The organism is Rhizobium sp. RHZ01, assembly GCF_014851595.1.
GTDB lineage: Bacteria > Pseudomonadota > Alphaproteobacteria > Rhizobiales > Rhizobiaceae > Rhizobium > Rhizobium altiplani.
The window spans coordinates 1-220,028 of the sequence record NZ_JACUZZ010000005.1 but is presented as its reverse complement, the minus strand read 5'-3'; the positions used below and the strand labels follow the sequence as shown (position 1 = coordinate 220,028).

At 61.2% G+C, this 220,028-nt stretch carries 208 protein-coding genes, 3 tRNA genes and 1 other RNA gene; 110 read left to right on the top strand and 102 right to left on the bottom strand.

Annotation, left to right across the window (positions count from 1 at the left end; all coding sequences use genetic code 11):
- Positions 1 to 291 precede the first annotated feature (291 nt).
- Positions 292 to 1,329 (bottom strand): Ldh family oxidoreductase, encoded by a 1,038-nt coding sequence (locus IB248_RS08590; protein ID WP_018859733.1) that lies wholly within the window; start codon positions 1,327 to 1,329, stop codon positions 292 to 294.
- Positions 1,330 to 1,479: 150 nt separating this feature from the next.
- On the opposite strand from IB248_RS08590, the gene IB248_RS08585 reads away from it, so the two are divergent.
- From IB248_RS08585 to IB248_RS08545, 9 genes are all read left to right on the top strand, one after another.
- The gene (locus IB248_RS08585; protein ID WP_018859734.1) at positions 1,480 to 2,997 is read left to right on the top strand and encodes an aldehyde dehydrogenase (NADP(+)); all 1,518 of its coding nucleotides are present in this window, start codon (positions 1,480 to 1,482) and stop codon (positions 2,995 to 2,997) included.
- Between the two features lie 184 nt (positions 2,998 to 3,181).
- A complete protein-coding gene (locus IB248_RS08580; protein WP_018859735.1) occupies positions 3,182 to 3,991 on the top strand; it encodes a transporter substrate-binding domain-containing protein in 810 nt (269 codons plus the stop codon).
- Between the two features lie 69 nt (positions 3,992 to 4,060).
- On the top strand, positions 4,061 to 4,726 hold the full coding sequence (locus IB248_RS08575; RefSeq protein WP_192240709.1) for an amino acid ABC transporter permease: 666 nt from the start codon (positions 4,061 to 4,063) through the stop codon (positions 4,724 to 4,726).
- Between the two features lie 12 nt (positions 4,727 to 4,738).
- Positions 4,739 to 5,392: an amino acid ABC transporter permease gene (locus IB248_RS08570; RefSeq protein ID WP_018859737.1), complete on the top strand. Its 654-nt coding sequence runs from the start codon at positions 4,739 to 4,741 to the stop codon at positions 5,390 to 5,392.
- A complete protein-coding gene (locus IB248_RS08565; RefSeq protein ID WP_018859738.1) occupies positions 5,385 to 6,107 on the top strand; it encodes an amino acid ABC transporter ATP-binding protein in 723 nt (240 codons plus the stop codon). Before IB248_RS08570 ends, IB248_RS08565 begins: the two co-directional genes overlap by 8 nt.
- A gap of 7 nt (positions 6,108 to 6,114) precedes the next feature.
- Positions 6,115 to 7,365, top strand: a complete 1,251-nt coding sequence (locus IB248_RS08560; protein WP_192240708.1) for an FAD-binding oxidoreductase — start codon at positions 6,115 to 6,117, stop codon at positions 7,363 to 7,365.
- A gap of 83 nt (positions 7,366 to 7,448) precedes the next feature.
- Entirely contained in the window at positions 7,449 to 9,140 is a 1,692-nt protein-coding gene (locus IB248_RS08555; RefSeq protein WP_192240707.1) for an aconitase X, read from the top strand.
- Positions 9,141 to 9,149: 9 nt separating this feature from the next.
- A complete protein-coding gene (locus IB248_RS08550) occupies positions 9,150 to 10,178 on the top strand; it encodes a proline racemase family protein (protein ID WP_112668097.1) in 1,029 nt (342 codons plus the stop codon).
- A 108-nt stretch (positions 10,179 to 10,286) separates the two neighbouring features.
- On the top strand, positions 10,287 to 11,744 hold the full coding sequence (locus IB248_RS08545) for a lytic transglycosylase F (RefSeq protein WP_192240706.1): 1,458 nt from the start codon (positions 10,287 to 10,289) through the stop codon (positions 11,742 to 11,744).
- An 80-nt stretch (positions 11,745 to 11,824) separates the two neighbouring features.
- Here the strand turns inward: IB248_RS08545 and IB248_RS08540 are convergent, their stop codons facing one another.
- Genes IB248_RS08540 through IB248_RS08520 form a run of 5 tightly spaced genes read right to left on the bottom strand, consistent with a single transcriptional unit; the run spans position 11,825 to position 17,276 of the window.
- Positions 11,825 to 12,808 (bottom strand): oligopeptide/dipeptide ABC transporter ATP-binding protein, encoded by a 984-nt coding sequence (locus IB248_RS08540; RefSeq protein WP_018859743.1) that lies wholly within the window; start codon positions 12,806 to 12,808, stop codon positions 11,825 to 11,827.
- On the bottom strand, positions 12,801 to 13,808 hold the full coding sequence (locus IB248_RS08535; protein WP_192240705.1) for an ABC transporter ATP-binding protein: 1,008 nt from the start codon (positions 13,806 to 13,808) through the stop codon (positions 12,801 to 12,803). The genes IB248_RS08540 and IB248_RS08535 overlap by 8 nt, the downstream gene beginning before the upstream one ends.
- Position 13,809: 1 nt before the next feature.
- The gene (locus tag IB248_RS08530; protein ID WP_062375524.1) at positions 13,810 to 14,727 is read right to left on the bottom strand and encodes an ABC transporter permease subunit; all 918 of its coding nucleotides are present in this window, start codon (positions 14,725 to 14,727) and stop codon (positions 13,810 to 13,812) included.
- Complete coding sequence (locus tag IB248_RS08525; RefSeq protein WP_018859746.1) at positions 14,724 to 15,647, bottom strand: ABC transporter permease subunit; 924 nt, start codon at positions 15,645 to 15,647, stop codon at positions 14,724 to 14,726. The genes IB248_RS08530 and IB248_RS08525 overlap by 4 nt, the downstream gene beginning before the upstream one ends.
- Positions 15,648 to 15,695: 48 nt before the next feature.
- The gene (locus tag IB248_RS08520; protein WP_018859747.1) at positions 15,696 to 17,276 is read right to left on the bottom strand and encodes a peptide ABC transporter substrate-binding protein; all 1,581 of its coding nucleotides are present in this window, start codon (positions 17,274 to 17,276) and stop codon (positions 15,696 to 15,698) included.
- Between the two features lie 665 nt (positions 17,277 to 17,941).
- Between IB248_RS08520 and IB248_RS08515 the strand changes: the two genes are divergently transcribed.
- A complete protein-coding gene (locus IB248_RS08515) occupies positions 17,942 to 18,397 on the top strand; it encodes a GFA family protein (RefSeq protein WP_018859749.1) in 456 nt (151 codons plus the stop codon).
- A gap of 63 nt (positions 18,398 to 18,460) precedes the next feature.
- On the opposite strand, the gene lepA is transcribed toward IB248_RS08515, so the two are convergent.
- Positions 18,461 to 20,293: a translation elongation factor 4 gene (gene lepA, locus IB248_RS08510; RefSeq protein ID WP_018859750.1), complete on the bottom strand. Its 1,833-nt coding sequence runs from the start codon at positions 20,291 to 20,293 to the stop codon at positions 18,461 to 18,463.
- A gap of 140 nt (positions 20,294 to 20,433) precedes the next feature.
- Between lepA and IB248_RS08505 the strand changes: the two genes are divergently transcribed.
- Both IB248_RS08505 and IB248_RS08500 read left to right on the top strand, forming a co-directional pair.
- Positions 20,434 to 21,000, top strand: coding sequence for an XRE family transcriptional regulator (locus IB248_RS08505; protein ID WP_169679558.1), 567 nt, complete (start codon positions 20,434 to 20,436; stop codon positions 20,998 to 21,000).
- 21 nt (positions 21,001 to 21,021) lie between these two features.
- Positions 21,022 to 21,543 (top strand): GNAT family N-acetyltransferase, encoded by a 522-nt coding sequence (locus IB248_RS08500; protein WP_018859752.1) that lies wholly within the window; start codon positions 21,022 to 21,024, stop codon positions 21,541 to 21,543.
- 8 nt (positions 21,544 to 21,551) lie between these two features.
- On the opposite strand, the gene IB248_RS08495 is transcribed toward IB248_RS08500, so the two are convergent.
- From IB248_RS08495 to IB248_RS08485, 3 genes are all read right to left on the bottom strand, one after another.
- Entirely contained in the window at positions 21,552 to 22,019 is a 468-nt protein-coding gene (locus tag IB248_RS08495; RefSeq protein ID WP_026372130.1) for a truncated hemoglobin, read from the bottom strand.
- Between the two features lie 94 nt (positions 22,020 to 22,113).
- The gene (locus IB248_RS08490) at positions 22,114 to 22,950 is read right to left on the bottom strand and encodes a carbon-nitrogen hydrolase family protein (protein WP_192240704.1); all 837 of its coding nucleotides are present in this window, start codon (positions 22,948 to 22,950) and stop codon (positions 22,114 to 22,116) included.
- Between the two features lie 97 nt (positions 22,951 to 23,047).
- Entirely contained in the window at positions 23,048 to 23,761 is a 714-nt protein-coding gene (locus IB248_RS08485; protein ID WP_192240703.1) for an LssY C-terminal domain-containing protein, read from the bottom strand.
- 159 nt (positions 23,762 to 23,920) lie between these two features.
- On the opposite strand from IB248_RS08485, the gene recF reads away from it, so the two are divergent.
- The 3 genes from recF to IB248_RS08470 are packed head-to-tail and all read left to right on the top strand — an operon-like array spanning position 23,921 to position 26,336.
- Positions 23,921 to 25,045 carry a DNA replication/repair protein RecF gene (recF, locus tag IB248_RS08480; RefSeq protein WP_192240702.1) on the top strand — a complete coding sequence of 375 codons (1,125 nt, stop codon included), beginning with the start codon at positions 23,921 to 23,923 and terminating at the stop codon, positions 25,043 to 25,045.
- The gene (locus tag IB248_RS08475; protein WP_192240701.1) at positions 25,042 to 25,866 is read left to right on the top strand and encodes a molybdopterin-synthase adenylyltransferase MoeB; all 825 of its coding nucleotides are present in this window, start codon (positions 25,042 to 25,044) and stop codon (positions 25,864 to 25,866) included. The genes recF and IB248_RS08475 overlap by 4 nt, the downstream gene beginning before the upstream one ends.
- On the top strand, positions 25,863 to 26,336 hold the full coding sequence (locus IB248_RS08470; protein ID WP_025659715.1) for a GNAT family N-acetyltransferase: 474 nt from the start codon (positions 25,863 to 25,865) through the stop codon (positions 26,334 to 26,336). Before IB248_RS08475 ends, IB248_RS08470 begins: the two co-directional genes overlap by 4 nt.
- Here the strand turns inward: IB248_RS08470 and IB248_RS08465 are convergent.
- Complete coding sequence (locus IB248_RS08465) at positions 26,333 to 27,334, bottom strand: D-glycerate dehydrogenase (protein WP_018859759.1); 1,002 nt, start codon at positions 27,332 to 27,334, stop codon at positions 26,333 to 26,335. The two genes, IB248_RS08470 and IB248_RS08465, sit on opposite strands and share 4 nt — an antisense overlap.
- A 181-nt stretch (positions 27,335 to 27,515) precedes the next feature.
- Here IB248_RS08465 and IB248_RS08460 point away from each other — a divergent pair, with 181 nt between their 5' ends.
- Entirely contained in the window at positions 27,516 to 28,055 is a 540-nt protein-coding gene (locus tag IB248_RS08460; protein ID WP_018859760.1) for an SH3 domain-containing protein, read from the top strand.
- Here the strand turns inward: IB248_RS08460 and IB248_RS08455 are convergent.
- From IB248_RS08455 to IB248_RS08440, 4 genes are all read right to left on the bottom strand, one after another.
- Positions 28,048 to 29,040 (bottom strand): adenosine kinase, encoded by a 993-nt coding sequence (locus tag IB248_RS08455; RefSeq protein WP_018859761.1) that lies wholly within the window; start codon positions 29,038 to 29,040, stop codon positions 28,048 to 28,050. The genes IB248_RS08460 and IB248_RS08455 overlap by 8 nt on opposite strands.
- Positions 29,041 to 29,210: 170 nt before the next feature.
- Entirely contained in the window at positions 29,211 to 29,450 is a 240-nt protein-coding gene (locus tag IB248_RS08450; RefSeq protein WP_083929923.1) for a hypothetical protein, read from the bottom strand.
- A 352-nt stretch (positions 29,451 to 29,802) separates the two neighbouring features.
- Positions 29,803 to 30,342 carry a hypothetical protein gene (locus tag IB248_RS08445; protein WP_018859763.1) on the bottom strand — a complete coding sequence of 180 codons (540 nt, stop codon included), beginning with the start codon at positions 30,340 to 30,342 and terminating at the stop codon, positions 29,803 to 29,805.
- Between the two features lie 52 nt (positions 30,343 to 30,394).
- Positions 30,395 to 30,604: a cold-shock protein gene (locus IB248_RS08440; protein WP_018859764.1), complete on the bottom strand. Its 210-nt coding sequence runs from the start codon at positions 30,602 to 30,604 to the stop codon at positions 30,395 to 30,397.
- 298 nt (positions 30,605 to 30,902) lie between these two features.
- Between IB248_RS08440 and IB248_RS08435 the strand changes: the two genes are divergently transcribed.
- Positions 30,903 to 31,139 (top strand): hypothetical protein, encoded by a 237-nt coding sequence (locus IB248_RS08435; protein ID WP_156828811.1) that lies wholly within the window; start codon positions 30,903 to 30,905, stop codon positions 31,137 to 31,139.
- Complete coding sequence (locus tag IB248_RS08430; protein WP_113471376.1) at positions 31,097 to 32,044, top strand: AEC family transporter; 948 nt, start codon at positions 31,097 to 31,099, stop codon at positions 32,042 to 32,044. Before IB248_RS08435 ends, IB248_RS08430 begins: the two co-directional genes overlap by 43 nt.
- 59 nt (positions 32,045 to 32,103) lie before the next feature.
- On the opposite strand, the gene IB248_RS08425 is transcribed toward IB248_RS08430, so the two are convergent.
- The gene (locus IB248_RS08425) at positions 32,104 to 32,679 is read right to left on the bottom strand and encodes a cytochrome c family protein (protein ID WP_018859766.1); all 576 of its coding nucleotides are present in this window, start codon (positions 32,677 to 32,679) and stop codon (positions 32,104 to 32,106) included.
- 154 nt (positions 32,680 to 32,833) lie between these two features.
- On the opposite strand from IB248_RS08425, the gene IB248_RS08420 reads away from it, so the two are divergent.
- Together IB248_RS08420 and IB248_RS08415 are read left to right on the top strand one after the other, a co-directional pair.
- Positions 32,834 to 33,589 (top strand): 3-deoxy-manno-octulosonate cytidylyltransferase, encoded by a 756-nt coding sequence (locus IB248_RS08420; protein WP_018859767.1) that lies wholly within the window; start codon positions 32,834 to 32,836, stop codon positions 33,587 to 33,589.
- Between the two features lie 10 nt (positions 33,590 to 33,599).
- Positions 33,600 to 34,460: a prephenate dehydratase gene (locus tag IB248_RS08415; protein WP_018859768.1), complete on the top strand. Its 861-nt coding sequence runs from the start codon at positions 33,600 to 33,602 to the stop codon at positions 34,458 to 34,460.
- A gap of 35 nt (positions 34,461 to 34,495) precedes the next feature.
- On the opposite strand, the gene IB248_RS08410 is transcribed toward IB248_RS08415, so the two are convergent.
- From IB248_RS08410 to IB248_RS08390, 5 genes are all read right to left on the bottom strand, one after another.
- Positions 34,496 to 34,864, bottom strand: a complete 369-nt coding sequence (locus IB248_RS08410) for a VOC family protein (RefSeq protein ID WP_018855404.1) — start codon at positions 34,862 to 34,864, stop codon at positions 34,496 to 34,498.
- Between the two features lie 103 nt (positions 34,865 to 34,967).
- Positions 34,968 to 35,195, bottom strand: a complete 228-nt coding sequence (locus IB248_RS08405; protein WP_169679552.1) for a hypothetical protein — start codon at positions 35,193 to 35,195, stop codon at positions 34,968 to 34,970.
- A 69-nt stretch (positions 35,196 to 35,264) separates the two neighbouring features.
- Positions 35,265 to 35,948, bottom strand: coding sequence for a YafY family protein (locus tag IB248_RS08400; protein WP_192240700.1), 684 nt, complete (start codon positions 35,946 to 35,948; stop codon positions 35,265 to 35,267).
- 18 nt (positions 35,949 to 35,966) lie between these two features.
- Complete coding sequence (gene nudC, locus IB248_RS08395; protein WP_018855401.1) at positions 35,967 to 36,935, bottom strand: NAD(+) diphosphatase; 969 nt, start codon at positions 36,933 to 36,935, stop codon at positions 35,967 to 35,969.
- Positions 36,932 to 37,342 carry an HIT family protein gene (locus IB248_RS08390; RefSeq protein WP_026371535.1) on the bottom strand — a complete coding sequence of 137 codons (411 nt, stop codon included), beginning with the start codon at positions 37,340 to 37,342 and terminating at the stop codon, positions 36,932 to 36,934. Before IB248_RS08390 ends, nudC begins: the two co-directional genes overlap by 4 nt.
- Positions 37,343 to 37,430: 88 nt before the next feature.
- Between IB248_RS08390 and ffs the strand changes: the two genes are divergently transcribed.
- From ffs to IB248_RS08370, 4 genes are all read left to right on the top strand, one after another.
- Positions 37,431 to 37,527, top strand: an RNA gene (ffs, locus tag IB248_RS08385) — signal recognition particle sRNA small type.
- A 46-nt stretch (positions 37,528 to 37,573) separates the two neighbouring features.
- Complete coding sequence (locus tag IB248_RS08380) at positions 37,574 to 39,439, top strand: DNA polymerase III subunit gamma/tau (protein ID WP_192240699.1); 1,866 nt, start codon at positions 37,574 to 37,576, stop codon at positions 39,437 to 39,439.
- A 22-nt stretch (positions 39,440 to 39,461) separates the two neighbouring features.
- Positions 39,462 to 39,785: a YbaB/EbfC family nucleoid-associated protein gene (locus tag IB248_RS08375; RefSeq protein ID WP_018855398.1), complete on the top strand. Its 324-nt coding sequence runs from the start codon at positions 39,462 to 39,464 to the stop codon at positions 39,783 to 39,785.
- 72 nt (positions 39,786 to 39,857) lie between these two features.
- Positions 39,858 to 40,469: a LysE family translocator gene (locus IB248_RS08370; RefSeq protein WP_018855397.1), complete on the top strand. Its 612-nt coding sequence runs from the start codon at positions 39,858 to 39,860 to the stop codon at positions 40,467 to 40,469.
- A 1-nt stretch (position 40,470) separates the two neighbouring features.
- Here the strand turns inward: IB248_RS08370 and IB248_RS08365 are convergent, their stop codons facing one another.
- Positions 40,471 to 40,998 carry a DUF992 domain-containing protein gene (locus IB248_RS08365; protein WP_018855396.1) on the bottom strand — a complete coding sequence of 176 codons (528 nt, stop codon included), beginning with the start codon at positions 40,996 to 40,998 and terminating at the stop codon, positions 40,471 to 40,473.
- A gap of 83 nt (positions 40,999 to 41,081) precedes the next feature.
- Positions 41,082 to 41,564 (bottom strand): Lrp/AsnC family transcriptional regulator, encoded by a 483-nt coding sequence (locus tag IB248_RS08360; RefSeq protein ID WP_113471380.1) that lies wholly within the window; start codon positions 41,562 to 41,564, stop codon positions 41,082 to 41,084.
- A gap of 109 nt (positions 41,565 to 41,673) precedes the next feature.
- Between IB248_RS08360 and IB248_RS08355 the strand changes: the two genes are divergently transcribed.
- A complete protein-coding gene (locus IB248_RS08355; RefSeq protein ID WP_192240698.1) occupies positions 41,674 to 42,210 on the top strand; it encodes an alpha/beta hydrolase in 537 nt (178 codons plus the stop codon).
- Here the strand turns inward: IB248_RS08355 and IB248_RS08350 are convergent.
- On the bottom strand, positions 42,207 to 42,830 hold the full coding sequence (locus tag IB248_RS08350) for an MOSC domain-containing protein (protein ID WP_192240697.1): 624 nt from the start codon (positions 42,828 to 42,830) through the stop codon (positions 42,207 to 42,209). The two genes, IB248_RS08355 and IB248_RS08350, sit on opposite strands and share 4 nt — an antisense overlap.
- A 56-nt stretch (positions 42,831 to 42,886) precedes the next feature.
- Between IB248_RS08350 and recR the strand changes: the two genes are divergently transcribed.
- Together recR and IB248_RS08340 are read left to right on the top strand one after the other, a co-directional pair.
- Positions 42,887 to 43,492 (top strand): recombination mediator RecR, encoded by a 606-nt coding sequence (recR, locus tag IB248_RS08345; protein ID WP_018855392.1) that lies wholly within the window; start codon positions 42,887 to 42,889, stop codon positions 43,490 to 43,492.
- An 8-nt stretch (positions 43,493 to 43,500) separates the two neighbouring features.
- The gene (locus IB248_RS08340) at positions 43,501 to 44,754 is read left to right on the top strand and encodes a lytic murein transglycosylase (protein WP_192240696.1); all 1,254 of its coding nucleotides are present in this window, start codon (positions 43,501 to 43,503) and stop codon (positions 44,752 to 44,754) included.
- A 7-nt stretch (positions 44,755 to 44,761) separates the two neighbouring features.
- Here the strand turns inward: IB248_RS08340 and IB248_RS08335 are convergent, their stop codons facing one another.
- Together IB248_RS08335 and IB248_RS08330 are read right to left on the bottom strand one after the other, a co-directional pair.
- Entirely contained in the window at positions 44,762 to 45,217 is a 456-nt protein-coding gene (locus IB248_RS08335) for a GNAT family N-acetyltransferase (protein ID WP_192240695.1), read from the bottom strand.
- Between the two features lie 8 nt (positions 45,218 to 45,225).
- The gene (locus IB248_RS08330; protein WP_018855389.1) at positions 45,226 to 46,857 is read right to left on the bottom strand and encodes an MFS transporter; all 1,632 of its coding nucleotides are present in this window, start codon (positions 46,855 to 46,857) and stop codon (positions 45,226 to 45,228) included.
- A 228-nt stretch (positions 46,858 to 47,085) separates the two neighbouring features.
- Between IB248_RS08330 and rimP the strand changes: the two genes are divergently transcribed.
- The 11 genes from rimP (at position 47,086) to IB248_RS08275 (ending at position 59,705) form a co-directional block, all read left to right on the top strand.
- A complete protein-coding gene (gene rimP / locus IB248_RS08325) occupies positions 47,086 to 47,691 on the top strand; it encodes a ribosome maturation factor RimP (RefSeq protein ID WP_018855388.1) in 606 nt (201 codons plus the stop codon).
- Positions 47,692 to 47,751: 60 nt separating this feature from the next.
- The gene (gene nusA / locus IB248_RS08320) at positions 47,752 to 49,356 is read left to right on the top strand and encodes a transcription termination factor NusA (RefSeq protein ID WP_007798988.1); all 1,605 of its coding nucleotides are present in this window, start codon (positions 47,752 to 47,754) and stop codon (positions 49,354 to 49,356) included.
- On the top strand, positions 49,356 to 50,045 hold the full coding sequence (locus IB248_RS08315; RefSeq protein WP_018855387.1) for an RNA-binding protein: 690 nt from the start codon (positions 49,356 to 49,358) through the stop codon (positions 50,043 to 50,045). The genes nusA and IB248_RS08315 overlap by 1 nt, the downstream gene beginning before the upstream one ends.
- A gap of 101 nt (positions 50,046 to 50,146) precedes the next feature.
- Positions 50,147 to 52,870 (top strand): translation initiation factor IF-2, encoded by a 2,724-nt coding sequence (infB, locus tag IB248_RS08310; RefSeq protein ID WP_169679537.1) that lies wholly within the window; start codon positions 50,147 to 50,149, stop codon positions 52,868 to 52,870.
- A gap of 75 nt (positions 52,871 to 52,945) precedes the next feature.
- Positions 52,946 to 53,356: a 30S ribosome-binding factor RbfA gene (gene rbfA / locus IB248_RS08305; RefSeq protein ID WP_169679535.1), complete on the top strand. Its 411-nt coding sequence runs from the start codon at positions 52,946 to 52,948 to the stop codon at positions 53,354 to 53,356.
- Positions 53,357 to 53,368: 12 nt separating this feature from the next.
- Positions 53,369 to 54,301 carry a tRNA pseudouridine(55) synthase TruB gene (gene truB, locus IB248_RS08300; protein ID WP_018855384.1) on the top strand — a complete coding sequence of 311 codons (933 nt, stop codon included), beginning with the start codon at positions 53,369 to 53,371 and terminating at the stop codon, positions 54,299 to 54,301.
- A gap of 124 nt (positions 54,302 to 54,425) precedes the next feature.
- The gene (locus IB248_RS08295; protein ID WP_169679533.1) at positions 54,426 to 55,277 is read left to right on the top strand and encodes an alpha/beta hydrolase; all 852 of its coding nucleotides are present in this window, start codon (positions 54,426 to 54,428) and stop codon (positions 55,275 to 55,277) included.
- A 157-nt stretch (positions 55,278 to 55,434) separates the two neighbouring features.
- A complete protein-coding gene (gene rpsO / locus IB248_RS08290; RefSeq protein WP_025659731.1) occupies positions 55,435 to 55,704 on the top strand; it encodes a 30S ribosomal protein S15 in 270 nt (89 codons plus the stop codon).
- A 319-nt stretch (positions 55,705 to 56,023) separates the two neighbouring features.
- Positions 56,024 to 58,174 carry a polyribonucleotide nucleotidyltransferase gene (pnp, locus tag IB248_RS08285; RefSeq protein ID WP_018855381.1) on the top strand — a complete coding sequence of 717 codons (2,151 nt, stop codon included), beginning with the start codon at positions 56,024 to 56,026 and terminating at the stop codon, positions 58,172 to 58,174.
- Positions 58,175 to 58,249: 75 nt separating this feature from the next.
- Positions 58,250 to 59,266, top strand: a complete 1,017-nt coding sequence (locus tag IB248_RS08280; protein WP_112666343.1) for a class I SAM-dependent methyltransferase — start codon at positions 58,250 to 58,252, stop codon at positions 59,264 to 59,266.
- Between the two features lie 31 nt (positions 59,267 to 59,297).
- The gene (locus tag IB248_RS08275) at positions 59,298 to 59,705 is read left to right on the top strand and encodes a nuclear transport factor 2 family protein (protein WP_192240694.1); all 408 of its coding nucleotides are present in this window, start codon (positions 59,298 to 59,300) and stop codon (positions 59,703 to 59,705) included.
- A gap of 50 nt (positions 59,706 to 59,755) precedes the next feature.
- Here the strand turns inward: IB248_RS08275 and fabI are convergent, their stop codons facing one another.
- The 3 genes from fabI to fabA are packed head-to-tail and all read right to left on the bottom strand — an operon-like array spanning position 59,756 to position 62,364.
- Positions 59,756 to 60,562, bottom strand: a complete 807-nt coding sequence (gene fabI / locus IB248_RS08270) for an enoyl-ACP reductase FabI (RefSeq protein ID WP_025659735.1) — start codon at positions 60,560 to 60,562, stop codon at positions 59,756 to 59,758.
- 4 nt (positions 60,563 to 60,566) lie between these two features.
- Positions 60,567 to 61,790: a beta-ketoacyl-ACP synthase I gene (gene fabB / locus IB248_RS08265; RefSeq protein WP_018855377.1), complete on the bottom strand. Its 1,224-nt coding sequence runs from the start codon at positions 61,788 to 61,790 to the stop codon at positions 60,567 to 60,569.
- Between the two features lie 58 nt (positions 61,791 to 61,848).
- Positions 61,849 to 62,364 (bottom strand): 3-hydroxyacyl-[acyl-carrier-protein] dehydratase FabA, encoded by a 516-nt coding sequence (gene fabA / locus IB248_RS08260; protein WP_016552232.1) that lies wholly within the window; start codon positions 62,362 to 62,364, stop codon positions 61,849 to 61,851.
- A 305-nt stretch (positions 62,365 to 62,669) separates the two neighbouring features.
- On the opposite strand from fabA, the gene irrA reads away from it, so the two are divergent.
- Complete coding sequence (irrA, locus tag IB248_RS08255) at positions 62,670 to 63,089, top strand: iron response transcriptional regulator IrrA (RefSeq protein ID WP_018855376.1); 420 nt, start codon at positions 62,670 to 62,672, stop codon at positions 63,087 to 63,089.
- A 2-nt stretch (positions 63,090 to 63,091) separates the two neighbouring features.
- Here the strand turns inward: irrA and IB248_RS08250 are convergent, their stop codons facing one another.
- Positions 63,092 to 63,727 (bottom strand): trimeric intracellular cation channel family protein, encoded by a 636-nt coding sequence (locus IB248_RS08250; RefSeq protein ID WP_025659736.1) that lies wholly within the window; start codon positions 63,725 to 63,727, stop codon positions 63,092 to 63,094.
- 123 nt (positions 63,728 to 63,850) lie between these two features.
- Between IB248_RS08250 and IB248_RS08245 the strand changes: the two genes are divergently transcribed.
- Positions 63,851 to 64,333, top strand: a complete 483-nt coding sequence (locus IB248_RS08245; protein ID WP_018855374.1) for a hypothetical protein — start codon at positions 63,851 to 63,853, stop codon at positions 64,331 to 64,333.
- 5 nt (positions 64,334 to 64,338) lie between these two features.
- On the opposite strand, the gene IB248_RS08240 is transcribed toward IB248_RS08245, so the two are convergent.
- From IB248_RS08240 to IB248_RS08225, 4 genes are all read right to left on the bottom strand, one after another.
- Positions 64,339 to 65,124: a YdcF family protein gene (locus IB248_RS08240; RefSeq protein WP_192240693.1), complete on the bottom strand. Its 786-nt coding sequence runs from the start codon at positions 65,122 to 65,124 to the stop codon at positions 64,339 to 64,341.
- Between the two features lie 64 nt (positions 65,125 to 65,188).
- Positions 65,189 to 65,899, bottom strand: coding sequence for a YoaK family protein (locus tag IB248_RS08235; RefSeq protein ID WP_192240692.1), 711 nt, complete (start codon positions 65,897 to 65,899; stop codon positions 65,189 to 65,191).
- Positions 65,900 to 66,087: 188 nt separating this feature from the next.
- Positions 66,088 to 66,163 (bottom strand) — tRNA-Ala (locus tag IB248_RS08230).
- Positions 66,164 to 66,313: 150 nt separating this feature from the next.
- The gene (locus tag IB248_RS08225; RefSeq protein ID WP_169679525.1) at positions 66,314 to 66,700 is read right to left on the bottom strand and encodes a TIGR02300 family protein; all 387 of its coding nucleotides are present in this window, start codon (positions 66,698 to 66,700) and stop codon (positions 66,314 to 66,316) included.
- A gap of 238 nt (positions 66,701 to 66,938) precedes the next feature.
- On the opposite strand from IB248_RS08225, the gene IB248_RS08220 reads away from it, so the two are divergent.
- The 3 genes from IB248_RS08220 to rpsA all read left to right on the top strand — a co-directional run bounded on the left by IB248_RS08220 (position 66,939) and on the right by rpsA (position 70,106).
- On the top strand, positions 66,939 to 67,580 hold the full coding sequence (locus IB248_RS08220) for an FMN-binding negative transcriptional regulator (protein ID WP_113162079.1): 642 nt from the start codon (positions 66,939 to 66,941) through the stop codon (positions 67,578 to 67,580).
- A gap of 8 nt (positions 67,581 to 67,588) precedes the next feature.
- Positions 67,589 to 68,236 (top strand): (d)CMP kinase, encoded by a 648-nt coding sequence (gene cmk / locus IB248_RS08215; protein ID WP_169679523.1) that lies wholly within the window; start codon positions 67,589 to 67,591, stop codon positions 68,234 to 68,236.
- A 166-nt stretch (positions 68,237 to 68,402) separates the two neighbouring features.
- The gene (gene rpsA, locus IB248_RS08210; protein ID WP_018855368.1) at positions 68,403 to 70,106 is read left to right on the top strand and encodes a 30S ribosomal protein S1; all 1,704 of its coding nucleotides are present in this window, start codon (positions 68,403 to 68,405) and stop codon (positions 70,104 to 70,106) included.
- Positions 70,107 to 70,190: 84 nt separating this feature from the next.
- On the opposite strand, the gene IB248_RS08205 is transcribed toward rpsA, so the two are convergent.
- From IB248_RS08205 to IB248_RS08195, 3 genes are all read right to left on the bottom strand, one after another.
- Positions 70,191 to 71,735 carry a hypothetical protein gene (locus tag IB248_RS08205; protein WP_192240691.1) on the bottom strand — a complete coding sequence of 515 codons (1,545 nt, stop codon included), beginning with the start codon at positions 71,733 to 71,735 and terminating at the stop codon, positions 70,191 to 70,193.
- A gap of 229 nt (positions 71,736 to 71,964) precedes the next feature.
- Positions 71,965 to 72,588: a ribonuclease D gene (locus IB248_RS08200; RefSeq protein WP_025659742.1), complete on the bottom strand. Its 624-nt coding sequence runs from the start codon at positions 72,586 to 72,588 to the stop codon at positions 71,965 to 71,967.
- A gap of 73 nt (positions 72,589 to 72,661) precedes the next feature.
- Positions 72,662 to 73,468 (bottom strand): MerR family transcriptional regulator, encoded by an 807-nt coding sequence (locus IB248_RS08195; RefSeq protein WP_192240690.1) that lies wholly within the window; start codon positions 73,466 to 73,468, stop codon positions 72,662 to 72,664.
- 200 nt (positions 73,469 to 73,668) lie between these two features.
- Between IB248_RS08195 and IB248_RS08190 the strand changes: the two genes are divergently transcribed.
- Positions 73,669 to 74,946 (top strand): 4-aminobutyrate--2-oxoglutarate transaminase, encoded by a 1,278-nt coding sequence (locus tag IB248_RS08190; protein ID WP_062375558.1) that lies wholly within the window; start codon positions 73,669 to 73,671, stop codon positions 74,944 to 74,946.
- A gap of 32 nt (positions 74,947 to 74,978) precedes the next feature.
- Positions 74,979 to 76,460 carry an NAD-dependent succinate-semialdehyde dehydrogenase gene (locus tag IB248_RS08185; protein ID WP_192240689.1) on the top strand — a complete coding sequence of 494 codons (1,482 nt, stop codon included), beginning with the start codon at positions 74,979 to 74,981 and terminating at the stop codon, positions 76,458 to 76,460.
- A 72-nt stretch (positions 76,461 to 76,532) separates the two neighbouring features.
- On the opposite strand, the gene IB248_RS08180 is transcribed toward IB248_RS08185, so the two are convergent.
- Together IB248_RS08180 and IB248_RS08175 are read right to left on the bottom strand one after the other, a co-directional pair.
- Positions 76,533 to 76,976, bottom strand: a complete 444-nt coding sequence (locus IB248_RS08180; RefSeq protein WP_169679517.1) for a PACE efflux transporter — start codon at positions 76,974 to 76,976, stop codon at positions 76,533 to 76,535.
- Between the two features lie 118 nt (positions 76,977 to 77,094).
- On the bottom strand, positions 77,095 to 77,304 hold the full coding sequence (locus tag IB248_RS08175; protein WP_112658148.1) for a SlyX family protein: 210 nt from the start codon (positions 77,302 to 77,304) through the stop codon (positions 77,095 to 77,097).
- Positions 77,305 to 77,485: 181 nt separating this feature from the next.
- Here IB248_RS08175 and uxaC point away from each other — a divergent pair, with 181 nt between their 5' ends.
- Together uxaC and IB248_RS08165 are read left to right on the top strand one after the other, a co-directional pair.
- The gene (uxaC, locus tag IB248_RS08170; protein ID WP_169679515.1) at positions 77,486 to 78,901 is read left to right on the top strand and encodes a glucuronate isomerase; all 1,416 of its coding nucleotides are present in this window, start codon (positions 77,486 to 77,488) and stop codon (positions 78,899 to 78,901) included.
- Positions 78,898 to 80,352, top strand: a complete 1,455-nt coding sequence (locus IB248_RS08165; RefSeq protein WP_192240688.1) for a mannitol dehydrogenase family protein — start codon at positions 78,898 to 78,900, stop codon at positions 80,350 to 80,352. Before uxaC ends, IB248_RS08165 begins: the two co-directional genes overlap by 4 nt.
- A gap of 245 nt (positions 80,353 to 80,597) precedes the next feature.
- Here the strand turns inward: IB248_RS08165 and IB248_RS08160 are convergent, their stop codons facing one another.
- From IB248_RS08160 to IB248_RS08130, 7 genes are all read right to left on the bottom strand, one after another.
- Entirely contained in the window at positions 80,598 to 83,048 is a 2,451-nt protein-coding gene (locus IB248_RS08160) for an FAD-dependent oxidoreductase (RefSeq protein ID WP_192240687.1), read from the bottom strand.
- A 1-nt stretch (position 83,049) separates the two neighbouring features.
- Positions 83,050 to 83,925: a phosphotransferase gene (locus IB248_RS08155; protein WP_192240686.1), complete on the bottom strand. Its 876-nt coding sequence runs from the start codon at positions 83,923 to 83,925 to the stop codon at positions 83,050 to 83,052.
- A gap of 66 nt (positions 83,926 to 83,991) precedes the next feature.
- On the bottom strand, positions 83,992 to 85,071 hold the full coding sequence (ugpC, locus tag IB248_RS08150; RefSeq protein ID WP_025659752.1) for a sn-glycerol-3-phosphate ABC transporter ATP-binding protein UgpC: 1,080 nt from the start codon (positions 85,069 to 85,071) through the stop codon (positions 83,992 to 83,994).
- A 24-nt stretch (positions 85,072 to 85,095) separates the two neighbouring features.
- The gene (locus tag IB248_RS08145; RefSeq protein WP_018855355.1) at positions 85,096 to 86,169 is read right to left on the bottom strand and encodes a Gfo/Idh/MocA family oxidoreductase; all 1,074 of its coding nucleotides are present in this window, start codon (positions 86,167 to 86,169) and stop codon (positions 85,096 to 85,098) included.
- A 21-nt stretch (positions 86,170 to 86,190) separates the two neighbouring features.
- Positions 86,191 to 87,075: a carbohydrate ABC transporter permease gene (locus IB248_RS08140; protein WP_018855354.1), complete on the bottom strand. Its 885-nt coding sequence runs from the start codon at positions 87,073 to 87,075 to the stop codon at positions 86,191 to 86,193.
- Positions 87,068 to 88,024, bottom strand: coding sequence for a sugar ABC transporter permease (locus IB248_RS08135; RefSeq protein WP_192240685.1), 957 nt, complete (start codon positions 88,022 to 88,024; stop codon positions 87,068 to 87,070). Before IB248_RS08135 ends, IB248_RS08140 begins: the two co-directional genes overlap by 8 nt.
- Positions 88,025 to 88,029: 5 nt before the next feature.
- Positions 88,030 to 89,316 carry an ABC transporter substrate-binding protein gene (locus IB248_RS08130; protein WP_025659755.1) on the bottom strand — a complete coding sequence of 429 codons (1,287 nt, stop codon included), beginning with the start codon at positions 89,314 to 89,316 and terminating at the stop codon, positions 88,030 to 88,032.
- 200 nt (positions 89,317 to 89,516) lie between these two features.
- On the opposite strand from IB248_RS08130, the gene IB248_RS08125 reads away from it, so the two are divergent.
- Together IB248_RS08125 and IB248_RS08120 are read left to right on the top strand one after the other, a co-directional pair.
- Entirely contained in the window at positions 89,517 to 90,194 is a 678-nt protein-coding gene (locus tag IB248_RS08125; RefSeq protein ID WP_192240684.1) for a TetR/AcrR family transcriptional regulator, read from the top strand.
- Between the two features lie 158 nt (positions 90,195 to 90,352).
- A complete protein-coding gene (locus IB248_RS08120; RefSeq protein WP_018855350.1) occupies positions 90,353 to 91,627 on the top strand; it encodes a Gfo/Idh/MocA family oxidoreductase in 1,275 nt (424 codons plus the stop codon).
- Here IB248_RS08120 and IB248_RS08115 read toward each other — a convergent pair.
- From IB248_RS08115 to IB248_RS08105, 3 genes are read right to left on the bottom strand one after another with little or no spacing between them, the layout of a single operon-like run.
- Positions 91,624 to 92,634 (bottom strand): hydroxyacid dehydrogenase, encoded by a 1,011-nt coding sequence (locus IB248_RS08115; RefSeq protein WP_192240683.1) that lies wholly within the window; start codon positions 92,632 to 92,634, stop codon positions 91,624 to 91,626. The two genes, IB248_RS08120 and IB248_RS08115, sit on opposite strands and share 4 nt — an antisense overlap.
- Positions 92,631 to 94,487 carry a DUF2264 domain-containing protein gene (locus tag IB248_RS08110; protein WP_192240682.1) on the bottom strand — a complete coding sequence of 619 codons (1,857 nt, stop codon included), beginning with the start codon at positions 94,485 to 94,487 and terminating at the stop codon, positions 92,631 to 92,633. Before IB248_RS08110 ends, IB248_RS08115 begins: the two co-directional genes overlap by 4 nt.
- Positions 94,488 to 94,501: 14 nt before the next feature.
- Positions 94,502 to 95,521 (bottom strand): LacI family DNA-binding transcriptional regulator, encoded by a 1,020-nt coding sequence (locus IB248_RS08105; protein ID WP_112824830.1) that lies wholly within the window; start codon positions 95,519 to 95,521, stop codon positions 94,502 to 94,504.
- 140 nt (positions 95,522 to 95,661) lie between these two features.
- Between IB248_RS08105 and IB248_RS08100 the strand changes: the two genes are divergently transcribed.
- From IB248_RS08100 to IB248_RS08075, 6 genes are all read left to right on the top strand, one after another.
- Positions 95,662 to 96,951, top strand: a complete 1,290-nt coding sequence (locus IB248_RS08100) for an ABC transporter substrate-binding protein (protein ID WP_192240681.1) — start codon at positions 95,662 to 95,664, stop codon at positions 96,949 to 96,951.
- Positions 96,952 to 97,132: 181 nt separating this feature from the next.
- On the top strand, positions 97,133 to 98,155 hold the full coding sequence (locus IB248_RS08095) for a LacI family DNA-binding transcriptional regulator (protein WP_169679499.1): 1,023 nt from the start codon (positions 97,133 to 97,135) through the stop codon (positions 98,153 to 98,155).
- A 41-nt stretch (positions 98,156 to 98,196) separates the two neighbouring features.
- Entirely contained in the window at positions 98,197 to 99,435 is a 1,239-nt protein-coding gene (locus tag IB248_RS08090) for a sugar ABC transporter substrate-binding protein (protein WP_192240680.1), read from the top strand.
- A gap of 73 nt (positions 99,436 to 99,508) precedes the next feature.
- Positions 99,509 to 100,423 (top strand): sugar ABC transporter permease, encoded by a 915-nt coding sequence (locus IB248_RS08085; RefSeq protein WP_018855343.1) that lies wholly within the window; start codon positions 99,509 to 99,511, stop codon positions 100,421 to 100,423.
- Entirely contained in the window at positions 100,423 to 101,286 is an 864-nt protein-coding gene (locus tag IB248_RS08080) for a carbohydrate ABC transporter permease (RefSeq protein ID WP_192240679.1), read from the top strand. Before IB248_RS08085 ends, IB248_RS08080 begins: the two co-directional genes overlap by 1 nt.
- 25 nt (positions 101,287 to 101,311) lie before the next feature.
- The gene (locus IB248_RS08075) at positions 101,312 to 103,225 is read left to right on the top strand and encodes a beta-L-arabinofuranosidase domain-containing protein (RefSeq protein WP_192240678.1); all 1,914 of its coding nucleotides are present in this window, start codon (positions 101,312 to 101,314) and stop codon (positions 103,223 to 103,225) included.
- A gap of 27 nt (positions 103,226 to 103,252) precedes the next feature.
- On the opposite strand, the gene IB248_RS08070 is transcribed toward IB248_RS08075, so the two are convergent.
- On the bottom strand, positions 103,253 to 103,990 hold the full coding sequence (locus IB248_RS08070; RefSeq protein ID WP_192240677.1) for a type 1 glutamine amidotransferase: 738 nt from the start codon (positions 103,988 to 103,990) through the stop codon (positions 103,253 to 103,255).
- 119 nt (positions 103,991 to 104,109) lie between these two features.
- Here IB248_RS08070 and IB248_RS08065 point away from each other — a divergent pair, with 119 nt between their 5' ends.
- Complete coding sequence (locus IB248_RS08065; RefSeq protein WP_018855339.1) at positions 104,110 to 104,406, top strand: SelT/SelW/SelH family protein; 297 nt, start codon at positions 104,110 to 104,112, stop codon at positions 104,404 to 104,406.
- Positions 104,407 to 104,408: 2 nt separating this feature from the next.
- Here the strand turns inward: IB248_RS08065 and IB248_RS08060 are convergent, their stop codons facing one another.
- A complete protein-coding gene (locus IB248_RS08060; RefSeq protein WP_082728676.1) occupies positions 104,409 to 104,771 on the bottom strand; it encodes a BA14K family protein in 363 nt (120 codons plus the stop codon).
- Positions 104,772 to 105,014: 243 nt separating this feature from the next.
- Between IB248_RS08060 and IB248_RS08055 the strand changes: the two genes are divergently transcribed.
- Positions 105,015 to 105,099 (top strand) — tRNA-Leu (locus IB248_RS08055).
- 240 nt (positions 105,100 to 105,339) lie between these two features.
- Here IB248_RS08055 and IB248_RS08050 read toward each other — a convergent pair.
- Positions 105,340 to 105,675 carry a hypothetical protein gene (locus IB248_RS08050; RefSeq protein WP_026371533.1) on the bottom strand — a complete coding sequence of 112 codons (336 nt, stop codon included), beginning with the start codon at positions 105,673 to 105,675 and terminating at the stop codon, positions 105,340 to 105,342.
- Between the two features lie 348 nt (positions 105,676 to 106,023).
- On the opposite strand from IB248_RS08050, the gene purU reads away from it, so the two are divergent.
- The 8 genes from purU (at position 106,024) to IB248_RS08010 (ending at position 116,741) form a co-directional block, all read left to right on the top strand.
- Complete coding sequence (purU, locus tag IB248_RS08045) at positions 106,024 to 106,908, top strand: formyltetrahydrofolate deformylase (protein ID WP_018855336.1); 885 nt, start codon at positions 106,024 to 106,026, stop codon at positions 106,906 to 106,908.
- A 109-nt stretch (positions 106,909 to 107,017) separates the two neighbouring features.
- The gene (locus tag IB248_RS08040; RefSeq protein WP_018855335.1) at positions 107,018 to 109,945 is read left to right on the top strand and encodes an aminotransferase; all 2,928 of its coding nucleotides are present in this window, start codon (positions 107,018 to 107,020) and stop codon (positions 109,943 to 109,945) included.
- Positions 109,946 to 110,466: 521 nt separating this feature from the next.
- Positions 110,467 to 110,661, top strand: a complete 195-nt coding sequence (locus IB248_RS08035; protein WP_007529092.1) for a hypothetical protein — start codon at positions 110,467 to 110,469, stop codon at positions 110,659 to 110,661.
- Positions 110,662 to 110,778: 117 nt separating this feature from the next.
- The gene (locus IB248_RS08030; protein WP_192240676.1) at positions 110,779 to 111,804 is read left to right on the top strand and encodes a P1 family peptidase; all 1,026 of its coding nucleotides are present in this window, start codon (positions 110,779 to 110,781) and stop codon (positions 111,802 to 111,804) included.
- Between the two features lie 121 nt (positions 111,805 to 111,925).
- Positions 111,926 to 113,455, top strand: coding sequence for an ABC transporter substrate-binding protein (locus IB248_RS08025; protein ID WP_192240675.1), 1,530 nt, complete (start codon positions 111,926 to 111,928; stop codon positions 113,453 to 113,455).
- A gap of 47 nt (positions 113,456 to 113,502) precedes the next feature.
- Positions 113,503 to 114,450: an ABC transporter permease gene (locus IB248_RS08020; RefSeq protein WP_018855332.1), complete on the top strand. Its 948-nt coding sequence runs from the start codon at positions 113,503 to 113,505 to the stop codon at positions 114,448 to 114,450.
- A gap of 1 nt (position 114,451) precedes the next feature.
- Positions 114,452 to 115,342, top strand: coding sequence for an ABC transporter permease (locus IB248_RS08015; RefSeq protein ID WP_192240674.1), 891 nt, complete (start codon positions 114,452 to 114,454; stop codon positions 115,340 to 115,342).
- 7 nt (positions 115,343 to 115,349) lie between these two features.
- On the top strand, positions 115,350 to 116,741 hold the full coding sequence (locus IB248_RS08010) for an amidase (RefSeq protein ID WP_192240673.1): 1,392 nt from the start codon (positions 115,350 to 115,352) through the stop codon (positions 116,739 to 116,741).
- On the opposite strand, the gene IB248_RS08005 is transcribed toward IB248_RS08010, so the two are convergent.
- The 3 genes from IB248_RS08005 to IB248_RS07995 all read right to left on the bottom strand — a co-directional run bounded on the left by IB248_RS08005 (position 116,734) and on the right by IB248_RS07995 (position 119,456).
- Complete coding sequence (locus IB248_RS08005; protein ID WP_192240672.1) at positions 116,734 to 117,591, bottom strand: NlpC/P60 family protein; 858 nt, start codon at positions 117,589 to 117,591, stop codon at positions 116,734 to 116,736. The genes IB248_RS08010 and IB248_RS08005 overlap by 8 nt on opposite strands.
- Positions 117,592 to 117,601: 10 nt before the next feature.
- Complete coding sequence (locus IB248_RS08000; protein ID WP_018855328.1) at positions 117,602 to 117,952, bottom strand: MarR family winged helix-turn-helix transcriptional regulator; 351 nt, start codon at positions 117,950 to 117,952, stop codon at positions 117,602 to 117,604.
- Between the two features lie 115 nt (positions 117,953 to 118,067).
- Positions 118,068 to 119,456, bottom strand: coding sequence for a M17 family metallopeptidase (locus tag IB248_RS07995; protein WP_192240671.1), 1,389 nt, complete (start codon positions 119,454 to 119,456; stop codon positions 118,068 to 118,070).
- 143 nt (positions 119,457 to 119,599) lie between these two features.
- Here IB248_RS07995 and IB248_RS07990 point away from each other — a divergent pair, with 143 nt between their 5' ends.
- Positions 119,600 to 120,427 (top strand): tetratricopeptide repeat protein, encoded by an 828-nt coding sequence (locus IB248_RS07990; protein ID WP_192240712.1) that lies wholly within the window; start codon positions 119,600 to 119,602, stop codon positions 120,425 to 120,427.
- Between the two features lie 2 nt (positions 120,428 to 120,429).
- On the opposite strand, the gene IB248_RS07985 is transcribed toward IB248_RS07990, so the two are convergent.
- The 10 genes from IB248_RS07985 to IB248_RS07940 form a co-directional block, all read right to left on the bottom strand.
- Complete coding sequence (locus IB248_RS07985) at positions 120,430 to 121,062, bottom strand: LysE family translocator (protein ID WP_192240670.1); 633 nt, start codon at positions 121,060 to 121,062, stop codon at positions 120,430 to 120,432.
- Positions 121,063 to 121,136: 74 nt separating this feature from the next.
- Positions 121,137 to 122,120 carry a type II secretion system F family protein gene (locus tag IB248_RS07980; RefSeq protein ID WP_018855324.1) on the bottom strand — a complete coding sequence of 328 codons (984 nt, stop codon included), beginning with the start codon at positions 122,118 to 122,120 and terminating at the stop codon, positions 121,137 to 121,139.
- Positions 122,121 to 122,132: 12 nt separating this feature from the next.
- Positions 122,133 to 123,140, bottom strand: coding sequence for a type II secretion system F family protein (locus IB248_RS07975; RefSeq protein WP_018855323.1), 1,008 nt, complete (start codon positions 123,138 to 123,140; stop codon positions 122,133 to 122,135).
- 4 nt (positions 123,141 to 123,144) lie between these two features.
- Positions 123,145 to 124,614: a CpaF family protein gene (locus IB248_RS07970; protein ID WP_025659782.1), complete on the bottom strand. Its 1,470-nt coding sequence runs from the start codon at positions 124,612 to 124,614 to the stop codon at positions 123,145 to 123,147.
- A gap of 29 nt (positions 124,615 to 124,643) precedes the next feature.
- The gene (locus IB248_RS07965; RefSeq protein ID WP_025659783.1) at positions 124,644 to 125,921 is read right to left on the bottom strand and encodes a CpaE family protein; all 1,278 of its coding nucleotides are present in this window, start codon (positions 125,919 to 125,921) and stop codon (positions 124,644 to 124,646) included.
- A gap of 18 nt (positions 125,922 to 125,939) precedes the next feature.
- Positions 125,940 to 126,692, bottom strand: coding sequence for a CpaD family pilus assembly lipoprotein (locus IB248_RS07960; protein WP_192240669.1), 753 nt, complete (start codon positions 126,690 to 126,692; stop codon positions 125,940 to 125,942).
- Entirely contained in the window at positions 126,689 to 128,194 is a 1,506-nt protein-coding gene (locus IB248_RS07955; protein ID WP_025659785.1) for a type II and III secretion system protein family protein, read from the bottom strand. The genes IB248_RS07960 and IB248_RS07955 overlap by 4 nt, the downstream gene beginning before the upstream one ends.
- An 11-nt stretch (positions 128,195 to 128,205) precedes the next feature.
- Positions 128,206 to 129,021, bottom strand: coding sequence for a Flp pilus assembly protein CpaB (gene cpaB, locus IB248_RS07950; RefSeq protein ID WP_025659786.1), 816 nt, complete (start codon positions 129,019 to 129,021; stop codon positions 128,206 to 128,208).
- A gap of 106 nt (positions 129,022 to 129,127) precedes the next feature.
- Positions 129,128 to 129,640 carry a prepilin peptidase gene (locus tag IB248_RS07945; RefSeq protein ID WP_192240668.1) on the bottom strand — a complete coding sequence of 171 codons (513 nt, stop codon included), beginning with the start codon at positions 129,638 to 129,640 and terminating at the stop codon, positions 129,128 to 129,130.
- Between the two features lie 87 nt (positions 129,641 to 129,727).
- Positions 129,728 to 129,925: a Flp family type IVb pilin gene (locus IB248_RS07940; protein ID WP_025659788.1), complete on the bottom strand. Its 198-nt coding sequence runs from the start codon at positions 129,923 to 129,925 to the stop codon at positions 129,728 to 129,730.
- A gap of 399 nt (positions 129,926 to 130,324) precedes the next feature.
- Between IB248_RS07940 and IB248_RS07935 the strand changes: the two genes are divergently transcribed.
- The 5 genes from IB248_RS07935 to IB248_RS07915 all read left to right on the top strand — a co-directional run bounded on the left by IB248_RS07935 (position 130,325) and on the right by IB248_RS07915 (position 134,586).
- On the top strand, positions 130,325 to 130,738 hold the full coding sequence (locus IB248_RS07935) for a pilus assembly protein N-terminal domain-containing protein (protein ID WP_025659789.1): 414 nt from the start codon (positions 130,325 to 130,327) through the stop codon (positions 130,736 to 130,738).
- Between the two features lie 244 nt (positions 130,739 to 130,982).
- Entirely contained in the window at positions 130,983 to 132,203 is a 1,221-nt protein-coding gene (locus IB248_RS07930) for a phosphopentomutase (protein ID WP_018855314.1), read from the top strand.
- A complete protein-coding gene (locus IB248_RS07925; RefSeq protein ID WP_192240667.1) occupies positions 132,200 to 133,168 on the top strand; it encodes an adenosine deaminase in 969 nt (322 codons plus the stop codon). Before IB248_RS07930 ends, IB248_RS07925 begins: the two co-directional genes overlap by 4 nt.
- A gap of 109 nt (positions 133,169 to 133,277) precedes the next feature.
- On the top strand, positions 133,278 to 133,907 hold the full coding sequence (gene upp, locus IB248_RS07920; protein WP_018855312.1) for a uracil phosphoribosyltransferase: 630 nt from the start codon (positions 133,278 to 133,280) through the stop codon (positions 133,905 to 133,907).
- Positions 133,908 to 134,067: 160 nt separating this feature from the next.
- Positions 134,068 to 134,586, top strand: a complete 519-nt coding sequence (locus tag IB248_RS07915) for a TIGR02281 family clan AA aspartic protease (RefSeq protein ID WP_018855311.1) — start codon at positions 134,068 to 134,070, stop codon at positions 134,584 to 134,586.
- 3 nt (positions 134,587 to 134,589) lie between these two features.
- On the opposite strand, the gene IB248_RS07910 is transcribed toward IB248_RS07915, so the two are convergent.
- The 12 genes from IB248_RS07910 to IB248_RS07855 form a co-directional block, all read right to left on the bottom strand.
- A complete protein-coding gene (locus IB248_RS07910; protein ID WP_112666311.1) occupies positions 134,590 to 135,384 on the bottom strand; it encodes an ATP-binding cassette domain-containing protein in 795 nt (264 codons plus the stop codon).
- A complete protein-coding gene (locus tag IB248_RS07905; RefSeq protein ID WP_192240666.1) occupies positions 135,377 to 137,629 on the bottom strand; it encodes an ABC transporter permease in 2,253 nt (750 codons plus the stop codon). Before IB248_RS07905 ends, IB248_RS07910 begins: the two co-directional genes overlap by 8 nt.
- A 77-nt stretch (positions 137,630 to 137,706) precedes the next feature.
- The gene (locus IB248_RS07900) at positions 137,707 to 138,789 is read right to left on the bottom strand and encodes a substrate-binding domain-containing protein (protein WP_018855308.1); all 1,083 of its coding nucleotides are present in this window, start codon (positions 138,787 to 138,789) and stop codon (positions 137,707 to 137,709) included.
- 267 nt (positions 138,790 to 139,056) lie between these two features.
- On the bottom strand, positions 139,057 to 140,382 hold the full coding sequence (deoA, locus tag IB248_RS07895; protein WP_192240665.1) for a thymidine phosphorylase: 1,326 nt from the start codon (positions 140,380 to 140,382) through the stop codon (positions 139,057 to 139,059).
- Position 140,383: 1 nt separating this feature from the next.
- Positions 140,384 to 141,160, bottom strand: a complete 777-nt coding sequence (gene deoC / locus IB248_RS07890; RefSeq protein WP_112666307.1) for a deoxyribose-phosphate aldolase — start codon at positions 141,158 to 141,160, stop codon at positions 140,384 to 140,386.
- Complete coding sequence (locus tag IB248_RS07885; protein WP_192240664.1) at positions 141,160 to 141,960, bottom strand: purine-nucleoside phosphorylase; 801 nt, start codon at positions 141,958 to 141,960, stop codon at positions 141,160 to 141,162. Before IB248_RS07885 ends, deoC begins: the two co-directional genes overlap by 1 nt.
- Positions 141,957 to 142,346 carry a cytidine deaminase gene (locus tag IB248_RS07880; RefSeq protein ID WP_062375681.1) on the bottom strand — a complete coding sequence of 130 codons (390 nt, stop codon included), beginning with the start codon at positions 142,344 to 142,346 and terminating at the stop codon, positions 141,957 to 141,959. Before IB248_RS07880 ends, IB248_RS07885 begins: the two co-directional genes overlap by 4 nt.
- A 4-nt stretch (positions 142,347 to 142,350) precedes the next feature.
- Positions 142,351 to 143,322 carry an ABC transporter permease gene (locus IB248_RS07875; RefSeq protein ID WP_025659797.1) on the bottom strand — a complete coding sequence of 324 codons (972 nt, stop codon included), beginning with the start codon at positions 143,320 to 143,322 and terminating at the stop codon, positions 142,351 to 142,353.
- 12 nt (positions 143,323 to 143,334) lie between these two features.
- Positions 143,335 to 144,438 carry an ABC transporter permease gene (locus tag IB248_RS07870; protein WP_192240663.1) on the bottom strand — a complete coding sequence of 368 codons (1,104 nt, stop codon included), beginning with the start codon at positions 144,436 to 144,438 and terminating at the stop codon, positions 143,335 to 143,337.
- A gap of 7 nt (positions 144,439 to 144,445) precedes the next feature.
- On the bottom strand, positions 144,446 to 145,957 hold the full coding sequence (locus IB248_RS07865; protein ID WP_025659799.1) for an ABC transporter ATP-binding protein: 1,512 nt from the start codon (positions 145,955 to 145,957) through the stop codon (positions 144,446 to 144,448).
- 68 nt (positions 145,958 to 146,025) lie between these two features.
- Entirely contained in the window at positions 146,026 to 147,018 is a 993-nt protein-coding gene (locus tag IB248_RS07860; RefSeq protein WP_018855300.1) for a BMP family ABC transporter substrate-binding protein, read from the bottom strand.
- A gap of 262 nt (positions 147,019 to 147,280) precedes the next feature.
- The gene (locus IB248_RS07855) at positions 147,281 to 147,598 is read right to left on the bottom strand and encodes a hypothetical protein (RefSeq protein WP_018855299.1); all 318 of its coding nucleotides are present in this window, start codon (positions 147,596 to 147,598) and stop codon (positions 147,281 to 147,283) included.
- Positions 147,599 to 147,827: 229 nt separating this feature from the next.
- Between IB248_RS07855 and IB248_RS07850 the strand changes: the two genes are divergently transcribed.
- Positions 147,828 to 147,917 (top strand) — tRNA-Ser (locus tag IB248_RS07850).
- A 222-nt stretch (positions 147,918 to 148,139) separates the two neighbouring features.
- Here the strand turns inward: IB248_RS07850 and IB248_RS07845 are convergent.
- Positions 148,140 to 151,340, bottom strand: coding sequence for a multidrug efflux RND transporter permease subunit (locus IB248_RS07845; RefSeq protein WP_192240662.1), 3,201 nt, complete (start codon positions 151,338 to 151,340; stop codon positions 148,140 to 148,142).
- Positions 151,337 to 152,575 carry an efflux RND transporter periplasmic adaptor subunit gene (locus IB248_RS07840; RefSeq protein ID WP_051085557.1) on the bottom strand — a complete coding sequence of 413 codons (1,239 nt, stop codon included), beginning with the start codon at positions 152,573 to 152,575 and terminating at the stop codon, positions 151,337 to 151,339. Before IB248_RS07840 ends, IB248_RS07845 begins: the two co-directional genes overlap by 4 nt.
- Before the next feature lie 546 nt (positions 152,576 to 153,121).
- On the opposite strand from IB248_RS07840, the gene IB248_RS07835 reads away from it, so the two are divergent.
- The 3 genes from IB248_RS07835 to IB248_RS07825 all read left to right on the top strand — a co-directional run bounded on the left by IB248_RS07835 (position 153,122) and on the right by IB248_RS07825 (position 157,626).
- Positions 153,122 to 154,063, top strand: a complete 942-nt coding sequence (locus IB248_RS07835; protein ID WP_192240661.1) for a helix-turn-helix domain-containing protein — start codon at positions 153,122 to 153,124, stop codon at positions 154,061 to 154,063.
- Between the two features lie 112 nt (positions 154,064 to 154,175).
- The gene (locus IB248_RS07830; RefSeq protein WP_018855295.1) at positions 154,176 to 155,585 is read left to right on the top strand and encodes an aldehyde dehydrogenase family protein; all 1,410 of its coding nucleotides are present in this window, start codon (positions 154,176 to 154,178) and stop codon (positions 155,583 to 155,585) included.
- A gap of 40 nt (positions 155,586 to 155,625) precedes the next feature.
- Positions 155,626 to 157,626, top strand: coding sequence for a tyramine oxidase (locus IB248_RS07825; protein WP_192240660.1), 2,001 nt, complete (start codon positions 155,626 to 155,628; stop codon positions 157,624 to 157,626).
- Between the two features lie 148 nt (positions 157,627 to 157,774).
- Here the strand turns inward: IB248_RS07825 and IB248_RS07820 are convergent, their stop codons facing one another.
- Together IB248_RS07820 and IB248_RS07815 are read right to left on the bottom strand one after the other, a co-directional pair.
- Positions 157,775 to 159,361 (bottom strand): DHA2 family efflux MFS transporter permease subunit, encoded by a 1,587-nt coding sequence (locus IB248_RS07820; RefSeq protein ID WP_192240659.1) that lies wholly within the window; start codon positions 159,359 to 159,361, stop codon positions 157,775 to 157,777.
- On the bottom strand, positions 159,358 to 160,473 hold the full coding sequence (locus tag IB248_RS07815; protein WP_169679452.1) for an HlyD family secretion protein: 1,116 nt from the start codon (positions 160,471 to 160,473) through the stop codon (positions 159,358 to 159,360). Before IB248_RS07815 ends, IB248_RS07820 begins: the two co-directional genes overlap by 4 nt.
- Before the next feature lie 131 nt (positions 160,474 to 160,604).
- Here IB248_RS07815 and IB248_RS07810 point away from each other — a divergent pair, with 131 nt between their 5' ends.
- On the top strand, positions 160,605 to 161,294 hold the full coding sequence (locus IB248_RS07810; RefSeq protein ID WP_113470499.1) for a CerR family C-terminal domain-containing protein: 690 nt from the start codon (positions 160,605 to 160,607) through the stop codon (positions 161,292 to 161,294).
- Between the two features lie 121 nt (positions 161,295 to 161,415).
- On the opposite strand, the gene IB248_RS31625 is transcribed toward IB248_RS07810, so the two are convergent.
- The 13 genes from IB248_RS31625 to IB248_RS07740 all read right to left on the bottom strand — a co-directional run bounded on the left by IB248_RS31625 (position 161,416) and on the right by IB248_RS07740 (position 175,631).
- Positions 161,416 to 162,201 (bottom strand): hypothetical protein, encoded by a 786-nt coding sequence (locus IB248_RS31625; RefSeq protein ID WP_246733556.1) that lies wholly within the window; start codon positions 162,199 to 162,201, stop codon positions 161,416 to 161,418.
- A 487-nt stretch (positions 162,202 to 162,688) separates the two neighbouring features.
- A complete protein-coding gene (locus IB248_RS07795) occupies positions 162,689 to 163,390 on the bottom strand; it encodes a gamma-glutamyl-gamma-aminobutyrate hydrolase family protein (RefSeq protein WP_246733555.1) in 702 nt (233 codons plus the stop codon).
- Positions 163,391 to 163,613: 223 nt separating this feature from the next.
- Complete coding sequence (locus IB248_RS07790; protein ID WP_192240658.1) at positions 163,614 to 164,756, bottom strand: Xaa-Pro peptidase family protein; 1,143 nt, start codon at positions 164,754 to 164,756, stop codon at positions 163,614 to 163,616.
- A 275-nt stretch (positions 164,757 to 165,031) separates the two neighbouring features.
- A complete protein-coding gene (gene msrA, locus IB248_RS07785; protein WP_018855284.1) occupies positions 165,032 to 165,553 on the bottom strand; it encodes a peptide-methionine (S)-S-oxide reductase MsrA in 522 nt (173 codons plus the stop codon).
- Positions 165,554 to 165,687: 134 nt separating this feature from the next.
- Entirely contained in the window at positions 165,688 to 166,080 is a 393-nt protein-coding gene (locus IB248_RS07780) for a hypothetical protein (protein ID WP_018116705.1), read from the bottom strand.
- A 107-nt stretch (positions 166,081 to 166,187) separates the two neighbouring features.
- Positions 166,188 to 167,492 carry a nicotinate phosphoribosyltransferase gene (gene pncB / locus IB248_RS07775; RefSeq protein WP_062375730.1) on the bottom strand — a complete coding sequence of 435 codons (1,305 nt, stop codon included), beginning with the start codon at positions 167,490 to 167,492 and terminating at the stop codon, positions 166,188 to 166,190.
- 171 nt (positions 167,493 to 167,663) lie between these two features.
- Positions 167,664 to 167,969 carry a hypothetical protein gene (locus IB248_RS07770; RefSeq protein WP_192240657.1) on the bottom strand — a complete coding sequence of 102 codons (306 nt, stop codon included), beginning with the start codon at positions 167,967 to 167,969 and terminating at the stop codon, positions 167,664 to 167,666.
- Between the two features lie 90 nt (positions 167,970 to 168,059).
- Positions 168,060 to 169,019, bottom strand: a complete 960-nt coding sequence (locus IB248_RS07765; RefSeq protein WP_192240656.1) for a glyoxylate/hydroxypyruvate reductase A — start codon at positions 169,017 to 169,019, stop codon at positions 168,060 to 168,062.
- Positions 169,020 to 169,027: 8 nt separating this feature from the next.
- Entirely contained in the window at positions 169,028 to 170,665 is a 1,638-nt protein-coding gene (locus IB248_RS07760; protein WP_192240655.1) for an ABC transporter ATP-binding protein, read from the bottom strand.
- Positions 170,662 to 171,810, bottom strand: coding sequence for an ABC transporter permease (locus tag IB248_RS07755; RefSeq protein WP_192240654.1), 1,149 nt, complete (start codon positions 171,808 to 171,810; stop codon positions 170,662 to 170,664). Before IB248_RS07755 ends, IB248_RS07760 begins: the two co-directional genes overlap by 4 nt.
- Positions 171,810 to 172,904, bottom strand: a complete 1,095-nt coding sequence (locus IB248_RS07750; protein WP_018116711.1) for a microcin C ABC transporter permease YejB — start codon at positions 172,902 to 172,904, stop codon at positions 171,810 to 171,812. The genes IB248_RS07755 and IB248_RS07750 overlap by 1 nt, the downstream gene beginning before the upstream one ends.
- A gap of 157 nt (positions 172,905 to 173,061) precedes the next feature.
- The gene (locus IB248_RS07745) at positions 173,062 to 174,900 is read right to left on the bottom strand and encodes an extracellular solute-binding protein (protein ID WP_192240653.1); all 1,839 of its coding nucleotides are present in this window, start codon (positions 174,898 to 174,900) and stop codon (positions 173,062 to 173,064) included.
- A gap of 116 nt (positions 174,901 to 175,016) precedes the next feature.
- Complete coding sequence (locus tag IB248_RS07740) at positions 175,017 to 175,631, bottom strand: TetR/AcrR family transcriptional regulator (RefSeq protein WP_018116713.1); 615 nt, start codon at positions 175,629 to 175,631, stop codon at positions 175,017 to 175,019.
- 51 nt (positions 175,632 to 175,682) lie between these two features.
- On the opposite strand from IB248_RS07740, the gene IB248_RS07735 reads away from it, so the two are divergent.
- The 7 genes from IB248_RS07735 to IB248_RS07705 all read left to right on the top strand — a co-directional run bounded on the left by IB248_RS07735 (position 175,683) and on the right by IB248_RS07705 (position 182,354).
- Positions 175,683 to 176,255, top strand: coding sequence for a hydrolase (locus IB248_RS07735; RefSeq protein WP_192240652.1), 573 nt, complete (start codon positions 175,683 to 175,685; stop codon positions 176,253 to 176,255).
- Between the two features lie 118 nt (positions 176,256 to 176,373).
- Positions 176,374 to 177,438: a penicillin-insensitive murein endopeptidase gene (mepA, locus tag IB248_RS07730; protein ID WP_192240651.1), complete on the top strand. Its 1,065-nt coding sequence runs from the start codon at positions 176,374 to 176,376 to the stop codon at positions 177,436 to 177,438.
- A gap of 91 nt (positions 177,439 to 177,529) precedes the next feature.
- A complete protein-coding gene (locus tag IB248_RS07725) occupies positions 177,530 to 177,910 on the top strand; it encodes a methylglyoxal synthase (protein ID WP_192240650.1) in 381 nt (126 codons plus the stop codon).
- A gap of 36 nt (positions 177,911 to 177,946) precedes the next feature.
- Positions 177,947 to 178,972 (top strand): glucokinase, encoded by a 1,026-nt coding sequence (locus tag IB248_RS07720; RefSeq protein ID WP_192240649.1) that lies wholly within the window; start codon positions 177,947 to 177,949, stop codon positions 178,970 to 178,972.
- 95 nt (positions 178,973 to 179,067) lie between these two features.
- Entirely contained in the window at positions 179,068 to 180,855 is a 1,788-nt protein-coding gene (locus IB248_RS07715) for an ABC transporter ATP-binding protein (protein ID WP_018855275.1), read from the top strand.
- Between the two features lie 17 nt (positions 180,856 to 180,872).
- A complete protein-coding gene (dapB, locus tag IB248_RS07710; RefSeq protein ID WP_018855274.1) occupies positions 180,873 to 181,697 on the top strand; it encodes a 4-hydroxy-tetrahydrodipicolinate reductase in 825 nt (274 codons plus the stop codon).
- Between the two features lie 21 nt (positions 181,698 to 181,718).
- Positions 181,719 to 182,354: a 2,3-bisphosphoglycerate-dependent phosphoglycerate mutase gene (locus tag IB248_RS07705; RefSeq protein WP_018116720.1), complete on the top strand. Its 636-nt coding sequence runs from the start codon at positions 181,719 to 181,721 to the stop codon at positions 182,352 to 182,354.
- Positions 182,355 to 182,418: 64 nt separating this feature from the next.
- Here the strand turns inward: IB248_RS07705 and IB248_RS07700 are convergent, their stop codons facing one another.
- On the bottom strand, positions 182,419 to 182,832 hold the full coding sequence (locus tag IB248_RS07700; protein WP_192240711.1) for a helix-turn-helix domain-containing protein: 414 nt from the start codon (positions 182,830 to 182,832) through the stop codon (positions 182,419 to 182,421).
- An 86-nt stretch (positions 182,833 to 182,918) separates the two neighbouring features.
- Here IB248_RS07700 and IB248_RS07695 point away from each other — a divergent pair, with 86 nt between their 5' ends.
- Positions 182,919 to 183,785: an oxidoreductase gene (locus IB248_RS07695; protein ID WP_192240648.1), complete on the top strand. Its 867-nt coding sequence runs from the start codon at positions 182,919 to 182,921 to the stop codon at positions 183,783 to 183,785.
- 59 nt (positions 183,786 to 183,844) lie between these two features.
- Here IB248_RS07695 and phnF read toward each other — a convergent pair whose 3' ends face one another.
- Entirely contained in the window at positions 183,845 to 184,576 is a 732-nt protein-coding gene (gene phnF, locus IB248_RS07690; RefSeq protein WP_192240647.1) for a phosphonate metabolism transcriptional regulator PhnF, read from the bottom strand.
- Positions 184,577 to 184,674: 98 nt separating this feature from the next.
- Between phnF and phnG the strand changes: the two genes are divergently transcribed.
- The 9 genes from phnG to IB248_RS07645 all read left to right on the top strand — a co-directional run bounded on the left by phnG (position 184,675) and on the right by IB248_RS07645 (position 191,284).
- Positions 184,675 to 185,142: a phosphonate C-P lyase system protein PhnG gene (gene phnG, locus IB248_RS07685; protein WP_025658588.1), complete on the top strand. Its 468-nt coding sequence runs from the start codon at positions 184,675 to 184,677 to the stop codon at positions 185,140 to 185,142.
- Positions 185,142 to 185,765 carry a phosphonate C-P lyase system protein PhnH gene (phnH, locus tag IB248_RS07680; RefSeq protein WP_192240646.1) on the top strand — a complete coding sequence of 208 codons (624 nt, stop codon included), beginning with the start codon at positions 185,142 to 185,144 and terminating at the stop codon, positions 185,763 to 185,765. Before phnG ends, phnH begins: the two co-directional genes overlap by 1 nt.
- A gap of 3 nt (positions 185,766 to 185,768) precedes the next feature.
- Positions 185,769 to 186,878, top strand: a complete 1,110-nt coding sequence (locus IB248_RS07675) for a carbon-phosphorus lyase complex subunit PhnI (protein ID WP_018855267.1) — start codon at positions 185,769 to 185,771, stop codon at positions 186,876 to 186,878.
- A complete protein-coding gene (locus IB248_RS07670) occupies positions 186,875 to 187,756 on the top strand; it encodes an alpha-D-ribose 1-methylphosphonate 5-phosphate C-P-lyase PhnJ (RefSeq protein WP_192240645.1) in 882 nt (293 codons plus the stop codon). The genes IB248_RS07675 and IB248_RS07670 overlap by 4 nt, the downstream gene beginning before the upstream one ends.
- Positions 187,753 to 188,529 (top strand): phosphonate C-P lyase system protein PhnK, encoded by a 777-nt coding sequence (gene phnK, locus IB248_RS07665; protein ID WP_192240644.1) that lies wholly within the window; start codon positions 187,753 to 187,755, stop codon positions 188,527 to 188,529. Before IB248_RS07670 ends, phnK begins: the two co-directional genes overlap by 4 nt.
- Positions 188,530 to 188,593: 64 nt before the next feature.
- Positions 188,594 to 189,304: a phosphonate C-P lyase system protein PhnL gene (gene phnL / locus IB248_RS07660; protein WP_018855264.1), complete on the top strand. Its 711-nt coding sequence runs from the start codon at positions 188,594 to 188,596 to the stop codon at positions 189,302 to 189,304.
- Positions 189,301 to 189,918, top strand: coding sequence for an acetyltransferase (locus IB248_RS07655; protein WP_192240643.1), 618 nt, complete (start codon positions 189,301 to 189,303; stop codon positions 189,916 to 189,918). Before phnL ends, IB248_RS07655 begins: the two co-directional genes overlap by 4 nt.
- A 355-nt stretch (positions 189,919 to 190,273) precedes the next feature.
- Positions 190,274 to 190,675: a hypothetical protein gene (locus tag IB248_RS07650; protein WP_018116731.1), complete on the top strand. Its 402-nt coding sequence runs from the start codon at positions 190,274 to 190,276 to the stop codon at positions 190,673 to 190,675.
- Between the two features lie 78 nt (positions 190,676 to 190,753).
- A complete protein-coding gene (locus IB248_RS07645; RefSeq protein ID WP_113488949.1) occupies positions 190,754 to 191,284 on the top strand; it encodes a ribonuclease H in 531 nt (176 codons plus the stop codon).
- 153 nt (positions 191,285 to 191,437) lie between these two features.
- Here the strand turns inward: IB248_RS07645 and IB248_RS07640 are convergent, their stop codons facing one another.
- Positions 191,438 to 191,650, bottom strand: coding sequence for a hypothetical protein (locus IB248_RS07640; protein WP_016552344.1), 213 nt, complete (start codon positions 191,648 to 191,650; stop codon positions 191,438 to 191,440).
- Positions 191,651 to 191,912: 262 nt separating this feature from the next.
- On the opposite strand from IB248_RS07640, the gene phnC reads away from it, so the two are divergent.
- The 8 genes from phnC (at position 191,913) to IB248_RS07600 (ending at position 199,243) form a co-directional block, all read left to right on the top strand.
- Complete coding sequence (gene phnC, locus IB248_RS07635; RefSeq protein ID WP_192240710.1) at positions 191,913 to 192,758, top strand: phosphonate ABC transporter ATP-binding protein; 846 nt, start codon at positions 191,913 to 191,915, stop codon at positions 192,756 to 192,758.
- Between the two features lie 88 nt (positions 192,759 to 192,846).
- Entirely contained in the window at positions 192,847 to 193,752 is a 906-nt protein-coding gene (gene phnD / locus IB248_RS07630; RefSeq protein WP_018855261.1) for a phosphonate ABC transporter substrate-binding protein, read from the top strand.
- Positions 193,753 to 193,822: 70 nt separating this feature from the next.
- Positions 193,823 to 194,794 (top strand): phosphonate ABC transporter, permease protein PhnE, encoded by a 972-nt coding sequence (gene phnE / locus IB248_RS07625; RefSeq protein ID WP_192240642.1) that lies wholly within the window; start codon positions 193,823 to 193,825, stop codon positions 194,792 to 194,794.
- An 8-nt stretch (positions 194,795 to 194,802) separates the two neighbouring features.
- The gene (gene phnE / locus IB248_RS07620; protein ID WP_192240641.1) at positions 194,803 to 196,143 is read left to right on the top strand and encodes a phosphonate ABC transporter, permease protein PhnE; all 1,341 of its coding nucleotides are present in this window, start codon (positions 194,803 to 194,805) and stop codon (positions 196,141 to 196,143) included.
- A 131-nt stretch (positions 196,144 to 196,274) separates the two neighbouring features.
- Complete coding sequence (locus IB248_RS07615) at positions 196,275 to 196,970, top strand: DUF1045 domain-containing protein (protein WP_192240640.1); 696 nt, start codon at positions 196,275 to 196,277, stop codon at positions 196,968 to 196,970.
- 13 nt (positions 196,971 to 196,983) lie between these two features.
- Positions 196,984 to 198,123: an alpha-D-ribose 1-methylphosphonate 5-triphosphate diphosphatase gene (locus tag IB248_RS07610; protein WP_192240639.1), complete on the top strand. Its 1,140-nt coding sequence runs from the start codon at positions 196,984 to 196,986 to the stop codon at positions 198,121 to 198,123.
- Positions 198,120 to 198,719 carry a phosphonate metabolism protein/1,5-bisphosphokinase (PRPP-forming) PhnN gene (gene phnN / locus IB248_RS07605; RefSeq protein WP_192240638.1) on the top strand — a complete coding sequence of 200 codons (600 nt, stop codon included), beginning with the start codon at positions 198,120 to 198,122 and terminating at the stop codon, positions 198,717 to 198,719. Before IB248_RS07610 ends, phnN begins: the two co-directional genes overlap by 4 nt.
- A gap of 14 nt (positions 198,720 to 198,733) precedes the next feature.
- Positions 198,734 to 199,243 carry a GrpB family protein gene (locus IB248_RS07600; protein ID WP_018855255.1) on the top strand — a complete coding sequence of 170 codons (510 nt, stop codon included), beginning with the start codon at positions 198,734 to 198,736 and terminating at the stop codon, positions 199,241 to 199,243.
- A gap of 434 nt (positions 199,244 to 199,677) precedes the next feature.
- Here the strand turns inward: IB248_RS07600 and IB248_RS07595 are convergent, their stop codons facing one another.
- Complete coding sequence (locus tag IB248_RS07595) at positions 199,678 to 202,026, bottom strand: DNA translocase FtsK (protein ID WP_192240637.1); 2,349 nt, start codon at positions 202,024 to 202,026, stop codon at positions 199,678 to 199,680.
- A gap of 172 nt (positions 202,027 to 202,198) precedes the next feature.
- Positions 202,199 to 205,198, bottom strand: coding sequence for a DNA polymerase I (gene polA, locus IB248_RS07590; RefSeq protein WP_192240636.1), 3,000 nt, complete (start codon positions 205,196 to 205,198; stop codon positions 202,199 to 202,201).
- A 422-nt stretch (positions 205,199 to 205,620) separates the two neighbouring features.
- Here polA and IB248_RS07585 point away from each other — a divergent pair, with 422 nt between their 5' ends.
- The 3 genes from IB248_RS07585 (at position 205,621) to IB248_RS07575 (ending at position 208,834) form a co-directional block, all read left to right on the top strand.
- Positions 205,621 to 206,037 (top strand): MarR family transcriptional regulator, encoded by a 417-nt coding sequence (locus tag IB248_RS07585; RefSeq protein WP_016552356.1) that lies wholly within the window; start codon positions 205,621 to 205,623, stop codon positions 206,035 to 206,037.
- Positions 206,038 to 206,241: 204 nt separating this feature from the next.
- The gene (locus tag IB248_RS07580; protein WP_192240635.1) at positions 206,242 to 207,630 is read left to right on the top strand and encodes a M20/M25/M40 family metallo-hydrolase; all 1,389 of its coding nucleotides are present in this window, start codon (positions 206,242 to 206,244) and stop codon (positions 207,628 to 207,630) included.
- Between the two features lie 487 nt (positions 207,631 to 208,117).
- On the top strand, positions 208,118 to 208,834 hold the full coding sequence (locus IB248_RS07575) for an SH3 domain-containing protein (RefSeq protein ID WP_156828716.1): 717 nt from the start codon (positions 208,118 to 208,120) through the stop codon (positions 208,832 to 208,834).
- A 183-nt stretch (positions 208,835 to 209,017) separates the two neighbouring features.
- Here the strand turns inward: IB248_RS07575 and IB248_RS07570 are convergent, their stop codons facing one another.
- Positions 209,018 to 209,200: a hypothetical protein gene (locus IB248_RS07570; protein ID WP_018855247.1), complete on the bottom strand. Its 183-nt coding sequence runs from the start codon at positions 209,198 to 209,200 to the stop codon at positions 209,018 to 209,020.
- Between the two features lie 167 nt (positions 209,201 to 209,367).
- The gene (locus tag IB248_RS07565; RefSeq protein WP_025658605.1) at positions 209,368 to 209,688 is read right to left on the bottom strand and encodes a hypothetical protein; all 321 of its coding nucleotides are present in this window, start codon (positions 209,686 to 209,688) and stop codon (positions 209,368 to 209,370) included.
- Positions 209,689 to 209,921: 233 nt separating this feature from the next.
- On the opposite strand from IB248_RS07565, the gene IB248_RS07560 reads away from it, so the two are divergent.
- From IB248_RS07560 to IB248_RS07540, 5 genes are all read left to right on the top strand, one after another.
- On the top strand, positions 209,922 to 212,261 hold the full coding sequence (locus IB248_RS07560; protein ID WP_192240634.1) for a transglycosylase domain-containing protein: 2,340 nt from the start codon (positions 209,922 to 209,924) through the stop codon (positions 212,259 to 212,261).
- A 236-nt stretch (positions 212,262 to 212,497) separates the two neighbouring features.
- Positions 212,498 to 214,417, top strand: coding sequence for a molecular chaperone DnaK (gene dnaK, locus IB248_RS07555; protein ID WP_192240633.1), 1,920 nt, complete (start codon positions 212,498 to 212,500; stop codon positions 214,415 to 214,417).
- A gap of 85 nt (positions 214,418 to 214,502) precedes the next feature.
- A complete protein-coding gene (gene dnaJ, locus IB248_RS07550; RefSeq protein WP_018855243.1) occupies positions 214,503 to 215,636 on the top strand; it encodes a molecular chaperone DnaJ in 1,134 nt (377 codons plus the stop codon).
- A 209-nt stretch (positions 215,637 to 215,845) separates the two neighbouring features.
- A complete protein-coding gene (locus IB248_RS07545; protein WP_192240632.1) occupies positions 215,846 to 217,738 on the top strand; it encodes a tetratricopeptide repeat protein in 1,893 nt (630 codons plus the stop codon).
- A 147-nt stretch (positions 217,739 to 217,885) separates the two neighbouring features.
- Positions 217,886 to 218,095, top strand: coding sequence for a hypothetical protein (locus IB248_RS07540; RefSeq protein WP_192240631.1), 210 nt, complete (start codon positions 217,886 to 217,888; stop codon positions 218,093 to 218,095).
- 10 nt (positions 218,096 to 218,105) lie between these two features.
- On the opposite strand, the gene IB248_RS07535 is transcribed toward IB248_RS07540, so the two are convergent.
- Positions 218,106 to 218,474: a helix-turn-helix transcriptional regulator gene (locus tag IB248_RS07535; RefSeq protein WP_192240630.1), complete on the bottom strand. Its 369-nt coding sequence runs from the start codon at positions 218,472 to 218,474 to the stop codon at positions 218,106 to 218,108.
- A 318-nt stretch (positions 218,475 to 218,792) separates the two neighbouring features.
- Between IB248_RS07535 and mbfA the strand changes: the two genes are divergently transcribed.
- Positions 218,793 to 219,776 carry an iron exporter MbfA gene (gene mbfA, locus IB248_RS07530; protein WP_018855239.1) on the top strand — a complete coding sequence of 328 codons (984 nt, stop codon included), beginning with the start codon at positions 218,793 to 218,795 and terminating at the stop codon, positions 219,774 to 219,776.
- The last annotated feature ends 252 nt before the right edge of the window (positions 219,777 to 220,028 follow it).

The window sequence follows — 220,028 nt, the reverse complement described above, 5'->3', positions numbered from 1 at the left end:
TTCACGGGCATCGCTATGCCCGCTTTCGAAGTCTCACCCGCGTCGCATGCCAGTGCCTGCTGGCTGCAGCCGCCCAAAACATCAAGAAGATCGCCATGGCGCTCACCAAGCCACCCAGACCAGCCATCGCATGAGGGCCAGAGGCCGCCAACTTCGCCCCGCCTCAGAACCCAACTAAAACAACCAACGTCCAAAAAACAAACCCGCCGAAAATATCGGCGGGTTTGTCAGCAGTCTGAGGCCCTCCGATTGGAGGGCCTTTTTGTATTGGCGGCGATTTCTGCCGGTGGCTCAAGCCACCGCCTCCAGGCCGAGCGCGAACAAACGCTCGAGCTGCTTGATTTCGGCGTCGGTCAGCGCGATGCCGTCGGCCTCCGATTTTGCGCGCGCCGCATACCGGCGCTGCGAGGGAAGGCGGGCGCCCTGGCCGACGATGGCCTCGAACAGGGTCTCTGCCCGCGCAAACGGATTGCCTGGCCGGCCGGCGGCGAAGGCTTCCGGCGAGAAGGCGATGATCAATTCGCCGTGGAAAGGGGCCAGCGTCGTCGTGCCGAGATAGTCCAGAACCTCGGGGCTTGTCAGGTCGCCGATCATGATTCCGGCCAGCAGCTCGATCATCGTCCCGATGGCCGAGCCCTTATGCCCGCCGAACGGCAGCATGGCGCCGGCAAGCGCAGCCTCCGGATCGGTCGTCGGATTGCCGTCGGCATCGATCGCCCAGCCCTCGGGCAGCGACTTTCCAGCCCGCCGGTGCAGTTCGATTTCCCCGCGCGCGGCAACCGACGTGGCAAAATCGAAGACGTAGGGCGGCTGGCCGACGCGCGGCCAGGCAAAGGCGAAGGGGTTGGTGCCGAGCAGCGGTTTGTTGCCGCCGGTTGGCGCAACGGTTGCATAGCTCGGGCACATGACCAGGCCGGCGAGGCCCTGTTCGGTCAGGGCTTCCGCTTCCGACCAGAGCGCGGAGAAATGCGTGCAGTCGTTGATGACGAGGGCTGCAAGCCCGCAGGATCGGGTGCGCTCCACGAGAGCCCGCAAGCCGAGTTCGAAGGCCGGATTGGCAAAGCCACCCTTGGCGTTGACCTTCACGATCGCGGAGCCCTCCTGCAGCATGAGTTCCGGCACCGCGTCCGGATTCACTTTGCCCGCTTTGACGGTCCGCAGCGCACCCTCGATCCTGTAGATGCCATGCGATTTGCAGGCATCCCGCTCTCCGGAGACGATTACGCGCGCGAGTGCGCCGGCCTGGATCTCGTTGAGGCCAGCCTTGCGGAAAATCGCATCGACCCGCTCCTGCAGGGCCGATACGGTCAGGGTGGTGTTGTCGCTCATCTCGTGTCTCTCGTGAATGGCCCGGCCGCCGACGGCGATCGAGTGTTGATGTTATAAATACATAGAGTATACAAAGATCCGACATGCGCAATTCGCCTTTGGATGGATTTTCGCGTAAAGCACCACGGGCTCTCAAGAAAGGAATCGCAGATGGTCTTCACTCCCAATGGAAAACACCTCGTCGCGGGCGAATGGCTCGACGGAGCGGGTACTTTTGCATCCGCGCCGGCGCACGGTCTAGTCCATCAGTTTGCAGTCGGTACGGTAGATCTTGTCAATCGCGCCTGCGAGGCCGCCGAAGATGCGTTCTGGAGCTATGGCTACTCCACGCGGGCAGAACGCGCGGCGTTCTTGCGCGCCATCGCCGACGAGATCGAAGCTCGCGCCGAGGCGATCACCGCGATCGGTAGCCAGGAAACGGGCCTGCCGGAAGCTCGCCTGCAGGGCGAACGCGGCCGCACGACCGGTCAGCTACGTCTCTTCGCGGACCATATCGAAAAGGGCGAATATCTCGACCGCCGTCGTGATGCGGCACTGCCCGACCGCCAGCCCGCGGCACGGCCGGAAATCCGGCTTATCCAGCGCCCGGTCGGCCCGGTCGCCGTCTTCGGCGCCTCGAACTTCCCGCTGGCCTTCTCCACGGCCGGCGGTGATACCGCAGCCGCTCTGGCGGCAGGTTGCCCTGTTGTCGTCAAGGGTCACTCGGCGCATCCGGGAACCGGCGAAATCGTCGCGCAGGCGATCGAGGCCGCTATTCGCAAGACGGGTGTTCATCCCGGCGTCTTCTCGTTGATCCAGGGTGGGAACCGTGATGTCGGTCATGCACTCGTGCAGCATCCGCGGATCAAAGCTGTTGGCTTCACCGGTTCGCTCGCCGGCGGCCGCGCACTCTTCAATCTTTGCGCCGCGCGGCCGGAGCCGATCCCGTTCTTCGGTGAACTCGGTTCGGTCAATCCGATGTTCCTGCTGCCCGAGGCGCTGAAGGCACGCGCTGAAGCGCTCGGCCAGGGCTGGGCCGGGTCGCTGACGATGGGCGCCGGCCAGTTTTGCACCAACCCCGGCATTGCAGTTGTGACCGAAGGCGCCGAAGCCGATCGCTTCGTAGCCGCAACGGTCGAAGCGCTCGGCAAGGTCGCGCCGCAGACGATGCTGACGGATGGCATTGCGAAGGCCTACCAGGATGGGCAGTCACGCTTTGCAACTCGCAATACGGTCAAATCGCTGTTCGCCAGCGAGTCCTCTGGCCGCTCAGCCGCTCCGAACCTGTTTGAGACAACCGGCGCACAGTTCCTCGCCGATCACGCCCTGGGCGAAGAGGTCTTTGGACCGCTCGGCCTTGTCGTGCGTGTCCAGACGATCGATGAGATGGAGAAGCTCGCTCGTGGCTTCGAAGGTCAGTTGACGGCGACGATCCATATGGATGCAGGTGACATTGCCGACGCCCGTCGTCTGCGCCCCGTGCTGGAACGCAAGGCAGGACGTGTCCTGGTCAATGGATTCCCGACCGGTGTCGAGGTGGTCGATTCGATGGTGCATGGCGGACCCTATCCGGCTTCGACCAACTTCGGCGCAACCAGCGTCGGCACAATGTCGATCCGGCGCTTCCTCCGCCCGGTTTCGTACCAGAACATGCCGGAAGATCTGCTGCCGGAAGATTTTCTCGGCTGATTCCTATCAAGGGTAGAAAAGCAAAGGGCGGCCACGACTTGGCCGCCCTTTTTTGTCGACGTAGTCGCTATTCAACTTATACTTTGTGCATACTTCATGTATTTTAGCATTGATTTGCGCGCGCCGAAGGGGAATAGTGCGCCTCGCTGTCAATCGACAATCCAACTCTGGGAGAGAGAATAGAATGAAACCTTCGGTCCTCGCCTTCGGCCTTCTGGCTGCCGCAACCGTTCTGACCAGCCCGGCGAAGGCCGACAAGTTGGACGACATCATCGGCTCGGGCACGCTGCGCTGCGCGGTCGTACTGGACTTCCCACCGATGGGTTCGCGCGACGAGAATAACAACCCGATCGGCTTCGACGTGGACTATTGCAACGATCTGGCTAAGGCGCTGGGTGTAACCGCCGAAATCGTTGAGACCCCGTTCCCTGAGCGTATTCCGGCGCTGATGTCGGGTCGCGTTGATGTCGGCGTGGCCTCCACCTCTGACACGCTCGAGCGTGCCAAGACTGTCGGCATGACGGTTCCCTACTTCGCCTTCGAGATGGCGGTTACGGCCAACGAGAAGTCGGGCGTGAAGTCCTTCGAAGACATGAAGGGCAAGGTTGTCGGCGCAACCGCTGGCACTTACGAAGCGATCGCACTCGAACAGCAGGTCAAGGCCTGGGGCGTCGGTGAGTTCCGTCCTTACCAGACACAAGCCGACGTATTCCTGGCGTTGAGCCAGGGCCAAATCGATGCCACCGTTTCGACCTCGACCGTTGCCCAGGCTAACGTCAAGACCGGCAAGTTCGCCGGCATCGCTGTGGTCGGCAAGGCACCGTTCGACATCGACTACGTCTCGCTCTTCACCAACCGTGAGGAATACGGCCTGATCAACTACCTGAACCTGTTCATTAACCAGCAGGTTCGCACCGGCCGCTACGCCGAGCTCTACAAGAAGTGGGTTGGTGGCGACCTGCCGTCGCTCGCGGTCAATGGCGTTTACCGCTAACCCGCACCGTTTCTCCCGCGGCGCGAGGCATGACCTCGCGCCGCAGCTTTATGACAAGGTGAGACGGTAATGTTCAACTACACCTTCCACTGGAACCAGGCACTCAAGGCATTGCCGCAGATGCTCGACGGTGCGCTGGTCACGATGCAGATTGCGCTCCTGTCCATGGTCATCGGACTGGCTTGTGCGATCGCGCTGACCTTGTTCCGGCTATCCGGCAACCGCATCCTTGGTGGCTTCGCCACGGCTTGGGTCGAGATCGCCCGAAATACGCCGGCGCTGTTCCAGATCTACATGGCTCATTTCGGACTCGGCAACTTTGGCATTCACCTCACGCCGTTTACCGCGCTCCTGGCTGGCATTGCCTTCAACAACGCTGGCTACCTGGCAGAAAATTTCCGCGGCGCGCTGAAGGCGATCCCGGACACGCAGACGCGCGCCGGACGCTCGCTCGGCATGACCTCGATGCAGGCCTTTCGCCTGATCGTCCTGCCGCAGATGCTGCGCGTGGCGTTTCTGCCGGCGACCAACCAGATGGTCTGGGCGGTCCTGATGACGTCGCTCGGCGTAACCGTCGGTATGAACACTGACCTTACCGGCGTGACGCAGGAACTGAATGCGCGCTCCTTCCGCACCTTTGAATTCTTCGCCTTGGCTGCCGTGATCTACTACGTCATCGCCAAGGTTCTGACCCTTGCCGCCCGGGCACTCGCCTGGCGCATGTTCCGTTATTGAGAGAGGTGAGAGATGTTTAGTACTGCCCTCACCTGGAGTGATCTGGCCTTTCTGGCGCAAGGCGCGGGAATGACGCTCGCGGTCACGGCCGTCTCGGTCGCTGCCGGAACCGTTCTCGGCATCTTCTTCGGGATGATCCGCGTCGAACTCGGACCTTACTGGTCCGCACCGCTGACCTTCGCGCTCGACGTCTTCCGCTCCGTGCCTTTGTTGATCCAGCTTGTGCTCGGAAATGCGCTGCAGTCGATCATGCGGCTTGGCTGGCCCCCATTCACGACCTCCTGCGTGGTGCTGTCGCTCTATACGGCTGCCTATTGCACGGAGATCGTCCGCGGTGGCATTTCCGCGGTGCCGCCGACCACGCGCCGTGCGGCTCGCTCGCTCGGCATGACCTGGTGGCAGGACATGCGCTATATTGTGGCCCCGCTCGCAACGCGCGTTTCGCTGCCGTCTTGGATCGGACTGACGCTCGGCGTCATGAAGGATTCCGCGCTGGTGCTCTGGCTCGGCCTGATCGAGTTGCTGCGCGCCTCGCAGATTCTCGTGACCCGGCTGCAGGAGCCGCTGTTCATCCTGATGATCTGCGGCACCGTCTACTTCATTATCAGCTTCCCCATCGCCCGGATTGGCGGGTATCTCGAAAAACGGTGGTCCCCCAATGATTGAGATTGAAAACGTCCGCAAATCCTTCGGCCCGTTGGAGGTTCTGAAGGGCATCAACCTCACTGTTCCGAAGGGCGAGGTGCTGACCATAATCGGTGGTTCCGGCTCGGGGAAGTCGACGCTGCTCACCTGCATCAATGGCCTTGAGGCCATCGACAGTGGCCGTATCGTTGTCGACGGCACGGATGTGCATGCCAAGGCGACCGACCTCAACAAGCTTCGCCGCAAGCTTGGCATCGTCTTCCAGCAGTGGAACGCTTTTCCGCATCTGACGGTGCTGGAAAACGTCATGCTTGCGCCGCGAAAAGTGCTCGGCCTTTCCAAGGCGGAAGCCGAGGCGATCGCGGTAAGGCAGCTCACCCACGTCGGCCTCGGGGAGAAGCTCAAGGTCTATCCTAACCGCATGTCGGGCGGCCAGCAGCAGCGCATGGCGATTGCGCGTGCGCTTGCCATGTCGCCAGAATACATGCTGTTCGACGAGGTCACCTCGGCGCTCGACCCACAGCTGGTTGGCGAAGTGCTCGACACACTGCGCATGCTGGCCTCCGAAGGCATGACGATGATCTGCGTCACGCACGAAATGAAGTTTGCGCGTGAGGTTTCAGACCGCGTCGCCTTCTTCCACAAGGGCGTGATGGCCGAGATCGCTCCCCCGGAAGAGCTGTTCGGTGCGCCGAAGGATCCGGAGTTGCAGGCTTTCCTCGCTGCCACCCATTGAGGCGATGATGAACGATCAAATTCAGACGGATGTCATCGTAATCGGCGCGGGGGTCGTTGGGCTATCCGCTGCAATCGCGGCACAGGCAAGGGGGCTTTCGGTGGTCGTACTCGACCGGGAGGGTCCCGCTGCCGGCGCCTCGGCTGGCAATGCCGGCGCCTTCGCCTTTACCGACATCCTGCCGCTTGCTTCGCCGGGCATCCTCAAGAAAGCACCTAAGTGGCTGCTCGATCCGCTCGGCCCGCTTTCGGTGCCGCCAGCCTATGCCTTGCAGATCGCGCCATGGATGTTCCGCTTCTGGCGCGCCTGCGCGCCGTGCCGTGTCGCCCATTCGACTGCGGCGCAAACCGCGCTGATGGACCTTTCGAAGGCGGAGCTTGAGCCGTTCCTGCAGCAGAGCGGCACCGTGGGCATGCTGCGCAAGGATGGCAATCTGCAGGTCTATGAGGGCGAAGCGGAACTGAAGGCTTCGCTTCCCGGCTGGAAAGCGCGGGAGGAGCATGGAATCGAGTTCCATCACCTCGATGCGGCCGGCATCAATGAGATCCAGCCTGGTATCGCGCCTCGCTTCACCCATGGCACCTTCACGCCTGGCTGGTACTCCATCGCCGATCCCAAGCTCTATACCCTTGCCCTGGCAGACCACTTCCGCGCCATCGGCGGCTCCATCGAGCGTGCGGAGGTCATCGCACTGCGTCCTGTTGATGGCGGCGTAGATGTCGTCAGTTCCGGCGGCGCTTCGCGACGGGCAGCACAGGTGGTCCTATCGGCGGGTGCATTTTCACATCAGGTGGCCCGTACGATCGGGGAGAATATCCCGCTCGAAACGGAAAGGGGCTACAATACCACGCTCCCTCCCGAGGCTTTCGATCTGCGCACGCAGATTACCTTCGGCGGGCACGGATTTGTCGTTACCCGGCTGTCGACAGGCATCCGCGTGGGCGGCGCCGTCGAGCTTGGGGGCTTGAAGCTTCCGCCGAACTTCCGTCGATCGGAGGCGATGCTGAAGAAGGCACAGAGCTTCCTGCCCGGCCTGAAGCCTCAGGGCGGCGTCCAGTGGATGGGGTTCCGCCCATCCTTGCCGGACAGCCTGCCCGCCGTCGGTCACGCCCGCGCCACGCAGCGCGTTGTCTATGCCTTCGGTCACGGCCATCTTGGCCTGACTCAGTCGGCTGGCACCGCGCGCATCGTCGCGGATTTGCTCACGGGCAAGAAGCCGGCGATCGACATTGCATCCTTCTCACCCCAAAGATTCTGATGGAGGCGGGAGCGCGCTCATGACAGTTGGCCGCATCAGCCCCATTGGTGAATGACTCCCTCCGCTCAAGGCTTCGTGGTGAAATGAAAACCCTCGCACTCGATCGCAGCATTCTCGGCGGTACCGCGAATGGCCCCGTCATTGTCGCAAAGGAGGCATTGAGCTTCTGGGGCGGGGTCGATCCCGCTACTGGCTTGGTGATCGACGTCCACCACCCGCTTCACGGAAGCCGCCTCACCGGTTGCATTCTGATGATGCCCTCGAGCCGCGGATCCTGCACGGGTTCCGGCGTACTCCTCGACCTCGTCCTGACGGGTCGCGCACCGGCCGCCCTGGTTTTTTCCGAAGCCGAGGATGTGTTGACGCTCGGCGCGCTGATCGCGTCCGAAATGTTCGGCAAGCCTCTGCCCGTCGTACGGCTTGGGCCGGAGGCCTTTGCGGCGCTCTCCCGCGCGAAGACCGCCGAGATCAGCGATACGGCGGTTGTCGCAGACGAGGTGGAGATTCCGATCGCTCCTCCGGCAACCGCTGCGCTCGACCTCAACGATGTAGATCGCGCCATGCTTGACGGGCAGCAGGGCATCGCCGTGCAGCAGGCCATGCGCATCATCTGCGCCATGGCGGCGCAGCAGGGCGCGCGCGGCCTCGTGGATGTCACGCAGGGCCATATCGACGGCTGCATCTATGCGAGCCCCGCCAATCTCACCTTTGCGGAAAAGATGGCTGATATGGGCGCGCAGGTCCGCGTGCCGACGACCATGAACGCCATTTCCGTCGACCGCGCCAATTGGCAAGCGCAAGGCGTTCCGGAAAGCTTCGGCGACCCGGCTGCACGGCTTGCCGATGCCTATGTGCGCATGGGCTGTCGCCCGACCTTCACCTGCTCTCCCTATCTGCTGGATAGCGCACCGCAGGCGGGCGAATCGATTGCATGGGCAGAGTCCAACGCAGTGATCTTCGCCAATACCGTGCTCGGCGCGCGGACGGCAAAACACCCCGATTTCCTCGATCTCTGCATCGCGCTAACGGGACGTGCGCCGCTGTCCGGCGTTTATCTCGACGAGCATCGCAAGGCACGACGGATCATTGATGTCGAATTGCCCGAGCGCGTCGATGACGCTTTCTGGCCGCTCATCGGTTATCTCGCAGGTCGCGCGGCGCCGGATCGCATCCCGCTTTTGCGCGGCCTAAGCTCCGCGCGGCCTTCGCAGGACGACCTGAAGGCGCTGTGCGCCGCTTTTGGCACCACGTCAGCAGCACCCATGCTGCATGTGGAGGGCGTTACGCCCGAAGCTGCCGGCTCGGCCCGCGACGATGCCGATCGGGTTGTCATCTCGCGCGCCGACATGGCTGCGGCCTGGACGGTTCTAAACGAGGGGCCGGAAGAGGTGGAACTCGTTGCCATTGGCAGCCCGCATGCCTCCCTGACCGAATGTCGAGCCTTGGAAGAAGCGCTTGCCGGCCGCAGCCGGCACGCGGATGTCACGGTAATCGTGACCGCCGGTCGCCAGGTCATCAGCGAAGCGCGCAACGAAGGCCTGTTGAAGAGATTGGAGGATGCAGGCGTGCAGGTCCTGCCCGATCTCTGCTGGTGTTCGATTTCCGAGCCCGTGTTCCCGACGCGAACCCGCTCCCTGATGACGAACTCGGGCAAATATGCCCACTATGGCCCCGGCCTTTCCGGTCGTGCCGTTCGCTTCGGCAGCCTTGCCGATTGCGTCACCGCCGCTCTGACTGGGCGCGTTCCGCCCCAGTTGCCCGATTGGCTTTCCTGAGGAGGTATCATGCACAGCACCAAGACCATCCATGTCGTTTCCGCCCATGCCGAGGGCGAAGTGGGCGATGTCATCGTCGGCGGTGTGACGCCGCCGCCCGGCGAAACGATCTGGGAGCAAAGCCGCTGGATTGCGCAAGACGGGACGTTGCGCAATTTCGTGCTGAACGAACCGCGCGGCGGCGTTTTCCGGCACGTCAATTTGCTGGTGCCACCGAAGCATCCCGACGCCGATGCCGCATTCATCATCATGGAGCCGGAAGATACGCCACCCATGTCGGGATCGAATTCGATCTGCGTATCCACGGTGCTGCTGGACAGCGGCATCCTGCCGATGCAGGAGCCGATCACCGAGATCACCCTCGAAGCGCCCGGCGGGCTCGTCCGTGTGCGCGCCGAGTGCCGCAACGGCAAGGCCGAGCGCATCTTCGTGCAGAACCTACCAAGCTTCGCGGAACGACTGGATGCGAAGCTGGAAGTCGAGGGCGTGGGTACGCTGACCGTCGATACCGCCTATGGCGGTGACAGCTTTGTCATCGTCGATGCGGCGGCGATGGGCTTCAGCCTGTCGCCCGACGAGGCCCATGACATTGCGAAGCTCGGCGTGCGCATTACCAATGCCGCCAACGCCGCGCTCGGATTTCATCACCCGGAAAATCCGGACTGGAATCATTTCTCCTTCTGCCTCTTTGCAGGGCCGGTGGAGCGTACCGCCGAAGGTCTACGTGCGGGTGCAGCCGTCGCGATCCAGCCCGGCAAGGTCGATCGCTCGCCCACGGGAACGGCGCTGTCGGCCCGCATGGCCGTATTGCACGCGCGTGGACAAATGACGCTCGAAGATCGTCTAACTGCGGTGTCGTTGATCGGCTCCACGTTCTCTGGCCGCATTCTAGGCACGACCGATGTTGGCGGTCGCCCGGCCATCCTGCCTGAGATCTCCGGCCGCGCCTGGATTACCGGTACCCATCAGCACATGCTCGATCCGTCCGACCCCTGGCCGGAAGGCTATCGGTTGACCGATACCTGGGGTGCCCGCTGATTGCCTGACCAGCCTTGAGCGGTACGGATAATCTCCGCTCAAGGCGCCTGCACACCTTTGATTGTGCAACAGACGTGGTACGCTCGCAGCATCAGCTGGGGGCAAGTCATGCGACGTCTTCTTTTCAGCATAGTGCTTGCAATCATCACCATTCTGTTCGGTCAGGTTGCTGCGTTCGCCCAAACGAATGTCGAGGTCGGCGGGATCATGCCGAAGCCGAATACGGGCGATCTCGATGCTATGACCAAGATCCGCCTCGTTCGAATCCTGGTGCCATACAGCAAGACCATCTATTTCATCGACAAGGGACGCCAGTTCGGAACCGCGGTGGAGTTTGGGACGGCCCTGGAGGCCGAGCTCAACAAGGGCAGGAAAAAAGCGATCGAACACATCCGCGTCGCCTTCATTCCGACCGGGCGAGATCGATTGATTCCAGCCCTCAAGGAAGGGCTCGGCGACATCATCATGGCCAACTTGACGGTCACCCCTGCGCGGCTTCAGGACGTCGATTTCAGCGCGCCGATCTACAGCGACGCGAGCGAGGTGCTGGTATCAGGGCCATCCGCGGAGGCGGTTACCAACATCGCCCATCTGGCAGGCAAGGAAATCCGCGTCCGTCAGACGAGCAGCTACTACGAGCATCTTCTGTCGCTCAACGAGCAATTGAAGAAGGACGGAAAGCCGGAGATCCAAGTCAAGCCGATCGACGAGAACCTTGAGGACGAGGATCTCATGGAGATGGTGAATGCCGGCCTCCTGCCCTGGACGGTGGTCGATGGATACAAGGCCGACATATGGGCGAAGGTGTTCACGGAATTGAAGGTCCATCCTGATGTCGCCGTGGCCACTCACGGGCAGATCGCCTGGGCGATCCGCAAGAATAGTCCGCAGTTGAAAGCCGTCCTCGACAAGTTCGCCGAGCAGCACAAGGTTGGCACGACCTTCGGCAATCTGCTGCGCAACCGCTATTTCAAGAGCGATACGATTCTGCGGCGTGCCTATTCGCCTGCCGATGTCGATCGCTTCAAGGAACTGGTCGAAATCTTCCGCAAGCATGCGGGCACGTACTCGTTCGACTATCTGATGCTGATGGCGCAGGGCTATCAGGAATCCCAGCTTGACCAGTCGCGGCGTAGTCCGAGGGGCGCCGTCGGCGTGATGCAACTGCTTCCTGCCACGGCGGCGGGCAAGGAGATCGGCATAACCGGCATCGCCAAGAGCGAGAATCTCAATGTCGAGGCCGGCGCGAAATACTTACGCTATCTGGTTGAAGTCTCCATCAAGGGGGAGGGTGTTTCGCCGCGCGACCAGCAGCTGATGGCGTTTGCCGCCTACAATGCGGGTCCGGGAAATCTCCGGAAGTTTCGCGCCAAGGCAAAGAATATGGGGCTCGATCCCAATGTCTGGTTCGGAAACGTCGAGAATGCCGCAGCTGCCATCGTCGGCCGGGAAACGGTCCAATATGTCAGCAACATCTTCAAATACTACATCGCCTACAGCCTGCTGATGGAGCGGGTCGAAGCACAGCGCGCCTCGATGAGCACGACCACACCTGCCAAGAACTAGCGACTATGCCTTCGGTGTCGAATAGGTCAAACGGCCGGCTGGAAAACGGGCGGGCCGTTTGCAGTTCTGTCGATGCCGGCTTACCGGTCCATGTGATAGCAGGCGGCGGTTTGCTCGGGCCTGACCTGCTCCGTTGGCGGCATCTCCGTGCGGCAGATGTCCGTGGCCTTCCAGCAACGCGGAGAGAAGACACAGCCGGGCGGCGGATTGAGCGGCGAGGGCGGGTCGCCCTGAAGCCGGATACGCTGCCGGTTGCGTGCAAGCTTCGGATCGGGCACTGGCGCGGCCGAGAAGAGCGCCTGCGTGTAGGGATGCGCCGGGCTGTCGAACACGGTGGCGCAATCGCCAGCCTCGACCACCTTGCCGAGATAGAGCACCAGCACATCGTCTGAGATCAGACGTACGACCGAAAGGTCGTGGCTGATGAAGATCAGCGTCAGCCCGAACTCCTTGCGAAGCTTGCGCAAGAGCGTGATGACCTGCCCCTGGATCGACACGTCGAGCGCCGAAACCGGCTCGTCGCAGATGATCAGCTTCGGCCGTGTTACGACTGCGCGGGCAATGCCGATGCGCTGTGCCTGGCCGCCCGAGAACTCGTGCGGATAGCGGTTGATCATTTCAGGCACGAGGCCGACGGCACCCATGATCTCCTGTACGCGCGCCACGCGTTCCGCTTTTGTAAGCTTCGGCTCGAAGACGGTGAGCGGTTCGGCGATAATGTCGCCGACCGTCATGCGCGGATCGAGGGAGGCAATCGGATCCTGGAAGATGATCTGCATGTCGCGGCGAGCCGCGCGCATTTCCTCATCCGACAGGTCGAGCAGATTGCGCCCCTGCCAGAGAATGCGGCCTTTCTGCGATTTCAACAGACGCAGGATCGAGCGGCCAAGTGTGGACTTGCCGCAACCGGACTCTCCGACGATCCCCAGCGTCCGGCCTTCTCTGAGGTCGAAGCTGACATTGTTCACCGCAGTCAGCGTCATCGGCGGTTTGAAGAAGCTCTTCGACGGAATTTCGAACTGGGTGGTGAGGTTCTCGACCCTTAGGAGTGATCGTTCAGCCATGGTTCAAAACCTCCTCGCGGCGGGGGAAGGGATGGAAGCAGGCCGCGGAATGGCCTTTCGCCAACATCTCAAGTTTCGGCGACGCGTCGATACAATCGTTCTGGACCATTGGACAGCGCGGCGAGAAGCTGCAGCCTTTCGGCAGGTGCTGCAGATTGGGCGGCCGGCCGGGAATGACGGCGAGCTGATCGACGTCCTGGTCCGGCCGCGGGATCGAAGCGTGCAGCGCAGCGGTATAGGGATGCGCCGGTACATCGAAGAGCTCGTCGACTGGCGCTTCCTCGACGATCCGCCCGGCATACATGACGGCCACGCGATCCGCGAGGCCCGCGACGACGCCCAGATCATGCGTGATCATGACGAGCGCCGTGTTCATTTCCGCCGTCAGGTCGTTGAAGAGATCGAGGATCTGCGCTTGGATCGTCACGTCAAGCGCCGTCGTCGGCTCGTCGGCAATGAGCAGCTTCGGTTTCGTCAACAGCGCCATGGCAATGACGATGCGCTGGCGCATGCCGCCCGACAGCTCGTGCGGGTAGAGGCTGAAGCGCCGCGTCGGGTCGGGGATACCGACGCGCTTCAGCATATCGAGCGCCTCGTTGGAGGCAGCCCGCGCGGTGAAGCCGCGGTGAACCTCAAGCTGCTCCGTCAATTGCCGGGAAATCCGCAGAGACGGATTGAGCGCGGTCATCGGGTCCTGGAACACCATGGCCATGTCCTTGCCGCGGACATGGTCGAGCTCGCGCGGCCTTAGCGCCAGCACATCCTTGCCCTCGAGTAGTGCTTGGCCGCTGGTGCGGCCGTTCTTGGCAAGCAGACCCATGACGCCGAGGAAGGTCTGGCTCTTGCCCGAGCCGGACTCGCCGACGATCGCCACGCGCTCGCCGCGCCGGATCGACAGGTTCATGTTCGAGACGGCCTTCACCTCGCCATCCGGCGTCGCAAAGGTGATCGAATAGTCCTTCAGTTCGAGAAGCGTATCGTTTTTGGTTTCGTGTTGCATTCTATCGATCCTTCGGGTCGAACGCATCGCGCAGGCCGTCGCCGATGAAAAGCAGGCTCATCAGCAGGGCGACGAGGAAGCAGGCCGGGAAGGCCAAGAGCCACGGCATGCTTTCCATGGCGTCGGTGCCCTCGGCGATCAGCGTCCCGAGTGATGTCAGCGGTTCCTGAACACCGAAGCCGAGGTAGGACAGGAAGCTTTCGGTCGCGATGATTTCAGGAACGGTCAACGCGGCGAAAATCACCACTGGGCCGACCAGGTTCGGAATGATGTGCTTGAGGATGATCTTGAACGGTTTCTGGCCGGATGCACGTGCCGCCTCGATGAACTCGCGCTGCTTTATCGAGAGTGTTTGCCCGCGCACGATGCGAGCCATGGTCAGCCACTCCAGCGCGCCGATTGCCGCAAAAAGCAGGTAGACGTTTCGGCCGAACACCACCATCAGCAGGATGACGAAGAGGATGTAAGGCAGCGCATACATGATATCGACGAAGCGCATCATGAGCGCGTCGAGTCTGCCGCCGATGTATCCGGAGATCGCTCCATAGAGCACCCCGATGACCACCGAAACGATCGTGGCAGTTGCCGCAACCGCAAGCGAGACGCGGGTGCCGTAGAGCACGCGCGCAAGCAGGTCGCGGCCATTTGGATCTGTTCCGAAATAATGGCCGCTTTCCATATCCGGCGGCATGCGAAACGCCGCCCAATCCGGTTCCTCGTAGTCGAACGGGATCAGGTACGGGCCGATGAATGCGACCAGTATCAGGAGCAGCAACACGATGATGGCGACGACTGCTGCCTTGTTGCGGGAGAGACGACGCAGCGCATCGCTGGTCAGCGAGCGGCTCTTGTGCGAAAGCCCTTCGGCCTCGAGAAGCTCGGCCGCGAGCAGCTCTCTCTTTGCTGGATTGAGGATCATCGGTTTCTCACTTTCGGATCGAGCCATGCATAGGCAATGTCGACGAGAAGGTTCAGAAAGACGATCAGCACCATGTAGAAGATGACCGTGCCGAGAACCATGCCGTAGTCGCGGTTCAGCGCTGCGTTGACGAAGTAGCGGCCGATGCCCGGCAGTCCGAAGATGCTCTCGACAACCAGCGAGCCGGTGAGAAGGTAACTTGCCGCCGGACCGAGATAGGAAACGACAGGCATCATGGCGGGCTTTAGCGCGTGACGAATAACGGTTAGCCGTGGGCCGATGCCCTTGGCCTTGGCGGTCCGGATGTAGTTCTGGTTCATCACCTCGATCATCGAGCCGCGGGTCATGCGCGAGATGCGGCCCGCATGTGGCAAAGCCAGCACAACGATCGGAATGACGAGATAGCGGAACGAGCCGTCACCCCATCCGCCGACAGGCAGCCAGCCGAGATGGATACCGAAGACCAGCTGCAGGATAGGCGCAATCAGAAAGTTCGGAAGAACGAGGCCAACGAGAACGAGCAGCCCGAGGAGGTAGTCAGGCGCTTTATTCTGATAAAGTGCCCCAAGACAGCCGACTGTCACGCCGATAAGGATGGCAAAAATGAAGGCGAGGCCCCCGATCGTGAACGTGTAAGGCACGCCGATCATGATTTGCTGGGCAACGCTGAAATCTTCGTTGGCGAACGACGGGCCTAGATCACCCTTCAACACGTCGAAGACGTAGATCAGGTATTGTTCGATCAGCGGCTTGTCGAGATTGTAGTGAGCCGCGAGGTTCTTCAGGATCACCGGCGGCAATGGCCTCTCGCCATCGAACGGGCCGCCGGGAGCAAGGCGCAAGACAAAAAAGCTGAGTGTCACGGCGATCCACATCACGGGGATCGTCGACAGCAGGCGACGGAGTGCATATTTGATCATGGTCGTGGATCGGCCCTTCCCACATTCAGCGGGAAGGGCCGGTGTTCCTTATTCTTTGACCGACAGCCAGCGCGTGCGATGGATGTCCTGAATATTGTCGACGAAGCCCTGGACCTTCGGCGAGACCACGTTCTTCGAGACATAGTAATAAAGCGGAATGGCGGCGCTGTCGTCGAGCGCAAGCTGTTCGGCCTGCTTGAAGATTTCGGCGCGCTTCTTCAGGTCGGTTTGAGCGTTCGCTTCCTTGACGAGCTTGTCGAAGTCGGCATTGCTCCAGCGGCCATAGTTCATCGAAACGCCGGAAACGAGTAGACCCAGGAAGTTATCAGGATCGTTGTAGTCCGCGATCCAGCCTGCGCGGCCGATTTCGACCTGACCGTGCTGCATCTCGTCATAGTGGACCTTGGTTTCGGTGTTGTAGAGCTCGATCTGTACGCCGAGCGGCTTCCACATCGAGGCGATCGCCACAGCTACGCGCTTGTGGTTGTCATTGGTGTTGTAGCGGAGCTGTGCCTTCAGCGGGTGGTCAGGTCCGAAGCCTGCTTCCTTGAGCAGTTTTTTCGCCTCTTCCACCTTTTCCTTGTAGGGCATGTCCTTCCAGCTCACATAGGCCGGCTCACCATAATTCGCGGTGCCCGGCGGTACCCAGGAATAGGCCGGCAGTTCGCCGGTGCCGAGGATCTTCGGGCCGATGACTTCACGGTTGACGGCCATCGAGAGGGCCTGACGAACGCGCTTGTCGTCGAACGGCGGCTTCGTGGCGTTGAGGACGTAGTAGTAGCTGGCGAGGAACGGCGTGACATGGGCCTGGCCCGGCAGGTTCTTCTTCATCCATTCATACTGATCCGTCGGGAAGTCGGTCATGATGTCGAATTCGCCGGCGCGAAAGCGCTTCAGAGCCGCTTCCTGATCCTCGAGCGTGAAGAACTTCACGCCATCGATCTTCAGGTCCTTCTCGCCGTAGTACTGGTCGTTCTTGACTGTCGTGACGGACGCGCCCGGAATCCACTCGGTCGGCTTGTACGGGCCGTTGGTGACGATGTTGCCGATCTTCACCCAGTCATTGCCCTTGGCTTCAACCACATGCTTCGGCAGCGGATAGGCGGTGTAGTGCATCAGCGAATTGATGAAATAGGGGGTCGGGTTCTCAAGCGTGATCTCGAGCGTCTTGTCGTCGATCGCCTTGACGCCGAGCTGGCTGAAATCGGTGATTTCGCCCTTGTTGATCTTTTCCGCGTTCTTGATGGTGAATTGCAGATAGGCGTATTCCGCGGCGTTCTTCGGATCGACAAGGCGCTGGAAGGCGAAGACGAAGTCGCCGGCCGTCACCGGCTGCCCATCCGACCACTTGATGCCGTCGCGAAGCTTGAAGGTATAAACCTTGCCGTCCTGCGAGACGGTCCAGCTTTCAGCCTGTCCCGGGATCGGATCGTCCTTCGGGTCTTCGGTGACGAGGCCCTCGAAGATGTCGCCAGCAATGCGGTTCTCATAGTCGCTCGACAGCTTCTGCGGGTCGAGGGACTGCGGGTCGCCGCCATTGTGGATGTTGAGTGTCGCGGCGTGCGCGGTCACGGCCAGCAGTGAGCCAAGCACGGCTGAAGCCAGGAATTTTTTCGTGAGAAAGTTCATATGGGGGCCACCTTTCTAGGCTTTTCGCCTTTATTAGTCGTTTGTTCCCATGACCAGTTACGTTCAGGTCAGCGCACAACCTATCGTAAAGGCCTGCCGTTGCAAGTCCCCAAATGAAGCAGCGAGCGACACTCCTTGCCGCCGCGAAAATTTCTAGTCTGTAGCCGCCCGGCCTGCCGCAGAAGGAGGGATTTCGCCCGTGCTGTGCCGTTTCGTACGATGGGCAAGCTTCAATGCATTCAATCAATGATTGCAGATACCGAGGGTAGCCGGCTCATCTTTTGATGCCTTTGCGGCGAATTACGTTGACTATTCAATGACGGATAGGCTCGTTTGCGACATCTTGCCGCCGTCTGTTTTTGAAATGCTGCGTTGTCCCGCGATTTCGGGGAACGACTGGATTAGGTGGCACCGGTCTTCGCCCGTGGCTTGCAGACGCTGACGGAAAACGGTGCGTTGATTCTGGTCGACAAGCGGGCCGGTGCGGAGGTGGGCCAGTGTGCACTCGATCCAAAGGTCGCTATCGCTTGGTCGCTGCCAGTGGCGCGAATATCCGCGCGATCATGGCTTTCCGATTCCTAGGAGGCGATGCCGGTTTGCCTGCAGCCGACAGTTTGACGCCGCGCCGCCTGCCGCTAGATTGAGCATGACGAAGGGAGGTCGCGATGACCGAAGTAAATCTACCTTGGACCGGTGGCTGCCGATGCGGCCGCGTGCGATTGAAGATCCGCGCCAAGCCGCTTTTGACCATGGCGTGCCATTGCACAGGGTGCCAGAAGATGTCGTCGAGCGCCTTTTCGCTGAGTGCCGCGATCCCGGCGGAGGCCTTCGAAATCACCGAAGGAGAGCCCGTCATCGGTGGGCTGCACGGCGTCGAGGCGCACCACTATTTCTGCGGCCACTGCATGACCTGGATGTTCACGCGATCGGACGGGATGGATTGGTTCGTCAACCTGCGTCCGACGATGCTGGACGATCCGCGCTGGTTCCGGCCGTTCATCGAGACCTGGACCCGCGAAAAACTGCCCTTCGCCGAAACCGGCGCGGTCCGCAGCTACGAGGCGCTGCCGTCGATGGACGCCTATCAAGGGCTGGTGAAGGAATACATGGCCTGCAGTTGAGGCAGCGCAGGATCAAAAAGCCCGGCCATGCGTCGTGCGCCGGCCGGGCTGAAAATGATGCTTTTATTCGTCGCCCATCTTGAGCGCGGCGATGAAGGCTTCCTGTGGAATCTCCACCTTTCCGAACTGGCGCATGCGCTTCTTGCCTTCCTTCTGCTTGTCCAGAAGTTTGCGCTTTCGGGTGGCGTCGCCGCCGTAGCACTTGGCCGTCACGTCCTTGCGCAGCGCCGAGATGGTCTCGCGGGCAATCACGTTGCCGCCGATCGCTGCCTGGATTGGGATCTTGAACATGTGCTTCGGGATCAGTTCCTTCAGCCGCTCGCACATGTCGCGGCCACGCTTCTCGGCAGACGCGCGGTGGACGAGCATGGAGAGCGCATCGACAGGCTCTCCATTGACGAGGATCGACAGCTTGACGAGGTTACCTTCGCGGTAGCCTTCGAGGTGATAGTCGAAGGAGGCGTAGCCCTTCGAAATCGACTTCAGCCGGTCGTAGAAGTCGAAGACAACTTCATTGAGCGGCAACTCGTAGGTCACCATTGCGCGGGTGCCGACATAGGTGAGTTCCGTCTGGATGCCGCGACGATCCTGGCAGAGCTTGAGAATGCCGCCGAGGTAATCATCAGGCGTCATGATCGTCGCCTTGATCCAGGGCTCGCGGATCTCGTCGATCTTGACGACATCGGGCATGTCAGCCGGATTGTGCAGTTCGCGCTCGCTGCCGTCGGTCATCGTCAGCTGGTAGACGACCGAAGGCGCAGTGGCGATCAGGTCGAGGTCGAATTCGCGCTCAAGGCGTTCCTGGATGATCTCAAGGTGCAGCAGGCCAAGGAAGCCGCAACGGAAGCCGAAGCCGAGTGCGGCCGATGATTCCATTTCGAAGGAGAAGGAGGCATCATTCAGGCGAAGCTTGCCCATCGCCGCGCGCAGATCCTCGAAATCCGCGGCATCGACGGGGAAGAGACCGCAGAACACGACCGGTTGTGCCGGCTTGAAGCCCGGCAAGGCCTGCGTCGTTGGGCGCTTGTCCTCGGTGATGGTATCGCCGACGCGCGTATCGGCCACTTCCTTGATGGAGGCGGTGATGAAGCCGATTTCGCCAGGCCCGAGACTGTCGACATTGACCATCTTTGGCGTCAGCACGCCGACGCGTTCCACCTGGTACTTGGCGTCCGTGCCCATCATGCGGATCGTCTGGCCCTTGGTCAGCACGCCGTCGATGACGCGGACGAGGACCATGACGCCGAGATAGGTGTCGTACCAGCTGTCAACGAGCAGCGCCTTCAGAGGTGCCTTTTCACCGCCGGGGCTCTTCGGCGCCGGCAACTTCTGAACGATTGCCTCGAGGACATCGGGGATGCCGAGGCCGGTCTTTGCCGAAATCAACACGGCTTCCGAGGCATCGATACCGATCACTTCCTCGATCTGTTCCTTGATGCGATCAGGTTCGGCGGCTGGCAGGTCGATCTTGTTGAGGACGGTGACAAGCTCGTGGTTGTTGTCGATCGCCTGGTAGACGTTGGCGAGCGTCTGGGCTTCCACGCCTTGGCTGGCGTCAACGACGAGCAGCGAACCTTCGCAGGCCGAGAGCGAGCGCGAGACCTCATAGGCGAAGTCGACGTGTCCGGGCGTGTCGATCAAATTCAGGATATAGGTCTCGCCATCCTTGGCCTTGTAGTGCAGACGCACCGTCTGGGCCTTGATGGTGATGCCGCGCTCGCGCTCGATATCCATGTTGTCAAGCACCTGCTCGGACATCTCGCGCTCTGCCAGGCCGCCGGTCGATTGGATCAGGCGGTCGGCAAGCGTCGATTTGCCGTGGTCGATGTGGGCCACGATCGAGAAATTGCGGATATGGGAAAGCGGAGTCGTCGAATTGGTGCTCATGCGCGCCATATAGCAGCGCCGACCCTTGCCGCAAAGCGGAAAAGCAGGGGTTCGTTTACGATAAGTCGCCGTTTCGCGGACCGAAACATGATACTTGATTCTATTATCAGATCGTGAAAGTCTATTATAATAGAAAATCGGATCCAATGATGGAACAAGAACTCGAAACGGCGATCGGCCTTCGCATCCGCAGACTGCGGATCGAGCGGAATTTGACGCTGGAAGACCTGGCCAACGCCTCCGGCGTCAGCCGGGCGATGATCTCCCGCATCGAGCGCGGCGAAGCGAGCCCGACGGCCCCGCTCCTCGCCAGGATTTGCGCAGCGCTCGGCCTGTCGCTGTCGGCCTTCTTTGCCGAGGACGGCGAGGTCTCGCCGCTGTCGCGCCGTCAGGACCAGCAGGTCTGGCGGGATCCGGAGACCGGTTACGTCAGGCGCTCCGTCTCCCCGCCGGGAGCCGCTTCGTCTGTCGATATCGTCGATGTCGAATTCCCGCCAGGCGGTCGCGTTAGTTTCCCGCCGCACGCAGCCAGCAACGGCATGACACAGCATGTCTGGCTGTTCGATGGCGAAATGGAAATGACGACGGGCGACACCGTCTACCGACTGCTGCCTGGCGACTGCCTGTTCTTGCCGGTCGGCGAAGGCCATGTTTTTCATAACCCCGGCAACATTCCCGCCCGCTATTGCGTCGTACTCGATCGGCGCGGGCGCTAATTCATTTCAGGAGAAAAAGTGATGACAGCTACGATCCGCCTTCTTGATGCGGCAGAAGCCCGTGCGGCGATCCCCGACCTCTGCGACGTGCTGACCGATTGCGTCAACGGCGGCGCCTCGGTCGGCTTCATGCAGCCTTATGGGAACGCGGATGCCGAGCCTTACTGGCAGGGCGTCGCCGATGCCGTCGCGTCCGGTGCAACGCTGCTCCTCGTGGCGGAGATCGACGGCAGAGCCGTTGGCACGGTGCAGGTCGGTGCCGCACAGATGCCGAATCAGCCGCATCGCGGCGATCTGAAGAAGCTATTGGTGCATCGCTCGGCCCGGGGCAAGGGCCTTGCACGTCTGCTGATGGATGCTGCGGAACGAGAAGCCGCCGTCCGCGGCAAGACGCTCCTCGTGCTTGACACGGCAACCGGCAGCGATGCCGAGGCGATCTACCCCAGGCTGGGCTGGGAGCCGGTCGGTGTCATCCCGGATTATGCGCTGTGGCCGGAGGGCGGCCTCTGCGCCACCACATTTTTCTACAAGCGTGTCGCCTGAAGTGGCGCTCAGGCGGGTTTGGCCTGGGGCGCGTCGAGTGCTGGATTGTAGAACAGCGATAGCGTCAGGCTCTTGGCGATGCGTTCAGCGGTCGTCATGAACCAGGCCTTGGCCTCAGGGTTCGGCGCGATATCGCTGAGCGTCGCGGAAAACAGTGCCAGCCATTGCGGGAAGAGATCGGGCGTCAGGTTCGCGACGCCCGTGTGCGCCTGCACCGGCTTGCCGCCATAAGCGCCGTTGCGAAAGGCAATTGATGACCAGAAGCTCTTCATCTTCTGCATATGGTCGGACCAGCGGCCGGAAAGCCGGGCATCAAACACGGGTCCAAGCGTCGCATGCTGCAGCACACGGGCGTAGAACGTCTCGACCAACCGATCGATGAACGCCTCGTCGACGCCCATCGCCTTCATCTCGGCTTCGGCACGCTCGCGTATGGCGGCGACATGTGCCGCGCGGCCCTGAATTTCTGTATCCATCGTCAACTCCGGCGCGTCGCAATCCGCGACAGCGCTCATATAGGCCATCTGCGTCTCGAGATGAAGGGACCGCGACGCAAGGCAGCATTGCGCGTCAGTAGCCGCTTCTGTCTTCGCTTCGGGGATCGTCCGCCATCCTCTCGCGATAGATATCACCCTGTCGCGCCTTGAGGCGCCACGGTCGGGCCTTCTGCAGCGGAATGTCGTATGCCGGGTCGTCTCGGTTCAACACCGCGGTTGCCAGGCCTGGTTCGGGAGTGGCAGCACACTGCGCCACCCATTTTCCATCCGGGCCGATGATGCTGGCCGGCCCCTTGGCGGCCTTCTGCACCGGCGTTGCAGCGCCGATCCAGATGCAGTTCAGCCCCGCATGCGCGCGCAGCGCAACCTGGAAATATTCGGGAATGCCATAGGAGGAGAAGAGCACGGCATCGACGCCGAGATTGGCATACTCCTGGAATACCTCCGGAAAGGTAGCTTCGATGCAGATCGCGCAACCGAATCGGTAGCCGTTGATATCGAAAGTGATCGGCGCGGTGCCGGGAGAGTACCAGCCGCCAAGTTCGCTGTTCGACAGAAACCTCTTGTCATAGCGGGTAAGCAGCGCTCCGGTTTCGGAAAAGACATACAGGCTGTTGTGCGGGGGGTAGCCCTCCGCCAGCCGATGTGCTCCGCCGACAACCGCAAAGATGCGAAGATCACCACAGAGATCGGCGATTGCCCGAAGCTCGGCCTCCTGCTGCCGCCAATCGAAGCTGGCCCAGTCCTCGGGATGCAGGATCTGCGATTTCGAATATCCCGAAAGTGCGCCTTCGCAGAAATTGATGACCCGCGCGCCATCAGCAGCGGTGGCCGCAATCATGCTCCGGATTGTTCGGCCATTCGCGGTAATGTCAGGCGAAACGATGGTCTGTGCTGCGGCTATCTTCAACGGCGCACCTCTCGCGATTCGGCCCGCATTTTTCAACTATTCGACGCTATTTGGAACCGCAAATTGGCGACGATGAAGGTGCGCGAGGCGAAGCGCGTTAAGGGGCGCCGACAGCGCGCAGCACGCCGATCAGCGCCTTTCCATCGGTGAAATAGGGATCGCCGCCACCGTTGCGGCCGGTCCTCGTGGCGCCGATGCCCGCGATCTCGTAAGTCGACGACAATTGCCCGGCTGCCTGAAGATCGCCGATAACAAGATCTCGCTCAGCGTCGACATCAGGCGCGATGTGATGGGTGATCTGGCCGGTATCGTGGCTGAAGCCTACCCCGCGATCAAAACTCGCCGATCCAAGCCACAGCGGTTGCCCATCTGCACCGCTGCTCTTGGTTTGCCAGAAACGGACGTGGTGGCGCTCGTCGGCGCTCTTGCCCACGGCCTTTTCAAATGCCAGATCCTGCTGGCGGCCCTCGAACAGCAATGGGCTCACGGGAGCGTCGAGGTCGGGCCGATCGAGCACGACGCTCAAGCCGATTTCGGCTGATGTCCACAGCGTGATCTTGTCGGCCGGGTCCCACCCAGCCGATGCAAATGCCCGAAGCACGTTCTCCTTCGAACCGACGAGCCCAACATTGATGGGGTCGCCGGGAATATCCTGCTTGGTGGTCGTCACCATTGGACCGAATTCCGCAATACGGCTGGCGTCGCGATGGATCCATATTTCGGGAATGAGGAAATAAGTGACAAGCAGATAGGCGACCAACAAGACCGCCACACCGCCGATTGCCATCCGTGTTTTCGTCAAACGTCTCATCGAAGTCCCCCCAACCTCGACGTCATCATACGATTCTCCGGTCATGTGGCCAATATCCAGGTGCGCACCCATGCATCATCGGCATCCCGACTACACCCGCACCCTTGCCATCCGGCCCCGTTGCGCTTAGCTCTCGGGCACCACGAATCCGGATATCGAATGCCGCACAAGGTCTCCCTGTCCCGTCTCAAGCTGACCGACTTTCGCAACTATGCGTCTGTCTCGCTGTCGCTCGACGGTCGGCATGTGGTGCTGACGGGGGACAATGGCGCCGGCAAGACCAATCTGATGGAGGCCGTATCCTTCCTGTCGCCGGGCCGCGGCCTGCGTCGTGCCACCTATGGCGATGTCACCCGTGTCGGTGCGACGGCCGGATTTTCGATCTTCGCGGAGCTCGATGGCATAGAAGGCGAGGTGGAAATCGGCACGGGTGTCGATACCACCGACGACAGCATTTCCCGCCGCCTGCGGATCAACGGCACGCCTGCAAAGTCGGCCGATGAACTGACCGACCATCTCCGTCTCCTGTGGCTGACGCCCTCGATGGATGGCCTCTTCACCGGTGGTTCGTCCGAGCGCCGCCGTTTCCTTGATCGGCTCGTGCTGTCGCTCGATCCGGCCCATGGCCGCCGTGCCAGCGATTTCGAGCGCGCCATGCGCAGCCGCAACAAGCTGCTCGACGAGCGTCGCTTCGATCCCGCCTGGCTCTCCGGCCTCGAACAGCAGATGGCAAGCCTCGGCATTGCCATGGCGATGGCACGCCAGGAGATGCTCGGTCTTCTTGCCCGCCTCATCGACGAGACGCGCGAAACCTCGCCCTTTCCCGCCGCTGCGCTGGAGCTTGCGGGCTTTATGGATGGTCAGGTCTCGCGCCCCGCCGTTGATCTTGAGGATGACTATGCGGCTATGCTTGCCGAGAGCCGCTACCGCGATGCCGCGGCCGGCCGCACGCTCGACGGCCCCCATCGCGCAGATCTGCTTGTCTGCCACCGGCAAAAGCAGATGGAAGCATCGCGCTGTTCCACCGGCGAGCAGAAGGCGCTGCTGGTCGGACTGATTCTTGCCCATGCCCGTCTGGTGGCTAATCTCACGGGCCATGCGCCGATTCTCTTGCTTGATGAGATTGCCGCGCATCTCGACGAAGGCAGGCGTGCTGCGCTTTTCGACCTCATTGACGCGCTCGGCGGCCAGGCCTTCATGACAGGCACGGACTGCGCCATGTTTTCCGCTCTCGGCGAGCGCGCGCAATTCTTCACCGTCGCCGATGGAAAGGTTTTCGAATGACCGATGCCGCTTCCTCCTCAACCAAAGGCCATGCTAGCATCGCGCCCATGGAACCGCTCAGCCCGGAAGAAATCGCGCGGTATCAGCGCCATATCCTGCTTCCCGAGATCGGTGGCGCAGGCCAGCAGAAACTGAAATCCGCCCGCGTGCTTGTCATCGGTGCCGGTGGGCTGGGAGCGCCGGTCCTGCAATATCTCGCAGCCGCCGGCGTCGGCACGCTCGGTATCGCCGATGACGACCGCGTTTCGCTTTCCAACCTGCAGCGGCAGGTGATCCACGATTCCGGCACGATCGGCGAACTGAAGACGCAGAGCGCCGCCTTAGCGATTGCAAGGTTGAACCCGCACGTCAACGTGATCCGCTTCGAAGAGCGCTTCTCGCCTGACACGGCGCGCCGCCATCTCTCAGGCTTCGATCTGCTGATCGACGGCTCCGACAATTTTGATACGCGCTATACGGCGGCCGACGCTGCCGAGACTGCGCAAATCCCCTTGGTGACAGGCGCGGTTGGTCGCTTCGATGGCTCCATCACAGTGCTCAAGCCCTACGAAACGGTGGAGGATGGCACACCGAACCCAACCTATCGCGATCTCTTCCCCGAGAAGCCGCCGGCGGGTCTGATCCCGGCCTGTGCGGAGACCGGCATCATCGGTGCGCTGACCGGCGTGATCGGCACGCTGATGGCAATGGAAGCGATCAAGCTCGTCACCGGCACGGGCGAACCGCTGATTGGACGGCTGCTGCTCTATGATGCGCTTGCCGCCCGCTTCGACACGATCCGCTACAAGAGGCGTCGCCAGAAACAGAGCCCGGCGTCATGAACATCATTCGGATCGATGAAGACTTTCAACGCTGGGAGGAGTTGCTGGCGCTAGTCCTGTCGTCGTTCGCCTATATGAACGACCGGATCGATCCGCCATCCTCCGCCTTGAAGCTCACGCCGACGACGCTTGCCGATAAGGCGCGTTCTGAAATCGCCTATGCGGCAATGGAAGGCGATGCTTTATGTGGCTGCGTCTTTCTGCGACCAGAAGAAGCCTGCCTCTATGTCGGCAAGCTGGCGATCGCGCCCGACGCGCAGGGCCGGGGTATCGGCCGTCGGCTGCTGGCGGTCTCGGAAGAGGTGGCGCGGTCCCACTCCCTGCCATCACTGAGGCTCGAAACGCGCATCGAGCTTGTCGAAAACCACGATGTCTTTATCCGCTGGGGATTTGAGAAGACTGCTGAAAATGCCCATCCCGGATTCACCAGGACGACATCGATCGAGATGCGCAAGCCTGTTCCGGCCTAGCGGCCCGGCAGCACGCGGTTCGGCGGGCGATGGCCATCGATAAAGGTGCGGATGTTGATGATCACCTTGTCGCCCATGTCGATGCGGCCTTCGATCGTCGCCGAGCTCATGTGCGGCAAAAGTACGACCTTGCCTTCATTTGCGAGCTTGACGAGCTTCGGATTGACCGCCGGTTCATTCTCGAAGACGTCGAGACCGGCGCCCGCCAGCTTTCCCTCCCGCAGACTCTTGATCAGTGCCGCTTCGTCGATCACGTCGCCGCGGGCGGTGTTGACGAGGTAGGCCGTCGGCTGCAGCAGCGCCAGACGGCGGGCCGACAACAGATGGAACGTTGCCGGTGTCGAGGGGCAATTGACAGAAACGATGTCGACGCGGGCGAGCATCTGGTCGAGGCTCTCCCAGTAGGTCGCCTCCAGCTCATCTTCGGTCGCCGGGTTGACGCGCTTGCGGTTGTGATAGTGGATCGAGAGGCCGAAAGCCTTGGCGCGGCGCGCAACGGCGGTCCCGATCCGCCCCATGCCGACGATGCCGATGCGCTTGCCGTGGATCCGTCGCCCGAGCATCCAGGTCGGCGACCAGCCGGGCCACTCGCCGGGATGGTCGGTCAGCACCCGCGCGCCTTCACCCAAGCGGCGTGGAACGGCGAGGATCAGCGCCATGGTCATGTCGGCGGTGTCTTCGGTCAGCACGTTCGGCGTATTGGTGACGGTGATGCCTTTGCGAGCCGCCGCCTCGACGTCGATGTGATCGGTGCCGTTCGAGAAGCTGGCGATCAATTTCAGCTGCGGCCCGGCCTCCTCGATCACCGTGGCATCGATCCGGTCGGTGACGGTCGGAACGAGCACGTCGGCGCTTTTGACGGCGGCGATCAGCTCGGCTTTGGAGCGCGGTGCATCGTCGATATTGAGTTCCGCGTCGAAGAGTTCGCGCATGCGCGTCTCGACCGCATCGGGCAGCTTCCGCGTGATGTAGACCTTCGGTTTTTTCTTCGTCGTCATGTGCGCCGGCGCTAACTTGTTCAGAGGTCCTTAACCAAGACGCGGGATAATTTTCCCGTTCCGGGGAATTTCTACCAGACCCGCGCGCGAAGACAAACAAAACTCGCTCAGCGTGCGCAGGAATGTCGAATTCCCGGAATCAGGCAGCAGTCCTGCCCTCCTCTGAGCAAACGGAAGTCCCATGCATAGCAAAGTCCTGAAATCTTGCCTCGCCCTTGCGATCGGTTTCGTGCTTTCTGCGGGAACGGCTGAAATGGCCTCCGCACAGGCTGCAAAGGGACCGAGTGGCCTGCCGCTGCCGCGCTTCGTCACGCTCAAGTCCAAGCGCGTCAACCTGCGCATCGGCCCTGGCACCGACTATGCGGCCTCATGGATGTATCTGAAGGCCGGCCTGCCGGTCGAAATCATTCAGGAATACGACAACTGGCGCCAGATCCGCGATGCCGACGGCACCGAGGGTTGGGTCAACCAATCGCTGCTGTCGGGCTCGCGTGCGGCAATCGCCGCCCCGTGGATGAAGGGCAAGGGTAAGTCTGTCTACGTCAACATGCGCCGCGATGCCCAGCCGTCGGCAAGCGTCGTCGCCAAGCTCGAGCCCGGCGTCATGATGAACATCGGCGAGTGCAATGGCGACTGGTGCTTTGCCAAGATAGACGGCGCCGAAGGATGGGTGGCGCAGTCGGAAATCTGGGGCGCTTATCCAGGCGAAGCCTTTAAATAAGGTTCGCCTGCTTGCCGGCCTCGGCCAGCGACTTCATCGGCCGCGGGCCGATCTGCTGGATCACGATGCCAGCCGCGAGGCAGCCGAGCTTGCCGCAGTCTTCCAGCGTCCGACCCTGTGTGTAGCCATAGAGGAAGCCGGCGGCAAAGAGATCGCCCGCGCCTGTGGTGTCGACCAGTTCCCTGATCTTGATAGCATCCACGTAGAAGCGCTCGCTGCCCTTGAGAATCACGGCGCCGTTCTCGCTCATCGTTACGGCCGCGATCTTGCAGTCCTTGGCGATAAGGATCAGCGCTTCTTCGAAGTCGTCGGTTTCATAGAGCGCCAGCGCTTCCTGACGATTGGCGAAGACGATGTCGACGGTGCCGGAGCGCATCAGGTCGAGGAATTCGCCGCGATAGCGGTTGACGCAGAAGCTGTCGGAAAGCGTCATCGACATCTCACGGCCGTTCTCGTGGGCGATACGGGCGCATTCGCGGATCGCTTCCTTGGCGCGCGGCGGATCCCAGAGGTAGCCTTCGAAATAGGTGACCTTGGACTGGGCGACGACATCGGCCTCGACGTCTTCGGGCCCGAGCTCGACGCAGGCGCCGAGGTAGGTATTCATCGAGCGTTCGCCGTCTTCGGTGACGAAGATCATCGAGCGCGCGGTCGGCGGGAATGTCCCCTTCGGCTGTGTCTGATAGTGAACACCCTGCGCATGGATATCGTGCGCGAAGATTTCGCCGAGCTGGTCTTCCGCGACCTTGCCGAAATAGGCGGCCTTGCCGCCGAAGCTCGCCACACCCGCGGCCGTGTTGCCGGCGCTGCCGCCGGAGGCCTCCACCGCCGGTCCCATGCGCGCATAGAGAAGTTCTGCGCGCTCGGCATCGATGAGGTTCATCGCGGCCTTGGTGATCTCATTGTCAATGAGGAACTGGTCGTCGCAACGCGCGATGATATCGACGATCGCGTTGCCGACAGTCAGAACATCGAATTTGGTCATGAAAGGGAAGGTCCCGGGTTAGGTGATAGCCGGTGACCGGTCTTAGCGAATTTTCGCCGCATGGGAAGCGGAAATGCCGCTGGGCCGTCTATCTCATCGCAAAAATGCACTGTGACGGGTCAAATGTCGCCGGCCGCCCCCCCGTGACCGCGGCGTTCAAAAGGCGCGTCTCAAGCAGCGGCAGCATAGATCAGGTCGGGCTTTACGAGCCACTCGTTCTTGCGCAAGGCAGTGACATCGAGCCTGCCACGTCGATCACGACGGGCAATTCCAACAAAACGATAGCGGCTGCCCCTGGTGTCGACTACGCGAGCGGGGATCGGTGTGCCGTCGATATGGCCGATAACCGGTCCGTCGGAAAGTGCGCCGTTGAGGAAGAAATACTCATGGGGGAGGTTCCTGCTTACCATCCTAATTTACTATCTTTCGTCGTTTGGTCGTGTGCCCTGCGCAGCCTCGCGGGCGCGCTTTTCGTCGTCGGGGCTGGCTTTCTCCAAATGAAAGTCGCTTTTTGATGGCGACCCTGGAAAAAGACGACGTGTTTTCTTGATCTCCACGACAAATGGCTTCCTTTGGGGATGCATGTACGTTTCCTGCTGGTTGGCAAACAGGGCACGTGAATATGCCCTCGACGGGCGGCCGGGGTTCGTGACCTGTCGTCACAGGATGCGGACAAAGCCATAGCCGTTCCATTCGGACGACGGGCCTCCGACATTAAAATCTCATATCATCTGATAAGGGCGCATGGCCGACGGCGGCGAGCTAGTGTTCGATCTGCTGCTCTGCCACGGTGCTGGCGATGATCTGATCGGAACCCTTTGCATAGAGCGGGAGCGTCAAGGTGATCGCCTCGCTGCGCCCGTTGATGGTGGCGGTATATCGCTTGTAAACGCGATCCTGCCCTTGCTCTTCACCCGCCGAGACAGCGTTCACCTTCTCGACCAGCGCTTTCTCGAAAACATCCGCGTCGACGTCCCCCAGTGCCACCGTGCAGCCTTCGACGGTTTTGCCGCCGACATCCGCCCGCGAGACCACCAGCGCTTGAAAGCTCTCAGCTTCGCCGCCGCTGACGATCCATCCTTCCAGCGCTTCCGGATTCTCCATCGGGGTGAAGGTCAGCGCCATATCCTCTGCCATCGAAGGCCATTCGTCGGCTTTCGCACGCTCAGCCGTGCGCTCGAAGTCCGGGCCAGAGGAAACGCAGCTGTCGTAAAAAAATGAAAGTTTGGAACTCGCGTCATCGGCAAATGATGGCCCGGCGGCAAAGAGAATGACGAGGCAGGCAGCCAAAGTACGCTTCATGTCGTCTCCGAGCGGCGGAGTCAGTGCGGCCCTTCGGCCGCACTGACCGTTTTCAAACTTGCCGGACATTGTCGGCAGACGTTCTGCCGGTTCGACGGTCCTGCGCGACTTCGAACGCTATGCCCATTCCTTCTTTCACGGTGTCGATCCCGCCTCGTTGAGCGGCCGTGATGTGAAGAAAGACGTCGGTTCCGCCGTCATCCGGAGTGATGAATCCGAAGCCCTTGTCCTGGTTGAACCACTTGACTTTACCTGTTGGCAAAATTTACCCCCATGTTGGTCTCCCCAGCCGGCATCGGACATCGCACGATTTTGCCCGTGGGCACAAGAGCATTTGAAAATACAGCGGGACACCGCGTTGCTCTGGTGGCCGTGGCCGACTTCTGAGCTTGCGCATGCCAAGACGACACGGTTGCGTCCCACCTATAAGCGTGCGGCTGGTGGTCCCTCGCATTTCATATAGCGGGAATCCGTCATCCGCATGTCATTTCCCCGTCCTATAAGCATCCTCAATGACATTGGCATGAGCGGCTTCCGAGCGGCAGCCAATGAAGAAGGGAATGACGCCCTTCGACGATACCGGAGTAACGCTGACCACGGATGAACTGGCAGCATTGCAGACCGGCTATCCGGCAGGACCGGATGCGGAAAAGCGGGCAGAGCCCGCTTTTTTTGCTTTTATGTTTTGGCGGTTTGTCATCACGGCCGTTTTGCTGCTAGGCATGCTTATTCCCTCGCAAGGCAGCCGCATTGAATGTCAGCCATCATCTTCGACGTCCTTCCCATCTTTATCATGATCCTTATCGGCTGGCTGACCGTGAAAATACGGCTGATGAAGGCGGAGATCGGCGATGCGCTGAGCGAGTTCGTCTTCAAGATCGCCGTGCCGCTGTTGTTGTTCCGCACGATCGCCAACGCCGATTTTCACGGTGCCTCGCCCTTCCGTCTCTGGATCGCCTATTTTTCGGGCGTCGGAGTGACTTGGGTCGCGGCCCATATCGCCGCGACGCGCTTTTTCGGGCGCGATGACCGCATTGGCGTGCTTGCCGGTGTATCGTCAGCCTTCGCCAACACCATCTTCATCGGACTGCCGCTCGTTCAGCGCACGGTCGGTGACAAGGGGCTCGTGCCGCTCTCGATTCTGATCGCGGTCCATCTGCCTGTGATGATGATTATCGGAACCATCCTGATGGAGCGCGCCGAGCACAAGATCGCCGGCAAGAAGGAGCGCAGCATCGCCAAAGTGGTGCGCCAGATCGCCCACAATCTCGTCAAAAACCCGCTGGTGATCGGCTTGGCCGGCGGTGCTGCCATGCACCTGTTAGGGCTCACCATGCCGGGACCGGTAGGCGCCATAATCGATCAGATCGCCGGTGTCGCCGGGCCGGTCGCGCTGATTTCGCTCGGCATGGCGCTTGAGAAATACGGCATTTCAGGCAACGCCGGCATCGCCAGCGTCACCTCCGCCTTCAAGTTGTTGCTGTTGCCGGCCTGCGTCTGGGCGGCGAGCCATCTGGTCGGGCTTGCCAGTGACTGGACGGCGGCCCTGGTGCTGATTTCGTCGGTTCCAACGGGCGTCAACGCCTGGCTGATCGCCAACCGTTTCGGTGTCGGCCACAGCCTGGCAGCTTCGACGATCACGCTAACGACGGCGCTTGGCGCCATCTCCGTTTCGTTCTGGGCCTTTTTGCTCGGCGGCTAGGCAAAGAAAAAGCCCGGCGTCAGCCGGGCTTCGATTTTCGTCTGGAACCGAGCAGCGACTTACTGCGTCGCGCTATCCGGTGCGTTCGGATCCGGAAGCGGAACCGGCGAATCGGCCAGCGTGTGAAGGTAAAGGATGACGTTGGCGCGATCCGTGTCCTTCGGAAGACCGGCAAAGCCCATTGCCGTGCCGGCAACGTACTTCTTCGGTGCTGCCAGGAAGTGGTTCAGATGATCGAAGGTCCACTTCTCGCTGCCGCCCTTGGAGAAGTCCTTCATGCCCGACGAGTAGGCAAAGCCTTCATGCGTGGCGATCGGACGATCGACGAGACCGAAGAGGTTCGGACCAACCTTGTTCGGTCCCCCCTTGGTCGCGTCATGACAGGCCTGACACTTCTTGAAAACAGCCTCGCCAGCCTTGGCGTCCGCCTTTGCAAGTAGCTGTGCGATCGGAACGGCTGCAGCCGGTGCGGCCTCGCCGCCACCAGCGGCAGCGGCCTCTTCGGCGACGATCGCGAAACCTTCCTTCTCCGGGCTCTCCGAATGAAAAATTCCCTCCGACGCGATGGAGACGGTCATCAGAACGAAAACCGTTCCGAGCAGTGCCCCCACAGCCATATTCACGTATGAATTCATCTGCAATGCTCCCCTTGCAGCCGGCAGACATAAAACCGGACCATCTTGAAATCGCGCGGAACCTATGTCTTTTGGCTATTCGTTGCAACAGTCTAAATGGCCTGTTGCGTGAGACTTTTTGACACCTTTCCGCCCGGTTTAGAAGGCCCGAACAATGACCAGTCCAAATTTAGATGACGTGCTCGTGCTGATCCCGGCCCGCATGGCATCGACCCGTCTTCCAGGCAAGCCGCTCGCCGATATTTGCGGGCTGCCGATGATCGTGCAGGTGGCGCTGCGGGCGAAGGAAGCCGAAATTGGCCGCGTCGTTGTCGCGGTTGATGACCAACAGGTCCATGATGTCGTGGCCGCGGCAGGCTTTGAAGTCATCATGACCAGCAAGGATCATCAGTCCGGTTCGGATCGCATTTACGAGGCGCTCATGAAGGTGGATCCGGAGGGGAAAGCCAAGTTCGTCGTCAACGTGCAGGGCGATCTGCCGACGATCGAGCCGGAAACCGTTCGCGCCGCGCTGCGCCCGCTGGAGGATCCGAGCGTCGACATCGCAACACTGACGATCGAGATCGAGGACGAGGCCGACAAGACGGCACCGCATATCGTCAAGGTCGTCGGCTCGCCGATCTCGGAAAGCCGCCTGAAGGCGCTCTACTTCACCCGCACGACGGCACCCTACGGTGATGGACCGCTTTATCACCATATCGGCCTCTATGCTTACCGCCGCTCGGCCTTGGAGCGTTTCGTTACGCTCGGACCATCGGTCTTGGAAAAGCGCGAGTCGCTGGAGCAGCTGCGCGCGCTGGAAGCCGGCATGCGCATCGATGTCGAGATCGTTGACACGGTTCCGCTCGGTGTCGATACTCCCGCCGACCTTGAAAAGGCGCGGCGCATTCTCTCCGCAAGAACGAAGTGACGGATTTTCCATGAACATCACCACCAACAGGATCGCCTTCCAGGGTGAGTTCGGCGCGAACTCCGACATGGCGTGCCGTGACATGTTTCCGACCATGGAGCCGCTGCCGTGCCAGACGTTCGAGGATGCCTTCGTGGCGGTCGAGAATGGCGATGCCGATATCGGAATGATCCCGATCGAGAACACGATCGCTGGCCGCGTCGCCGACATTCATCACTTGCTGCCGGAGTCGCGCCTGCACATCATCGGCGAGTATTTCATGCCGATCCGCTTCCAGTTGATGGTGCTCCCGGGCGTCACCAAGGATGAGATCCGCACGGTTCACAGCCACATCCACGCCCTTGGGCAGTGCCGCAAGATCGTGCGTTCGCACGGCTGGAAGCCGGTGATCGCTGGCGACACGGCAGGTGCTGCAAAGCTCGTCAAGGAAACCGGGGACCGCTCGATGGCGGCGCTGGCGCCGCGCCTTGCCGCCGATCTCTACGGTCTCGACATCGTTGCCGAGAATGTCGAGGACACGGAAAACAATGTCACCCGCTTCGTCATCCTTTCACGCGACGAGGAATGGGCGCATCGCGGCTCGGCCGAGGAGAAGCTCGTCACGACGTTTGTCTTCAACGTCCGAAACATCCCGGCCGCACTCTACAAGGCGCTTGGCGGCTTTGCGACCAACACCATCAACATGACCAAGCTGGAGAGCTATCAGCTCGGCGGCAAGTTCGTCGCAACGCAGTTCTATGCTGACATTGAGGGTCACCCGAACGATCCGAATGTCCGGCGTGCATTGGAGGAGCTGCGCTTCTTTTCCGAGAAGGTGCGCATCCTCGGCGTCTACAAGGGCCACCCAATGCGGGGCCAACTGCAGAAATGAAAAAGGGCGCCTGCGGGCGCCCTTTTCTTTGTGATTTACTTGTCCGGCTCACACACCCGCAGGCGATGGCCGTCCGGGTCGAGCACGACGAAGGTCGGGCCGAAATCCATGTCCGTAAGGTCCTGCGCGATCGGCAACTGGCGCTTGCGCCAATCCTCGTAAAGCGTCGACACGCCGTTCTCGCCGGGAACCATGAAGGCGATCTCGGCGCGGCTGCCCGTAGCGGACGGCTGCGGGGTAACCTTGCTCAGCCGCCAGAGGCCGAGCGTGAAGCCGCCATCAAGCGCGAAGGCGACAAAGTTCGGGGCTTCGGCGACAGGCTCTCGGCCGAGCAAGGACCGGTAGAAACCGGCACTTGTGGCCGGGTCCTTGACGTAGAGAATGATGAGGTTCGGGCTGTTCATCGGGTCGTCCTCGTTGTGACAGGGTGGCAGGCGAAGAAACGCCGCTGCCTCGTTGGCAGCGGCGGCGGTCGGTCATGCGTCTTGGGAGTTGTGTCGTGTGCGGCTAGCCTTCGTGGCAGGGGCTGCCCCAATCGACGAAGCCGAGATCGCGTTTCTTCCACTCCGGCATGGTGTCTGGATCGAGGCGCGAACACCTGCGATGCGCCATCTGGCGCGACGCGTTCAGCATCATGCGCAGCAGCGTGGATTGCGGATATCCTGCATCGGAAGAGGTCTCGTCGACAGCATGGTTGCCGCACGTAGATCGGCTCAGGTTCAGGCTCATCATCATCGGTCCTCCTATTGGATTGGTACCGATAATAGCGCTGACCACTGTCAGTTTATGGCAGTAGTGTCGCGGTCAGGATGCAATATCTTGCTGGTCTCGCCATTCCTTGAGCAGGACCGCGCGCCGGCGCGGATAACGGCCGTCCTGAGGGATCATTTCGACGATCCGGTCGGTGCGGAAGTGGCGGTAATCCTGACGCAATTCACACCAGGCAACGACAACCCGCACCTGCTCGAAATAGCTCAGCGCGAAAGGCCAGATATTGCGGACGGAGACGGTTCCGCCCTCATCCGAGTAGGTCAACTTGAGGATTCGTTCGGCGCGAATCGCCTTGCGAATGGCACTGAGATCAGCCTTGTCGGCAACGGGCGGTCGGAGATGGACGAGCAGCGTCGAGGTCTCGATCTCGTCTCGCATCTCATGCGGCAGCACGTCGGCGATCTTGGCGAGGGCATCGGCGCCGGCGGCGGCAAGGCGTGGATCGGCGGCACGCGCAACCCATCGCGAACCGAGGACGAGCGCCTCGATCTCGTCCTGCGAAAACATCATCGGTGGCAGCATGAAACCCGGCTTCAACACGTAGCCGAGACCTGGCTCTCCTTCGATCAAGGCGCCCTGTGCCTGCAGGCTCGAAATATCGCGATAAAGCGTGCGGATGCTGACGCCAGTTTCGGTGGCAAGCACAGCGCCGCTGACCGGCCGGCGATAGCGCCGCAGGGTTTGCAGCAACGTCAGAAGGCGTTCGGAGCGTGCCATGTCAGGGGCCTCGTTCTGTCAGGCCTTATTGCTTTTCCACTCTATCCAATCGCGCATCAGCCGATGGGCGATCGCCCCCTTGGGCGGTGGTGCCTTGCCGGTCACGCCGGGGCGTTCAAGCATCTCAAGCGTTTCTTCACGCGTGAACCAGCGGCAGTCCTCCAGCTCCTGGGTATCGTACTTGACGTCCTTGGACTTGGCTTCGGCGAAGCAGCCAAGCATCAGCGTATGGGGCATCGGCCAGGGTTGCGAAGCGTGATAGCGGATCCGTCCGGTATGAATTCCGGATTCTTCCAGCGTCTCACGGCGCACAGCGTTCTCGATCGTCTCACCCGGTTCTACGAAACCGGCAAGACAGGAATACATGCCCGGAGCGAAATGCGGGCTGCGGCCAAGAAGGCAGAGATCGCGCTCCTCGTCGATCGTGAGCATGATGACGACGGGGTCGGTGCGCGGGAAGATTTCATGTCCGCAGGCTGTGCAGACGCGCTTGTAGCCGCCGATATGGATCTCCATGGTCGAGCCGCAGCGGCCGCAGAACTTGTTGTCGCGGTTCCAGCGGATGAGGCTCGCTCCCTGCGCAAACTCCCCGAGTAGAACCTCGTCGATCAGCATCTCGCGAAATAGCGAACGGCCATCCGAAGGCTTGTAATGGCTGGCCAACTCTTCTTCCGGAACACCCACCGGCACGGCAAGGCGCGGCTCCCCGGTTTTTCGATAGCCGAGCAGGACGGTCTCATCCCAGTTGGGCCGCAGGTCCTTCAGCTCGTAGCGTGCAAACAGCGGATCAAGCACCTGCCCGTCATGCTTCAAGACCAGCTTGTCGCCGGCAAAGGCGAAGATATGCGTTCCTTCCTTGGCAAGCGCCTTGTCGACGGATGTCTCGTCGCGATGTTCGGAATCACGGATCAGGTCATTGGCTGCGAAGGCAGTCAGGCTACTGGGTTCCGGATGCGGAACATCCGAATCGAAAAGCGAACGGCTCATGATGAAAGGGCTTCCCGCAACTTCTCTATAAGGTCATCTCTCTTATCCGCCGCGTAAGGTTCAGCCTTGCCAAAACCCCAGACGGGATTTGGCCAATTGGCATCGCCTTCGAAGCGGGCAATGACATGAACATGAAGCTGACGGACGATGTTGCCAAGGGCCCCAATATTGATTTTTGTGGCGCCGGTGATCTTCTTCAGGGCGGAGGCGACCATCTCCGTCTCGAATGTCAGCAACACCTGATCGAGGGGCGTCAGTTCGAAGACTTCGCTGATATCCGTTCTGCGTGGCACGAGAATCAGCCACGGCCAGCGGGCGTCCTTCGACAGCCTGAGATCGCAGAGCCCGGTCTGAATAACTCGGTCGCTATCGCTCTCCAGCCGACGGTCGAGTTTGAATTCGTCCAACAGGCATTCCTCCATGTTTTCCTGAGGCTAGCAGTTTTTTTTGAGCTTGGCTTGCTTTTGATGGCGATATTGCCGATATGTGCATCCGGGAGGTTGGTGGTGGACGAGCCACTCGCCAACCGGGTCAGGTCCGGAAGGAAGCAGCCCTAACGAGCCCGGCACGGGTCATCGTGCCAGCCTCCCACCTTTCTCTCCATTCTTGCTCGGGCAGTCCGGGTGATAAGCAGGGCGATGAGCGACACCGAGCGACAGTCACAAGATGCCGCCTCGACGGGCACCGGATACCGGGTGCTGGCACGCAAATACCGCCCCAAGGATTTCACGGATCTGATGGTCGGCCAGGAGCCGATGGTTCAGACCCTGACCAACGCCTTCGAGACCGGCCGTATTGCCCAAGCCTACATGCTGACCGGCGTGCGCGGGGTCGGCAAGACGACGACCGCCCGCATCCTCGCTCGCGCGCTGAATTACAAGACCGCTGACATCGACAAGCCGACGATCGATCTGCGGATCCCGGGTGAGCATTGCCAGGCAATCATGGAAGGCCGGCATGTCGACGTCATCGAGATGGACGCTGCATCCCACACGGGTATCGACGATATCCGCGAGATCATCGAGCAGGTGCGCTATCGCCCGGTTTCGGCGCGCTACAAGGTCTACATCATCGACGAAGTGCACATGCTCTCGACACAGGCCTTCAACGGCCTGCTGAAGACGCTCGAAGAGCCGCCGGAGCATGTGAAGTTCATCTTCGCTACCACCGAAATCCGCAAGGTCCCGATCACCGTCCTGTCGCGCTGCCAGCGTTTCGACTTGCGCCGCATCAGTGCCTCCGATCTCGTTGGGCTCTTTACCACGATCGCATCGAAGGAAGGCATCGAGGCGGAGCCGGATGCGCTGGCGATGATTGCCCGTGCCGCCGAAGGTTCGGCGCGCGACGGTCTCTCGCTGCTCGACCAGGCGATCGCCCATGGCGGCGGCGCGGTGCTGGCGGAAACGGTGCGCGGGATGCTCGGCCTTGCCGACCGCGCCCGCATCGTCGATCTCTTTCATCATATCGTAAAAGGCGATGTCGCAGCAGCGCTCGGCGAATTCGAAAGCCAGTATGAAGCCGGTGCCAATCCCGTTGCCGTGCTGACCGATCTCGCTGATTTCACGCATCTGGTCACGCGGTTGAAATACGTGCCGGATGCCGCTAACGATCCTTCGCTCAGCGAAATCGAACGTACCAAGGCCGCCGAATTCGCGCAGAGCGTGGCGGTAACGACGCTGTCGCGCATCTGGCAGATGTTACTAAAGGGCATTCCGGAAGCCGAAGGCTCCTCGCGCCCGGCCGGCGCCGCTGAGATGGTGCTGATCCGACTGACACATGCCGCCCATCTGCCGGCGCCGGAAGACGCCGCCCGTCGCCTCGCGGAGTTTTCCGAGACGAACGGTGGCGGCCGTCCATCCGTCCCATCGGGCAACAGCGGTGGCGGCGCAACGGTGAACTATCAAGGCAATCTGGCGGCATCGACCGAGTCGATCCCGCGCCCGCAGCCCGCCGGCCCGACCGCGATGCTGCGCGCCGTCCCTAATCCCGACCCGCAGAACGTGCCGGTCGGCCGCGTCGAGACGAAGCCGGCCGAGGCGCCGAAACCACTGGTTTCGGTAAACTCGATCACCGATATCGCCAATCTGGCCGGTGAAAAGCGCGATGTGAAGGTCAAGGCGCTGGTGCGCAACTTCGTACGCCCGGTGCGCATCGAGCCCGGCCGCCTCGACGTCAATCTGACCGAAGGCGCCCCCGGTACGCTGCTGAACGAACTGGCTGTCAAGCTCAAGGACTGGACAGGCATCCATTGGATCGTCAGCCTCAGCCGCGAGGAAGCTCAGCCGACGATCGTCGAGGCCGAAGCCAACGCCAAGGCGCAGCAGGTCAGCGACGCGCGCCAAGATCCGGATGTGGCGGCGATCCTCGCCCAGTTTCCGGGCGCCAAGATCATCGACGTCCGCGTAAGGGCGCCCGAGCCGGAAGAGGAAGAGGAAGTCAAGGCGCCTGCCGCTGCCGAATCCGAAGAGGGCGACATCCTGCCCGGCGACGACATAATTTTCTAGAGTATCGAGAAGGAGCGAGACGATGCGCGACATCATGGGCATGATGGGCAAAGTCAAGGAAATGCAGGCCAAGATGGAGAAGATGCAGGCGGAGATCGCCGAACTCCAGGCGGAAGGCAAGTCGGGTGGCGGTCTCGTCACCGTGATCCTCAATGGCAAGGGCGAGATGCAGAGCCTGAAGATCGACCCGTCCCTCTTCAAGGAAGACGATGTCGAAATCCTCGAAGACCTGATCGTTGCCGCGCATAAGGATGCCAAGGACAAGGCGGAAGCCGCCGCTGCCGAAAAGACCAAGGCGCTGACCGCCGGCCTGCCGATTCCTCCTGGCTTCAAGATGCCGTTCTGACCAGCCGGTAGACCAAGAGAGCGGTGTCAGCTGCGCTGGCATCGCTTCCGTCACGCAACAGGAGGATTGCCGATGACGTTGACCAGTCTGTTTGTCTTTGCCTGCGCATTGTTCGTGGCCGCCGGCTCTCCTGGTCCGAGCGTTGCCGCACTCGTCGCCCGGGTGATTTCCAAGGGCGCCCGTGACGTTCTGCCTTTCCTGTCAGCTATGTGGCTCGGCGAAGCAATTTGGCTGACCTGCGCCGTCGCCGGCTTGGCGGCGATCGCCGAAACCTTCCACTATGCCTTCGTTGCCATCAAGTGGCTCGGCGTCTGCTACCTGCTCTATCTTGCCTGGAAAATGTGGTTCGCGTCGCCCGATAGTGATGGCGAAGCGTTGCCCGAGGCGCAATCACCCACAAGGCTTTTCCTCGCCGGCATGACGGTGACGCTCGGCAACCCGAAGATCATGATGTTCTACATGGCGCTGCTGCCCTCGATCATCGACGTTCGCGGGGTAACGATCGTCGGTTGGGCAGAACTCGTGGCCACCATGCTCTTCGTGCTGATCTTCATCGACTTCAGTTGGACGCTGCTTGCTGCCAAAGCCCGGCGCTTCCTGAGGAGCCGTCGTGCTATTCGCGCGGCCAACCGCGCCAGCGCCGGAACGATGGCCGGCGCCGCTTTGGCGATCGCGATGCGCTAGGCTATCGCTGTGACACATGCCGCCTGGGAGCTGGTGGCGGTGGTGCCGGCGGCACCCAGGTCAGGATCATATTGGCAACGCCTGCCGCGATGTTGAGACCGGACGTGCCCTCAGCCGAGACAGGTTGCAGAGCAATCGAGCCCTCGAAACCGCCGATCAGGACATTCGCCCCGACGCCGAGGCCGACCGTCGCATTGGCTGCGACGCCGGAGTAGCTGCCCTGCAGGGCGCCGTCGAGCCGGTTTGTCGGCGCGTAGACGAGCCAGATCAATCCGCCGCCAGCGAGAGCGCCGATATCGACACCAAACTTGGTGATCGTGCCGGTGTAGCGTTCGCTTGGTCGATCGGGCGAGGACGGCGTGAATATGCAGTTTAGCGTCCGTTTCGAGCCGATGATGACGCCGAATCCGGGAGAAATATCACAGCCCAACGAGCCGACCTTGACGCGGGCTGCAGCCGGCGTTGCTGATAGGAAGGTAGTGGCCGTTGCGGCGATGACTGCCGCCGCGATAAGTCTTGCGATGGACATGCGAGCCTCCTTCGATTTGCACCCCGTGGATGAAAAACTAGGAGGCTCCTTCTCGTCAGCAAGTGGCAGCCGTTGAAATCACCTCAGACGTGGTTTCGCGCCAATTTCATCAGTTCGCGACCGACGGGTTTGGTCGGCTCCCCACGCAAGACGAGCGAGGTGGTGACCGCACCATAGCGCGCGATGCTATCGACGATGACTTCAAGCTCGGAGGGCGAGGGGACGAGGACTTTCAAGACGAAGCAATCCTCTCCTGTCAGCCTGAGAACTTCGATGATCTGCGGCATGTCGGCAAATTGCTTGAGGCAGGTGCGGATATGTTCGTGGGTCGTGCGTAGCCGGATCACGGCCATCATGCCCAGCCCGAGCGCCGCGGTATTGATACGGGCGCCGTAGCCTTTGATGATCCCCCGTTCCTCCAGGCGTTTCAGCCGCTCGGAGGCTGCCGGCTGCGACAGGCCGACCTTGCGCCCCAGCTCGGAAACGGAAATGCGCCCATCAGCCTGCATGATCTCGATAATCATCATGTCAGTTGGGTCGAGTTGTCGGCTCATGAAATCGGCCATGAATGTCCGCCTTTAATCTATCGGCTGAGCGATGACTTTGCCGATGATTTCTTATGTCATTTGCGCACCCTCTCGCGCAACTTGTCCGTCGAGCAACAGGAAGGAAGCGATGAGAGAAATCATCACGGTGCCCGGCATTGGCGGGTCTGGCGAAACCCACTGGCAGTCCCGATGGGAGACGGCCGACCGTCGCATTCGGCGCTTTTCACCCTCGAGTTGGGATCAGCCGGACATTGAGGACTGGATTGAGGCGCTGGACAGGGCAGTCGGGCAGGCGGAGGCCGAACCGCTTCTCGTTGCCCATAGTCTCTCCTGCCTGCTGGTGGCGCATTGGGCACGGCGGGCCAGGCATCGCGCCAGCGGCGCCTTGCTCGTCGCGCCGCCGGACCCGCGCGCCGCAGCCTACCCGCCGGAAGCAGCCGGCTTTGCCGAAACACCTCTCGGGGCGCTTCCGTTCCCCTCGCTTGTCGTAGCAAGCAGCGACGACCCGTACGGTTCGCTCGACTACGCACGTGCCAGGGCTGATGAGTGGGGTAGCCAATTCACAAATATTGGTGCCCGCGGTCACATCAACGGAGCCAGTGGGCTTGGCGATTGGCCGGAGGGACGGGCGGCTTTGGCGGCCCTTGAGGTGCGCTTGCGCTAGGCGCCGGCCTGCACTTCCAGAATATTCCGAAGTTTGTAGTGGATCGGAGCCGCCAGATAGCGGTTGCGATCTTGGGCGGCGAGGGTCTTGCCAAAGGTGGCGATCATCTCCGGCATCGTAACCTTTTCGCCGTCATAAGGCTGATAGTCGACCGTTGATCTGGCGGTGATTGCTCCACCGTGAAGCACCCGGCAATAGATGCCCGGCCGGGCAGCTCGCGCGTAGCGCTTGGCGAACCGCGGGTCACCCATCCGGGCGGCAAAGGTAGCACAGGGAATGCGCGCACTGGTAACCTCCAGAACAAGATCGCCGGCTATGAATCGATCGCCGACCGAAACGGTGCGGTTGTCGAGACCGTCGATCACCAGGTTTTCTCCGAATGTGCCTGGCACGGTCGGCCGCACAAGCTCTTTCGACCACCAGTCGAGCGTCAGCGACCCCTCGAGATAGACGGCCTGGTCGACGCCGCCATGATGCTTCCGGTTGCAGATCGCATCACCGACCACGCCCTCCGCATCGACGAGCACGCTGCCGGTGATGGGATGCTTGTAGATGCCCGTCTTGTAGCTCTTGCCGGGCAGCCGCTCGGCACTGCCGATGCAGACGGCGAGGATTTTCATCAAGCGGCGCTCCCAACATGTTTCCGTTTTTGCAGCATATGGGCTAATAACCGCTCATGGCAAAGCGAGTCACCGGCCCCGAAATCGAAAAACTGATCCAGCTTCTGGCAAAGGTCCCCGGCCTCGGTCCGCGGTCCGCGCGCCGCGCTGCCTTGCATCTCATCAAGAAGAAAGACCAACTGCTCGGCCCGCTGTCGAACGCGATGGGCGAGGCCTACGACAAGGTCAAGATCTGCTCTCTCTGCGGCAATGTCGATACGGTAGATCCCTGCACGGTCTGCACGGACGACCGGCGCGACCAGTCCGTCATCATCGTCGTCGAAGATGTCTCCGACCTATGGGCGTTGGAGCGCGCCGGCGCGCTGAACGCCGCCTATCATGTCCTCGGTGGCACCTTGTCTCCCTTGGATGGCGTCGGCCCGGATGATCTCAACATTCGCGGCCTGATCGAGCGCGTCACGGCCGGCGGCATCCGCGAACTGATCATCGCGGTCAACGCCACCGTCGAGGGGCAGACAACAGCACACTATATAACCGACCAGCTGACCGGACTGAACGTCAAGATCACGCGCCTTGCCCATGGCGTCCCGGTCGGTGGCGAACTCGACTATCTCGATGAAGGAACGCTGCAGGCGGCGCTCAGAGCCCGCACGGCAATCTAGGGGGAAGCATGAGCAAGCGCATTTTCGGGCGCCTCTTGATCGCGACGGCGGCGCTGCTGGCACTGTCAGGCCCGCCAGCTTTTTCCGCTTCCAAGGCCGATGTTGAAGCGCAGTTCGAAAAGTGGGTCAGGGCCGATCTCTGGCCGGAGGCGCAGCGCAATGGCATTTCCGAGAAGGCGTTTCAAGCAGCCTTTGCGGGCGTCGAGCTGAACTGGACCTTGACCGATCTCGCCCCTCCCGGCTTCCCACCTGCCAAGGAGCAGAAGCAGACGCAGGCCGAATTCTCCTCGCCCGCGCCGTACTTCAACGAGGATCGGCTGAAGCGGCTGGAGAGCACCGGCCGCGGCTTTGCCGCGCAATATGCCTCGACGCTGAAGAAGATTGAAAAAGCCTACGGGGTTCCCGGCTCGATCGTCCTTGCCGTCTGGGGGCGCGAAACCGGCTTCGGGGCTGCCAAGATCCCGAATTCCGCCATCGAGGTGCTGGCGACCAAGGCCTTTATGTCGACGCGCAAGGACATGTTCCGCACCGAATTGCTCGCCGCTCTGCATATCATCGATCGCGGTGACGCGACGCCGGCCGAATTCAAGGGGTCATCTGCCGGCGCGCTCGGCCAGCCGCAGTTCATGCCGACCAGCTATCTGAAATATGCGGTCGATTTCGATGGCGACGGCCACCCCAACATCTGGACATCGGTTCCCGATACGCTTGCCTCTATTGCGAACTTCCTTGCCCAGAAGAGCTGGCAGCGCGGTCGTGGCTGGGGATACGAAGTGAGCATCCCCGATGGTGTATCCTGCGCGCAAGAGGGGCCGGACCTCGCCAAGCCCGTGTCGCACTGGGTCTCACTCGGTATCACGCGCATATCAGGCAAGGCTTTCCCTTCCGGCGAGGGCAAGGCGTCCGGCATGATGCTCGTCCCTGCTGGGCGCGACGGTCCGGAGTTTGTCGTCACGCCGAACTTCTACGTGCTGAAGGAATACAACAACTCCGACCTCTATGCGCTTTTTATCGGCAACCTGGCCGATCGCATCGCCTATGGGTCCGGGGCTTTCCAGGGGCCTTGGGGCGATGTCGGCAAAATGCTGCGCTCCGACGTCGCGACGATGCAGAAGGCGCTGGAGAAAAAGGGATACGACGTCGGCGGCTCCGATGGTCTCCCCGGTTACAAGACCCGCCGTTCCATCGGCCAGTGGCAGGAGAAAAACGGCTTGACGCCGACCTGCTATCCCGAGGCATCGATGATCGGAAGGTTGAAGTAGCTAGAGCCTAGAGGTTGCGCTTCAGCCCCTCGTGGCTCGCGACAAATCCCAGTTTCTCGTAGAAACGGATGGCGTCGCGCCGTGATTTGTCCGAGGTCAGCTGTACCAAACCGCAACCGCGCTCGGCGCAGCGTGCAACAGCCCATTCAATGAAATCGGAGCCTAGGCCCGTGCCACGCGCGCTCTTGGCGACGCGCACGCTTTCGATCTGCCCACGCCAAACACCTGTTCGGGACAGGCCGGGAATGAAAGTCAGCTGCAAGCAGCCGAGGACGCGATCGCGCCCATCCACCGCGACCGCCAGCAGCTGATTGGCGTCGGCTTCGATGGCATCGAACGCAGCGACATATCTTGCATCCGGCGGATCCGAAACGATTTCGCGCGCGCTGCCGAGGTCGTCCTCGGCGAGCAAGCCAATGATATCAGCCAGATCCGAACGGCGCGCGGGGCGGAAGGAATGCATGTCTTGCCTCAATGATGCAGGTCGATCGGTGCCTTGTAGAAGACGTCATCGCTGGGCGGAATGGCCTGGCGCTCGATCAGTCGATGCACCTGCGGCAGTTCTTCGCCTCGGTGGAGCGCCCGCAACTGTTCGATATTTTCCGCATCGGCCTGCGTGCGGCGCTGATTGTGCCTGATGTATTCGACCCAGGTCGGCGCGTGGTAGGTCTCCGTCCACCGGCCCGGTTTTTCGAGATCGCGCATCAGCGCCCAATTGCGCGCGCCGTCGCGAATGCGGATGCGTCGCCGCTCGCCCATCAGGGCCAGAAAGTCGGCAATGTCCGCGTCTGCGATTTCGTAATCGATCTGGACGACGATTGGACCGCTGCGCGGCGTGATATCGAGGCCGAGCGCCGGTTCGATGAAGCGGTTCAGCGGGTCCAGGTTGAGCGAGGCAAAGGCCGGCATGGCAAAGCGCAGGCCGATGACGATGCCGAAGAGCATGACGAAGGCCGAGATGAGCAGGGCATTGGCAACGCCATAGCGGTCGGCTGCCGCGCCCCAGAGCCAGCTGCCGCCGGCAATGCCGCCGAAGGTCACCGTCTGATAGAGCGACAGGGCGCGGCCGACGACCCAACGCGGCGTCGACAGCTGCACGATCGTATTGAACAGCGAGAGCGCCAGCACCCAACATGCGCCTGCGATCACCAGCCCGGCACAGGTCAGCGCGGCAATCGGACTGGAAGCGGCGATCACTGCGCTCAGCGCAAAGCCGGTAAAGGAAATCCGCACGATCGCCTCGCTCGAAAAGCGTTCGCGCAGCCGGTCGTTCAGGATAGCCCCGCCGATGGCGCCGATGCCGAAAGAGCCGAGCATGAGGCCGTAGGTCAGCGGACCGCCGACAACAAGGTTGATCGCCACGATCGGCAGCAGTGCAAGGATCGAGCTGGCGCTGATCCCGAAGACGAGCCCGCGCAGCAGCACCTTTTGCAGGTTGGGCGACATCGACACGTAACGAAGGCCGGCAAAGACGGCGCTGCCGAGCGTCTCCCTCGGGAGGGTCGAGGCCGGCGGGGTCGGCTTCCAGCGCCGCAGCGCATAGATCAGCGCGAAGTAGCTCACTGTATTGACGGCAAAGGCTGCAGCCGCGCCGGCAGCGGCGACGATGGCGCCGCCGATCGCGGGTCCGACACTGCGGGTGATATTGAAGCCGACGCTGTTCAAGGTCACCGCACCCGGCAGATCCACGCGCGGCACCATGTCGCCGACCGAGGCTTGCCAGGACGGGTTGTTCAACGCCGTGCCGCAGCCGATGAGGAAGGTGAAAAAGAGGAGCAGCCAGGGCGAAAGCCAGCCGAAGTAGGCGGAGATGCTGAGCACGGCCGAAACCGCAAACATGAAATATTGCGCAATCAGCATCACCCGGCGGCGATCAAAGCTGTCTGCAAGGGCGCCCGATGCAAGCGAAAAGAGCATGATTGGCAGTGCCGTCGATGTCTGCACGAGCGCAACCATATTGTCCGATGCCGTGATGGTCGTCATCATCCAGGCGGCGCCGACCGCCTGGATCAGTCCCCCGAAGTTCGAAGCGAGGCTTGCAAACCAGATCCTCCGGTAGGTTTCGTGCCGTAGCGGCGCCAGTGTCGACGAAGTGTAAGGCACGATCCCTCCCGATGACGGTCCTCGGAGCCAATATATGCTGAATGACGCCGCTGGCTACCTCGGGCGCCCATTGGGCCGAAGGTTGGCGACGGACCTTGCAATTTTTTGAAAACGGGCCTATATGGCTCTCAAATCTTGATCGTTTTGATGAAGAGTGGGCCGCAAGGACCCGCTCTTTTTTATTACCGCGATCATCCAAAAAGCATGAAATTGCGAGGAGCGTATCGCTTGTCGGATCCGACGAAAGCAGACAATGAACTTGAGCCGCGGCTGATCACCGAGACCGGTCTCGACCAGCGCCTTGCCGACATCGTCGAGCCTGTGCTCATCGACCTGGGTTATCGCCTGGTCCGTGTACGCATGCTCAACCAGAACGGCGCCACCATGCAGATCATGGCCGAACGCAATGATGGAACGATGGATGTCGAAGGCTGCGAAGAGGTCTCGATGGCCGTTTCTCCGGTTCTCGATGTGGAAGATCCGATCGATAGAGAGTATCATCTCGAAGTGTCTTCGCCGGGTATCGACCGCCCGATGGTGCGGAAATCCGATTTCGTGCGCTGGCAGGGACACCTTCTGAAGTGCGAAACGTCGATCATGGTCGGCAACCGCAAGCGCTTCCGTGGCAAGATCGTTGCGACCGACGCAGACGGTTTCACGCTCGAGCGTGACCAGGTTTCCGAGGGTGAAGAGCAGAATATCGTTATTCCGTTCACGGCTCTCGCCGATGCAAAGCTCATTCTGACCGACGATCTGATCCGTGATGCCCTGCGCGCCGACAAGCTGGCGAAGGCAGAGGCCGCGAACCAGAACGAAGCGGAAGACGAAGAATAACCGATCAACTTGTGGCTCGAGGGACGGGAACCCGGGACGCCAAGACGGAGAGATAAGACAATGGCAGTCAGTGCGAACCGGCTCGAACTTCTGCAGATCGCAGATGCAGTGGCGCGCGAAAAGGTCATCGACCGCGAGATCGTACTTGCCGCAATGGCAGACGCGATCCAGAAGGCAGCGCGCTCCCGCTACGGCACCGAGTCCAACATCCGCGCCGACATCAACCCGAAGACCGGCGAAATCCGTCTTCAGCGTCTGCTCGAAGTTGTCGACAAGGCCGAAGACTATTCGACCCAGATTCCACTTGAGCTGGCCCGCGACCGCAACCCGGATGCAGCCCTTGGCGATTTCATTGCCGATCCGCTGCCGCCGATGGATTTCGGCCGTATCGCTGCTCAGTCCGCCAAGCAGGTTATCGTTCAGAAGGTTCGTGAAGCCGAGCGCGACCGCCAGTTCGACGAGTTCAAGGATCGCGTCGGCGAAATCGTCAACGGCACCGTCAAGCGCGTCGAATATGGCAACGTCATCGTCGACCTCGGCCGCGGCGAAGGCATCATCCGCCGCGACGAAATGATCCCGCGCGAGAACGTCCGCTATGGCGATCGCGTCCGCGCATACGTATATGATGTTCGTCGTGAACAGCGCGGCCCGCAGATCTTCCTGTCGCGCACGCATCCGCAGTTCATGGTCAAGCTCTTCACGATGGAAGTGCCTGAAATCTACGACGGCATCATCCAGGTGAAGTCGGTTGCCCGCGATCCGGGTTCGCGCGCCAAGATCGCCGTGATCTCGAACGACAGCTCGATCGATCCGGTCGGCGCCTGCGTCGGTATGCGCGGTTCGCGTGTTCAGGCCGTCGTCGGCGAACTCCAAGGCGAAAAGATCGACATCATTCCGTGGTCGCAGGACCCGGCGACCTTTGTCGTCAACGCCCTGCAGCCGGCTGAAGTCGCCAAGGTCGTTCTCGACGAAGATGCAGAGCGCATTGAAGTCGTGGTTCCGGACGAGCAGCTGTCGCTGGCTATCGGCCGCCGCGGCCAGAACGTCCGCCTGGCATCGCAGCTGACTGGCTGGGACATCGATATCATGACGGAAGCCGAGGAATCCGAGCGCCGTCAGAAGGAATTCAACGAGCGCACCAACTTGTTCATGGATTCGCTCGACGTTGACGAAATGGTCGGCCAGGTTCTGGCGTCGGAAGGCTTTGCGGCAGTTGAAGAACTGGCTTACGTCGATCTCGACGAAATTGCCTCGATCGACGGTTTTGACGAAGACACCGCACAGGAAATCCAGACGCGCGCCCGCGAATATCTGGAGCGCCTGGAAGCCGAAATGGACGAGAAGCGCAAGGCGCTCGGTGTTTCCGACGAACTGCGTCAAATCGACGGCATGACCGCTCAGATGATGGTCGCGCTCGGCGAAGACGGCATCAAGACGATCGAGGACTTCGCCGGCTGCGCCGCTGACGATCTCGTCGGCTGGAGCGAGCGCAAGAACGGCGAGACCAAGAAGTTCGAAGGCCTGTTCTCCAAGTTCGACGTTTCGCGCGTCGAGGCCGAGCAGATGGTTGTCCAGGCCCGCCTCGCGGCTGGTTGGATCACCGAGGAAGACCTCGCAAAGGACGCGGAAGCTGAAGAAGCTCCCGAGGCCGAGCAGGAAGTATAATGTCCGCGCGTGAGCCGAGCGTCTCTCCTGAGGACGACGATCTTGCAGGATATGACGTGAATGGTCGCATGTGCATCGTGACACGCGAAAGCGGATCGCAGGATGAGCTGATCCGCTTCGTTGCTGCTCCTGATGGGACTGTGGTCGCCGACCTGAAGCGCCAGCTTCCGGGACGCGGATGTTGGGTCAAGATCGATCGCTCGCTGGTCGACAAGGCCGTGGCGAAGAAGCTCTTTGCGCGTGCCTTGAAAGCGGATGTGAAGGCGGCAGCCGAGCTCGGCGAAACCGTCGATACGCTGCTCGTACAGCAGCTGATGCAGATGATGAACATGGCTCGCAAGGCGGGGCAGTTCGTTACCGGCTCCGCGAAAGTGGATGCCGCAGTCAGGAGTGGAGCCGCGATCGCCGTGTTCCACGCAACGAATGCCGCCGAAGATGGCGTGAGAAAAATCGACCAGGCCCGCAAGGCCTGGCACCTCGGAATGGAGACCGAGGAGGAAGTACCTTCCTACCGTCTCTTCTCGGAGAGCGAAATGGAAGGCCTGATGGGCCAGAACGCTTTTATCCATGCTGCAGTGCTTGCAGGGCAGGCGGGTGAGGGTGTAGTGAAGCGCGCAAAGATGCTCGAACAGTACCGCAATGGCGGTCAGTCCCGGGCAGCGGGCGGCGCTGGCCGGCAAAAACAATGATGCGGTCACCGGACTTGTCCGGTCCCCAGATCATTGATCGACATATTTGATTGACAGGGCCTGATGACGTCATCGCTCCCTGTCCGAAGGAACGGGAACGAATGACCGATAGCAATGACGACAAGACACTGAACGGACCGGGCAAGAAGACTCTGACCCTGAAGCCGTCGGGCATGAGCCAGGGCACCGTGCGCCAGGATATGGGCCGCGGCCGCACCAAGGCGGTCGTTGTCGAGACCCGCAAGCGGCGTCCGATGCGTCCGGAAGACGAGCGCCCGATTACGCCGGGCACTGCGGCGGCGCCCGCCCGTGCCGCCGAGCCGGTCCCGGTCGCGCATCAGCCGCGCGCACCGCAGGCCCCTGCCCCACGCATTCATCCGTCCGGTGGCCAGCAGTCACGTCCGCAGCAGCCGTCTTCGCAGCCGCGCCAGCAGGATCGTCCGCGTCCGGTAGTCTTGAACCACCTCTCGCCGGAAGAAATGGATGCCCGCCGGCGCGCGCTTGCCATGGCACAAGTTCGCGATGCCGAGGATGCGGTTCGCCGCGCCGAGGAAGAAAAGCGCCGCGCCGCCGAAGAGGCTGTGCGCCAGGCCGCGGAAGCCGAAGAGGCTAAGCGTCGCGCTGCCGAAGAGGCTCAGCGCGTTGCCGAAGCTGCCACGGCCGTTGCAACTCCCGCACCCGCTGCGGTCGAGGCGCGCACTGAAGCGCCGCGTGTTCAGGCCCAGACTCCGCCCGCACGCCGCCCCGATGCGGCGCCGTCCGCGGCTCCCGCGAGGCCGTCTCCGGCCGCGGCCGCAGCGCCGGGCGCTCGTCGCCGTGACAGCGAAGATGAGGACCGCGGCGCCCCGCGCGGCGTACCCGCTCGTGGTCGCGTCGTACGCCCGGAACCGGCAAAGCCGGTGACGACACGTCCAAAGACCGACGACGAACGTCGCCGCGGGAAGCTGACGATCGGTACTGCCGGCGTCGACGAAGATGGCACGGCACGTGGCCGTTCCATGGCCGCCATGCGCCGCCGCCAGGAAAAGTTCCGCCGCAGCCAGATGCAGGAAACCCGCGAAAAGGTTGTTCGCGAAGTCATCCTGCCGGAGACCATCACCATCCAGGAACTGTCGCAGCGCATGTCCGAACGTGCGGTCGACGTTATCAAGTACCTGATGAAGGAAGGCCAGATGATGAAGCCGGGCGACGTCATCGACGCCGACCTCGCTGAACTCATCGCCGGCGAATTCGGCCACACCGTCAAGCGCGTTTCGGAATCCGACGTCGAACTCGGTATCTTCAACGTTGCCGACGAAGAGGGCGATCGCGTTTCGCGTCCGCCTGTTGTGACCATCATGGGCCACGTTGACCACGGCAAGACCTCGTTGCTCGACGCCATCCGCCATGCCAACGTGGTTGCCGGCGAAGCTGGCGGCATCACGCAGCATATCGGCGCCTATCAGGTCGAGCAGAACGGTCAGAAGATCACCTTCATCGACACCCCCGGCCACGCCGCCTTCACGGCGATGCGTGCCCGTGGTGCGCAGGCGACCGACATTGCGATCCTGGTCGTCGCCGCTGACGACAGCGTCATGCCGCAGACGATTGAATCGATCAACCACGCCAAGGCCGCTGGTGTTCCGATCATCGTGGCGATCAACAAGGTCGACAAGCCGACCGCCGATCCGCAGAAGGTGCGCACGCAACTCCTGCAGCACGAAGTCTTCGTGGAATCGATGGGCGGTGAAGTTCTTGACGTCGAAGTTTCCGCCAAGACGGGCCTGAACCTCGACAAGCTGCTGGAAGCCATCCTGCTGCAGGCCGAAATCCTGGACCTCAAGGCCAACCCGAACCGCACCGCGGAAGGCACGGTCATCGAAGCCCAGCTCGACCGCGGCCGTGGTTCGGTTGCCACCGTTCTGGTTCAGAACGGTACGCTTAAGCCCGGCCAGATCATCGTTGCCGGCGATGTCTGGGGTCGTGTCCGCGCCCTCGTCACCGACAAGGGCGATCATGTCAAGGAAGCCCCGCCGGCCATGCCGGTCGAGGTGCTCGGCCTTTCCGGCACGCCGCAGGCAGGTGACAAGTTCGCCGTCGTCGAAAACGAAAGCCGCGCCCGCGAGATCTCGGAATATCGTCAGCGCCTCGCTCGCGACAAGGCTGCCGCCCGCCATTCGGGCCAGCGCGGCTCGCTGGAACAGATGATGACGCAGCTGCAGTCTGCAGGCGTCAAGGAGTTCCCGCTGGTCATCAAGGGCGACGTGCAGGGTTCGATTGAAGCGATCGCCGGCGCACTCGAAAAGCTCGGTACGGACGAAGTTCGTGCCCGCATCGTTCACTCGGCTGTCGGCGGTGTGACGGAATCGGATATCTCGCTTGCCGAGGCGTCTGGCGCCGCGATCATCGGCTTCAACGTCCGTGCGAACGCACAGGCTCGTACGCTGGCAGAGCGCCAGGGCATCGAAATCCGCTACTACAACATCATCTACGATCTGGTGGATGACGTGAAGGCAGCGATGTCGGGCCTGCTGTCGCCAGAGCGTCGCGAAACCTTCCTCGGCAATGCCGAGATCCTCGAGGTGTTCAACATCACGAAGGTCGGCAAGGTCGCGGGTTGCCGCGTTACCGAAGGCAAGGTCGAACGTGGTGTCGGCGTTCGCCTCGTCCGCGACCACGTCGTCATCCACGAAGGCAAGCTCAAGACGCTCAAGCGCTTCAAGGATGAAGTCTCGGAAGTGCATTCCGGCCAGGAATGCGGTATGGCTTTCGAGAATTACGAAGACATCCGCGCCGGCGACACGATCGAGTGCTTCCGCGTCGAGCACATCACCCGTACGCTCTGATCGTGTGATATTGGAAATTTGGACGGGCGCCGGATCAACTGAGGCCGGCGCCCGAACCTTTTGAGGCAAAGAAAAATGGCAACAAGACCAACAACCTCCGCACCTTCGCAGCGCATGCTGCGCGTCGGCGAGCAGGTTCGCGCCGCGATCACGCAGGTTCTGCAGCGCGGCGAAGTGCGCGATGACGTGATCGAGAAGACCGTCATTTCCATCTCCGAAGTCCGCATGTCGCCCGATCTGAAGATCGCGACGGCCTATGTGACGCCACTTGGTGTGACGGATCATGATGCGGTGATTGGCGCGCTGAACCGCAATGCAAAATACATTCGCGGCCGCCTCGGGTCCCAGCTTCGGCAGATGAAGTACATGCCGGAGGTCCGCTTCCGCGACGATACGAGCTTCGACAATTACAAGAAGATCGACGAGTTGCTGCGCTCGCCTGAGGTGAGCCGCGATCTCGATCACGGCGATACCGAAGAAGATTAGTAGAAGAGACTGATGTCCAAACCACGTAAACCGAAGGGCCGCCCGATCTCGGGTTGGCTGATCCTTGATAAGCCGGTCGATTTCGGCTCCACCGAAGCCGTTTCCAAGATCAAATGGCTGTTCAAGGCGCAGAAATGCGGTCACGCCGGCACGCTTGACCCGCTGGCCTCGGGCATGCTGCCAATCGCCCTTGGCGATGCGACAAAGACCGTTCCCTACGTGATGGACGGTCGCAAGATCTACGAATTCACCGTGACCTGGGGCGAGGAGCGCGCAACCGACGATCTTGAGGGCGATGTAACGCAGAGCTCCGACAAGCGCCCGAGCGAACAGCAGATCCGCGACCTCCTGCCGAAGTACACAGGTGTGATCAGCCAGGTTCCGCCGCAGTTTTCCGCCATCAAGATATCAGGCGAGCGCGCCTACGATCTGGCGCGCGACGGTGAGGCAGTGGAAATCCCCTCTCGCGAAGTCGAGATCTTCCGCCTGACGCTGCTGTCCTGCCAGGATGCCAATACGGCGCATTTCGAAGTCGAATGCGGCAAGGGTACCTATGTGCGTGCGCTGGCGCGCGATTTCGGCCGCGAGCTCGGCTGCTATGGCCATATCTCCGGCCTGCGTCGCAGCTTTGTCGCGCCCTTTGCCGAAGAGACCATGATACCACTTGCCGATCTCGTCGCGATCGAGGCAGTCGAAGACGCGGACGAACGGCTTGCAGCGCTGGATGCCCTGCTGATCGACACCAGCGAAGCGCTCTCCTCACTGCCGCACCTCGTTGTCAATGACGACCAGGCGCATCGTTTGAAGATGGGCAATCCGATCCTCGTGCGGGGTCGCGATGCGCCGGTTGCCGAAAGCGAAGCCTATGCGACGTCCCGCGGCAAGCTGATCGCGATCGGCGAGATCGGTCAGGGCGAGTTCCGCCCAAAGCGGGTCTTTGGCTGAGGGTCGTTAAACCTCCGGTTTTGCGGTGGGTCGGCCAAACCACAGATAGCAATTGTCAATGTTCGGCATTGGGATATGTTTCCCTGATCTGGGCCGTCGGGTCCTTCAGATCAGGGAGACAGTTATGCGCAGACTTGCAGCCGGCATCCTGATGTTCTTCTCGGCGGTTTTGATAGCCGCCAACGCTTATTCCTCGGAGCGCTGGGCAACGTTGCCAGCCTTCCCGCCAATGCCGACCGCAAAGACGAGCGGCATGGCCCCCGTCAACGACATCAAGATGTACTACGCCGAATACGGCGAGGGTGAGCCGATGCTGTTCATCCACGGCGGACTCGGCAGCGCCGATGTCTGGGGCTATCAAGTGGCCGAGTTTGCCAAGGATCATTTGGTGATCGTCGCCGACAGCCGCGGGCATGGCCGCTCGACGCGCAGCGAGCAGCCGTTCGGGTATGATCTGATGACTTCCGACTATGTCGCTCTGCTCGATTATCTGAAGCTAAACAAGGTGACCCTGGTCGGCTGGTCTGATGGCGGCATCATCGGCATCGACATGGCGATGAAGAACCCGGAGAAGCTGACGCGCGTGATCGCGCAGGCGGCGAATGTGACGACGGACGGCGTCAAAGCCGACGTCATGACCAACAAGACCTTCAGCGGTTACATCGATGCGGCCGGCGAGACCTACAAGAAGCTGTCGCCGACGCCGAACGAGTATGATGCTTTCGTCACCCAGATCTCCGCGATGTGGGGAAGCCAGCCTGCCTGGACAGCCGACGACCTCGGCAAGATCAAGGTACCCGTCACCTTGACGATCGGCGACCACGACGAGGCAATCAAGCTCGACCATACCGAGATGATGGCCAAACAAATTCCAGGTTCGAAGCTGGTGATCCTCAAGGACGCAAGCCACTTCGCCATGCTGCAGGATCCAGAGGGCTACAATGCCATGATCCGCGATGCCATAGCTGGAAAGTGACGAATCGGCCATCTGCGGCATGCCTCTTTCAATTGCAGCGCATTTGGTTTATACGCAGCGCCAGCAATCGGGCTCTGCCCGGATGCATTCGCGGCCGAAGCTGGACGACATCCCGGCTTTTGGCGACCTAATCTCCTCTCATAGAAAGGAACATCCGATGTCGATTACTGCTGAGCGCAAGACGGCTCTGATCAAGGAATACGCAACGTTCGAAGGCGACACCGGTTCTCCGGAAGTTCAAGTTGCCATCCTGACCGAGCGTATCAACAACCTGACCGGCCACTTCAAGGACCACAAGAAGGATAACCATTCCCGACGTGGTCTGCTGACGATGGTTTCCAGCCGCCGCTCGCTTCTTGACTACCTCAAGAAGAAGAACGAAGGCCGTTACACCAAGCTGATCACCAGCCTGGGTATCCGCCGCTAAGGCTTTTTTCGGCGGGCGTTCCCCTTGGGACGCCCGCCGGATTTTTTCGGGGAGAGACTTCCCCATCCCGCCACGCGTGGCGAATTGCCCGGCAGACCCGGATGGGCCGGTTCTGCTAAACCAACCGTTGACCTGTCATGGGGCAGGATTGCCGGATGCTTTTGGCCAGAGCCTCACAAGCTTTGGCCCGGTCTCTTGTGGACCGATGAATGTAAAGCCTCCCGTTGTCTTGCCCATGATGCGTCACACCGATTGCGGTTGACCGTGCACCGTGCCTTGGAAGGCGAGGCGCATGTTCCCGCATTGAAGGACAAGACATATGTTCGATACTCATAGTGTGGAAATCGAGTGGGCAGGCCGCCCGCTGAAGCTCGAGACCGGCAAGATCGCCCGTCAGGCTGACGGTGCCGTTCTCGCGACCTACGGCGAAACCGTGGTTCTCGCCACCGTCGTTTCCGCCAAGGCGCCGAAGCCGGGCCAGGACTTCTTCCCGCTGACCGTCAACTACCAGGAAAAGACCTACGCAGCCGGCAAGATCCCCGGCGGCTACTTCAAGCGCGAAGGCCGTCCGTCGGAAAACGAAACCCTCGTTTCCCGCCTGATCGACCGCCCGATCCGTCCGCTCTTCCCGGAAGGCTACAAGAACGACACGCAGGTCGTCGTCACCGTCATCCAGCATGACCTTGAAAACAACCCCGACGTCCTGTCGATGGTTGCTGCGTCGGCAGCTCTGACGCTGTCGGGCGTTCCCTTCATGGGCCCGGTCGGTGGCGCCCGCGTCGGCTACATCAACGGCGAATACGTTCTGAACCCGCATCTCGACGAGATGGAAGAGTCGATCCTCGACCTCGTTGTAGCAGGTACGCACGACGCCGTTCTGATGGTTGAATCCGAAGCCAAGGAACTTAATGAAGAAGTCATGCTCGGCGCCGTCATGTTCGGCCACCGGGGCTTCCAGCCGGTCCTCGATGCGATCATCAAGCTCGCTGAAGTGGCTGCCAAGGAACCGCGTGACTTCCAGCCGGAAGACTACTCCGAACTCGAAGGCGAGATGCTGAAGCATTTCGAAGCCGAGCTTCGCACCGCCTACAAGAACACGCAGAAGGCTGAACGCTACGCTGCCGTCGACGCCGTCAAGGCGAAGGTCAAGGCACACTTCCTGCCGGAAGAAGGCGAAGCCAAGTACACGGCCGAAGAAGTCGGCGCGATCTTCAAGCACCTGCAGGCGAAGATCGTTCGTTGGAACATCCTCGACACCAAGAGCCGTATCGACGGCCGCGACCTCGAAACCGTTCGTCCGATCGTCTCGGAAGTCGGCCTCCTGCCGCGCACTCACGGTTCGGCGCTCTTCACCCGCGGTGAAACGCAGGCGATCGTCGTTGCCACGCTCGGCACCGGCGAAGACGAGCAGTACGTCGACAGCCTGACGGGCATGTACAAGGAGCGCTTCCTGCTCCATTACAACTTCCCGCCCTACTCGGTTGGCGAAACCGGCCGCATGGGTTCCCCAGGTCGCCGCGAAATCGGTCACGGCAAGCTCGCGTGGCGCGCCATCCGTCCGATGCTGCCGTCTGCTGAGCAGTTCCCTTACACCCTGCGCGTCGTCTCCGAGATCACCGAATCGAATGGCTCGTCCTCGATGGCGACCGTTTGCGGCACATCGCTTGCACTCATGGACGCTGGTGTTCCGCTCGCCAAGCCGGTTGCCGGTATCGCCATGGGCCTGATCCTCGAAGGCGACCGCTTCGCGGTTCTCTCCGACATCCTCGGTGACGAAGACCACCTCGGCGACATGGACTTCAAGGTTGCGGGTACCGCAGACGGCATCACCTCGCTGCAGATGGACATCAAGATCGCTGGTATCACCGAAGAGATCATGAAGGTCGCTCTCGGCCAGGCTCAGGGTGGCCGCGCCCACATCCTCGGCGAAATGGCCAAGGCCATCACCGAGAGCCGTGGCCAGCTCGGCGAGTTTGCACCGCGCATCGAAGTCATGAACATTCCAGTCGACAAGATCCGCGAAGTCATCGGCTCCGGCGGCAAGGTCATCCGCGAAATCGTCGAAAAGACCGGCGCGAAGATCAACATCGAAGACGACGGCACGGTCAAGATCGCGTCCTCGTCCGGCAAGGAAATCGAAGCGGCCCGCAAGTGGATCCACTCGATCGTTGCTGAACCGGAAGTTGGCCAGATCTACGAAGGCACGGTCGTCAAGACCGCCGACTTCGGCGCCTTCGTCAACTTCTTCGGCGCCCGCGATGGCCTCGTCCACATCTCGCAGCTTGCATCCGAGCGCGTTGCCAAGACGCAGGACGTCGTCAAGGAGGGCCAGAAGGTCTGGGTCAAGCTCCTCGGCTTCGACGAGCGTGGCAAGGTCCGCCTGTCGATGAAGGTTGTCGACCAGGCAACTGGCCAGGAACTCCCGGCTGCCGAAAAGTCCGACAAGAAGAAGGAGGAAGCGGCTGAATAAGCCGCGCCTTTCAAACCGTTCGAGGGCGTGGGAGTTTTCCCGCGCCCTTTTTGTATCCGAAGGCGAGAAGAGATCATGAGCCGCGAAACCCTGAAGACCCTGTTCCATCCCTTTGCCAGCGGTACCGTTGAAGCGCCCGGCGAGGGCGAGCGTGTGCTCTTCCTCGGCGCCGAGGCAGGCTTTGCCCTGCCGGAGGGCTTTGCCGCCTCGCTGAGCGCCGTACAGGGCTTCCGGCCGCTGTTTAGGCAACTCCTCTCGCAGCGGATCGAAACCACGCCTGAGATCGAAGGCGAGGACTACGATGCCGCGCTGGTTCTCTGCAACAAGCACAAGGGCGAGAACGAGGCGAATATCGCTGCCGCGCTTCAGCACGTGAAGGTGGGCGGCCTGATCGTCATCGCCGGCGGCAAGGAGGATGGCGTCCAGTCGCTCCGTAAGCGTATGGAGGGCTTCGGCCTCGAGATCGAACACATGCCGAAATATCACGGCGTGGCGCTCTGGTTCGGACGGCCGGCCGACGTTGGTGAGGTCGTCAGCAAGTTTTCCAAGCCGTCCGTGCGCGTGGATGGCCGTTTCCTGGCCGCGGCCGGCATGTTCTCGCACGACCGCGTCGATGATGGCTCGGAGTTGCTCGCCTCGCGTCTGCCTGCCGATTTCACCGGTGATGTCGCCGACTTTGGCGCCGGCTGGGGTTATCTGTCCGTCGAACTGGCGGAGCGCTCGCCGGGTGTCAGTCGCCTCGACCTCTACGAGGCCAATCACGCGACTCTTGAAGCCGCCAAGGGCAACATGGCGGAGAACTGCCCCGACGTGCCGGCGCGCTTCTTCTGGCATGACCTGGCGAGCGAACCGGTCAAGGACAGGTACGACCTCATCATCATGAACCCGCCCTTCCATGAAGGACATGCGGCGGAACCGTCACTCGGTCAGGCGATGATCAAGACCGCTGCCTCAGCGCTGCGCGGAGGCGGGCGTCTCTTGCTGGTTGCCAATCGCGGATTGCCCTACGAGCCGGTGCTTGCAGCAAACTTCAAGGAGAGCGGCGAAACTTGCCGCAATGCGCGCTTCAAGGTGCTGTGGGCGAAGAAGTAGCCGCGGAACAGCCCAAAGGGGAGGGGGAGCTATGGATGCGGAAGCAAACAAGCAACTCGTGACGGCCTATGTCGAGGCGTTCAACCGCTTCGACATAGCGGCGTTGCGCGAGCTTTTTGCCGCCGATGCGCGGATTTACGGTGTTCTGGGATATGGCGGTCTCGATGAGGTCGAGCCTATCTGGCGTGAGCTTCACGAGGGGATGAACATCAACCTCGAGATCCTCGATATCGCCGCCGAGGGGAAGAACGTCGTCGTCCGCTACCGGGAAAGCGGGCGTTATTCCGGCTTCTTCCGCGGTCTCGTGGGTCACGACCCGACTGATAAGAGCTACGAGCTCACCGCGATGGAGTGGTTTGTCGTCGAAAACGGAAAGATTGCGACCCGCTGGGGCGCCAGAGATTCGGCTGCTATTCTGCGGCAGGTCACGCATCCCTAGGGGATGCGTTTCGGAAAAGCCGGGCTCGTTTCCAAGCCCGGCTTCGGTCCTTATTCCACGTCTGCCGTGCGCAGTGCGTCCAGTGTCGGCATCGAGGTGATGTTGAAGCCTGCATCTACGAAATGGATTTCGCCGGTAACGCCTGCCGACAGGTCCGACAGCAGATAAAGGGCGGAATTGCCGACCTGATCGATCGTCACCGTCTTGCGCAGCGGCGAGTTCCGCTGGTTCCAGGAGAGGATTGCGCGTGCATCGGAAATGCCAGCGCCCGCAAGCGTCCGGATCGGGCCAGCAGAGATCGCATTGACGCGGATCCCGCTCGGCCCGTAATCCGCAGCCAGATAACGCACCGACGCCTCGAGAGCAGCCTTTGCAACACCCATGACGTTGTAGTTCGGGATGACGCGCGTCGAGCCATTGTAGGTCAGCGTCAGCATCGAACCGCCGGCATTCATGAGCGGCGCGCAGCGCTTGGCGATCTCGGTGAAGGAGAAACAGGAGATCACCATCGTGCGGCTGAAATTGTCGCGCGTGGTGTCGGCGTAAAGGCCCTTCAGCTCGTTCTTGTCGGAAAAGCCGATGGCGTGAACGACGAAGTCCAGTGTGCCCCAGCGCTCCTTGATGGCATCGACGGTGGCGTCGACCGAGGCGATGTCCTCGACGTCGCACGGCAGAACGAATTCTGAACCGACTTCGGCGGCCAGCGGCTTAACACGCTTGCCGAGAGCATCGCCCTGATAGGTGAAGGCAAGTTCCGCTCCCTGTGCTGCCAGCGCCTTCGAAATTCCCCAGGCGATGGAATGGTTGTTCGCGACACCCATGATGAGGCCGCGCTTACCCTGCATGATTCCCGTCATATTATTATCCGTTGTAGCGCTGGAAGACGAGCGTGGCGTTGGTGCCGCCGAAGCCGAAGGAGTTGGAAAGGGCAATGTCGATCTTGGCATCGTCGATGCGCTTGCGAACGATCGGAACGCCGTCGAATTCAGGGTCGAGCTCAGTGATATGCGCGCTTTCGCCGATGAACCCGGCCTGCATCATCAGCAGCGAGTAGATCGATTCCTGCACGCCGGCTGCGCCCAGCGAATGGCCCGTCAGCGACTTGGTCGACTGGATGTGCGGGATCTTGTCGCCGAAGACTTCGCGGATTGCACCGATTTCCTTGCTGTCGCCAACAGGGGTCGAGGTGCCGTGCGTGTTGATGTAGTCGACATCGCCCTTCACCGTCGCGAGCGCCTGGCGCATGCAGCGGATCGCGCCTTCGCCCGACGGAGCGACCATGTCGTAACCATCCGAGGTCGCGCCGTAGCCGACGATTTCAGCGTAGATCTTTGCACCGCGCGCCTTGGCACGCTCCAGTTCTTCCAGGACGAGAACGCCCGCGCCGCCGGCGATGACAAAGCCGTCGCGGCTGACATCATAGGCACGCGACGCCGTTGCCGGCGTCTCGTTGTACTTGGAGGACATGGCGCCCATGGCATCGAAGAGGTTCGACATCGTCCAGTCAAGGTCTTCGTGGCCGCCAGCGAACATCACGTCCTGCTTGCCCCACTGGATCATCTCTGCGGCATTGCCGATGCAGTGTGCCGAGGTCGAGCAGGCCGACGAGATCGAGTAGTTGACGCCGTGGATCTTGAACCAGGTGGCGAGCGTTGCCGATGCCGTCGAGGACATCGCCTTCGGCACGGCAAACGGGCCGATGCGCTTCGGGCTGTTGTTCTTGATGGTGATCTCGGCAGCTTCGATCAGCGTGCGCGTCGAAGGTCCGCCGGAGCCCATGATGATGCCGGTGCGCTCGTTGTTGCTGATGTCGCTCTCTTCCAGACCGGAATCGGCGATCGCCTGCTTCATTGCCACATGGTTCCAGGCGCCGCCCTGACTCAGGAAGCGCATGGCGCGGCGGTCGACCAGATCCGTCGGATCAAGCGAGGGGCGACCCCAGACCTGGCACTTGAAGCCGTGCTCAGCAAAATCGTTGGAGAAGGAAATGCCGGACTTGGCGTCGCGCAGCGACGCAGTGACCTCGGCGGCATCATTGCCGATCGAGGAGACAACACCCAGACCCGTAACAACTACCCGTCTCATGTGTTTCGACCTTTTCGTTTTTTCTAACTTGGAAACCGGGCAACTACGCCCGGTGCAATCAGGCTTCTTTGTCCTTGGACAGGCCGACGCGCAGGTCGGTTGCCTGGTAGATGGTTTCGCCGTCGGCCTTCAGCCAGCCATCGGCGGTGCCGAGAACCAGGCGGCCGCGCATGACGCGCTTGAAATCGATGCCGTACTCAAGCAGCTTCGTGGTCGGGCGGATCATGCCCTTGAACTTCACTTCGCCGGTTGAAAGCGCCATGCCGCGACCGGGCTCGCCCAGCCAGCCGAGGAAGAAGCCGGTCAGCTGCCACATGCCGTCAAGGCCGAGGCAGCCGGGCATGATCGGGTTACCCTGGAAGTGGCAGGGAAAATACCAGTCGTCGGGTTTCACGTCGTATTCAGCGCGAATGTAGCCCTTGTCGAAGGCGCCACCGGTTTCGGAAATGTCGGTAATGCGATGAACCATCAACATCGGCGGGAGAGGAAGCTGTGCGTTGCCCGGACCGAACAGTTCGCCGCGGCCGCAGGCCAGAATTTCCTCGTAGTTGAAGCTGGATTGTTTCGTCGCCATGAAAACTCTAATTCCCCCCGCAACTATGCCGATGGATGTGAACGTTTAGTCCAAGTTCAGCGGAAAATGAAGCATAAGCATGACTGAGCTTCATCCAACCTCCGGAGGACCGGCTGCGCGCCTTATTTGGTGGTCGCATACAGGAAGGCCAAGCCCCCGGCCAGCACTAATTGCGCCAAAAGCCCGATTTTGCGGCGTTTTCGCACTCTTTGTCCCCATTGAAACTATTGAAACGCTTTTGCGCAAAAGTTATATGGCTAATGAAACCTGATTGCTTGACGCTAGATTAAACCGGAGTTCGTCGGATGGTGGCAGAGGCCCCGCTTACCATTGAGGCACGGCTGAGACACGCCGGCCTTCGTCCGACGCGCCAGCGCGTCGCGCTCGGTGACCTGCTTTTCGCCAAAGGCGATCGGCACCTGACGGTCGAGGAACTCCACGAGGAGGCCGTGCAGGCGGGAGTGCCGGTGTCGCTGGCGACCGTCTACAACACGCTGCACCAGTTTACCGAAGCAGGGATGATCCGCGTTCTCGCGGTCGAAAGCGCCAAGACCTATTTCGACACCAACGTCTCCGACCACCATCACTTCTTCGTCGAAGGCGAAAACGACGTGCTGGATATCCCGGTCAGTAATCTGACGATCGGCAATCTGCCGGAGCCGCCGGAAGGGCTGGAAATCGCCCACGTCGACGTCGTGATCCGCCTGCGCGCGAAGCGGCGCTGATTTCACATCACATCGTCAGGATGCCGGCCGGGCTTTGCCTTGTAGGTCGGAAAGGTCCAACCGAAATAGAGCGCGCCGCCGCGCACTGAGAATGCCGCGACGACACCGACGGCAGAGGCCGCATAGAGCGGCAGGTCGAGCGCGTTCGCAGCCGTAAATATGCCGCCGCCGACCAGTGCTGCCGTGATGTAGATTTCGGGCCGCAACAGCACGGACGGCTCGTTGGCCAGTAGATCGCGCAGGATGCCACCGAAGGTCGCCGTCAACGTCCCGGTCACGATGCCGATCGTTGGCGAGCCCGTGGCGGCGAGGCCCTTCGCGGCACCCATCACGCAGTAAGCCGACAGCCCTACGGCATCGAGCCAGATCAGCAAGCGATAGCGCGATTCAACGAGGTGGGCGGTAAAGAACACCAGGACGCCGATGGCGCAGCAGACGATGACGTAAGTCGGGTTCAGAACCCAGAACACCGGCACACGGCCAAGGACAATGTCGCGCACCGTACCGCCACCCGTCCCCGTGACGATGGAGAAGAACAGGAAGCCGATCAGGTCAAGCTGTTTCCGCGAGGCCGCGAGCGCGCCTGTTGCCGCAAAAAGCGCAACGCCGGCATAATCCACATAGACGAACAGCGGCATGCAGTCCTCCAGAACCGGCGCGTATCTTTCGAATATGAATCACGGCGGCAAGGGCGGCGCAAGCCGGATCAAGCAAACTGTCCGGCCAACAGCGTCCTTATTCGACCAAAAGAGAAACCCTTCGTGAAAACGCTCCTGATCGCTCTGAACCTTGCCGCGCTACTCGTCGCCCCAGTTGCGGCCTTCGCACAGCAATCGCTTATCTCGGATCCGGAGGTCTATGAGAAGAAGCACTTTCAGGAGCAGTGCACCAAGGCGGAATTTTCGGACGGCTTCGTCCTCCGCCAGGATATCAACAATGACGGTCTGATCGACGCCGTCGTCAACGAGGGTGAGCTCACCTGCGACGGCGAGAAGGGTCCGCAGTGCAATGATGACGGCTGCACTTATAATTTCTATCTGCAGGTCGCCGAGGGTGGCTATTTCATGATCGCGACCGCCCAGGTCTACGGTTATGACTTCGTGAAGCGCTTCGGCAACATGGTGCTGGCAATGAAGATGCACCCGCGTTTCTGCGATCGTCCGGATGCCGACAAGGCGAAGGAGCCTTGTGTCGTCACAGCCCGTGTGCGCGGCACCAAGTTCGTGACGATCTCCAAGAAATAGCTAGTTCAGCCCGGATAGAGCTCTGAAGTGCGGCCGGCGAGGTAGTAGCCGACGAGCCCGAACCATTCGCGGATTGCCGTTGCCAGGTTCTGGGAATTCCGGCTCGGCTGCGTGAAATCGAAGCCAAGGCTTTCTCGCCCGTCAGTGCGGTAGTCCGTCGGCCACGGCACGACGTCGATTCCAAGTTTACGGAAGATGCCGACCGATCGCGGCATATGGTAGCCGGAGGTGATCAGCAGGCAGTTCGAAAGACCTTGGCTTGCCAGAAGCTCCTTGGTGTTCATCGCGTTTTCGAAGGTCGTGCGCGATGTCGTTTCTTCGACCAGGCGGTCTCGGCCAATGCCGAACATCGGGAAGAAGCGCGCCGATATCGCCGCGTCACCTTCGTAGATGCCGGAGATCGACCCATCGCCGCCGGAAATCAGGATTCGCGTCTGCGGAAATTTCTGCGCCAGGCGCAGCGCTTCGACGAAGCGATCGGCCCCGGCATTGAGCTCTATTCCGTGGCGGGCGGTATTCACCTCGTTCTCGAATGCACCGCCCAAGACGATCATGCACTGCAGGCTTGCCGGATCCTGCGGTTTGACAAACCGATCCTCGAGACCCTGCAGAAGGTAGTTGCCGACGGTGGTGTAGAGCGTGACGAACAAAATCAGGCCCGCAACCGCCGAGGAAACGAGACTTGTCGCACGCCAGCGGACAAGGCCCGTCACCAGGGCAAACAGGACGAAAAGGAAAGCGAGCGACAATGGCTGCCCGAAGATCCAGATGAGCTTTGAAAAGAGAAACAAGGATGTCTTCCTTCAGCGGTTTCCGCCCGCCATCTATCTGATTCGATAGGCTTCTATTGCGACTTCATTTCGTGCGTACCTCCGAACGTGGCGTGGCGTTAAACCGACGTTGCAGGCGTTTGGGTATGAGCAGAGAGGCGAGCGCAACCAGCATCGCAAAGACGGCAATCACCCACAGGGCCGCCGCACCCGCGATCTGTGTGAGCAGCGCGCCCATCACCGCGCCCGCAAACATGCCGGCCCACGGTACGATCTGGATCGTCCACTCCAATCGCTTGTCGCCGATAATCCAGCGCCCAAGGCCACGCCCAAAACGCGAGAGCGCTCCGGTCACATAGGTCAGCCCGATCGGCAGCCCCTCGATCTGCTCCACGGCCGCGTTCACCATCCCCATCGAAGCGACGATGAGATAGAAGCGCGGCATCGCCACGCTCTCGCCCATCATGAGAGAGGCGGTAGCCAGCGCGATGCTGACGCAGGAAAGCACGGCGAAGGTGCGCCGGTCCGCGAAATGCGCGATCACGATCCCGGCCGCATTGCCAAGCACGAAGACCATGATCGCCGAGAGTAGAATGGCCGCATGCCGTAGATCGCCGCCGCCGAGCGACAGGGCGGCGCGCGTTGTGTTGCCCGTCATGAACGACACGAAATCACCGGTCAGCGCCAGTCCGGTCGCATCGGTCATACCCGCCAGAAAGGAAATCGCGCCGGCAAGCACCAGGCCGGTCGTCGTTCTGCGCGTGTGTATGATGCGCCGCCGTCTTTCTCGTGTCATTGAACCAAGGCTCCAGGCTGCCGATCAGTCGGCATCGGAACCATACATACCCGCAGTTGCTAAAAAATTGGCAAAGCAGTGTATGAGGAAATGACCGCGAGCGAACAGTCCTCGGGCGCGACAGCCGTTAAGACGAAAGTGGTTCCAAACGCGTCGAACAGCCAGTGTTATTCGTGTCGGGAGAAATTTGGTGGAGCTAAGCGGGATCGAACCGCTGACCTCTTGCATGCCATGCAAGCGCTCTCCCAGCTGAGCTATAGCCCCATCAAGGCGGTCCGGCTAGGCCGGTCCTGGGATGCTTCGCGAAGCGCTTGCCTCGCGGAGTGGCGGCTTCTTACTTCCGGTTTTTGGAGATAGCAAGCCAAAAAAATCGGCCCGGCGAAATTTTCTCGTCCGGGCCGAGACTTAATCCGATCAGACTTCGTCTTCGTCGCCGGTGACGCCGATGATGTCGCTCATGTCGTCGTCATCGTCGTCTTCGTCGGCTTCGAGGAAGGTGTCGTCGTCGTCGCCTTCGATTTCGACGTCGTCATCACCCATATCTGGAATCTCGTCGCCGGATGCGCCTTCTTCTGCGTCCTCGAGCGACACCAGTTCGACTTCCGTGCTTTCGGTATCGACTTCTGCCACTTCCTCTTCATCCTGGGCTTCAGCCGCTGCGGCAGCAGAGGTTTCCTCGAAGAAGGAGAGCGGATAGGACTTGCCCGTATAGGGAGAAACGATCGGATCCCGGTTCAGGTCGTAGAACTTCTTGCCGGTTTCCGGATCGGTACGCTTCGTTCCAAGTTCAGCTTTCGCCACTGTTAGCCTCGTGAGAATGGCCGAATCAAGATTCGGCAAATGCCGTGAAACCCGGCGTTCTATTCGGAATTTATAAGCCGGTCCCCATAATCGTTGCAGCACGGCATGTCAAAGCCAAACTTCATGCATCGCTCATGCGCGCCAGATGACCGGCGCCGCCATTTGTGATAGTGAGCCGGCGATTGTTCATTTGCAGGGTAGATCGGCGCGTGGCCGGCTGCCGGGATAGGTGCGAGAAATGTACCAGCCGCCGCATTTTCGTGAGGAAGACTTGGGTGTCCAGCACGCCTTGATCCGGGCACATCCGCTCGGCATGCTGATCACTGCGGGTGCTTCCGGCTTGATGGCGAATTCGGTCCCTTTCCATCTGGATGCCGCAGCCTCCGAAAAGGGGATCTTGCGCCTTCACCTCGCCAAGGCCAATCCGCAGTGGCGCGATATCGACGCCGGCGCGGATGTGCTCGCCGTCTTCCAGGGCGCCGATGCCTACATCACGCCATCCTGGTACCAGACGAAGCAGGAGACCGGTAAAGTCGTGCCGACCTGGAACTACGCGATCGTACAGGTCAGGGGCAGGGCCCGTGTCATCGACGACGCGGACTGGCTGCTTCAGCAGATCAACGCGATCACCACGCAACAGGAAGGCCCACGCGACAGGCCTTGGGCAGTGGGTGATGCGCCTGATGATTTCATCCGCGCGCAGATGAAAGGCATCATCGGCGTCGAAATCGAGATTGCAGCGATTGAAGGCAAGTGGAAGGTCAGCCAGAACCGACCGGTTGCTGATCGCGAAGGTGTTGTTGCCGGCCTCGGTGAAGAGTCCGGTCGGGAAGACATGGTCGATCTCGTCCGCCGCTACGGCGGATTGGCGGAGAAATGAACGGACAGATGAGCTCCAAACAGTTTACGATCGCCATCGATGGACCCGCAGCCGCAGGAAAGGGAACGCTCTCGCGCCGCATCGCGGAGACCTACGGCTTTCATCATCTCGACACGGGGCTGACCTACCGCGCGACGGCAAAGGCTTTGCTCGATGCCGGCCTGACGCTCGACGACGAGGCGGTGGCAGAAAAGATGGCGCGCGAGGTTGAACTGGCCGGTCTCGATCGCGATATACTTTCGAAGCATGAGATTGGCGAGGCGGCCTCGAAGATCGCGGTCATGCCTTCGGTGCGGCGTGCACTGGTGGAGGCGCAGCGGCGGTTTTCTGAAATGGCGCCCGGAACGGTGCTCGACGGCCGTGATATCGGAACCGTCGTCTGCCCGGCGGCGCCGGTAAAGCTCTATGTAACGGCAAGTCCCGAGGTTCGGGCTAAACGCCGCTACGACGAAATAACAGGCAAGGGAGGAATTGCCGATTTCGATGCCATTTTCGACGACGTCAAGCGCCGCGACGAACGCGACATGGGACGGGCCGACAGCCCTTTGAAACCAGCCGAAGACGCGCACTTGCTTGATACGTCGGAAATGAGTATAGAGGCCGCGTTTCAAGCTGCGAAATCGATCATCGATGCAGCTTTGAGCCGAAATACCTAATTCGAGCGATTTGCCCAAGCTTTGCCTGGGCTGCTTCCGAAGACTAAGCCTGAAATTCCGTCCAAGCGCCGGATTGCTTCCCGACAGGAAGCGGACTGGGTTCAGGCCCGTTCAACACGAACCAACCGGCGCATACGTATCCGGATTCGGATATGCAGGAGATTACATGTCAGTAGCTACTCCCTCTCGCGAAGATTTCGCGGCCCTTCTCGAAGAATCCTTTGCCAAGCACGACCTGGCTGAAGGCTATGTCACCAAGGGCATCGTAACGGCAATCGAGAAGGACTCTGCCGTTGTCGACGTCGGCCTCAAGGTCGAAGGTCGCATCCTACTCAAGGAATTCGGCGCCAAGGCCAAGGACGGCTCGCTCAAGGTCGGCGACGAAGTCGAAGTTTACGTCGAGCGCATCGAAAACGCTCTTGGCGAAGCAGTTCTGTCGCGCGAGAAGGCTCGCCGCGAAGAAAGCTGGGTCAAGCTCGAAGCCAAGTTTGAAGCTGGTGAGCGCGTTGAAGGCGTTATCTTCAACCAGGTCAAGGGCGGCTTCACGGTTGACCTCGACGGCGCGATTGCCTTCCTGCCGCGTTCGCAGGTCGACATCCGTCCGATCCGCGACGTTACCCCGCTGATGCACAACCCGCAGCCCTTCGAAATCCTCAAGATGGACAAGCGCCGCGGCAACATCGTCGTTTCGCGTCGTACGGTTCTGGAAGAATCCCGTGCCGAGCAGCGTTCTGAAATCGTTCAGAACCTCGAAGAAGGCCAGGTTGTTGACGGCGTCGTCAAGAACATCACCGATTACGGTGCGTTCGTTGACCTCGGCGGCATTGACGGCCTGCTGCACGTCACCGACATGGCATGGCGCCGTGTGAACCATCCGTCGGAAATCCTGTCCATTGGCCAGCAGGTCAAGGTTCAGATCATCCGCATCAACCAGGAAACCCACCGCATCTCGCTCGGCATGAAGCAGCTAGAGTCGGATCCGTGGGATGGCATCCAGGCCAAGTATCCGGAAGGCAAGAAGATTTCCGGTACCGTCACGAACATCACCGACTACGGTGCGTTCGTCGAGCTGGAGCCGGGCATCGAAGGCCTGATCCACATTTCGGAAATGTCCTGGACCAAGAAGAACGTACACCCCGGCAAGATCCTGTCCACGAGCCAGGAAGTCGAAGTCGTCGTTCTCGAAGTCGATCCGTCCAAGCGCCGTATTTCGCTCGGCCTCAAGCAGACGCTGGAAAATCCGTGGGCGGCATTCGCTCGCAACCATCCGGCTGGCACTGAAGTCGAAGGCGAAGTCAAGAACAAGACCGAATTCGGCCTGTTCATCGGCCTCGACGGCGATGTTGACGGCATGGTGCACCTCTCCGACCTCGACTGGAACCGTCCAGGCGAACAGGTCATCGAAGAGTTCAACAAGGGCGACGTCGTTAAGGCGGTCGTTCTCGATGTTGACGTCGAAAAGGAGCGCATCTCGCTCGGCATCAAGCAGCTCGGCAAGGACGCTGTCGGCGAAGCCGCAGCTTCGGGCGACCTGCGCAAGAATGCAGTCGTTTCCTGCGAAGTCATCGCAGTCAACGACGGCGGCATCGAAGTGAAGCTCGTCGACCACGAAGACATCACGTCGTTCATCCGCCGCGCAGACCTGTCGCGCGATCGCGACGAGCAGCGTCCGGAACGCTTCTCGGTTGGCCAGGTTGTTGACGCCCGCGTCACCAACTTCTCCAAGAAGGACCGCAAGATCATGCTGTCCATCAAGGCTCTGGAAATCGCGGAAGAGAAGGAAGCTGTTGCTCAGTTCGGTTCGTCCGACAGCGGCGCTTCGCTCGGCGACATTCTCGGCGCGGCTCTGAAGAACCGCGGCGGCGAATAATCGCCAGCAGGCTTGAAGAACAAAAGAACCCGCCGGAGCGATCCGGCGGGTTCTTCGTTTCTGTACTGTCGTTGCAATGGCGAGCTATTCCCAGTCGACCTTGCGTCGGTAGAGCGAATAGGCTTCGTCGCCACTCACGGCGATTGGCAGGGCCGGCGCCGGGCGGTGAGGCGGCGTGCCGGCCTTGATCAGACTTTCTCGGGCGGCAATCGCTGCAGCCGCCTCACTGTCCATCAGGATGTCCGTTTCGTCGTCGTCCGACGGCTCGCCCTGCCGCTCTTCCTCTTCCGACGGCTCGCCGCCGTTGTGGTCCTCGCGGTACATCGCGTGGGCGCCACTATCGTCGGCCTCGTCCTTCGAGAACTCGTAAGGCTGCGTGGCGTACGGCACGCCCTCGACGATTTTCATGAGCACCGGCGCATAGGTCTCGTCGATCGCCTGCTGCACCGTCAAGGGTGCTGGCGGTTCCGCGGCAGGGTGTCTTTTTGCAGCCGCTGCGGCCGCTTCGGTTGCCGGCTGTTCCGCGATGAGGGGCGATTGGCGCGCAATGCCCTCCGGCAATGGATGTAGATCGGGCAGGGTGGTCAATTCCTCCGGCAGATCGGCGAGGACCGTTTCGTCGAGGATGATATCGATCTCGACCGCAGGATCGGGATCGGCGGCTTCCAGCAGCACTTCTGTTTCCTGGTCCTGAATGATTGTAACGATCAGCTTCGTGGTATCGTTCGACAGCGAGGCTGATATCGCCGGCCAGCTCTTCGGAATGATCGGGTCGCCCTTGGACGTTGTCCGAGCGGTCTCGGCTTGCACGGTTTCCCGTGCCGGATCCGCGGCGTGCCTGGGCGGCACGCTCTCCTGCACATCTTGATTAGGCTCCGCGAGCGTTTCTTCGGCGGACGCCTTGGCGGTCGGATTGACGATCGGCTCGTCAGCGACTGCATCGTTCTTGATGAGTTCGGTCCGCTCGTCGCCGCCATCGATATGGGCCGCGGCAACCAGTGCGGTCTGCGGCCGTGCAGATTCCGGTTCCTGCTTTGTCGGCAGAGGTACCTGCGCAGTCCCAGCAAGATTGTCCCGATGGATGCGAATTTCCGTCCGCTGTTCCTGGCGCGTCGGCGAGGCGTCGTTCTGGCCGTAGGAGCGAACCACGGCGCGGGCGGCGAGATCGCGATCCTTGTCGCGGATCGTTTCAAGATAGGTGGCGATGCGGGCAGCCTCCGGTCCAGCCGGGTTCCGGAGCGCCTCTGCAAGCAGGCGAAGCGGAACTGCGTGGCCTTGCATCGCAAGCTGCCGCTCGACTTTTTCGATCTTCGCCGGCGGCAGCTTCTCGATCGCAGCTGCCATGCGGGAGGCAAAGGCTAGGTCGGTTTCGTCGTCCTCGCGCGGGATCGCAAGCGCCTCGCTCGTGGCACTGAGCACATCGAGAAGGGCGTCGACCATCCGCGCCCGGACAGCTAGCAGAAGAATGCTGAGCTTGCCGGCAACAGAAGAATTGAGATCGGCGCCCTGAATCTGATGCACGGGAGCAACGGCGCTGGCCGCGCGCACCAGGCCATCGGTACTGACGGCCGCGGTCTGGCTCTGGGAGGAAAGGCTTCCATTTGACGCTGCACGAACCGGAGACAACATGTCATGCTCCTTCTTTCGTAAAGTGCGGTGAAGGCAGGCTACAAGAAGGCCGCGCTCATCCGGCCCGTTGCATTCCCCGGCAGTTCGGTCTGCCCGACGCGGCGCTCCATCGCGCCGTCGAATGCATAAAAATTGGCAAATAATCTATCGAAGCGGCGTTAACGAATTACTAATGGCCGGTACGCGCATCGCCGCGCCCGGTTCAATCCGTGCAAAATCCAGAAACGTCTTAGCTGTGGGCGAAAATGTCGGCTTCTTCCCAGCCGAGCAGATCGAGCTTGGCGCGCGTCGGAAGGAATTGGAAGCAGGCGTTGGCATGATCGATGCGGCCGTCTCGCACCAGCCGCTCGGTCAGCTTGTCGCGCAGCGCGTGCAGGTAAAGCACGTCAGAGGCCGCGTATTCCAGCTGCGCAGGGGACAAAGTTGCGGCAGCCCAGTCGGAGGATTGCTGCGTCTTGGAAATATCGACGTCGAGCATTTCCTTGAGATTGTCCTTCAGTCCATGCCGATCGGTATAGGTTCGGCAGAGACGTGAGGCGATCTTGGTGCAGAACACCGGCTGCATGGTGACGCCGAAGGTGTGGAACAAGACGGCAATGTCGAAGCGGCCATAGTGGAAGATCTTCTGTTGCCCATTGGCAAGCAGCGCCACGAGGTTCGGCGCTTCCTTCTGCCCGGCGGCGATGCGGATCACGTCGGCCGTGCCGTCGCCCGGTGAGAGTTGCACCACACACAGCCGGTCGCGGCGCGGCACAAGGCCCAGCGTTTCAGTGTCGATGGCAATCGCTCCGGTATAGCGGGCGGCATCTGCCGCGGAAATATCACCTTCATGGTAACGTATGATGGCTGCCATCGATCTCATCTCACACTCGAACTGTCACTTGTGGCCTATAGCGCAAAGCCATGGCGAGCGATACCGCCAAGGCTCAGAATGTCGGCGGTGTATTGATCCAGATGAGGACGGTTTCGCCATCGTGACGGTTGCGCCAGGAGTGATAGCGACGGCTTTCGAAATAGAGCGAATCGCCGGGTCCGAGATCGAAGAACTGATCGGAATCGAGGACCAGCTCCAGCCTCCCGGAGAGTACGTGCATGAACTCCTCCCCTTCGTGTCGGTAGGCGCCTTCGCTCGCCGCACCGGGTGCGAGCACGAAACGGTGGCAATCCATCATCGTGCGGCCCTCGGCCAGAAGCTGCACCGTCACACCTGGCGTCGTTTCCGGCCATGTGCGCCAAGCGCCGGCGCGGACGACCTCGGGCATGTCGTCGCGCTCTTCCCCAGAAAGCCTGGAAACCGTGGTGCCATAATATGCCGCAAGGTCGTGCAACGTCTTGAAACTCACCCCCTGGGAGGTGCGTTCGAGCGTCGACAGTGTCGAGGCAGCAATGCCAGCGTCACCGGCAACCTGATCCAGTGTCTTGCCGGCGCCGTGGCGCAGACTGCGCAGCCGCCGACCTAGATCCGAGGCGTCCGACGCATCCGAATTTTCAGATGGTTCCTCGCTTTCCAATGCCTCGCGAATGGCGGCCGGATTGAGTCCGCGCTCGGTTCGATACCAGGCTATCTTTTTTAACCGTGCGACGTCCTCGGCGCTGTATTGCCGGTGCCCGGTTTCCGACCGGTCCGGAACGACGAGGCCCTGGCTTTCCCAAAGGCGCAAGGTCGATGCGGAAACGCCTGCTGATTTTGCCGCCTCCGCCACTTTGTAGCGCACGGGCGTACCGTTGTTCATAAGCCAAATAATCCCGGTTCGTCTGTCTTCTTCAGGCCTTATCCGACCCTGATTTTTCTTGAACGACCATCGCTGAAAACGACAGCAGTTTGAAGCGGCAAATGCCGCTTGATTTCTTGCAGGAAAAATGTAGGAATTTTCTACATGTCTTGCCGAAGTTATGCAAGATAGTTCATCCATTCCAGAGCAGGAACGCACCGATGGCCGCGACCACACTCACAGACCGAAAGAATGCCGCAATCTCGCGTGGCGTTGGCATGACGACGCAGATCTATGCCGATCGCGCAGAAAATGCCGAGATCTGGGATAAGGAAGGTCGACGCTATATCGACTTCGCGGCCGGCATTGCCGTCCTCAACACCGGTCACCGTCACCCGCGCGTGATCGCCGCCGTCAAGGATCAGCTCGATCATTTCACCCATACCTGCCACCAGGTGGTGCCTTACGAGAGTTACGTGCATCTGGCCGAGCGCTTGAATGCGCTGACGCCCGGCAACTTCGAGAAGAAGACGATCTTCGTCACAACAGGTGCCGAAGCCGTCGAGAATGCGGTGAAGATCGCCCGTGCCGCGACCGGCCGCTCCGCCGTGATTGCCTTTGGCGGCGGTTTCCATGGCCGCACCTTCATGGGTATGGCGCTGACCGGCAAGGTCGTGCCCTACAAGGTCGGTTTCGGCGCAATGCCGGGCGATGTCTTCCATGTCCCGTTCCCGGTCGAGCTGCATGGCGTGACGCCGGATCAGTCGCTGGCCGCGCTGAAGAAGCTGTTTGCCGCCGATGTCGATCCGCAGCGCGTTGCCGCCATCATTATCGAGCCAGTTCAGGGCGAGGGTGGTTTCTACCCGGCGCCGGTCGCCTTCATGAAGGCGCTGCGCGAACTCTGCGACCAACACGGCATCCTCCTGATCGCCGATGAGGTGCAGACCGGCTTTGCTCGTACCGGCAAGATGTTCGCGATGGATCATCATGAGGTCGCACCCGACCTGATGACGATGGCAAAGAGCCTCGCTGGCGGATTCCCGCTGGCCGCCGTCACGGGTCGTGCCGAGATCATGGATGCGCCCGGACCGGGCGGTCTCGGCGGTACCTATGGCGGCAATCCTCTTGGCATCGCTGCGGCTCACGCAGTCCTCGACGTCATCAAGGACGAAGATCTCTGCGATCGCGCCAATCAGCTTGGCAACCGGTTGAAGCAGCGCCTGGAATCACTGCGCGAAAAGGTGCCAGAAATCGTCGATATCCGCGGTCCGGGTTTCATGAACGCTGTCGAGTTCAACGACAAGACGACGAAGCTGCCGAGCGCCGATTTCGCCAACAAGGTTCGCCTGATTGCGCTTGAGAAAGGCCTGATCCTGCTGACGTGCGGCGTGCATGGAAACGTCATCCGTTTCCTCGCCCCGATCACGATCCAGGATAGTGTCTTTGGCGAAGCGCTCGACATTTTGGAAGCCTCGATCCTCGAAGCAAGCGGTAAGTAGGGCCAGCCCTTCTTTGCCTGGAGTTACATGACATGGCATTCACAACTGCATTGACAAAACACGTTCCCTTTTCCTCGCCGTTCCTGCGCGATGCCGGCTATATCAACGGTAGCTGGACGGCCGGCGGCGCGACCAAGACCTTTGACGTCCTCAATCCTGCCACCGGCGAGGTTCTCGCCTCGCTGCCCGACATGGGGGCTGGCGAGACGCGGGAAGCAATCGACGCCGCCTACGCTGCTCAGCCGGCCTGGGCCGCGCGGCCCGCAAAGGAGCGCGCCGGGATTCTGCGCAAATGGCATGACCTGATGGTCGCTCATGCCGATGAACTGGCCGCCATCCTGACCGCTGAAATGGGCAAGCCTTTCCCCGAGGCCCGCGGCGAGATCCTTTACGCTGCAGCCTATGTCGAATGGTATGCGGAAGAGGCCAAACGCATCTATGGCGAGACAATCCCTGCGCCGTCGAGCGACAAGCGCATGATCGTCATCAAGCAGCCGGTTGGCGTCGTCGGCACGATCACGCCTTGGAATTTTCCGGCCGCGATGATCACTCGCAAGATCGCCCCGGCGCTGGCTGTCGGCTGCGCGGTCGTCTCAAAGCCTGCCGAGCAGACGCCGCTGTCGGCGCTGGCACTTGCCGTTCTCGCCGAGCAGGCCGGTATTCCGGCCGGCGTCTTCAACGTCATCGTCGGAGAAGACGGCCCGGCAATCGGCAAGGAGCTTTGCGGCAACGACAAGGTGCGCAAGATCAGCTTCACCGGATCGACGGAGGTCGGCCGCATTCTGATGCGCCAGTGCGCCGATCAGATCAAGAAGATCAGCCTCGAGCTTGGCGGCAACGCGCCCTTCATCGTCTTTGACGATGCGGATCTGGACGCAGCGGTCGAGGGCGCTCTGGCGTCCAAGTATCGCAATGCCGGCCAGACCTGCGTCTGCGCAAACCGCCTTTATGTCCAGTCAGGAGTCTATGATGCCTTCGCCGCCAAACTTGCGGCCAAAGTCGAGACGATGGCCGTCGGTGACGGTTTCAAGGCTGGCGTGACGATCGGCCCGTTGATCGACGAGCAGGGCCTATCCAAAGTGGAGAGCCACGTTGCAGATGCTGTTTCGAGGGGAGCGAGGATTCTGACGGGCGGCAAGCGCGTCGAGGGTGCCGGCACCTTCTTCACACCGACCGTGCTCACCGGCGTCACCCGCGAGATGAAGGTCGCGCGCGAAGAAACGTTCGGTCCCGTCGCGCCGCTCTTCCGCTTCGATACGGTCGAGGATGTGATCGCCCAGGCCAACGACACCGAGTTCGGCCTCGCCGCCTACTTCTTCGCCGGCGACCTGAAAAAGGTCTGGCGTGTCGCAGAGGCGCTGGAATACGGCATGGTCGGAATCAATACCGGCCTGATGTCGACGGAAACGGCACCCTTCGGCGGCATCAAGCAGTCTGGCCTCGGCCGCGAAGGCTCGCGCCACGGTGCCGATGACTATCTGGAGATGAAGTATCTCTGCATGGGCAATGTCTGAGCGACACGTCGCTCACGACAGTTGAGGCATTGCAAACGGGATCGCCGGCCGCGGCGGTCCCGTCTTTTTCGGTTAGCTTTGCTGTGCTTGCCCTCCCAGCTGCCAATCCGGCAGGGGGAAGATGCGATCATAGGCCCAGTTGAAAACGAACGCGTAGACCACGTAGAAAAGCGCGAAGGACACATCCATCGTCAGCGCCTGGATGACGCTGATGTCGAGGTACCAGGCGATCATCGGCAGTAGGGCGAGCAGCAACCCGACCTCAAACATGACCGCATGCAGGACGCGGACCGCAACACTCTTTTGCGTGCCGCCGGTGAGGTATTGCATCAGATGGTCGAAGCCGAGATTGTAGAGATAGTTCCAGGCTGTCGCGAGCGTCGCGCCGGCGACGCCGATCACGCCGATATCGGCCATAGGCATGCCGAAGGCCAGCGCGCCGAGCGGCGTGACAAGGGAAAGTCCAATGATTTCGAAGCTGATGGCGTGACGGACACGGTCTGCGGTTTTACGCATGGTCTACCCCTAGTGGGAATGTTCGGGTCGTCCCGAGTTGATGCCCATAGAGGGGGAGGTCGTCCTCACTCCCTTTTAATAGGTATTCTGGCAGCCGAAGACAAGGGCGGCACCCTGCTCAGTAGTGCGGCGGCCGTGTATTCGCCGGCGCTTCCAGCGATTGCTCCTCAAGCGACAGAAACCGTTCCGTCAGCCTGTCCAGCTTGGCCCGCGTCTGCTCCACGGCCTTCCATTGTTCGGCCAGCTGGTCGGACAGCTCCTCAATCGTCTTTGCCTGATGGGCAACGATTTCCTCGAGCTTTGTAATGCGGTTCGTCTCTTCGGACATGGAACCTCCTCGCCGCAACCGGCCAATGTCATGCCATCTGAAAAGCGGAAATAGTCCGCACGGTCAATCGTTTCGAGGGCGGTGACGTGCGATTTGCAAAAGTGAACCGTTTGGTTACTAAAAGCCCTTGCCGCGCCCCACGTTGTGGGGTAGGGCGGTAGCCCTTCAGGGAGGAATTCTCATGGATCTTGGTAACGGCTTTCTTCATCCAGACCGGCTCTTTCCGGCCGATCCGGCAACCCGCACGGTCGCGCGGGACCTCTACGAGACGGTTCGGGCCCTGCCGATCGTAAGCCCACACGGGCATACGGAACCCTCGTGGTTTGCCGACGACAAGCCGTTCGAGGATGCGTCCTCGCTGCTTGTCATTCCGGACCATTATCTCTTCCGGATGCTGCACAGCGTTGGCGTCAAACTCGACGATCTCGGCGTGCCTCGCCTCGACGGCAAGCCGGTTGCCAAGGGCCGTGACATCTGGCGCGCTTTCGCCGCGCAATACCATCTCTTCCGCGGTACGCCCTCCAGCCTCTGGGTCGATCATGCGATGTCGGCCGTCCTCGGCTGTGAAGAGCCGCTAACGCCTGAAAATGCGGATGCGCTTTACGACCATATCAATGCGCAGCTGGCGCTGCCGGAGTTCCGCCCGCGCGCCCTGCACAAGCGCTTCGGCATCGAGACGATCGCCACGACCGAGGGCGCGCTCGACCCGCTGGTGCATCACCAGAAGATGGCGGAAGACGGCTGGATCGGCCGCGTCCGCACCACCTACCGGCCGGACAGCGTCACCGACCCGGATGCCGTCGGCTTCCGCGAAAACCTGGTTCGGCTTGGCGAACTGACCGATTGCGACGTGACAAAGTGGGATGGGCTGATCGATGCCCACCGCAAGCGCCGCGCCTATTTCCGCCAGTACGGCGCGACTGCCACCGACCATGGCGTGCCGACGGCCTTCACGGCCGACCTGCCGCTGGCTGACAAGCAGCGCTTGCTCGACAAGGCGCACAAGGGGACGCTGAGCGCCGAGGAAACGGAACTTTACCGCGGCCAGATGCTGACCGAAATGGCCGGGCTTTCAGCCGAAGACGGCATGACGATGCAGATCCATGCCGGCTCGCGCCGCAACACCGATCGCGAACTGTTCCAGACCCGCGGCCCGAACATGGGCGCGGATATCCCGACGCCGACCGATTGGGTCGGCGGGCTTTCAGCAATGCTCGCCAAGTATGGCAATGCGCCGGGCCTGCGAGTGCTCCTCTTCACTCTCGACGAGACGACCTATGCCCGCGAGCTGGCACCGATGGCCGGCCATTGGTCCTGCCTGATGATCGGTCCGCCCTGGTGGTTCCACGACAGCCCGAACGGCATTCGCCGCTATCTCGACCAGGTGGTGGAGACGGCCGGTTTCGCCAACCTGGCGGGCTTCAACGACGATACACGCGCGCTTCTGTCGATCCCGGCGCGCCACGATGTCTGGCGCCGCGAGGTCTGCCGCTTCCTGGCGCAGTTCGTGACCGAACACCGCATGTCTCGCAAGGAAGCCGAGATCGTCGCCGGCGAGCTCTCCTACGGAAATGCGAAGAAGGCATACAAGCTGTGACCGAACGTCTGACGAGCCTTTCCGACCTCGCGCCGACTGCCAAGCTTCCCGGCTATAATCGCAACGGGTTGAAGCCGGGTATCCTGCATCTCGGTCCCGGCGCATTCTTTCGCGCCCATTTCGCGCCGTTCACGGATGCCGCGATTGCGGCCGCCGGTGGCGATTGGGGCATCGAGGTTGCGAGCCTGCGGACAGCCGACGTCGCCGATCACCTGAATGAGCAGAACGGCCTCTATACGATGCTCGTGCGCGATACATCGGGCACGACGGCGAATGTCATCGGTCCGATCCTGCGCGCGCATGTGGCGACCCGCAATCCCGGCGATCTCCTTGCCCGGCTTGAGGACCCCGCGATCAAGATCGTCAGTCTGACGGTCACGGAGAAGGCTTATGGCTTCGATTCCGCGACCGGCGGCTTGGACTTGAAGCATCCCGACATTGCCGCCGACCTTGCCAACCGCCATGCGCCCCGTGGCGTCATCGGCTACATCGTCGAGGGGCTTGCACGCCGCCGCGCCAAGGGTATCGCGCCGTTCACGCCGCTCAGCTGCGATAACCTGCCGAGCAACGGCGCCGTCCTGAAGCGGCTCGTGCTCGAGTTCGCCGCTCGCATCGATCCGGAGCTTCGCGAGTGGATCGAAAAGAACGTGCCCTTCCCATCGACCATGGTCGATCGCATCACGCCGGCAAGTACCGATGCCACCTATCGCGATGCCGAAAGACTCACCGGGAGGCAGGATCTGGTGGCCATCGAGACCGAACCCTTCACGCAATGGGTGATCGAGGATCACTTCGCCAACGGCCGCCCGGAATGGGAAAAGGCCGGCGCGCTGATGGTCGAGGAAGTCTCCGCTTACGAAAAGATGAAGCTGCGGATGCTGAACGGCGCGCACTCGCTGCTCGCCTATCTCGGTTACATAGGCGGCTATGAATTTATCCGCGACGTCATGGATGACGTCGGCCTTGCGGCGCTTGCGCGCCGCCACATGAACGCGGCCGCCGCCACGCTCGATCCCGTGCCCGGTATCGATCTTGAAGTCTATGCCGACGAGTTGATAGCGCGCTTTGCGAACAAGGCGATTGCCCACCGCACCTATCAGATCGCCATGGACGGCACGCAGAAGCTGCCGCAGCGCCTCCTCGAGCCGGCCGCCGAAGCCTTGGCGAACGGCAGCAAGGCGGAAACCTATGCGATCGCAGTGGCTGCCTGGATGCGCTATGTCCTTGGCGTTAACCGGGATGGCGAACGCTACGAATTGCGCGACCCGCGCGCGGGGGAAATTGCTGCGCTCCTGGCCGACGTGCCGCGCAATGGCGGCGCGGTGTCGAAAGCCCTGTTCGGGCTGGCGGGCCTTTTCCCGGCGGCGCTGACTGGCAATATCGGCTGGACCGAGGATGTGGCGAACAAGCTTGAGATCCTGATCCAGGACAACAAGCTGCCGCTGTTCTAAGGAAGGGTGCCGCGACGGTGCGGGCCGTCGCAGTATGGATTTTCGAGGCCCTTCCATCTGTGGCGAGGGCTGGGTTTTAGCGCGTTGCCCTCCCATAACCCGTCATCCCTGTGCTTGTCACAGGGATCCAGCGCCCAAGTCCTTGGGCGCAGGAGATTCTTTTCCACGAGTTATGGTCATTCACCGCGCCGGCCGGTGGCTGGATTCCTGTGACAAGCACAGGAACGACGGCCTGGGCTCAGTGCCTATCCCTTCACGCGCGCCATATCGGGATCGTAAAGCGGTTTCAGCGAGACCTGACAGGGCACGCGCTCGCGCGCCACGTCGAGTTCGTAGCTACCGGACAGCACGAAGTCTTCGCTCACACCGCCCGGGTTGCGCACATAGCCGTAGCCGATCGGCTTCCCGATCGTGTAGCCGAAGCCGCCGCTGGAAAGCCAACCCACACGCTTGCCGTCGCGATAGATGGTCTCGCGGCCAAGCAGCACGATATCGGGATCCTCGGGCACGAAGCAGGCGAGCATCTTCTTGACGCCCGACGCGAGCTGCCGTTCGATCGCCTCGCGGCCACGAAACGGCGTGTTCTTCCTCGTCTTCACGGCCCAGCCAAGCCCGGCTTCAACAGGTGTATGATCCGGACCGATATCCGAGCCCCAGGCGCGATAGCCCTTCTCAAGACGGCAGCTCTCGATGGCGCGATAGCCGGCATTGACAAGCTGTAGCGGACCGCCCGCCGCCATCAGCGCATCATAAACGGTCGTCGCATATTCAATCGGCATATGAAGTTCGTAGCCGAGTTCGCCGACATAGGTGATGCGCAGCGCCCGGACCGGGCAGCCCGCAATGCCGATCGTCTTGACGCGGCCGAACGGGAACGCCGCGTTGGAAACATCGCTGCTGGTCACCTTCTCCAACACTGCGCGCGCATTCGGTCCCATCAGAGACAGCACGGAGTAGGCTGAGGTGACATCGACAAGTTCCGCATGCATTCCGCTCGGAATACTGCGCGCTATCCAATCGAAATCGTGGGTCGCAAAGCCAGTGCCGGTGACGATGTAGTATTCGTCGTTGGCGATGCGCGCACAGGTCAGGTCGCATTCGATGCCGCCCTTGTCGTTCAGCATCTGCGTGTAAATCAGCGATCCGATCGGTTTGGCAACATCGTTGGAGGCGATCCACGACAGCGCCGCCTCGGCATCGCGCCCCTTCAGCACGAACTTGGCGAAGGAGGTCTGGTCGAAGATGACGGCGGCCTCGCGCACAGCCTCGTGCTCGCGGCCGACGGCATCATACCAGTTCTGGCGGCCATAGGTGTAGACATCCTTCGGTTCCTCGTTGGCGAAGAGATCGGCAAACCAGTTTGGCCTTTCCCAGCCAAGCTTTTCGCCGAAGCAGGCGCCCTGTGCCTTGAGCCGGTCGTAGAGCGGCGATTTGCGGCACGGCCGGCCGCTCGAATATTCCTCGAAGGGGAAGGCCAGCGTGTAATGCTTGCCATAGGCCTCGAGCGTGCGGGTTCGCACCCAGTCGGTATCGAAATGCGGCCTGCCGAAGCGGCGGAGATCGACCGGCCAGAGATCGTAGGGCGGCTCGCCCCTGGCGACCCATTCGGCCAGCGCCATGCCGGCACCACCGCCGGATGCGATGCCAAAGGCATTGAAGCCGGCACCGACGAAGAAATTCTTCAGCTCCGGGGCCTCGCCGAGAATGAAGTTGCCATCAGGCGTAAAGCTCTCCGGTCCGTTCAGCAGCTGCTTGACACCGACAGACTCGAGCGCCGGAACGCGGCCAAGCGCCTGCTCCATGATCTGCTCGAAATGGTCGAAATTGCTGTCGAGCAGGGTGTAGTGGAAGCCCTCGGGAATGCCCTTCACCGCCCAGGGGATAGGGTTCGGCTCATATCCGCCCATGACGATGCCGCCGACTTCTTCCTTGTAATAGGTCAGCCGGTCCGGATCGCGCAGCGTCGGCAGGTTCGACGGAACGCCGAAGGATTCGGTGATGATGTATTGGTGCTCGACGGAGACGAGCGGCACGTTGACGCCGAAGCGCGCAGCAAAGGATCGCGTCCACTGGCCAGCGCATACAACGACGCGCTCGCACTCGATCCGCCCGTGCTCGGTGATCACGGCGCGGATCCGGCCGTTGTCTATCTCGAGATCGAGAACCTCGGTATCCTCGAATGTCGAGACGCCCGACATGCGTGCGCCCTTGGCAAGCGCCTGCGTGATATCGGACGGATTGGCCTGGCCATCGGTCGGCAGGTAGGCGGCGCCGACGAGGTCGTCTATCGTCATCAGCGGCCAGAGGTCGAAAGCCTCTTGCGGTGTCAGCAGCTGCATATCGAGCCCAAAGGATTGCGCCGTTGTCGCCTGCCGTTTGACTTCGGTCCAGCGTTCCTCGTTGCAGGCAAGCCTGAGACCGCCATTCATTTTCCAGCCGGTGCCCAACCCCGTCTCGGCTTCCAGTTTCTTGTAGAGATCGACGGAATAGCCGAGCAGCTGGGTGATGTTGGCGCTGGTGCGCAGCTGGCCGACGAGGCCGGCGGCATGAAAGGTCGTACCCGAGGTCAGCTTCTTGCGCTCGAGGAGAACCGTGTCCGTCCAACCGAGCTTGCCGAGATGGTAGGCCGTCGAGCAGCCGATGATGCCGCCGCCGATGACGACCGCCTTGGCGGTCTTTGGCAATTCCTTCGTCATATTATCGATCCTGTTCAAAAAGGTCGTAGACGCGCTCGAAGCGCGCAAGATTCTCGGCCGTATAGCCGGCATAGTCGAAATCGATGGTGGAATGGATCTCGGAGACCATGCTCCACAGCGTCTCACGCAGCAGCGAAGCGCATTTCATCGCCGTGTAGCGGTACCAGAGATCGCTCGTCACTGCCTGACCGAAGTAGATCTCCAGCATTTGGTGTTCGTCCTCCTCGCCAAGCAGGTTGTTGGAGGCGAGCCCCCCGAGATCGAAGAGCGGTGTATTGAAGCCGGCATAGTCCCAATCGATCAGCCAGAGGCGCTTGCCGTCATCGAGGAAGTTTGCCGCAAGTAGATCGTTGTGGCCGAAGGCTATGTCAAAGGGACCGGCCGCCTTCTCGAGCCGCTCCGCTTTTTCAAGCACGGCTGGCAGGCGCGCAACATAGGTGCTGCCGGTGGCAGCGAGATGCGCCGCATAGTCTCGAATGACGTGAAACACCCAGAAGATTGCGGCGGGGCCGCGGAAGTGTCGGGCGATCTCCCGATGACAAGCGAGCACGAGCGGCACCACGCGCTTGAGCATTGCGGGATTCTTTATGTCGTCAGGTGTCAGCGCCCTGGCTTCGATGAAATCAAGGACCAGTACGCCGGGCTGATGATGGATTACGGCCGGCGAAAGCCCGGCTGCGTGTGCGGCGTGGCTGGCGGCAAGCTCGTTTTGCCGGCTGATGTGATGAACGGGAATGTCTTCTCCGAGCCGAACGACACGGCGAACCGCGCGATCCCGCACCAGATAATTCCGGTTGGTGATGCCGCCGGTGATAGGCTCAATCTCGATCGGACCCTGCCAGATGCCGAGTGCATAAATCCGATCTTCAGGCGTCACGCTAGTCTCCCCTCGCGGCCTATCCTATTGAAATCATGGCCAGAGCGGGATCGGCTGTCAAGCGTGCTAGATGGTAGCACCCGAGGCGTCGAAGACGTGACACCGCGCCGGGTCGAACGAGGCCTTCACGTTCGTCCCCCGTTCGACCTTCTGCTGCCCGTCGAGCGCGATCGTCAGTTGCTGCCCATCCGGCGTCGTTGCATAGAGCATCGTCGCGCCGCCGAGGTTCTCGACAAGATCCACGTTGACGGTCGCGAGCGTGATACCGCTGTTTTCAAGCACGGAGAGATGCTCCGGGCGGATGCCGAAAGTGACGGTTTGTCCGGCCTCGGCCTTGAGCCTGCGCGGCAGGCGAACGGAATTGCCGCAGACGTTGATGGTCGTCTCGGCTTCGCCGACCTGCTCGACGCGCGCCTGCAGGAAGTTCATCTTCGGGCTGCCGATAAAGCCTGCCACGAAACGGTTGGCCGGATTGTTGTAGAGATCGAGCGGTGCACCGACCTGCTCGATGCGGCCAGCGTTCAGCACGACGATCTTGTCGGCCATGGTCATGGCTTCCACCTGATCGTGGGTGACGTAGATCATCGTGTTGCCGAGGCTGCGGTGCAGCCGGGAAATCTCCACACGCATCTGCACGCGCAGTTCCGCGTCGAGGTTGGAGAGCGGTTCGTCGAATAGGAAGATGCGCGGCTCGCGGACGATCGCGCGGCCGATCGCCACGCGCTGGCGTTGGCCGCCGGAGAGTGCCTTCGGCTTGCGCTCCAACAGCTTTTCGATCTGCAGGATTTCGGCGGCGCGCTTCACCTTCGGCTGGATTTCGGCTTTCTTGTAGCCAGCAGTCTCCAATCCAAAGGCAAGGTTCTTGTAAACCGACATATGGGGATAGAGGGCATAGGACTGGAAGACCATCGCGATGCCGCGCTTGGCCGGCGCCACTTCATTCATCCGCTCGTTGTCGAGCAGAAGTGCGCCGCCGCTAATCTCCTCGAGCCCCGCGATCATGCGCAGCAGGGTGGACTTGCCACAGCCTGACGGGCCGACGAAGACCGCGAACTCGCCGGGATCGATCTTCAGGTCGATACCGTGAATGACGTCCAGGGAGCCGTACCGCTTCTCGACCTTCTGGAGAACGACGCTTGTTGCCATGATCTCAGGATCCTCCCTGGTCCATTATTTCGTGCGAGCACGCCAGTCGGCGTACTTCGGGCTGTCCGATCCGATTGGCAGGATGACTTCGCTGCCGGTATCGGACGATTGGTAGATGGCGGTCACGAGTTCCAGCGCGCGGCGCGCGTCCCCTGTTGTCACCGGCAGCGGTCCATTGCCGCTGAGAAAGGCGTGGAAATGCTCCATCTGCGTGGTAAAGCGCGGCGCGACCGGTCGCCAATGACCGATGATGGCATTGATGCGCGCCTGCACATCGTCATTCGCGGCGATGATCTTCCATGGATCTTTGCCTGGCGAGTAAGGTTCATGATTGCTTTCGAAGGTGACGTTTTCAAAGTGCAGCCGCAAACGGCTGATCTCCTCCTGGGAGCCCAGCGTGCAGGAGAGAGACACGAAGGCGCCGCTCTGCATCAATAGGCTTGCCGACGCACAGTCCTCGACCTCGATGTCGTTGACGCGAGTTGCAACGCGACCGAACACCTTCGATACCGGCCCCATCAGATGCAACAGCATATCGTGCAGGTGCAGCGCATGGGTTACCAACACGCCCCCAAGCTCTGTCGCCCATTTGCCGCGCCAGGGCACGGAGTAATATTCGGGCATTCGGCGCCAGAAAGTCTCCACCGAGCCCAGATAAGGCCTGCCCGCGATACCCGCCTCGATGATCCGCTTCGCCTTCTCGATGCCGTCGCCGTAGCGATACTGGAAGATCGGCATCAGCGTGCCCTTGGCCGTCTTCTCCGCCTCCATGATCGTGTCGACGCCGGAAAGCGATCCGGTTAGCGGCTTCTCGCAGATGACGTGCTTGCCGGCGGCGAGAGCTGCCACCACCTGCTCAAGGTGAATGCCGGGCGGAGTGCAGATATCGACGATGTCGACACTCGCGTCATCAAGCACATCGGCAAACGAGGTCGTGCGCTTGGCGATGTCGAATTCGTCGCCGATTTCCCGCAGGCGTTCCTCGTTCAGGTCGCAGATCGCCACGACCTTGAACTTGTCGGGATGCGGCAGGTAGCCTTCGACGATGTGTGAACGGCCGATGCCGCAGCCGACGATCGCAACTCGCTTGATACTCATTGACCTATGTCCGTAATTGCATCAGCGCTTCATGCCGGTCGTGGCGATGCCCTCGATCAGCAGGCGCTGGAAGAACAGGAAGAAGAAGAACACCGGCACCAGCGTCAGCGTGGACATGGCGAACAGGCCGCCCCAATCCGATGCGCTGGTCGAGTCGACGAATGTGCGCAGACCGAGCTGGATCGTGTAGGTGTTCATATCGTTGAGGTAGATCAATGGCCCGAAGAAGTCGTCCCAGGTCCAGATGAAGGAGAAGATCGCGGCGGTCGCAAGCACCGGCAGCGACAGCGGCAGCATGATCTTCCAATAGATGCGCCAGGCGCTGCAGCCGTCCATCATGGCGGCCTCATCGAGCTCGCGCGGGATACCGCGGAAGAACTGAACCATCAGGAAGATGAAGAAGGCATCGCTTGCCAGGAACTTCGGCACGACAAGCGGCAGGATGGTGTTCACCCACCCGAGGTTGAGGAACAGCACATACTGCGGAATGAGCGTCACGTGATACGGGATCATCAGCGTGCCGAGCATGATCGCAAACCAGAAGTTCCGGCCGGCAAAGCGCAGGCGTGCAAAGGCATAGGCTGCCAGCGAGCAGGCAACGACATTGCCGATGACTGTCAAAATCGAGATGACGAGCGAGTTCCAGAAGAAGCGGCCGAAAGTGATGTCGAGCCCGATCCAGCCGCGCAGGTAGGACGAGAAGTCGATCGACGACGGAATAAGCGACGTAGACGAGAAGATCTCGTTTTCTGGGCGGACCGAAGCGGACACCATCCACAGCAGCGGATAGAGCATCAGCAGCGAACCAAGGATCAGCAGCGTGTGGATCGCGATTGACGTCGGAAAGCTGCGCTTGGTGATATCAGACGGCGGCGCCGTGACAGCAGTGGTGATCCCGTTAGTCATCGTAGTGCACCCAATAACGCGAGGTCAGGAAGGAGAAGGCAGTGAAGATCGCGATGATCAGCACGAGGATCCAGGCAAGCGCCGAGGCGTAGCCCATGCGGAAATTTCCGAAAGCCTCCTGATAGAGATAGAGCGTGTAGAACAGCGTCGAATTGATCGGCCCGCCCGTCCCACCCGAGATGATGAAGGCCGGCGTGAAGGCCTTGAAGGCGTCGATCGTCTGGACGACGGCATTGAAGAAGATGACAGGCGTCAGGAGCGGCAGGGTGATCTTGTAGAACTGCCGGAACTTGGATGCTCCGTCGAGGCTGGCCGCCTCATACATGTCGGTCGGAATCTGCCGCAGACCAGCCAGGAAGATGATCATCGGAGAGCCGAACTGCCAGACGCTGAGTGCCACGAGCGTGTAGAGCGAGTAGCTCGGATGCGAGATCCAGCTCGGTCCCTGGATGCCCAAGTGGGCAAGTGCGGCATTGACCAGTCCGTCGCCGGCAAACAGCTGCCGCCAGAGGACGGCGATCGCCACGCTGCCGCCCAACAACGATGGCAGATAGAAGATCGCGCGGTAGAGCGGCAGGCCGCGAACGCCCTTGTTAAGGGCCATTGCGACCAAGAGCGCGAAGGTCAGCTTGAAGGGCACCGACAGCACCACATAAGTCAGCGTGACCCGCATCGCTGCGGCAAATTTCGGGTCGGCGGTTGCGATGCGCACGTAGTTTGCCGCGCCCACCCACTCGGCCGACCGGATCATGTCGAAATCCGTGAACGAGAGGTAGAGCGAGATGACGGCCGGTCCGAGCGTCAGCCCGAAGAAGCCGATCAGCCACGGCAAAAGGAAGAGATAGCCTGGGGCATTGGCGGTCCAGAGGCGTTTCAAACGCCCCTGGGCTGCCGCCCCATATTCACTCTTGATACCGTCCGGGGCGGTCGTGCGCATCACATCACTCATCCGCGTCAGCCTTTGGCGAGAATGCGGCTGAGTTCGTCGACCAACTGCTTGCCACCGTCGCTCGGCGAAAGCTGGCCGAAGGCAATCTGCTCGGCGATCGTGCGAAGCACGACCTGGCCTTCACCGGCACCGGAGGGCGGCGGCGGCGGCAACTTGCCGGCAAGGTCACCAAGGCCGCTGACATAGTCGAGCGCGATCTTGCCTGTTGCATCAAGCTTGGCAGCCACGACGTCGCGCATCGCCTTCGATTCCGGAATACCGCGTTCGACGTCGAGCGCGAGAGCGGCATCGGGGTTGGTGACGAAGAAGTTGACGTAGTCGACAGCTTGGTCGATCACCTTCGACTGCGAGGATACGGAGAAGAACATCGACGGCTTGCGGTAGTGGCCGCCCTTCGAATCCGACTTAATGCGCGGATAGTTGTTCAGCGCCAGCTTGTCCTTGCTGACGGCCTGGAAGCCGACGAACTGGTTACTGTGCGCGTAGTCGGCAGCAGCCTTGCCGAGCGTGACCGGGCTAGTGTCGATCGTATCCTTGTAGAGCGCCTGGACATCAGGTGGCACGCAGGCGTTCGCTTCGCGGAACTTGCTCCACATGTCGAACCATTCAGAAGCGTCCTCTGCGCCGAAGGCGACCTTGGAATCGGCCGTGTAGAGTGCCTTGCCGCGCTGTCTGAGATAGTTTTCCAGGAGCGGTTCGTTGCCACTGCCGTCGGCAAAGCCGAAGAAGCCCTTGCGCTTGCCGGCCTTGGTAATCTCGGCACCGATCTTGCCAAACTCTTCCCAGGTGGTTGCCTGCGTCGGCAGATCGACGCCAGCTTCCTGGAACGCGGTGGTGTTCAGAACCGTCGCTGCGGCGTTGGCGCCGAGGCTGACGCCGTAGAAGTGCCCGTCAACGCTGCCGCCCTCGATCTGCGCCGGGTCGAAATCGCCAAGATTGAGCTTCGACGGCATGTAGGACTCGAGCGGGGCGAGCGCGCCGCGCCGCGCATATTCAACGATATAGCGGTAGTCCATCTGGATGACGTCGGGCGCATTGCGGCCGGCGACCTGCGTCGCCAGGCGTGGCCAATAGTCGCCCCATCCGAGGAATTCACCGGTGATCGACGTTCCCGCATTCTTTGTCTGATAGAGTTGCGAGACCTTGTTGGTGCGGTCGGCGCGGGGCTGCGAACCCCACCATAGAAGCCGCAAGCGGGTGTCGGCGGCAAAAGCCTTGGATCCCAGTGCCGACAGTGAAAGAAGCGTTGCTCCCCCCGCCATGAAGTTACGTCTGCTTACGCGTAGTGTCATCTGTTCTCCTCCTCCCTTGGGGAGCGCCTCCACACGCTCCTTGCTGGTTTCTCTTGCAACAAATAACTAATTGGTTACAAGCTATGGAGAAGCGTTGAGGCTGTCAAGCGCTGATGTGATAGCCCTCCTCTCGCTTCTCGTTTTTACAATCTGTTCTCAACGTATTATGAGCGCAATGGGGAAATTAGAAAGGTGAGCCGATGGAAGGCGCCAGCGGAAATGGGGAAAAGAAGAGAGTAAGGCGGCAATCGTCCGAGCGTGTACTGCAACGCGATCCGGAACGGACTCGTGCAGCAATCCTCGAGGCCGCGACCAAGGAATTCGCCGAGAACGGCATGGGCGGGGCTCGTGTCGATGCCATCGCCGAGCGTGCCGGGACAAACAAGCGGATGCTCTACCATTACTTCGGCGACAAGGAGCAGCTGTATCTCAGGGTGCTCGAGGAGGCCTATGTTGGTATCCGCACCGCCGAGCGCGAGCTGCATATCGGCGACCGGACGCCGCAGGAAGGCATTGGCGAACTGGCGCTGTTTACCTGGCGGTATTTTCTGAAGCATCCCGAATTCCTCAGCTTGCTCGGGACCGAGAACCTTCACCGCGCGCGCTGGCTGCGCCAATCCGTCCGGCTCAAGGAGCTGCATTCGCATCTGATTGGAGAACTCTCCGACGTGCTGGAGCGCGGCAAGAAGGCCGGTGTCTTCATCGCAAACGCCGATCCGCTCAATGTCTATCTGACGATTGCCTCGCTCGGATATTTCTACCTGTCCAATCAGTACACGCTTTCGACGATTTTCGGCCGCGACCTGGTCGAGCCCGGCAATCTCGATGCCTGGGAACGCCACATCGTCCACGTGACCCTCGCATCGATTTCTGCCTGATCCGCGAAATTCGAGATCGGCTATTGACAGGAAACCATCTCTGCCGTCAGGTAACCGTTTAGTTACAGCCTTGCCATGAGCCGCGGGTAGGGGGCGCGGTTTTTGTCGGCCAGGCGTCAGGACGCTGTTCGTTTCATACGCATGAGGAGGATCATTCGATGGAGAAACGTCGCTTTGCCTTGATTGGAACGGGAAACCGCGGCACGACCATGTGGGGCAAGGAACTGCTTGCCGGCTGGCGCGAGCATGTGGATCTCGTCGCGATCGTGGATACCAACTCGCTGCGGGCCGAGCGAGCCCGCACGATGATCGGCAGCAATGCGCCGATCTACGAAAACATCGATGCCATGCTCGCCGAGCAGCAGGTCGATCTCGTCATCGTCTGCACGCCCGACTATACGCATGACGATATCGTCGTGCGCGCGCTGGAAGCGGGCATCGACGTCATCACCGAAAAGCCGATGACCACAGCGGTCGACAAAATCCGCCGTATCCTCGATGCGGAGAAGCGCAGCGGCAAGCGGGTGGATGTCTCGTTCAATTATCGCTATTCGCCGACGGCCGCCAGGATCAAGGAACTGCTGAACGCCGGCGAGATCGGCCGCGTCACTTCGGTCGACTTCCACTGGTACCTCGACACCAAGCACGGTGCGGACTACTTCCGCCGCTGGCACGCCTACACGGAAAATTCCGGCAGCCTCTTCGTGCACAAGGCGACCCACCACTTCGACCTTTTGAACTGGTATCTGGATAGCGATCCGGATGCCGTCACCTCCTTTGCCGACCTGCAGAACTACGGGCGCAAGGGCCCCTTCCGTGGTCCACGCTGCAAGCTCTGTCCGCATTCGGGTGAGTGCGACTACTTCCTCGACCTCGAGGCCGATCCCTTCCTCGACACGCTCTACGAGGATCCGTCGAAGATTGACGGCTACTTCCGAGACGGCTGCGTCTATCGCGAGGATATCGACATCCCCGACACCATGGTCGTCAGCATCCGCTACAAGAACGACGTCCACGTTTCCTATTCGCTGAACACCTTCCAGCCGATCGAAGGCCACCACATCGCCTTCAACGGCACGCATGGGCGTATCGAACTCAGGCAATACGAGAAGCAGCCATGGGAGACGCCTGACGAGGACACGATCCTGCTCGTCCGCAATTTCCCGAAGGACAAGCCGGCCGTCGAACGCATCGTCGTGCCGCATTCTTCGGGCGGCCACTACGGCGGCGACGACCGGATGCGCAACATGATCTTCAAGCAGGGCATGGAAGACAAGCTTGGTCAGCGTGCCGGGACGCGCGCCGGCGCCATGTCCGTGCTGTGCGGCATTGCTGCTCTGACGAGCTCGCGCAGCGGCAAGGTTGTCAAGATCGCCGACCTGATGCCTGAGATCGTCGCGGGCGGCGCTTCGACGAATCTGAAAGCCGGCTAAGCAATCAGGGCGAGGTCGCGACGCAGGATCTGATAGAGGAGCGGTTCGCCTTTGGAGAACCGCTCTATTTCATCGACTGCCATATCCCCGAGCCGCCCGCGCTCCAGCCCTACCGCGCCGGCGATATGCGGCGTCAGGAACACATTCGGCAGGTCATAGAAGGCCGATTCCGTCTCCGGGACTTCAGGATCCGTTACGTCGATGATCGCGTCGATCCGCCCGGTGCTGAGCGTCTCCAGCAGCGCGGCTTCGTCGATCAAGGCGCCACGCGCCGTATTGATCAGCGTCGCTCCTTCTTTCATCAGCGACAGCTCCCGGGCTCCGATCATATGGCGCGTCGATGGCAGCGACGGTGCGTGCACGGAGACGATGTCGGACTGCGTCATAAGTGTCGGCAGATCTGCCTTCTCGGTTCCGAGGCTGATTGCCTCGATCGCATCGACGGTGGGGTCGAAAAGAAGGACGCGATATTCGAACGGTCGCAAGAGCTCGATCACTCGTCGGCCGATGCGTGAGGCGCCGATGATGCCGACCGTGCGATGATAGTTGCCGATCGCCAACCGTTGCATCGGGTGCGTCCGGTCGCGATTGCGATCCGCCAGATAGAGGTCGCGGAAGCGAAATACCTGCTTGCCGGCGAAGATGATTGCCGCAAGCGTGAACTCCGCAACGGGAACCGAATTTGCCTCGGCGGCGTGCGTCACGGCTATGCCGGCATCGAAGATCTGCTCGTCGACAATTCCCTTAACTGTTCCGGCCGCATGGGCGATCAGCCGCAGCCGTGGGGCCGCCGCAACTACCTCGCGCCCGACATAGGGCGATCCCCAACCCGTGATGAGAATGTCAGTCTCGGCGAGAATGCGCCGGGCGCGATCGTCGCTAAAACTCCGGAGCGGTTGAGGATCGAGAAGTTGGCCGATCTCGGCAAGCCGGTGCAGGGCCTCCGCGGTGAGGACATGCTCCGTTCGCGAAGGCTGCATCGCAAGTGCGATGGAGGGGCGCTTCATGGCATCTGCCCTGGCGCCTCGATGGCGCTGACCCTGATGCCCGCGCTCGCAACAAGCGCTTCAAGCTCCGCAACGTCAGGAGCCTTTGGGGGAGTGGTCCAAGCGCCGGTTACAGTGCCCGCGTCGTTGGCGGCGAGGACGGCGGTCATCAGGATCGTTTGGCCTGCCGGAATTTCACCACGCAGTTGCGGCACCAGCGTTTTCGCAACGATCATGTTGGTATTCGGCGGAGCCTTCTGCGTGAGACCGGCGCGCGGCGTCAGGGAGCCGATATCGGTGATCCCGCTGAAATCGGCTTCGCCGATCGCATAGGCGCTTGAGCCATTCGCGACCAGCGTATCGAGCTCGAAATCCCGGCGTGCGATCGCAAAGCCACCCTCCGCCGTCTGCAGCGGCCGGGGCGTGTTGATGCGGTGGACGCGGATGTGCCATGGCGCCGCCGGCACCAGCCAGGTTTCGACATCCACATCCCGGAATGGCGACCACTTGGAATAAAGAACATCACCCGCAAGCTTGGCTTCGCGGTTGGTCTCGCGAACGCGGTAGTGCAGGCCATCATCACTGAAGGCGAGGGCGGAATCGAGGGCCGCGCCGGCGAAGTTGCGCTCGTCGGATTCGACGCTGAAACCGTAGCGGCTGGAATAGGCGAACTTCGCGTATTTCTCCGTGCCGAACCGCATCTGCAGGTTCTCCTGGCCAGAGGACAGCGCGACGACCTCGCCGCCATTGCGCATGAGCACCATACCGGGATGGCGTTGCGGCAGGACGCTTGCAGTTTCCAAAGGCGGCGTTTCCTCAGCCGTCCAGAAAGGGTGATCTTCGGCCAGGGCCAGCGGCAGGAACGCCTTGAACGCCCAGTAGGGCGAACCAGCCGAATTGTAATTTTCCGACATCAGCAGGTTGGGATAGCCGAAGCCGATCGACAGAATGCCGTCGCGGTCGGTCATCGGCTTGTCCTTCCACCAGCGCAGGTGCTGCAGGCAAAGGCTCTTGATTTCGCCCCAGGGCAGCGCTTCAAGATTGGCGAAGGCGAGGGCCGACCAGAAGCCGGCGCAGGCGAAGCGGTAAGTCAGGCTGCGGCCGAAGGGAATCGTCGCGCCATCCGAGCCGAACCAATGCTTGAAGTCGTTTGCAAAGAGGAGAGCGCGTTCGCGGTAACGCTGTGCGTAGTCGTCATCGACGAGCTTGGAATAGATCAGCCCATAGAAGTGCATGGCGAACGGAATGTAATGGTCGATCCGGCGAACATTGCCGTCGCGGTACCAGCCGTCGCCGAGATAGAAGCCCTCAAGCTCCTCGAGATACTGCTTGGTCAGGCTCCGGTCGAAATTGGCGCCGACGCAGTCGAGCGCGATGTCGACGAAGATGCGGAAGAATTTCCAGTTGTTATCGGCGTAGTCGAATTGCCGGGCATGCTTGAGATAGGCGACCACGTTGTCGCGCGCCCGGCCGCCAAGCGGCTCCCAGACCTTCTCCGGCACAAGCACCAAGGCAAATCCGAGCGCCGCAAGCTCGACCATGCGCTGGTCTCGGCCGTTGACCGTGCCCCAATATTCCGGATGCTTTGGGTCCGTACCGTTGGCGATACCCTCGGCAATACGATGCCATTCGGCAAAGTCGCCGCCACCGGCGCCAAACGGCGCCAATCCCCAGAGCGGCCGCGCAAAGCCTTCGAGATCCGCTGCCGCGCGGTCGAAATGCGCAGCTGCGCCGTCAAGGCGGACGCGGGCATTGCCGGCCGAGAAATAGGGGAGCAGCGGATCGAAGAGGTCGCGAAGCGCGCGCGACATGTCCTCGCGCGTCTTCAGCGGATTGTTGGCAAGCGGATTTGAACTGGCGGGATCATAGGTCATCGGCATTGCTCATGTCAGGGGTTCGGAACGGTGCCGCCGGCAATCGGAACGACGGCATGGCAAATCTGGCGGGCGGGGGCGTTGCGGTCCCTGAATCGCGCCACGATGAGACTGACCGCCTCCCTGCCAAGCGCCACGCGATCGACACGCATGGTCGATAGCGGCGGGTTGGTCATCAGCGCGCAGGGAAGATCGTCGAAGCCGACGATGGCGAAATCCTCCGGCACCCGAAGCCCGGCTTCGGTGACGGCTTCGAGAACGCCGACGGCGATGAAGTCGTTCATGCAGAAGGCGGCGGTAAAGCCGGCCTTCTCCGCGAGTACTGCGGACGTCAGCTCGTGCGCCTCATGAATTGCGCTTCCCTGGAAGCTCATCGACACAAGGCGCCCTTCCGCACCGTCCGCGTCGGTGATCGCGGCCTTGAAGCCGCGCACACGCTCGCGGATGGTGTTTCGATGCGATCCCGTCAGATGCAGGATCTTGCGGTGGCCGGCATCCAGCAGTCGGGTCGTCGCTTCATATGCGCCGAAGAAGTTGGAGGGTGACGCGCCGTCGAGCCTGAGCTTCGGATCGGTGCCATTGACCAGCACCGTCGGGATTGCCGCGTCCTCTAACCAGGCGCGCAACTCGGCGCTTGGATCGATCCCGACCAGGAACAAGCCGCCGGCGCCGGCCGTCTGCATGTACTCGTGGACCACATCAGGCGTGGCCCTGTTCTCGCGGATCAGCCGCACCTCGAAGGGGACACCGGCATCGAGCGCCCCGGCGCGCAAGCCTTCGACGATCCCTTCGTAGAAGACGCTAAGCCCGCCGGTCACCCCGTCGCTCGCAATCAGGGCGAGGGTGCCACGAAGCGCGCCGGTTGCGGTGCGCGCCGAGTAGCCGTTTTCGGCCGCCACCTTGAGAATGTGCTGGCGGACGCTTTCGCTGATGCCGGGCTCATTGGCGAGCACGCGGGAAACGGTGGATACGGAAACCCCCGCCATGGTGGCAATGTCGGCCTGTCGCAGTCTCTTGGTCTTGATCTCGTTCATACGGCGAAGATTATGCAAATAATGCAAATTTGCAAGCAAAAGATAATTTGTTGCATTGATGAATTTTTTGCGTAATCTACGCCGCATAAGCCCGTAGAGCTGTTGGAGGATGGCGGGGCAATGAAAGAGGAGGATGAAACATGCAGGTCAATCGCCGTTCATTTCTGATGGGTTCGGCAGGCGTCGCTGCCGGGCTGGCCTTTGGTGCCACAAGCTCAATTCCGGCCTTTGCGGAAGATGCCAAGCTGCGCGCCATGTGGTGGGGATCGAACGATCGCGCCAAACGCACGCTTGATGTCGCCAGGCTCTATGAAAGCAAGAACCCCGGCGTATCGATCGTCGGCGAATCGCTTGACGGCAACGGCTACTGGACAAAGCTCGCCACCCAGATGGCCGGCCGCGCCGTGCCCGACGTCTTCCAGCTCGAACCGAGCACGATCTCCGACTATTCGAAGCGCGGCGCATGCCTGCCGCTCGACGAATTCGTGCCTTCGACGCTGAAGGTCGACTCGTTCGGCAAGGATATGTTGAAGCTGACGACGGTCGACGGCAAGCTCTACGGCATCGGCCTCGGCCTCAACTCCTTCGCGCTGTTCTTCGACCAGACGGCCTTTGAAAAGGCAGGCATTCCGGTACCGACGGCGGATTTGACCTGGGACGAGTACGCCAAGATCGCAGTCGAGCTGACGAAGGCCGGCGGCAAGAACAATTACTGGGGCGGCCCTTATGGCGCGCGCTACACCTACGTCTTCGATGCCTGGCTGCGCCAGCGCGGCAAGAGCCTCTATGCCGACGGCAAGCTCGGCTTCAATGCCGACGATGCAACGGCGTGGTACACGTTCTGGGAAGATCTGCGCAAGAAGGGCGGCACGGTCGCTGCCGACGTTCAGACGCTCGACCAGAACACCATCGACACGAACGCACTCGCGCTCGGCAAGTCGGCGATGGGCATGGCCTATTCCAATCAGCTCGTCGGCTACCAGTTGATTTCCAAGAACAAGCTTGCGATCACGCTCCTGCCGCGCGAAAAGAAGGGTGGTCCTTCCGGCCACTACTATCGCCCGGCGTTGATCTGGAGCGTCGGCGGAGCCACGAAGAACGGTGAGGCTGCCGCCAAGTTCATCGATTTCTTCGTCAATAACGTCGAGGCCGGCAAGATCCTTGGCGTGGAGCGCGGCGTGCCTATGTCGCCTACCGTGCGCGAGGCGATTCTTCCGCAACTCAATCCAGCCGAACAGGCTACCGTGCAGTATGTAAACCTGCTGAAGGATCAGGTGGGCGAGTACCCTGCTCCTGCGCCGCTCGGTTCGACGCAATTCGACCAGCGCGTCTTCCGCCCGATTGCCGATGAGCTTGCATTCGAGCGGACGACGCCTGCCGAAGCGGCCGCCCGCCTGCTGGAAGAAGGCAAGGAGACGATCAAAGGCTGATCGAAGCTCACATCGCTCAAGCTTTGGATCGCGGCGGGCATGGCCTGCCGCGATTTTCGTTACTCGCGGCCGCTCCTGAGGCGCTGATGGCAATTGTATGATTTTTGCTTGAGAAAACCTTTTCTCACTTGACGCTTCGGTTGGGAAAAGCTTTTCTCATCTGCAAATGGGGAGAAGCGCGGTGAACGTCGCGGGAGGAAAAAGAGGCCGGATTACCATCCACGACGTCGCGGCGGCGGCGGGGGTCAGTATTTCCACCGCCTCGAAGGCGCTGAACGAAACCGGTCGGATGAGCGTCGAAACCCGGGAGCGGGTAAAGCGCATTGCCGGCGAGGTCGGTTTCCGCCCGAATGCGCTCGCCCGGGGCCTCTTGAGCAAGCGCAGTTTCACTATCGGGCTGCTGACCAACGATACCTACGGGCGCTTCACGCTGCCGGTCATGGCCGGTATTTCCGAAGCGCTCGTCGATCACGGCGTGTCGGTTTTTCTCTGCGCCATCGAAGACGATCCGGCGCTCGGTCAGACCCATGTCGATGCCATGCTGGAAAAGCAGGTGGATGGCATTATCGCCACCGGCAAGCGATTGGACCGGCAGCTTCCGGTCGATCTGTCGAACCTGCATGTCCCCGTGGTCTACGCCTTCACCGAAGGGACGCCGACGAGCGTCACCTTCCGCTCCGACGACGCGCAGGGTGCGCGATTGGCGGTGGAGTGGCTGGTGAAGATGGGCCGTCGACGGATCGCGCATATCACGGGGCCGGAGGATTTCTTCTCGGTTCGCGAGCGCGCGGGTGCCTACCGCAATGTTATCGGCGGGGAGGGGATCGTCATGTTCGGCCGGTGGGCGGAAGCCTGGGGCCACGAGGCCGTCGCGCTGATATGGAGCCGTCAGGACGAAAAGCCGGACGCGATCTTCTGCGGAAACGATCAGATCGCGCGTGGTGCTGTCGATGCGTTGCGCGAGCGCGGTATTCGGGTGCCGGAAGATGTTTCCGTAGTCGGATTCGACAATTGGGAGATTGTCGCCGGCCAGACGCGGCCACCGCTCACTTCCGTCGACATGGAGTTGAAGGAGCTGGGGCGCCAGGCCGGATTGACGATTCTGGCGCTGGCCGAGGGACGCCCAGTGGAGCCGGGCGTCAGGAAATTGCCGTGCCGCCTCGTGGTGCGGCAGTCATGCGGGGCCCAAAGCCCCAGGAGATGAGGAACCGGCGCGGAGGAGTGCGCCAATTTGGGAGGAGTGCCATGATTAAGCGTCTGTTGGCTGCGACAAGCGTTGCCACCCTATGCCTGGTGTCCGGAGCATCGGCCGCCGAGAAAGTCGAAATGTGGGTTCGTTCCGGTATCGGCGAATCCTTCAAGAAGGTTGTCGAAGCCTACAACTCCAGCCACGAGAACCAGGTCGTCGCGACCGAGGTGCCGTTCTCGGAGCTTGTCCAGAAATACGCCACCGCCATCGCTGGCGGCCAGGCGCCGGATGCGTTGTCGATGGACCTCATCTATAACCCGGCCTTTGCTGCTGCGGGACAGCTGGAAGACCTGACAGACTGGGCAAAGAAGCTGCCTTATTTCAATTCGCTGTCGCCGTCGCACGTCCGCCTCGGCACCTATCAGGACCGCGTCTACGGCCTGCCGCTGTCGGTCGAAACCTCGGTCTTCGCCTGGAACAAGGACCTCTACAAGAAGGCGGGACTTGATCCTGAAAGGGCGCCCGCGACCTGGGAGGAAATCACCGCCAACGCCGAGAAGATCCGCAGGGTCGGTGACGATACCTACGGTTTCTATTTCTCCGGCGGCGGCTGCGGCGGCTGCATGATCTTCACGTTCACGCCGCTCACCTGGGGTGCAGGTGCCGATATCCTGTCGGCCGACGGCAAGACGGCGACGCTCGACACCCCGCAGATGCGCAAGGCGGTCGATTATTATCGCGACATGGTGAAGAAGGACCTCGTCCCGGCAAGTGCCGCCAGCGACAACGGTGCCAACTTCCTGAGCTTCACCAACGGCAAGATTGGCCAGCAGAGCCTTGGCGCCTTCGCGATCGGCACGCTGGTGACCGAGCATCCCGATATCAACTTCGGCGTGACGCTCATCCCGGGCGTTGACGGCAATCCGTCCTCCTTTGCCGGCGGTGACAACTTCGTCATCACCAAGGGCACCAAGAAGATCGACGCAGTGAAGGAATTCCTCGAATATATCTATTCGATGGACGGCCAGAAGATCATGGCGAAGTACGGTAGCCTGCCGACCCGTGGTGATATCGCCGACAAGGTGCTCGAGGGCCTCGATCCGAGGTTGCAGGTCGGCCTGAAGGCCATATCGGTCGCCAAGACACCTTACACGCTGCAGTTCAACGATCTGATCAACAGCGCCAACGGTCCGTGGGCGACCTTTACCAATGCGGCCATCTTCGGTGACGACGTCGACGGCGCCTTCAAGAATGCACAGTCGGAGATGCAGTCGATCATCGACAGCGGCCAATAATCTCCCAGAGGCCGTGGCCGGAGGGTGTGGCAGTCCTCCGGCCGATTTTACTAGGATGATGCGGAGTGTTTCGATGACCGTGACGGGTCGAAAGCAGACAGCATGCGTGCGCAGACGTGCCCCACGACCGGAATGGACGGGCCTCCTCTATATCGCTCCGGCGATGCTTCTGGTGATCATGTTCTTCGTGCTGCCGGTCGGATTTACCGCCTGGATGAGCCTTCACAACTGGCCGCTGATGGGCGCCCAGCGGTGGATCGGCTTCAACAACTACTTCCGCATGTTCAATGACGGCCGCTTCGTCGCGGCGCTGAACTTCACCGCCTACTATACGGTCATCGTGACGATCCTTATCTTCGCGGTCGCCTTTCCGCTTGCTCTTTTCGTCGAGCGGCAGCGGGCCTTCGTCAGCACCTATCGCACCGTCATCTTCCTGCCCGTCGTCGTCGGTCTGGCCTCTGCATCGCTGCTGTGGGTGTGGCTGGCCAATGTCGACAGTGGTTTCATCGGTCCGGCCTTGAAGGCGCTCGGACTTGTCGAGAAGAGCCCCAATCTGCTTGCCACCTTCGACAGCGCATTCCTGACGATCTGCGTCATGGTCGTGTGGAAGATAGCCGGCTTTACAATGATCATCCTGCTGACCGGGCTGCAGGCGATCCCGACCGATCTGACGGAGGCCGCCGTCGTCGATGGCGCCAATTGGTGGCAGCGCTTCCGCTTTCTGACGCTGCCGTTGATGCGCAGGACGATCGCACTCGCGCTGATCATCTCCGTGACCGGCTCGATCCTCGCCTTCGATCAGTTCTACATCATGACCTCAGGCGGGCCGCAAAACCGAATGATCTCTGTCGTCTACTATATCTTCAACCAGTCCTTCGTGTCCTTCAATCTCGGGTACGGCGCGGCGCTGTCGATTGCGCTTCTGGCCATTCTCGTGGTCATCAGTGTCGTGCAGCTTTGGCTGCTGCGTGTCGGGGAGGAGCGCTGATGAGCCTCGTCACCGGTCGCAAGCGAAGCCGTGAAATCCGTGGGCAGGCCGCCTATCACGGCACCGGCATAGCTATTGCCATCTTCTTTCTCGCTCCCTTTGTCATCACTCTGCTGGCCTCACTCCGGCATGGCACGGAGGCGCGGCTGCCACCGCTGCCGCCATGGCCGACGAACGGTATCAGCTTCGATTCCTATCGCTCGCTCGACAGTTTCGGTGCCGGCATCTGGCAGCACACACTCAATTCGCTCATCGTGTCGGTTGCGACCGTGGTGCTGACCGTGGTCATCAGCCTGCTCGCCGGTTACGGTTTCTCGCGCTATCGCTTTCCGATGAAGAATGTCTTCTTCATCCTGATCATCGCGACGCTGATGATCCCCTTCCAGTCGATCCTCACGCCACTCTTCATCATCCTCGCCAAGCTCGGGCTCAATAACTCGCTCTTCGGCCTGACGCTGGTCTACGTGACGCTGCAGCTGCCGTTTTCGGTGTTCATGATGCGCAACGCCTTTGACGCGGTGCCGAAGGAGATCGAGGAGGCCGCGCGTATCGACGGCGCCCATGACCTGAAGATGCTCGTGCTGGTTCTGCTGCCGCTTGTGCTGCCGGGCGTCGCGACCGTGGCGATCTTTGCCTTCCTCAATGCCTGGAACGAATTTCTGGCCGCGCTCGTGCTGCTCTCCAGCAACGAGAAATACACGCTGCCCGTCCTGATGATGGCGGTGCGCGCCGGCCGTCTCGGGGCGATCAACTGGGGCGCCGTGCAGGCAGGTGTCGCCGTCATGACGATCCCCTGCCTCATCGTTTTCCTGCTTCTGCAACGCTACTACATGCGCGGGCTGATGGCCGGCGCGGTGAAATGACTTCTGAAGAAAGATGGATCAAGCCATGAACAAGTTGAAAAGAGACCGCCAGTTTCGCCCGCTTCCCGTGCCGGATGTCGATGTGCACGGACTGTTCGGGGAGCGCCAGGACGCGATCTGCGACAGCACCGCTGAAACGCTGCTCGACCGTTGCGTCGCGGCGGGTATGCTGCAGGCGATCGACGTCACCAAGGCGAGCCCCGGCGTCGTGATCCCCATCGGTCCCTGGGGCGGCTCGACGCAGATGTTCTGGGATAGCGACCTCGGCAAATCGATCGAGACGGTGGCCTATTCGCTCTATCGCCGGGCCAATCCGGAGCTCGAAGCCCGGGTCGACGCCATCGTCGACATGTATGAGAAACTGCAGGACAAGGACGGCTATGTGAATGCCTGGTTCCAGCGGGTTCAGCCCGAGCGTCGCTGGACCAACCTGCGTGACCACCACGAACTCTATTGCGCCGGCCACTTGATGGAAGGCGCCGTCGCCTACTATCAGGCCACCGGCAAGCGCAAGCTGCTCGACATCATGTGCCGCTTTGCCGATTACATGATTACTGTCTTCGGTCATGGCCCGGGCAAGATTCCCGGCTATTGCGGCCACGAGGAAGTCGAGCTGGCACTGGTCAAGCTTGCCCGCGCGACCGGCGAGAAGAAGTATCTGGACCTTGCCAAGTTCTTCGTCGATGAGCGCGGAACCGAGCCGCACTTCTTCACCGACGAGGCGAACCGCGACGGCCGCAGTGCAGCGGACTTTCACCAGAAGACCTATGAGTACGGCCAAGCTCATCAGCCGGTTCGCGAGCAGAAAAAGGTCGTCGGCCACGCCGTTCGTGCCATGTACCTCTATTCCGGCATGGCCGACATCGCGACGGAATACAACGATGACAGCCTGACCGGCGCCCTAGAAACCTTGTGGGATGATCTGACGACCAAGCAGATGTATGTCACCGGCGGCATCGGGCCGGCGGCCGCCAATGAGGGCTTCACCGACTATTATGACCTGCCGAACGAAAGCGCCTATGCCGAGACCTGCGCTTCCGTCGGTCTGGTGTTCTGGGCAAACCGCATGCTCGGCCGCGGCCCGAACCGGCGCTATGCGGATATCATGGAGCAGGCACTCTACAACGGCGCGATGGCCGGGCTCTCGCTCGACGGCAAGACGTTCTTCTACGAGAACCCGCTGGAAAGTGCCGGCAAGCATCATCGCTGGGTCTGGCACCATTGCCCCTGCTGCCCGCCGAACATTGCCCGCCTGCTCGCCTCTATCGGTTCCTACATGTATGGCGTCGCGGATGACGAGATCGCCGTCCACCTCTATGGCGAAGGACGCGCGCGGTTCAAGATCGCGGATGCCAATGTCGAGATGACGCAAAAGACCCGCTATCCCTGGCACGGGGCCGTCCACTTCGACATCAAGACGAGCAAGCAGGCACGCTTTGCGGTTTCGCTGCGCATCCCGGAATGGGCAAAGGGGACGACACTTGCCGTCAACGGTGAGACAATCGATCTCGGCTCGGTCGAACTCGATGGTTACGCCCGCATCGAACGCGAATGGCGCGATGGCGACAAGATCGACCTGAACATTCCGCTCGAAGCACGCGCTCTCTGGGCAAACCCGCTGGTGCGCCAGGATGCCGGACGGACTGCCCTGATGCGTGGCCCGCTCGTCTATTGCGTCGAGGCGACGGATAACGGCGCAGGCCTGAACGGAATCAGGCTCGGCGAGGATATATCCGCGAAGACGGCTGAGATCGCCGAACTCGGTGGTGCGGTGGCTCTCGATATCGCTGTGACCAAGGATGAGTCGGATTGGGGTGCGACGCTCTATCGGACCGAGCCGCCGGCAGCCGGAACGGGTACGGCCCGCTTTGTGCCTTACCATCTGTGGGACAACCGCGCGCCCGGCGAAATGCTCGTCTGGATCCGCTCCGCCACCTAAGCCGGCTAGGGATGTCAGGTCGCCGGCTTAAACGCCGGCGACCATGGGCTGTGATCGGACTTCCGCTCGGATCATGCGGACCCAATTGCGGCCAATGGCAAGGCCGGTGGCATCTGATGCCGCGGCGTGCGCGGAGGCAAGCGCCGCGTAGCGTTCATGCCAGCCCGGCTCCATCTGTTCGATCGATTCCGCAAACTCGCCCTTCCAGCTATCGATGACAGATGCGCTGGCCTCGAAATGGAACTGAGTGCCGTAGGCCGCGTGCCCGATACGAAACGCCTGGTTCTGAGTAAGCTCGCTCACTGCAAGACGCGTCGCACCCTGCGGCAGTGTGAAGGTGTCGCTGTGCCACTGGAATGTCGTGAAATCCGCCTCGAGGTCGGAGAGCAACGGATCCGCGTGCCCATCCTCGGACTTGCTGACCGAGTGCCAGCCAAACTCCAGTCCGGCATTCAGCTGGTTCTCCGCACCGTAGGCGCGCGCCAGGATCTGCGCCCCAAGACAGATGCCGAGCACCGCCTTGTCGGCCTCGGCGAAGTCGCGCATGAGCTGTGCAAGTCCTGGCAGGTAGGGATAGTTCGCGTCGTCGATCGCATTCTGCTCGCCGCCGAGCACCACCAGGGCGTCATGATCGGCAATGCCTGCCGGTAGCTTGCCGTCGATCCAGGGGTAGAAGTGCTCGATCTCGGCCTTGGCTTCCGCCAGCGCCAGCCCCAGCGAGCCGAGCGGCGTGCTTTTCATGTTTTCGATGACGGCGACCCGCATCAGCATCTCCAGTACGATTTCTGGCTCCGAGAGGAACACCAAGCGCCCGGTGATTGCAATACGGATTGCGCCACGCCACGGCAGTTCTTAAATCGGAGTGACGAAAGGAAACCCCTGATATGAGCGACAAGAAAGCCCGCGTGACGATCCTCTACTGCACCCAATGCAACTGGCTGCTGCGCGCCGGCTGGATGGCGCAGGAACTTCTGCAGACCTTCACCGACAGTCTCGGCGAAGTGGCGCTCGTTCCCGGCACCGGCGGCAATTTCGAAATCCGGGTCGATGGCGACCTGATCTGGGAGCGCAAGCGCGATGGCGGCTTTCCCGGTCCGAAGGAGTTGAAGCAGCGCGTGCGCGACATCATCGAACCCGGCCGGGATCTCGGCCATGTCGATCGCACTTCGCTGGAAAGCTGAGCCTAGTCGTAAGGCGAATTGCAAGTCTTGTAGATACCCTCATAGGTCAGGAACCGATCAGTCTTCGGATTGTAGGTCCGGTACTGGTTACGGCACCAATCCACATGGAACTGTTGTCCCTGTGCCTTCGGCTGCACCGTGCGCACGGGCGGGGGATCGTAATAGAGCGGTCCGCGACCTCGCGCAGCCGGCCGATAGTAGGTCGGACCGGTGGCCGTCGGCGGCCGATAGTTCGGCTGCACATAGGACGGGCGGAACGATTGGACCGGCCCGAAAGTGAAGCAGCCGCGCGCGTCACACATCGTCGACCCAACACGGATGATGTCCGATGCGCCGGCGGCGGGCGGAGACACGCCGAGCGGCATCGCAAACGCCGTGTAGGGCAGCAGGGAGAAGAGCGCGATCAGGCAAAAATTACGAGAGCCGGCCATCAGACGATCCTTTCTGCTGTGTATATAGGACGCCTTTGCAGCAATCGCTATCGCGGCCGCCTCAGATTGCAACCGCGCTGGCGAAGAGTGGCATCAACGACTTTTTTGCTGCCTGTCAGGAAAACTTCAAAAACCCTGTTGACAGCAAGGGGCCGCCCCCGTACATGGCTCTCCGTCGCCCAGATGGCGGAATTGGTAGACGCGCAGGTTTCAGGTACCTGTGCCGCGAGGCGTGGAGGTTCGAGTCCTCTTCTGGGCACCATTTCCCTAAGAAATGCAAAGTGAAGGCCGATATAAGGTCTTCCCATTTCTTCCCCCAAAGACATTAGCAGCGCAGGTAAAGACGTCCGATCAGGCTGCTGATTGCGGTTGCGATCAGGACTTGGGCGCGCTGTCGCCAGCGAGCTGTCGTTCGGACAATGCTGGGCGTAAAATCCGGCCGCACGGGCTCCCGAACACTCATAATGCGCAGTAGGGGCGACCGCCTGGGCAGCCCAACGGGTCAGCGGACCGGCTGATAGTGTCCGCGCAGCGGCACCTGCGTGCCGACACTTTCCACGCCGTCACGATCGCAGACGTAGACGAGGGTTGGCAGCCCGCCGGTCCGGAAGATTTTGTCATATCCGCGGCGCAGCGGCCGTGTCTCCGTCCGGCAGCTATACTGTTCCTCGTCCTTTGGATCCGGCTGCGCCTTGACGCCCGGCAGGTTTGCATAGGGATAGATCGACTGGACCTGCGGCTCGCCGGCTCGCCGCCAATCCGCGGCAAAGCTCGCGCCGGGCGCCAAACTTGCGCCGGTTGCTGCCAAGGCTATCAACCACACTCTTGCGAACCGCATATCGCCGGATCCGTCGTATTACATCTCTATTGTCGATGTAGGCGCGGCGTCGGCTTCCATCAAGCGAGCGCTTCGCTCGGTTGGCCGTCATCTCGAAAACGTGACTTCGTCGAAGGGGCCGCGCAAGTGCGGCCCACGGCGGGGATACGCGTCTTGACGACGCAAGCGGAACGGAGTTTTGCACGCTCTGCCGTAAGTTGATCGCGACGGGGAGGCGCCAGGAACCTGAAAGCTTCTGATGGCGTCTCTTGCAAATAGTTGCACGAATGAAGGCGCGGTGCTCTATCCGTGACTTTCTCTTTGATCTAAGCAGCGGGCCGACAGGCGGCGCGAGAAGGACGGAAACAGATGACGAGCTATGTATTGACGGTGACGTGCAAGTCGACGCGCGGGATCGTGGCGGCGATCGCGAACTACCTGGCCGATCAGGGCTGCAACATCGTCGATTCGTCGCAGTTCGACGATCTCGATACCGGCAAGTTCTTCACCCGTGTCAGCTTCATTTCAGAAGAAGGCGTCGGTCTTGCGGCACTCAAGGAAGGCTTCAAGCCGGTCGCAGAGAAATTCGACATGGAAGCCGAAATCCATGATGGCGCCAGCCGCATGAAGGTGCTTTTGATGGTGTCGCGCTTCGGCCACTGTTTGAACGACTTGCTCTACCGCTGGAAGATCGGTGCGCTGCCGATCGATATCGTCGGCGTGGTCTCCAATCACTTCGATTATCAGAAGGTCGTGGTGAACCACGATATTCCGTTCCACCACATCAAGGTGACGAAGGAAAACAAGCCGCAGGCCGAGGCTCAGCTCCTTGATCTCGTGGACCAGACCGGCACCGAACTGATTGTGCTCGCCCGCTACATGCAGGTCCTTTCCGATGCCATGTGCCGCAAGATGTCCGGCAAGATCATTAATATCCATCACTCCTTCCTGCCGAGCTTTAAGGGCGCCAACCCCTACAAGCAGGCCTATGAGCGCGGCGTGAAGCTCATTGGCGCCACGGCGCATTATGTGACGGCCGATCTCGATGAGGGGCCAATCATCGAGCAGGATACCGCCCGCATCACCCACGCTCAGAGCGCCGACGATTACGTCTCCATCGGCCGCGACGTGGAGAGCCAGGTTCTGGCACGCGCCATCCATGCGCATATCCATCGCCGCGTCTTCCTGAACGGCAACCGCACGATCGTATTTCCCGCAAGTCCGGGCAGCTACGCATCGGAACGCATGGGCTGATCGCCGCGGCGGCTTTGCCGTCGATCGACCGCGATCTCCTCGCTTGCCGGTGGCAAGGATTCGATTATCTGCGTAGTCTGCGAAATCGAATCATGCCGCGGGGGATGCCATGACTGACGAGACGCTTGCCGATCGCGCGACGTTGCCACGCCCTGACGTGACCGCTGCGGAAGCCGGCGACATCCTTCAGTCGCGTTATGGCCTGTCAGGAGCGATCACCGAGCTCGGCAGCCAGCAGGATCGCAACTATCGCCTCGATACCGGCGAACGAAGCTACGTGCTCAAGATATGCCATGTGACCTATGAGACGGTGGAGCTCGAGGCGCAGAACGCAGCCATCCGCCACATCGGCACGAAAGAGGATGCGCCGCGCGTTCCTCACGTCATCCCATCGACGGACGGGCAGGACATCGTCGCTGTCACCGTGCGCGACCAGACCTTTCAGGTTCGACTGCTGGAGTATCTTGAAGGCGAGGGGCTGACGCACCGCAAGCACCTGCCGAAAGAGTCGGTGGCGGCACTGGGAGCTCTCTGCGCCCGCCTGGCGCAGTCGCTGGCCGACTTCACGCATCCTGGTCTCGACCGCAGCCTGCAATGGGACCTGCGCCGCGCCGGTCCGGTCGCGGTCCAGTTGTTGTCGGCGATCACCGACAGCGCCGCACGTGATCGCATCGCCAAGACGATGGTGTCAGCCGTGAGGCGAATCCAACCCCTGGCGCCGTCCTTGCGGCTACAGGCCGTGCACCATGACGTGACCGGCGACAACGTTGTCAGCCGTCGTGATGAGCGGGGCCATCTGGTCCCTGACGGCGTCATCGATTTCGGCGACATCATTCGCGGCTGGCTGATCGGCGATCTGGCGGTCACCTGCGCCTCGCTGCTACATCAGGCTGATGGCGATCCGCAGTACATTCTTCCTGCAGTGAAGGCATATCACGAGGTCTATCCGCTCACCGAGGAGGAGCTGCGCGCGCTCTGGCCGCTCGTCGTTGCCCGCGCGGTCATTCTGGTCGCCAGCAGCGAGCAGCAGATCTCGATCGATCCCGAGAACGACTATGTTCGCGGCAATCTCGAGCTCGAACGCCGCATATTCGATATGGCGGTATCCGTTCCATTCGAACTCATGGAAGTCGCGGTCCTGAAGGCGGTGGGCATCGAAACGGCCGCGGTTTCGATGGAGGACTGGCGTCCATTGTTGCCCGACATCGACCCGGCGACCATATCCTTCGTCGATCTCGGTGTCCAAAGCCCGCATTTCGCTGCGGGAAACTGGGCGCAGTCCGACATGGATTGGCGCCTGCTCGCGCGCGCGGCAGCCGAGACGGGCACTGCGGCCACGCGTTACGGCGAATACCGATTGTCGCGCTCGAAGCCTCGGAGCGCCACCCCATCCGCAACCTTCACGCTGCATTCCGACGTCTGTCTTGCGGGCGGCAGCACGGTTGCTGCTCCATTCGCGGGGAAGGTCATTCGGAAGGATCACCATTTCGTTCTGGCAGGCGAGGGTGTCAGCCTTCATCTCGACGGGATTGAGCCGTCGCTTGAAAACGAAGCCGAGGTCGAGCCCGGGCAACCGCTCGGGACCATATCCGGTGAGAGCGGATCTCTCGGCGGGCTGCGCGTACAACTCTCCACCTTGCCAGGCGTCGAACCGCCGCTGTTCTGCACTCCGCAGGAGGCCATGGCCTGGTCGGAACTATGTCCATCGCCGGCTGCCCTTCTGGGCGTTGGCGTCAATGCGCCGAAGCTGGCGTCGGCAGCGTTGTTCGCGCTCAGGCAGGCCCATCTCGCAAGGCCGCAGAAGAACTACTACGAAATACCGCCGCAAATGGAGCGCGGCTGGCAGGAGCATATGTTCGATGTCGAGGGCCGTGCCTATCTCGACATGCTGAACAACGTCACCATTCTGGGGCATGGCCACCCGCGCCTGGCGGAGGCGGTCAGCGAACAGTGGCTGCGGCTGAACACCAATTCACGCTTTCACTATGGCGCCATTGCGGAATTTTCCGAGCGCCTGACCTCCCTGGCGCCGGAAGGGCTGGATGCGGTGTTCCTCGTCAACAGCGGATCGGAAGCCAACGACCTCGCCCTGCGACTAGCTTGGGCGCACACGGGCGCCAAGCATATGCTCAGCCTTCTCGAAGCCTACCACGGCTGGTCGGTTGCGAGCGATGCGGTGTCCACCTCGATCGCCGACAATCCGGAGGCTTTGACGACGCGGCCCGACTGGGTGCACGCCGTCCTCTCGCCCAATACCTATCGTGGTGCGTTCCGCGGTTCGGAATCGACGATTGGTTACGTGGAGGCCGTCGTCGACGCCCTTGAAGCCGTCGATGCACGGGGCGAGGGGTTGGCCGGCTTCATCGCCGAGCCGGTCTACGGGAATGCCGGCGGAATATCGCTGCCGGACGGATACCTTGCCGCAGTCTACAGGCAGGTGCGGGCCCGCGGCGGCGTCTGCATCGCCGACGAAGTACAGGTGGGCTACGGTCGGCTTGGGCACCATTTCTGGGGCTTCGAGCAACAGGGCGTCGTCCCCGACATCATCACGGTAGCGAAAGGCATGGGCAATGGACATCCGCTCGGCGCTGTGATCACGACCAGGGCCATTGCCGATTCGCTGGAGAAGGAGGGTTATTTCTTCTCGTCCGCTGGCGGCAGTCCGGTCAGTTCCGTGGTGGGTATGACCGTCCTCGATATCATGGCCGATGAAGAACTGCAGGCGAATGCGCGCGATGTTGGCGATCATCTCAAGAGCCGTCTGGTCGCGCTGATCGACCGCTATCCGATCGTCGGCGCGGTGCACGGCATGGGACTTTACCTCGGGCTCGAACTCGTCCGCGACAGAACGACGCTGGAACCCGCGAGCGAAGAGACAGCGGCAATCTGCGGCCGCCTGCTCGATCTCGGGGTCTTGATGCAGCCGACCGGCGATCACCTCAATGTGTTGAAGATCAAGCCTCCCCTTTGCCTGACAGTGGAGAGCGCCGATTTCTTCGTCGACATGCTGGAAAAGGTGCTCTCCGAGGGGTGGTAGCCTGTTTTTTGCCCGCGTTAACCATTTCGGTCATTTCGAGGCTTTCCCGTTTTTTCATCAGATGCCCATTGCCGGAATCAGCGGGACTTCCTATCTCTGCGCCGTGATCGAAAGAGACCGTCGGACTGTCACGCGAATTGCACAAAGACTTGATAGAGTTCTTTCAGTCAATTCGATCTTAATGGAATGAAATTTTCCGAATGGTCGATATTTTGACACGTTTCGGAATATGTTTCTTGTAGGCTGCTAGCTATAGTCTACCAACAAAGTAGATTAATAGCGCGGCCGTCGCCGGTCTTGGAACACCAGGGCCTCAAACAAGCGCAACGCCAGAGAAAGGAACGAGACATGACTGACATCGACACTCTCGCCAATTTCCCTGGGCGATCTGTGCTTGGCAATGACCGTCCGGGCGCTCTCTCCCGCCCGAACTGTCGAATGTGACCTTCGTCCACCCTTAACGGAATCAGACAAGTCAATTCGCCATCGCCAGCGCATACCGCGCGGCAGGAGTTCTACGCATGAAAAAAGAAGTAATCGAATACGCAGGCGTTCCCGTCGGGATCGTCATCCCGGATGAGAACCGGTTGAAGTTCATCGCAGTGAAGTTTCACGTTCACGATCTGGACGAGCAGCATTTCAGCTCGCCGGCTGAGGTGAAGCTCGCGATCCATGATCTGATGACCCGCCGTCACCCGAAGCCTATCCATGCCTGAGGGCATGAAGCACGGCCCAACCAGCCCTGACAGATTTCAGACCGGTCTTGCCAAAGGTGAGGCCGGTCTTGTGTTTTGACCGCCATTGCGGTCCTATCGCGCTCTTGCTCAACAAGGGTGGCGCGCTTGCTCAATCTGATTACCGACATTGATGGCGTCTCGGTCGGAAACGCGACGGATCTGAGGCTCGGCTCAGGTGTGACCGCTATCGTCTTCGACGAACCGGCAACGGCCTCCGCTGTGGTTCTCGGAGGCGCTCCGGGCGGCCGTGACACGGCGCTTCTCGATCCGTCGATGATGGTCGGCGCAGTCGATGCCTTCGTGCTGTCAGGTGGCTCGGCCTTCGGCCTTGACGCGGCTGGCGGCGTTCAGGCGGGACTTCGGGAAGCCGGGCGAGGTTTTCCCGTCGGCGACCTGAAGGTGCCGATCGTTCCGCAGGCGATCCTGATGGACCTGCTGAACGGCGGTGACAAGGATTGGGGGCTGCAGTCTCCCTATCGCGACATGGGCTATCAAGCCTTCAAGACATCGGCGAAAGGGCCGTTTACCCTCGGTTCCGTCGGTGCGGGAGCCGGTGCCACAACCGCGACCGTCAAAGGTGGGCTCGGTTCGGCAAGTGGCGAGACCAGCACCGGCCTGCGGATTGGAGCGATCGTCGCCGTCAATGCGCTTGGCTCGGCGACAGTGGGCGAGGGGCCGCATTTCTGGTCGGCGCCGTTCGAGCAGGGCCGGGAGTTTGGCGGCCTCGGCTTGCCCGCGCCGATCTCACAAGCCGACATCCGCATGCGGCTAAAGGGCATGAACACGATAGCGACAACGATTGGCGCCATCGTTACCGACGCCGAATTGACCAAGCAGGAGGCGCACCGTCTCGCGATCATGGCCCATGACGGTTTCGCCCGCGCCCTGCTGCCGGCGCACCTGCCTTTCGACGGCGACACTGTCTTTGCTGCCTCGACGGGCAGGAGGCCCCGACCGGATTTGCCCGCCTTTTTCGAACTCTGCCATCTCGCCACGATGGTCATGGCACGCGCCATTGCGCGGGGAGTCTTTGAGGCCACCGCACTGCCAGTCGCTGGCGCCCAGCAGGCTTGGCGAGACCGCTACCCTGATCGCGCAAGTTCGTCTAAACAAGGCGCCTAAATCGACGGAGACCCCGAATGCAGATCCCGGCCTTAATTCGCGCCAGGCGGTGTGCGTTTTGGGAGTGACAAGTTGGCTCATAAAAGTCATCGCCACGGCGGCGGGCAGACAGGGGAATAAATTGATGAAGGTTTCGCGTGCGCCGTCGGCGCTGTTGGCTCGGCGATTTTATCTCGGTGCGGCGGTTTCAGTTGGCCTCGTGCTGCTGGGGCAGACCCCCGCGGAAGCCGCCAAGACCACGCTGACCCTTGGCATGACGGTGGAGCCAACCGGCCTTGATCCGACGATCGCAGCCCCTGTCGCGATCGGCCAGGTCACCTGGCAGAACGTTTTCGAAGGCCTTGTAACGATTGACGAGACCGGGAAGATCCAGCCACAGCTCGCCAAGAGCTGGGAGGTTTCCCCGGACGGTCTAACCTATACGTTCAAGCTGCAGAGCGGCGTCAAATTCCATGATGGCGAGGCTTTCGATTCCGCTGCAGCGAAATTTGCGCTCGATCGCGCGCGCGGTGCTGACTCGGTAAACCCGCAAAAGCGCTTCTTCGCCTCGATCACTTCCATAGAGACACCGGACCCGGAAACGCTCGTCCTGCATCTCTCGGCTCCAACAGGCAGTCTCCTCTACTGGCTCGGCTGGCCGGCCTCGGTGATGGTCGGCCCGAAGTCTGCCGCCGGGGATAAGACGACGCCCGTTGGCACCGGCCCGTTCAAGTTCGTGAATTGGGCAAAGGGCGACAAGGTCGAGCTCGCAAGGAACGCCGACTATTGGAGCAGGGACGCCGCGGCAAAGCTCGACAAGGTGACCTTCCGCTTCATCGCCGATCCGCAGGCCCAGGCCGCGGCCTTGAAGTCGGGCGATGTCGACGCCATTCCGGAATTCGCGGCGCCTGAGCTGATGAGTTCGTTTGACGGCGATGCGAAGCTTACGACCAAGATCGGCAATACCGAGCTGAAGGTTGTCGCCGGCATGAACAACGCGAAGAAGCCTTTCGACGACAAACGCGTCCGTCAGGCGTTGATGATGGCGATCGACCGGAAGACGGTCATTGACGGCGCCTGGTCGGGGCTAGGTACGGCGATCGGCAGCCACTACACGCCGAACGACCCCGGCTACGTCGATCTCACCGGCGCCCTGCCCTATGATCCCGAAAAGGCGAAGGCGCTGCTTGCCGAAGCCGGCTATCCTGATGGTTTCACCTTCACGATCAAGTCGCCGCAAATGGCTTATGCGCCACGTAGCGCGCAGGTCATGCAGGCGATGCTGGCTGAAATCGGCGTAACCATGAACATCGAACCGACGGAATTCCCGGCCAAGTGGGTGCAGGATGTCATGAAGGACCGCGCCTACGAAATGACGATCGTAGCGCACGCCGAACCGCTCGACATCGACATCTACGCCCGTGATCCGTACTACTTCAACTACAAGAATCCCGCGTTCAACGACCTGATGAAGAAGGTGCAGGAGACCTCGGATCCTGTAGCGCAAGCGAAGATCTTCGGCGACGCCCAGAAGATTCTGGCCGAGGATGTGCCGGCGCTCTATCTCTTCGTCATGCCCAAGCTGGGCGTCTGGGACAAGAAGCTGAAGGGTCTCTGGGAGAATGAACCCATTCCCTCGAACGTCCTTACGAACGTCTCCTGGGAAGACTGATTACGGGCTGATGATATGGTGAGGCGGCGGATCGTACCGGACGTGAAATGATAACGCTTCTGTCTCGTCGCCTTGTCGGTCTGATTGTCACGCTCGCTGTCGTCTCGCTGCTGATTTTTGCGGTGATGGATCTGCTGCCGGGCGATCAGGCCTCCATCATGCTGGGCACGTCAGCCGCACCGGAAACGCTCGCAAGCCTGCGTCACGAGCTTGGGCTCGATCAGCCGCTCCTGTGGCGCTATGGAGAATGGCTCGCTGGCGTATTCCGTGGAAACCTCGGCCAATCCTACACCTACGGTGTGCCGGTTGCCGGCCTGATTCTTGAGAGACTGGCGGTTACGCTTCCGCTGGCGCTGATGGCGATCATGCTTTCCGTCGCCATCGCGATCCCTCTCGGTGCCCTTGCGGCGGCGCATCGAGGCGGATTGCCTGACGCTGTCGCTTCGATATTTTCGCAGATGGGCATCGCCGTTCCGGGCTTCTGGGTGGCTCTACTGCTGATCATGCTGTTTTCGACGGCGCTCGGCTGGATGCCGGCCGGAGGTTTCCCGGGTTGGAACGCCGGCTTCCTGCCAGCCCTCAAAGCGCTTCTTATGCCCGCGGTGGCGCTCGCATTACCGCAAGCGGCGGTCCTGACACGCGTCACGCGTTCTGCCGTTCTGGAAACCCTGCATGAGGATTTCACGAGGACAGCCCTTGCCAAGGGATTGTCGAAGCGGCGCGTCCTGTGGCGGCACTCGGTGCCGAACGCCCTCGTTCCCGTTCTGACGATCCTTGGCCTGCAGTTCACCTTCCTGGTTGCTGGCGCGGTTTTGGTCGAGAATGTCTTCAACCTTCCGGGCCTCGGTCGCCTTGCCTATCAGGCGCTGTCGCAGCGCGACATCATCGTCATGCAGGATGTCGTCCTGCTCTTTGCTGGGCTCGTTATCGTCATGAACTTCATCGTCGATCTCTCCTACCTGGCGATCGACCCGCGCCTGCGGAAAGGCATTTGACATGGCGCCGATCGCCTCCAATCCAATAGGCCTCAAGCGCCGGCGATTTGACATTAGCCGGAGAATGAATTTGGTCGTCGGCGGCGGTGTCATCACCCTTCTTGTCGCCGTCGCGGTGCTGTCGCTGGTCTGGACGCCGCTGCCGCCAGCGAAGATGCAGATCATTCACAAGCTGCAGCCCCCTTTCGCGTTCGGCGTTCTCGGCACTGACCAATTCGGCCGAGATGTCCTCTCGATGCTGATGGTCGGCTGCTGGAATTCCCTTTCCATCGCCGTTGCCGCCGTGGCGATCGGCGGGACGCTCGGTTCGATCGCCGGTATCTTGGCCGCTGCCGTGCGGGGCGTGTTCGAAACGTTGCTGATGCGCGCCTGCGACGTCGTTTTCGCGCTGCCGCCGATTCTTTCGGCGATGATGCTGGGCGCCTTTCTCGGTCCGGGCCGGCTTACTGCGATCGTTGCCATTGCAACGTTCATGATTCCCGTCTTTGCCCGCGTCACGCTTGCCACGGCCTTCCAAGCCTGGAGCCGGGACTACGTGCTCGCTGCCCGCGCAATCGGAAACAGCCGCTTCGCGATCTCCGTCCGCCACGTGCTCCCGAACATCATGAGCCAGATCATTGTCCAAGTGACGATCCAGTTGGGCTTGGCCGTGCTGACGGAGGCCGGGCTCAGCTTCCTTGGCCTCGGGATCGCACCACCCGCCCCGACCTGGGGCCGTATGCTGGCCGACGCGCAAACCTACCTGCCGCTCGCGCCATGGCTGGCCATCCTGCCCGGCCTTTCCATCGCACTCTGCGTCTTCGGCTTCAACATGCTTGGCGATGGGCTGCGCGACATGCTCGACCCGCGCGAGACGAGTGCCGTCAGTGTTCGAAACCACAGGTCCGGATGAGAGTGCCATGTCCGAAACCGACTTGACGATCCACGAATTGAGGCGGCGCTTCGCCGATCGAAGCCTGTCTCCGCTTGAATATTGGCTGGCGCTGGAACGACACATTGAAGCGTGGGAGCCTGCCATCTGCGCGCTCTACGCCTATGACCCGGAGGCGGCGCGCAACCAGGCGCAAGCGTCAAGCGACCGATGGATGAGGGGAGCAACGCTTGGGCTCCTCGATGGCATCCCGGCGACGCTGAAGGAACTGATCGCTACCAAGGGGCAGCCGGTGCCGCTCGGGACCAAGGCGGTCGAACTGCAGCCTGCGACCGAGGATGCGCCGGCCGCGGCCAGGTTGCGCGAGGACGGCGCGGTGCTCTTTGCGAAGACGACCTGCCCCGATTACGGGATGCTTTCCTCGGGTCTTTCCAGCTTCCACCCCCTAAGCCGCAATCCTTGGGATACCACGCAGAATCCCGGAGGATCGAGCGCCGGGGCGTCCGCAGCGGCCGCTGCGGGCTATGGGCCCCTGCACATCGGTACCGACATCGGTGGTTCGGTGCGCTTGCCGGCAGGCTGGACAGGGATCTTCGGCTTCAAGCCGAGCCACGGTCGCATCCCGATCGATCCGTTCTATGTCGGCCGTTGCGCCGGACCGATGACACGTACCGTCGAAGACGCGGCCCACGCGATGGCGACGCTCTCGCGTCCGGACTGGCGCGATGGCACCAGCCTGCCTCCAGCGGATCTCGATTGGATGGATCTTGAGATCGATGTTCGCGGATTGAAGATTGGGCTGATGCTTGATGCCGGCTGTGGCCTCGCGGTCGAGGACGAGGTGCGGGCGGCCGTTGAGGCTGCCGGCCGACGTTTTGAGGAGGCCGGCGCGATTGTCATCCCTGTTCAGCCTGTTCTGACGCGGGAGATGCTGGACGGGTTGGATAGCTTCTGGCGTGCGCGCTTCTGGGGCGAAATCGAGAAGCTAAGCCGTGAGCGCAGAAACAGCATCCTCCCCTACATTTACGCCTGGGCCGAGGGCGGCGCTTCCGTAAGCGGCGTGGACGCCGTCAGGGGCTTCAATCAGACGATCGAGATTCGCAGGAGTTGCGGTAGACTGTTCACGAAGGTCGACGCCGTGATTTCGCCAACCAACCCTATCGTCTCCTATCCGGCCGAATGGGCTTCGCCGACAAACGATCCCGCGCGTCCCTTCGAGCACATCTGCTTCACGGTGCCGTGGAACTTGTCCGAGCAGCCCGCCGCCTCGATCAATTGCGGCTTTTCGCGATCAGGGATGCCGATCGGGCTGCAGATCGTCGGCCCCCGCTTCAATGACATGTTTGTCTTGAAGCTGTCGAAGGCTTTCGAAACGTGGACGGGCGGGATCAGGTCATGGCCGAAGCCGCCGGTCAGATGACCGGGCGGCGATAGCCTGTCGGTTGCTCGTAGAGCCAGCCGATGCGTTTGATGGCATCCTGGAGGTTTTCGCGACCCACGGTCATTGTATGGCCGTTGGCGTGGATGATCGTTTCCGGATCTTCCAGGATGGCAACGTGCCCCTTCCAGAAGACCAGATCGCCTCGGCGCAGGTCGGCCCGGTCGACCGGCTCGCCAAGGCCCGCCGCCTGCATGTCGGTGTCGCGCGGCACGCTTCGTCCCGTCATCAGCATCGAGAGCTGAACGAGGCCCGAACAGTCGATGCCAAGTCCGGAGCGACCACCCCAGAGGTAGGGGGTCTCAAGAAACCGGCTTGCGACGTCGACATAGTCGCCACCTTGAGCTTCGCCGATCGGCCGCACGTGCTTTGCGAAGATCGCCGTGCCGTCTTCCAGCATCACATAGTGGTTGCCGCGTGTTTCTGCCTCACCGACAATCCGGACGCGGCTGCCCATGGATAGGATGGATTGGTACGGTTTGCGCAGCTCCGCCTCTTGATAGAGGAAAGTCCGCTGGACCGTGACGACATGTGTCGGCGCAACAAGCTCGTCCGAAAGGGCGGTCGCCGGCAGATAGCCGACATAGTTGTCGCCGCTGGCCTTGACCCAGCACCATCCGTCGGCGCGATCGTAGACGGTGACCTCCTCTCCGAGGAGCAGTTCCGTATCGATTCCCTTGGCGAGATCGGGCACTGGCCGCAAACCGATGACCGGCACGGCTACCCGGGCCGGTGTGCCGGCAACGAAGCGCAGGGCTTCCACACGTCCTTCCAGCCCCGCCTCGGCGAGATCCGGTCGGTAGGCATGCAAGCGGCGATCAAGCATCGTCATTGTATCCCTTTCACGGCGTCAGGCGGCGACCTTGGTCGCGCACGAGATCGCCAAGCTTTTCCAGATAGAGCGCCCCTCCGACGGTACGCTTTATCACGACATTTCGCCGGTCGCGTTCGTCGCGCACACGGTCGACCAGACCCATTTCCCCCATCGTATCCAATGCCCGGGTGATGACAGGCTTGGTCACGTTGAGCGTCGCAGCTAGGCCGCGCACGGTATGCGGCGGCGGCACGAGATAGATATGCAGCAGGATCGCCATCTGGCGCAACGTCAAATCGCGATCATCGAGTCTGACCTGATCGAGCGTCACACCATGCCACAGGCCCAATGCCTGCGAAGCCGTCAGTGCGATCGGCATGGCTCCTCCGGAAACTCGTTACGCCCCGCGTTCCATTTTCCGGCACGTGGTCGCGCAACGCAATGGGGCGGCAAATCTGCCGCCCCAAAGGGTGAATAAAATTTTAACGATCGCGTTAACGCACACTTTGCCGGATGTGGTGATAGAGCGCACGAATGGCCTGCGCCTCGCCGCCGCCGGGGGAGTGCGGTCGTTCTGATGGCGCCCAGCCGTAGATATCGAAATGCGCCCAGCTCGTGGCGCTGGAGACGAAGCGCTTGAGGAACAGGGCGGCGGTGATTGCACCGGCCATGCCGCCCGCCGGCGCATTGGTGATGTCGGCAAACTTGGTGCGGATATCCTTTTCATAGCCGGCATAGAGCGGCAGTCGCCACAGGGGGTCGTCCGTCTCAAGGCTTGCTTCGGTCAAGTCCTGGGCGAGTTCGGCATCGTCGGTAAAGAAGGGCGGCAGGTCAGGACCGAGAGCCACGCGCGCCGCACCCGTCAGCGTCGCCATGTCGATCAGGAGGTCGGGAGCATCCTCGTCAGCGTAGGCAAGCGCATCTGCGAGGATCAACCGGCCTTCGGCATCGGTATTGTCGATCTGTACCGTCAGCCCCTTGCGGCTCCGGTAGATGTCGCCCGGGCGGAAGGCGTTGGAGGAGATCGAGTTTTCGACGACGGGAATGATAACCCTGAGATCGACCTTGAGCTTGGCGTCCATGATCATCAGCGCCAGCCCCATGACATTTGCCGCGCCGCCCATGTCCTTCTTCATCAGCAGCATCGAAGACGCTGGCTTGATGTCGAGACCGCCGGTGTCGAAGCAGACACCCTTGCCGACGAGCGTGATCTTGCGGTGACCCTTCTTGCCCCAGCGCATTTCGAGCAGGCGCGGCGCATCGGCGCTCGCGCGGCCGACCGTATGGACCAGAGGGAAGTTCTGCCGGAGATCGTCACCGCTGACGACATTGATTTCCGCCTTGTAATGGGCGGCAAGCCCGCGGAAGGCGGCTTCCAGTTCGTTCGGTCCCATGTCGTTAGTCGGCGTGTTGATCAGGTCGCGCGCCAGGAAGACGCCGGCAAGCTGTCGCTTGATATCCGCTCCGTCAGCATCGCGCGGGATCATCAGCGTTGGAGCGGACGCCTTCTCCGACCTGTACCGGTCGAAGCGATAGCTGCCGAGGCCGAAGCCAAGCGAGAGACGGTTGGCCGTCAGCGGTGCGGTTTCGATGTGCCAGTCGCCGGCCGGCAGCGTGCGCGCAAGCTTACCGGTAATGTAAGGTTGCTCGGACGGATTGGTGCCGAGCCCGAACAACGCGCCCCCGAGATGACCGTCCTCTGTCGGAATGAGCAGCAGTGAGCCGCTTTCGGCCTTATATCCCGCCTTCTTGGCCCAATCGAGCGCGATGGGATCGATCGTGCCGGTTTCAATATGCGCCGGGGTGACGGCAAAGATCGGCAGGGTCGAGCCGCCCTTGGTGTTGAACGGGGTCGGTCTCTCGATGAACTGATAGGGTGCCATGTGTTTCCTTCGAGGCAAGTCCGGGAATCGCGTCTTAACGGTATATTAGGGTTAACAGACTATTGCTGGAGTGAAGATTGCGTCAAAGCCTTTCCCTGTTCCGCTTTGAGGTCAGACGCCGATTCGGATCTCAGGGACACATGATGCCTGCTTCGGCCAATACTTCGCTCAAAACTCGGGTTTTTCAGGGCGCTGCGACCGCGCTCGTCGCGCTGGCACTCGCCGGCTGCACGACAACCAAGGATCGGATGACGACGGGATCGGTGCCGACCCTCGCCAAGCCGGTCGAAGCGATGAACGAAGCCGAGCTACGCAGCTCGTCCGAGCGTGTCGGACAGGCCTACGAAAAGAACCCGCGCGATGCCGTCAACGGCATGAACTATGCCAACCTCTTGCGTAGGCAGGGCCGCGACGCCCAGGCGCTGGCGGTCATGCAGCAGGTTGCCATTGCCAACCCAACCGATCGAACAGTGCTCGCGGCCTACGGAAAGGCCCAGGCTGCTGCCGGTCAACTACAGCAGGCGCTTGATACGATCGGTCGCGCTCAGACGCCGGATCGTCCGGACTGGAAGCTCACATCGGCGGAGGGCGCGATCCTCGATCAGCTCGGCCGCTCTGCCGAAGCGCGCCAGCGCTATCGCGAAGCGCTCGGCATCCAGCCAAACGAAGCATCGATCCTGTCGAACCTCGGTATGTCTTATGTGCTGACCGGTGACCTCCGAACGGCCGAGACCTATTTGCGTCAGGCCGCAGGCCAGCCCACCGCCGATAGTCGGGTCCGTCAGAATCTGGCGCTCGCCATTGGCCTTCAAGGCCGGTTCCCTGAAGCGGAAAAGATTGCGCGTGGCGAGCTTTCGCAAGAACAGGCCGACGCCAACGTCGCCTATCTGCGCTCGATGCTGTCACAGCAGAATTCCTGGCAAAAGCTTGCGGCCAAGGATAGCGGTAGCGGTCCCACCGCCACGAACTGACGCTAGCGGCCGGCTAGCCCCGAGGTGACAAGCTGCACGCCGAGGCCGGCCATGACCGTCCCTGCCAGGCGATCGATCCACGTCTTCGCAGCGAGGTAAAGCCGCCTCGGATGGCTGGCCGAGAATGCGAGCGCGACGATCGTGTACCAGCCGGCTTCGACGGCAAACACGCCGATCGGCAGCGAAAAAATCAGTCCAAGCGGAACCGTCTTCGGCAACAAGGCTGCGAAGATACCGGCGTAAACGACGATCGCCTTTGGGTTGCTGAGCTGTGTCAGCAGAGCGGTGATGAAGCTGCGGGCGAGTGAGCGATGGTCGCTTGCCGCGTCGCCGATATGGATCGGCTCGCCTGCGCCACGCCAGATCTTGAGGGCGATGTAGACGAGATAGGCGCCGCCCGCCACCTTCAGCGCCAGATAAAGCCACTCGAATTGCGCAAGCAGTGCCGTCAGCCCCGCCAGCGCTAACGCGCTGAAGGCAACGCCGCCAATGCCCATGCCGAGTGCTGCCGCAAGCCCGTCCAGACGTGAACGCGACATTGCAATGCGTGAAACGAGGACAAAGCTCGGACCGGGGCTCATCGCCCCTATCGAAAGGGCGGCAATGATACTCAGGAAGATGCTTACAGACGACATCGCGGGCTCCAGCTGACTCGGAAAACGCCCGACCCTATGCCCAATGCGTGTAGATCGCCAGCCTCGTCGAAATACTAGAAGCGATCCGCGACCTGGATGCCAGCTGGCCCGAGGATGACGGCGACGAGAACCGGCAGGAAGAACAGGATCATCGGCACCGTGAGCTTCGGGGGAAGTGCCGCAGCCTTCTTCTCTGCCTCGTTCATGCGCTCGTCGCGGCCTTCCTGTGCGAGGACGCGCAGCGCCTGGGAAACCGGCGTGCCGTAGCGATCCGCCTGGATCAGGGCCTGGGTGACGGACTGCACCAGTGGGATCTGCGTGCGCAGGCCGAGGTTCTCAAGCGCAACCCGCCGATCGGGAAGGAAGGAAAGCTCGGCGGTCGTCAGAATCATCTCTTCCGCCAGCGCCGGCGAGGCCTCGCCGAGTTCTTCGGATACACGACGCATGGCGGCCTCGATCGAAATACCGGACTCGACGCAGATTAGCATCAGGTCGAGCGCGTCGGGCCAGGCACGCTTGATCGAGTGCTGGCGCTTTGACATGCGATTGGAGATGAAAATGTTCGGTGCATAGAAGCCCACATAGGCGATGCCGAGCGTCACCAGGAAGCGCATCGTCGTTGGCTTGTCGGCCAGATGATCGAGACCAAAGACCCAGAAAACTGCAAGGCCGAAGAACAGGAACGGCAACAGGAAACGCGCGACAAGGAACATGTTCAAGGCATTTTCGGAACGAAACCCGGCTGCCCGGAGCTTGTTCATGGTGTTCTCGTCGACCAGTGCCTCGCGAAGGTTGAACTTCTCCACGATCTGTCGCACTGAGCGGTTGTTCTGGGTACGAAGGGAAGCTTTCCCGGCGGAATCGGTGTTCATGCGCGCGCGTTCGCGAGCGCGAATCTGCTCGCGCTCCGTCGATACGGCCTTCATGCGCTTGTTGAGGTCGCCGCGCTCGAAGAACGGGACAGCGATTGTATACAGGCTGGCGAAGACAGCGATCGCCACGAACACTGCGATCAGCATGGAGGGGTCTGTCAGTTTGGTCGCGAGGTCAGATGACACGCCCGTTCTCCACTAGATGTCGAAATTGACCATGTTGCGCATGACGAAAATGCCGATCGACATCCAGACCGCCGATATACCCATGATCAGGTGGCCGCGAGGGTCGGTGAAGAGGATCAGCATGTATTCCGGCGATGTCAGATAGACGAGGGTTGCAACGATGAACGGCAGCGCGCCGATGATGACGGCCGACGCCTTTGCTTCCATCGACAGTGCCTTGACCTTCGCCTTCATCTTCTTTCTGTCGCGCAGGACCTTTGCGAGGTTGCCGATGGCTTCAGAAAGGTTGCCGCCTGCCTGCGACTGGATCGCAATAACGATTGCAAAGAAGCTGACCTCCTGCAGAGGCATGAAATTGCTCATACGTGCACAGGCATCCGGTACGCTGAGGCCTACCTGCTGCGATTCGACGACGCGGCGAAATTCGCTCTTCACGGGATCCTTGCCCTCATTGGCGATGAGCCGGATGGCATCGTTCAAGGGCAGGCCTGATTTGATCGAGCGTACGATGACGTCGAGAGCGTTGGGAAACTCATCGAGAAACTTGTTCTGGCGCCGCTTGATCAGGAAGCCCAGTACCCAGCGCGGCATGCCAAGTCCCGCAATGATGGGCAGACCGAGCACGACCATGACAGGCGCATCGGCAAGGAAGGCAACGAACATCAAGACAAGGCCAACAATGGCGCTGAACATGTAAAACCGTCCCGGCGTGGTCTTGAGGCCGGCCTGGGTCAGCCGCGACTTCAGCGACAGCTTCCTCTTGGTGTTTTCCTGCTGGCGCTTCTCAAGGTCCTTCAGGTTGTCCTGCACCGATTTCCGGCGCTTCGACATTTCCTGGACGCGGTCGCGGGCTGCCTTGACGCCGGCCTTGTCAGCCTCCGCCGAAGCGACGCGGTTGACGCGATTGGCCGACTTCTTTTCGGTTTCCATCCGCGTGAAGAGAAGGCCATAGCAAACGGCGCCAGCCGCAATGGCGGCAAGCGCGACAATGGCCAACACAACAGGATCGAACCCGAACATCTCACTAATCCTTGGATTTCGCTTCCATTTCGTCGAGTGCCGCGGCAAGGCGCTTTTCTTCGTTGAAGTAGCGTGCGCGATCCCAGAAATGCGGCTTACCGATACCGGTCGACTTGTGCCTGCCGATCAGCTTACCCGACGCATCCTCGCCGTCGATTTCGTAGCGCATCAGGTCCTGGGTGATGATGACGTCGCCTTCCATCCCGATCACCTCGGTAATCTGCGTGATGCGACGAGAGCCGTCTCGCAGGCGGGCCGCCTGGACGATAATATCGATCGAACCGGAGATGATCTCGCGTACGGTCTTTGCCGGCAAAGTGAAACCGCCCATTGCGATCATCGACTCGATACGGCTGAGGCATTCGCGCGGCGAGTTCGAGTGGATCGTGCCCATCGAGCCGTCGTGACCGGTGTTCATTGCCTGCAACAGGTCAAAAACTTCCGGTCCGCGCACTTCGCCGACGATGATCCGCTCCGGACGCATACGCAGGCAGTTCTTGACGAGATCGCGCATGGTGATCTCGCCTTCGCCTTCGATGTTCGGTGGCCGGGTTTCGAGGCGTACCACGTGCGGCTGCTGCAGCTGCAGTTCTGCCGTGTCTTCGCAAGTGATGACGCGCTCGTCCACGTCGATGTAGCGGGTGAGGCAGTTGAGCAGCGTCGTCTTGCCCGAACCGGTACCGCCCGAAATGACGACGTTGCAGCGGACGCGGCCGATGATCTGGAGAAGCGTCGCTCCCTCAGGCGTGATGGCGCCGAAGCGAACGAGCTGTTCGAGGTTCAGCTTGTCCTTCTTGAACTTACGGATGGTGAGTGCCGGCCCGTCGATCGCGAGCGGAGGCGCAATGACGTTGACACGGGAGCCGTCGGGCAGACGGGCGTCGCAGATCGGACTTGATTCATCAACACGGCGGCCGACCTGGCTAACGATGCGCTGGCAGATCGACAGCAGCTGCGAATTGTCGCGGAAGCGGATTTCGGATTCGATGGTCTTGCCGCCGACTTCGATGAAGGTTTGGCCGGCGCCGTTGACCATGATGTCGGCGATATCGTCTCGGGCGAGGAGCGGTTCGAGCGGGCCGTAACCGAGAACGTCGTTGCAGATGTCTTCGAGCAGTTCTTCCTGCTCGGAAATCGACATCGCGAAGTTCTTGATCGTGATGATGTCGTTCACGATGTCGCGGATTTCTTCGCGCGCGCTTTCTCCGTCGAGCTTGGCAAGCTGCGACAGATCGATCGTATCGATCAGCGCCGAGAAGACCTGCGCTTTCGTGTCGTAATATTCATCCGTGCGGGTCGGGCGCTTGCGCTGCGGCGTCTGCATCGGCGGCGGCGGAACCTGCTGGCGCGGGGGCTCGCGCTGCGGCTCGACGAGAATCGCAGGGGCAGACGGGGAGGGCTGTGGAACCGGCGGAGGCGGCGCGATGGTGCCGCCCGCCTTGCCAAAACCCTCGTTTCCGCGTTTTCCGAACATGCCTTATTCCAATCCGATCTTGGCGGGCGTCATTTGCGCTTCAGCAGGCCGAGCAATCCGCCCTTGCGTGCTTTCTTGATGGCAATCCGCCCGGTCACGATGTGCGATATCTGCGAGAATGTTTCCGCCGTCGGTGACTTTGCATCCATCTCCGAAATCATCCGGCCACTGTTGGCCGCGTTGCCGAAGAGGTTGGCATCGAAGGGGATGATCGCGATCGGATCGGTTTCCAGCGGACCGCAGAAATCGGCCGGACTGATCTCCGGCCGCTTCGGCATCCCGACCTGATTGAGGATCAGATGCGGCATCTTGTCGTTGGGCCGCATCTTGCGCAGCGCATCCATCATGTTCTTGGTGTTGCGCAGGTTGGCAAGATCGGGAGAGGCGCAGATGACGACCTCGTCCACGCTGGCCAGCACCGAGCGTGTCCATTCCGACCAGGCATGCGGTACGTCGAGCACGGTGATGGGGGCGTTGCGCTGCAGGACCTCAAGCACGGGCTGGAACGCCTGTCCTTCGAAATCATAGGCGCGGTCGAGAAGGGAAGGGGCCGCAAGCAGCGACAGATGCTCGGAGCACTTCGTCAGCAGGCGATCGAGAAACACTTCGTCCAGGCGTTCCGGCGCATAAACCGCCTCGGCGATGCCCTGGGTCGGGTCCTGGTCGAAATCGATATTGGCCGTGCCGTAGGGCAGGTCGAGGTCGGCCAGGATCGTTTCGGTCGAAAACAGATTGGAGATGCCGAAGGCGCAATTATGGGCGATCGTTGAGGAACCGACGCCGCCCTTGGCGCCGATGAAGGCGATGCTGCGGCCGAGAGGCTCGGCATCAGGGTCGACAAAGATCGTCGCCATCGCCATCATGATATCGGGCATGGCGACCGGCTGGACCATATACTCGGAAATGCCGTTGCGCACGAGTTCGCGATAGAGCGCGATGTCGTTGTGATAGCCGACAATGATGACCTTGGTGGACGGGTCGCAGACGGCGGCAAGCGGCGCCAGCTCGTTCAGCACACTTGCAGATACCGTCCTGGTTTCGAGAATGATCAGATTGGGCGTTGGCGCCGTGGCGAACATGTTCGCGGCCGCCGCAATGCCGCCGCTGGTGATGCGCAGGCTGACCTTCGACATGCGGCGGTCATGGCTGCAACGCTCCATCACACGCTGCAGTTCTTCGCTTTCGCAGAAGGCGTGGACCGATATGCGGGGCAAGGGCCGCATGTTCTCGAGCTCGGCCATACGAACGGCGTCTTCTGCGTTGCGCAGCTCCGTCGTATTCTTGATCTCGTATTCGACTGTACTCATCGTTCGGTCCTAAACTGATCAGAAGCTGTTGGAGCTGCTGGTGACGTCTTCAATCGTGCTTGTCGTTTCGCGATACTCTTTGATCGCAGCGTTGCGGCGGGCCGCATCAATCGGGGTCATGCCGCGAGGCGCGATCAGGTCTTCCGGGTTTGCCACTTGTGCAGCCAGGTTGTTCTGCGTTGCACAACCGAAATTGTAATAATTCTGGTTGGTGAAATCGTTGATGATGTCTCTCGGCCATTGACCGCACTGCGACGTCATTGCTGTCGTGCCGACGAAAGTCAGGCGAATGGGCGCTGCGTCACCCGCGCCGGCCGCTCCGTAGGAACTGTTGACGATCTTGGAACTTGCGATGCCGCGGGCGGAAAGCTCAGCGCGTACCTGACCCCGCAGCTGCCGTGCTGCCGCCGCATTCGGCGATCCCTCGGGCGTCAGCAGATAGACCGGCCCGGTTGCCCGCGACGTGTAATTCTGCGCGAAGCCGCGGATCATGTCGCGCTGGGCGATGTTGAGGCGGCGGTCTGTCGACGCGACCGGGATATCGACCGATTGCTCGGCTTCGGCAACCACGATCGGGTGTCGCTGGCGATAGTCGTCGGGAATGCCACCGGTCGTCAGTTGGTCATGGGAGGCACAGCCGGAAAGCAGGGCGGCAGCCACCGCGATAAATGTCAGCAGCGAATTCGAACGGCGGGAATCATGTGCGGTGTTCTGCATGTGGGCCATCGGCTGATCTCTGTGTTGTGCCATTGCTGATCCTGCCGCGCTCATTTGTAGATGAACCCGATGGAGCCATGGAATTGCGCGTCGGCGACGGGCGTTTCACGGCCGCCGTAAACCTTGTTGACGCGATTGAGCAGGAAGGTCGCCGCGTCGTTTTCCGGGCTGAAGTTGTCGTCCGGGCGGCTGAGCTGATCGCGAGCAACCGGGCGAACGAGATAGGGCGTTGCAATGATGACAAGTTCGGTCTCATCACGCTCGACAGTGCGCTGCCGGAACAATGTGCCAAGCAGAGGGATCTTGTTGACGCCCGGCGTGCCGTTCGAGGTCTGCAATACGTTGTCGCGGATCAGCCCAGCAAGCGCGATGGAGCCACCCGAGGGAAGCTCGACGGAGGTCTCGGCCGAGCGGCGCTGGTAGGTTGGTGTTGAGCCGGAAACCGAAGGGGCAGGCTCCGATACGTTCGTCTTGATTTCCAGGCTGATTCGGCCGGAGGACAGGACGACCGGCTTGAAGGCGAGATTGATGCCGTAGTTGTAAGGAACGATCGTGACGTTGCCGTCATTGTCCGTCGTCGAATAAAGCACCTGGCCGCCGGAATTGAAGGTCGCTGCCTGGCCGGAAATCGCCGTCAGTGTCGGCTCGGCCAGCGTCTTCACGACCTTCGCTTGTTCAAGCGCGTTGAGATAGGTCGAGATATCGTATTTTCCGATCGAGCTCTTGAAGAGGGCCGCTAGGCCGCCGCCAACGATCGCGGCGGCGCTGTCGGAGTTCGGGGAGCCGAGCTGGGCAACCGAGAGACCCTTGGAATTGGAAACGAGATTGTCGAAGCCAAGCTGCTTCAGTACCTCTCTGCGAACTTCCGCGATGGTGACCTTCAGCGTGACCTGGTCTTCGCCCTGGATTTGCAGCAGATTGACGACCTGTGAGGTCTGGCGGCCTTCGGCGAAAAGGGCCACCGAACCGTCTCCGCCAGAAGCGCTGGCTGTTTCCGTACGCGTTGTTGCTTCGCCACCTTTCAGGAAGGCTTGCGCGAGGTCTGCGGCTTGTGCCGCGTCCTGTGGCGTGCGAACTGTGCCGGTTAGCACGATATTGTCGGACACGATCTCGATTTTGATGCAGGAGTCGGGGATGAAGCGCCGGAGATTAGCCTCCAGGCCCGCGACGTCGCGTTCGATCGCTATATCGAGACTGACGATCTGCTGCCCATCGGCGCCGAAAATGAATATGTTCGTCTGGCCTACGGTTTTGCCGAAGAGATAGATACGACGGGAGCTACGCGTGACCGCGTCGGCCATGGAGGGGTCCGAGACGAGGATGTCATGTGCATCGACCGGAAGGTCAACGACAATCGCCTTCTTCAAACCGAGCTTCAAGCTGCGGTGTGCGCCAGGACCAGCCTGGGTGATGTTAACGATCCCATCGGAAACCGCGTACGCAGCTCTTGCACCGAGAACAGGAGCGAGAACGCCCGGAGCGGCGCCCGTGAATGCGATCGCAAAGGACAAGCAACCTGCCATCAAGGGCTTTGTGTAGCGCTTCAAATTGCCCATTCCCACTTCCTTTACTCGGCCTTCGGCGCGCTGCTGCTGTCTGTGACGATTGAGCCTGATTTGATGACTTGCACGATGGCGCTGCCATTATCGCCGCTGAGGAGGTAGTCAGCAGCGCTGGTATCCTGTTCCTGGGCGTCGGCAACGGAACGCAATGCCAGCGACAGCCGGTCGGCCATCTGCTGCGCAACGGCCAGTACCTTGGTCTGGTCGGGGGTTAGCTCGAGCGTTGCCGTGGTACCAACGACGGCTTTGGAGCCGTCTTCCTTTTCCTGGATCTGCTGGTCGATCGCGAGTACGCGCACATTGCTGAGCACAGTCTCGGTCAGATACTTGTCGGCTTCCTTCGACTTGCGGACCATAATCACGTCGACGCGGTCATTCGGCAGGATGAAGCCGCCGGCACCTGTCGAAACCGAAATCTCGGTTGCGACGGCACGTTTTCCGGAGGGCAAGAGGGAGGACAGGATGCGGCTGTTCGAATCCGCGATCTTTTCCGCGCGGATGGGCTCGCCCTCGAAAATCGGCAGGCGAACGACAGCGCCCTGCAGGTCTTTCAGGGCATCTGGCTTGTCGGTTTCGGTAATGAAGCCCTGGACGACGCCGCTCTGCGGCCAGGCCATCCAGTGAACGGCTTTATCATCCAATCGTGCGCCGACCGGGAGGTTGGCACCGGAGACCAGTATTTTGACGGTCGGCTCTTTCTCGACGACTGATTTGACCTGGGTGACAACGGAGCCACGACCCGCGAGGCTCATCGCCAGCACGCCGGCAAGGCCGGCCGCAACGACAGCGACTCCTAGTATCAAAAGGCGGGCGGGCTTCATTAATCGTTCCTCGGGGATTCGCGATACCCGAAGAATGGCCTGCAATTGGTATAATTATAGTTAATGAAAGCCTTCGATTTTAAGTTAACGGAGGATTAACTTGCCGTTACTTCAGGCCCTCAAGTGCCGCAAGAAAGAGCGGTGAAGAGGGAAAGGCCACGAAGCCGCCAATCGCGATCGCGATGCCATAGGGAATCTTCTTAGCGACGAGGAGCGAATTCGGCACCCGTAACCCGATCGCCGTAATCATGTCGTTCTGCATTCGCAACAGGAGGATGACGGCGGCCAGGAGACCACCGGTGACACCTACGTAGCCGATGAATTCTACCAGCGGATCTCCGAAACCGACCCAAACGGCGGCGGTGGTTAGCAGCTTGGCGTCTCCCCCGCCCATGATGTTCAGCGCGAAGAAAACAAAGCAGGCAGCGAAGACGACAGCGCCGCCGAGTAGATGATAGCCAAATGTCGGCCAATCCATGCCGACGAAGGGGGCTAGCGCAAAGAAAGATGCCAATAGAATTACCGAGATTCGGTTCGGGATGGTCATGGTTAAAGTATCCATTACCGCCGCGAATGTTAGGCACATCGGAAAGATGGTAATGATGACGCTGGCAGTCATGATCCGATTTACCCCATGAGGCCGAACAAAAATGCAAAGCCGCCCTGAGGTATCAGGACGGCTTCTCTTCTCAAAGGCGACGTGGCATCAGCAACCGGTGACACCGCCGGTCGTGCAGGCGTCACCCATCTTGCCGGAAATGCCGTTGAAGAGATTGTTCAGTTTGCTGCCCAGCGCGGTTGCTCCGGTGATCAGCGCAACAGAGATAAGCGCTGCGATCAGGCCATATTCAATTGCGGTCGCACCGGATTCGTCCTTGAGAAAACGGCTAACAAGCTTGGTCATGGTAACTCCTAACTCCAGTTGATGTTCAGCAGTCCGCCAACTGTTGCCGTTGATCGGATTGCATCAATTTAGCGTGACCCTGTTTCTATCAACTTAAAGAGTTAGGTTACCGTCCGGTAAATTCTGGCCGATGCCTAAGGATGGTAAGTATTCCCTATCGCAATTGTTTAGAATTTTATAGAAAAGTCCCGCGCGCCGGGTAGTAAAGGCATTCGCTGCTAGTGAATGTCCTCGTGCCGATATTCAATGGCGGTGAACAGGATAATACCCTCGAAGCCCCTGTCGCAATATGGCGCATAAAACTGGCGTCTTCGATAAACCATAATAGGCTTAAGACTTCATTCACCAATTTTTCTCATGCTGTTTTGCAAAAATCGCCGTAACCCGAGAGAGAATCAAATGTCGCCGAGTGGCAAGAGGATCATCCTGGCCAGCTTTTTTACCGCCCTCGGCCTTGGCGGATCCGCGCTCGCGCAACAGGACATTCTGCGGGTCTACATGGATCAAGCCCGCGTTTTGAAACTCGATCGGCCGGTGAGCAAGGTCATCGTCGGAAACGCCAAGGTTGCCGACGCAACCGTGGCGGATTCCAAGACGATCGTCCTGACCGGGCGCAGTTTCGGAACGACCAATCTTGTGCTGCTCGATGCGGATGGCAACGCAATACTGGATGAAAGCATCCTCGTGTCGATTGATGAGGCCAACACTGTCCGCGTCTTTCGCCAAACGGAGCGCTCTGTTCTTTCTTGTACTCCGAATTGCGAACAGCATAGCCAACAAGGCACAGAGACCGCAACGGCAAGCCAGCAATAGCTGCTGAGTATCTCTGCGAATTCCGTTAGACTTCTGATCCGGCTCAACGCACCCAACTTGCTGCCGAACGGCAGCACGATCACGATCAGCCACAGTCATTTCTTTCTACCCCGCGGGAGCACCACGATAGCGTGCGGCGATTGCTGACGCGTCAGCCTCGTTTGCCAAGTCCGCTCGGCCGTTATAAGGCTTGAGAAGTGGCCCGCGATGCGCGGGACGTCAATTTCCTGTCGCTAGGTGGTGCATGGCGCGAGCCTTTCTTTTCGTTCTGGATTCCTTTGGCGTCGGCGGCGCGCCGGATGCGGCAGCCTATGGCGACGAAGGCGCTGACACGCTGGGGCATATCGCGGAATTCTGCGCGGCCGGTGCGGGCGATCGCGAGGGATTGCGCTCAGGCCCGCTCCAGCTTCCGAATATGTCGGCTCTTGGCCTCGTCCATCTCGCCAAGGCGGCGTCTGGCAGGTTTCCGGCCGGAATGCCGGTGCCGGAGAAGGTGTACGCGATGTACGGTTCCGCCAGCGAGGTCTCGCGTGGCAAGGACACTCCGTCCGGTCATTGGGAAATCGCCGGGACGCCGGTAACGTTTGACTGGGGTTACTTTCCGACAGAAGGCGATGCCTTTCCACCGCAGCTTGTCGAGGCGCTCTGCAGGGCGGCCGACATTCCCGGGATACTCGGCAACTGCCACGCCTCTGGTACCGACATCATTGCCCGCCACGGCGAAGAGCATATCCGGACCGGAAAGCCGATCTGCTACACCTCGTCCGACTCTGTCTTCCAGGTTGCCGCGCATGAGACGCATTTCGGCCTCGACCGGCTCATGACCTTCTGCACGATCGCCCGGGCGCTGCTCGATGATTACAATATCGGCCGCGTCATCGCACGACCATTCGTCGGCGAAACCGCTTCCAAGTTTCAGCGCACCGGAAACCGTCGCGACTTTTCGGTGCCGCCGCCGGAACCGACGCTTCTCGACCGGCTGGTCAAGGAAGGGCGCAAGGTCCATGCCATCGGCAAGATCGGCGACATCTTCGCGCATAAGGGCGTCTCGCGGGTGATCAAGGCCAATGGCAATGAGGCTTTGATGGACGCCAGCCTTGCGGCGATGGATTCCGCCGAGGATGGCGAACTGGTTTTCACCAATTTTGTAGATTTCGACATGGTCTATGGCCATCGCCGGGATGTCGCCGGCTATGCCGCAGCGCTTGAGGCCTTTGATAGCAGGCTTCCCGAAGTGGGTGGCAAGTTGAAGCCCGGCGACCTCGTCATCCTGACCGCCGACCACGGCTGCGATCCGACGTGGCGCGGCACCGATCACACGCGCGAGCGCGTGCCGATCATTGCCTACGGGCCGGGACTGCGTTCCCGCGATATTGGCATTCGCGCCACTTATGCGGATATCGGCGAGACGATTGCCCGCCATCTGCGCATTCCGGCGGGCGCGCACGGGAGAAGCTTTCTATGACGTCGCATTTGAAGAAAGTCGAGCTGCACTGCCATCTGGAAGGAGCGGCGCCGCCGACGCTCACCGTGGCGCAGGCTCGCAAGTATAACATCGACATCAGCCCCTACCTCGCTGACGGCACCTATGTCTGGCATGATTTCGCGAGCTTTCTGGAGTGTTACGACAAGGTCTCGGAGGTCTACAAGACCGAGGAAGACTACGCACTGCTGACGGAAACCTATCTCGATGAGCTTGCCGCGATCGGAACGATCTACAGCGAGCTGATCGTCTCCCCCGATCACGGCAAGCGGATCGGGCTTGGAGCGGATGCCTACATCGAGGGCGTGTGCGAAGGCATGCGTCGTGCAAAGGCGAAAAGCGACATCGAGGCACGCCTGATTGTCACCGGAGAGCGTCATTTCGGCCCGGAGAGTGTCATCGGCGCCGCCGAATATGCTGCGAACGCGAAGAATCCGCTTATCACTGGCTTCAATCTTGCAGGGGAGGAACGGATGGGTGGGGTTGCCGATTATGCGCGCGCCTTCGACATCGCGCGCGATGCAGGCCTCGGCCTCACCATTCACGCCGGCGAGGTGTGCGGTGCGTTCAGCGTCGCCGATGCGCTCGACGTTGTCAGGCCTTCCCGGATCGGCCATGGCGTCCGGGCGATCGAGGACCTTGATCTCGTCAAGCGGCTCGCCGATCTCGGAACGGTGCTGGAGGTATGCCCCGGCTCCAATATTGCGCTAAACGTCTTTCCAGATTTCGCTTCTCATCCGTTGCGAAAGCTCAAGGAGTCAGGTGTTCGCGTGACGATCAGTTCGGACGACCCGCCCTTCTTCCATACTTCGCTGAAGCGCGAGTACGAATTGGCTGCCGACGCCTTCGGTTTCAGCGATGCTGCGATCAACGAGATGACCCGCACGGGAATTGAGGCAGCTTTCGTCGACGAGCCGACGCGGCAGGCGCTCTTCGCCCGGATGTAATCCGGCTAGCCCTGGGGATCGATGCTGCAAAATTGCCTCCGCTCTTGCGGTGAGGGCAATTTCCATGGAAGAAACATCCGATAAGAACAACGATAGGAAGGGCTCGGCCATGGACGGCGTAACGGTCATCGATCACCCGCTTGTGCAGCACAAACTCACGATCATGCGGCGTAAGGAGACATCGACCGGGAGTTTCCGTCGGCTCCTGCGCGAAATCTCCACCTTGCTCTGCTACGAAGTGACCCGTGATCTCGAACTCACCATGGAGACCATCGAGACGCCCCTGCAGACGATGGAGTCGCCGATCCTGGAAGGCAAGAAGCTCGTCTTTGCTTCGATCCTCCGTGCCGGCAACGGCCTTCTCGAAGGCATGCTCGACCTTGTGCCGTCGGCGCGCGTTTCGCATATCGGCGTCTACCGTGACCATGAAACGTTGCAGCCGGTCGAGTATTACTTCAAGGCTCCCGAGGATATCTCCGAACGCTTGATCATCGTCGTCGACCCGATGCTCGCCACCGGCAACTCGTCGATCGCGGCGATCGACAAGCTCAAGGAGCGCGGCGCCCATAACATTCGCTTCCTCTGCCTTCTTGCGGCGCCAGAGGGCATCAAGAATTTCCGCGAGGCGCATCCAGATGTGCCCGTCTTCACCGCTTCGATCGATAGCCATCTGAACGAGAAGGGCTACATCATGCCTGGTCTCGGCGATGCCGGCGATCGCATGTACGGCACGAAGTAATTCGTCATCTGTTTACCATTCGGATGCAGTCGATGGTCCGGACACGCGTGCCGGACCATTTGCTTTGCAGGCATTAGCAACTTGTCAGCGATTAGGGAGTAGGACGTGTAAGCATGGCCACGCATGACGCGGGGTTTATACAGGAAGGATTTCTGTCCCGATGCTCGTGCGTACCGTCATTTTTGCAAGCGTGGCTGCGGTGCTTGCAACACAGATACCGACCCTCATGGGAAAACGCAGCGGCGAAATGGTCGCCTCGGCCAATTTCGTAACCGACAATGCAGAACAGGGGCGAGCCGCGGCAAGTGGCGGCACAATGCGCCTGCGGGCTGATGCTCAAGGCCACTATTCCGGCGATTTCAGAATCAATGGTCGTCAGGTGCAGGGCCTGATCGATACCGGCGCGACCTACGTCGCTCTGAATGAGAGCTTCGCTCGACGCCTGGGTTATACGGGCAACCAGCTTGATTTCCGCTACTCGGTCGACACAGCCAACGGGAAGACGAAGGCAGCGCACGTGACATTGGATCGGGTGGAGATTGGCGGCATCCGCGTGCGTGATGTGGAGGCCTTTGTGCTGAAGGATGGCGCCCTGTCCTCCACGCTCGTCGGCATGAGCTTCCTGCGCAAGCTCGCTTCCTATTCCGTTGCCGATGGATCGCTCAGTTTGAAGCAATAGGCGTCAGGGCGTCGATGGCCGGTTTCTTGCCTCGTCGGCCGTCAGCGCGCTCTCCCGGGTGCCAGAGACAATTATCTCCAGGACCTCGTGCTCGTCGGTGTTCTTGACGTAGCGGTCACCGACATATTCACCGCGCTTGAGGACCATGACGCGATCGCCGACGGCGAAAATGTCGACGAGGCGGTGTGAGATGATGATCTGGGCAACGCCTTGTTTCTTCAACTCCAGCATGGTTTCGAGCAGCCGCTCGGTCGCCATGACCGAAAGATTGGCGGTCGGCTCGTCGAGAATGACAACGCGCGGCTCGAAGGAGATCGCGCGGGCGATCGCCACGGACTGCTGGCGGCCGCCCGACAGGCTCTCGACCTTCTGATAGACGGAATTCACGTCGACCTTGAGCCGCTTCAACACGTTGTCCGCTTCGGCATACATTTTTTGCCGATCGACGAAGGGGCCTCTGAGAGGCCAGCGGCCGAGAAAAATGTTCTGGCCGACATCCATGTTCCCGCAGAGCGCGAAGTCCTGATAGATCATCTCGATCCCTGCGTCGCGGCTCTCGTGCGGGCTTTTGAAAGAGACCGGCTGCCCCGCGACCAGGATTTCGCCGGAGTCGCGCTGATAGGCGCCTGTCAGGATCTTCATCAGCGTCGACTTGCCGGCAGAGTTGTCCCCGACCAGGCCAAGAATCTCCCCGGGATAGAGCACGAGATCGACCTTGCGGAGCGCCTGCACGGCTCCGAAAGCCTTTTCGATGCCCCGCATTTCCACAATCGGCCGCGAAGGCGTCACGTCAGCCATGGATGGCTTCTCCCGTTCGTGCTGCTGTCGTGAAACGGCCGCGCAGGCGCGCAAAGATATTCGCCTGCCGCACCCATATGTCGATCAGCACTGCCACAATGAGGATGACCCCGATGAAGACATTGATCCAGTGCTGGGGCATGCTGAAGCCTTGGACATTGAGTTGCAGGAGCGCGCGGACAAGCGTTATTACAGCCGCGCCTGCAAGCGAGCCGATCATCGTGCCGTAGCCGCCGAAGATTGATCCGCCGCCGATGATCACGGAGGCAATGGCGTCAAGCTCGCGGAACTGGCCGGCAACCGGGTTGAAGCTGCGGAAATAAGCGACGTTGATGATCCCGGCCATGGTTGCGCAGAACGCGGACAGTACTAGTGCAATGAAGCGAACACGGTTGGTATTGATGCCGGCGTAGGCGGCAGCGCGGACATTGCCGCCTGCTGCACAGACCTTCAGCCCAAATGGTGTGTAGGCAAGCACGATGCCGGCGATGAGGGCGACGAAAAACATGAAGATCGTCTGTATGCTGACGACCTCGGCTACCGTACGGATCATCCCCGGGGGCAGCGAAACACCGAAATGCAGGAAAATGTCGTTCACCTTGCGGCCAAGCAGGTTGTAGCCTTCCGGCCAGCCGGTCAGCTGCTGGCCGGCGACAAACCAAGCGGCAAGACCTCGGGCAATGTAGAACATGCCGAGCGTGGCAATGAAGGCGGGCAGCTTGAAGCCGACGGTGATGACGGCATTGACAAGGCCGGCAACCGTCCCCGCAAGCAGACCCATCGCCACGGCAGTGAATGGATCGGCGCCCAGCACCTTGAGGAAATAGGCGGCCGTGCTGCCGGCGAGCGCAAGCACCGAGCCAACGGAGAGATCGATATCACCGGCCGCAATGACATAGGTGAGCCCGACGGTAACGAGCGCCAGCTCTGTGTAGTTGAGCAGGATCGCGAAGGTGTTGGGCAGGTTCCACCAGTAGTCCGGCCTTAGCGCCAGGCCGGTCAGCCAGAGCAGCACCGTCAGGATGATGGCGAGTGCGTCGCGCCGTGCAAGGAACTTGCCGAGCCCCGTGGCCGAGAGCGCCATGTCGGCCGCCATCGCCCCTTTGGTCTGCACGCCTTCCAGAGCGACGCCGCCGGTTTCGTAGGCCGGCGGCGGTGGCCGACCGCGGAGCCAGGCCCAGAACCGGGCCGCGATCTGGCGTCGAATGAGGAAGGGCTCGATCAGCACGGCCACGACCAGAAGCAGCCCCAGGAAGACCATGACGGCACCGGCTGGCAAGGTGAACCTGGCGCCGACGGCAACGCTCTCTCCATCGATGATGACGGTCCGCGTGATCGGCCAACCTTCGCGCAGCACCTTGTCGATCAGCACAACGACTGTCGCGCCAAGGCAGGACCCGAGCACGCGCCCGCGCCCGCCAAGGATCGACGCACCGCCGATGACGACAGATGCGATCACGGTAAGCTCCCAGCCGACGCCGTAAAGAGGGGTGACGCCCTTGTCCTGCGCCGCTGCCAGAAGACCGGAAAGGGTCGCGCAGAGCGACGAGATCAGGTAGGCGCGAATTCGCACCCACTGGGTGTTGATGCCGGCATAGGCTGCGGCCTGCTCGTTGCCGCCGGTCGCGAAGGTCTCATAGCCCCAGCGGGTCTTGGCAAGCACATAGGCGCCGATGACAGCTACGAGGAGGAAGATCGCGATCTGGTTATTGAAGCCGAGAGCGTTGATCTCTCCGAGATGAAAGAAGAGCGGATAGTCTGCCGCCTTGCCGGAGTAGTAGATCGCTTGGCCATGCGTGAGCGCAAGAACGAAGCCTCGACCGATAAAGAGCATCGTCAGCGTTGCAATGAACGCGGGCACTTTCAGCATCGTCACGAGGACGCCGTTGACGAGACCAATCACCGTGCCGAGCAGCACACAGAAGATCATCGACTCGATGACGCCGAAGTCGAGAACGTTTGACGCAAAGAGCCTCGCAAAAACGACGGCGATCAGGCCGTAGGTCGAACCGACCGAAAGATCCAGGTCCTTGTTGGCGATGACAAAGGTCATTCCGACCGCGATTATCCCGACACGGGACGTGTCGCGAAGTAGCGCCAACAGGGCCTCCGTTGATCCAAAGAAGGCCGGATTGACGATAGCCCCGCCGAGGTAGAGCAAGGCGAGGAAGATCAGCAGCCCAGCCTCCCAGCCGCCGACGAGCTGGGGCGGCGCACGGCCTAGCGATGTCGTCGTGGGCGCCATGGTGTCTGCCGATCAATCTCGCCGTCGCGATGCGGGAGGCTTGCACCTCCCGCGTCGATTTCAGGCGTTTCGGAGTGTTAGTTTTCGAAGCGCTTGCCAACCTTTGCGACGTTCTCCTTCGTCACCAACTGGGCACGCGTGTCCAGGTTGGCGGCGGAAATGCCGCGATCGATCTGCAGGTAAAGCTGCATGACAGGCCAGAAGCCCTGCAGGAAGGGTTGCTGTCCCAGCGAACCGGTCAGGTTTCCGGCGGCGATTCCCTCCTGCTGTGCCGGGCCGAGGTCGAACCCGAATGCGCAGAGCTTGCCGGTCTTGCCCATCTGTGCGACGGCCTTGACGAGCGGTGGCGTGAAGACGTTGTTGGCGGTGAAGGCACCGACCACGTCACCACGGGATTCGAAGAGCGAAACAAGCGCGTTGACCGGATCGTTGGGGTTCGTGTCGATGCCGACGTTCTCCGGTCCAGCGTCAACCTTGAAAGCGTCAAGCTTGCCGGCCTCCTTCAATGTTTTGACGATGGCGTTGAAAGCGGAGGTGACCCGGTTGTTGACCTCGATGTTGCCCATCGCAGTTGACGACGGCAACAGAATCGAGCCGCTGGTTGCGCCGCTCGCAATCACACAATTGGCAAGAGCCTCGCCGCCGATTGCCGCGGCCGATGCGTCCTGACCAGTATGGCTGATGGCACTGCGATGCAGGATGGTTGCATCGAATGAGTTGGTTGTGGCGATCGGTATGCCGGCCGCCTCGGCAGCTTTGACGATGTCGTTGTAGGCGCCGACCTGCGGCGTCGTCATAATGATGCCGTCGATCGTCGGATCCTGGACGATCTGGTTGAGGATCTCGATTGCGCGCGCCGGATCGTCAACTGGCGATTCCGAGCCGAGCAGCAGGATCTTGGCGCCGATCATGTTGCCGGCGACCGTTGCGCCGACATAGACGGGATCAAAAAAGCCATTGCCTGCCGTATGAGTCACGATCGCGAAGGTCAAATGACCGTCCGCCGAATGGAAGTTCTTCGTGTTGGGATCTTCCTTGGCAGCTTCGGCAAAATTATAGCCGCCAACTGCTTTCTCGACGCTGCCCGACTGCGCAAATGCATGCGAGACGCCGAGCGATAGTAGCGCGGCTGACACCGCGTACAGCAAAGTCCGCCTCATGATTAGTCCTCCCTTGAGTCAAGGAAGGAAAGCCGTTCGAGCGCAATTTACAGAGAGTGAGGGCCGAAGGCTTCCTCCCATACGCTAATATTCTGCGCAATTCCGATGCAAGTAAACGGCGAACTCATCGTAAGGGCGAAATTGTTTGCCTCCCAAACATCCCCTGGTTGTTTTTGATGACAAATAGCCGTTGAGGTCGTGGTTACTGGCTCTCAGGGGATGGATGCGCTTCCTGGCGAAGCCTGCCTCCTTTTCGGAACGCGATCCTTAGCTTGCTGAAAGAGCCACGAGGCGCTCGTAAATGACGGCGGGGGTGGCAGGCTGGTGTTCGTCGATCCGGTAATGTTTGGCGAGGGCGGCAACCGCCGCATCTGCTGAATCCGCGCTTGAGGCATGCACAAGCGCGATGGGGTCGCCTTTCTCTACACGCGTGCCAAGCGGCAGAATGTCGGATATCCCGACGCGATGATCGATCCTGTCGGCGGGATGACGCCGTCCGCCGCCGAGGTCGACGACGGTCATGCCGATCTCCCGTACGTCGCAGCCGGAAAGCCAACCGGACCGAGGTGCGGGGACAGGTTTCGTCAGCGGCGCCTCGACGAGGTACTTGTCCGGCGCCTCCAACAGATCCGAGGGGCCGCCGAGGCGGCTGACCATGCGGGCAAAGCTTTCGGCGGCCTTGCCCGTAGAAAGCGCGTCCACGGCTTTTGCCTCACCGTCCTCAAGTGACGACACCACACCTGACTTCGCCAGCATCTCGGCTGCGAAGGCCAGCACGGCAGCCTCCAAGCGGGTGTTCTTCTTTTTGCCCGCTAGAAAATCCAGACAGTTTCGGATCTCGACGGCGTTTCCGGCAGCATCCGCCAGCGGCTGGTTCATGTCGGTAATCAGGGCCGATGTCCTGACGCCTGCACTGTTGGCGACATCGACAAGGGCGCGGGCCAGCATCTCGGCATCGTCAGGCTCGGCCATGAACGCGCCCGTGCCGACCTTGACGTCGAGCACCAGCGTCTGCAGTCCGGCCGCAAGCTTCTTCGAAAGGATCGAGGCGGTGATGAGGGGAATCGAGTCAACGGTCGCCGTCACATCCCGGACAGCGTAAAGCTTGCCGTCGGCTGGAGCGAGGGAGCCGGTTTGGCCGATGATGGCGCAGCCGACATCCTTCACGACCTTGCGGAAAACTGTTGCGTCAGGGGTGATGGTATAGCCAGGAATGGCTTCGAGCTTATCTAGCGTCCCGCCGGTATGGCCGAGACCACGCCCTGAGATCATCGGAACGGCGAGGCCGCACGCTGCCGCGATCGGTGCGAGCATCAGGGAAACATTGTCCCCGACGCCGCCTGTCGAGTGCTTGTCGGCAATAGGTCTGTCTATGTCTGCCCAGTTCAGTGTGTCGCCCGAGCGGGCCATTGCCAGCGTCAGCGCCACGACCTCGTCGCGCGACATACCCTTGAACCAGACCGCCATGGCGAAGGCGCCGATCTGCCCCTCGGAGAGCTGACCGGCCACAAGTGCGGCAATGAACGATTGGATATCCTCTTCGGAAAGCGTTCCGCCATTTCGCTTCTGGCGGATGATCTCCTGGGGGATCATCTCAATAGCTCGATGCAGCGGCGGGCGCGGATTGCGTGCCGCTGAGCACGGCAAGAATGTCGTCGAGCAATCCGGACGCGCCGAAGCGGAACGTGGATGGCATTGGCCAGTCCGGCGCCATGATCGTTTCTGCAAGGCTCAGGTAAAGCGCTGCGTCTGCCACCGAACCGATGCCACCCGCCGGCTTGAAGCCGACCTTGCGGCCGCTCTGGCGAATGACCCGCAGCATGATGTCGGCAGCTTCCAGGGTCGCATTGACGGCGACCTTGCCGGTGGAGGTCTTGATGAAGTCGGCACCCGCCTCGATGGCGAGTTCGGAGGCACGACGGATCAGCGCCGCATCCTTTATCTCGCCGGTCTCGAGAATGACCTTTAGCAGGATCGGGTCCTTGCACTCGGCTCGGACCGCCGCAACCATGTCGGTGACAGCCTTGCCGCTACCGGTCATGAATTTGCGATAGGGGATGACGAGGTCGATTTCGTCGGCGCCGTCGGCGATCGCCTCGCGTGTTTCGGCGGCAACGTCGGCCACTTCCATATCGCCCGACGGGAAATTGACCACAGTCGCAATCCGCACCGGATGACCCGTGCCGAGAACTGCGCGAGCGCGGGCAACGAAGCGCGGCCAGATGCAGATCGCTGCCGTGTTGCCATAGGGGGTTTGGGCGCGCGCACACAGCGCGTCGATCTGCGCCTCGGTGCAGTCATCCTTGAGGTTGGTAAGATCGAGGAGGGAGAGGGCGACGGCGGCCGTTTCCTTGCTGGAATGGTTGGTCATTATTCGCGTTCTCCTGCAATCATTTCCTTCAGTATGGCGGCGAGGCGCGCACCGCCGATCGGAGCCATATCCTTGGTCTCCTCATGGCTCAGTTCGCCGCCGGTCATGCCGGCTCCATAGTTGGTGATTACGGACGCCGCCGCAACCCTTAAGCCAAGCATTCGCGCGATAATCACTTCCGGCACGGTCGACATGCCGACGGCATCGGCGCCGAGGATACGGGCCATGCGGATTTCGGCGGGTGTTTCGAAGCTTGGGCCTGAGAACCACATGTAGACGCCTTGCGACAAGGCGATACCGAGCTTCTCCGCAGCATTGCGCATCCTGTCGGCGAGAGCTGCATCATAAGCACTCGTCATGCCGACAAAACGACGATCGCTTTCCTCGCCGATCAGCGGATTTATGCCGGAATAGTTAATGTGATCGCTAATCTGCATCACCGAGCCAGGAGGCATGTCGTCTCGGAGCGACCCTGCGGAATTGGTCAGGACTAGAGTCTCGACCCCTAGACCTTTGAGCACCTCGATCGGCAGCCGCATCGCGCTGGCATCGCCCTTCTCGTAGAAATGGACGCGACCGGACAGCATGATGACGGGCACACCGCCAAGCAAACCCGCGACGACTTCTCCGGCGTGGCCCGAAACCGCGCTAACAGGAAAGCCCGGCAAGTCGTGATAAGGGATGCGATGCGCATCAGTCATCTCGCCGACCAGCGAGCCGAGACCGGAACCAAGCACGATGCCGTAGCGCGGCGAAAGGCCGCCGAGCCTTCCGGCAAGCACGTCGAGAACGGCACTCATCCGAGTTCGGTCTCGAAGCTGAACGGCAGCAACTCTTCCATGGTCATCGTCTTCTTCACGCCGACCTCATCGCAGAGGTAGATCTTCGTGTCCTTGGAGGCGAACTCCGAGATCTTCTGCCGGCAGCCGCCGCAGGGCGGGCAGAGTGGCAGCTTTTCGGCGATCACGGCCATTTCGACGATCTTCTTGGCGCCGGCCATGATCATGGCGCTGATGGCGGTCGGCTCCGCACACCAGCCTTGCGGGAAAGACAGGTTCTCGATATTGGCGCCGGTGTAGACCTTGCCGTCCTCGGCGCGGATCGCGGCGCCGACGGGGAACTTCGAGTAGGGGGCATGAGCGAAAGCCATGGCACCGCGAGCGGCCTCGAAAAGATCGTGGGACATGTTCTCAGCGTTCCTTCGTATAGGGGACACCACCCGCTTTCGGCGGGATTGCCACGCCGATGAAGCCGGCGAGCAGGATGCAGGTCAGGATATAGGGCAATGCCTGGAAGATCTGTACGGGCACTTCGCCGATCAGCGGAACCTGCTTGCCCTGCATGAAGTTTGCCAGCGCATCGAGGAAGCCGAAGAGCAGGCAGGCGAACATGACGGGCACCGGTCTCCACTTCGCAAAGACCAGTGCCGCAAGTGCAATGTAGCCCTTGCCGGCCGACATATCCTTGATGAAGGCAGCCGACTGCGCGATCGACAGATAGGTCCCCGAGAAGCCGCAGAGGATGCCGGCGCACATGACCGCGCGATAGCGCAGCCAACCCACCGAAATGCCGGCCGTATCGACCGCGCCCGGATTTTCGCCGACGGCGCGCAGCCGCAGGCCGAAGCGGGTGCGATAGAGGATCCACCAAGAAAGCGGAACTGCGAGAAAGGCGAGGTAGGTCAGGATATTGTTGCCTGAGATCACGTTCGCGTAGAGCGGGCCAATGATCGGAACTTCACGGACGGCATCGGCGCCCGGCAGCACGATCGGCGCAAAGCGGGCTTCTTGAGTTAGCTGCGGCGTACGGCCGCCCTGGCCGAACCAGGCGCCCCCAAGGACGATTGTGATACCGGCGACGAAGAAGTTGATCGCAACGCCCGAGATGATCTGGTTGCCGCGATTGGTGATCGAGGCGAAACCGTGGACGAGGCTGAGCGCCACGGAGCAAATGATGCCAGCACCAAGGCCGAGCCATGCCGAGTCCGTCAGGTAGGCGACGCAGGCTGCCGCAAAGGCAGAGCCGAGCATTTTACCCTCGAGGCCGATATCGAAGATGCCGGCGCGTTCGGAGAACAGACCAGCCAGCGCCGTGAAGATCAGCGGGATCGACAGACGGATCGTGGAGCTCAGAACGCTGATGAATATGTCATAATAATCCATCGTCCGTTCCCCTCACGCGGCCTTGAACTGTTGATAGACGCGAACCATCGCGGGGCGGAACATGTATTCGAGCGCACCGGCGAAGAGGATAACAAGACCCTGAATGACCAGGATCATTTCGCGCGTGATGTTGGGCATCTCGAAGGAGATCCAATCGCCACCCTGATAGAGGATGCCAAAGAGGATCGCCGAGAAGATGATCCCGACCGGATGATTTCTCCCCATCAGCGACACGGCGATGCCTACGAAACCGGCGCCGCCCACGAACTCGACCTGCAGGCGGGCCGAGGATCCCATGACCGGGTTCAACGCCATCATGCCGGCAAGCGCCCCCGACAGCAGCATCGCGGTCATGACGATGCGGGCGTACGGGATGCCGGCATAGGCCGCCGCGCTGTGGCTGACGCCAAGGGTGCGCATTTCGAAGCCGAGCTTGGTGCGCCAGATCAGCAGCCAGACGAAATAGGAGGCAACGAGGGCAATGAGGAACGAGACGTTGAACGGCGCTGCGCCGAGCTTGGCACCGAACATGTTCATCAGCCAGCCGAGTTTCGGCAACTGGCCGCCTTCCAGGAAGGTGCGGGTTTCCGGCGCCATCTTGCCGGGGACGATCAGAACGTGCACCAGCAGATACACCATCAGCGCCGCGCCGATATAGTTGAACATGATGGTGGTGATGACGATGTGGCTGCCGCGCTTTGCCTGCAGGAAGGCGGGGATGAAGGCCCAGGCGGCGCCAAACAGGCCGGCACCCACCACGGCCACCGGCATGGTGACATACCAGGGGACATAGTGGTCGAGCGCCAGCGCAACCAACGCGCAGCCGAGACCGCCAAGATACGCCTGCCCTTCCGAACCGATGTTGAACAGGCCAGCATGAATGGCGACCGCAACGGAGAGGCCGGTGAAGATGAAGCTCGTCGCATAATAGAGCGTAAAACCAATGCCTTCGCCGCTGCCGAGTGCGCCCTCGATCAGCAGCGACAGGGCCGCAAGCGGGCTTTCGCCGATCAGCCAGACGACGAAGCCGGAGATCAGGAAGGCGACAAGCAGATTCAACAGCGGAATGAGGCCGTAGTTGATCCAATTTGGAAGTGGAACTGAAGCAGTGCTCATCAAGGCCTCACGCGGCAATGCCGGCCATCATCAGGCCGAGGGTCTGTTCACCGGCATCGGGCGTCTTCTCGCCGACGACATGGCCGGCAAACATGACAAGGATACGGTCTGAAAGGGCGCGGATTTCGTCGAGCTCGACGGAGACGAGCAGGATCGCCTTGCCCGCATCGCGCATCTCGATGATCCGGCGGTGGATGAATTCGATGGCGCCGATATCGACGCCGCGCGTCGGCTGGCCGATGATCAGCGCCGTCGGATCGCGCTCGATTTCGCGGGCGACGACAATCTTCTGCTGGTTGCCACCGGAGAAGTTCGCGGTCTTCAGCCGCGGGTTCGGCGGGCGGATGTCGTATTTTTCGATCTTCTCCATGGCGTCCCTGCGGATCGCGTCGAGATCGAGCAGCGGGCCCTTGCTGTAGCCGGGATTGCGGTGGTAGCCGAGAACGGAATTCTCGTACTCCTCGAACTTCAGCACCAGCCCCATGTGATGCCGGTCCTCGGGGATGTGGGCTAGGCCGAGCTCGCGCAACCGCGCCGGATCGGCTTTGTCGATCGGCTGACCGTCGAGGAAGATCTCGCCGGAATGCGGCTTGCGGATTCCTGCTATCGCCTCCAGCAATTCGGACTGCCCATTGCCGGCGACGCCGGCAATGCCGACGATCTCGCCGGCACGGACGTCGAAGGATACGTTGTCGACCATGATGACGCCGCGGTTGTCCTTGACCGTGAGATTGCGAACCGACAGGATCACCTTACCCGGATTGGCTTCACCCTTCTGCACGCGCAGCAGGACGCGGCGACCGACCATCAGTTCGGCAAGCTCCTCGACCGTGGTTTCGGAGGTCTTGCGGGTCGCCACCATCTCGCCGCGGCGCATGACCGACACCGTGTCGGTGATCGCCATAATCTCGCGCAGCTTGTGGGTGATCAGAATGACGGTCTTGCCCTGGTCGCGAAGGACGCGAAGGATCTTGAAAAGATGGTCCGCTTCAGCAGGTGTCAGCACGCCCGTCGGCTCGTCGAGGATCAGGATTTCGGCGCCGCGGTACATGGCCTTGAGGATCTCGACGCGTTGCTGTAGCCCGACCGGAAGCTCTTCGATCAGCGCATCCGGGTTCACTTCGAGGCCGTAGTCCTTCTCCAGGCGGCGCAGCTCGGCGCGCGCGGAAGAAACGCCCCTGGCGAGCAGCGCGCCGCCTTCGGCGCCAAGCATGACGTTCTCAAGCACGGTAAAATTATCGACCAGCATGAAGTGCTGGTGCACCATCCCGATCCCGGCTGCGATTGCAGCCTGGCTGTCCTTGATGGTGACGGGATTGCCGTTGACGCGGATCTCGCCGCTATCGGCATGGTAGAAACCATAGATGATCGACATCAAGGTCGATTTGCCGGCACCGTTTTCCCCGATGATGCCGTGAATCGTACCCTTGGCGACGGTAAGATTGATGTCCTTGTTGGCGTGAACGGCACCGAATTTCTTGTCGATGCCCACAAGTTCGATAGCGGGCGTGTCTGTCACAGCAGGCTCCAAATACGAAAAGGGCGTATGACGGAGCGACTCCGCCATACGCCCGTCTCAGTCACGGATCACTTCGGGCAAGCATTGTCCGTCGTGTAGTCGTGAACCTTGATGGTTCCCGCAATGATGCCTTCCTTGGCCTTGTCGAGCGCGGCCTGCATGTCAGGCGTGATCAGCGCCTTGTTGTTGTCGTCCATGGCGGCGGCAACGCCGTCTTCCTTGACGCCGAGCGCCAGGACGCCGGCCGTGAACTTGTCGCCCTTGACGTCGCTGAAGCCGTTGTAGACGGCAAGGTCGACGCGCTTGACCATCGAGGTCAGGACGGAGCCCGGATGCAGGTGGTTCTGGTTGCTGTCGACGCCAATCGAGAGCTTCTTGTTGTCAGCGGCCGTCTGCAACACGCCGAGGCCCGTCGCACCTGCTGCCGCGTAGATGACATCAGCGCCCTGATCGATCTGGTTCTTGGTAAGTTCGCCACCACGGACCGGGTCGTTCCAGGCAGCGCCCGTCGTGCCGGTCATGTTCTGGAACACCTCGATATCGGATTTGACGGAGCGTGCGCCCTGCTCGTAGCCGCATTCGAACTTGCGGATCAGCGGGATGTCCATGCCGCCGACGAAGCCGACCTTGCCGGACTTCGATGCGAGGCCTGCGAGAGTGCCAACGAGGAAGGAGCCTTCTTCTTCCTTGTAAACGACCGAACGAACGTTTGGCTTGTCGACGACGGCGTCAACGATGACGAACTTCGTGTCGGGGAATTCAGCTGCGACCTTCTCGATGGCCGAGGTCCAGGCGAAGGAGACGGCAATAACCGGGTTGAAGCCACGGCTTGCGAAGTTGCGGATTGCCTGCTCGCCCTGCGTGTCACCGGTCGGCTCGAAGTCGCGATAGGCGATACCGGTTTCTTTCTTGAACTTCTCAGCGCCATTAAAGGCTGCTTCGTTAAAAGACTTATCGAACTTCCCACCGGTGCCGTAAACGAGCGCCGGCTTGACGTCCGCGGCCAGCGCCGTCGTGGACATGGCAGCCACGGCCAGGAGAGTCAGAAGGGATTTTTTCATGAGTTGCAGCCCTATTGTTTCTATTTGTTTGGGTCCTCCCGCAAGCCTGTTTCAGGCATGTCTGCGGAACCACCGACCTCCCCCCGGAGGCCTGGCTGGGCGCATCCTTGCATGGCTCAAAAAAAAATTCACGAGAAATTTTTCGACTGGTAAAAATTTGCCGCAATTGCCAAAAATCAGCTCAGGCGGGCTGTTTTTTGCACAAAATCATCGTTGGGTTGCGATTTTTCTAGCCAACCCCGGAACTGGTCGACGCTATTTGTTATGCTGCAAATCGGCCAGCCGCAGGCGATCTCTTGTAGCCTGCCATCCACAACAGCAGCGACAACACCAGGAACACGGCGAATGCTGGCTGAAGCATCAGCCATTGGAAGGCAAGCGTGTAAAAGCGCGGGTGGATATAATAGGCGATGCTCGATTGCAGGCTTTCCAGCGAGGAGGGGCTGAGGTCCTGCCATGCGTCGCCCATGGGGGTAATGACCACGGAAGAGGCGGCAACGGACTGGATGGAATCGACCGTTCCGGCGATGACGGCAACGGCCAGCGCGACAAGACTCGTCAAACGCAAAAGGAAACGCATCGAACTCTCCGGCGATCAAACATGGCAGGCATTTTCCCGGCCAGCCGTGCCATTCGTCAACCTCTACAAAAGATAGTGATGGAGGGGTGGAGCTGCAATGGAGGGCGTGAGCGCACTTTTACCGGAAGAAGTCAAAAAACTGTTAGATTTGGGTTGATCGACAGAAATTCATCGGTATATATCGCGGCCGTTCCGACGATTTGCATCTTCGCCGATGCAGACCGCCAAAGGACAGGTGGCCGAGTGGTTGAAGGCGCACGCCTGGAACGCGTGTGTACGTGAAAGCGTACCGAGGGTTCGAATCCCTCTCTGTCCGCCAAATATCTTCTGAAGATACTTGTTTTTACTAGAATAGTTTCTTTGGCGTCCGTCAGGTCCGCCGTTCAGCCCGCGGCCGGTCCACGGCTGAGTTTGTCGCTACCTGCGTCGACAGAGCTGCCGCTTCGCTAATGCGGACAGAGCGCCTCGCTCCGTTGGAGCAAACGCGTCGCCCCCCGTTAACGTAGAATTCCAGCAGGGCAGAGGGCCACCCAGCGTTCTTCTAATCGCCGTCGGAGCCCGCCGAGGCAACCCTTGCCTCGGTTTCCGAGGAGGCGGTTGACGCCGGCGCTGGAGCTTTGCGACGCTTGAGGTATTCCTCGAAGCGCTGAAGAACGACATAGAAGGAAGGCACGAAGAGGACTGCAAGGCAGGTCGAGGCAAGCATGCCGCTGAACACGGAGATGCCGATCGACCGGCGCGCGTTGGCGCCCGCGCCTGTAGCAAGGACCAGCGGAAGCACCCCGAGGATGAAGGCGAAGGATGTCATCAAGATCGGGCGGAAGCGCAGGCGCGCCGCCTCCACGGCTGCTTCCAGGATTTCCATCCCCTGCATGCGTTGCTCGCGGGCATACTCAACGATCAGGATCGCGTTCTTGGAGGCGAGCGCAATCAGCAGGATAACGCCGATCTGGGTATAGAGGTTATTGGCAACGCCGATCGCCATGAGTGCGCCGACCGTACCAAGTAGCGCCAGAGGCACCGCCAGCAGCACAGCGAGGGGCAGGATCCAGCTTTCATATTGGCCGGCGAGCACGAAATAGACGAGCAGTATGGCGAGTGCGAAGACGAAGTAGATCTGCGAACCGACGGCTTTTTCCTGGTAGGACATTGCCGTCCAGTCGAAGCCAGCGGTCGGGGGCAGTGTATTGCTGGCGATCTGCTCCATCACGTCGAGCGCCTGGCCGGAGCTAAACCCCGTCGCCGCCCCGCCAACGATCGTGGCGCTGGGATAGAGGTTGTAGAGACTGATCAGGGACGGGCCCTGCATGGGAGTGACGTCGACCACGGTTCCTAGCGGCACCATGGTGCCGTTGCCTGCTTTGACCATCAGCCTGCGGATGTCCTCAGGGCTGACGCGCGCGTCGGGCGAGGCCTGCACATAGACCTGGAAGGTGCGGCCGAATTTGCTGAACTGCGTCACATAGCTGGAGCCCACATAGCCGGAAAGCGCGGAGAAGACCTGGCCGACTTCAATGCCAAGGGTCTCGGCCTTGATCCGATCGACGGTGACCGCCAATTGCGGCACGCCGGCGCGGAAGCTGGTGCTCAGCCGTTGTAGAGCGGACTGGCTGTTGCCGTTGCTGACGATACTGTTGGCCAGAGATTCGAGGAGGGGGTAATCGAAGTCGCCATTGCGGATCTCCACCTGCATGGTGAAGCCGCTGGCATTGCCGATGCCCTGGATGGGGGGCGGCACGAGCACAAGTGTATTGGCGTTGAGCACCTCCTTCAGCGCGCCGTTCAGATGCTCGTAGATCGACAGTAGGTCCTGCCCCTTCTCCTTCTCGCGCGCGCCCCAATCCTTCAGTACGACATAGGCAACGCCTGCGTTCGGCAGGCTGGCATTGTTATCGAGCACCGAAATGCCGCTGATGGTCAGTACGTTTTCGACCCCCGGTGTCGCCGCGGCGATCGTGCCGACCTGTTGCATGACTTGATCGGTCCGCTCCTTGGAGGCTCCGTCGGGCAACTGAGCGCCGATGAGCACATAGCCCTGATCCTCGACCGGCAGGAAGGCGGTCGGCAGGCGGGCCAGACCCCAGCCAGCCACCGCGATTAGCGCGAGCGCTATCACGACCATCAGGCCGCTGCGGTGCACCATCCGGCCGATCAGGCCGGCGTAACGGCGCTCGATCGGATCGTAGGCGCGGTTGAAGGCCCGGTAGAGGAAGTTGCGCTGTTCCGGCGGGACGGGTGGCCGCAGCCAAAGGGCACACTGCGTCGGCTTCAACGTCATGGCGTTGATGGCGCTGATCAGGGCGGTGGCGGCAATTACAAGGGCGAATTGCCGATAGAGCTGCCCGGTTAGACCCGGCAGGAACGCTGCGGGAATGAAGACCGACATCAGCACCAGCGTGATGCCGATCACCGGCCCTAACAACTCATCCATCGCTTTCTCGGCGGCTTCGCGACCCGGCAGGCCCCTCTCGACGTGGCGAGCGACGCCTTCGACGATAACGATGGCGTCGTCGACGACGATGCCGATGGCAAGGACGATGGCAAAGAGGGTCGACAGATTGACGGTGAAGCCGAGGGCGGCCATGGCCGCGAAGGCGCCGATGATCGTCACCGGCACCGTGGTTGCCGGCACAAGCGTCGCTCGCCAGTCCTGCAGGAAAACGAGAATGACGATCAGCACCAGAACACCCGCCTCAATAAGCGTCTTGTAGACTTCGTCGATCGAGGCAGTGACGAACTTTGTGGTGTCGAAGGGCATCTGGTATTGCAATCCCGGCGGAAAGCTCTTGGAGAGCTCGGCCATCTTGACGCCCACCTCCTGAGCGACGGTAAGAGCATTGGCTTCCGGCAGCTGGAATATGCCGATGCCGGTCGCGGGATGACCGTTCTGCATGAAGGTCTGGCTGTAGGTCTGGGCACCCAGCTCGACCCGACCGATGTCCCGGATGCGCGTAATGCGGCCACCGTTCTCGGCATCGACCTTGACGATGATGTTTTCGAAGTCGGGCGCCTCGCTGAGGCGGCCATTGACGTTCAGCGTGTATTGGAAATTCTGGCCGGTCGGCACCGGCGGTATGCCGATCTGGCCGGCCGCCACCTCCTGGCTCTGTTGCTGCACGACGGAGATCACGTCGTTCGGCGTCAGGCCCCGTGCCTGCAGAAGATTGGGATCCATCCAGATGCGCATCGCGTACTGGCCCGCGCCGAAAACCGTGACGCTGCCGACGCCCGGTAGACGCGAGAGCTCGCTTTGCAGGTTGATGACCGCATAGTTGGAGAGGAAGAGACTGTCGAAGCGGTTGTCCGGCGAGGTCAGAGTGACGAAGCCGAGGATGGACGTCGATTTCTTCTGCGTGGTTACACCCTGCAGCTGCACGGCCTGCGGCAGCGACGACATGGCGATTGCCACGCGGTTTTGGACGAGCACCTGCGCCTGGTCTGGATCGGTGCCGATGGCAAAGGTGACGTTCAACGAGTAGGTGCCGTCGCTGGCGCTCGTCGATTGCATGTAGATCATGTCTTGAACGCCGTTCACCTGCTGCTCGATCGGCAATGCGACGGTATCGACGAGCGTCTTGGCGCTGGCGCCGGGATAGCGCGTCGTCACCGATACGGTCGGCGGAACGACGTTCGGATATTGCGCGACGGGCAGCTGGATCAACGCCACGGCGCCGATCAGCACCATGACCAGAGCGAGAACGTTGGCCAGTACCGGCCGCTCGATGAAAAAGCGCGAGATCATGGCTTGGCTGCTTCCGCAGCAGAGGGTGCAGGCGTATCGGTCCGGGGCACGACTGTTGCATGGGGAGCAGAGGTTGCGTCCTCGCCGGGATCCAGTTTGACCTTCTCCGGCGCGACTTTCGCGCCTGGAATTGCCCGCTGAATACCTTCGGCGACCACCCAGTCACCGGGATCGAGACCCTCCTCGATCACCCGTAATCTTCCCTGCCGCTGGCCGGTCTTGACTTGGCGTTGCTCGATGACGTCATCCTTGCCGAGAACCAGCACGTAGCTGCCCTGCTGGTTGGAACCGATCGATTCGTCGCGGACGTATATGCCGCCGTCGCGATGGCCGACCGGGACCCGCACGCGGGCGAAAAAGCCAGGCAGCAGGGCGCGGTCCTTGTTGTCGAGCAAGCCGCGGACCTGCAGCGTACCCGTCGAGGCATCGACCTGTGGCGCCGCATAATCAAGGCGACCCTTGTGCGGATAGCCGTCTTCGCCCTGCAGGCCGATCTCGACAGGAACATTCGGAAGGTCGACTTCGCGGAATGTCTTGCCCTGCCGTGCCAAATCCTGCTTGATCGCCAGGACCTGCGGTTCGCTGACGTTGAAATAGACATAAATCGGATCTAGCTGGACGATCGTGGCAAGCTTGGTCGGTCCGGCAACGCCGACAAGCGCGCCGACATCCACGAGATGAGCGCTCACCACGCCGTCGAAAGGCGCCAGAACACGGGTATAGCCGAGATTGATCTCCGCCAGTTGCAGGCTCGCCTGGGCGTTGAGGATGTTCGCGTTCGCTTCATCATAGGCGGCCGTCGCGGTGTCCACATTGGTCTGGGTGGTGGCCTGCTGCTTTATGAGCGCCAGCTGTCGTTGGTACTCCTGCTGACGCCCGACCTGGGAGGCTTTCGCGGAAGTCAGCGATGCCTGCGCCTGATCGCGCTGCGCCGTATAGGTATTGCTCTGGATCGAGAAGAGCTGATCACCCTGTTTGACCGACGCGCCATCACGGTAGTCGATCGTGTCGAGGAACCCTTGGACGCGTGCCTCGATGTCGACGCTGTTAAAGGCAGCGGTATTGCCGGTCAGCTCGAAATAGGTGGTTACCGGCTGCACCAGCGGCTGGGCCACATGGACCACCGGCGGTGGTGGCGGAACGTATTCGTTCTTGCTGCCGTCACACGCGGATAGTGCTGCAGTTGCAGCAAGCGTGATCGATAATTGTAGGCTTCGATACAATTTACCACGCATTTTGCCGCCTCAACCGCTTCAACGCCTCAGCTGTAATGCACGTGCGCCTCGCCTATGAACGACCAGTATCTCCCCCGGCGAAGTAGACACTAATATTCCTGTAGATCGCTGAAGTTGCAATAGCTTAAACACGGCGGCTGCTAAGGCGTGCCCAGGAGTGCTGCCAGCCGGTTGCACTGCCGTCTCGCCTGGCCACCGTGTCCACCCAAAAGAGGCCATCCAGTCCCGACACGATCGAAGGGGGTGAAAGCGGGAGAGTCGCGGCCGTACCCAAGGGTGAGCATCAATCACATTCGAAAGCCGGCTCCAGTAGAAAGTACTTGCATCAACCGACCGGTCAGTCAATTATGGGCCGTACGCGGGAGGAAATCCGCATCGAGACTATGTTCTACCGTCACCGGGCGCCGCTGGAAGTGGCATTGCCGGCCGCTTGGGCGTGGCTTCTGGCGGAGATGGCCGGCAGGGGGTGGAGGTATATCCAGCGCCCGCGACGGGTAACGTGATACGATCCCATGCAAGCCATCTGCAAAGGCCAGGGAGGGCATGATGCAGTCACTGATAACACCAGTCCATAAACCGGTTCCGGTGGAAATTCTGCAGGCGGAGCTGCGCAAGGTTTGCGGTGCCTTCGATCTCGAGCCGATGGGCCGCGACGGTACCATGGCCGGTGATGTTGCGAGCCGCCGTATCGGCTACTTCGAGACGGCCGTGGTCGGGCTCGACGCGCGCCATGTCAGCCGCAGCACCCGCTCGATCCGGCAGGACCCAGGCGAGCATCTCTTCCTTCTGATCCAGGACGAGGGCCACTGCCGCGTCGAGCAGAGCGAAAAGACGGCCACACTTTTGCCCGGCGATATGTTCCTTGTCGATTCCGTACTGCCGTCCTCCTTTGTCTATGACGGCGTACGCTCCAGTCAGGTGTCGCTGCACATGCCGCGCCACGAAATGCTGCACCGCTTTGGCAAGGAATGCACCGGTGGCGTCGCGATCAGCCGCGACGACCCGCTGCGGCTCGCCATGCGCGCGGTGCTGACGAAAATGCTCGCCGAGCCGGGCGCGACGACGCAGCTCGGCGAAGCCTTCTTCTGCCTGATGGGCGCGTATCTCCAGGGTATCCGGACCCAGGAGAAGGCGCGGCCGGCCGAAACGCTGCTGTCGCGGGCGCTCGCCCTGATCGATCGCCACTGCGCCGATCCTGGTTTCGGCCCGAGCGAACTTGCCCGCCGCCTCAATGTCTCCGAACGCATGCTGCAGCGGCATTTCCAGACGCTCGGCGAGACGCCCGGCCACCGGCTGCTCGGTCGCCGGCTGGAGCTTGCGCGTGCGCGCCTTGGCGCGCCGCAGCAAGGCCAGGGCGGGCAGGGAATCGCGGGCATCGCCTTCGATGCCGGCTTTAACGACCTTTCCTACTTCTACCGCGAGTTCCGCAAAAAATACGGCATCACGCCGGGCGCAGTTGTCCGCAGCCCTGTCGAGCGCTGCCATTGACGGATTTGTCCAATGCGCTGGACGGCCCCGTCCAAGTGGGGCTCGAGCACTTCGTATAGGCTATCCCGCCAATAGTCCTGCATGAGGTGGGGCTTGAAGGGAGGAGGCGATCATGACGCTGCACAGCGCGACGATCAACGGTAAGCCGGTCAACGGCCAAAAGACTTTCAGCGTATTGAACCCGGCGACGGGCGAGGAAGTGGGTCGCGCGCCGAACATGGGTGCGGCCGAGCTTGACGCCGCCGTCGCCGCCGCCAAGGCCGCGTTTCCGGCCTGGTCGGCCAAGAGCGACGAAGAATTGCAGGCCGCCTGTGCCGCCGTCACCGCCCGCATCGAAGCGCATGCCGGAGAACTCGCGGAACTTCTGACCCGCGAACAGGGCAAGCCGCTGAACGGCCTGGGCTCGCGCTGGGAACTCGGCGGCACGGTTGCTTGGGCCGGCTACACGACCGGGCTTTCGCTGCCCGTCAAGGTGCTTCAGGACAACGAGCAGGGCCGCGTGGAGCTGCACCGCAAGCCCCTCGGTGTCGTGGGGTCCATCACGCCATGGAACTTCCCTGTCATGATCGCGATCTGGCATATCATGCCGGCGCTGCGCACCGGCAACACGGTGGTTGTCAAGCCGTCGCCGCTGACCCCACTTTCGACGCTGCGCCTCGTCGAGATCATGAACGAAGTGCTGCCGGCCGGCGTGCTCAACGTCGTTACCGGCGACGATACGGGCGAATTCAACCTCGGCGGCGCCATGGCAGCCCATTCGGACATCCGCAAAATCGTCTTCACCGGCTCCTGCGCCACCGGCCAGAAGGTCATGCGCTCGGCTGCCGAAACGATGAAGCGCCTGACGCTGGAACTTGGCGGCAACGACGCCGGCATCGTGCTGCCGGACGCCGATCCGGCGGCAATCGCCGAAGGTCTGTTCTGGGGCGCCTTCATCAACAACGGCCAGACCTGCGCCGCCATGAAGCGCCTCTATGTGCATGAGTCCATCCACGACGCCGTCTGCGAGGCGCTGGTCGCCTATGCGAAGAATATCCCGGTCGGTAACGGCCTTGAAGAAACGAGCGTTCTCGGGCCGATCCAGAACCGCATGCAGTTCGACAAGGTGAGCCGCCTCGTCGCCGACGCCAAGGGCCGCGGCAAGGTGCTGCTCGGCGGTGAAGCGGGCGAGGGCCTGTTCTTCCCGCCGACCATCGTCTCGGGCCTTTCGAACGGCGATGCGCTGGTCGACGAGGAGCAGTTCGGCCCGGCGCTGCCGGTGATCAAGTATTCGGACATCGAGGATGCGATCCGTATGGCCAATGACAGCCCGAACGGCCTCGGCGGCTCGGTCTGGTCCTCCGACCTCACCGCCGCCAAGAAGGTCGCGGCTCGCATGGAATGTGGTTCGGTCTGGATCAACAAGCATGGCGCAATCCAGCCGAACGCGCCCTTCGGCGGCGTCAAGGCCTCCGGCTTCGGCGTCGAGTTCGCCGTAGAGGGGCTAGAGGAATATACGGACATCCAGGTGGTGTTCGCTTGAGCATGCAAGTCCTGAGACAACAAGGGAGGAGATTATGACAATGAAGCGATATCTGGCTTCGGCCAGCCTCGTGCTGGCGCTTGGCGCGCCCGCTGCCTTCGCCCATCCGCTGGATGGCCTGACGGCGGAGGAATACCAGAAGATCAACAAGATCCTGCGCGACGAGAAGGTGGTGGACGACAATACGCTCTACCCGCTGATCGAGCTTAAGGAGCCGGCCAAGGCCGACGTGCTTTCCTGGAAGGACGGCGACAAGCCGCTCGACCGTGAGGCGAAGGTACAGCTGACGAGCCCGCAGGGCTTCAAGGAAGCCGTCGTCAACATCACCACCGGCAAGGTCGAAAGCACGACGCCGATCAAGGGCCAGCCGATGGTCCTCTTCACCGAATTCATGGACGCGCTGGCCGGCGCGCTGCAGAATCCGGACATGGTGGCGGGCCTGAAGAAGCGCGGCCTGACGCCGGAGCAGGCCTTCTGCCTGCCCCTGACGGCCGGCAACTTCTTCACCGAGGAATACAAGAATTCCCGCCTGATGAAGGTGCCCTGCTATCGTGTGCCGGATGGCTCCAACTACTACGCAAAGCCGATTGAAGGTCTCTTCGCCGTCTACGACATCGGCAAGAAGAAAGCGCTGAAGGTCATAGACAACGGTGCCATCGAAGGCCCGAAGGACAATTGGGGCTATACCGAGAAGGAAGTGGAGGCTCGCGAGCCGCTGCGCCCGAAGATGAACATGGCCACGCTTTCCCAGGAAGGCGGCCCGAACTACAAGATCACAGGCAGCCATCTCGAATGGGACCTGTGGCGCTTCAACTTCCGCGTCGACAAGCGTCCGGGCCTGGTGCTTTCCAACCTCGACGTCAAGGACGGCGACAAGTGGCGTTCGGTCATCTACCAGTCGCACCTGTCGGAAGTCTTCGTGCCCTACATGGACCCGACCGAAGGCTGGTACTGGCGCACCTACATGGATAGCGGGGAATACGGTTTCGGCCTGTTCCTGAGCCCGCTGCGCGCCGGCGTCGACTGCCCGAGCTACGCTACCTTCCTGCCGGCGACGATTGCCGACGACAAGGGCAATCCACTGACGATTCCGGATGCGATCTGCGTCTTCGAGCGCTCGATCGGTGATCCGGCCTGGCGTCACTTCGAGGTCTTCGCCCAGACGCCCGAAAAGCCGCTTCCGGCTGAAGGCCGCCCGGCCACCGAGCTGGTCGTGCGTACGGCTTCTGAAGTGGGCAACTACGACTACCTGATGGACTATCGCCTGCAGCAGGACGGCCAGATCCGCATCATGATCGGCGCAACCGGCCTTGATGCGGTGAAGGGTGTCGCATCGACCTCGATGAACGATCCGACCGCCGCTGCGGACACCGCCCACGGCACGCTGATCGCGCCCAACCTTGTGGCCGCCAACCACGACCACTACTTCAACTTCCGCATCGACTTCGACGTCGACCAGCCGGCCAACCACTTCGGCACCATGGACATCGTTCCCTCCAAGGTCGACCCGAAGAACCCGCGCCGGTCGATGTGGGAAGTGCAACACACCATGCCGAAGACGGAGATGGAAGCTCGCTATCAGCTCTCGGCGATGAAGCCGCGCTATTTCATGATCTCCGATCCGTCCCGCGAAGGCTATCTCGGCCAGGAACCGGGCTGGATGGTCCATCACGGCGACGTGGCCTACGGTCCCTTCGATTTCGCCAAGGACCCGCCGATGAAGCGCAATGCCTACATCGAGTACTCGGTTTGGAATACGGTCTACAATGCGGACCAGCAGTATGCAGGCGGCAAGTTTGCCATGCAGAGCGACGGCTCCGACACACTGCCGGAATGGGTGAAGGCGAATAAGCCTCTGATGGGCAAGGATGTCGTGACCTGGTTCACTGCAGGCTTCCACCACATCCCGCGCATGGAAGACTGGCCGGTCATGTCAACCGAGTGGAAGACCATCCACATCGAGCCGCACAACTTCTTCGCCCACAACCCGGCGCTGACGATCCGCAACGTTCCGCCTGCGATCCAGAACGCCCAACAGTAAGCGAACATACGATGACGAAGGGGCGCCCACTGGGCGCCCCTTTTCCTCTGCCTTGCCCATTCACCGAGTACGATCCTTGTGATGGATCGAACCGCAGTCTTGAGCTTGCCAATCGGCGCGACACTGCGATGTCGCGCGCATGACATATTCAGTGTCCAGCGACGAGCCCCGCCGCAGCGGTCTTCTTGGGTTGCCGCAGCAGCAAGACGACAGGCGTCATCGCGATGATCATAACGCCCATCAGCCAGAAGCAATCGCTATAGGTCATAACGAGCGCGTTGCGTTCGATGAGGCTCGACAGCTGCGATATTGCGCGAAGCTTCGCCGTGGCCGCATCGATGCCTTGGCTGACCCCGCTCACTGCAAGGCGCGCCTGTCCGGCGATCGAATTTGCCGTGAGCGCCTCGCGTATGGTGTCCGAATGGGCAGCGCTGCGCTGGTCGATGACGACGCCGCTCAAGGCAAGACCCATCGAGCCCCCGAGATTGCGGGCCATGCTGTAGATACCCGCGCCGTCGGCCGCATTTTCGCGTCCGATAGCGGCCATGGAGACCTGGTTGAGCGGCATCGCAGCCAGGATCTGTCCCACGCCCCGCAGCAATTGCGAGATGGTGAAATCACCTCCGGCGCTATCCGGACTAAGCCCGATGTCGACGAAGCAGCTTGCCGCGAAGAAGACCAGGCCGAGCGCGACCATGATCCGCGCGTCGAAACGGCCGATGACACGGGGAAGGATCGGAACGAGCAACAGCACTGGAACTGCGGACAAAGCCATGATGCCGCCCGCCTGTCTTGGATTGTATCCTGCGATCGTGCTCAGGAACTGCGGAAGGATGAAGGTCGCGCCGTAGGTGGCTGCCCCCACGGCGAGGGCGATCAGCGTAGCGCTGGCGAAGGCACCGTTCCGGAGCAGCGAGAGCTTGATGACCGGGTCGACACTGGTCTTCTGGGTCACGAACAGCACGACGAACCCGAGGAGCGAGGCGAGGCTCAGCTGCACGATCATCGGAGACTCGAACCAGGCCTCGCGTTGCCCCTCTTCGAACACGACCGTCAGGCAGCTGAACGCCAACGTCATGCCCGCGATTCCCCACCAATCCGCCTTGGCCAACAGCCCAAGGTTTGGACTTTGGCGCGGCAGGCCGACAAGCAGCAGAACAGCGAGCGCGATGCCGACAGGCAAATTGAGGAAGAAGCACCATCTCCAGGTGATCTCTTCGGCGAGATATCCTCCGAGCACCGGTCCGAGGATCGGCCCGATGAGCACGATGACGCCGAAGATGCTCATTCCGACAGGCATCTGGTGGGGCGGCAGCCGGGTTCTGACGATGACCTGCGCGGTCGGTATCAAGGCGCCGCCGAAAAATCCTTGCCCGACGCGCCCGATGATCATCGCGAGCAGGCTGTCGGACAGGCCGCAGAACATGGAGAATAGAACGAATGCCGTGGTCGTCACCAGAAGCAATGTTCGCAGCCCCAACAGACGCGTGAACCATGCCGTCAGGGGGATCATGATGACCTCGGCAACGAGGTATCCCGTGCCTATCCAGGTCCCCTCTGTGCCGCTGGCTCCGATGGCTCCCTGGATTTGCGGCAGCGCGGTGTTGGTGATCGAGATGTCGAGCGTCGCCATCAGCGCGCCGATCGCGCCGGCGACGACGGCGACCCAGTCGGTGAGGCTCGCGGCATCCGGCTGAGGCGCAGCCGCCTGGACCGATATCGATTGCGCGCTCATTGCACCGACGCCACCTTGTCGAAGGTCGAAACCTTGGTGTTGACCGAGACTTCAATGGAGAGGCCGGGCAGCAGCGGCGGCATCTTCTGTCCCGTCTCCAGCTTGATGCGGACCGGAACACGCTGGACGATCTTTGTGAAGTTGCCCGTCGCGTTCTCCGGAGGCAGCAGGGCGAATTGCGCGCCTGTTCCCGGCGCGAAGCTGTCGACGACACCTGTGACCTTGAAATTGGGATAGGCGTCGATCGTGATCGTGGCGGGTTGCCCTGCTCGCATGTCCCCGATCTGCGTTTCTTTGAAGTTGGCCACAAGGTAGATGTCGTCGGTTGGAACGACCGTCATCAGCTGCGTGCCCGGCTGGACGAACTGTCCGACCTGGACCGTGCGATCGCCGATCCTGCCGGAGATCGCACTACGAAGCACCGTGTCGTCGAGATCAATTTCTGCCTTGCCGAGGCTCTCTTGGGCGGCAACCAGTTGCGCATGGGCCTGTTCGACCTGCGCCTTCAGGGCGGTCGTCTGCTGCCGGGCCGCAGCAAGGACAGCCTGCTTCAGACGAACAACGGATTTCGCCTGTTCGAGCGCGCTCCTCGCCTGCTCGCCCTTGTGCTGGCTCTCGATGCCGCGGGCGGCGAGGGGCGACGTCCGGTCGAAGTCCTTCTGGGCGAGTTCGGCATTCTCGGTCGCGTTTTCGAGGTCGGCCGCAGCCTGTGCAATCACAGAGTCCTGCTGCTTGATGTCGGCCTCGCTCTTGGCGACGTCCGCCTGGCGGGCGTTGACGGTGGCCTTGGCCTCGCGGACCGCCATTTCGTAGCGGCGGGGATCGATCTTGACGAGCGGCTGGCCCGCCGTGACCGTCTGGTTATCGGAGACATATACCTCCGCGATCTGCCCGGAAAGCACGGGGGCCATCGAGACCTGATCGGCGCGAAGATAAGCATTGTCGGTGCTCTCGATAAAGCGTCCGTTCTTATGCCAGTCGTAGCCATAATAACCGCCGCCGATGGCGACAATGGCTCCAATGGTGGCCAGCGCATATCGCGCGCGGCTGCGCTTCGTTTGTATTTTTGCTTCCGGCAAGGAAGCGGTTTTTGGGGAGACAATAGCGTCCATGGTCAAGTCGCTTGGTGTTCGTTGAATTGCGTGAATTATTACACGCGTAAGAATTCTGTCAACTGGAAGAATTTTTACAGATGGAATAAATTTTATCGTCATGGTATTGTCCGCTGGACAAGGAGTGATTGATGACGAGTTTGAGACGACGCAATGCCGAGAGCGGCTACCCAAGGGGTGACGAAACCAAGGCGAGGATCATCAAGACGGCAATCTCGTTGTTCGGTGAGAACGGATTTGCTGGCGTTTCCGCCCGGGAGATCGCCAGCGCGGCAGGAGTGCCGGCACCGTCCTTGCAGTATTATTTTGAGAACAAGGAAGGTCTTTACGAGGCCTGCATCGCGGACATTCATGCCTCCGCTTGGGAAGCTATCGGACCTGTCACGTGTGAGGTCGAGGAACTCCTCACGGCCAAAGCGGACGCGGACAAGGTCATCGACGGTTATTGCAGAATTCTGGAGGCTCTCGCGGATTTTCTGTTCGCGATGCCGGATGCGGCCAGCCGCGCGTTGTTCGTGGCCCAGCATCGTTCGCCGTCAAATTCGCCGACCAGTAAATCGAGCGGCAAAAGTGCCACGGGCAGGCGAATTCAGGAGTGTTGCGCTGCCATCGTCGCTCGCGTCTCCAGAAATCGTCTAACCGACGAGGAGATAGGCATGGTGTGTACCACGATCAACGGGCAGCTGATTATCGTCCATCTTGCTCGGGAGCATGTGGAAGACATGATGGGCTGGCAGGAGATCACACCCGAGAGGATCGAGGCCCTGAAATCGGTCGTGAGAAAACACACAACCGTCATCCTGAATTCCTATCGATCATGACGTCTTGAGGGAACCTGGGCACGGACACGGCGGGGCAAGCGTACACGCCAATCTTCCGTTTGCTCGTCCCCGTTCTGGGTCACCAGAATAAGCCCCTTCGACCTCAAGCAGTGCTCTGAGTTCACGGCGCAACATCGGACCCGTCGCTCCCTTGAGGCGAGGAAGGGGAGAGCCACCAATAATTGGCTGCCAACAGGGCTACAAATGCCAGAACGCTTAAGACAATGTCGATGACGTTCAAGTCAGGCTTGAGCATTTTGCGGGCCACGACAAACGCGAGCAGCTCCAGTATCGCCCTGAGGTCGTGAGTGACGAGCGTGCGGACGAGTTCTATGGCGATCACCAGCAACAACACCCGATAGATCAACTCATAGAATGTGTCCGTCTGCCCCCAACTCATCGCTAAAAGAGTCTGCGCGCTGCTCAGGCCAAAAACGGCGACCCCGCCAAGGATCACCAGCGCCAGGATGCGCTCTAGCCAGGTCGCTATCGTCTTGAAGCTGTTCGATATGCGATCGTTCGCGTCCATCGTTGAAGCATCCTCTTGTCGGTGCAGCAGTCGCGAGACCTGGAAGCCCGTCACGATCAGCGTCACGGCGGCCGCCTCCGACCAGGTGCCAATGCCGGTTTCCGGATCGGGCGTAATATTGCTGGAATAGATGGTGCCGAATGGGGTCGGCAGGGCGAAACTGCCAGCGAAGGAACGGCCGCTCGGTTGCGTATGACAGGCTGTACAGTTGCCGACCGCGGCCAGCATCGCGCCCTTGTGGATTAGCGCCTGATCGAAGGATGTGCGATCCGGCGGCCTGATCGGCGCTATCGCGGATTTCCAGGCAATTGCAAAGAAACCCGCACAGGCAACGATCACAACACCCAGCAGGCCGAATAGGAAATGTTTCAATCTCACTTAATGCTCCTCGGCTCCCCTGATGGCAGAAAGCGCAGCCACAGGAAAAAGCCCATCTTCAGGATAAGATGATGAAAACATTCATGATATTGTATCTTTCAGGGGATATATGTCGCGCTTGACATCCGTCAATTCACGCGTGTGTGACCGCTCAGATACGTGAAACTGCGTGAAATCGCGTGGTGGTGAGTATTATCCTGAAAACATCTGAGCGCCGGCTCGGGTATGCTCTCCAATTCCATGCAAGCCGAAGTACAATTCGCTCCTTCGTGGAGCTTCCCTAATTGATTTTCGCGGTTGTCCGCGACCTCACGGCACAACAGTCAAATAACCGGGCCGCCGTCGCCAGCCTCGCCTTCTTCATTCGACTAACCGGAAGCTGATCCATGGAACTCCGTGGCAGATCACCGGTATAGAGCTGCGACGATGGCGTTAGGCCGGTTGCTGAAATGGATGTACGCAGAAGAAGAGCTGTTCTGCTGGAGCGTTACAAGCGCTGGTTCGCCGCTTTGACGAACGCGTCAAATATTCGAGAGCCAGGGTGGTCTGCGGGATCAAACAATTCCGGATGCCACTGTACCCCCATCGCGAAAGAAAGCGAGGGTACCTCAATCGCTTCGACAACGCCGTCCAAGCCACGGGCAGTAGCAACGACACTGTCGGACAGCTCTACGATTGCTTCCCTGTGGAAGGTGTTTACGCTGAATGTCTCGGCAGCAAAGATATCAGCCATTCTTGTGCCGGCTTGGATGGTTACCTCATGGAGCGGATTGCCGCGGTCATGATTGATCGCACCCGACCAGGAGGAGTGCACATCCGAAACCATGCGACAACCATGTAGGCACCCGAGCATCTGCATCCCGTTGCAAACGCCGAGCACTGGTTTATCGCGGGCAAGGAACCCCTTCATCAGCGCTATCTCGACTGCGAGACGATCAGAGATCGGGTAGCGAGACTGATCGCCGTCGACGTACCACTGTTTCGGAAAGTTGATGCGCCCTCCGACACTTAAAAACCCATCGAATTCATCAACCACTTGGTCTACGAGGTCTGGCACGTAGGGAATGCCGTATGGAAATCCCCCTGCACGATCAATGGCTGCAAAGTAGCGTTTCGAAATATCATACCGGTCACCACCAGCACTGGTGTTTTCGTCCATGATGACGGCGATCGTGGGTCTGCGCTTCATTGGGTTGCTACCTTGATCCATCCGGGAATCGCGCGGGATTTCTATCAAGTCGTATCAGGGCGTGCCATGCCAGTCACCCTTTCGACGGACGCTCGACGTGGCTTCGTCATATTGCGTTTTTGAATCTCGATTCCGGTAGCGCGGATCGCGCCAGGCATCCCAGGTGCCGACGACAGAAAGGCAATTATCGAGGTGCAAGTCTTGCGAACTCTGCACCAAGAGATCACGCAAAGGGTTCGGTCGGGCCCTTCGCCGGCTTCGTGAACCACTCAGCTCCGGTCTCGGTCATGTGGATGTGGTCTTCGAGCCGGATGCCGAAGCGACCGGGGAAGACGATCATCGGTTCGTTGGAGAAGCACATGCCGGATTCCAGCCGGGTGGCGTTGCCGCGAACGATATAGGGCTCTTCGTGGATTTCCATCCCGAGACCATGTCCGGCGCGATGCGGCAGGCCGGGTAGGGCGTAATCCGGACCGAGGCCATGTTCGGCCAGTACACGGCGGGCGGCATCGTCGAGACTGCCGCAAGAAGCGCCAAGCCGGGCGGCCTCGAACACCGCCTGCTGGGCCTCGCGCTCGATTGCCCAGGCGGCAGCGAATTCCGTCGTTGGCTCCTCCAGCACGTAGGTTCGGGTGAGATCCGAATGATAGCCGTCGAGCCGGCAACCCGTATCGACGAGAACAACGTCGCCCGGTGCATAGATCTGGTCACCATCGGCGCCGTGAGGAAGCGACGTCGCTAGTCCGAAGGAAACGATGCAGAAGCTTGATCCGCCCTCGGCGCCCAGTGCGCGGTGCTGTTCGTCGATATGACGCACGACTTCCGAAGACCTGACGCCCGGCTTGATGAAGGAATGCGCGCGGCGATGCACCTCCAGCGTCAGGCCCATGGCATGCTGGATAAGAGCGATTTCGGTCTGGGACTTCCTGAGCCGCAGGTCGCGGATCAGTCGTCCGCCGTCGACGAGCCGGTCGGCGCCAAAGGCGCCGGCAAGCAGGTGGTAGATGAACAGCGGCAGGGCATCGTCGAGCGCTAGTCTGGCATTTGCCGGCAGCAGCGAGGCGATCAGCGCCGCGGTCGCTTCATCTTCCTGCCAAATGACGATTTCACCCGGCAGACGCGGCAGGCTCTCGACCCTGCTCTTTTCGAAGCCCGGCGCGATGTAGCGGACACCCTTTGGCGTCACCAATGCGCCAAGCAATCGTTCGCTCGGGTGCCAGTCGAGGCCCGTGAAATAGCGGAGGCTCTCCGTCGAGCCGAGCAGGCAGCCGTCAAGAGCTTTATCTTCGAGTGCGGCCTGCAGGCGCGCGAGGCGCTGGCGCCGTTCGTCATCGGTGATCTTCGCAACGGGATGGGACCAGGACATATCGGAGTTTCCTTGTTCGCGGAGCCGGATGGTGAGCCGCCTATACGATCATGTCGTCAGATTGTCGACAGTGATCCACCCGATTCATTCTCGATGCGAAGCTGCAGTTCGGTGGTCAAGTGGCACCCTGCGGCCGCGGGTTCAATGCGTGCTGTCGCTGTCCGCTGTTCACCGACGTCCATACAAAAAAGGCCCTGCCGTGACGGCAAGGCCTTTGACGGCAAGGCCTTATTTTGTCTAGAGCATACGATCCCCACTGCGGATCGAGGAATGCCTCATTGGCCAGCCGCGGCCCTTTGCTCGCGTTTCGGCAATTTCCAGCCTGGCCGTACAAAGTGGCAGGTATAGCCATTCGGGATGCGTTCCAGATAGTCCTGGTGCTCGGGTTCCGCTTCCCAGAAATCGCTGACCGGAACAACCTCGGTAACGACCTTTCCGGGCCATAGACCCGAGGCGTCTACGTCGGCGATCGTGTCCTCGGCGGTCGCACGCTGTTCGTCGTTGGCGTAGAAGATCGCCGACCGGTAGCTGGCGCCGAGATCATTGCCCTGCCGATTCACCGTTGTCGGGTCATGGATCTGGAAGAAGAACTCGAGGATGTCGCGGTAGCTGGTCTTGGCGGGATCGAACAGGATCTCGATCGCCTCGGCATGATTGCCGTGATTGCGATAGGTCGCATTGGCGACCTCGCCACCGGTGTAGCCCACGCGAGTGGATACGACGCCGGGGAACCGCCTGATGAGGTCCTGCATGCCCCAAAAGCAGCCGCCCGCCAGTACTGCACGATCTACGGTCATTGGAAACGTCCTTTCCAGTCAAACAATGGGCGGTAAACATCGGCACCCATTTCTTGCGACATTAAATGGGGACTGGCGTGGCATTTTGCCAGACTGCGTATCGCCGCCGCCGTTTCAGGATTGGCGGTTGAAAACTACCGCTTCATATCCGGACAGACATATGGAGCCTTTGCAGCAGCATAGGTCCGCTCGACGATATCCTTGCCGGCAGTGATTTGAAGGGTGAGGCCATCGGCTGAAACGGCCTTGATCCTGGCGTGTATGATGGCGCCGTCCTCATCCCATGAAATCTCCTTGGAAGACGCCTGTTTCCAAGTCCTGAGAGCATAGGTTTCCCAGCAGGAGTCGATCAGCAATTTGCCTTTCGGCAGGAAGATCATCATCGGGCCTGGCAGGTCGGACTGGGCTTTGGTCTCGATCCACGGCGTGCCAATCAGCGAAGACGTGGCGGCTTTCTCGGCAGCGAGGGTCGGTGTCGCGAGTGCCACCGCGGCAATACTGATTGCGGCAACTGAGGCTTTCTTCAAAGTCTTTCTCCATAAGCGGGAATCATCCCGCCGAGCATCAGTCACGGTTGGGCGACAATGTGGCCGGAGCGCAAGGGAATGTGTTTGGAGAGAGCCAGGCGGCAGCGCTAGACGAGCACCGCCTGGTCGACGCGGTCCTCGGTTCCGAAGAACTTCAGGTAACGCTGGACCTCTGCAGGGTCGCCGGTCGCTTTCTGCGGATTGTCCGACAGTTTTACGGCCGGCCGGCCGTTGGCGTCGCTGACCTTGCAGACGATGGAGATCGGGTTGAGCCCCGAGATCTCCGTCGGCGCGCAGCCCGCGAAGTCGTTCGTCAGGTTGGTGCCCCAGCCGAAGCTCATGCGCACCTTGCCTTCGAAATGCTTGTAGGTGTCGATGATCGCGTCGACATCGAGCCCGTCCGAGAAGATCAGCAGCTTCTGGCGCGGATCGCGGCCCATCTTCTTCCACCAGTCGATGATCTTCTCGCCGCCCTCGATCGGTGGGGCGCTATCCGGCCGGAAGCCCGTCCAATCGGCGACCCATTCGGGCGCGTCGCGCAGGAAGGCGGCCGTGCCGAACGCATCCGGCAGCACGATCAGCAGGTTGCCGCCATAAAGCTTGTTCCAGTCGCGCAGAACCTTGTAGGGGGCGTTGCGCAGCTCCGCATCGTTCTTGGCCAATGCGGCCGCCACCATCGGCAGCTCGTGGGCGTTCGTCCCGACGGCTTCGAGGTCGGAGTCCATGGCGAGCAGGACGTTGCTGGTGCCGGTGAACGCAGGACCAATGCCTTCCTTCAGAGCCTCGACGCACCAACGCTGCCACAGGAAGCTGTGGCGGCGGCGTGTGCCGAAATCCGAGATCCGCAGCCCCGGCAGTTCGCGCAGCCGCTCCACCTTCTCCCACATCCGTGCCTTGGCGCGGGCGTAGAGCACATCGAGCGTGAACGGTCCGAGCGCCTTCATCGCGGAGCGCGAGCGCAGCTCGTTGATGATGGCAAGTGCCGGAATTTCCCACATGGTCGTGTCCTTCCACGATCCGTGGAAGTCGAGCACATATTGACCATCACGTTTCGACAGCTCGTATTCGGGAAGCTGGAAATGAGAGAGCCAGGCCAGGAATTCAGGCTCGAAGATCTGCGCGCGCCCATAGAAACTGTTACCAGCGAGCCAGATCATCTCCTTCTTGGAGAGGCGGAGCGAACGCGCATGGTCGAGTTGCTCCCGCAGTTCGCCCTCGTCGATCTCTTCGGCCAGCAGCACGCGTTTGGTGCGGTTGATCACCGTGAACGTCGCGTCGACGTCTGGATAGAGCTTCCAGATCATCTGCAGCATGAGCAGCTTGTAGAAGTCTGTGTCGATCAGGCTGCGAACAATCGGATCGAGCTTCCAGGTGTGATTGTAAACGCGCCTTGCGATATCGGTCTTGGCCATGAACTCCGCCCATTCCCAAACCGGACACGTCGCGTCATAAGCCGACGCACGAAGACCGGCTCGTGCGTTTCTTATCGAAAAATCAGCCGGTAAAGTCCAGCGCAAACAGAAAAGCAACCTGCCGGCCGTCCGACAGGATGCTTCGTAGTGACCGCCTGACCCGCCCCGTTTCTATTGCGCGGGGGCATTCGGCGCAGCCGGTGCCGGGTTCGATGCCGGCGGCTGAGACGGTACCGGTGTTGGCTGCTGCGACTGAATCTGCTGTCCTGGCGGCTGCGGAGCAACCTCCACGGCTTCCTTCTTGCCCCAGATTTCGACCGGGATCCACACGATGAAGGCGAGCACCAGCGCGACGAGCAACACCATCAGGACACGGGTGCCCATGCGGCCTTGCTTCGCCTTGACCGGCGAAATCGTTTCCTCGGTATGAACCTTGCCATCCGCTTCTTCCCAGCGCGTTTCCGTCTGCTGAGCCATGCTTGTCTCCTTCCGATGTCGCGCGAGCCGTCATCGGCCTGGCATCTCATCTCGGAGAAAAACGAATGGAAAGCGGCATGGTTCCTGCCGTCAGTAACCGCTCTGCCTGTCGACGACGAATTGCAACGGCTCGCCGCCCTCGTAGCGGGCGATTTGGCGCTCGACATGCCGGAAGAGGGCGGTTTCATCGGATACGGCCGCGTCGTGCGGTGTGATGAACACGTTCTCCAGCCCCCAGAGCAGATCATCGGAGGGCAGGGGCTCGACGGCGAAGACGTCGATTGAGGCGCCGCCGAGCACGCCGCCTTCGACCGCGGCGACGATATCGGCCTGCACCTGGCTCCTTCCGCGCCCGGCATTGATGAACACTGGCTTGCCGAGCGCGCCGCCCTGCCGCAGCTTTGAAAACAACGCTGCATTGTAAAAGCCGGTCGTCTCGGGCGTTAGCGGCAGTAGCCCGACGAGAAAGTCCGTCTTGGACAGGAACTCATCGAGCTGATCGGCGCTGAACGTCTCGACGCCTTCGATCTCCTTGCGGCTGCGCGACCAGCCGATGACGTTGAAGCCCATGACTTTCAGCTTGTAGGCCGCGTCCTGGCCGAGCACGCCAAGGCCCATGATGCCGACGGTGATTTCGGCTGCCTCCGGCGGTACCAGCCTGCCCCAGATGCGCGCCCGCTGATCCTTGTCGTGCTGATGCTGCTGCCGGAGATGCATGAGGCACTGCATCACCACCCATTCGCTCATGCGAGTCGTCAGGCTGCGGTCGGAGAAGCGAACGATCGGCACATCGGGCAGGCCCGGCAGGTTCATGAAGCTGTCGACGCCGGCGCCACCCGAGAAGATGACCTTGAGATTGGGGGCGCGGTTGAAAAGGTCCGGGTCCGGCTTCCAGAGAAGCGCATAGTCGATGCCGGTCAGATCGCGATCCTTGTTGGCGGGATCGGCGAGATTGATGCTGCCGCGATCTGCAAAGGCCGTTTTCAGGATGCGGGCAACGGTATCGGGGTCGAACTTCAGATCGACAAGAATGGGCGGTTTTGCGGACATGATCGTCTTTACTGTTGGACGGCGGGTGTCGGCACCGCCTCGATGTTGAAGGCGGCAGCCATCAGGGCCTTGGTATAATCGTCCTTCGGCGCACCGAAGATATCGGCGGACGATCCCTGCTCGACCACCTTGCCGAATCGCATGACGATGACGTCGTTCGCCAGCGCCTTCACCACCTTCAGGTCGTGGCTGATGAAGAGATAAGCGAGATCGTGCTTCTTCTGCAGATCGCGCAGGAGGTCGACGACCTGCGCCTGGACGCTCATGTCGAGCGCCGATGTCGGCTCGTCCAGCATCACGAAGCGGGGTTTCAGCACCATGGCGCGGGCAATGGCGATGCGCTGGCGCTGCCCGCCGGAGAATTCGTGCGGATAGCGCCAACGGGTCAGCGGTTCGAGGCCGACTTCCTCCAGCGCCCAGCAGACCCGCTGGTCGCGCTCCTCGTAGGAGAGCGACCGCTCATGCACCTTCAGCCCCTCGGCGATGATGTCGCCGACCGACATGCGCGGGCTGAGCGAGCCGTAGGGATCCTGGAACACGACCTGCAATTGGTTGCGCAGCGGCCGCATCTCCGCAAATGAATAGCTGGCTATATCCTTGCCGACGAAGCTGATGCGGCCCTGCGACGAGATCAGCCGCGTCAGCGCGAGACCGAGGGTTGTCTTGCCGGAACCGGATTCGCCGACGACGCCGAGCGTTTGGCCCGCGCGCAGCTGCAGATCGATGCCGTCGACGGCCTTCACATGATCGACGACCTTGCGCATGAGCCCGGCCTTGATCGGGAACCAGACGCGGATATCCGATCCCTGCATCACGATGGGCTTCGAGGAGTCTGTACGCGGTGGCTCGCCACGCGGCTCGGACGCCAGGAGATGCCGGGTATAGTCGTGCTTCGGATTGCGGAAGACCTCTTCCACCGTGCCGGACTCGACGATCTTGCCCTTGGTCATCACGCAGACCCGGTCGGCGAACTTGCGCACGATGCCGAGGTCGTGGGTGATGAAGAGCATGGACATGCCATGCTGGCCCTTCAATTGCCGCAGCAGTTCAAGGATCTGCGCCTGCACGGTGACGTCGAGCGCGGTCGTCGGCTCGTCCGCGATCAAAAGCTCCGGCCGGTTGGCGAGTGCCATGGCGATCATCACGCGTTGCCGCTGGCCGCCGGAAAGTTCGTGTGGGTAAGCCTTCAGTCGTTTTTCCGGTTCGCGAATGCCGACCTGGTTGAGGAGTTCGAGAATCCGCTTGCGCGCGGCCTGTCCCTTCACACCCTGATGCAACTCGAGAATCTCGGCAATCTGCTTCTCGATCGTGTGCAGTGGGTTGAGCGAGGTCATCGGCTCCTGGAAGATCATCGTGATGTCATTGCCGCGCACTTCGCGCAACGCCTTGTCGGATGCCTTCAGGAGGTCCTTGCCCTTGAACAGGATTTCGCCGGAGGGATGGCTGGCCGCGGGGTAGGGGAGCAACCGCAGGATCGAATTGGCGGAGACGGATTTGCCCGAGCCGGACTCGCCGACCAGCGCCACGACCTCGCCCTTGCGGATCTCGAAGGAGACGTGATCGACAGCCAGCGACGTGTCGCCGCCCTGGTGGAATGCCACCGAGAGATCGCGAACGGACAGCAATGTTTCGGCAGCGTCACTCATTGAAACGTCTTCCTGGGATCGAATGCATCGCGAACCGCCTCGCCGATGAAGATCAACAGCGACAGCATGATCGACATGGTGAAGAACGCGGTCAGCCCGAGCCACGGCGCCTGCAGGTTGGCCTTGCCCTGTGCGATCATCTCGCCGAGCGACGGCGAGCCCGGCGGCATGCCGAAGCCGAGGAAGTCGAGCGAGGTCAGCGTCGTGATCGAGCCCGACAGGATGAACGGCAGGAAGGTCAGCGTCGCGACCATCGCGTTCGGCAGCAGGTGGTGCCACATGATCGTGCGGTTGCCGACGCCCAGCGCTCGCGCCGCCCTGACATACTCGAAATTGCGAGCCCGCAGGAACTCGGCGCGCACGACGCCGACGAAGCCAACCCAGGAGAAGAGCAGCATGATCCCGAGCAGCACGAAGAAGCCGGGAGGCAGGATCGCCGCGATGATCAGGAGAATGTAGAGCACGGGCATCGACGACCAGATCTCGATGAAGCGTTGCAGCAGCAGATCCGTCCAGCCGCCGAAATAGCCCTGGATGGCGCCGGCGGTGACGCCGATGACGGCCGAGCAGATGGTCAGCACCAGACCGAACAGCACGGAGATGCGGAAGCCGTAGATGACGCGGGCAAGCACGTCTCGTGCCTGATCGTCCGTGCCGAGCCAATTGAGATTGCCGAAATTGCAGCCGGGATCGGCCGCTCCCTGCGGATATCCGGAGCAGCGCTCTTCCTTGCTCATCAGCCAGAAGGGCGGAGTCGGCGCAGAATGCGGGATGTTCGAATTGACCGAACGATAGGAGTAGCGGATCGGCGGCCAGATCATCCAGCCATTGGCATTGATTTCGTCCGCGATGACGTCGGAGCGATAGTCCGTTTCGGCGAGGAACCCGCCGAACCTCTCTTCGGGATAGTTGACCAGGACGGGGAAGAGGATCTCGCCCTTGTAGGTGGCGACGATCGGCCGGTCGTTGGCGATGAACTCGGCAAACAGGCTGAGCACGAACAGCACAAGGAACAGCCACAAGGACCAGTAACCGCGCCGGTTGGCCTTGAAATTCTTCCAGCGGCGGATGTTGGTCGGCGACAGCAGGCCCTTGCGCGGCGGCTTGACCGGCGTTGCGGTCGTCGGATTGGCGGCGGTGTCCATCAGACCTCCCTCCGCTCGAAGTCGATGCGCGGATCGATCCATGTGTAGATCAGGTCGGAAATCAGGCTGACGAACAGGCCGAGCAGCGAGAAGATGTAGAGCGTCGCAAACACGATCGGATAGTCGCGGTTGACGACCGAGAGATAGCCGAGCCGCCCTAGGCCATCGAGCGAGAAGATGTTCTCGATCAGCAGCGAGCCGGTGAAGAAGGCGGAGATGAAGGCGCCGGGGAAGCCGGCGATGATGATCAGCATGGCGTTGCGGAAAACGTGGCCGTAGAGCACCTGCCGTTCGTTCAGCCCCTTCGCCCGGGCGGTCACCACATACTGCTTCTTGATCTCCTCGATGAAGGAGTTCTTGGTGAGCAGCGTCGTTGTCGCGAAGGCTGCCAGCGAAAGCGAAATCAGCGGCAGCGTCAGGTGCCAGAAATAGTCGAGTGGTTTCTGCCACCAGGCGAGCTGGTCGAAATTGTCGGAGACGAGGCCTCGCAGCGGGAACCAGTCATAGAAGGATCCGCCGGCAAAGAGCACGATCAGCAGGATACCGAACAGGAAGCTCGGAACCGCATAGCCGATGATGATGACGCCAGAGGTCCAGACGTCGAAGGTCGAGCCGTCCTTGACCGCCTTGCGGATGCCGAGCGGGATCGAGATGCCGTAGGAAAAGATCATGATCCAGACGCCGAGCGAAGCCGAGACCGGCAGCTTCTCCTTGATCAGGTTCAGCACGGAGGTGTTGCGGAAGAAGCTTTCGCCAAAGTCGAAGCGGATGTAGTTCCACATCATCTCGCCGAAGCGCGTCAGCGGCGGCTTGTCGAAGCCGAACTGCTTTTCGAGCTTGGCGATGAGCTCCGGATCGAGCCCCTGGGCGCCGCGGTATTTCGAGCCGCCTTCGTCAAGACCGCCGCCGCCGAGAAGGTCGCCGCCGCCTCCGGAAAGCCGCGAGTCCGCGCCCTGCGCATCGCCGGTCAGTTGCGCAATCACCTGCTCGACCGGACCGCCGGGTGCGAACTGGATGACAGTAAAGGAGATGGCCATGATGCCGATGATCGTCGGGATCATCAAAAGCAGGCGGCGAAAGATATAGGCGCCCATTAGTAAGGACCCTTCCGGGAAAGCTTGCGTCGAGCGCTGTCCAGTCTATCGCCGTTCAATCCGTGCGGTCTCCTCGTGGTGTGGGCAGGCACGTTACGCCTTGTCCTGATTCGCATGGTTCATTTGGAGCCCAGCCGTCAGGCCAATGCAAGCCTGCTCATTTTGCCGCGGCGGATGACCACCAAACATCGGGGAAGCCGGTCGCATAGGTCGGATATTCGGCCGGCCGCGTGACGGTGTTCCAATAGGCGATCGATTGCGTGCCGCGATAAAACAGCGGCACGACATAGTGCCCCGCTAGGAGCACGCGGTCGAGCGCCTTGATCGCCGCAACCTGCTCGTCGCGGTTGGGGGCGAAGATCACCATGCGGATCAGTGCGTCGATCGCCGGATCGGCAATGCCCGCATAGTTGCGGGAGCCCTGCTGGTTGGCCGATCCCGAGCCCCAATAGTCGGCCTGCTCGTTGCCGGGGTTCATCGTCTGCGCCCACACATTCCAGATCATGTCGTAGTCGAAGCTGCGCACCCGGTTGGTGTATTGCGAGGCATCCACGGTCCGGACGCGCGCATCGATGCCGATCTTCTTCAGATTGTTGGTATAAGGCACCGCCCAGCGTTCCAGCATCGGGCTCGACAGCAGGATCTCGAAGCTCATCGGCTTGCCGGTCTTGGTATTGACCAAGCGGTTGCCCTTGATCTCCCAGCCCGCTTCCTTGAACAGCCCGATCGCCTTGCGCAGGTTGTCGCGGCTCTTCTGCGGATCGCCGCCGACCGGATTGGTATAGGGCGTAGTGAAGACCGCGGGCGACAGCTTGTCCTTGAGGCCACCAAGGATCTCCAACTCGCGGCCCTCAGGCAGACCCGAGGAGGCAAGCTCGGTGTTCCAGAAATAGCTGTCGATGCGCTTGTAGGTGTTGAAGGCGACGGTGCGGTTCAGCTCCTCGAAGTCGAAGCCGTAATTCAGCGCCTCGCGAACCTTTTCGTCCTTGAAGATATCGCGACGGGTGTTCGGCACCAGAGCCTGCATGATGCCAGTGGCGCGCAGTGCGTTGGGGACGTCCTCCTTCGTCACGCGCCCGTCCTTGACGGCGGGGAAATCATAGCCGGTTGCCCAGCGTGCCGCCTGCGTCTCCTGCCAATAGTCACTGTTGCCGGCCCGGAAGGCCTCGAACTCCACGTCCCGATCGCCGAAATAGGTGTAGGTGATAGAGCCGAAATTGTTCTGGCCAACATTCACATTGAGGTCCTTGCCCCAGTAGTCGTCGCGCAACTCGTAGCGGATCGTCGCGCCCGGCGCGAAGGCAGCGATCTTGTAGGGGCCGGATCCCATCACCGGCTCGAGCGTCGTCCTGGAAATGTCGCGCGGCTTGCCGTCCGGTCCCGCGCCCTCCCACCAGTGCTTAGGCACCACGGTCAGCTGTCCCAGGATATTGGGAAGCTCCTTGTTGTTCTTCTCGTCGAAGGTGAAGGTCACGTCGCGTTCGCCCGTCTTCTCGGCCTTTACGACATGCTTGTAGTAGTTGGACAGGAGCGGATTGAGCTCCTTCGATTTGTCGAAACTGAAGACGACGTCATCAGGCGTCACCGGCTTTCCGTCGGCCCACTTGGCTTCCGTGCGCAGCCGGAAGGTCGCGCTCGACACGTCGTCGGGAAAGGAAAGCCCTTCCGCCAGCAGGCCGTAGGAGGCGAGCAGCTCGTCGTCGGCCGATTTCATCAGCGTTTCGAAAGGCAGCGTCAGACCGACTGCCGTTTCGCCCTTCGAAAGCAGCGGATTGAAGGTGTCGTAGGTGCCGGAGGCGGAAAGCCGCAAGTTACCGCCCTTCGGCGCATCCGGATTGACGTAGTCAAAATGCTTGAATCCTGGCTTGTATTTCAGCGCGCTGATGACGGAACTGCCGATCTGGAAATTTGGCTCCTGGGCAACGGCCTGCAAGGGCAGCGCCATTGCGCCGAGAAGAGAAAACACCACACCAAATTTCGACCACGTAAGCGCCATTCGCCAACCCCGATTGTTTTTCTGCTTTCGCCGACAATAGGCGAAAAACAGGCGAAAAACAGGTGAGCCAACAGTTTTTGTCCGGCTCGCGGGATCGTGACCAAGGCTGCGGCCCGTCAGGTCGTTGCTTCCTCCAGTCGTTTCCTCAGCATTCCACGCAGTTCCGCCGTCATGCGTGGGTCACCTCCGAGATCCGGATCGTGCGCTGCGGTCACGATGATCCGAAGGAGTTCAAGCACCAGTGCCGCAAGCAACTCCACGTCGTCGCCAATCGACGGCGCGGCCTTGCGCAGCAGCGCGGTGATATTGCCGCGCAGTTCCGCCCGCGATTGCACCTTGCGTTCCTTGGGAATGTCCCGGCGCGCCGCCAGCACAGGGAACTCGCGATGCTCCTCGAGAAAGGCGCCAAGCCGGGCAAATATCGCGTCGCCGATTTCCGCCGCACGCTTGCCGTCCACGGTCGCCTGCAGATCCACCAGCGCCGCGTTTAGCTGCCGCAGCCGTTCGAGATGGAGCGCTTCCGCCAGGAGCACCTTGGTCGGGAAGAACTGGTAGAGCGAGCCGATCGAGGACTTCGCCTCGGCAGCGATCTCGGTCATCGTCGCGGCTTCGTAGCCTTTGTCGAGAAACACCCTGGCTGCCGCCTCGGTCAGAACGGCAACGCGCTCCCGCCCGCGCTTCTGCTTCGGCGAACGTTTCGTCGGGTCCAGGCTTGATTTTTGTGAGGGCATCCTCATACTTTCAATTGTGAGGATATCCTCATATTTATTTTGGAGCCTTCCATGTCCCTCTACGATCCCAAGACCACGGCCCTGATTTCCATCGATCTGCAGGGCTTTATCATTGCCAGGCCTGTCGCGCCCCACTCCGCCCAGCAGGTAATCGAAAATACCGCCACGATCGCCAAGTCGCTGAAATCCGCCGGCGGCACCACGATTTTCGTGACTGTCGGATTTTCCGCAGACTATGCCGATGCTGTCAACCAGCCGACTGACGAGCCGATTGTCTTCCCAAAGGGTGGACTGCCGGCCGAAGCCCTGCGCGAGCCGCCTGAGATCGCGGCGCTCACGCCCGATGTGCGCATCACCAAGCATCAATGGAGCGCCTACTACGGGACTGAAATCGACCTGCAACTGCGCCGCCGCGGCATCAAGACCGTGATTCTCACCGGCATCGCCACCAATTTCGGTGTCGAAGCCACCATTCGCGATGCCTTCGCGCACAATTATGCGGTCATCGCCGTCGAGGATGCGATGACGACGTTCTCGGCCGAGATGCATGCCTTTGCCTGCGAGCGCATCTTCCCGCGCCTTGCCCGGGTGCGTAAAACCGCCGACATTCTTGCTAACGCCTGAGCCTCACAATGCTGCCTGACTGGGCATGGGCGAAAACATCGATTCACCAAAATTGCTTTTCACGGTAGATTCGATCGCAAATCACTCGGCCGCGGCCCGCAGACGCTCAGGACATGGCATGGCTCTCCATACCACCAGGACTTTCCAGACTTTTTTGAAATTGGCATTCGCCGGCGTGCTCGGCGCAAGCCTTGTTGCCGGCGAAGCCGGCGCCGAACAGAAGCAACCGAGTCCCGGGAGCGCCAAGGCGATTTTCGGTTCCGTCTCCCTGCCGAACCAGGGTGCGGCGCAGCCTTTCGGCTTCTATGCGAAAGGCTGCATGTCCGGCGCTGTCGCGCTGCCGGTCGATGGGCCGACCTGGCAGACCATGCGGCTTTCGCGCAATCGCCGCTGGGGCAATCCGGCGATGATCTCGCTCCTGGAGCGGCTGTCTCGTGATGCGGCACAGTATGATGGATGGCCGGGCCTGCTCGTCGGCGACATCTCGCAGCCGCGCGGCGGGCCGATGTTCAACGGCCATGCTTCGCACCAGATCGGACTTGATGCAGATGTCTGGCTGACGCCAATGCCCGCTCATCCCCTGAGCATCGAGGAACGTGAAACGCTGCCTTTCACGACGATGTTGCAGAAGAATGCGTTTCTGACGATAAATCCCAATGTCTGGACCGAATCGCGCGCCCGCCTGTTGATGCGCGCGGCGAGCTATCCGCAGGTCGAGCGGATCTTCGTCAATCCGGCCATCAAGAAGAAGATGTGCGACACCTGGACGGGCGACCGCACCAATCTCGGCAAGCTGCGGCCGATCTACGGTCACGATTCGCACTTCCACATCCGCATCAAGTGCCCGCCGGGCACAACCTCTTGCAAGCCGCAAGCGCCGGTGCCCGCCGATGATGGATGCGGCAAGCCGCTCGCATGGTGGTTCACGAAGGAACCATGGGCGCCGCCGAAGCCGCCAAAGCCCGGCACGAAGCCCGTCAAGCCGCGCGAAGTCATGGTCTCCGATCTTCCGAACGCCTGCTCGTCGGTTCTCGCAGCGCCATCCGTCGACTCCATTCAGGCCGCGACGTTTGGTCCCGGCGCTCCGGCGATCGCGCCGATGGCGGTGATGCCTGCAGCGGCATCCGACGATGCACTGCCTGACATCGGCCCGGTGCCGGACGACAAGCCGTCCGGTGAGTAGGCGTTGCCATGGGGGCGACGGTCTTTCAAAAGACGGACGCTTCGTATAGAAGCAGCCAAATCGATTGAATTTTCAGGCGGAGGTCCTTTTCATGGCCGGCGGCAAGTGCCTTGCATTGATTGCGCATGACCAGAAGAAGGACGACATGGCGGAGTTCGCACGCCGCCACCGCGAGACATTCGCGAACTGGAAGATCGTCGCCACCGGCACGACCGGCGGCCGCGTGTTGGAGTCTGCTCCAGACCTCGACGTGACACGCTTGAAGAGCGGCCCGCTCGGCGGCGACCAGCAGATCGGTGCCCTGATTGCCACAGGCGAAGTCGACGTGTTGATCTTTTTTGTCGATCCTCTGACGCCGATGCCGCATGATGTCGATGTCAAGGCTTTGATGCGGCTTGCAATCGTCTACGATATCCCGATGGCGCTGAACGAAGCGACCGCCGACAAGCTTATTGCCACCCTTCACGCGTAACCGGCGCTTGAATAGCGCGCACGCACGGAACCTGCCATGCCCCAGCTCGATACCCGCGACACCGCCATGCCCTTCCCGATCCTGATCGGCGATATCGGCGGCACCAATGCCCGTTTTGCGATCATCCCCGACGCCACGGCAGAGCAGATCCATTTTCCGAATGTCCGCACCGCCGATTTCGAGACGATCGACGATGCGATCCGAAGCTGCATTCTCGAAAAGAGCAGCCTGCGGCCGCGCTCGGCGATTCTCGCCGTCGCCGGACCGATCAGCGCGGACGAGATCCCGCTGACTAACTGCGACTGGGTTGTCCGCCCGCGCAGGATGATCGCTGGACTCGGCATCGAGGACGTGCTCGTTGTCAACGACTTTGAGGCGCAGGCCCTGGCAATTGCCAACCTCTCGGACGAGAACCGCGAGCGCCTTGGCGATGCGTCGGGCAAAATGGTCGCATCCCGTGTCGTCCTCGGCCCCGGTACCGGCCTCGGCGTCGGCGGCCTCGTCCATGCACGCGGCTCATGGATTCCGGTGCCGGGCGAGGGTGGTCACGTCGATCTCGGGCCACGCACCACGCGAGACCTGCAGATCTTCCCGCATGTGGAAACGATTGAGGGCCGTGTCTCGGCAGAGCAGATCCTTTGCGGCCGTGGTATCGTCAATCTCTACCTGGCGATCTGCACGGCGGATGGCATCGAGCCCGTTTACGCCGACCCTGCTGACATCACCTCGCACGCGCTCGCCGGCTCCGACCCGGTTGCCGTCGAGACGATCAGCCTGTTCTCGACCTATCTCGGCCGTGTCGCCGGCGACATGGCGATGATCTTCATGGCCCGCGGCGGCGTCTTCCTTTCCGGCGGTATCTCGCAGAAGATCCTGCCGGCGCTGAAGAAGCCGGAATTCCGTGCCGCGTTCGAGGACAAGGCGCCGCATTCCGAGCTGCTTTCGACGATCCCGACCTATGTCGTCACCCACCCGCTTGCGGCTGTCGCAGGGCTCTCGTCCTATGCCCGCAACCCCGAGAGCTTCGGCGTCTCGACCGATGGCCGCCGCTGGCGGGCGTAACACTCTGGTCAAAAGGCTGCCAACTCTTTATAGACCCGCGCGAGCGCACGCAGTCATGAGGACATGCGTGTCCTGACACACAGGAAGACTGATTTTTGCAAGCACCGGACACCAAGCAGACGCCCGTAAACAGCGACAGCATCACCGGCATCTTGAAGCGCATCATCGCAGAGAACGGCCGGGATCATCTCTGGGGCTATGTTTTCGCGATCAGCTGCCTCGTCATCGTTGCCTTGTCGACGGCGTACACCGCCTGGATCATGAAGTCTGTCATCAACGAGGCGTTCGAACACCGACGTGCCGACATCGTCTGGGTGATCTGTTTCACCATCTTCGTAGCCTTCGTGTTGCGCGGCTTTGCAAGCTACGGTCAGGCGGTGGTGCTGTCGAAGATCGGCAACAACATCGTGGCGCGGTACCAGCAGCGTGCCTATGCGCACCTGATGAAGCTGTCGCTCGGATACTTCAACCAGACACGGTCGGCTCACGTCGTTGCACAGCTCAATCAGAATATCGGCGGCATCCGTGATGTGATGAACCTGACGATCACGTCGACGGTGCGCGATCTCCTGACGTTCGTCTCCCTGCTCGCCGTTATGATCATTCAGGATCCGCTGCTCAGCCTGGCGGTGTTTGTTCTGGCGCCGCCTCTTCTTTATGCACTGCGATACGTGTCGAAGCGGCTTCGCGTGGCAACCAAGGAGGCGATCAACGTCAACAGCCACGTCGCCGGTGCGATGCAGGAAACCATCCAGGGTATCGCCATCGTCAAGGCCTTCACCATGGAGCGCCAGCTCGAGCAGAAGGTCGACAAGCTTGTCCAAAGCGCGGAATGGCGCGCCAACCGCATCGCCCGCCTGTCCGAACGCACGGCGCCACTTACCGAAAGCTTCGCCGGCCTGGCTGTGGCGAGCGTCCTTGCCTATGCCGCTTACGGGACGATCTATAACAACATTCCGCCGGGCGCCTTCTTCTCCTTCGTAACGGCATTGCTGCTCGCCTATGATCCGGCGCGCCGCCTCGCACGTCTTCAGGTGCAGATGGAGCGTGCCGTCGTCAACGCCCGCATGATCTATGAATTCCTCGATACGGTGCCGCATCAGCGCGATGTGCCCGGCGCAAAGCCGCTCGTCGTGACGGAAGCCAAGATAGAGTTCCGCAACGTCTCCTTCGCCTATGGCGACGATGAAGTTCTTCGCGATGTCAGCCTTGTTGCCGATGGCGGAAAGACGACGGCGCTCGTCGGGCCGTCGGGCGCCGGCAAATCGACGATCATCACGCTCATTCCGCGCTTCTACGATCCGAAGGCAGGCCAGATCCTGATCGATGGTCAGGACATTGCGCATGTGACGAAGCGGTCGCTGCGCGAGCAGTTGGCCTATGTCTCCCAGCAGCCCTATCTCTTTGAAGGTTCGATCCGCGACAACATCCGCTACGGCCGCCCGGAGGCGACGGATGAGGATGTTGAGCGCGCCGCGCGCCTTGCCTATGCGCACGAGTTCATCCTGGCGCAGCCGCAAGGCTACGACACGCCTGTCGGCGAGAACGGCGTGACGCTTTCCGGCGGCCAGCGCCAACGGCTTTCGATCGCCCGCGCCCTTGTCCGCAACGCGCCGATCCTGCTCCTGGATGAGGCGACATCGGCACTGGACACGGAGTCGGAAGCCGCGGTGCAGAAGGCACTCGATGGCGCCATGGTCGGACGCACGGTGGTTGTCATTGCCCACCGCCTGTCCACCGTTGTCCGCGCCGACAAGATCGTCGTCATGCAACAGGGCCGCGTCATCGAAGAAGGCAATCACGATAGCCTTGCGCAGCGTAGCGACGGTCTTTACGCTCGCCTCAACAATCTTCAGAGGCCAGCCGCCTCGGATGCCCGCTGATAGGATGATCGACTGACATGACCGATGCTGCGATGAAACTGGTTGTAGTTGGCGCGGCAGGGCGCATGGGGCAGACGCTGATCCGTCTCATCCACGCCATCGATGGCGTGACGCTGCATGCCGCGGTCGAACGTCCGGGCTCTCCCTTCGTCGGCAAGGATGCTGGCGAAATTGCCGGTCTCGGCGCGAATGGCGTTATCATCGGCGATGATCCGCTGGCGGCCTTTCTGCATGCCGAAGGCGTCCTCGATTTCACGTCGCCCGCCGGCACCGTGGAGTTCGCGGCGCTGGCTGCGCAGGCGCGCATTGTCCATGTCATCGGCACGACCGGCTGCTCTGCTGATGACGATGCGAAGATCGCGGCTGCGGCGCGTCACGCCCGTGTCGTCAAATCAGGCAATATGGGGCTCGGCGTGAACCTGCTCAGCGTTCTTGTCGAGCAGGCCGCTCGTGCGCTGGATCCCGCAGACTGGGATATCGAAGTGCTTGAAATGCACCACAAGCGCAAGGTCGATGCCCCTTCGGGCACGGCGCTGCTCTTGGGTGATGCGGCTGCCAAGGGTAGGGGCGTCGATCTCGCCTCGCATTCGGTGCGGGTGCGCGACGGCCACACCGGTCCGCGCGAGCAGGGCACAATCGGGTTTGCCACGCTGCGCGGCGGCTCGGTTGTCGGCGAGCATTCGGTGATCTTTGCCGGAGAAGGCGAAACGGTGACGATGTCGCACAGCGCCACCGATCGCTCGATCTTCGGCCGCGGTGCCGTCAAGGCAGCGCTCTGGGCGCGCGACAAGAAGCCCGGTCTCTATTCCATGCTCGACGTGCTCGGGCTTTCTTCAAAGTAATCTATTTCGGAGGCATTTTTCATGAGCGGCACTCTCGTCCTCGTTCGCCACGGCCAGAGCGACTGGAACCTCAAGAACCTTTTCACCGGCTGGAAGGACCCTGAACTGACCGAGCTCGGCATTCAGGAAGCCAACACCGGCGGCAAGGCGCTCGCCGATTACGGCATCAAGTTCGACGTCGCCTTCACCTCGGACCTGAAGCGCGCCCAGGACACCCTGAAGATCATTCTCGACAACGTCGGTCAGCCGGACCTCAAGACCTTCAAGGATCAGGCGCTGAACGAGCGCGATTACGGCGATCTTTCCGGCCTCAACAAGGATGACGCCCGCGCCAAGTGGGGCGAGGAGCAGGTCCACATCTGGCGTCGCTCCTACGACGTACCGCCTCCGGGCGGCGAAAGCCTGCGCGACACCGGTGCCCGCGTCTGGCCTTACTACCTGACGGAAATCCTGCCCAGGGTCCTGCGCGGCGAAAAGGTGCTGGTCGCTGCCCATGGCAACTCGCTGCGTTCGCTTGTCATGGTGCTCGACCGCCTGACCAAGGAACAGATCCTCGCGCTCAACCTCGCGACGGGCGTTCCCATGGTCTACAAGCTCAACGCCGACTCGACCGTCGCTTCCAAGGAAGTGCTCGGCGATATGTCCGGCGCGCATTGACATCAAGGCGCCGCGCATCTGTTGTTGCTGCGCGGCGCTTTTCCAACTTGTTGGCACCGGCTTTTTAGCCTTCTGACGTGCTTTCCGCCTGAGGCGCCTTCTTCCGGGCAGCCTCGAAATCCGGTAGACGATTGGCGATCCACTGCCAGAGCGTCACCACCTCCGCCAGAAGCTCACCGCCAAGCGGCGTCAATTCGTATTCCACGCGTGGCGGCACCTGCGGGTAGAGCGTCCGCGTCACTAGGCCGTCGCTCTCAAGCGTCCGCAGCGTCTGCGTCAGCACCTTCTGGCTGATCCCTTCCACCCGTTCCAGAACGCGCGAAAAGCGCAAGGGGCCTTTTGCCTCAGCCAATATGTGCATGACGCGCAGCGGCCATTTGGCACTGGCGCGCTCCAGCATCGCGCGCGCAAGCGCGTCCTCCTCGTCCGTCAGCGTTTCACAGAAGTCGAATGTATGATCGTTCAGGACGGTTACCATAAGGTATGTATAGATCCTCAGGGTACCTTCTTTCAAGATGAAACTGCCTCGCCTATATCCCTCGTGACGGATCAAGGAGGTTTCTGATGTCACAGGTTTGGTTGATTACAGGCAGTTCCCGCGGCCTCGGCAGGGCGCTTGCGGAGGCGGTGCTGGCGGCAGGGCACAAGCTGGTCGCGACAGCGCGCGATCCTTCGCAGCTTGAAGACATTAAAGAGCGCTATGGGGACAACGTCCTGACGATATCTTTGGATGTCACCGACGAACAATCGGCTGCTTCCGCCGTGAAGGCGGCGGTAGAAACGTTCGGCCGCCTCGACGTGCTCGTCAACAATGCGGGCTACGGCGACGTCGGATCGATCGAGGACACCAGCCTTGCCGATTTCCGCGCCCAGATCGAAACCAACCTGTTCGGAACGATCATCGTCACCAAGGCGGCCCTGCCGCTGATGCGTGAGCAGGGCTTCGGCCACATCATCCAGTTTTCTTCCGTCGGCGGCCGCATCGGCCCCGCCGGTCGCGCGCCCTATGCCGCGGCCAAGTGGGGCGTCGAGGGTTTCTCGGAAGTTCTCAGCAGAGAGGTTGGCCCGCTCGGCGTCAAGGTAACGATCATCGAGCCGGGCGGCTTCCGGACCGATTTCGCCGGTGCGTCCACGCAACTTCGCGAGGGTCGCCCGGAATACGAAGACACGGTCGGCAAGATGGCTCGCTACCAGCGCGACTATAACGGCAAGCAGCCGGGCGACCCGGCGAAGGCGGCTGCTGCTGTGGTCTACATCGCCAGCCTCGCCGAACCGCCGCTGCGCTTACTGCTCGGCAGCGATGCGGTGCGCGGCGTCGAACAGAACGATGCCGTCAGGGCGGAGGCCCATCGGCAATGGCGCGACCTCAGCGTCTCCACCGATTTCGAACCCGGGGCGGGTGCGGGAAAGTTCCCTTGGGAGGGAAACTAGCCTTTTCGCTCGCGGGCTATGGCAGAAATCCCTGGGTCCCCGACACGACTCGCCTTCGCTTAGTTCTCGATCGTGAACTGCACGCGATCCGCTGAAAACCGCGTGATCGCGTATTGCACCGGAACGCCCTCGAGATCGGTGTTGACAGCCTTGGTGATGAGCACGATCGCTCCCGGTGTCAGTTCGAGCGCGGCAAGGTCGGCGTCATCGGCATGGGCGGCGGTGATCTCCGTCGTCGCGCGGACATAGTCGGAGAGGCCGAGGTCGGCAAAGGCGCGGGTGATCGATTCCGTCTTCTCGTAGACTGCGGGCAAGCCCGCAAAGCGTTCCGCCGGAAACCAAGTCGTTGCGCACGAGACCGGCCGGTCGTCGGCCTTGCGCACCGTCTCCATGCGGATCACGGGCGCCCCCGCCCGCAGCTTCAGCCAGCGCGCCACCTCTTCGTCCGCTCTTTCCTCTCTGTGACTGAGCAGCAGCCCGCGCATCGCGCGCGCCTGCTCGCCGATCCCGGCCGTGAACCGCGTCCGCCTGGTGATCGGAAAGTTCAGACGCTCCTTGCGCTCAATCAGCGTGCCGCGTCCCTGCACGGCGCGCACGATCCCTTCCTGGGCAAGGGCTGCGATCGCGCTTCTGACCGTATGCCTGTTGACGCCGAACTGCTGCGCCAGAAGCGTCTCGGCCGGCACCATGCCGGTCTCGTCATAGGCACCGGCGCTGATCGCCTGGCGGATACGATCGGCGATCTGCCGCCAGAGCGCCACGCCCGTCTGTCTTTGTACCTGCCCAGCCATTTCGCTCCTCGATGTCACACGCTTGTCACGTCCGCGTTTTAAGCCTAAACATATCTTGTATAGTTGTCTATATCAATAGACATTTAAAGGATGTGGCGATGACCTTAGCGGAAAAGAATGAGACGGCGGCAGGTGGGCGCAAGCGCGTCGTCGACCTGCTTGCTCGCGCGGAACGGCAGGAATTGCTGGCGGCATGGGACAAGCTGGCGGAAAAGCCTGCGGTCCAGCCGGTGCGTGGACCGGAAACGGGCCTCGTCATGATTCGCGGCCGGATGGGTGGCGGCGGTGCGCCATTCAACCTCGGCGAGGTAACGGTCACCCGCGCCACCGTGCGCCTCGCATCAGGCACCGTCGGTCACGCCCAGGCGCTCGGCACCGATCGCGAGAAGGCCCGACTTTCAGCCATCTTCGACGCCCTCTGGCAGGAGCCGGTAACGCAGCCGCTTGTCGAGCAGGCGCTTCTTCAGCCGATCGCTTCCCGCGTCGCCGATGCCGATCGCCGCAAGGCCGACGAGACGGCGGCAACGCGCGTCGATTTCTTCACCATGGTTCGCGGAGACGACTGATGAGCCTCAAGACGGAAGTTCCTAAGAATGACGTATTGGCCGGAGGCTTCGCCGAGCCGGTCTTCCACGCCCAGAGCGTGTTCAAGCTGATGATGGATGCGATGGCGCGTCCGGGCACGATCCAGACGGTCGCCCCCGATGCTCTGCCGCCGGCCCCGCTCGGCGTTGCATCAGGCGCGATCGCCCTCACGCTCTGCGACCATGACACGCCCGTCTGGCTGTCGTCAGGGCTGGTAAAATCCGCTGTGCCGCAATGGCTCGGCTTCTATACCGGTGCGCCGGTGACGCCGGAGAAGGCCGAAGCGCGCTTCGCCTTTGTCGAAGCCGGAACACCTCTGTCGTCGTTCGGTCTCTTCGCCGCAGGCACGCAGGAGTATCCGGACCGTTCGACGACCGTTGTCATCGAACTGGCGGATATCGAAGGCGGCCGCAAGCTGGCGCTCATGGGCCCCGGCATCAAGACGGTCACCGACATCGCGCCGCTTGGCCTGCCAGATACCGTCCTCCGCCTCTGGACGGAGAACCGCGCCCTCTTCCCGCGCGGCATCGACATCGTGCTGACCTCGGGCAGCCGGTTCGTCTGCCTGCCGCGCACCACCAAGATCACCGCGACGGAGATGTGACCCATGTATGTTGCTGTCAAAGGGGGCGAGGCCGCCATTGCCAACGCCCATCGCCTGCTGGCGGATCGCCGTCGCGGCGACCGTTCGTTGCCGGCTATCGGTATCGACCAGATCGTGGCGCAGCTGGCGCTGGCCGTCGACCGTGTCATGGCCGAAGCCTCGCTCTACGATCGCACGCTTGCAGCGCTTGCCGTCCGCCAGTCGCGCGGCGACATGATCGAAGCGATCTTCCTGCTTCGCGCCTATCGCACGACGCTACCGCGCTTCGGCTATAGCAAGCCTGTTGACACCGCCCGCATGAAGATCGAGCGTCGCGTCTCCGCCACCTACAAGGATCTGCCCGGCGGCCAGCTGCTCGGCCCGACCTTCGACTACACGCATCGCCTTCTCGACCCTTCGCTACTGACCGACGAAGCCGTCGAAGAACCGACGCTTCGCGAGGCAGAAACCGGCCGCGTCATGCGCGTTTCGGAAATCCTGGCGCAGGAAGGCCTGATCGAGGGCGATGGCGAAATGCCCGAGGATCACGAGATCGGCGACCTGACCCGCGAGCCGATGGAATTCCCGATGACGCGCGATCTGCGCCTTCAGGCGCTCGCCCGTGGCGACGAAGGTTTCCTGCTGGCGCTCGGTTATTCCACGCAGCGCGGTTACGGCCGCAACCATCCGTTCACCGGCGAGATCCGCATCGGTGAGGTCGACGTCGAATTCGACGTTCCCGAACTCGGCTTCGCCGTCTCGCTCGGCACCATCCAGGTGACGGAGTGCCAGATGGTTAACCAGTTCAAGGGTTCGTCCAAGGCGCCGCCGCAGTTTACCCGCGGCTATGGCCTGGTCTTCGGCCAGAGCGAGCGCAAGGCGATGTCCATGTCGCTCGTCGATCGTGCGCTGCGCGCCGAAGAACTCGGCGAGGACATCACGGCTCCGGCACAGGACGAGGAATTCGTCATCTCGCATGCCGACAATGTGCAGTCGACCGGCTTCGTCGAACACCTGAAGTTGCCCCACTACGTCGACTTCCAGGCGGAACTCGATTTGGTTCGCCGCATGCGCAACGAATTCGAAGCCAACCGCATCGGCGGCGATGACACGATCAAGGAGGCTGCGGAATGACCGATCTAGCCAGCTACAATTTCGCTTACCTCGACGAACAGACGAAGCGCATGATCCGCCGCGCGATCTTGAAGGCGATCGCCATCCCCGGCTACCAGGTACCCTTCGCCTCGCGCGAAATGCCAATGCCGTACGGCTGGGGCACCGGCGGCGTGCAGGTCACGGCCTCGATCGTCGGGCCGGATGACGTGCTGAAGGTCATCGACCAGGGCGCCGACGATACGACCAACGCCGTCTCGATCCGCGCCTTCTTCCAGAAGGTCGCAAGCGTCGCAGTGACGACGCATACCAAGGATGCAACGATCATCCAGACCCGCCACCGTATCCCGGAAGAAAAGCTCGCCTCCAACCAGGTGCTGGTCTACCAGGTTCCGATCCCGGAACCGCTGCGCTTCCTCGAGCCGCGCGAGACCGAAACCCGCAAGATGCACGCGCTTGAGGAATACGGTCTCATGCATGTGAAGCTCTATGAGGACATCGCGCATAACGGCCGCATCTCCAAGACCTATGCCTATCCGGTCAAGGTCGCCGGCCGCTACGTCATGGACCCGTCGCCGACGCCGAAGTTCGACAATCCGAAAATGCACATGTCGGACGCGCTGCAGCTCTTCGGGGCAGGGCGCGAGAAGCGCATCTATGCCGTTCCGCCCTATACCGAAGTCGTCAGCCTCGATTTCGACGACTATCCCTTCGAGATCCAGCGCTTCGGCAAGCCCTGTGCGCTCTGCGGCGCGGAAGAGGTCTATCTCGACGAGGTCATCCTCGATGACAAGGGCGGGCGCATGTTCGTCTGCTCCGACACTGACCATTGCGAAGATCGCCGCGCCCATGGGCATGCCGGCGAGATGTTGGCACCCAATCAGGAGGCCGCCGAATGAGCGACACCCCGCTTCTCAAAGTCAACGACGTCTCGAAGTTCTACGGCAACCGTATCGGCTGCCGGAAGGTCTCCTTCGAACTCTGGCCCGGCGAAGTGCTCGCCATCGTCGGTGAATCCGGCTCAGGCAAGACGACGCTGCTCAATTGCATCTCGACGCGGTTGATGCCGACCGCCGGCAGCGTCGAATACCACATGCGCGACGGCGCCTATCGCGACCTCTACCGCATGAACGAGGCCGAGCGCCGCTTCCTGATGCGCACGGACTGGGGTTTCGTGCATCAGAATCCGGCTGACGGTCTGCGCATGACGGTGTCTGCGGGTGCCAATGTCGGCGAACGCCTGATGGCGATCGGCGACCGCCACTACGGCAACATCCGCTCCACAGCTATCGACTGGCTGCAGCGCGTCGAGATCGACGAAGGCCGTATCGATGACCAGCCGCGCGCCTTCTCCGGCGGCATGCGCCAGCGTCTGCAGATCGCCCGCAATCTGGTGACCGGCCCGCGTCTGGTGTTCATGGACGAGCCGACCGGCGGCCTCGACGTGTCGGTGCAGGCACGCTTGCTCGATCTCGTGCGTGGTCTCGTCAACGATCTAGGCCTTGCCGCGATCATCGTCACCCACGACCTCGCCGTCGCGCGCCTGCTGTCGCACCGCATGATCGTGATGAAGGATGGCCATGTCATCGAGCATGGGCTGACCGATCGCGTCCTCGACGATCCGCGCGAGCCATACACGCAGCTCCTCGTTTCCTCCATCCTGCAGGTCTGATCGCGAATGCTGTTCGGACTCCGGCTACAGGTGTCCGTGGCAAGCGAAACTAAGGAAAGAAATCATGGCAACGCCACTCGTTGTTTCTGAAGTCGTCAAGAGCTTCACCATGCACCTGCGCGACGGCATCAAGCTGCCGGTCGTTTCGGACGTATCCTTTTCCGTGGCATCCGGGGAATGCGTGGTCCTCGGCGGCCCTTCGGGCATCGGCAAGAGCTCGCTCCTGAAGATGACCTATGGCAACTATGCCGTCGATAGCGGCCAGATCCTCATCAAGCATCATGACAAGATCGTCGATCTGGCGACCGCTGACCCGCGCACGATCATCGACGTTCGTCGCCACACACTCGGCTATGTCAGCCAGTTCCTGCGCACCGTGCCGCGTGTCGCGGCGATTGACGTTGTTGCCGAGCCGCTGGTCGCCCGCGGCGAGAAGGCGGAAACGGCGCGGGAGAAGGCGGCAAACCTTCTCTCGAAGCTGAACCTGCCGGAAGCGCTCTGGCAGCTCCCGCCCGCCACTTTCTCCGGCGGCGAGCAGCAGCGCGTCAACATCGCCCGCGGCTTCATCACCGAGCATACCGTCCTGCTCCTCGACGAGCCGACGGCCTCGCTCGACGCCAGGAACCGCGCCGTCGTCGTCGGCATGATCGAGGAAAAGAAGAAGGCGGGCGTCGCCCTTCTCGGCATCTTCCACGATGAGGAAGTGCGCGAGGCCGTCGCCGACCGCATTATCGACGTTCAGAAGTTCTCGCCGCGAAAGGCAATCGCCGCATGAGCCGCAGGATTGGCCTCGAGCCCTATTTCCATGAAACGGCATCCGTAAAGAACGCCACCTTCGGCCGCTTCACGGAGGTCTCGGAGCGTTGCCGCATCGAGGAAGTCGAGTTCGGCGACTATTCCTATGTCATGCAGGACGGCGCCATCTGGTGCGCGACGATCGGCAAGTTCGTCAACATCGCCGCCTCGGTGCGCATCAACGCCACCAACCACCCGACCTGGCGCGCAACGCTGCACCACTTCACCTATCGCGCCGCCGACTATTGGCCGGATGCCGATATGGAGACCGATTTCTTCGAATGGCGTCGCTCCAACCGCGTCGTCATCGGGCATGACGTCTGGATCGGCCACGGTGTGACCATCCTGCCCGCTGTTACGGTCGGCAATGGCGCGGTCATCGGCGCCGGTGCCGTCGTCTCCAAGGATGTTGCCCCTTACACCATCGTCGGCGGCGTCCCCGCCAAGCTGATCCGCGAACGCTTCCCGAAGGAGGTCGGCGAACGGATGGACAAGCTCGCCTGGTGGGATTGGGAGCACGACCGCCTGCGGGTCGCGCTGGCCGATTTCCGCGCGCTGAGCGCCGAAGATTTCCTCGCCCGCTACGAAGCATGAACGGGCCCCCCAGACTGGGGCGCTCATTCTGCCCGGAGCTTGACCGGCCCAAAATCGGCCGGCCGACCGCCGTTGCTCGCGGCACGCCTGGGTGCCTAAAACTTGCAGCCGACGAAGCATCGGCTCACCCCATTGTCACAATAGTCGCGCCTGTCTCTGCTAAGAAAGAACAGGAGACGACCCCTGTTTGCCGCAAGGATAACCACGCGTCTTGGGCGTGGATGAGCTTGCGTGAATGCCAATTCCTGTAAGAATCGGAAACACATTGTGACTAAGTATTTACAAAAGCTACCCTTTTCCGACTTGTCTCGTAAACCTACTTCATGGATATTAGACTGATCTTGAGGAAGTCATCATGATCAGAATGATTGAAGATCCGGCGGAATTGGCCGGCGAAGATATCACTGGTAAGTATATTCTGCGCAAGCTCAACTATCATTGGTTCGCCTACGGCAAGGCTGCGATCGTGACCGCCTGCAAGGGCACGATCCTGGAGCTTGATCGTGAGGAAACGGTCTATTCCGAGCATTGGGGCCGCCGCGCCTACACGGGAACCGGCAAGCGCTATCCGGGTGGTATCTGTCCGATATCGGCGGTCGCCTGCGTCTGCGATACGCCGGACGACGTAAATGCCGTCATCCAGCTCGATGTTGACGCGCAGGACGAGTTCTACCGGTTGATCGCCAAGACGGAAGCCAAGGTTCGCGCCCTTGCGTCTTCGTCAGAGAACACGGTGTTTCTGGCGGCTGCCGAATAGGTCTGGCGTTCCTGGTGGTTCGGTATAAGACCGAGCCTCCCGCGATCCGTCCTCGCGGATGGATGTCACAAGGCGCAAATGACCGACAACACCGACACTATTCTCCTTGCTGAAAATATTGGCTCCAGGCACGATCTCCACGTCTTCGCCGACGGTTGTTACGAACCCGATTCAGGGGAGGGCGGCTGGGCATTTGTGGTCTTTCGCGACGATGCCGAAGTCGCCTCCGGTTTTGGCTGTGTCAGGGACACCGCCAGCAATGCGACCGAACTGATCGCGCTGCTCGAAGCGGTGGCGTGGATCAACAGCAATGCAGCGGGGGAAACAGCCGTCGTCTGGTCCGACTCCGTTTACGCCGTCAAAGGCTGCAATCACTGGCGCCACATCTGGAAGAACAACGGCTGGAAGAAGATAAGCGCCAACGCGAAGGTCCGAAGCCGCACCATCGCAAATCCGGATTTTTGGAAGGCGATAGACGCTCAACTCTCGCGCAATCGCCTGCTGACGATCGCCTGGTGCAAGGGCCATTCGGGCCTTGCCGGCAACGAGCGCGCGGATGAACTCGCCGAGCGCGGCCGCCTGTCACGGCGTGGCAAGGGTATCCGATGAAAGTTGACCCAAGTCGGCCCGCGCGCGGAAGTGCAGGTTTCCGATAGGCGCCGCCGGCACGGATATCGCTCGCAGCTGTCCGAAACGCCTTGAGGCCAGGTGGCTGCACGCGCCGCCGTCGCCGTTGCCGCAATCAACTCTTGGCTTCGGCCCTCACGCCCATGGGTTCTTCGCCAGCTGCCATTCACCGGTCTCGTCAGGTTCGACGCGCTTGTTGCCGCGGTAGAAGATCGGCAGTCCGGTCTTCTTGTCCATGGAAAAGCGGCTGGGCGTGAACTTCTCGTCCTCGTGTCCGCGGATGGCGAGAGCGAGGGCCTCTTTGAACTTCCCGTCTTTGCACAGGCTTTTGAAGAGTGTCTGGTCCATCGCTTTACTCCACTATCGTCGGGTCCCGGATTGCCTGCCATCGACTGGCGGTCCGGTCAACCGTCAATGGCGACAGGCCGGGGGTTGAAATCGCGAGGCGAGACGCCGACTGGCAGGCTCTTATCTTCAGGCAAACCGGCCGGGCTTCGTTATCCCCCAAAACTCGATTATGACAGTCCTTACATAAAACTGACATTGGAGCTTCATGAACCGGGACTAATGCACTCCCTCATATCGCATCTGGACTATGAGGAAGAGCATGATGTTCGAACTGAAGAATGTCACCCGCCGTTTCGGAAGGAAGACAGCTGTTGATTCCGTGACGCTCGACATTCCTCAGGGCCAGATGGTCGGCATTATCGGCCGTTCCGGCGCCGGTAAGTCCACGCTTCTGCGCATGATCAACCGCCTGCAGGAGCCGACGTCGGGCTCGATCCATTTCGCCGGCGTCGAGGTTTCCAGTCTCCGTGGCCAGGCGCTGCGCAACTGGCAGCGCGATTGCGCGATGATCTTCCAGCAGTTCAATCTCGTTCCGCGTCTCGACGTTCTGACCAACGTCATGCTCGGTCGTCTCAACCATCGTTCGACCACGATGAGCCTGCTCGGTCTTTTTAGCCGCGAAGAGCGCATCCACGCCATCGCTGCCCTTGAGCGTCTCGGCATCGAGCAGACGGCTTTGCAGATGGCCGGCACTCTGTCGGGCGGCCAGCAGCAGCGCGTGGCGATTGCCCGCGCCCTGATGCAGAACCCGAAGATGGTGCTCGCCGACGAGCCGATCGCCTCGCTCGACCCGCTCAATGCGAAGATCGTCATGGACGCGCTGCGCGATATCAACGAGCGCGAAGGCATCACCGTCATCACCAACCTTCATACGCTCGATACGGCCCGCAACTATTGCGAACGCATCGTCGGGATGGCCGCTGGCCGCGTCGTGTTCGATGGCAGGCCTTCCGAATTGACCGCCGATGCCGTCAAGCAGATCTACGGCACCGACAAGGATGGCGCCAGCATCGACGAGACGATGACCTCGACCTCGATCAACATTCCCGCGGCCGTTGCCGCCAATCAATCCGCCGGCTCGCAACCGCTGGCGCTGGCCGGTCTCTGAGAGGGGCGGCCTCGATCGTAAGCCCGCGTTATGGGCACCTTCTTCTAACCAGAGATCGCCGGGGACACCGGTCAATCAGGAGAGTACCATGTTGAAGAAAGCACTCTTTGCCGCGACGGCGCTGTTTGCGCTTGCCGGCGTCTCGCATGCCGCAGACCTCAAGGAATTCCGCGTCGGCATCCTCGGCGGCGAAAACGAAGCCGACCGCCTGCGCAACTACGCTTGCCTGGCTGACCACCTGAAGACCGAGTTCGGCTTCGAGAAGGTTTCGCTCTTCCCGGCTGCTGACTATGACGGCGTTATCCAGGGTCTGCTCGGCGGCACGCTCGACTTCGCGGAGCTCGGCGCTTCCGGCTACGCCGCCATCGCCATCAAGGACGACAAGGCCGTTACCCCGATCCTGACGACGGTTCAGAAGGACGGCTCGACGGGCTACCACTCGATCGGTCTCGCCCTGAAGTCCTCCGGCATCAAGGACATCAAGGACGCAAAGGGCAAGAAGCTCGGCTACGCCGATCCGGACTCCACCTCGGGCTACCTGATCCCGCTGACGCAGATCCCGAAGGACACTGGCATGCCGAACGACCAGTACTTCGCGTCCACGCAGTTCAACGGCGGCCACGAGAACAACCTTCTCGCCGCTTACGACGGCAAGGTCGACATCGCTGTTGATGATTCCTCGGGCATCGGCGATTTCAAGGACGGCTACACCTCCGGCACCTTCCGCAAGGCCGTCGACAAGGGCACCGTAGACCCGAACAAGCTGGTTGAAGTCTGGCGTTCGCCGCTGATCCCGAACGGCCCGCTCGTCGTTCGCAACGAACTCGGCGCTGATTGGCAGGCCAAGCTCACCGACTTCTTCATGAAGCTCCCGGAAAAGGATGCCAAGTGCTTCGCAGCCATCGAAGGCGGCGACTACCAGGGCTACACCAAGGTTCAGGCTGACTTCTACAACGCCATCATCGACGCTCGTAAGGCTGCCATCGGCGGTTGATCAATCCTGACAGTTGGAGGGCGGCCGTCACAAGCCGCCCTTTTTCCTGCGAAGAAAGCGGACACCCTTCATGACTTTTGCCGATCCCAACGCCCAAGCGCCCGCCGTCCAGCAAAGCGCAAGTGAAATCGGTGACGCCTGGAGCAAGATGGTGGCCCGCCGTCGCCTCTATACCGGTCTCGGGCTGGTGGTCCTGCTGGCTGCCTTTGTCGCCTCGGTACGGTTCGCAGACGAAAGCAATGCCGGCCATTTCTTCGAACGCCTGCCGCATCTATTCGATTTTCTGAGCTGGCTCATTCCCAAGGATTGGAATGACGTCTGGCGCGCCCTGTTCGATGTCACAAGCCCGATCCAGAAGACCGGCGAGGAGTACAATTTCGCCGAGGGTCGCGTCTATGTCTGGGGCGATTTCTATATTCCCGAATATTTCCATTTGATGATCATCACGATCAACGTCGCGCTGGTCTCGACTCTCATCGGCTTCATCTTCGCCGTGCCGCTGAGCTTTCTCGTGGCCCGCAATCTGGCACCATCCAATCCGCTGCGCATCGTCGCCAAGCGTCTGACGGAATTCCTGCGTGCCTTCCCCGAGATCGTCATCGCCGGCCTGTTTTCGGCCATCCTATCGATCGGTCCGGTTGCCGCGATCATCGCGGTCAGCCTGCACACTATCGGGGCGCTCGGTAAACTCTTCTATGAGGTCGTCGAAAACATCGACATGAAGCCGGATGAAGGCATGAAAGCCGTCGGTGCCAGCTGGTCGGAGCGCGTCCGCTTCGCCGCGATGCCGCAGGTCATGCCGAACTTCGTCTCCTACGCACTGCTGCGCCTCGAGATCAACGTCCGCGCCTCCACCATCATCGGTGCCGTCGGCGGCGGCGGTATCGGCGAGGAGCTGAAGCTCTCCATCTCGCGTGGATTCGGCGCCAAGACGATGGCGCTCGTTCTCCTGCTTTTCATCACAATCGTTGCGGTCGACCAGTTCTCCGCATGGCTGCGCCGCCGCCTCGTCGGCGAGCACGCCTTCCTTTTGCAGCATTGAGGTCCGCCATGACGGTGATCGACGCCAACCGGATGCACGAGATCGAGCAGCGCTATCCGGAATATTTCAAGCGGTCCTTCAAGCAGCGCTTCGGCGGCCTGATGATCGTGATCGCGACTCTCGTCTATGCGCTTTACGCGACCTGGTTCTTCGACCTGCCGAAGCTGCTTGCCGAAGCTCACTGGGAGCGCGTCGGCCTCTATCTCAGCCAGTGGGTCAGCTATGACGTGCAGCCGGAGTTCCGCATCGGTGATGATGGCATCACGGTCAAGTATCCGCGCTTCTCGCCGCTCGGCGACGATCCGCATCCCGACTGGGTTGTGAACAATCCCGATGGCAGCGTCACAGCCTCCGTCATGGGCACAAGCCGCACAGTCACGATCTCCAGCAAGGAAACGGTTCTCACGGCTCATGGCATCAGCGTGCCGGTGGACGTCTCCAGCGGCGCCCCGAAGGTCGTCGGCCCGGTCCCTGCCTGGATGACGGTCTACGATGACAACGTCCTTGCCGATCTCGGATTTGCCGGCGATGTCAGCATCTCGGTCGATCGCGTGAAAGTCCGCAAGCGCTTCCTCGGTTGGGCGAATTTCGTCTTCGACACGCAGTCGCCGTTCTTCGACAAGCCGGCGACCGAGGTTATCAGCCTGATCGTTTCGGGTCCGGACCTGAAGCCCGGCCAGTCCAACCTGTCGCTTGCCTTCGATAATATCTGGCACAACAGCGCCTGGCAGCACGGCGACGTCTGGACCAAGCTGTTCCAGACCATCGTGATGGCCTTTTTGGGAACGCTGCTCGGCGCGTTGCTTGCTTTCCCGCTGGCCTTTCTGGCTGCGCGCAATATCACCCCGAACAAGGTCCTGAACCAGGTCCTGAAGCGGTTCTTTGATTTCCTGCGCTCGGTCGACATGTTGATCTGGGCGCTCTTTCTGACCCGCGCCTTCGGTCCCGGTCCCTTGGCCGGCTCCGGCGCGATTTTCCTCACGGAAACGGGCACGCTCGGCAAGCTCTATTCCGAGGGTCTGGAAAACGTCGACAACAAGCCGCGCGAAGGCATCAAGTCGACCGGTGCCTCCACCGTGCTCACCCATCGCTATGGCATCATCCCGCAGATCGTCCCGGTCTTCGTCAGCCAGACGCTCTACCAGTGGGAATCGAACGTCCGCGGCGCAACGATCATCGGCGCGGTTGGCGCTGGCGGCATCGGTCTCAAGCTGTGGGAAGCGATGCGCACCAACGCGAACTGGGAAAACGTCGCCTACATGGTGCTGCTGATCCTGATCGTCGTGTTCCTGTTCGACATGGCGTCGAACGCCCTGCGTCACCGTCTGATGGGGACCAAGGCCCACTGAAAAAAGCGCGGGATCGTTCAGGACCATCATCATTCTGTCACGGAAATCTTTTAGCCGGAAGCCAGCTTGCGGTCGTGGTCAAATCACTGAAGACTGCGACCGCACTCCGAGCGATTCCCAGGATACGAGCCTTGCGCTACGCACTCTATTTCACACCGCCGAAGGATGACCCCTTGAACGGCACGGCCGCGCTCTGGCTCGGCCGCGATGCCTTCACCGGTGAAATTTATCCGGCTCCCGATTGTCCGGACCTGCCAGCCGCCGAGCAGTTCGAACTGACAGCCGATCCTCGCCGCTACGCTTTCCACGCGACGATCAAGGCACCGTTCCATCTGGCCGCCTCCGTCACCGAAAAGGACCTGATCCAGGTGGTCGAGGATTTCGCCGCCCGCACGTCCGCCTTCGACATTCCCGAGCTGGTGCTTGGGCAGTTGGGTAAATTCTTTGCGCTGGTGCCCGCTTTTCTGCATCCGCCGCTTCAGGATTTCGCCGCCACGGTGGTAAAATCCTTCGAACCGTTTCGCGCCGCGTTGTCGGATGCGGATATAGCGCGCCGCAACCCGGAGAAACTGAGCGAAAGCCAGAGGGCCAATCTGTTGCGCTGGGGCTATCCCTATGTGATGGATGATTTCGGGTTCCACATGACGCTGACCGGCCAGGTGCCGCAGGAGCGTGCAGGCGTGATGAAGGCCATTCTGGCGGAGCGTTTCGCCGCCTTTATCGGCCGCCCGCTCCCCATTTGCGGCCTTGCCGTTTTCGTCGAGGAGGCGCGGGGCGCGCCGTTCAAAGCCCATTCCTGGTGGCCGCTCGCCGGCGCTAAAAATTGAAAGACCATATTCGATGACCAAAGAAACAGTCTTCTCAAATGCCCGCATCGTTCTCGAGAATGAGATCGTTGAAGGATCGGTCCTCGTCCGCGATGGCAAGATCGCCGATATCTCGACGGGCAGTTCCCGCGTCGGTGAGGATTTCGAAGGCGATTATCTGATCCCGGGTCTCGTCGAACTGCACACCGACCATCTGGAAGGTCACTATTCGCCGCGCCCCGGCCTGCGTTGGCACAAGACGGCGGCAATCCAGGCGCACGACGCACAGATCGTCACCTCAGGCATCACCACGGTTTTCGACTGCCTGCGCATGGGCGCCGACGAGGACGGCGGCTTCGAACATGGCGAGATGCGCGAAATGGCCGATGCGATCCAGAAGGCCGAGCAGGAGGGCCGCCTGCGTGCAGAGCACCTGCTTCACCTGCGCTGCGAGGTCTCCGCCGACAATGTGCTGCAGCACTTCGCCGATTTCGAGAACGATCCCTATGTCCGTCTTGTCTCGCTGATGGACCACGCGCCCGGCCAGCGGCAGTTCCAGACGATGGACCAGTACATCTTCTACTACCAGAAGAAGCGCGGTCTCTCCGATGCGGAGTTCGCCAAGTTCGTTGATCGTCGCGTGTCCGAATCTGACCGCAATTCCACGCCGCACCGCACGGCCATTTCCAAGGTCTGCGCCGAGCGCGGCATCACCGTCGCCAGCCACGACGACGCGACGCTCGCCCATGTCGACGAAGCCATCGAGAACGGCGTACGCCTCGCCGAATTCCCGACCAGCTTCGACGCCGCCAAGGCGTCGCACGAGCATGGCATGAGCGTGCTGATGGGCGCCCCGAACATCGTGCGCGGCAAGTCGCATTCCGGCAATATCGCCGCCCGCGATCTCGCCGAACGCGGCGTGCTCGACGTTCTGTCCTCTGATTACGTCCCGCTCAGCCTGCTCTACGCACCCTTCCTGATTGCCGACGAGGTGGAGTGCATTTCGCTGCCGAAGGCGATCGCCATGGTCACCGCGACGCCAGCTCGCACGGTTAGCCTCAACGACCGCGGCCGCATCGCCACTGGCCTGCGCGCCGATCTCGTCCGCGTTTTCCGTGATCACGGCGTGCCGGTCACCCGTGCTGTTTGGCGTGAAGGGCGCCGTGTCGCATGAACCCGTCGCACGAACCTCACATCGTTCCAGGTACCGAGCACGGCATCATGGTCGTCGTCGTCGGCCCGAGTGGCGCCGGCAAGGACACGCTGATGGCGCTCGCCGCCAAGCACTTTCGGGGTCGTGCTGAGGTGCATTTCGTCCGACGCGTCATTACTCGCCACACCCATGCCGGCGGCGAGCAGCATCTCGCCGTGTCCGACCAGGGCTTTGCGTCGATGGAGCAGGCCGGGAGCTTCGCGGTCTGGTGGGAAGCGCACGGCTTGAAATATGGCATTCCAGCTGAAGTGTCGGTGTCGCTCGCGCAGGGAAATCTGGTCATCGCCAATGGCTCGCGCTCGGCGCTTCACCATTTCAAGGCTGTTTTCCCGCGGCTCAAGGTCATCAATGTGACGGCGACTGCCGAGGTTCTGGCAAGCCGACTCGAGGCGCGCGGTCGCGAGACGCATGAAGACATCATGGCGCGGCTCGCCCGCGGCCCGCTGACGGTGCGTGGCGACTACGACGTGACCGACGTCGATAACAGCGGCTCGCTTGAAGACGGCGAGCGCAGGATCGTGGATGCGCTGAACCGCTTCCTCACCGAAGTGGCTTAGGATCGGGAGGTACGATGGCAATCGTTGTCGTTCCTTACGATCCCGAGTGGCCACGGCTTTTCAACGAGGTCAAAGCAGAGCTGCAGCCGGTGCTATCCGACTTGGCACCGGTGTTTCATCATGTCGGCAGCACATCGGTTCCGGGCCTTGCCGCGAAGCCCAAGATCGATCTGCACGCTGCTTTCCGCAACGAGGATGGGTTGCTGACCGCGATCGAGCGGGTAAAAGGCCTCTCCGTCTACGCGTTTCACGGTGACAAATACAACGACCAGAGCTGGACCTTCACCTGCGGCAAGGGCTCCTATGGCGCGCGGCTCTATCTCTGTTCATCCGATAACCGTGTGCTCCGCGATCGCATCGTTTTCCGCGATTACTTGCGGGCGCATCCCCAGCGGGCGCAAGCATACGCGGCGCTGAAGCTTCGCCTGATGAGCGAGGCGAACGACGATTGGGCCTATTACACAGGCGGCAAGACCGACTTCGTACGCGAGACCTTACGTCTCGCGGCTGGCGAAGTGGACTGATGTCACGGCGCAATTTTGTTGTGCGTGGAAAAAATCGAATGAACTTTCAGTGATTTGGACGAACTGATCTTCCCCGTCGATCCCCGCGCCAACGATCTGGCGCACATTGATGACGTCATTGAACAGGGAGCCGGGTCGCGAGCCGGATCTGACAAAACGGGTTGAAAGTCCAGCGTTCGATGATGTTTGCAGGAGGAGGATCGCAGGCGTCAGGACCGGCGATCAACCGCAACGGAAAGGCCGAGAGACGCTCCTGTCGGCCTGGAAGCGCGGGGACCTCGATGCAATCGGGCAGGCGGTACCGCCTGACAACCCACATAGACCACAACCGCTGCCTGCCCATTCCCAGCCAGGCCAAGCCGTACCGGAGCATTCTCCGGCGCGGACATTACTGCTGGCAGCGGCACCCCTTGTGGGATGCCGCTGCCACTGCGTTATTCGCCTTCGCCGCGTCCAGCGACGATCTCGCGCTTGCCGACATGATTTGCCGGGCCGACGAGACCTTCCTTCTCCATGCGCTCGACGAGCGAAGCCGCACGGTTGTAGCCGATGCCGAGCCGGCGCTGGATGTAGGAGGTCGAGCACTTCTTGTCGCGCATCACGACCTTGACCGCCTGCTGGTAAAGCTCGTCGCCGTCTTCGGAGCCCATGGCGCTCTTGTCGAAGACTGCGCTGTCCTCTTCTTCCCCGTCCTCTTCTTCCTCGTCAGCGGTGACGGTGTCGAGATATTCCGGCCGACCCTGCGTCTTCAGATGCGCGACGACCTTCTCGACTTCGGCATCGGAAACGAACGGTCCGTGCACGCGCGAAATCCGCCCGCCGCCCTGCATGTGCAGCATATCACCCTGGCCGAGCAGTTGTTCCGCGCCCTGTTCGCCAAGAATAGTGCGGCTGTCGATCTTCGACGTCACCTGGAAGGAGATACGGGTCGGGAAGTTCGCCTTGATCGTGCCGGTGATGACGTCGACCGACGGGCGCTGCGTCGCCATGATCAGGTGGATACCGGCAGCACGCGCCATCTGCGCCAGGCGCTGGATCGCCCCTTCGATTTCCTTGCCGGCGACCATCATCAGGTCGGCCATTTCGTCAACGATGACGACGATATAGGGAATCGGCGTCAGGTCCATCTCCTGGCTCTCCTCGATCGGAGCGCCCGTGCTTCTGTCGAAGCCGGTCTGGACCATGACATGGATGGTCTCGCCCTTGTCGCGCGCCTGCGCCACGCGGCTGTTGTAGCCGTCGATGTTGCGCACGCCGAGGCGTGACATCTTGCGATACCGATCCTCCATCTCGCGCACCGCCCACTTCAGCGCCATGACGGCCTTCTTGGGGTCGGTGACGACGGGCGTCAAAAGGTGCGGGATGCCGTCATAGACGGAGAGTTCCAGCATCTTCGGATCGACCATGATCAGGCGGCACTGCTCGGGCGACATCCGGTAAAGCAGCGACAGGATCATGGTGTTGATGGCGACCGACTTACCCGAACCGGTGGTGCCGGCAACGAGCAGGTGGGGCATCTTTGCGAGCTCGGCGATGACGGGTTCGCCGCCGATCGTCTTGCCGAGGCCGAGCGCCAGCTTGTAGCCGCTCTTCTCGAAATCCTGGCTTTCGATCATCTCACGGAAGTAGACGGTCTCGCGCAGCGCGTTCGGCAATTCGATACCGATGACGTTGCGGCCGGGAACCACGGCGACACGCGCCGACAGGGCCGACATCGAGCGGGCAATATCGTCGGCGAGGCCGATGACGCGGGAAGACTTGACGCCCGGTGCCGGCTCGAACTCGTAAAGCGTGACAACAGGGCCGGGGCGGACATGGATGATCTCGCCCTTGATGCCGAAATCCTCGAGAACACTTTCCAGAAGGCCGGCATTCTGCTCCAGCGTCTCCTGCGACATGATCTCGCCGACACGTTCAGGCGGCTCCTGCAGCAGCGAATGCGACGGGAATTCGTAGCCTGAGGGATCGACCCTCGAGGCGACGACCTTCGGTGCGGCAAAACGCGGTGCCGGTGCGAGCGGCTGTGGCGCCAAAGCGCGAACTGGCAGCGGAGCGATAGGCTGCACTTTCGGCTCGACTTGCGCCGCTTCTTCCACGCGGCTGTGTTCGGTCGCGACCGGGTTTTGCGCGGCGCGGCTACGCGTCAAACCGGGAGAAGGCGCGACAGCGGCTGGGGCGACCGGCTGAGGCACCGAAGCTACGGCCATTGCGGGCTGTTGCCGACCAGGCCGCCACTCCATGACGCGGAACCGGCTGATGATCGATTCGGGGCTGACCTCTGCCTTCGGCAGGGAGACCGGCGGCAACAGGATCGGTTCGGCCGCCGCTTCCTCGAAGGCCATGACCTCCCAGAATGCGAAGTCCGAGATGGCAGCCAGTTCCGTGGATGCGCGGACAACGGTGTGAGTCTCGGGCTCGACCGACATCAACGGCAATGCGGTGGCAGTCGGCTGCACCTCGATCGCCGGCGCGATCTCCGCTTCGTAGACTTCGACCGGAGCGTTCGCGACAACAGGTGCCTGCTGTTCCACGCTCGCGCCGATTTCCGCCGCAACGCGTTCCTGCAGCGCAAGCGGCGGCGTGCGAAAGGGCGGCGCCGGTACGCGCTTCGGATTGATCAGATTCTCGGGCGTGCGGGTGAACCGCACATTCGGAGCCAGTGAAAAATTGCTCTGCCAGATTGGTGCCGTAGGCTTCTCGCCTGCGTGTTCCTGCAGCTGTTCACCTTCGACTTCCGCGGAAATCTCCTCGGCCCCTGTCAGATTGGTTCTCGGAAAGCGCATACGACCGCTACTCACTCATGATTAGCAACTAATATCGGCTTTCGAATTAGGAAATGAAGGTTAATAAGTTCCTTCCATCCGCGCGGTCATTCGGCGAAAAACAAAAGGAAAATCATTTTATATCAATGGCTTGGAAGGAAATGAAAATTTTAATGAATTTTCGACGAAGCGCTCAGTGCGCTTCGTCCCAGTTGGTGGCCGAACGCGCGTCGACTCTCAGCGGCACCCGCATTTCGAGCGCCGGCATGGTGGCGTTCTCCATCACCGAAACGATGATCGGCGTCGCCTTGTCGACGTGTGCGTCCTCGACTTCGAAGATCAGTTCGTCGTGCACCTGTAGGAGCATGCGCACGCGGTCGCCAAGCCCTGCTTCGGCCAGCGCCGGCTCCATCTTGATCATGGCCCGGCGAATGATATCGGCGGCTGATCCCTGGATCGGCGCGTTGATCGCGGCGCGCTCGTTGAAGGCGCGAACCGACGGGTTGGACGAGCGAATCTCCGGATAGTTGATTCGCCGCCCGAAGATCGTTTCGACGTAACCCTTGTCACGCGCCATCTGCTTGCGGCTGTCCATGTAGTCGCGGATGCCGGGGAAGCGCTCGAAATACTTCTTGATGTAGTCGCCCGCTTCCGAGCGCTCGATCGAGAGCTGATTGGCAAGGCCGAAGGCTGAGATACCGTAGATGATGCCGAAGTTGATGGCCTTGGCGCGACGTCGCACTTCTGACGGCATGCCCTCGACAGGCACGCCGAACATCTCCGATGCGGTCATCGTATGAATGTCGACGCCGTCGGCGAAGGCCTGCGTCAGCTGCGGAATCTCGGCGACGTGGGCGAGCACGCGCAGCTCGATCTGGCTGTAGTCGGCCGAAATCAGCTTATGGCCCGGCGACGAGATGAAGGCCGTACGGATCTTGCGGCCTTCCGCCGTCCGAACCGGAATGTTTTGCAGGTTTGGTTCCGAGGAGGACAGGCGACCTGTCGTCGTCGAGGCCAGCGAATACGAGGTGTGAACCCGCTTCGTCTGGGGGTGCACGTATCCCGGCAGCGCATCCGTGTAGGTGGACTTGAGCTTAGTCAGCTGGCGCCAGTCGACGATCTTGCGCGGCAGTTCGAAGCCCGCGGCGGCGAGGTCTTCGAGAACGCTTGCCGAGGTCGACCATTGGCCGGTCTTCGTCTTCGTACCACCGGCAAGTCCCATCTTGCCGAACAGGATGTCGCCCAGCTGCTTCGGCGAGCCGATAGTAAAGCGACCGCCTGCAAGCTTGAAAATTTCGTCCTCGAGTGCCGCGGCGCCTTGTGCGAGATCGCCGGACAGGCGCGAGAGGATCTGCCTGTCGACGGTGATGCCGCGTTCTTCCATGTGTGCCAGGACCGGAAGCAAGGGCCGCTCGAGGCGTTCGTAAACCGTGGTCAGCTTCTCGGCGGCAAGGCGCGGTTTCAGCACCAGCCAGAGCCTGAGCGTGATCTCCGCATCCTCGGCGGCGTAGTGCGTCGCGCGATCGATATCGACGAGGTCGAATGTAACGTTCGACTTACCGCTGCCGGCCACGTCCTTGTAGGCGATCGGCGTGTGGCCGAGGAACTTCTCCGACAACGGGTCCATGCCGTGCGCGCCGGTGCCTGCGTCGAGCACGTAGGAGATCAGCATCGTATCGTCGAAGTTTTTGGTTTCGACCCCGTAGCGCTTCATCAGCAGGTAGTCGTATTTGAGGTTCTGGGCGACCTTCAGGATCGACTCGTCTTCCAGCAGTGCCTTCAGCCGGGGCAGGGCATCTCGCATCGGGATCTGGTTGTCCGCAAGCCCGCCGCCGAGCAGATCGCCGACGCCCGTCTTGTGGGCGATCGGGACGTAGGCGGCGCGAATGCTGGTGCCGGTGGCGTTCCTGTCGTTGTCGGCAATCGCCATCGAGAAGCCGACGAGCTCCGCCTGCATCGCATCGAGCGACGTGGTCTCGGTGTCGAAGCCAACCAGTCCGGTTTCTCGCGCATCGGCAATCCATTTGTCGAGCGTCGCGATGTCGCGAATGGTGACATAGCGCGAGTGGTCGAAGGGCAGGGAGGCAAAGGCCTCGGCGCGCGCCTTGGCAAGATCGCCCGGCCGGAAGGTACCCTCGCGACCATTCGCGCCGTTCGCCTTTGCCGGAACGGGCACGGCCTCGCCGGCAACGTCGGGAATGCCGCCGGCAACTGGCTCGGGCTCTGCGGCGTCGAGATCCGGCCCGCGCGCTGCCGCACCCCACTGGACCGGAACATCCACGGCTTCGATCGCGCTGGCATCGCAATCGCAAGCCTCGGCCACGCGCCGCGTCAGCGAGGTAAACTGCATTGCCTTCAAGAAGCCGATCAGCTTCGGTCCGTTCTGCGGCTCAAGGATCAGGTCTTCGACCTTGAGTTCAAGCGGAACATCGGTGCGCAGCTGCACGAGCTCGCGCGACAGGCGGGCCTTGTCGGCATTCTCGATGATCGTCTGCCGGCGCTTCTCCTGCTTGATCTCGGTCGCGCGTTCGAGAAGCGTGTCGAGATCGCCGTAATCGGCAAGCAGTTGCGCCGCCGTCTTCGGGCCGATGCCGGGGATGCCAGGCACGTTGTCGACCGAGTCGCCGGTCATCGCCTGGAGATCGATCATCTTCTCGGGTGGAACGCCCCACTTCTCGATGACATCAGGAATGCCGATCTGCTTGTCCTTCATGCTGTCGTACATGTGGACGTTGGTCGTCACCAGCTGCATCAGATCCTTGTCCGAAGACACGATCGTCACGTCGGCGCCGAGCGCCTCGGCCTGGCGAGCATAGGTTGCAATGATGTCGTCGGCCTCGAAGCCCTCCGTCTCGATGCACGGCAGGTTGAAGGCCCGTGTGGCGTGACGGATGAGACCGAACTGAGGGATGAGTTCGTCGGGCGGTGTCGAGCGGTTCGCCTTGTAGGCGTCGTAGAGATCCTTGCGGAACGTCTTTGCCGAATAGTCGAAGATGACGGCCAGATGCGTCGGGGTCGCGCCAACCGATGTGTCGCGCGCATCGGTCAGGAGTTTCCACAGCATGTTGCAGAAACCCGACACGGCGCCCACCGGCAAACCGTCGGATTTGCGGGTCAAAGGGGGAAGTGCGTGAAAGGCTCGAAAGATAAAACCGGAGCCGTCGATTAGGAAGAGATGATCGCCTTTTTTCATGGCGTCATGGATAGCGCGGCGACCTTGGAAGGTCCATATAAAGTTCCGAGGGTGAAAAGTTTCTGGCTCACCAAAGTGTTACTAATTTGTAATAGTCAATCCTCGGCTTTCCCTTGAAAAGCCACATTCCCGATCACAAATGATTACTACCGGCGTTTGATCGTGTTTGATCGCGTCGAGGGTCTGATAGCTGGCTTGTCCCCCGCCGCTTCGGACTTGGACAAAGGCCTTATCCCCTCTCCGGGCCTTTGTCCCCATTTTAAAGCCGCCATAGCCAGACCTCCAGGCTATGGCGGCTTTGTTTTGCTGCTCTATCTTTCGAACATAGCCTGCGATGAAGCATTTGTGATGCGTCGTATGCGATTTGTTGCATTGTTTCATCGAGTTTTCCGCGACTAATTGAGAAGATGGGAATTAATCGAATGGACTCGGGAGCTTACCTTGCCAGCCAGCTGGCCAAGGGCTTCGCTCGTTCGCTCCAGCAGCGCGCGGCGCGGCTCGGCTTTTCGCCCGGGCAATTCCCCGTTCTTCTCGAACTCTGGGCCGAGGACGGGCTGACGCAGAAGCAGTTGCTGGCCCGCGTCGACATCGAACAGGCGACGATGGCGAACACGCTTGCGCGCATGGCGCGCGACGGGTTGATCGATCGTCGTCCGCATCCGTCCGACAAGCGCGCGCAGCTGATCTTTCTCACGGACAAGGCCAAAGGCATGGAAGACGACGCCATCGAGGCGGCGCGTGAAGCGGACCTGGCCCTGTTTCAGGGCTTCAAGAGCTTCGAGCGCGAACTGACGCTCGAGTACATCCGCCGCCTGCTCGACAATGCCAAGAAGCTGTAATCGACACTGTTCCGCCGCCGTTATGGTCGAACTCCTCCGCATGCGCTGAAAAGAACTCTCCCCCGCCGCCAGCTATTCGTGCTCTCGTCCCCCGGCTGTGTCTAACGCGCCCATCTCTCGCCATTGGCTCCCTGCCTGCTTTTTCGTCTCGAAAGCGACCGGCCTTTGGTCTATCGTCCCGCCGAATTTCAAAAGGAGTCGAAAATGACTGACGTAATGCCGGTGCTGTCGCGTGCGGACCAGAATTTGACATCGAGCCTCGACAAGCTGTTCGAGCTGTTGCGCATCAAGTCCATTTCCACCGACCCGGCCTACAAGGCCGAGTGCCGCAAGGCGGCTGAATGGCTGGTTTCCTATCTCGAGACCCTGGGTTTCGAGGCGTCCGTGCGTAACACGCCCGGCCACCCCATGGTCGTGGCCCATCACGCCGGCGCAAGCGCCGACGCGCCGCATGTGCTGTTCTACGGCCACTACGACGTGCAGCCAGTCGATCCGATCGAGCTCTGGGAGAATGATCCCTTCGAACCGTCGATCAAGGATGTCGGCAACGGCCGGAAGATCCTGACGGGCCGCGGCACCGCCGACGACAAAGGCCAGTTGATGACTTTCGTCGAGGCCTGCCGTGCCTACAAGGAAGTCAAGGGTGCACTGCCTTGCCACATCACCATCCTCTTCGAAGGCGAAGAGGAATCGGGTTCGCCGTCGTTGAAGCCTTTTCTTGAGGCCAACGCCGCGGAATTGAAGGCGGACTATGCGCTCGTGTGTGACACCAGCATGTGGGATCGCGATACGCCGGCAATCGCAGCAGCCCTTCGTGGTCTTGTCGGCGAGGAAATCGTCGTGACGGCCGCCGACCGCGATCTGCATTCCGGCTTGTTCGGCGGTGCCGCGGCGAACCCGATCCATATCCTGACTGCCGCGCTTGCCGGACTGCACGATGAGACCGGCCGCATCACCCTTGAAGGCTTCTACGACGGCGTCGAGGAAACGCCTGCCAATATCAAGGCATCCTGGGAAACGCTCGGCAAAACGGCGGAAACCTTCCTGGGCGAGGTCGGCCTGTCGATCCCGTCGGGCGAAAGGGACCGGTCGGTTCTCGAGCTCACATGGGCGCGTCCGACCGCCGAGATCAACGGCATCTGGGGCGGCTACACCGGTGAGGGCTTCAAGACGGTGATCGCAGCCAAGGCTTCGGCCAAGGTTTCCTTCCGCCTCGTCGGGACCCAGGATCCGAACGCCATCCGCGAAAGCTTCCGCAGCTACGTCCGCTCGAAAATCCCGGCGGACTGCTCGGTCGACTTCCATCCGCATGGCGGTTCGCCGGCCATCCACCTCTCTTATGATTCGCCGGTGCTGACGAAGGCCAAGAATGCGCTCTCCGACGAGTGGCCGAAACCGGCCGTGGTGATCGGCATGGGCGGATCGATCCCGATCGTCGGCGACTTCCAGAAGATGCTCGGCATGGAGTCGCTGCTTGTCGGCTTCGGTCTCAGCGATGATCGCATTCACTCGCCGAACGAGAAGTACGAACTCGCTTCCTACCACAAGGGCATCCGTTCTTGGATCCGCATCCTGGAAGCGTTGGCCAAATAGGCTGGAAAAGCGTTCGTCTTTGAACGCCAGAAAAACAAAAAGGCCGGAACGAGCCGGCCTTTCGTCATCCGCTTCACTTCGATGCCAGTACATCCGTGGTCAAGGAGGAAGCGAATGTTGCAGCCAGACTGATCGGGAAAGGTTAACCAACGGCTAACGCGGAGCCTCGATCAGGACGGTGGAAGCGGCAACGTTGCTGGCGCGCACAGCTTTCCATCGGCTGCAATATGTTGGTTCGCAACGTCGGAATGCCGAGCGCGCGTTTCAAGTAGATGTGTTGCATTTTTGAATTTTGAAGCGCCCACGCGTTCAAGTCAGGTTCATCGGCGCGGACTACAAATCATTGAAAGAAAAGGTGATTGAGCTGAAATCGGCGCGAGGCGACGAACGCCGAAGCCGTGCCCGGGCGCTTGCGCACCTTTTCGGAGAACACAAGCGGCGCGGTCTCCAGCGTCGTCAGAGGAGTTGAAACGTGAAGTCCATCTTGATGAAGGCCGCTGCAGCGGCCGCCCTCTTGCTCGCGCCGGCGATTGCCGAGGCGGCAGAGGGATATGCGACAGCCAACGTCAACATGCGGGCCGGACCAAGCACGCAATATCCCGCTGTAACCGTCATTCCGGCCGGTGAATCGGTGGAAATCCATGGCTGCCTCGCCGATGTGCCTTGGTGCGACGTGGAGTTCTACGGTGGGCGCGGCTGGGTCGCAGGTCGCTATGTGCAGGCGCTCTACCAGAGCCGTCGCGTCTATGTGGGTCCGGAATATTACCGTCCCCTCGGAATCCCGACCGTGGTCTTCAGCGTCGGAAATTACTGGGACCGCTATTACCGCGGTCGCGATTTCTATCGGGAGCGCGATCGTTGGCGTCGCAATCCTGTTTACGATCGCCCGCCCGCTGTCGTTCGCCCGGTGCGGCCGCCAGAATTCGACGGAAACCCCGGCCCCGGCCGTCCACGACCCGATTTTGATCAGGGTCCCGATCGGAGGCCCGATGGAAACCGCGGACCGGACCGTCGTCCCGAGCAACCGAATTTCGACCGCGGCCCCGGCCGCCAGGATTTCCAGGGACGGCCCCATGACAATCGTCCGGATTTCCAGCGCCCGCCGCAGGGCAACGACGATGGGAACTGGCGTCGCGGCGGTGAGGGCCGTCGTGGGCCTCCACGCTGCCCGCCGGGTGATCCGGCCTGCGGCAACCAGCAGTGACGCATCGGGGCGGCCGCGAGGCCGCCCTTTTTATTGGGGAGATGAGTAGGCCCGGCGCTCTGGGAGAGACACCGGGCCTGATCGCGATCGGCGCGTTTGAGGGGGAGACGGCCGACCTTTAGCGAAACGTGTAGGGCATGTTTCGCTAGGGCATTAATCCACCAGCTCGCTAATGGTTCCCTGTTACCAGAGAGAAACGGAACGCTGCCGACCGGCGAGGAGGTCGCGCAATTCCGCGAACGGGCCGTGAAGCATCTTCAGGCGGCTCTCTTCCATTTTTGTCAGCCGGTAGCGGCGTGCAAACTCGTGCACGTCCCAAACTTCACGCAGCTTGAATTCTTCGCTTTTGGTAATGTCGATGGTCATGAATGCCTACATATTGCGCATGCTGCGCTAATCTCAGGCGCAATCCGGCGTGCTATACGTCAGATTTGTGACAGTCGCAACGAATGGCAGCCATGCCAAAAAAGCGTGGCTTGGTAAACGAATTATAACAAAGCCCAGGCTGAGCGGCCCGGGCCTTGCTGTCTTAATCAGCGCCAATCGCGTCCGCGCACCCACGGTGGCGGGCGATCCCATCCGTAGGATCGCTCATAGCGCCAGTCATGGCGCGGCGGGCCGCCCCATCCGTAGCGGCGATCGGCGCGCCAGCCGTAACGCGGCGGTGGCGGTCGGTCCCAGTTCGGCCGGCAATTGCCCCACCGGGTCAGGTGATAGCCGCGCCCGCAGGCGTAATCGACGAGTACCGTATTCTTGGCCGCAACGCCGTTCAGCGGCGCGACCGGCATCGCTTCAGCCGCGGTAACGCCAAATCCACACATGGCGATCGCAGCTGCAATCATTCTCATACGCATCTCTGCACCTCTGTTATGCAAGTCCCTTGCGCATGGATTAGAGAGCCGGTTCGGTGAACGGGGGCTGAACCAAATTTGACATTGTTGGGGCAAGGGCGGGCCGGTCTAACCACTTCTTAACCACCCCTTAAATCGCCGCATTTAAAGTTCAACCGGGCGGAGAACCGTTTGGCAAAGCACGGTTTCTGCGGCGTCGCCGCGCAAGGAGCGAAGAAGGGGCGTACCGGTACTAGATGGCGGGCAGAGGCAAATCACGCGACAGGATCGAACCTTCCTTCGGCGGTCGCGACGACCGCGACGATGATGACGATTTTTCGCTCGACGCCGATGACCGTGTCGTCAGGGGACGTTCGACCAAGCGATCGCCGTCAAAATCGTCTCGCGCGCGCCAACCCGAAAGACGCAGACGTGGTCGTCGCGAACGCGAGGGTGGAAGCTTCTTCGGCTTCATTCGTCGCATCCTCTACTGGTGCATCGTTTTCGGCATCTGGGCCGGGATCGGCGTGGCTGGCCTCGTCGTCTATTACGGGTCGCGCATGCCGAGCGCCAGCACCTGGGCCATTCCGGATCGCCCGCCGAACGTCAAGATAACTGCCGTCGATGGCAGCGTCATCGCCAATCGCGGCACGACGGGCGGCGAAGCGCTCGCGCTCGAAGACATGTCGCCCTACATCCCGGAAGCGATCGTCGCCATTGAAGACCGCCGCTTCTATTCGCATTTCGGCGTGGATCCCCTTGGCCTAGCACGCGCCCTCGTCACCAACCTGACGACCGGCCACATGGTTCAGGGCGGCTCGACGCTGACACAGCAGCTTGCAAAGAACCTTTTCCTGTCGCCGGACCGCACGCTTGAGCGTAAGGTGCAGGAAGTCCTGCTCGCGCTATGGCTGGAGCAGAAATACACCAAGGACCAGATCCTTGCGATGTACCTCAACCGCGTCTTCTTCGGCTCGAACGCCTATGGCGTCGAAGCGGCCTCGCGTCGCTACTTCAACAAGTCCGCAGGCGACGTGAACCTCGGTGAAGCAGCCCTTCTTGCCGGACTCGTCAAGGCGCCGTCGCGGCTGTCGCCGGCGCGCGATCCCGAGGCCGCCAATGCCCGCGCGCAGGTGGTCCTGCAGACGATGCGCGAGCAAGGCTATATCACCGACGACGAGGTGAAGACCGCGATGTCGCAGACGCCAGCCAAGGCGAAGCGCTACTGGTCGGGCGCCGGCCACTATGTCGCGGATATGGTCATGGACCAGCTCCCTGGCCTGATCGGCGACGTCAAGGAAGACATCGTCGTCGATACGACGATCGACAAGACGCTGGAGAAGCGCGCGGAGCAGTCGCTGAACGATGTGCTCGGCAAGGATGGCGCCAAGCTCGATACGTCGCAGGCAGCCCTGGTTTCACTCGATGGCACCGGCGCAATCCGCGCGCTCGTCGGCGGCAGGGATTATGCCGACAGCCAGTTCAACCGCGCCGTCACCGCCAAGCGCCAGCCGGGCTCGTCCTTCAAGCCGTTCGTCTATGCAGCGGCGTTGGAAAAAGGTCTGACGCCGTTTTCGGTGTTCAACGACGCGCCGATCCGCATCGGCGATTGGACGCCTGAGAACTACGAGAAGAAGTACAATGGCGAAGTGACGCTCGCGACGGCGCTTGCAAAGTCGCTGAACACCGTCGCGGCCCAGTTGGTCATGTATGACGGGCCGGACCAGGTGATCAAGCTCGCGCACCGCCTCGGCATCGAATCGGAACTGCAGCCCAATGCCTCGATCGCTCTTGGTACGTCGGAAGTGTCGCTGACCGAGCTCACCGGCGCCTATGCCGCCTTCATGAATGGCGGCTACAAGGCGACGCCGCATGTGATCCGACGCGTAACGACGGCTGACGGCAGCAAGGTGCTCTACGAAAATACCTACGACAACCCGCCCCGTGTCCTGTCGGAAGCGATTGCCGCCAACATGAACACGATGATGATGGGCGTCATCAACCAGGGAACGGGCAAGAGCGCCAAGCTTTCCGGTTGGCAGGCCGCGGGCAAGACCGGCACGACCCAGAATTCGCGCGACGCGCTCTTCGTCGGCTTCACCAGCAACCTCACAACCGGCGTCTGGTTTGGCAACGACGATGGCAAGCCGATGAAGAAGGTGACGGGCGGCGGCTTGCCGGCCAAGGCCTGGCAGGAATTCATGGTCGCCGCGCACAAGGGACTGTCGCCGGCGCCACTGTTCGGCAACGGGCAATTCATGGCTGATCCGGCAGCCAATCCCGGCTTCGGCGACCAGCCGATGGCGTCTGCGGAGCCCGGTATGGCGCCGCCGCTTGAAGAGCCGACGACAATCGGCAGCATTCTCTCTGGTGTCTTTGGTGAAAGCGCCGAGCGCTATCCACAGGCGAATGACCGGCCAAGACGCCAGCCGATCGCCCCGGTCAATGGCGGTCCCGTGCCGCCCGCCGACATCGCCGATGACGGTGGTTATGGCTACGGTGATGCGCTGCCGCCGGGTGATATTGGCGAGCCTGAACCGTCGCCGGCGCACCATCGGAAACGGACGACCTTGCTTGACTTGATCATGGGACAATAGTCGACGGGTTTTGGCCAGAAAAACGCCATCGTCCTGTGCGTGCCAAAATTAGCTGTTGGGCGCTTTTTTTGCCGGTTTTCTGGCTAGTTCTCGCCTTGCAGTCCCGAAAACCGCTCCTTATATACGCGGCATCACCGCAATCACGATTGCGTTAATCTTAAAGACCCATCCCGTAAGGGGCTGTCAGGGAAATGCCTTCTCGGGGTTCCGACAGCTTGCTTCAAGGAGAGAATGACATGGCAAAAGTAATTGGTATCGACCTCGGAACGACAAATTCCTGCGTCGCTGTCATGGACGGCAAGGACGCGAAGGTCATTGAGAACGCCGAAGGTGCGCGCACGACGCCTTCGATCGTAGCATTTTCCGAAGATGGCGAACGCCTCGTCGGTCAGCCGGCCAAGCGCCAGGCAGTCACCAACCCCACGGATACGCTGTTCGCAGTGAAGCGCCTCATCGGCCGCCGCTACGACGATCCGACGGTTGAAAAGGACAAGGCTCTCGTTCCTTTCGAGATCACCAAGGGCGACAACGGCGACGCATGGGTCAAGGCCCGCGGCACCGGCTATTCGCCTGCCCAGATCTCCGCGATGATCCTTCAGAAGATGAAGGAAACCGCTGAATCCTATCTCGGTGAAAAGGTCGAAAAGGCCGTCATCACCGTTCCCGCATACTTCAACGACGCACAACGCCAGGCAACCAAGGATGCCGGCAAGATCGCTGGCCTCGAAGTTCTGCGCATCATCAACGAGCCGACGGCGGCAGCCCTTGCCTACGGTCTCGACAAGAAGGACGGCAAGACCATCGCCGTTTACGACTTGGGTGGCGGTACCTTCGATATCTCGATCCTCGAAATCGGCGACGGCGTCTTCGAAGTGAAGTCCACCAACGGCGATACCTTCCTCGGCGGTGAAGACTTCGACATGCGTCTCGTCGAATACCTCGTTGCCGAGTTCAAGAAGGACAACGGTATCGACCTCAAGGGCGACAAGCTGGCTCTGCAGCGCCTTAAGGAAGCTGCCGAAAAGGCAAAGATCGAACTGTCGTCCTCGCAGCAGACCGAAATCAACCTGCCGTTCATCACCGCTGATGCAACCGGCCCGAAGCACCTGACGCTGAAGCTGACCCGCGCCAAGCTCGAAAGCCTGGTCGAGGATCTGATCCAGCGCACGATCGCACCGTGCAAGGCTGCTCTCAAGGATGCCGGCGTCACGCCAGCCGAGATCGACGAAGTCGTTCTCGTCGGTGGCATGAGCCGCATGCCGAAGGTCCAGGAAGTCGTCAAGCAGCTGTTCGGCAAGGAGCCACACAAGGGCGTCAACCCTGACGAAGTCGTGGCACTCGGCGCAGCCATCCAGGCTGGCGTTCTGCAGGGCGACGTCAAGGACGTTCTGCTTCTCGACGTAACCCCGCTGTCCCTCGGCATCGAGACCCTCGGTGGCGTCTTCACCCGTCTGATCGAGCGTAACACGACGATCCCGACGAAGAAGTCGCAGACCTTCTCGACCGCCGACGACAACCAGCAGGCCGTCACCATCCGCGTTTCGCAGGGCGAGCGCGAAATGGCTGCCGACAACAAGCTGCTCGGCCAGTTTGACCTCGTTGGCCTGCCGCCGGCACCGCGTGGCGTTCCGCAGATCGAAGTCACCTTCGACATCGACGCGAACGGCATCGTGCAGGTTTCGGCCAAGGACAAGGGCACCGGCAAGGAACAGCAGATCCGTATCCAGGCTTCTGGTGGTCTCTCCGACGCCGACATCGAAAAGATGGTCAAGGACGCCGAAGCCAATGCCGAAGCCGACAAGAAGCGCCGCGAGGCCGTGGAAGCCAAGAACCAGGCTGAAAGCCTGATCCACTCCACGGAAAAGTCGCTGAAGGAGTATGGTGACAAGGTTTCCGAGGCCGACCGCACCGCGATCTCCGATGCGATCGCTGCTCTGAAGTCTGCCGTCGAAGCAACCGAGCCGGATGCTGAAGACATCAAGGCAAAGACCCAGACCCTCATGGAAGTCTCCATGAAGCTCGGTCAGGCGATCTACGAAGCACAGCAGGCTGAAGGCGGTGCGGCAGCAGACGCATCCGCGGAAGCCGGCGACGACAATGTCGTCGATGCCGACTACGAAGAAGTCAAGGACGACGACCGCAAGAAGTCCGCCTAAGCGAGACGAGACGGTCTAGCTTGAAACTGACGTTCCGGCTGCCCACCATGGCAGCCGGAAAACCATTTCCGGGGTCTAATCCTTAATGGCAAAAGCCGATTTTTACGAAACGCTGGGTGTCGCCAAGACGGCGGACGAAAAAGAGCTGAAAAGCGCCTTCCGCAAACTCGCCATGAAGTACCATCCGGACAAGAATCCGGGCGACCACGACGCCGAGCGCAAGTTCAAGGAAATCAACGAAGCCTACGAAATGCTCAAGGATCCGCAGAAGCGTGCGGCCTATGACCGATATGGTCACGCTGCCTTCGAGCATGGCGGCATGGGCGGCGGCGGCATGGGCGGCGGCTTTGGCGGCGGCGGATTTTCCGACATTTTCGAGGATATCTTCGGCGAGATGATGGGCGGCGGCCGCCAGCGGCAGCGCTCTTCGGGCGGCCGCGAGCGTGGCGCCGATCTTCGCTACAACATGGAAATTTCGCTGGAGGAGTCCTTCTCCAGCAAGACGGCGCAGATCCGCGTGCCAACTTCGATCACTTGCGACGTCTGCTCCGGCTCGGGTGCGAAACCCGGCACGCAGCCGAAGACCTGCGGCACTTGCCAGGGCTCGGGTCGCGTGCGCGCTGCCCAGGGCTTCTTCTCGATCGAACGGACCTGCCCGACCTGTCATGGTCGTGGCACGATCATTCCCGATCCGTGCACGAAGTGCCATGGCCAGGGCCGCGTCACCGAAGAGCGTTCGCTGTCCGTGAACATTCCGGCCGGTATCGAAGACGGCACCCGCATCCGCCTGCAGGGCGAGGGCGAAGCCGGCATGCGCGGCGGTCCGGCGGGCGATCTTTACATCTTCCTGTCGGTGAAGCCGCATGAGTTTTACCAACGTGACGGCGCCGACCTCTACTGCACCATTCCGATCTCGATGACGACGGCGGCACTCGGCGGCACCTTTGACGTGGCGACGCTCGATGGCACGAAGTCGCGTGTGACGGTGCCCGAAGGCACGCAGGCCGGCAAGCAGTTCCGCCTGAAGGGCAAGGGCATGCCGGTGCTCCGTTCGCCGCAGACGGGCGACCTCTATATCCAGATCCAGATCGAGACTCCCCAGAAGCTGACAAAGCGCCAGCGCGAACTTCTCCAGGAGTTCGAGCAGCTCTCCTCGAAGGAGAACAATCCGGAATCGACCGGGTTCTTCGCGCGCATGAAGGAATTCTTCGAGGGCTGATCGACCCTATATGAAATGTAACAAAGGCCCGGTTGCTGCTGCAGCCGGGCCTTTGTTGTTTGCTTCGTCAGGTCGCCTACGCAGGGTTGTCTCAACGTTCGAACGTCAAAAACACCTTATTATCCCGGGTCGACCGAATGAATGGTGGGACATTGAGATAATAAAAGGCTAAATTAGTGTGACGAAAACCGTATAGCGTCGAGGGACACTTGGAACGCCGTCTCGCAGCCATCCTCGCAATCGACATCGTCGGCTATGGCCGGTTGATGGGCATAGATGAATCCGGAACGCTAAGTGCGGTGAAAACCTACCGCACGGAGCTGCTCAATCCGAAGATTGCACAGCACCGCGGACGCATCGTCAAGCTGACCGGCGATGGCATGCTGGCGGAATTCTCCAGCATCGTGAATGCTGTCGCCTGCGCCGATGAGGTGCAGCGAGAGGCCGCGCAACGAAACCTGTCGGTGCTCGAAGACAAACGTATCGAATTTCGGATCGGCATCCATCTCGGCGACGTCATTGTCGAGGAGGGCGATATCTTCGGGGACGGCGTCAATGTTGCTGCGCGGCTGGAGGCGCTGGCTGAGCCAGGAGGCATTGCCGTTTCGGCCACCGTCAAGGACCATGTCGGCTCACGGCTCGACCTGTCCTTCGAGGATCGCGGGGAACACCGCCTCAAGAACATCAAGGAACCGGTCCGGGTCTATATGATTTCGCCGCAGCGGGCGCTGCCACTGAAAGTGAACAAGGCGGCTTTGACCGCAGCCCGAAAAAAGCACAAGCAGCTTGTCGCCGTGCTGCCCTTCACTAACATGAGCGGCGATGCCGAGCAGGAGTATTTTTCCGACGGCATCACCGAGGACATCATCACCGACCTCTCGAAGGTGTCGAACCTCTACGTGGTCGCCCGCAACACCGCCTTCACCTACAAGGGCAAGTCCGTGCAGGTGAAGCAGGTGGCGTCGGAACTCGGTGTCGACTTCGTTCTCGAGGGGAGCGTGCGCAAAGTCGGCCAGCGCGTCCGCATCACCGGACAGCTGATCGATGCGAGAAATGGCGGGCACCTTTGGGCGGACCGCTTCGATCGCGACCTCACCGATATTTTCGCGATCCAGGACGAGATCACCCACGCAATCGTCGATCAACTCAAGATCAAGCTGCTACCCGAGGAGAGGCAGGCGATCGCAGCCGAGCCGACAAGCAATGTCGAGGCCTACACCTATTATCTGCGTGGACGACAGCTGTCTCACACCTGGACAAGGCCCTATCTACTTCTGGCCCGGCGCATGTTTGCAACGGCCGTTGCGTTGGATCCGGAATATGCCCGTGCCTATGCCGGCATGGCGGATTGCGAGTCGGCGCTGCGCGATTGGCATGCGGGTGAGTTTACACTGCAGGGGATACTCAATCTGAGTGCCAAGGCGCTGGCGCTCGATCCGAATCTTGCCGAGGCGCATGCGTCGCGCGGACTGGCGCTGCACCAGGACGGGCGAGACGAGGAGGCTCTTGTCGAGTTCGAAAAGGCGCTGGCGCTGGAGCCCGATCTCTATGAAGCGAATTTCCACTATGGTCGCTTCCTTTTCATGGAGGGCAAGTTCGAGGGGGCAATCACCTTCTTCACTAGGGCGGCCGAGATCCGCCCCGACGACTATCTCTCGCCCATTCATCTGATGAGCGCATGCCGGTCGCTTGGTCTCGAGGAGGAGCGAGCGCATTGGGCGCGCGTCTGCATCGAGCGTGCGGAAGAGGCCTTGGAGCGGCATCCGGAAAACTCGGGGCCGGCCCATCGCGGTGCGCTCGCATTGGCTCACATGGGCGATGCGCAACGCGCTAAGGAGTGGGTCAAGCGCGCGCAGATGATTGATCCGGATGACATCGTTGCTCAATACAACATCGCGTGTGTCTATGCTTTGTTGGACGAATGCGACGCCGCACTCGATCTGTTGGAAGAACTGCTGCCGCAATCGTCCTGCTATCACATCCTATGGTTCAAGCATGATTCGGACCTAGATTCGGTGCGCGATCACCCGCGGTTCGAGAAAATGCTGGATGCGATCGCGGCATGCTCGGCCTCGCTGGAGTACCGGGTCGCGTCAGAATAGCGCCGGCGCTTGCTGGGTGTTCCATTATGAAACAAGCAAAAATGCACGTCTGCCTTGCGTTAACGCAGGCAGTGAATGCCGCTTTGCAAATAGAAGCAAAGCGGCCAGTATCCTTTCGGGGATAAACCAAAAACAAGGGCAACTTCCATGACGGCAGCAGCCACTTCTTTGTCTTTGCAGTCCGATGATGTCGATGTGCTCGCCGGCGCGCTCTATTCCTGGTGTGCCGAGCGCAACATCAAGCTGCGCAGCCAGCGGGGACTTTCCATCGCGAGCATCGCGATCGATCTCTACCATGCTGGCCATCGGACGCAGGACGACTTGCTCATCGCGCTTCACGCGTGCGAGTTGCACTGACCGACAGGGTTCAGCGCAAAGCCTCGATGTAGCTTTCACCGGTCATGATCGACAAGATGGTCTTGACGGCCTCCTTGCCTGCCGCAGAGCGAAGCTTGTCATAGTGCAGGGCAAGCTCATATGCTTCGGGGCTCAGCCCTGGCCGCGCTGCTCCGTCAGACGGGTTGGCGCCCTCGAACAGTTCCGAAATATCAACGCCCAGAAAAACCGCGATCTGGTGAAGCTTGCTTGCGGATACGCGGTTGGTGCCTTTCTCGTATTTCTGAATTTGTTGAAAAGTCAGCCCCAGCGCCTCGCCCAGTTCCAGCTGCGATATGCGTCGTTTGGCCCTCAGTGTCCGTACATTTTTACCAACAATAATATCTACCGGATCTGGCACCGTTATGTTCCCTTATAAATGCAATCTATACGCATAGTACTATGCCCGCCTTCCATAATATCTCAATCCCATGAGTTGTAAATTTCAACCCGCTTTTGTTATGGTTTTTTGCCCAATAATCATACACTTTCGGCGTAGATGTAGACTGTAGCGTGCACGTTATTTCCGATGCCAGCTAAAGGCGGTGCACGTACGCGAAGCTGTGCGTCGTTTTACTTGCCGCGGCCATGCGTCAATTCACTGGCTTCCATGCCTGTGAAAACTTGACCGACGCGCCGGCAGCCTCTATTTTAGAATAATTCTAAAACTGAGGTTGTCATGCTGTCCAGGCTTTTTTGGTCATCCAAGCGCTCGTTCGATTCTTTGTCGGAACAGGAAATACTCGCACTCGCCATTGGGGCCGAAGAGGAGGACGCGCGCATCTATCTCGCCTACGCCGACATGCTGCGCAGCAACTATCCCGCGTCCGCTAAAATTTTCGAAGAGATGGCCGAGGTCGAGGACACCCATCGCAAGTCCCTGATCGAAATCTATCGCCAGCGGTTCGGTGAACGCATCACGCTCATTCGCCGGGAGCATGTTCAGGGTTTCTATGAGCGCAAACCCGACTGGCTGCGACGCAACCTGTCGCTCGAGAAAATCCGCGGTGAAGCCGAAGCGATGGAGCAGCAGGCCTATCGCTTCTATGTCGAAGCGGCACGGCGCGTCACGGACGCGCAGACCCGGCAGTTGCTCGGTGACCTCGCCTTGGCGGAGCAGGGCCATGAGGACATTACTCACATGCTTGTCGACAAGCACACGCCGGCCGACGTCAAGGCGGAGGAAGATCACGCTGCCCGCCGCCAACTGGTGCTCACCTATGTGCAACCCGGCCTTGCCGGCTTGATGGATGGCTCGGTATCGACCTTGGCGCCGATCTTCGCAGCCGCCTTTGCGACCCAGAACACCTGGCAGACCTTCCTTGTCGGCATGTCCGCCTCGGTTGGCGCCGGCATCTCGATGGGCTTCACAGAAGCGGCACATGACGACGGCAAGATTTCAGGCCGCGGATCGCCGATCAAGCGCGGCATCGCCTGCGGCGTCATGACCGCGCTTGGCGGTCTCGGCCACACCTTGCCCTATCTCATCCCGTACTTCTGGATCGCAACGACGATGGCCGTGATCATCGCGATCTTCGAACTCTGGGCGATTGCCTTCATCCAGAACAGATTTATGGAAACGCCATTCCTGCGCGCTGCCTTCCAGGTGGTCGTGGGCGGCGGTCTCGTTCTCGGTGCCGGCATTCTGATCGGCAATGGATAAAGCGAGCTCCGGCACTACGGAGCGATCGACGCGGTGAATTGATCTGGCGCGCGAATGCACAGGCGATGCGCCGGAATGACGCGCTAGACTAACTGGCGTCGTGCATAAAAAAGGCCGGCGTTTCGCCGGCCTCAGACTGCTGACAAACCCGTCGATATTTTCGGCGGGTTTGTTTTTTGGACGTTGGTTGTTTTAGTTGGGTTCTGAGGCGGGGCGAAGTTGGCGGCCTCTGGCCCTCATGCCATGGCTGGT

Excerpts from the sequence above, each read along its gene's own strand:
- IB248_RS08415 (WP_018859768.1), top strand. The coding sequence starts at position 33,600 with ATGAACATCACCACCAACAGGATCGCCTTCCAGGGTGAGTTCGGCGCG.
- recF (WP_192240702.1), top strand. The coding sequence starts at position 23,921 with ATGCCGCACAAGGTCTCCCTGTCCCGTCTCAAGCTGACCGACTTTCGC.
- IB248_RS07995 (WP_192240671.1), bottom strand. The coding sequence starts at position 119,456 with ATGGCACCCTATCAGTTCATCGAGAGACCGACCCCGTTCAACACCAAG.
- IB248_RS07565 (WP_025658605.1), bottom strand. The coding sequence starts at position 209,688 with ATGCGTATGAGAATGATTGCAGCTGCGATCGCCATGTGTGGATTTGGC.
- IB248_RS07790 (WP_192240658.1), bottom strand. The coding sequence starts at position 164,756 with ATGTCCTGGTCCCATCCCGTTGCGAAGATCACCGATGACGAACGGCGC.
- IB248_RS08580 (WP_018859735.1), top strand. The coding sequence starts at position 3,182 with ATGAAACCTTCGGTCCTCGCCTTCGGCCTTCTGGCTGCCGCAACCGTT.
- IB248_RS08485 (WP_192240703.1), bottom strand. The coding sequence starts at position 23,761 with ATGAGACGTTTGACGAAAACACGGATGGCAATCGGCGGTGTGGCGGTC.
- IB248_RS08035 (WP_007529092.1), top strand. The coding sequence starts at position 110,467 with ATGAAAAAAGAAGTAATCGAATACGCAGGCGTTCCCGTCGGGATCGTC.
- IB248_RS07560 (WP_192240634.1), top strand. The coding sequence starts at position 209,922 with ATGGCGGGCAGAGGCAAATCACGCGACAGGATCGAACCTTCCTTCGGC.
- IB248_RS08145 (WP_018855355.1), bottom strand. The coding sequence starts at position 86,169 with ATGAGTATCAAGCGAGTTGCGATCGTCGGCTGCGGCATCGGCCGTTCA.
- IB248_RS08515 (WP_018859749.1), top strand. The coding sequence starts at position 17,942 with ATGACCGAAGTAAATCTACCTTGGACCGGTGGCTGCCGATGCGGCCGC.
- IB248_RS07830 (WP_018855295.1), top strand. The coding sequence starts at position 154,176 with ATGACGCTGCACAGCGCGACGATCAACGGTAAGCCGGTCAACGGCCAA.
- IB248_RS08295 (WP_169679533.1), top strand. The coding sequence starts at position 54,426 with ATGCGCAGACTTGCAGCCGGCATCCTGATGTTCTTCTCGGCGGTTTTG.
- IB248_RS07840 (WP_051085557.1), bottom strand. The coding sequence starts at position 152,575 with ATGCGTGGTAAATTGTATCGAAGCCTACAATTATCGATCACGCTTGCT.
- IB248_RS08010 (WP_192240673.1), top strand. The coding sequence starts at position 115,350 with ATGTCCGAAACCGACTTGACGATCCACGAATTGAGGCGGCGCTTCGCC.
- IB248_RS08570 (WP_018859737.1), top strand. The coding sequence starts at position 4,739 with ATGTTTAGTACTGCCCTCACCTGGAGTGATCTGGCCTTTCTGGCGCAA.
- dnaK (WP_192240633.1), top strand. The coding sequence starts at position 212,498 with ATGGCAAAAGTAATTGGTATCGACCTCGGAACGACAAATTCCTGCGTC.
- IB248_RS08080 (WP_192240679.1), top strand. The coding sequence starts at position 100,423 with ATGAGCCTCGTCACCGGTCGCAAGCGAAGCCGTGAAATCCGTGGGCAG.
- IB248_RS07960 (WP_192240669.1), bottom strand. The coding sequence starts at position 126,692 with ATGAGCGCGGCAGGATCAGCAATGGCACAACACAGAGATCAGCCGATG.
- IB248_RS08430 (WP_113471376.1), top strand. The coding sequence starts at position 31,097 with ATGTCAGCCATCATCTTCGACGTCCTTCCCATCTTTATCATGATCCTT.
- IB248_RS08535 (WP_192240705.1), bottom strand. The coding sequence starts at position 13,808 with ATGCAACACGAAACCAAAAACGATACGCTTCTCGAACTGAAGGACTAT.
- phnH (WP_192240646.1), top strand. The coding sequence starts at position 185,142 with ATGAGCCTCAAGACGGAAGTTCCTAAGAATGACGTATTGGCCGGAGGC.
- IB248_RS07755 (WP_192240654.1), bottom strand. The coding sequence starts at position 171,810 with ATGGACACCGCCGCCAATCCGACGACCGCAACGCCGGTCAAGCCGCCG.
- IB248_RS08495 (WP_026372130.1), bottom strand. The coding sequence starts at position 22,019 with ATGGATACAGAAATTCAGGGCCGCGCGGCACATGTCGCCGCCATACGC.
- IB248_RS07860 (WP_018855300.1), bottom strand. The coding sequence starts at position 147,018 with ATGAAAAAATCCCTTCTGACTCTCCTGGCCGTGGCTGCCATGTCCACG.
- IB248_RS07825 (WP_192240660.1), top strand. The coding sequence starts at position 155,626 with ATGAAGCGATATCTGGCTTCGGCCAGCCTCGTGCTGGCGCTTGGCGCG.
- upp (WP_018855312.1), top strand. The coding sequence starts at position 133,278 with ATGGACGGCGTAACGGTCATCGATCACCCGCTTGTGCAGCACAAACTC.
- IB248_RS08450 (WP_083929923.1), bottom strand. The coding sequence starts at position 29,450 with ATGGTAAGCAGGAACCTCCCCCATGAGTATTTCTTCCTCAACGGCGCA.
- phnF (WP_192240647.1), bottom strand. The coding sequence starts at position 184,576 with ATGGCTGGGCAGGTACAAAGACAGACGGGCGTGGCGCTCTGGCGGCAG.
- IB248_RS07870 (WP_192240663.1), bottom strand. The coding sequence starts at position 144,438 with ATGAGCACTGCTTCAGTTCCACTTCCAAATTGGATCAACTACGGCCTC.
- rbfA (WP_169679535.1), top strand. The coding sequence starts at position 52,946 with ATGGCAACAAGACCAACAACCTCCGCACCTTCGCAGCGCATGCTGCGC.
- IB248_RS08130 (WP_025659755.1), bottom strand. The coding sequence starts at position 89,316 with ATGACACTACGCGTAAGCAGACGTAACTTCATGGCGGGGGGAGCAACG.
- IB248_RS07795 (WP_246733555.1), bottom strand. The coding sequence starts at position 163,390 with ATGAAGCGCAGACCCACGATCGCCGTCATCATGGACGAAAACACCAGT.
- IB248_RS08220 (WP_113162079.1), top strand. The coding sequence starts at position 66,939 with ATGTACCAGCCGCCGCATTTTCGTGAGGAAGACTTGGGTGTCCAGCAC.
- IB248_RS08185 (WP_192240689.1), top strand. The coding sequence starts at position 74,979 with ATGGCATTCACAACTGCATTGACAAAACACGTTCCCTTTTCCTCGCCG.
- IB248_RS08135 (WP_192240685.1), bottom strand. The coding sequence starts at position 88,024 with ATGAGTGATGTGATGCGCACGACCGCCCCGGACGGTATCAAGAGTGAA.
- IB248_RS08585 (WP_018859734.1), top strand. The coding sequence starts at position 1,480 with ATGGTCTTCACTCCCAATGGAAAACACCTCGTCGCGGGCGAATGGCTC.
- cpaB (WP_025659786.1), bottom strand. The coding sequence starts at position 129,021 with ATGAAGCCCGCCCGCCTTTTGATACTAGGAGTCGCTGTCGTTGCGGCC.
- IB248_RS07740 (WP_018116713.1), bottom strand. The coding sequence starts at position 175,631 with ATGCCCTCACAAAAATCAAGCCTGGACCCGACGAAACGTTCGCCGAAG.
- IB248_RS07835 (WP_192240661.1), top strand. The coding sequence starts at position 153,122 with ATGCAGTCACTGATAACACCAGTCCATAAACCGGTTCCGGTGGAAATT.
- IB248_RS07655 (WP_192240643.1), top strand. The coding sequence starts at position 189,301 with ATGAGCCGCAGGATTGGCCTCGAGCCCTATTTCCATGAAACGGCATCC.
- IB248_RS08525 (WP_018859746.1), bottom strand. The coding sequence starts at position 15,647 with ATGATCAAATATGCACTCCGTCGCCTGCTGTCGACGATCCCCGTGATG.
- phnE (WP_192240642.1), top strand. The coding sequence starts at position 193,823 with ATGACTTTTGCCGATCCCAACGCCCAAGCGCCCGCCGTCCAGCAAAGC.
- IB248_RS08040 (WP_018855335.1), top strand. The coding sequence starts at position 107,018 with ATGACTGACGAGACGCTTGCCGATCGCGCGACGTTGCCACGCCCTGAC.
- IB248_RS07705 (WP_018116720.1), top strand. The coding sequence starts at position 181,719 with ATGAGCGGCACTCTCGTCCTCGTTCGCCACGGCCAGAGCGACTGGAAC.
- IB248_RS08085 (WP_018855343.1), top strand. The coding sequence starts at position 99,509 with ATGACCGTGACGGGTCGAAAGCAGACAGCATGCGTGCGCAGACGTGCC.
- IB248_RS07975 (WP_018855323.1), bottom strand. The coding sequence starts at position 123,140 with ATGTTCGGGTTCGATCCTGTTGTGTTGGCCATTGTCGCGCTTGCCGCC.
- IB248_RS08555 (WP_192240707.1), top strand. The coding sequence starts at position 7,449 with ATGAAAACCCTCGCACTCGATCGCAGCATTCTCGGCGGTACCGCGAAT.
- IB248_RS07900 (WP_018855308.1), bottom strand. The coding sequence starts at position 138,789 with ATGAGGCGGACTTTGCTGTACGCGGTGTCAGCCGCGCTACTATCGCTC.
- IB248_RS08100 (WP_192240681.1), top strand. The coding sequence starts at position 95,662 with ATGCAGGTCAATCGCCGTTCATTTCTGATGGGTTCGGCAGGCGTCGCT.
- infB (WP_169679537.1), top strand. The coding sequence starts at position 50,147 with ATGACCGATAGCAATGACGACAAGACACTGAACGGACCGGGCAAGAAG.
- IB248_RS08350 (WP_192240697.1), bottom strand. The coding sequence starts at position 42,830 with ATGAAAATCCTCGCCGTCTGCATCGGCAGTGCCGAGCGGCTGCCCGGC.
- IB248_RS07575 (WP_156828716.1), top strand. The coding sequence starts at position 208,118 with ATGAAGGCCGCTGCAGCGGCCGCCCTCTTGCTCGCGCCGGCGATTGCC.
- nudC (WP_018855401.1), bottom strand. The coding sequence starts at position 36,935 with ATGAGCCGTTCGCTTTTCGATTCGGATGTTCCGCATCCGGAACCCAGT.
- deoA (WP_192240665.1), bottom strand. The coding sequence starts at position 140,382 with ATGATCCCCCAGGAGATCATCCGCCAGAAGCGAAATGGCGGAACGCTT.
- irrA (WP_018855376.1), top strand. The coding sequence starts at position 62,670 with ATGGTGGCAGAGGCCCCGCTTACCATTGAGGCACGGCTGAGACACGCC.
- IB248_RS07810 (WP_113470499.1), top strand. The coding sequence starts at position 160,605 with ATGACGAGTTTGAGACGACGCAATGCCGAGAGCGGCTACCCAAGGGGT.
- IB248_RS08500 (WP_018859752.1), top strand. The coding sequence starts at position 21,022 with ATGACAGCTACGATCCGCCTTCTTGATGCGGCAGAAGCCCGTGCGGCG.
- IB248_RS08125 (WP_192240684.1), top strand. The coding sequence starts at position 89,517 with ATGGAAGGCGCCAGCGGAAATGGGGAAAAGAAGAGAGTAAGGCGGCAA.
- IB248_RS07640 (WP_016552344.1), bottom strand. The coding sequence starts at position 191,650 with ATGGACCAGACACTCTTCAAAAGCCTGTGCAAAGACGGGAAGTTCAAA.
- IB248_RS08120 (WP_018855350.1), top strand. The coding sequence starts at position 90,353 with ATGGAGAAACGTCGCTTTGCCTTGATTGGAACGGGAAACCGCGGCACG.
- IB248_RS08560 (WP_192240708.1), top strand. The coding sequence starts at position 6,115 with ATGAACGATCAAATTCAGACGGATGTCATCGTAATCGGCGCGGGGGTC.
- IB248_RS08160 (WP_192240687.1), bottom strand. The coding sequence starts at position 83,048 with ATGACGAAGGAATTGCCAAAGACCGCCAAGGCGGTCGTCATCGGCGGC.
- IB248_RS08335 (WP_192240695.1), bottom strand. The coding sequence starts at position 45,217 with ATGCATTCCTTCCGCCCCGCGCGCCGTTCGGATCTGGCTGATATCATT.
- IB248_RS08455 (WP_018859761.1), bottom strand. The coding sequence starts at position 29,040 with ATGACCAAATTCGATGTTCTGACTGTCGGCAACGCGATCGTCGATATC.
- IB248_RS07770 (WP_192240657.1), bottom strand. The coding sequence starts at position 167,969 with ATGGCTCAGCAGACGGAAACGCGCTGGGAAGAAGCGGATGGCAAGGTT.
- recR (WP_018855392.1), top strand. The coding sequence starts at position 42,887 with ATGGCAAAGCGAGTCACCGGCCCCGAAATCGAAAAACTGATCCAGCTT.
- IB248_RS07885 (WP_192240664.1), bottom strand. The coding sequence starts at position 141,960 with ATGAGTGCCGTTCTCGACGTGCTTGCCGGAAGGCTCGGCGGCCTTTCG.
- IB248_RS07750 (WP_018116711.1), bottom strand. The coding sequence starts at position 172,904 with ATGGGCGCCTATATCTTTCGCCGCCTGCTTTTGATGATCCCGACGATC.
- ugpC (WP_025659752.1), bottom strand. The coding sequence starts at position 85,071 with ATGGCAACAAGCGTCGTTCTCCAGAAGGTCGAGAAGCGGTACGGCTCC.
- uxaC (WP_169679515.1), top strand. The coding sequence starts at position 77,486 with ATGGATCTTGGTAACGGCTTTCTTCATCCAGACCGGCTCTTTCCGGCC.
- IB248_RS08520 (WP_018859747.1), bottom strand. The coding sequence starts at position 17,276 with ATGAACTTTCTCACGAAAAAATTCCTGGCTTCAGCCGTGCTTGGCTCA.
- pnp (WP_018855381.1), top strand. The coding sequence starts at position 56,024 with ATGTTCGATACTCATAGTGTGGAAATCGAGTGGGCAGGCCGCCCGCTG.
- IB248_RS07815 (WP_169679452.1), bottom strand. The coding sequence starts at position 160,473 with ATGGACGCTATTGTCTCCCCAAAAACCGCTTCCTTGCCGGAAGCAAAA.
- IB248_RS07945 (WP_192240668.1), bottom strand. The coding sequence starts at position 129,640 with ATGACTGCCAGCGTCATCATTACCATCTTTCCGATGTGCCTAACATTC.
- IB248_RS08065 (WP_018855339.1), top strand. The coding sequence starts at position 104,110 with ATGAGCGACAAGAAAGCCCGCGTGACGATCCTCTACTGCACCCAATGC.
- IB248_RS07915 (WP_018855311.1), top strand. The coding sequence starts at position 134,068 with ATGCTCGTGCGTACCGTCATTTTTGCAAGCGTGGCTGCGGTGCTTGCA.
- IB248_RS08070 (WP_192240677.1), bottom strand. The coding sequence starts at position 103,990 with ATGCGGGTCGCCGTCATCGAAAACATGAAAAGCACGCCGCTCGGCTCG.
- IB248_RS08015 (WP_192240674.1), top strand. The coding sequence starts at position 114,452 with ATGGCGCCGATCGCCTCCAATCCAATAGGCCTCAAGCGCCGGCGATTT.
- IB248_RS08565 (WP_018859738.1), top strand. The coding sequence starts at position 5,385 with ATGATTGAGATTGAAAACGTCCGCAAATCCTTCGGCCCGTTGGAGGTT.
- purU (WP_018855336.1), top strand. The coding sequence starts at position 106,024 with ATGACGAGCTATGTATTGACGGTGACGTGCAAGTCGACGCGCGGGATC.
- IB248_RS07600 (WP_018855255.1), top strand. The coding sequence starts at position 198,734 with ATGGCAATCGTTGTCGTTCCTTACGATCCCGAGTGGCCACGGCTTTTC.
- IB248_RS07820 (WP_192240659.1), bottom strand. The coding sequence starts at position 159,361 with ATGAGCGCGCAATCGATATCGGTCCAGGCGGCTGCGCCTCAGCCGGAT.
- IB248_RS08000 (WP_018855328.1), bottom strand. The coding sequence starts at position 117,952 with ATGCCGATCGCACTGACGGCTTCGCAGGCATTGGGCCTGTGGCATGGT.
- IB248_RS08365 (WP_018855396.1), bottom strand. The coding sequence starts at position 40,998 with ATGTCCATCGCAAGACTTATCGCGGCGGCAGTCATCGCCGCAACGGCC.
- IB248_RS08110 (WP_192240682.1), bottom strand. The coding sequence starts at position 94,487 with ATGACCTATGATCCCGCCAGTTCAAATCCGCTTGCCAACAATCCGCTG.
- IB248_RS08540 (WP_018859743.1), bottom strand. The coding sequence starts at position 12,808 with ATGGCTGAACGATCACTCCTAAGGGTCGAGAACCTCACCACCCAGTTC.
- IB248_RS07875 (WP_025659797.1), bottom strand. The coding sequence starts at position 143,322 with ATGGATTATTATGACATATTCATCAGCGTTCTGAGCTCCACGATCCGT.
- IB248_RS08090 (WP_192240680.1), top strand. The coding sequence starts at position 98,197 with ATGATTAAGCGTCTGTTGGCTGCGACAAGCGTTGCCACCCTATGCCTG.
- msrA (WP_018855284.1), bottom strand. The coding sequence starts at position 165,553 with ATGACCGTAGATCGTGCAGTACTGGCGGGCGGCTGCTTTTGGGGCATG.
- IB248_RS08380 (WP_192240699.1), top strand. The coding sequence starts at position 37,574 with ATGAGCGACACCGAGCGACAGTCACAAGATGCCGCCTCGACGGGCACC.
- IB248_RS08355 (WP_192240698.1), top strand. The coding sequence starts at position 41,674 with ATGAGAGAAATCATCACGGTGCCCGGCATTGGCGGGTCTGGCGAAACC.
- IB248_RS07595 (WP_192240637.1), bottom strand. The coding sequence starts at position 202,026 with ATGCGCTTTCCGAGAACCAATCTGACAGGGGCCGAGGAGATTTCCGCG.
- phnN (WP_192240638.1), top strand. The coding sequence starts at position 198,120 with ATGAACCCGTCGCACGAACCTCACATCGTTCCAGGTACCGAGCACGGC.
- IB248_RS08020 (WP_018855332.1), top strand. The coding sequence starts at position 113,503 with ATGATAACGCTTCTGTCTCGTCGCCTTGTCGGTCTGATTGTCACGCTC.
- IB248_RS07845 (WP_192240662.1), bottom strand. The coding sequence starts at position 151,340 with ATGATCTCGCGCTTTTTCATCGAGCGGCCGGTACTGGCCAACGTTCTC.
- IB248_RS07940 (WP_025659788.1), bottom strand. The coding sequence starts at position 129,925 with ATGACCAAGCTTGTTAGCCGTTTTCTCAAGGACGAATCCGGTGCGACC.
- IB248_RS07925 (WP_192240667.1), top strand. The coding sequence starts at position 132,200 with ATGACGTCGCATTTGAAGAAAGTCGAGCTGCACTGCCATCTGGAAGGA.
- IB248_RS08460 (WP_018859760.1), top strand. The coding sequence starts at position 27,516 with ATGCATAGCAAAGTCCTGAAATCTTGCCTCGCCCTTGCGATCGGTTTC.
- cmk (WP_169679523.1), top strand. The coding sequence starts at position 67,589 with ATGAGCTCCAAACAGTTTACGATCGCCATCGATGGACCCGCAGCCGCA.
- IB248_RS08405 (WP_169679552.1), bottom strand. The coding sequence starts at position 35,195 with ATGATGATGAGCCTGAACCTGAGCCGATCTACGTGCGGCAACCATGCT.
- IB248_RS07585 (WP_016552356.1), top strand. The coding sequence starts at position 205,621 with ATGGACTCGGGAGCTTACCTTGCCAGCCAGCTGGCCAAGGGCTTCGCT.
- IB248_RS08530 (WP_062375524.1), bottom strand. The coding sequence starts at position 14,727 with ATGATCCTCAATCCAGCAAAGAGAGAGCTGCTCGCGGCCGAGCTTCTC.
- IB248_RS08475 (WP_192240701.1), top strand. The coding sequence starts at position 25,042 with ATGACCGATGCCGCTTCCTCCTCAACCAAAGGCCATGCTAGCATCGCG.
- phnG (WP_025658588.1), top strand. The coding sequence starts at position 184,675 with ATGACCTTAGCGGAAAAGAATGAGACGGCGGCAGGTGGGCGCAAGCGC.
- IB248_RS08060 (WP_082728676.1), bottom strand. The coding sequence starts at position 104,771 with ATGCCGCTCGGCGTGTCTCCGCCCGCCGCCGGCGCATCGGACATCATC.
- IB248_RS08205 (WP_192240691.1), bottom strand. The coding sequence starts at position 71,735 with ATGTTGTCTCCGGTTCGTGCAGCGTCAAATGGAAGCCTTTCCTCCCAG.
- IB248_RS08370 (WP_018855397.1), top strand. The coding sequence starts at position 39,858 with ATGACGTTGACCAGTCTGTTTGTCTTTGCCTGCGCATTGTTCGTGGCC.
- fabI (WP_025659735.1), bottom strand. The coding sequence starts at position 60,562 with ATGACGGGAATCATGCAGGGTAAGCGCGGCCTCATCATGGGTGTCGCG.
- IB248_RS07695 (WP_192240648.1), top strand. The coding sequence starts at position 182,919 with ATGTCACAGGTTTGGTTGATTACAGGCAGTTCCCGCGGCCTCGGCAGG.
- IB248_RS08375 (WP_018855398.1), top strand. The coding sequence starts at position 39,462 with ATGCGCGACATCATGGGCATGATGGGCAAAGTCAAGGAAATGCAGGCC.
- lepA (WP_018859750.1), bottom strand. The coding sequence starts at position 20,293 with ATGGCGCGCATGAGCACCAATTCGACGACTCCGCTTTCCCATATCCGC.
- IB248_RS08275 (WP_192240694.1), top strand. The coding sequence starts at position 59,298 with ATGGATGCGGAAGCAAACAAGCAACTCGTGACGGCCTATGTCGAGGCG.
- IB248_RS07610 (WP_192240639.1), top strand. The coding sequence starts at position 196,984 with ATGACCAAAGAAACAGTCTTCTCAAATGCCCGCATCGTTCTCGAGAAT.
- IB248_RS08175 (WP_112658148.1), bottom strand. The coding sequence starts at position 77,304 with ATGTCCGAAGAGACGAACCGCATTACAAAGCTCGAGGAAATCGTTGCC.
- deoC (WP_112666307.1), bottom strand. The coding sequence starts at position 141,160 with ATGACCAACCATTCCAGCAAGGAAACGGCCGCCGTCGCCCTCTCCCTC.
- IB248_RS07935 (WP_025659789.1), top strand. The coding sequence starts at position 130,325 with ATGTCGCCGAGTGGCAAGAGGATCATCCTGGCCAGCTTTTTTACCGCC.
- IB248_RS08050 (WP_026371533.1), bottom strand. The coding sequence starts at position 105,675 with ATGCGGTTCGCAAGAGTGTGGTTGATAGCCTTGGCAGCAACCGGCGCA.
- IB248_RS08465 (WP_018859759.1), bottom strand. The coding sequence starts at position 27,334 with ATGACGACGAAGAAAAAACCGAAGGTCTACATCACGCGGAAGCTGCCC.
- IB248_RS08400 (WP_192240700.1), bottom strand. The coding sequence starts at position 35,948 with ATGGCACGCTCCGAACGCCTTCTGACGTTGCTGCAAACCCTGCGGCGC.
- IB248_RS08420 (WP_018859767.1), top strand. The coding sequence starts at position 32,834 with ATGACCAGTCCAAATTTAGATGACGTGCTCGTGCTGATCCCGGCCCGC.
- truB (WP_018855384.1), top strand. The coding sequence starts at position 53,369 with ATGTCCAAACCACGTAAACCGAAGGGCCGCCCGATCTCGGGTTGGCTG.
- IB248_RS08250 (WP_025659736.1), bottom strand. The coding sequence starts at position 63,727 with ATGCCGCTGTTCGTCTATGTGGATTATGCCGGCGTTGCGCTTTTTGCG.
- dnaJ (WP_018855243.1), top strand. The coding sequence starts at position 214,503 with ATGGCAAAAGCCGATTTTTACGAAACGCTGGGTGTCGCCAAGACGGCG.
- fabA (WP_016552232.1), bottom strand. The coding sequence starts at position 62,364 with ATGGCGACGAAACAATCCAGCTTCAACTACGAGGAAATTCTGGCCTGC.
- IB248_RS07990 (WP_192240712.1), top strand. The coding sequence starts at position 119,600 with ATGCCTGCTTCGGCCAATACTTCGCTCAAAACTCGGGTTTTTCAGGGC.
- IB248_RS07700 (WP_192240711.1), bottom strand. The coding sequence starts at position 182,832 with ATGGTAACCGTCCTGAACGATCATACATTCGACTTCTGTGAAACGCTG.
- IB248_RS08575 (WP_192240709.1), top strand. The coding sequence starts at position 4,061 with ATGTTCAACTACACCTTCCACTGGAACCAGGCACTCAAGGCATTGCCG.
- IB248_RS08140 (WP_018855354.1), bottom strand. The coding sequence starts at position 87,075 with ATGACTAACGGGATCACCACTGCTGTCACGGCGCCGCCGTCTGATATC.
- fabB (WP_018855377.1), bottom strand. The coding sequence starts at position 61,790 with ATGAGACGGGTAGTTGTTACGGGTCTGGGTGTTGTCTCCTCGATCGGC.
- IB248_RS08360 (WP_113471380.1), bottom strand. The coding sequence starts at position 41,564 with ATGGCCGATTTCATGAGCCGACAACTCGACCCAACTGACATGATGATT.
- IB248_RS08545 (WP_192240706.1), top strand. The coding sequence starts at position 10,287 with ATGCGACGTCTTCTTTTCAGCATAGTGCTTGCAATCATCACCATTCTG.
- IB248_RS07745 (WP_192240653.1), bottom strand. The coding sequence starts at position 174,900 with ATGGCGCTTACGTGGTCGAAATTTGGTGTGGTGTTTTCTCTTCTCGGC.
- IB248_RS07910 (WP_112666311.1), bottom strand. The coding sequence starts at position 135,384 with ATGGCTGACGTGACGCCTTCGCGGCCGATTGTGGAAATGCGGGGCATC.
- phnK (WP_192240644.1), top strand. The coding sequence starts at position 187,753 with ATGAGCGACACCCCGCTTCTCAAAGTCAACGACGTCTCGAAGTTCTAC.
- IB248_RS08005 (WP_192240672.1), bottom strand. The coding sequence starts at position 117,591 with ATGACGATGCTTGATCGCCGCTTGCATGCCTACCGACCGGATCTCGCC.
- phnE (WP_192240641.1), top strand. The coding sequence starts at position 194,803 with ATGACGGTGATCGACGCCAACCGGATGCACGAGATCGAGCAGCGCTAT.
- IB248_RS08195 (WP_192240690.1), bottom strand. The coding sequence starts at position 73,468 with ATGAACAACGGTACGCCCGTGCGCTACAAAGTGGCGGAGGCGGCAAAA.
- IB248_RS07675 (WP_018855267.1), top strand. The coding sequence starts at position 185,769 with ATGTATGTTGCTGTCAAAGGGGGCGAGGCCGCCATTGCCAACGCCCAT.
- nusA (WP_007798988.1), top strand. The coding sequence starts at position 47,752 with ATGGCAGTCAGTGCGAACCGGCTCGAACTTCTGCAGATCGCAGATGCA.
- IB248_RS07735 (WP_192240652.1), top strand. The coding sequence starts at position 175,683 with ATGTCCCTCTACGATCCCAAGACCACGGCCCTGATTTCCATCGATCTG.
- IB248_RS07930 (WP_018855314.1), top strand. The coding sequence starts at position 130,983 with ATGGCGCGAGCCTTTCTTTTCGTTCTGGATTCCTTTGGCGTCGGCGGC.
- IB248_RS08315 (WP_018855387.1), top strand. The coding sequence starts at position 49,356 with ATGTCCGCGCGTGAGCCGAGCGTCTCTCCTGAGGACGACGATCTTGCA.
- IB248_RS07985 (WP_192240670.1), bottom strand. The coding sequence starts at position 121,062 with ATGTCGTCTGTAAGCATCTTCCTGAGTATCATTGCCGCCCTTTCGATA.
- mbfA (WP_018855239.1), top strand. The coding sequence starts at position 218,793 with ATGCTGTCCAGGCTTTTTTGGTCATCCAAGCGCTCGTTCGATTCTTTG.
- phnD (WP_018855261.1), top strand. The coding sequence starts at position 192,847 with ATGTTGAAGAAAGCACTCTTTGCCGCGACGGCGCTGTTTGCGCTTGCC.
- IB248_RS07880 (WP_062375681.1), bottom strand. The coding sequence starts at position 142,346 with ATGTCCCACGATCTTTTCGAGGCCGCTCGCGGTGCCATGGCTTTCGCT.
- IB248_RS07580 (WP_192240635.1), top strand. The coding sequence starts at position 206,242 with ATGACTGACGTAATGCCGGTGCTGTCGCGTGCGGACCAGAATTTGACA.
- IB248_RS08235 (WP_192240692.1), bottom strand. The coding sequence starts at position 65,899 with ATGACACGAGAAAGACGGCGGCGCATCATACACACGCGCAGAACGACG.
- IB248_RS08410 (WP_018855404.1), bottom strand. The coding sequence starts at position 34,864 with ATGAACAGCCCGAACCTCATCATTCTCTACGTCAAGGACCCGGCCACA.
- dapB (WP_018855274.1), top strand. The coding sequence starts at position 180,873 with ATGACCGATGCTGCGATGAAACTGGTTGTAGTTGGCGCGGCAGGGCGC.
- mepA (WP_192240651.1), top strand. The coding sequence starts at position 176,374 with ATGGCTCTCCATACCACCAGGACTTTCCAGACTTTTTTGAAATTGGCA.
- IB248_RS07965 (WP_025659783.1), bottom strand. The coding sequence starts at position 125,921 with ATGAGTACAGTCGAATACGAGATCAAGAATACGACGGAGCTGCGCAAC.
- IB248_RS08340 (WP_192240696.1), top strand. The coding sequence starts at position 43,501 with ATGAGCAAGCGCATTTTCGGGCGCCTCTTGATCGCGACGGCGGCGCTG.
- IB248_RS07725 (WP_192240650.1), top strand. The coding sequence starts at position 177,530 with ATGGCCGGCGGCAAGTGCCTTGCATTGATTGCGCATGACCAGAAGAAG.
- rpsO (WP_025659731.1), top strand. The coding sequence starts at position 55,435 with ATGTCGATTACTGCTGAGCGCAAGACGGCTCTGATCAAGGAATACGCA.
- IB248_RS08505 (WP_169679558.1), top strand. The coding sequence starts at position 20,434 with ATGGAACAAGAACTCGAAACGGCGATCGGCCTTCGCATCCGCAGACTG.
- IB248_RS07645 (WP_113488949.1), top strand. The coding sequence starts at position 190,754 with ATGACCGACAACACCGACACTATTCTCCTTGCTGAAAATATTGGCTCC.
- IB248_RS08105 (WP_112824830.1), bottom strand. The coding sequence starts at position 95,521 with ATGAACGAGATCAAGACCAAGAGACTGCGACAGGCCGACATTGCCACC.
- pncB (WP_062375730.1), bottom strand. The coding sequence starts at position 167,492 with ATGGCCAAGACCGATATCGCAAGGCGCGTTTACAATCACACCTGGAAG.
- IB248_RS08435 (WP_156828811.1), top strand. The coding sequence starts at position 30,903 with ATGACGCCCTTCGACGATACCGGAGTAACGCTGACCACGGATGAACTG.
- IB248_RS07955 (WP_025659785.1), bottom strand. The coding sequence starts at position 128,194 with ATGGGCAATTTGAAGCGCTACACAAAGCCCTTGATGGCAGGTTGCTTG.
- IB248_RS08550 (WP_112668097.1), top strand. The coding sequence starts at position 9,150 with ATGCACAGCACCAAGACCATCCATGTCGTTTCCGCCCATGCCGAGGGC.
- rpsA (WP_018855368.1), top strand. The coding sequence starts at position 68,403 with ATGTCAGTAGCTACTCCCTCTCGCGAAGATTTCGCGGCCCTTCTCGAA.
- IB248_RS08590 (WP_018859733.1), bottom strand. The coding sequence starts at position 1,329 with ATGAGCGACAACACCACCCTGACCGTATCGGCCCTGCAGGAGCGGGTC.
- IB248_RS07765 (WP_192240656.1), bottom strand. The coding sequence starts at position 169,019 with ATGTCCGCAAAACCGCCCATTCTTGTCGATCTGAAGTTCGACCCCGAT.
- IB248_RS08180 (WP_169679517.1), bottom strand. The coding sequence starts at position 76,976 with ATGCGTAAAACCGCAGACCGTGTCCGTCACGCCATCAGCTTCGAAATC.
- phnC (WP_192240710.1), top strand. The coding sequence starts at position 191,913 with ATGTTCGAACTGAAGAATGTCACCCGCCGTTTCGGAAGGAAGACAGCT.
- IB248_RS07855 (WP_018855299.1), bottom strand. The coding sequence starts at position 147,598 with ATGCGTTTCCTTTTGCGTTTGACGAGTCTTGTCGCGCTGGCCGTTGCC.
- IB248_RS07650 (WP_018116731.1), top strand. The coding sequence starts at position 190,274 with ATGATCAGAATGATTGAAGATCCGGCGGAATTGGCCGGCGAAGATATC.
- phnL (WP_018855264.1), top strand. The coding sequence starts at position 188,594 with ATGGCAACGCCACTCGTTGTTTCTGAAGTCGTCAAGAGCTTCACCATG.
- IB248_RS08425 (WP_018859766.1), bottom strand. The coding sequence starts at position 32,679 with ATGAATTCATACGTGAATATGGCTGTGGGGGCACTGCTCGGAACGGTT.
- IB248_RS07970 (WP_025659782.1), bottom strand. The coding sequence starts at position 124,614 with ATGTTCGGAAAACGCGGAAACGAGGGTTTTGGCAAGGCGGGCGGCACC.
- IB248_RS08115 (WP_192240683.1), bottom strand. The coding sequence starts at position 92,634 with ATGAAGCGCCCCTCCATCGCACTTGCGATGCAGCCTTCGCGAACGGAG.
- polA (WP_192240636.1), bottom strand. The coding sequence starts at position 205,198 with ATGAAAAAAGGCGATCATCTCTTCCTAATCGACGGCTCCGGTTTTATC.
- IB248_RS08075 (WP_192240678.1), top strand. The coding sequence starts at position 101,312 with ATGAACAAGTTGAAAAGAGACCGCCAGTTTCGCCCGCTTCCCGTGCCG.
- IB248_RS08200 (WP_025659742.1), bottom strand. The coding sequence starts at position 72,588 with ATGGCAGCCATCATACGTTACCATGAAGGTGATATTTCCGCGGCAGAT.
- IB248_RS07905 (WP_192240666.1), bottom strand. The coding sequence starts at position 137,629 with ATGGCGCCCACGACGACATCGCTAGGCCGTGCGCCGCCCCAGCTCGTC.
- IB248_RS07760 (WP_192240655.1), bottom strand. The coding sequence starts at position 170,665 with ATGAGTGACGCTGCCGAAACATTGCTGTCCGTTCGCGATCTCTCGGTG.
- IB248_RS07720 (WP_192240649.1), top strand. The coding sequence starts at position 177,947 with ATGCCCCAGCTCGATACCCGCGACACCGCCATGCCCTTCCCGATCCTG.
- IB248_RS08445 (WP_018859763.1), bottom strand. The coding sequence starts at position 30,342 with ATGAAGCGTACTTTGGCTGCCTGCCTCGTCATTCTCTTTGCCGCCGGG.
- IB248_RS07540 (WP_192240631.1), top strand. The coding sequence starts at position 217,886 with ATGACGGCAGCAGCCACTTCTTTGTCTTTGCAGTCCGATGATGTCGAT.
- IB248_RS07670 (WP_192240645.1), top strand. The coding sequence starts at position 186,875 with ATGACCGATCTAGCCAGCTACAATTTCGCTTACCTCGACGAACAGACG.
- IB248_RS08190 (WP_062375558.1), top strand. The coding sequence starts at position 73,669 with ATGGCCGCGACCACACTCACAGACCGAAAGAATGCCGCAATCTCGCGT.
- IB248_RS08470 (WP_025659715.1), top strand. The coding sequence starts at position 25,863 with ATGAACATCATTCGGATCGATGAAGACTTTCAACGCTGGGAGGAGTTG.
- IB248_RS07570 (WP_018855247.1), bottom strand. The coding sequence starts at position 209,200 with ATGACCATCGACATTACCAAAAGCGAAGAATTCAAGCTGCGTGAAGTT.
- IB248_RS08280 (WP_112666343.1), top strand. The coding sequence starts at position 58,250 with ATGAGCCGCGAAACCCTGAAGACCCTGTTCCATCCCTTTGCCAGCGGT.